Source organism: Mucilaginibacter sp. SG538B (genome assembly GCF_013376065.1).
In the GTDB taxonomy this organism is placed as follows: Bacteria; Bacteroidota; Bacteroidia; order Sphingobacteriales; family Sphingobacteriaceae; genus Mucilaginibacter; species Mucilaginibacter rubeus.
In genome coordinates, this window is sequence record NZ_JABMJI010000003.1 from 634,387 (window position 1) to 865,072 (window position 230,686).

Genomic DNA, 230,686 nt, shown 5'->3' on the forward strand with positions numbered 1-230,686 from the left:
GAGTACAGGTACTCCTTAGAAGCATTTGTTTTTTCCAGGGTTTCTTTCAGAAATGCTTCTTCGCGATAACCCGCTATGGCGGCGGCGAGTGTAGTTGCGCTAATACTCCAGGCCTGGGTAGTATATTTTTCTAATGTTTTGATGGTATCCGGCTGCGATATAATATACCCGAGCCTTAAGCCGGCAAAGCCATAAAGTTTTGAAAAGGTACGTGCAACTATCACATTATTACCCGATTTGACAGAACTTATCATACTTGCAGCTTTCGGATCAGGCAGGTAATCTATATAAGCCTCATCAACAAAAACGGTTGTTTTTTTTGATACCCGCTCGCAAAAGGCCTTTAACTTTTCGGTATCAACCACGGTAGCGGTTGGGTTGTTGGGATTGCATATATAAACCAAACCGGTATTGTCATCAACCTTTGCTTCCATGGCGTCCAGGTCGAGTTTATAATCGACGGTCAGCGGCACTTTTACCCACTTTCCCTCAAGCGCCTGAGCCCTGCCTGGCAGGTCATCATATGAAGGGTCGCCGGTGATTACGCTTTTACCACCTTTAGTAAAATGCATGGCAGCCGCAAGTAAAAGCGGGGTTGAGCCTGCATCCATCAGTATATTATTTGAGTTTACGCCTTCGTACGCAGCAATTTTCCCATAAATCTGGGACAGCTGCATAAAAGGGTACTGATAACTTTTATCAATAGCATCCTGAATGGCTTTTTTAACAGTAGCCGATGGGCCAAACGGATTCTCGTTAGCAAGGAGCCTTGCTTTTAATTCAAAGCCTGCATTGGTAATAGCTTCCTGGTCGGTTAGGCCGCGGGTTAAGGGTTTAAATACACGGGCCGGCATGGCTGCCAGCTTACCAATTGTTCCTGAAAAAAGGGCCAGTCCCCCGGCCATAAATGCACTGGATTTGATCCAGTTTCTGCGGTTAATTGTACTTGACATGGTGGTGGTATTTAATGTTTTTTAACGTCGTTTTATTTTTGAGCCGGGTATTGGGTACGCTGGCCTGTAACCCTTGCATGTACAGCGGCAACCGTGCTCCTGGCCGATTCAAAGGCACCGGCCATCCAGGCATTCAGGTATGTCAAATGCTCACCTGCAAAATATACCTGCTTATCGGGCTTTAACAGTACCGGGTATTGTGTTTTGCGGGTTTCTGTGGTATAAACCGCCCATCCGCCTAAATTATATTTTGTTTTATGCCAGCTTACCGAAAACGAGCTTTCAAACTCCTTGTCATATTGCGGGTGAATCAGCCTGCCTTTTTCCAGCGCGAACTTCTCCCTTTCGGCGTAGCCTAAAGCGCCGATCTTTTGCGCTTTTTCGTTAAAGTTGTAATATCCAATCAAGATACCCTTTTTTCCTAAATAATCATAGGATGGATAAAAAATCTGCGTTAAATCATTGTTAGTGTGCGTTATACCCCCGTATATATGTTCATCCTCCTCCCAAAACCTGCGTTTAAACTGCAGGCCAATCTTCCCGGTTTGGTTATAGCTGATATAATCAATAGCACGGCTAACATCACCGCTGAAATTATTGCTGATATTGCTTAGTACCGGCAGCGGAATAGTGCAAATACACAGGTCGCCGTTTAAGGTATGCTCTCCTGTAGCGTCTTTATAAGTTATCTTAACACCATCAGGTACATTATTAATGGCAGTAACCTCCGCACCCGTTTTTATTGACGGCGCCACTTTCTTTTCCAATGCTTTAGCTATCTGATCCATACCCCCCACGGCCTGAAACATGGTCATCTGCAGTTCGTAGGTATATTCGGCCACATTATAAAAATCGGGATCCATCAAACCGGAATGCAGCAGATCGGCCAATTTATGCGGATCAGCAACTTTACCGGGCTTGTCGCCGGCTCCCGGCGTTTCGGCATAACCCCGGCGTGCCGAAGCTTTGTACAGTTTATCAACATCCAATCCACCTTCGGCTTGCAGGTATTCGATGATCTTTTCGCCGTCCTCTTTGGTAAAGCTGCTATCGAGACTACCGTGGTCAATGCTTTTAGCCAGCATTTCGGTCATGTATCCACGGATATCATTATGCACCTCCCTAACCTTTATCTTTTTGTTGGATAAAGGGCCTTTGCCTTCGGCAAAGTAATAAGCGCCTTCATTTACATTGTTATAAACCTGAATAGGCACCCCCAGCTCTTTACAGTAATGCAGCGTAAGCTCATGGTTGTGTGGTATGCGCGATGGGCCGGCATTGAAATATTGGCCGGCATCAAAACGGGCTGTAGCCGCAGGCTTATCAATTTCGGTATTGGTACTGCCGTTACGAATACTAAAGCAGCGACCGCCGGTGCGTTGCCGCGCCTCCAAAATGGTACATTGATAGCCGAGCTTACCAAGCTCATAGGCACAGGTCATGCCGGCTAACCCGGCCCCTAAAATAATAATGTGTTTGCCTTTGCCGCTGCCCTCAAGATTGAAAGCATGTGCTGGCGATGGTTTCAATAAGCCAAGGGCAAGCATAGCGGGATAAGCACCGCCAGCCAACATGGCACCTTTACTTAAAAAGTCCCTGCGGGTAATAGTTTTCAATAAGCGCGTATTTATGTTTTACAATCAACTCTGGTTTAAATATAGTTTTTTGTTTGCTTTTATGTTAAGCGTAAAACAACTTTTGTTACAGCTTTTATAAAATTAACAACGTTGTTTTGATGACCGGGGAATTTATGTTAAGATATGGTTGATGTTTTTGTCTGAACTCGAATTTTAGTCTGAATCAGAATTTTCAGAATTAATGAATTAACAAAATAACAGGCAAATTCAATAAATTATAACAATTGGTCTAACTCGGGTTCAGACAATTTCAAAGTAACATCCTGCCAATCCATTAATCCTAAAAATCATGGTTCAGATTAAGGGCATTGCCTGCGGCCGGGCTTTCCGCTCATACGCCTGCAGGCCTTACGCTCATTGGCTGGTATCCGCTCCTCTCCCTAACGCATTTGTCTGAATCAGAATTTTCAGAATTATAAAATTTTCAGAATTGGTAATTTTCATGGAAGTAGCATTCAGTTAATTCTTAAATCTGTTAATTCTGATTAAGACAAGATTCTGTAAATTCTAAAATCCTGTTAATTCTGATTCGGACAACCTCCTAATCACTGATCTCCAATCACTAACCTCTCCTCCCAAACGTTAAATTCTGTTAAAAAGTTAAAATAAATTTGCATTACTACGAATAGTTCGTAGATTTACGAAACAATCGTAAAAACAATGGAAAAACTATCGCAACAAGAGGAAGAAGCAATGCAAGCAGTGTGGCAATCGGGCCCGGGATTTATCAAGGATTTTTTAGATCAGCTGGCCGAACCTAAGCCACCCTACACCACCCTTGCCTCAACCATAAAAAACCTGGAACGCAAAGGATTTTTGAAAAGCGAAAAATTAGGCAACTCGTTCCGTTACCTGCCCCTGATACAAGAAGAGGAATATAAAAAGCGCTTTATGAGCGGTTTTGTAAGCGACTATTTTCAAAACTCCTATAAAGACCTGGTGACGTTTTTTGCCAACGAAAAAAAGATCAGCGCTACCGACCTGAAAGAGATCATTAAACTCATTGAAAAACAATAAACCTTACAACCATGCCGGCAACATTTGTTTTTTTACTGAAAGTGAACATAGCCCTGCTATTGTTTTGCGCGGGCTATTACCTGGTGCTAAGGCCCCTTACCTTTTATACACTTAACCGGATCTATTTGCTTGCGGCAATCCTGTTTGCCAGTATTTATCCACAGATCAATTTTTCGGCTTTTGTGCAGCGGCACGAAGAACTGGCCAAACCTATGGAGCAAATAGCCCTTAACTGGCAGTCGCCGGCTCAACTGGTGAACCAGCCGGTTCAAACATTTGATTACTGGTACTGGCTGGGCATTATATTCTGGACAGGCGCAGGATTGTTGTTCATCCGCCTGGCTTTGCAGCTTTTATCACTGTTACGATTGTATAAAAACTCCAAACCTCAATACATAGGCGGCCATTTGGTAAGGGTAATGGATAAAGACGCGGCGCCATTTTCATTTTGGCGAAGCATTTATGTAAACCCCGCCAAACATGAACCCGCCGATCTGAAATCAATCCTGCTGCATGAGCAGGTACACGTAAACCAGTGGCATACTGCCGATATTTTGTTAGCTGAATTGAGCAGTATCTTTTACTGGTTTAACCCGGGCATCTGGCTTATTAAGCGGGCGGTAAGGGAAAACATCGAGTTTATTACTGATCGAAAGATCCTCAAAAACGGTATCGACAGTAAAGCATACCAATACAGTTTGGTTAATGTAAGCTTTAACAACAACCAACCCGGCATTGTAAACCATTTCAATATTTCAACTATAAAAAAACGGATAATCATGATGAACGCGAAAAGATCGTCGAAACTTAACCTCACCCGCTACGCTTTTGTAGTGCCGGCCGTTATGGCCCTGTTGCTGGTATTCAGCATTTCAAAAGCTGACTTTGCCAAACCGGTGAGGATCACCCTTGCCGCCGCGGTACAACCACTGGCCAGGATCATTAACATCAATGCAGACGAAATTCCATCTGCAAAACCGGTAAAAGCAGGTAAACCAATCCACAAAACACCTGCTGCAAAACCAACGGTTACACCCGCGGCCGTGCCTCAACCCTCACTTACACCGTTAATAGCTATCGCGCCAATGGCCGTCAAACCGGATACTAATAAAGAGCTAAAGATATCTTTTGCATTCATTAAAAAAGATTCTTTGGTATTTGTGATAAATGGCGTGGTATCTACCAGTAAAACCCTCGATCCGACAAAAATCGAGAACATGTATATACTTACCGGCGATAACGCCCGGAAGTTTGTAAAAATTGATGATGACAAACCTGTTAAAGTTGCTTACATAATTACTAAAGACGCTCCTAATAAGGACGAGCTCGAAAAAGATGTACCCAACATTACTTTTAAAAAGGTTAACACCAACCTAAGCGGCTATACTGTGCTAAATGACAATGACAATATTAACGTAGTAACTGTTGGTCCGGTTAGTAAAAGTGGTGGTAAAACTTACAGCAATGTAAAAACTTACATTTCAAAAAACACTACCAGCTCATCAAGCGGAACTGGCAGTAGCAGCATAACCATAAACGGCGTAAAAGCTAAACCAACGGCCCTTTCATACAGCATAAAATCCGATGATGACGCGATAGTGGCAAATGGAGGCGATGTGGTTGTTACCGGCTACGGCAAAAAAGCAAACGTTAAGGCGTTAAACGTAAACGGAATGAGCATTATGACTAATGGCGATAAAGACCCATTAATTGTAATAGACGGTAAAACAAGTTCCACAGAAGCCTTTAAAAAACTTAATCCCGACAAAATAGAAAGCATTTCGATATTGAAAGGCGATGACAGTACGAAAAAATACGGCGATAAAGCCAAAGACGGTGTAGTAGTGATTACCACCCGTAAAAAGTAAAGTAATTGGTTGATTAAGTTGGATTAGGTGAGTAGTTTTATTTCGATAAGATAAGATCAGTTAATATTTAATAGAAATAACCACTCTCTTAAGCAACGTTAAACATAATCAACCTTCAACTGGCCTCGGCCAGTTTTTCCGTTTCCAGCAGGTTGAGTAAGGCTTTCTCAGCAATATTAAGTTCGGCGGCTTTTACCTCTTCGCGTTCATCAAGCTGGCTGATATACTTAAAAATGGTGCCTTCTTCATAACTTTTAATAACCGATGGGTGCACGTAGTACTTTTTGCACACAGTACGCGTGTTCCCAAGGTTTATAGCAACTTCATCCAAAACGCTCACAATCTTCTTTTTGCATTCGGTTATACTATTAAACTCCCCGGCTTCTTTAAAGGCGTATAGCGCACTCACACTGCCGGCCCAGGTACGGAAATCCTTGGCTGTAAAATCCTCGCCGGTTATTTCGTGCAGGTAATTATTGATATCGCCTGAACCAACACTGCAACGGGTTCCATCCTCATTATAGTATTGAAAAAGCTCTTTTCCCGGAATATCCCGGCATTGCTTTACTAAACGGGCCAGCTTACGGCTCTGGAGCGATACTTTGTGAAACACCCCTTTTTTACCTTTAAACTCAAATCGTAAATTAGAACCTTCAACCTTTACATGCCTGTTTTGCAAGGTTGTTAAGCCAAATGAACCATATAACTTTTTGTACGACTCATTCCCTACCCTGATACTTGTCAATTCCATTAACCTTACAACCAGCGCCACCACCTTTTCATGATCGAGGGTGCGCCTTGCCAGATCTTTATCTACCTGCTCACGAATTGCCGGTAAGTACGCGGCGAAAGACTGCATGCGATGATATTTGGATTGATTGCGGATCTGGTTCCAATAGGTGTGGTAACGGTATTGTTTGCGCCCAGCGGCATCTGTACCGGTAAATTGCAGGTGACCGTTTTCATAAGGCGAGATCCAAACGTTGGTATAAGCCGGGGGGATCACCAGCTTATTGAACCTTGTTATCAGCTCTTTGTCTTTTACCAGATTACCATCCGCATCATAATAGCTCCAGCCCTTTCCCGATTTTTTGCGGGTATATCCCGGCGATGAGTCAGAAACATAACGCAAGCCAACTGCCCTTGCAGTGATCTTAGGATCGCGGCCAATTTTTTCGAGCTTTTTAAGGAGACGGTTCATGTTGAGATAACATGTCAAGGCAAGATTAAGTTTTAATTAGGGATTTATCTTATGGAGATATTTCTGCAAGCTCAAGCGTGCTAACACCGGCCACAAGCTGAATTATTGCAAATCTTTCGCGTAACCCCAACATCTTATTAAACAACTGACAATCAATAACTTATTTTAATGATTTTCAAATTATGTTAACCCTGTTAACCCCCTCCTGCTGCCTGTGTTATCATGCTATCGCATAATTTGATAAATCCTGTTTCATTGGAAAAGGTAAGCAGCCTGCTGGTGCGGTGATAATACCATAAGTGTTCGGAAGAAATAACAGAGCGTGGGATTGTGCGACTCCCTCCTTTGGGAGGGTGCAGGGAGGGGTTTCATTGACGTACTTATTCGTTTGAAATAGCGGATAAACCCCTCCCTGCCACCGCACATTTCCAACACACCCCTCCCAAGGGGGGAATTTGAAATCTTCCGAACACTCATAGTCATAACACCGACCATGCGCAAAAATTAAAAAGGGATGCCCGGCGGGCATCCCTTTTTAATTCAATAAACTCATGTCATTGCTGTAAGGTACGAAGCGATTGCATGCTGTACATGGCGGCTCTGCTTCCGTGCGATTGCCGCGCTACGCTCGCAATGACGTAGCAAGATTATCTACTTCAACACCGAAACCGCTTTGTTAGCTTCCCCAACGCCCCAAACAGTACCGGGCTTATCGCCCATGGTAATCACCAGTTCACCGCCTTGCATCACATCAGTGTGCTTGATATAAGTTTTGGTGTAATTAGCTCCATTAAGCGTCATGGCCTGGATATACTTATTTTTAGGGCCATTATTTTTAACTACTACATGAAATTTCTTGTTTCCCTGCAATTGCAGTGTAGCCTCGTTAACCACCGGGCTGCCAAATACGTACAGGCCGTTGGCCGGGTTAACCGGATAAAAACCAACAGCCGATAACACGTACCAGGCCGACATTTGCCCTACGTCTTCGTTACCAATAATACCATCCGGTTTATCTGTATAAAAATCGTCAAGGATGAACCTCACTTTTTCGGCTGTCTTCCATGGCTTGCCTGAGTAAGCATAATAGTAGCTCATCGGGTGGCTTGGCTCGTTACCGTGTGCATACTGACCTATCAAACCAGATACATCCGGCGATTTAAATTTACCCATATCGCCCTGTGCAATAAATAATGAATCGAGCTTGGTATTGAATTTATTAACGCCACCCAGCATATCAATCAAACCTTCCACATCCTGCGGAACAAGGAAGGTATATTGCCAGCCGTTACCTTCGGTAAAGTCGCCGGTTTCATGGATAGAAATAAACGGACTATAAGGAATACGCCATGCATCCTGCGACAAACGGCCGCGCATGAAGCCTGCTTTGGCGTCATAGTAGTTTTTGTAATAAGCACCACGTTTGCTGAAGTAAGCATAATCTTCAGTTTTACCCAGCTTTTTTGCTACCTGCGCCAGGCTCCAATCGTCAATGGCATATTCAAGACCCATTGAAACTGATTCCCGGCTGCTATCTGCCGGGATATAGCCATATTTTTTCACATATTTGATACCACGGTCATCGCCCATAGCGGTGGTTTTCATGGCCTCGTAAGCTAAATTGGCATCAAAGCCTTTATAACCTTTTAAGAGAGCATCGGCTACAACAGGTACTGCGCTGTAGCCCACCATACAATTGGTTTCATTAGCCATCAAATGCCAAACCGGCAAACTGCCCTGTTGCTGGTAGATAGCCAGCATAGAGTTGATCATATCATTCACATGCTCCGGGTGGATAATGGTTGACAACGGGTTGTTGGAGCGATACGTATCCCATAATGAAAAGGTGGTTACATTATTGAAACCTTCGTTTTTGTGCACCTTTTTATCGGTTCCCCAGTATTCGCCATTTACATCGTTAAAAATAGACGGCGCTATCATAGTGTGATAAAAAGCTGTATAAAACTTCTTCATCTGAGACAATGAATCAGCTTTGATCACAATTTTCTGGAATTGCTTATTCCAGGCTGCATCGGCATCTGTAATAACTTTATTGAAATCCCAGCCCGGGATCTCCGCCTTAATATTAAGCATGGCATTTTCTGCGCTTACCGGCGAGATTCCCACTTTAGCGTAAACCACTTCACCTTTGGTGGTAGTAAAACTGATTACGCCTTTTACCTTTTCCCCTTTTTGCTCAGTACCTTTAACGTTGGCCGTACTGTCATAAACCGCGAAAGTTTTAATGGGCTTTGAAAACACGGCAGTAAAGTAAATACGCTGATCATCTGCCCAGCCTTTGGAAAAGCGGTAGCCGCAAATGGTATTCTTGTCAACCTGTTTAATATAGGTTTCCATTGGCCTGTCCCAGCCGATGCCTTCCTGCAAATCGATGAGGATGTGCGCATCTTTTGACGCCGGGAAAGTGTACTTATGCATACCAACACGGGTACTGGCAGTAAGCTCAACGCCGATATCATATTTTTTAAGCTTTACTTTATAATATCCGGGTTTTACAACCTCATCCTTGTGACTGAACAACGACACATAACCACTTTTTAAATCTTTGTTACTGCCCTTGTATACGTTGATTGGCCCGGTTGTTGGCATAAAAGAAATATCGCCTAAATCACCTATGCCGGTACCGCTCAGGTGGGTATGCTGGAAGCCGATGATGGTAGAATCAGAAATGTGATAACCGGAGCACCAGTCCCAGCCTTCAGAAATGTTGGTTGGGCCTAACTGCACGGCACCAAAGGGAACGTTTGCGCCCACAAAAACGTGACCGTGGAAACCAGTACCGATGTACGGATCGACATATTGCGTTAAACCGCCTGCTTTTTTCATAGGCTGCGATTGATGCCTTTGTGCCTGGGAGCTTAAATTAATCAGGGCCAGTAAACTGGCCAAAACGAGTTGTTTTTTCATTCTTTACTTAAATGATAGTATTGAGGTTTATATTGCTGCCAATTAAACCCCAATACTTAATAGATTATTAATAAACGCTTAATTCCGCAACAGTGATACCATTGCCTACAATTACATGCGTGGCTTCAAATTTAAAATAACGTGCGCTAACCTCTTGCTTCAATGCAACAGGTTGCTCAATTGGGTTCGATTTGATATTTGAGAATTCGCCTGATGCTACCTTTTCCCAGGTTTTGCCGTCATTGCTGACATAAAACACATAGCTATCAACAACGCCCTCGGCCTGTTTATCCTGCCTTGGCAAATAGCCAAATGCTTTTATCTTTTGTTCTTTACCCAAATCAACGCTGATCTGCTGGGGGAATTGCGCATCTTCTTTTTTCAGAGTGCTGTAAAGACTACCGGTATTTTCATCAAAGGCATTTTCGGCCTTGTTCCATTGGTCATTAGCCGCAGTAGCATCCACTAATTTCCAATCGGTTTTAGCAAAGCCGAATGATGCATAAGCGCTTTCACTTTGTTGATTTTTACCTTCAAAGCTCCGGGCTTTTACTACTCCGCCCTCATTAAGCACAAACGGCTTAGTATAAACCGGAGAGCTCGATGTTGGCTCATGCCCGTCAAGCGTATAGCGTATCGCGCTTACCGGCGCTTCGGTGGTAATACTAATCTCTCCTTTTTTATTGCGTGATACTTTTGGTGCTGTTAAATGCACCGGCTCTTTATATATTCCGAAATCGCTCAAGGCAATAGCCACCGGCGAAGCAGTAACCCTCAGCCGTAATTTACTTGCAGTGATATTTTGCGTTAAACGGATCAGCCTGTTACCTCCAATACTGGTAGCCGAGCCAATCTGCTCCCATTTGCCATTTAAATAAGCATCTACGGCAACGGCTTCAATACGCTGTCCAAGCTTGATATTTTCGCGCAGGCGGATCACATTAAATGTTTTAGGTGAATGCAGATCGATAGTTAATTCAGGAGTAGTCACTTTATCGTCAGTTGCCCAATAGCTGTAACGGTTGTCATCTAACAAAAACTGCGGACCGAATTTGGCTTTGTTGCCACCACGCACATTACTGGCTGTTAGTGTTGCGCCTTTTGCCAGGTTTATCGCGAAGGTTTGTTTAACCAGGTTACCAAACTCGGTTAATGATTTAACATCGATCTCGTTAATAATACCACGCGGATCAGGAGATAAACCCAAATCAAGCGCCGCACCACGGCCTACACTTTTATAATAAAGATCAAGCAAGGTATAAGGCGATTTCACACCTTCATCCTGTGTTTTATGGTAAAACCATCCGGGGCGTAATGAAACATCGCACTCGGCAGGCATCCAGTATTTACCGTTACGGGTGCCTTCGGTGCCTTCGTAATCTTTCACATAACCATTAGCCGGGGTTTTGCCTTCATCAGGAGCATGTGGTGTATAAGTTGCCCAGCAGGTTTCGCCCGCATGACCTTCCTCATTACCTACCCAACGCACATCCGGGCCAACATCGCCAAATAAAACAGCATTCGGTTGTAGTTTGCGGGTTATAGCCCAGGTAGTATCCCAGCCATAATAAGTTGAACGGTCAATTTTTCGCACTTCTCGTTTGCCGCCATAGTAGCCATCGCCACCATTAGCACCGTCATGCCATGAAATAAACAGCGGGCCATAATTGGTATACAATTCCTTCAGTTGTTCACGGTAGATCTTAACATATTCGGCGGTGCCGTAGTTGGGGTTGTTCCTGTCCCATGGCGAGCAGTATACACCCAGTTTCATGCCGAGTTTATCGCAAGCTTCGCGATATTCTTTCAGCATATCGCCCTTGCCATTTTTATATGGGCTTTTGGTGATATTATGCTCCGTAGTTTTAGTTGGCCAAATACAAAAACCATCGTGGTGTTTGGCAACCACAACTACACCCTTAAAACCGCCGGCTTTTGCGGCTGCCACAATCTGCAGTGCACTAAACTGCGATGGGTTAAAAATCTTTGGGTCTTCATCGCCAAAGCCCCACTCCTTGTTGGTATAAGTATCAACGCCGTAATGGATAATGCAATACATCCCGGTTTCCTGCCAGTTAAGCTGCCCTTGTGTAGGCAATACGCCATAAGGTTTAGGAGCAGTTTGGCCGAAACCGTTTAAACCGGCCGTAAGTAATAATAAGGCAATGCCTGTAAACTTCTTCATAATTGGTATCAGATAATTAGTTTTTGAACCATGATGACGGCACATCCTGTGGGGCCGAGCCATTAACACTATATTTCAGCAACAGCTTAAAGCCGCCACCGCCTTCAATAAAATCAAGCTTAAACGGATGCGCACCCATTTTTAGGGCAACCTGTCCGCTGCGTTCCTGCGCCGAGTGATTACCATCGTTATCTACAACGGTTTTATCACCAATGTACAGTACCCCGCCATCATCGCAGGTTAAATAAAAGCTGTAAATACCGTCAGTTGGCACATCTATATAGCCTTTGTAAGTGATTCCAAATGACGGAGCTTTAACCGTCGCAGGTACTTCTATTTTATCAGTACTAAACGTGCTGTCAACCTTTGCATTTTGCATTAACGCAGTCTTTTTAAAGAAAGCCTTATAATAAGTAGCTGTAAGCCCGGGTTTAGGTGGAGCAATTTTTACCGGACCAAGCATTTGCTGTTGTGTGTAGTTCAAATTATAAACATCACCACGTGTCCCGATTGGTGTAAACGCGGCAACCCTTACCAATTCCGACTTTGAAATAGTTAATGGAAATGGCAATACAGGTGATTTAGCATCTGGCAAAGTACCATCGGTAGTATAGCGGATAGTAAGGCTTGGCAATGGAGACGCAATGCTTAGCTTGCCTTCATCGGTGAAAACATACTGGTTAAGCAAATTTGGCAGATCGGGCAAACGATAATTGATCTTCATCGCGTCCATTCTTTTATATTGTTGAGTTAAACGCTGCAGATATGAATCGTATTCACTTTCCTTATGTGTCCACAGCATTTCGGACAATGCGGTTAGTCGCGGCATGTACATATAATCGGCACGTTTTTCTGAAGGAATCATTTCTGACCAGAGATTAGCCTGTGCGCCGATAATTGATTTTGCTTCTTCTGCATTCAGCACTTTTGGTACCGGATTAAAATGATATACTTTACTGACGGAATACTGATCTGGCTGATTGTCGAAATAAAGTGGTTCGCCGGGCGTCATGATCACGGTATTGCCATTCTTCACAGCTTTTACCGGTGCATCAGGTACCCAGGTGCGCCAGTACATAATAATGGCTGTCGGGCTAATGCCACCTTCAATTACCTCGTCCCAACCAATCAACTTGCGACCTTTAGCGTTAAAGAATTTCTCCATGCGGTTAATGAAATAACTATGCAATCCGGCCAGGTCTTTGATACCCTCTTTGGCCATTAAAGCTTTACAGGCATCTGATTTACCCCAGTTGGTACGATCCACCTCGTCACCGCCGATATGGATATATTTTGACGGGAAGATCTGCATGATCTCGCTGAATACATTCTCAGCAAACTCAAAAGTACTTTCGTTACACGGGCAGATAGGTTTGGTGAACAATTCGCCCCATTTATTTTCGCCATCGCAGGTTAAAAACGGATATGAGTTAATGGCAGCCATCATGTGACCCGGCATGTCAATTTCCGGAACGATATCAATATGCCTTGCAGCAGCATAAGCAACAACGCCTTTCATTTCCTCCTGCGTATAAAAACCACCGTACATGGTTTTGCCATTTTTTTGAACGATGTGCTCTTTATCGATCACAAAATCGGGATTGTCCTTAGCCTTTTTCATGCAGGCCGAATCCTGGTTATTGAACGTACGCCATGCGCCAGCTTCGGTAAGCAGCGGGTATTTTTTTATTTCGATACGCCAGCCTTGATCATCCGTTAAATGCAGGTGCAGCTTATTCATTTTGTACAAAGCCATCCGGTCGATAAACTTTTTCAGGTAACTTACCGAGAAGAAGTGCCTCGATACATCCAGATGCATACCACGCCATTCGTAAACAGGTGCATCCTCTATAGCCACAACCGGCAATGACAATTGCCTTTGCACAACACCAGCTTCTATACCAACGGGCAATAACTGACGAATGGTTTCTATCGCATGAAATACGCCGGCCGGATCTTTCGCGCGGATAACCACCTGCTCTTTAGTAACACTCATGCGATAAGCTTCGGGAGTAGTTATGCTTGCATCATAAACAAGATTTATGGCGTGGGCCTTCTTTATCTTGCTCACTTCAACAGGCGTGCCTAAACCTTTGCGCAACAAATCCTTCAAGGCATAAGCTTCGGTATTAAAAGCGCCGGCATTTACAATAGCCGTTTTAGAGGTGATAGTAAATGAGCCCTCTCCCGCAGTTAATTGGGCAGGATAAGGTATCAACGGAAATTTCGACGCCGTTTCCTGGGCATTAACACCACTTGTACAGGCAAGCAATAATGCTGCAGCCGACAAATATTTTGAAATAGTCTTCATTGTCTTCTTTTTGTTATTTGTCGATAGATATAGTACGTTCTGTTATGTTCCAGCCTCCAATAGTTACTGCAAGGTTTTTATCTGCACCTGGATTATGGTCGATAACAACTTTTTTAGTTTGTCCCGGCAATACCGTTACATAATTATCACTGTAAAAGGCCGGGAGGACGCGTTGTTTCGTATCAGCATTAACTAAAGACAGGCGGTTGAAAAATGCAAGCGCGCCATTACCTTCGTTGGTCAGCGTTACCTCAACCTTGCCGTTCTTTAAATATTTAGCTGTTGCACCTAAATTACCTTTAGGCATTTTTTGTAAGCCCGAGAAATCTCCGTTAGCATCAGGTAACCAGTAAATATTCTCGCTAATTACTTCTTTATCTGATTTAAGCAATTGCAGGCAAAGGAAAACACCTTTGTCTTTTGCTTCTTTCTCAATCTCTCTTTTCAGTGATAAATAGCGTTTGGTAGTAGTCGGTGTTACGTCGGCAAAAACCTTTGTTAACACTTTCTCCTTGCCATCCATATCATAGGTTTTGGCTACCAGCAGCATGTTGCTATGCGTTTTAAATGTATTGTTGGCTACCATTACCATACCATCCGTTTGGTTATACATGATGTGTAAAGGCTCGCTGCCGTTATGCAAACCGTAAAGACAACCGTTAGGATCAAGATAATAATCATACATCTGGCCGCGCATGGCTGTCCATGGGTTTTGGGTTTTCCAGATGATGGTGCCGGTATACCAATCCCACATATGAGAGCTGAAGCCCTCCATCAAAGCACGGTATTGATCATAATTTACCAATTGTGCTTTGGTTGCGAAGTCCTCAACATTTTTGGCTTTTCCATACTTATCAATAAAGCCGTCGTAGCCGATATATTTATGATACTCCCAAACCGGGTCTGTTTTAGTTTTGCCGGTAGATGCATCAAACTCGGGCACAACCATATTTTCTGCCGGGATAAAGCGTTTTAATGATTCATAGTCGCTAACGCCAACCGACCCTACTTCCGAATTGAACGGATAAGTTTGGTGATCCCAGAAAGTTGTAAGGCTTTGGATGCCGTAAGGCCCATCGCCGTTGCCGCCCTGTACATTGCGCGACATTTCTTCCGAGTTTGAATATGGGATAAACCAGCGGGTATTATCCAGCTTAGGCATAATGGTATCGCGCAGGGCTGCAAAAATATCTTCGGGCGGAGTGATCTCGTTGCCACCGCACCAGATAGCCAGCGACGGGAAGTTACGTACCAGTTTAACCTGGTCGGCAACTGATTTTAAATATAGGTCATGATCATCAGGATATTTACGCCGGGTCCATTGATCATCAGCCTTCATTGGATCTATCCAGCGACCATTACAATCGCCCGATCCCCACATATCCTGAAAAACCAGCATACCGTATTTATCGCAAGCCTCATAAAACTCCGGGCGTTCAATCAGCGCACCACCCCAAACACGGATCAGGTTCAGGTTCATATCACGGTGAAAACGAACTTCGGCATCATAACGGGCATCGCTGAAACGTAACATCTGATCAGATATGATCCAGTTCCCGCCTTTAATAAACACCTTTTGGCCGTTTATGTTAACCTGGCGGCTTTCGGTTTTATTGTTCCATTCGGTAGTGATCTGGCGTACACCAACTTCAATATTTTTTTGGTCGGATACCTTGCCACCTGCTACAAACTGCAAATTAAGCTTATACAAATTTTGCGGACCGTAGCCATTAGGCCACCAAAGCTTAGGGTTTTTAAGGCTGTAATCCGCCAGTTTAACTTCCTGTTTTGAATTGGCTTTCAGGGTAACCGACTGTGATACCAGCTTGCCATCTAAATTATATTGCAAAGTACCGCTTACTACAGCACCCGTAGCGTTTTCAACCTCTGCCGAAACCTGTATAATAGCAGGTTGCTGCGCACGTTCGGGCTGACGAACGCCCGGAACAAGGGTAACTACATGGGGATCTTTAATAACTACCGCGCCGGTATGCTCAATAGTTACCTTATCCCAAATGCCTGTGTTACGGTCACGAATAGGCTGGATCCAATCCCAGCCTGCGGTATATTGAATACCTACACCACGCGCAATAGTACCGTCACCACCCTGGCCGCCATTGGGGTTACCAACAATATCAGGAGGGTACACCACAACAGCTAAGCGGTTATTACCATTTTTGCTCAGCCATTTGGTAACATTATAGCTTTGGCGTAAAAACATGCCTTTATGCAGTTTGCTATTAAGTTTATGCCCGTTAAGGAAAACATCGCAGCTATAGTTTACCCCACGAAAGTTAAGATAGGTTTGATTGCTTCCGGTTGGCGCGGCCTCTTTAAAATCTTTGGCGAACCAGTAGCTGTAGTAGTCACGACCTACTTTATAGATATCAGGGATCTTTTCATTGTTCATCCCATAAAATGGATCAGGTACCTGTTTATTTGCTACCTGGGTTGTAAGTACCGTTCCCGGCACTACTGCTGGGTTCCATGCAGCCAGATCATAATTGGATTGCGATATGGTAGTGCCGTTATCTTTAACACTATTGATTGAGGTACATTTCCAGCCGCTATTAAGCTCGTAGCTGGTTTGCGCCCCTGCGTTTTGATAAACGCCAGAAGCAAGGACGGATAACACTAATGAAAATTTAAACAATGCAGATCTGCCTGCCGAACGGGTTGTTGTCATTTATTTGGGTTGGATGGATGATCAAAATTAAAAACTGCGAAATCATTTTAGCTGTAAAAACTTGGCTATATAATATGGGATTTTGTCGGTATAATTGTCATTTAGACGAGTATACAAGGCGTATGTGGTAGTAATCAGGAGAAATCTTATACGCCCTGTAAAATTTGCCCGTCGCTTGTACAAGATTTCTCCTCACCTTTTTTAGCCCTACCCTATTCGTCGAAATGACATTGTGGTTATGTGGCTGTTATGAAATATTAATAAACTATTTTAAAACCGGCCGCTTCATTAAGCCCGCTTGTTTGCTGTAATTTTGCAGGGATACTGATATCAATACCATCAGTCACCTGTTTCCATTTAAGGCTTTGAGTGCTTCCAAGCAGGGTAACTTTCTTTACCTTTTTAATGTCTTTTAATTTTATAGATACTGTAGCAGGTAAAACCACCTTTTCCTGATCACTCAAAGCGAAGGCATAAATAGTGTTGCTGTTTTTAGCTTTCGTATAGTATATATTACCTGTTGAATATGGTGCAACCGACTGGCTGGCATAAATACCTTCACCGTTGATTTTCATCCAATTGCTAATACCTTGCAGGCGTTCATAGGCAACCGGATCCCAATCACCATCAGGGCCGGGGCCAATATTCATGAGCAGGTTACCACCGCGCGATACGATCTTCACCAACAACTGAACTATTTGCTGTACCGATTTATAATGATCGCCGGGAACATAGCTCCATGAATTACCCATGGTTATGCAGCTCTCCCAGGGATGATCAAGCGGTACTTCGGGTACTTCCTGTTCGGGAGTAGTGTAGTTTTCATATTTGCCTGCAACGGTACGATCAACCACAATCAAGCCTGGTTGCTTTTGCCTGCCCATAGCGGCTATTCTTGGCATGTCAATATCCTGGTCAAACTTAATTCCTCGCTGCCATTCTATGGTAGTATCAACACTGCTTTTCGGGCGTACCCATCCCCCATCAAGCCATAAAATATCAACCTTGCCATAATCGCTCATGAGCTCACTGATCTGGTTATAGGTAAAATCTTTAAACTTCTGCCAGCGATCAGGGTATTTTTTAGGGTCGTAATTTACATTACGATCTTTTGGCGGGAAGTATGGCCACCAATAATTTTCAGTATGCCAGTCGGGCTTTGAAAAGTAGGCGCCAATCATAAAGTTATCTTTACGGAAAGCGTTGAAGATCTCTTTAGTTACATTGCTTCTGGGATTGGTGGAAAAAGGCGTTTTACTGCTCGTAATTTTATAATCGGTTTCTTTGGTATCAAACATGCAAAAACCATCATGATGCTTGGTCGTGAAGATCACATATTTCATACCGGCATCTTTGGCCGCCTTTACCCATTTTTCGGGATTGAATTTGGTTGGATTAAAAGTTGTTTGGAGATTTTCGTATGCCGCCTTATAACCATTATAGGTAGCGCCGTACGGACCGCGGCGTTGTGTCCAGCCTTCATCCTCGGGGCAAATGCTCCAGCTTTCAACTACCCCCCACTGGCTGTAGGTACCCCAGTGCATAAACAAACCAAACTTAAGATCCTGCCAATTTGCAATTTTTTGCTCAACTGCAGGGTCGCCTGCAGGAATATATTGCTTTGACATATTGTGCTGTTGTCCAAACACTTCAAAGCAGCCGAAAACCAAAAGAAATACTGTAAATAATCGTTTCATCAAGCTATTATTTTATTAATTACTGACAATTTTATATGGTGTATTGCTTACACACTTTTTAAAATTTTTTAAAAAACATTGCAACTTACATCAATTAATTTCATTTTTCGATTTTAATATGTTATTATTGTTACACCATTATTAAGTTTAAATTTAGTTGATTAATTAAAAAATCTTCGGTTTGAGAGACAGAAAAGTTGATACGCTAAAATTATGGAAACTCATTTGCAACAATGATGACGAGAACGCTTTTGAGTTGTTTTTCCATGTCCTTAACAACTCGCTCATTAAATTTTGTGTACTCTACGTACATCAACGGGAGATTGCCGAAGAAATAGTTTCGGACGTGTTTGTAAAATGCTGGCTTAACCGTAAAAACCTTACCGAAATTCAAAACCCTGAAACCTATTTATTTGTAGCGGTAAAAAACCAATCGCTAAACCACATCAAAAAATACTCAACTATTCACGTTGTACAAATTGAAGAAACCAATACGGTAGAATTTGTAAACACCTATAACCCTCAAAAGGAAATTGAAAACAAAGAGCTTATTTTTAGGATGGACCAGGCCATAGCCGGTTTACCCCAACAATGCCGAATTGTTTTCAGACTGATAAAAGAGGATGGTATGAAGTATAAGGAAGTGGCCGAAATTCTTAATATTTCGCCCCGCACGGTACAAACGCAACTTTTCAGAGCGATCAAGAAGCTTAGTGTCGTTTTGACACAATACAATAAACACCACGAAGCTGTGTTAAAACCAATGCAATCAACATTTTAGGGAGCACAATTGTAATTTTCAATTATTTTTTTTAACCTTGTAAGTAATTAACCTAAATAAGTTGTCCTATCATAAATAAGGATGCAATTATACGATGGGCAATGATAAATTTATAGAGTTGGTGGGCAAAAAATTGTCGAATGAAATCAGCTCTGATGAAAATAATGAATTTCAGCGTTGCTTAGCTAATGATGCTTCCCTTCGTGAACAATACGAAGCCCTTTCTGCTTACTGGAAACATAGCGATGCCCAATATGCCGACAATGCCCTCGCCTTTCAAAAAATAAAGTCAAAAATTAAAGCACAGGAAGTTATTGAACCTGCAGCGGCCATTAACCCCGTTAAAAAGGGCACGATGCATTATCTTTGGCGTGCTGCGGCCGCTGTTGTTTTAATAGCAGGTTGCGCGTACCTTTTTTATTCAAAAACAGTTACTTTGGGCCACGGAATTGCAAGCACAACATCCGCCGCCTGGCAAAATAAAAATACGTCTGCCCGCGATAAATCAACCATTGTATTAACCGACGGTACACGTATCACTCTTAATTCGCAAAGTTCGTTAAGATATCCAACAAACTTCACAGGCAAAACCCGCGAAGTTTATTTAAGCGGCGAAGCCTTTTTTGATGTACATAAAGATCATGAACACCCGTTCATTATCCATACCGAAAAAATGAACATTAAGGTGCTGGGTACCGCTTTTAACGTTAAATCATACCCCGATGATCCGTCAAGTGAAACAACCCTGATCAGGGGCGCCATTGAAGTTACCCTTGACGACCGGCCATCGGACAGGATCATTTTAAAACCAAGCGAAAAACTGATTGTTAAAAAGGGCTCGTTTACTACTGTACGTAAAAACCAGGCCAAGCTTTCACCAGCTATCGACAGCAGTGCCGGTACGCAATATGTCTTAACCAGCTTTACCCGCCTTCACCAGGACGACAGTGCCATTTTAGAAACATCCTGGACACAGAATAAACTCATTTTCAGAGACGAAAGCTTTGCCGACCTCGCCATGCGCATGGAACGCTGGTATGGTGTTGAGATCAAATTTAAAAATGATGAAATGAAAAAGTACCGTTTCAGCGGCACTTATGAAAAAGAATCCATTACCCAGGCTCTTGACGCATTACGCATTACCGAAGATTTTCATTACAAAATTAAAAACGCTGCCATTTATATCTACTAACTAATAATTCTACAGTTAGTTATCAGTACATTTGTTCCCATCAGTTGGCTTGGCTGTGCTTTACAATATTCGTAATTGTTACCTACCAATTCGGTCATTTTACACTATTACCTGTGCTAATTATAAAATTTATGTAAATTTAGGCATCCCCAATGGATGTTGGCGACAGGTTTAGGTTATCAGTATAAATGAAAATACGGTTTAGGTTAATATTATTCTTCAATTTACTGGCTATATTAACTGTATATTCACAAACCCGCGTCACTATCAATTTAAAATCGGCCGATTTTAAAAAGGTGATCTCAGCCATCGAACGTCAAAGCATTTATCATTTTGTTTACAGCGAAAGAAAAATCCCCACTTTAAACAAAGTTGACGTAGACGTTGATAATGAAGATGTTAAAAGCATTTTAGATAAAATTTTGGCCAATTCGGGCTTCGCTTATACCGAGCTTGCCAATCACCTAATAGTAATTGCCCCAATTGATGAAATAGTTAATGTAGTTAAGGTAACGGGCATTGTTGTTGATGAAAATGGCGCACCGCTTGCCGGCGCTACAGTTAGGGTAAGAGGGTCAACCATGGGCTCGCTCACTGACGCGAAGGGCGCGTTTTCGCTTGAAGTACCCTCTGGGTCAACGTTGATAGTGAGTTTTGTAGGTTACATTATAAAAGAGGTAAAACTTAATAACGTTGCAACATTAACTATTCCGCTTACAGTAAGTAATGTGCTAAACGAGGTAGTTGTAACGGCGCTTGGCATTAACAAGGAACAAAAAAGGGTGGGTTATTCAGTAACAACTATTAGTGGTGAAGTACTTGATAAAGCCAAGGAATCAAATGTAGCATACTCATTAGAGGGGCGCGTAGCAGGTTTAAGTATCAATGGCATAAACGGCGGACCAGGATCTTCTGCGCGTATTTTACTAAGAGGCGTTACAAGTTTTGGTGCAAGCGCGCCACTCTTTATTATTAATGGTGTGCCCATGGATAATACTCAAAGGGGCTCAGCCAATGAATGGGGCGGGGCCGACTTTGGCGATGGCATCAGCAATATAAATCCCGACGATGTTGAAAATATGACCGTATTAAAAGGCCAGGCGGCATCGGCACTTTATGGAGCACGCGCGGCCAATGGCGTAATTTTAATAACTACCAAAACAGGAAAAAAAAACACTCCATTTGGTGTTGAGTTTAATACCAATTATCAAACTGATAAAGCAATTAATACCTTTGATTATCAAACGCAATACGGCCAGGGTTTGTATGGGATAAGGCCGACTACCGTAACCAATGCAATATCCTCAGGCAACTATGGCTGGGGCGAAAAACTGGACGGTAAACCCACAATTCAATTTGATGGCGAATATTACCCCTACTCGGCTGTAACAGATAATATCAGTAAATTTTACCGTCGGGGTTATACTTTTACCAACACTGCTGCATTTAGCGGCGGTAACGACAATGGTAATTTCCGGTTGTCATTATCAAACCTTAGCAACGGCTCAATAGTACGTAACAGTGATCTCAACCGCAAAACGTTCAACTTATCGGCAAGTCAAAATGTTACCAAAAAACTGAATATTAATGTTGCAGCTAATTTTATCAACGAAACTTCTAATTTAAAACCCAACTTGAGCGATGGGCCTTTTAATGTAAATAACATTCAATATCTGGCAGCCAACGAAGATCAGGCTATCCTTGCGCCTGGTTATGCTTCAGATGGCAGTGAAATAAGATGGAATAGCGACACCTTTACTACAAACCCTTATTTTACCGTTAACCGGTTTATTAATGATGTAAACCGTAACCGATTAATAGCTGCATTATCGGGTAAATACAATTTCAATAATTGGCTGTATGCACAGTTGAGGTTGGGCAACGACATCCTTTACGATAAACGAAAAACGGTTACCCCAACCGGAACCGCTTATTACGCCGGCGGAACGGGGGGACTTGATGAACAGTCAAACACCCAACGATCTGAACTAAACAGTGACCTGTTAATAGGTGCCAAACATGACATCATTCCTAAGGTGTTGAGTTTTGACATATCTGCCGGGACTAACCTACGCAAAAACACATACGAGTACACGAAGCTTTTTGGAGGCCCATTCATTGTACCATATTTTTATAGCTATAATAATTTGAGCATCAAGAGCAGCAACTACAACTATAAAAGTACCGAAACGCATTCGAGCTATTACGCTGTTGATTTTTCATTCAGAGACTATTTAACCATAACTACTACCGGCCGCTACGATGCCTACTCCACGTTGCCGAGCGATAACCGGAGTATCTTTACGCCTTCGGTATCGGCAAGTCTTTTATTTTCCGATCTTGTTCATATTCCCAGCCTTGATTTCGGAAAATTGAGGTTATCGTATGCGCAAACGAGCGGCGAGCCAACTGATGCATATGTAACAACCCAATATTACACAACAAATTATTCGATAAACGGTATTGCCATCGGCAGTTTCAGCGACAGCCTGCCCAATTTATTTCTTAAGCCTTACACGCTTACCGAAATGGAAGCCGGTACCGAGCTTAAATTTCTAAACGGCAGGCTTGGAATTGATGTAGCCTATTTTCACCGTAAAACAAAAAATGAGATCATTAAAGGCGACCTTGATCTGGCAACCGGTTTTGCACGGCGGTTTATTCCTACGGGCTCAACCCAAAACAACGGCATTGAAATTGAGCTAAGCGGCACTCCAGTTAAAACAACAAGTTTTAACTGGTCGCCATCGTTTAATTTTACCTATGTACAAAACAAGATCCTTCAAACAGACGGCACTCCCGAGTCGGCTAACATAAGCTTCGGTACTTACCGCCCGCTAAATGCTGCTACGGCACTGGTTAAAGGCTTGCCAGGGCCCCAGATTATGGCCAACGATTACCTTAGAAATGATAAAGGACAGATCATTTTTGACGGAAATGGTTTACCCATGGCCGGCCCGCGTGTACCTATGGGCAGCGCGGTGCCTAATATATACGGTGGATTAAACAACAATTTTGCATTTGGCAAACTAAGCCTCTCATTTTTGATCGATTACCGTTTTGGTAATAAGATATTATCGGCTACAAATTATAATAGCATTTACAGGGGCTTTAACCAGCTTACCCTTTCAGGCAGGGAAAACGGCGTTATTGGCAATGGCGTAAACAGCAATGGTGAAAAGAACACGATTGCTGTACCTGCCCAAAACTATTACCAGGCGCTAGCCCAAAATGTATCTGCATTAAATGTGCTTGACGGCAGGTTTATTAAATTACGGCAGGTTACTTTTGGCTATACTTTTTCAAAGGGCTTTCTTAATAAAACACCATTTGAAGGCATAACCTTTTCACTGGTAGGCAGAAACTTGTGGACAATTATGAAGCGCTCGGCCAATATCGATCCGGAATCTGGATTTTCGCCGGATATAAAATATGCCGGAATTGAGGGAGCAAGCCTTCCGCCAACCCATACTTACGGAATAAATATTAACTTTAAACTCAAAAAATAAATCATCTAAAAATGGCTTCCACCATAAAACACAAACTCCTATGTTGTTCGGTAATGCTTGCGGCATTACTAAAATTTTCTACCGCAAATGCGCAGGTTCCTTTTTATAAAGATGCCTCGCAATCGATTGATTCACGCGTAAAAGATCTTTTATCGAAATTAACCATCGACGAAAAAATCTCCTTATTAGGTTACCGCAGCCAGGCCGTGCCCCGTTTAGGCATCCCTGCCTATAACTGGTGGAATGAGGCTTTGCATGGCGTAGCCCGCGCCGGAGAAGCAACCATATTTCCGCAGGCTATCGGGATGTCGGCTACATTTAATGAAGATCTGTTGAAACAGGTCTCAACGGCCATATCAACTGAAGCCCGCGCAAAATATAACCTGGCCATTGCACAAGACAGGCACCTGCAATATATGGGACTGACCTTTTGGACGCCCAACATCAATATTTTCCGCGACCCGCGCTGGGGACGTGGCCAGGAAACCTATGGCGAAGACCCTTTTCTGACCGGTCGTATGGGTTCAGCCTTTGTTAAAGGTTTGCAGGGCGATGATCCTAAATACCTGAAAACATCTGCCACGGCCAAACACTTTGCCGTACATAGCGGCCCGGAAGCTACCCGCGATAAATTTGATGCTAAAGTTGATGAGAAAGATCTTCGCGAAACCTACCTGTATGCTTTTCACGAACTGGTTAAAAACCACGTTGAATCGGTAATGAGCGCCTACAACCGCGTTAACGGTGTACCAAACTCTATCAATAAAATGCTGCTTACCGATATATTGCGGAAAGAATGGGGCTTTAACGGGCATGTAGTAACTGATTGTGGTGCCCTGGATGATGTGTACCTTACTCACAAAACACTACCAACTGCGGTTGAAGTAGCCGCTGCCGCGATCAAGGCTGGCGTTGACCTGGATTGCTCGTCCATTTTGCAAAACGATGGTATTAAAGCTATTAAACAAGGCCTGCTTACCGAAAAAGATGTTGACCAGGCCCTGAGCGCTATCTTACGCACCGAATTTAAACTGGGTTTTTATGACGACCCGGCCGCTAATCCTTATCATGGTTACGGCGCCGACAGTGTTCACAATGAACAACATTTGGCTTTGGCCCGTAAAGTGGCCCAGCAAAGCATGGTATTGTTAAAGAATAACAACAATGTTTTGCCATTCAAAAAAAGCAGCTACTCCAGCATTATGGTAGTTGGGCCAAACGCGGCCTCGCTCGATGCCATGATAGCAAATTACCACGGTACCAGCAGCAAAGTGATCAATTTTGTTGAGGGTATTACCGGCGCGGTTGATAAAGCTACCCGCGTTGAATATGACCTTGGATGTGATTATAAAGATACCACTCATTTTGGCGGCACCTGGGCTGCGGGTAATGCTGATGCTACTATTGCTGTCATAGGCCTCTCCCCCGTTTTGGAAGGCGAAGCAGGCGATGCTTTCCTGTCTGAAAGTGGCGGCGATAAAAAAAACCTGAGCCTGCCTGCCAGCGAAATTGCCTTTATGAAAGAACTGCGCAAAAGCGTAAAAAACAAGCCCCTTGTAGCAGTAATAACCGCAGGCAGCGATGTTGACATATCCGCTATTGAGCCTTATACCGATGCCATTATATTTGCCTGGTACCCCGGCGAACAGGGGGGTAATGCATTAGCTGATATTATTTTTGGCGATGTTTCGCCTTCGGGCCACCTGCCGCTTACTTTTTATAAAGACATGAGCAATTTACCCGACTACAGCGATTACAATATGAAAAACCGCACTTACCGTTATTATACCGGTCTGGTGCAATATCCTTTTGGTTTTGGTTTAAGCTATACTTCGTTCAGCTACACCCTGGGCAGTAAATTAAAAACCACCTACAAAAAAGCCGATACCCTTGCAGTAACAGTAAACGTTAAAAACACCGGTAAATTTAATGGCGATGAGGTAGTGCAGGCATATATTAAATATCCTAATATCGACAGGATGCCGGTTAAAGAATTGAAAAGCTTTAAACGCATCAGCCTGGAGCAGGATAAGGAGGGTACCGTTACTTTGAAAATCCCTGTTCAGGATTTACAGAAATGGGACCTTGCCACACACAAATGGAAGCTTTATCCCGGCAGCTACAAATTAGTACTGGGCAGCAACTCGGCCGATGAAAAGCTGGTAGCTGATTTCAAGATAGCTAATTGAAAAAACTCATAAAGACTTAAGAGTGTCATTGCGAGGAACGAAACAATCCCAAGCTATACAGGGCGAACCTGCTTATCGGGGATTGCTTCGTTCCTCGCAATGACGTTTTTTTTATAACTAACTCACAATAAAGCCTTTAAATCCTTCGTAATTCTACTTTTATCTGTAGCGGTCTTAGCCAGTTTCAGGGCAGTTTGCAAATGCGATACTGCCTTTTTACGATCTACCCCTGTATACAAGTAACCAAGCAGCACATGGTACAAATGATTAGTATCCAATTTTAACTTTTCGGCCTCAATAATGGCATTCTCCTTCCCTTTTACCTTTGCCAGGGCATAAGCCCGGTTCAACGCAGCCGCGGGCGAATAAGCAGCGATAAGTAACCTATTGTAGAGCATTAATATATTTTCCCACTTTTCGGTAGTATCAGTTTTAACGGTATGCCAATAAGCTATAGCAGCTTCAATATGATATTTACCGGCGTCGTTTCCTTTTTTTGAGGCAAGGTTTAGGTAGTATCGTCCTTTTACTATCAAATCATCATTCCAAAGCATTCTGTCCTGGTCATCATAGCGGATCATTTCGCCATGTTCATCTACCCGGGCATCAAACCTTGAAGCATGAAAACACATCAATGACAACAAGGCATTCACCTCGGGCAGGTTGGTTTGCTTGTTTTCTATAAGGAGATAGTTAAGCCGCATGGCTTCTAAACACAAATCTTTTCGCAATGTAGTGCTCTGGCAGCTGGAGTAATAGCCCTCATTAAACAGCAGGTATAAAGTTTTCAGTACGATGCCCAGCCGATTAATAATATCAGCCGGTTCAGGGAAAACGATCTTCACTTTTTGTTCCCGAAGCTTTTCCTTAGCCCTGAACAGGCGTTTATTAATGGTTTCTTTATTCGATAAAAAAGCCTCGGCAATTTCATCAATTCCGAAACCGCAAAGGATACGTAATGCAAAGCCAATCTGCGCCTCGGCCGGCAATACCGGGTGACAAATAGCAAACATCATTTGCAGCTGGCTGTCGCTAATATTTTGGTCAGAAAGATCGATCTCTGCCTCGTAATTATCCTCTGCAACAATCCCTTCGGCTATTTTTTGCTTAAACCTGGAGCCACGCCTTACATAATCGGTTGCTTTATTGCGGGCCACGGTATATAACCATGCTTTAGGATTATCCGGCAACCCCTTGATTCCCCATGTTTCGGCAGCAGTGAGGAAAGTATCACTGGCAATATCTTCGGCGGCTTCTATATGTTCAAAGCCGAAATAATGGCATAATACCGCGATTATCTTTTGATACTCGGAGCGGAACAGATGTGGTAGAAGCTGATCTTGCTGCATAAACCAGCAGCCTCCCGTATATGGGAGGCTGCAAATCAATTACACTTCCATTGGGATGATAGGACGAACTTCAACACTGCCCCCTACCGACAGGATCGGGCAGCCCTTTGATAACTCCGTGGCTTCTTCCAGCGATGACGCTTTGATAATACTGTAACCCCCTATGGCTTCCTTAACCTCAACATAAGGGCCGTCTGTTACTACATTGTCAGGTTTTACTACGCTGCCAGCGGTATCCAACCTATTGCCTACAGCAACCAGTTTGTTTTGCGCGGCAATCCCGCCAATCCATTCGCGCCAGTAATTCATCATGGTTTGCATCTGTTCGGGCGACCGCGTTGCTGCAGTGGCTTCTGCGTCTCTTCTGAAGATCAATAAGAACTCGTTCATGTTTTTTGAATTTAATGGTTAAAAACCAAAAGACGATCAGGGTTGGCTGAATTGGACAACCACTCATTTTTTTTTCAAATTAACCAGAAAAAGTTAATCTGCAATGTATAACCTTACATAATACTTATAAATTGAGGTTGATGTGCTTTTGTTATTTCACGTACTTTGATAGTACAACAATACTACCACATTATGAAATACAGAAAATTAGGAAATACCGGAGTTGAACTTTCGGCCATTGGACTGGGATGTATGGGCATGAACCATGCTTACGGCAAGCCGGATGACGATGAATCAATAGCCACCCTTGAAAAATCAATAGAAATAGATATTAACTTTTGGGATACGGCCGATGTTTATGCCAATGGCCGCAATGAAGAATTAGTATCAAAGGTATTGGTACCCAATCGTGATAAGATCTTCATCGCCACCAAATTTGGTTTCAGGGCCGGTGCCGATGGCAAGCTGACTGAATTTGACGGCTCGCCGGCTTATCTTAAAACCGCGGTTGAGCAGAGCTTAAAACGCTTAAAAACGGATGTGATTGACTTGTACTACGCCCACCGGATCGACCCAAATGTGCCTGTTGAGGACATGGTTGGCGCCATGGCCGACCTGGTAAAAGAAGGTAAAGTAAAATACCTGGGGCTGTCTGAAGCTTCGGCAAACTCTGTCCGTCGTGCACACGCGGTGCATCCAATTAGTGCCTTGCAAAGTGAATATTCTTTATTAACGCGCGATGTAGAGGCTGAGGTATTGCCCGTGTGCAAAGAGCTTGGGATTTCATTCGTGCCATTCAGCCCACTGGTACGTGGTTTGGTAACAAACGCGTTGGATGTAACCAAACTGGCTGATAACGATTTCAGGAAAAGCCTGCCCCGTTATCAGGATGCCAACGCCGAAAATAACATGGGGCTGGCTCATGAGTTTGCAAAGCTTGCCACTCAAAAAAATTGCACACCTGCCCAGTTGGCGCTTGCCTGGGTGCTGGCACAAGGCGATAACATTATCCCTATTCCAGGAACAAAGAGGAGAAAATACCTTTTGGACAATGCAGGTTCGGTTGATGTGGAATTAACAGCCAATGATTTACAGGATATTGAAACCGTTTTAGCTAAATACCCGGATACCGGCGACAGGTATAATGAGGCTAATTACAAATTTGTTGATAAGAATTAATTGTAATTTTATTTCACTAAGGCGCTAAGACGCCGGATTCCGTTGCCGTCTTGGCGCCTCTGCGTGAAAAAATATAAACCCTTATGGCATATAACGAACAAATGGCCGATCGTATTCGCGAAGAATTAATGGACCTTCCGATGGTGGAAGAAAAGAAAATGTTCCAGGGAGTTTGTTTTATGGTAGATGATAAGTTATGTGTTTGCGTACGCGACAATAGCATTTTGTGCCGCATTGGCGAACAACAAGCCGCTATTGAACTTGAGAAAGGAAACTGTAACCAAATGGTAAGCGGCGAAAGAGTAATGAAAGGCTATGTTTATGTTGAAGACTTCAACCTGCAAACCAACGACCAGCTGAATTACTGGATTAATTTGTGCCTTGAATTTAATCCGCTGGCAGAAGCATCTAAAAAGAGGAAATCCAAAAAGAAATAACCCTCATTTATTCACCGTTGGTTTATCGACCATAGTAGTCAGTCTGAGTGATTAAATCCGATGGCCTCTGAAGGTGTAATGACAAACTTTGAACTGTCAGTCTAAGCCCATCGAAGACTCGCGCGCAGAGGCCCCGCCCACCATGTTTCGAGAGCCTCAACATGACATCCTTTTTAACTTGTCATGGGCAGGTAGGAAGCAACAACGCTTTCTTTACTTTTAAATAGTCGCTGCAAAACGACAACGTTTTACTTCTTCACCATTTTATAATGTTTGATCCCGGCTTCTTCAAACTCCGGCCCTGATGCTTCAAAACCCAGTTTTTCATAAAAAGGTACCGCGTGGGTTTGCGAATTAAGATAAACATAATCCGCATCGGCTGGCAAATCAGTTAACACCGCTTTCACCAGCTCTCCTCCTATCCCAAATCCTCTGAACGTTTTCAATACGGCAAACCGCTCAAGCTTATAACCATTTTCGGTTTTACGCCAGCGGCAGGCACCGGCCGGTTCTCCATCAACGGTAGCTAAAAAATGATGAGATACATCTTCATGTTCATATTCCAGCTCGGGAGGGCAATTTTGTTCAACTACAAATACTTCCCGCCTTATGGCATGCACGATATCAAGATCAGCTTGCTCCGTTACTTTTTTTACTATGATTTTTGCGGGCATTGATGTAATGCGGTTTTGTTTTGAAATGATTGAGTTTTGTGGTGTGGTTTTCTCTTGCCGCATCAATAGAGTGCGTACAGGTGATATCATCTTCCTCTTCGGCAAGTCCGGCCAGTTCCACATAAAATTTATGCAATTGATCGAGCTCCTTTTCGGTAATATCTTCAATATCAACCATCCGGTTACTTGCCCCCTGGTGCGAGGCAAGCAGCTCATTCAGTTTCAAATGTATAGCCTTCGAATCTTTATTTTGTGATTTCTGGATCAAAAAAACCATCAGAAAAGTAACCACAGTGGTACCGGTATTGATAACCAACTGCCAGGTATCTGAATAATGGAATAATGGTCCGGTTATTCCCCAAACAATGATGATGCCAAAAGCCGTGATAAATGCGCCCGAACTGCCCGTGGCTATAGTGGCCCAATTGGCAAAGCGTTCAAATAAATTCTTTTTCTTTTTATTAATTTCAACCATATAGCAGACTTTATCTTTTTTTAATGGAATCGCCAGCTGCCTGTAAACAACAAAGCGCCTGTACAACAAATGTACAGGCGCTTTGTTAATTTCTGATGAATATTATAATTTGCTGTAAACGTCGATACAGTTAAGGTCTTCAAAGGCAACAGAAAGCCTTTTTACAAAGTTTTCCTCACCTTTGCGTAACCAAACGCGCGGGTCATAATATTTCTTGTTTGGAGAATCCTCACCATCCGGGCTACCGATCTGGCTTTGCAGGTATCCTTCTTTTGATTTATAGTAATCTTTAATGCCTTCCCAGTAAGCCCATTGCATATCGGTATCAATATTCATTTTGATAGCACCATATGAAATAGCTTCGCGGATTTCTTCCTGGCTTGAACCAGAACCACCATGGAATACAAAGTTGATCGGTTTTTCGGCAGTTAAACCAAATTTTTGTTTAACATACTCCTGTGAGTTATGCAGGATAACCGGTTGTAACTTAACATTACCTGGTTTGTACACACCATGAACGTTACCAAAAGCAGCAGCTACAGTAAAACGGGGGCTTACTTTTAAAAGGTGCTCATATGAATAAGAAACCTCTTCTGGCTGGGTATATAAACGAGAGCTGTCAACATCCGAATTGTCAACGCCATCTTCTTCACCGCCGGTTACACCCAACTCAATTTCAAGGGTCATGCCCATTTTAGCCATACGCTCAAGATATTTGGCCGAAATTTCGATATTCTCTTCAATAGGCTCTTCTGAAAGGTCGAGCATGTGCGATGAAAATAGAGGCTTGCCTGTTTCGGCAAAAAATTTCTCGCCATGATCCAGGAGGCCATCAATCCACGGTAACAATTTCTTGGCAGCATGGTCTGTATGCAGGATAACCGCAACGCCGTAATGCTCAGCCAACAGGTGAACATGCTTTGCAGCAGATACACCACCTAAAATACAGGCCTGAAGTTTTGAATTATCCAATGATTTGCCGGCGTAAAACTGTGCACCGCCATTTGACAGCTGAATAATAACCGGAGAGTTAACAGCTTTAGCTGTTTCCATAACTGCATTGATAGTATTAGTACCAATAACGTTTACTGCCGGTAAAGCAAACTGGTGCTTTTTTGCTGCTTCAAATAGTTCCTGCACCTGATCGCCGTGCAGAACACCTCTATAATTTTTTAAATCCATTAGCGTTTATTTGGGGCTCGAAGTTATAAAATTTATTGAATTCGGATAAGCAATCTTAAAAGTATATTAAAACGGTAGTAAAAATAGGGTTAATTTAAAAATATGATATAATTAATTAACAATCCGATCCTTTTATTACAAAAATAGCATCAAATAAGTAATTAAACTTTCAAGCAAACAATTTGCCCCCTATAACTTTTTATATACCGGCACCACATGTTTAATATTTTTTGTTTCTTTGTACCCAATTGAAAGAGTTAGACACAGATATGGCATGGTTTAAACGAGAGTTGAAAGGGATAATTACGACTACTGAGGAAAAGAAGGAAGCCCCCGATGGCATCTGGAATAAATGCCCTAATTGTAAAAAACCTTTACACTATTCTGAGCAGGTAGAAAATCAATATGTGTGCCATTACTGTGGCTTCCACCTGCGCATAGGTTCAAAAGAATATTTTTCGGTCCTATTTGATAATAACGAGTTTACAGAACTTTTTCCTGATCTTACCTCGGGTGATCCGCTTCATTTTGAAGACACCAAAAAATACACTGACCGGCTTAAGGAAACTCAGCACAAAACAGGTTTAAAAGATGCAATAAGGGCAGGCGCCGGTAAAATTGACGGTCAGGACCTGGTTATTGCCTGTATGGACTTTAACTTTATTGGGGGATCAATGGGATCGGTAGTTGGTGAAAAGATAGCCCGCTCTATTGATTACTGTATCCAACATAAAGTCCCGTTCCTGATGATCTCAAAATCAGGTGGTGCGCGCATGATGGAAGCCGCGTTTTCGTTGATGCAGATGGCTAAAACATCAGCCAAACTTGCCTTACTTGCACAGGCAAAAATCCCTTATATCTCATTACTTACCGATCCTACTACAGGCGGTGTAACAGCATCATACGCTATGTTAGGCGATATCAATATTGCCGAACCTGGCGCGCTGATAGGTTTTGCAGGGCCAAGGGTAATTAAAGAAACTATTAAAAAAGATCTACCGAAGGGTTTCCAGACTGCCGAATTTGTGCAGGAACATGGCTTCCTTGATTTCATTGTTGACAGAAGAGAAATGAAAGAAAAATTAGCCTCGTTTATCAAAATGATGGCCGATTAACGATATAAGCAATCTTTATTATATGGTAAGGGATAAGCTTAAATGTTTATCCCTTATTTTTTTGCTATAGCTTTTGGAAAATCGTCATTGCGAGGAGGAACGACGAAGCAATCGCGAACTCTGCAGGGGCACTTACATAGCGTCTGTAAAGTTGGGGATTGCTTCGTATCTTGCAATGACGGGTGAATAAGCCTTACCTCCACGACTTATCTGACCAAAACCCCTCATCCTGCCATTTTGACAATATAATAACAATTGGAACACACATTGATGTTGCATTGGCGACAATCATTAAATCAATCCTATTAAAATATAGTTATGCAAGAAAAAGGCAGCATTTCGATCCACACCGAGAACATTTTCCCGATCATTAAGAAGTTCTTATACTCTGATAATGAGATATTTCTGCGCGAGCTGGTATCAAACGCGGTAGATGCTACCCAAAAAATTAAACGTTTAGCTTCATTAGGCCAGTACACCGGCGAACTTGGCGACCTCCGTGTTGAGGTTGCTTTTGATGCAGACAAAAAGACCATCACCATTAGCGATAATGGTATCGGTATGACCGCCGAAGAGATTAAAAAGTACATCAACCAGATCGCTTTCTCAGGCGCCACCGAATTCATGGAGAAATTCAAGGAAGCAAAAGATGCCAACGAGATCATCGGTCGCTTTGGTTTAGGTTTTTATTCAGCATTCATGGTGGCTGATAAGGTGGAGATCCAAACCTTATCATACCAGGAAGGCGCAGAGCCTGCTTTCTGGGTATGCGACGGTAGCACCGAATTTGAAATTGGCGAAGGTATTTTAGAAGAGCGTGGTACCGAGATCACTTTGTATATCAATGATGAATCGGCCGAGTTTTTAAGCCAGTACAAATTGCAGGAGATCCTGGATAAATATTGCAAATTTTTACCTGTGCCTATTAAATTCGGCACTAAGACCGAATCTGTTGAAGATGGTGTTGACGAAGAAGGTAAACCAAAATATACTTCAGTGGAGGTTGATAATATCATCAACACTACCAACCCTATCTGGACAAAAGCGCCATCTGAATTAAAAGATGAAGATTATCTTGACTTTTACAAACAGCTTTATCCTTTCAGCGAAGATCCATTGTTCTGGATCCACCTGAATGTTGATTATCCTTTCAACTTAACAGGTGTACTATATTTCCCTAAGCTGAAAAATGATTTTGAGTTCCAAAAAAACAAGATCAAATTATTTAGCCGCCAGGTATTTATTACTGATGAAGTAAAAGATATTGTCCCTGAATTTTTAATGCTGTTGCATGGTGTTATCGATTCACCGGATATTCCGCTTAACGTATCACGCAGCTTTTTGCAAGCGGACAGCAATGTTAAAAAGATCAACAGTTATATTACCAAAAAGGTAGCTGATAAATTGTCAGACCTGTTCAAAGCAGACCGTAAAGCTTACGAAGAAAAATGGACCGACATTGGCCTGTTTGTAAAGTATGGTATGGTGAGCGAAGACAAGTTTTATGACAAAGCCAAAGACTTTGTTTTGGTTACCAACACCGAAAAACAAAACTTTACGCTGCCCGAGTATAAAGACAAAGTTGAAGCTAACCAAACAGATAAAGACGGTCAATTGGTTTACATCTACACCAATGACCCTGCGAAACAGGATTCGTTTATCCAGTCTGCCAATAAAAAAGGCTATGATGTATTGGTGATGAACTCTCCTATTGACAATCACTTCATCAGCCAGTTGGAGCAAAAATTAGAGAAAACATCATTAAAACGTGTTGATGCTGATGTTGCTGATAAACTGATTAAAAAGGATGACGCGCTTGAAACGGTACTTACCGAAGAACAAAGCACCCAGGTAAAAAGCATTTTTGATAAAGCCATTAACAGGCCAGCTTACAACGTTCAAATAGAAAGCCTTAACCCAGACGAGTTACCGGTTACCGTAACTATGGACGAGTTTATGCGCCGCATGAAAGATATGGCAGCTATGGGCGGTGGCATGAGTTTTTACGGAAACATGCCTGATAACTACAAAGTAATTGTAAATGGCAACCACAAACTGGTAAGCCGTATTTTGCAGGAAGAAGACGAAACTGTACAGGCACAACTTTCAAAACAAGCTTTTGATTTGGCATTGTTATCACAAGGCTTATTAACCGGTGCCGATTTAACCGAGTTTGTTAAACGCAGTGTTAGCTTGATATAATACATTGCTTTAATAAAGCAGCAAATCCTTTACTTTAAAGGCCATCTGAAAAACAGGTGGCCTTTTACATTGAAAGGATCTCTGCTAAGTTTTCTTTAAGAAGAATAATTTCAAAAGGATCATGTGTTATTTTGCAGATTTGGCCATTACTTTCAATCCCTATAAAATCACCGTCTTCAAGATCTTCTATATGATAAAACACCCGGCCTTTCAGGTTTAGTTTATAAACATTCTCCGGCTTAATCAACTTCAGGTCATCTTTACTTATTATCCTTTTCAGGCTTTCATAATCCTCATTGTCATCCGCATAAAACTCCTTGACATAAGCATCTGTATCAGCACTAATAACATCAATAATCTGTTTTTTTAAACCGTGTATAGAATATCCTGTGATAACTCCGTTATGTACGTATATTACATACATAAATGTTTTACTCCCGCCAATATCCCGCACTTTTATATTGGTAATTTTATAGCCATGCTCGCGCTTGCGTTCAAAAGCACTAATCCCGTCGGCATAAGAAAATGCCACATAATCAGGATAAGAGGCACTATAACCAACAAGAGATGAGGCAAATATATCTGCTTCTATCTGGCGTTTCAGATATTCAAACTCCGTTGGCAGTTTTTCAAGCGTTTTATACATCAGCACCAATTCCCAATCCTGTACAGGGCGCTTTGACTTTTTTCTATTAAATAGTCGAAACATATTTGTCCAATAGTTTTTTAGTGCCTAAATCTACTGAATTACCAGTGGGCTTTTTTGTTTAAAAGATTGCTTAAATTTGAATGTACTTAAACCTAAATAACTCTTTACAGTCTAACCACTTAAACATTTATATCATGAAAATCTTAAACAAAATAGCCCTCTTGGCTGCTTTCATATTTATTGGCGTTAACGTAAGCTTTGCTCAAACCAAGGCTGAAAAAAAGGCAGCCAAACAGGCTGAAATCAAAAAGATGGTAGAGGACCAAAACTTTGTATTTAAGGCAAATTATGCTTTACCGATGCGGGGCGGTACCAGGCCGCTTACCTCTGATTATGACATGACGATAAGCAAAGATACCATTGTATCATTTTTACCTTATTTTGGCCGGGCCTATGTAGCGCCTCCTCCGGGAACAACAGATGGCGGCATCAAAGTTAATACTACAAAATTCACATATTCGTCAGTAAAAAAGGGAAGCGGATGGAATATCACGATCAAACCCAAAGAAAAAAACATAGCCGACTGGCGCGATGTACAAACGTTTAATCTAAGTATTTCGCAGGATGGCTACGGCTCTCTGCAAGTGATCAGCAGCAACCGCGACCCAATATCATTCAATGGTTATGTGGAAGCGAGGAGGAAGTGAGTCTTAAGTACGAAGTTCTAAGTATTAAGTCCGAAATTTGCTATATGGAGCTTTCGGACTTTTCTATTATATCGAGCTTTATAACTTATGACTTCCGACTTAGTACTTAAGACTCTATCAATCCCGCATTATCCTTCAGCTCCACTCCCGACAGTTTCCGTTTAAACGCTTCATTAATTAAATAGAAAATTTTCTTTGCTGCTTTTTTATAGGTTAAACCTTTGGGGCGGATATTAGAAACGCAGTTTCGTGATTCGTCTGTCAAACCGGGTTTGGGATTATAGGTAAGATATGCACCAAGACTATCCGCGGCACTTAGACCAGGGCGTTCACCAATCAAGATCAAAGAAAGTTTAGCCTTCAGGCCATACCCAATATCATCGCCAATAGCCACCCTGCCTTGTTCAACCAGACTTATCGGCGCAAGCTTTAAACCATCGGCAACTAACAAAGGAATTAGCGCATCGAGCAAACCAATTGTATTTTCATTTACCGCTGTTGCAGAGAGACCATCAACTATCATAATGGCCACATCACTTTCAATGCTGTAGCCGTTTAACTCATTCAATGAGGCTTTATTAAGTTTACGCCCAAGATCGGGCCGTTGCAGGTATTGCCGCCGGTCTGTTACCTGGCTATGCAGGTGCAGGATAGGCTGTTCAAAGTGTTTAAGGGAATTAGTTAGTTTGCCTGAATTTAATTCAGAGTATACAGCATCACGTGCATGCGCATGTGCCAGCTTAAAGTCAAGCGACTGTTTTAAGGGGATACTCGTTCCCACCCGGCCAATAGCTATCCGCGCGGAAGTAAATTCCTGCAAAGCTTTTAGTGGCTCAATTTCCTGTGGGATATTTCGTTTCATTTAATGGTTTACTTATGTCCTTGATATAGCGGCAACCTGTCACTCTGCCTTCGCTCGGCTCCAGCTGAATGACCATTATTCATAGGCCTCCGGCCTGTGTGCCATAAGAGCTTACGTCGGCCAGAGGCCGTGAGATAGCTGACACTCGGCTGGAGCCGAGCGACGGCAGAGGATGACACCGTATTTTTTATTTTTCGTCAGTTCAAAAAACCTTTTACCTTTCGCCTTTACCCTTTCGCCTTCAATCAAAAACCTCTCAACAACCCGTGTTCCGTAACAGGCAGCATATAACCTTTATCATCAACAATCCCCTGCTTTATCAACCAACCCTCAAACTCGGGAGCGGGTTTCAACCCCAATACTTTACGCAGGTAAAGAGCATCATGAAACGAAGTTGACTGGTAATTAAGCATAATATCATCCGAGCCCGGAATACCCATCACGAAGTTACAACCCGCTACACCAAGCAACGTAAGCAGGTTATCCATATCGTCCTGATCGGCTTCCGCATGATTGGTATAGCAAACGTCAACACCCATGGGCAGGCCTAAAAGCTTTCCGCAAAAATGATCTTCGAGCGCGGCACGGATGATCTGCTTGCCATCATATAAATATTCGGGGCCAATAAAACCCACTACCGTATTCACCAGCAAAGGATTAAACTTACGGGCGACGGCATAGGCCCTCACCTCGCAGGTTTGCTGATCAACACCGAAATTGGCATTGGCTGATAAGGCGCTACCCTGTCCGGTTTCAAAGTACATTACATTATTACCAACAGTACCCCGCTTTAACGATAGTGTGGCCTGGTAAGCTTCCTCAATCAAGCTTAAATTAACCCCGAAACTGGCGTTGGCCTTCTCTGTACCGGCTATGGATTGAAAACACAGATCTACAGGAGCACCTTCGTTAACCAATTGTAATGTGGTAGTTATGTGGCTTAGCACGCAGGTTTGTGTAGGGATATCGAAACGGTGCCGTAACTCATCCATCAACGTCAATAAACTGCTCACCGCCGCCGGACTGTCAGTCGCCGGGTTAATGCCTATAACAGCATCGCCGCTACCAAATAATAAGCCGTCGATGATGCTGGCCGCTACTCCCCGCGGATCATCAGTTGGGTGATTGGGCTGTAAACGGGTACTGAAATGTCCCTTTAAGCCTATGGTATTACGAAAGCGGGTAACCACCTGGCATTTATTGGCCATAGCAATCAGGTCCTGGTTGCGCATCAGTTTGGATACTGCAGCAACCATTTCGGGTGTCAAGCCGGGAGCTATAGTTGTTAAAATAGCACAGTCGGTTTCGTCACTTAATAACCAATCACGTAATTCGCCAACGGTTAAATGGCCAATGTGACTAAAGGCAGCCTTATCATGATCGTCAATAATCAGGCGGGTAATTTCATCGTCCTCATAAGGGATTACCGCTTCATTTAAAAAGTTTTTAAGCGGCACATCGGCCAGGGTAATTTGTGCAGCCACACGTTCCTCATACCCCACGGCACAAAGCCCGGCCAGTTCATCGCCCGAGCGGTAAGGTGACGCCTTGCCCAGCAATGTTTTCAGGTTGGGAAACTTATAAACCCGGTGATGTATGTTGTGGCGGTACATTTCTTTATATCATTATTTCACTGGTCATTGGGTCATTTTTTTCAATCATTATGTCATTGGTTCATTATTCAAAAAGCGAACAAGCAAATGATTTAATGACTCAATGATTAATGACCTTCTCATCCATTGGTGCGCTCATCAGGTCTTCTGTTAATGCCACTTTATGCTTGCCCATCACTATAAAAATCAGCAATACAATTACTAATCCTCCTGCAAAAATGAGGCTCATATCAGGGTTAAAATATATCGTTGCAAATAAGCATACTACACAAATTACCAAAGCTATTGCCGGGAAAACCGGGAACATTGGAGCCAAAAATGGTCGGCTTAAACGGGGCTCCTTTTTGCGTAGTATAAAAAGGCTTAGCATGCTCATAATATACATAACCACAGCACCAAGCACCGACAGCATGATGATCTGATCCGTCTTAAACTTATAAATGAAGATGGAGCTTACTATACCACTTACAACAAGCGCCCAATGTGGTGTTTTAAATCTGTGATTAATGTCCGACAGCATCCGGGGCAAATAACCGCTGCGTGCCATGGCAAACACCTGCCGCGAAGAGGCGAGAATAATACCATGCAGCGACGCGATCAGTCCAAATAAACCTATACTCGCAAATATTTTGGTTAAACCGTTTCCTTTGCCCAATACTATCCCGATAGCCTCGGGCAAGGGGTAGTCTAAATGGCTTAGTTTGCGCCAGTCGGTAAGCCCGCCGGTTATGACCATTACACCCAGCGCTAACACTACCAGCGTTATAATGGCTGATATATAACCTCGGGGAATATTCCTTTTCGGGTTCTCCACTTCTTCGGCCACCATCGCAACACCTTCAATGGCCAGGTAAAACCAAACTGCAAAAGGCAGGGCTGCAAACACACCAGCCCAGCCAAAGGGCATAGGATTGGTGAGGTAGTTTACCATTTTAAAATGCGGTGAAACAATGCCCAGATAAAGCAGCAGCTCAATTACGGCAAGTATGGTAATGAACACCGAAAACGTCGCCGATTCCTTTACCCCAAGCATATTTAAAAGGATAAAAAGAACATTAAAGCCCATAGCGGCCTCTGCTATTGGGATAGCCGGGTATAAAAAATGCAGGTAGCTTCCTAAAGAAACTGCTACAGCAGGCGTAGCCACCAGGAAATCAACAAGGGTAGCGTAACCGGCAATTAACCCGCCAAACGGTCCCATAGCCCGATACGCATAAGCAAAAGCGCCTCCCGCATGAGGTATGGAGGCGGTGAGTTCGGTATAGCTAAAAATAAATGTAATATACATCAAGGTGATAACCAGGGTGGCTATGAGCAAACCTATAGTGCCGGATACAGCCCATCCCAAATTCCACCCGAAATATTCGCCCGAAATAACCAGACCTACGGCTATGGCCCATAAATGGATAGGTTTCAAAACCCTTTTTAAATGTTCTGTAGATGTTTCTGCCATGCGCCGCCGTTATAAATAATATTTTATCGCCTTAAATTACTCAACAGGCAAGTTAAATCAAAATTACGGTACATTATGGAATTGTTAAGCCATACTTTTCCGAAAAATACAACAAGTTCCGGCGTCTTCTTTTACAAAAAAAGCTCATAAACTAAAATAAGAGGCAAACAACAATCGTTAGCAAACAAAACAGCCGATAAAACTTAATTTATCGGCTGCAATTCTATTATAAAACAATTAATAGTTAACGATTCGGATATCACTCCCCTATTTACACCATCAGCTTATCCTTCAAATATCCCATACTGGCTGTAATACTTGCAAAGGCATCTTTAGGCATATCATGCTCTACAAAAAAGTGTTGCATACCTGCTGATTTAGCCGCTACAAAAATTGGTTTAAAATCAATAGTGCCACCTCCTACAGGTTGTATATTCTGCCTGCCTGCATCCAAATCTTTCACATGCCAAAGCGGGAAACGACCGGGATGTTCCTTAAACATTTCTACCGGATTTTTACCCGCTTTAACAGCCCAGGCCAAATCAAGCTCCATTTTTACATTACCCGCATCTGTTTCGCTTAATAGCATGTCATAAGGCACTTTACCATCAACTGCGTGAAACTCCATATCATGGTTATGATAAGCAAACTGGATCCCCGCTTTTTTCGCGGCCTCTCCTGTTTTGTTTAATACCTCAATAGTCGATTTTATTTCATCAAGCGTAGCCGTAGGCGAATTGGCGCAAACCAGGTATTGAACGCCGCCGTCAGCAACCTCGTCAATCACCTGCTGCATATTATCGCGCAGGTTCAATACAGGAGGCAATACCATCGGCTTACCATCTGCACCTGCAGGCATTTTTGCTCCCGGTGGCAGTTTAAACGGAGCGCCAAGAACATGGTGCGAGGTCCAGCTCATGCCCAGGTTATTCACCATGGCTTTAAATTCTTTAGGCTTCATACCATAATAGCCGCCTTTTTTACTAAAGGCCGATTCCAATTCCTTGTATCCTATAGCTGCAATTTTGCTCAATGTGCCCTTTACATCTTCGTCAATAACGCCGAAAAAAGTAAACAACTGCAGTCCTACAGGATGATGCTCCATGTTACTCAAAAAACTTGCTGCTTTACCCGATAAGGCCATGCCGCCAAGCACCAATGCACCGGTGCCTTTAATAAAATTTCTTCTGCTGTAAATCATGCTTGATAATGGTTAATAATTAACTGGTACAGTAAAGCTAATTAATTAATAATAAGCCAGGAAATTTTATTGTGTCTTTTTTACACAATAATTCATATCAAGCTAAAAGTATCATACTGAAGGTTAATTGACAGATGGAAGTTTTAATATTTATCTGCAGCAGTCCCACCATGGCACAGTGTTGATTTATAGCACCGTGCCAGGTTATTATATACATACACCCTATTCCAGATACAAACAATTGGCAATCAGTCCTGTCCAGCCGGTTTGATGTGCGGCACCTAAACCAAGACCTGTATCGCCATCAAAAAACTCATAAAACAAAATGTGATCTTTAAAATGCGGATCGGTTTGCAGTTTGGGATTTTTACCATACACCGGCCGCTCAGCATTTTCGTTTTTCATAAACAGTTTGGAAACCCGGGCATATAGTTCGTTCGCTACCTCTTTCAGGTTCATAAAATTTCCCGAACCGGTTGGGCATTCTATTTTAAACTCGTCGCCATAAAACATATGGAACCGGTGCAAACTATCAATAATCAGGTAATTGATGGGCATCCAGATAGGGCCGCGCCAGTTGCTGTTACCACCAAATAAACCGCTGTCACTTTCGCCCGGCACATAGGATATGCCAAATTCAACTCCATTTACCGAAACATGGTAAGGGTGTTTAAGGTGATACTTTGAAAGTGACCGGATCCCGTAGTCGCTTAAAAATTCATTTTCATCTAACATGTATTTGAGCAATGACTTCATCCTGTAACCACGCAGCAAACTTATCAGGTGTTTGCCGTTGCTTCCCTTCTCGTTCCAGCGTGAAACCAGCGATGCAAGATCGGGGCGATTTTCGGCAAACCATTTCATGCGGTCTTTAAACACCGGGCTTTCCGTAATATCTTTTTCATCCAATACCTCGGTAGCAAACAGTGGAATCAACCCTACTATACTCCTAACCCGCATTTTAATAGAACCATCATCAGGGAAACGGATCTGATCATAAAAAAAGCCATCGTCATCATCCCAAAGGCCTTCATTGTTTTCGCCCAGGTTTGACATGGCCCCAACAATATAAATGAAATGCTCAAAAAACTTAGAAGCGATATCAGCGTAGGCTTTGTCGGTTTCGGTAAGCTCGGTGGCAATACGAAGCAGGTTAAGCGAATACATGGCCATCCAACTGGTGCCATCGGCCTGTTCCAAATGCTGCCCGGATGGTAAATGCATATTACGGTCAAAAACACCGATGTTATCCATCCCCAGGAAACCACCCTCAAAAATATTATTGCCCGATTGGTCCTTGCGGTTAACCCACCAGGTAAAATTGAGCATCAGTTTGTGAAAAACCCGCTCCAGGAAATAAGTATCCCCTTTTCCATTGTTATTTTCCTTATCGGTTTTATATACGTTCCATACAGCCATGGCATGTACCGGAGGGTTTACATCGCCAAAATCCCATTCATAGGCAGGCAACTGGCCGTTAGGGTGCATATACCAATCGCGGGTAAGCAAAATCAACTGATTTTTGGCAAAGGCCATATCAACGGTTGCCAGCGGCAGGCAGTGAAAAGCAAGGTCCCAGGCGGCAAACCAGGGATATTCCCACTTATCTGGCATTGAAACAATATCGCGGGTATTAAGATGCGTCCACTTACTGTTTCGGGCTTTTTGCCTTTGTGCAGGCGGGCGGGGCATCCCTTTATCACCGCTAAGCCAATGGCGGGTATCTGAATAGTAAAACTGCTTGTTCCATAACATGCCGGCAAAAGCCTGCCGCTGAATAAGGCGGCGATCGGGGTTCATGGTAGCGCCATGAATATCGTTATAAAACTGGTCGGCCTCTGTTTGGCGAACAGCAAAAACCTCGTCAAAATCCTCAAAACTATAATTTGCATCTTCAGACAGTCGCAAGCGTATGGTTACGCTTCGCCTGGCCGGGATATTCAAATCGTAATTTATAGCTGCCTTGGTGCCCATGTTTTTAGGATTTACCGTATCGGCAGCATGAATAATGTAATCGTTTATACCATCCTTATAATACTTTCGGCCATCGTCATAATTATAAAGCCTGCGCGAGTTAGTTTCATTATCACAGAACAGGAGTTGAGCTTGCCCTTCGATGTGCAGCCACGTTTGCCCAAGGTCTTTATGAAAAATGCTGATCACTTTATCCGAAGAAGCACAAAGATCTGGTTTGCGCGAATCATATCCCCAAGCCCAGGTATTGCGGAACCATAAAGTAGGCATTACATTAAGCGGGGCATCCTCTTCACTCCGGTTATGAATAGTTATTTTAATGAGGATATCTTCCTGCGCGCTTTTGGCATATTCGGTAAAAACATCAAAATATTCGTTACGATCAAAGATCCCCGTGTCCATCAGTTCAAATTCCGGATCCTGGCGGCCGCGGCGTTTGTTCTCATCAACCAGCCATTTGTACGGAAACTCGTTTTGCGGATATTTATACAACGTTTTCATGTACGAGTGGGTAGGTGTACTATCCAGATAGTAGTACATCTCTTTCACATCCTCGCCATGATTACCTTCGGGGTTGCTTAAACCAAAATATCGTTCTTTAATTATAGGGTCTTTCTTATTCCACAATGCTATTGCAAAACACAGATATTGCTGCCTATCGCAAATGCCGGCTATACCTTCCTCGCCCCAGCGATAAGCTTTGCTGCGGGCCATATCATGGGTTATGTAGTTCCAGGCATCACCATTTGCACTGTAATCCTCCCTCACGGTACCCCACTGCCTATCACTTACGTAAGGCCCCCACTTTTTCCAACCTGTATCCTTTAACCTTGATTGTTCTGCGTTCATAGTTTAGATGACAATTTACACTATCCCTAATTTAAGGTAAGTGTTTCGCAAAGTAGATTTAATTAAGGAAAGTTACAGATATAAAAGGCAGGTTTTACTGTTTAATGAAGAAATGGAAGGATTTGGGGGTATCTCTTTCGACTAAAACTTATCGACGACTTAACCTTCTGTCTTATAAATCTACCATTCGCCCCAAGAATGAAACATTGTCATCCGGTGCTTATTGGCATCTACCAATACATACCCTTTTGCTATCATAGCCTCTCCCTCAGTTACATAAGTCCAACCAGAATTAAATTCATACAGGGTACAGTAATCGTTAACGCAACCCGAAAAACTTAAATCAGCTTCGGTATTACCACCATAAACTGCTAAATCTGCTTTATCTGGTGTTTTATTGCCTTCGTTTCTGATGGAGATTTTTTTATTTCTAATGGTGTCGATAACCATGGTCTGTAGTAACCTCCAACCGTTGCCTTCTGCAAATCTGATTACATCCTGGCTATTATAATTACGTAACCGATTTTTCCAGGCAATCGTGCGTGTTCCGCCCCATGGTCCCTGATCGCTGGCAGATTTTATGATATGATCGCTGTCAAACCCTTTCCAAAACCCTGCCGGGCTCAATTTATTACAGCTAACCAATATCACAGCAAAAGCCATTATTGAAATCCGCTTCATCGATATCAAAGTAGATTAACATGCTGTACAGCCCACTGCAAACTAAAAACTGCCAACTGATTTACGCCCATGCATTCCTTAAAAACCTGAGCCAGTTGCCGTGCATCATATTTTGAATATCCTCATCAGTATAACCGCGTCTCTTTAACAGATCGGGCACTTTTTGCAGATCGGCAATGGTTTCAAGGTCATAAGGGCATTGCTCACGTCCGAAAGCGCCATCCAAATCAGTACCCATACCTACGTGCAGGGCATTACCGGCAATCTGGCAAATATGATCGATATGATCAACCATAACTTCCATATTACAGTTCATTCCTTTTGGGGTAGATACACCCCTTACCCATCCGGGCACCATCATCCAGGCATCAAGGGCGGCGCCGATCACTGCGCCGCGGTCGATAAGGGCTTTGATCATCTCATCGCTGTACTGGCGGTTATGATTTACCAGTGCCCGGCAATTGTTATGACTTGCCCAAACGTGCCCGTTAAAATGATCAAGTGCTTCCCAAAAACTGTCATCGCAGAGATGGGTAGCATCTAAAATGATATTCAGCCGCTCCATTTCTTTAAGCAACTCATGACCTTTAGGCCCCATATAGCCGGTAGCATCAGTACCCTGAGCATACCTGCCGGGGCCATAATGCGCCGGACCAACAGCCCGCAAGCCATAATTATAAGCCCGTTCCAAATGCTGAACCGTCACTATCGAATCGGCACCTTCCAAACTTAAAATATACCCCACCGGCTTTTTTTCTGCCGGGGTACCATCATTCCAAAGTTCCAGGTGTTTTTCAAGCGACGGCAGATCATTCACCTGCACCATTTCGCCTGCATCTTCCATAGCCCTGTACCAGGCTACTTGTCCCTGGGTTTGTGCCCAGGCCTGCTCGGGCGAATGCCAGCCGGGCAACGGATTATCCGGCGCTACATAACGCCCTATCTGGGTAGCTACTACCAGGCCAATATTCCCTTTACGCAATTCGGGCAAGGTAACAACAGCGTTGGCACGATCTGGCTTATCGGTTAAGCCTTCTTCGCGTTGGTTTACTTCAGCAAGCGGGCGCGTAAGGTCGCGGTTCCACTCCAGGGCGTTCATGCTTAAATCTAAATGGGCATCTATAACAAACATGGTATCAGGGGTATTTAGATGGTAATTTTGCGGTCGCGGGCCTTGTTAAGCCACTCACCGGTAACATTTTCGTTTTCGATAGTATAAACGCGCTCATACAACGCAACCGTAGGGCAAACATGGTGCGGAATGCCGTAAAGCACATCGCCTATTTGATATTGATGATTATCGCCTGCCTCAACCACCAAATGTTCTTCGCTTTGGCTCACCGGGTAAAGCTCCTGCGCATTTAAAAAATAAATACGTTTGCTTAATTCGTTTTCAGCCGATATCGACTTATGCCCCACATCCAGACAAAGCTTTGTTGGGCCGGGCAGGGAAATCACCCGGGTAACAATCAATGCTGCAGGTAAAAAGTCCTGCTCAGGCATTCCCACCTGGTAACCTTTATCCCAGTAAACAAACGTACCCGGGCTGCATTCAACATAATTACGTTTGGCATGGATAGGAAAAGTTGGTGAGCCTCCTGCTACGATAACCGGTTCGGGGTAACCTTTACTTTTTATAGTTTGCTGCAATTTAAGCACAGGATCAAACGCAAAATTACAGCGTTCGGCCCGTTTCTGCAGGTCTACATCATGGATGTGGCCATCATAGGCATGCAAACCCACGGGGTTAATGCCCGGCAGTACGCCGCAGTCCATATAAAGCTGAAGGGCTTCAAAACCAGGCGTTATACCGGTGCGGTTCATGCCTACGTTCAAATCCAGGTATACGTCGATATTGGCATTAAATCTTACCGCTTCGTCAGAAATCTCCTTTGCCGATGTGGAGTTATCAACCAAACACGAAAAACGCGTGTGCGGATAAGCATGGATCAGCCTGATGAAACGGTGCAGTTTAGGCCCCAGGGGTTGGTAAGCCAGCAAAACATCGGGGGCCTTGTTTATGGCCAGCAGTTCGGCCTCAGCAATGGTGGCGCATTTGAACTTACGGATGCCGGCTTCCAGCAGCAAACCAGTAACCTCAGCATTTTTATAGGTTTTAACATGTGGGCGCAAACGGGCAACATCACCGATCATGTCGGTGAGCCTAATAATGTTTGTTTTAACCCTGTCGGGATAAACAACCATTGCCGGGGTATCCAGCTTATCAACATCCTGTATATTATACCAGTTGGGCGTCATGGGTTTAATATTTTTTCATGTAAAGACGCATAATTGCGTCTTCGAACATCCAGAGCCGCCCTTATGGTGCCTCTGCAAGCGGGAGACGCAATTATGCGTCTCTCCAGAATGGAAATTGTAGATTTTATTCTAATTCAAACAGCGCTTCAATTTCAACGGGGATATTATCAGGTAATGAGCCCATACCCACCGCGCTGCGTACGCCTATGCCGTTCTCCTCGCCCCAAATTTTGGCAAAAAGTTCGCTTGCGCCATTTATGATGAATGGGTGCTTTTCAAATTCGGGTGTACAGTTAACCATACCCAGCACTTTTATAACACGTTTAATTTTATTAAAACTGCCGATGTTGGCTTTAATGGTAGCGAGCATAGTTAAACCAACCTGTTGTGCAGCAAGCTTGCCATCTTCCTGGCTTACTGTTTCACCAATGCGGCCAATAATCAGCGAAGCATCATCCTGTACCGGACCATGGCCCGACAGGTATAAATATTTACCATCAACTAAACATGGTTTATAAACGCCAAGCGGCTTTGGTGCAGGCGGCAGATTTAAACCCAGCGCTGCAAAGTTTTCTTCGGGAGTGTTCATGAACGTAAAACTATTGTTTTTAAGTAAAAAAGTATCCATAAAAAATAATTTTACACGAATGCTGTCTGCCGAAGAGAATTTAATTCGGAAAAATTAGTTTTAAATAAAAAAGCCGGGGATCTCACTCCCGGCTTCACCAAATCAACTAAGTAGTATATATAATCTCAAAATTTAAACGACACACCAAAATTGATAGCATAATCGGCAAATGCCGCGTCGCCGATAACGTATTTACCGGTGGCTATCGAGTTTTCTTTATCAGTAACACTTTGTGTGCGGTCGCGTTTCAGGGCGATGGGCACGCTGGCAAAGATATTTACCCTTTTAAATGCATAGCTCAGGGCAGGCTCTGCAGAAATGATATAACCCGGACGGCGGAAAGCATCGCTTTTACCTATCAGGTCATGAACAGGGATCCCTTCAATACGGCCACCTGCAGATATGGTAAACACATGCGCTATGGTATAATTAACACCTAAACGAGCCAGATACTGATCGGGCACACTTGAAATAGCTTCGTTGGCCAGTGATGAGCTCAAAGTTTCACGATAAGTGCGGGTGCCGTTGGTATTGCGCGGATTACTCATATAGTACAAGTTAGTATACCCGCTAAAGCCGCTGCCAAAACCCAGGTAACCGTTTGCTTCGGCAATGATGCCCAGGCCACCATCGCCTAACTGGATGGATTGATCAACAGGGCGCTCGGAAGGGATGACATTGTAAAAATGTGATTTATAATTAAAATCGCCGGTAGGCAACTTGATACCTAAACCAACCTGGATATTTCCCCTGGTTTTACGGCTATCAAACAACCACCTGTTAACAACGATGCGGGCATCGCCAATACCCTGCGAGTATGAATTATGGCGCTCTTTACCGCCGTGCTCATATAATGAAGAGCGGGTATTAACAAGATAAGGTACACCAACAGATACTGACCAATACTGGTTAAAATTACGGGTAAGATTTAGATCAAAAGTATGCTGATGGTTGATCACCTCGTTACCTATCACCAGGCGCTGCTTCTGCTCGTCGCTGCCCTTAAAGTGGCGAAACGATTTAAAATAGCGCCATGAAGCGGTGAGCTCCCAACCTTTGTATGAAGTGTCCTGCGTAGTATGTTCCATGTTACTGAACGGGCCATCTCCTTTAATGGCAACGCAGCCTTGCGCGTGTACACCGGTATAGGTAAGCAGCAGGCACGTCGCCGTGCAAAAAAGAAATTGTAAAGTATATTTCATAATATGTTGTTTAAATGTAATTGCACCTTAAGCAGTGGTTAAATAAAGTCGGGGTCTCAATCCCGACTTTAAAATCAACAAAACCAATTTTCTATTTAATTCTAAAAGTTACCCCCACGTTAATGGCATAATCTGCAAATGCAGCATCACCCTGGGCATAAGTTCCTGTTAAGCGGGTTGTAATTTTATCCGGTACGCTTTGCGTACGGTCGCGTTTTAAGGCTACAGGTACAAAAGCATAAATTGAAAATGATTTAACACGATAGGTAACGCCAGGCTCGGCAGAGATGATATATCCAGGCCTGCGGAAGCCATTACTGCCCCCTACCAGGTCATGCACCGGCAGGCATTCGTAACGTATACCGGCTGAAAAATCAAACTTGCTGACGCCGTAGCTTGCACCGCCGCGGATCATTACCTGGTCGGGCACGCTCATAACATCGCTGCCGTTAGCAACCGCTTTGGCACTTGGTGTACCGCCACGGGCCGATGATACACCATTTTGCTCCCTTGGACTAATCAGGTAGTAAAAGCCGCCATACAGACCAAAGCTGTGTGTAAAATTGTAATAGGTATTGATCTCGGTGGTGATACCGGTTCCGCCGTCACCCAACTGAATGGATTGATCAACCGGTCCAAGCGTTTTGCCATCGTTGGCAGCTGTATGATAAAAATAATCCTGATAGTTGTAGTTTCCGGTTGGCAGTTTTAAACCCAAACCAACCTGGATATTTCCGCGGCGGGCCTTTGCTGGGTTTAGCAACCAGGCGTAAGCGGTTAAACGTACATCGCCCAAACCAAAGGAATGTGTTTCCAAACGCTCCTTACCTCCATGCTCATATAATGATGAGCGGCTGTTATCAACTATAGGTAAATCAACAGCAAACGACCAACGGTTATTAAATATGCGGGTTAAAGTAAGATCCTGTGTATATGAATGATTAATTACATTAGTTCCTTGTTGAATTCGTTGTTTTTGCTCTTTGGTACCAACGAAGTGTTTATATGAGCGAAAGTAACGGTTATTGCTGTTTAACAACCAGCTGTCATTGTTGGAAACACTATCAGGATGTTCATCCATAGTGCATAAGCCGCCTGTGCTCCTGATGGCAACGCAGCCTTGCGCATTTGCCTTTGCAAAAGTTGCAAATATGATGACCGTTGTAACGCCAATAAATTTCAGTACCAGTTTTTTCATAGTATTATTAAAAGTATTTGTGTGCATTTGCAATTGTTTAGTTAATATATTTACAAAGCAGGGCGATTTTTCAACCTGTTCAATAAACTTTTTTATGTTTTGATGATTTAGCTTACTCTTAAATGTGATGTATGTTTAAAAGGCCAGAGAATATAACCAGCCGGTGCTTTTTTAACCGCAAACCATAAGGCCAGCAATACACCGTAGCTGCCGCCGCGTTCTATCCACTCAAACATTTCGTATTTTGGATAAAAGAGCTCGCTGGATATTTTCCATATAATAAAAACGAGGAGTATATTTTTAAAAGGACGAATAAGCACTGTTAACGCAGCCAGCACTTCAAACAAGCCAACAAACTGAGCCGTTTTAGCCGGTTCAGCAAAACCAAGCGTATGGTATTGACTTAATAAACCTTGCTTTTGGATAAGGTTGAGCCAGCCATGGCCTATTAGCAGCAAAAATGCAAATACCCTTAACCAGGTAATAACTTTAGCCAGGGTTTCGGCATTGATACTAACATTATCATCCATATGGGCAAACCATTGTTTTTTACCTAATGGGAACCCTCCCTGTACCAACAGTAAAGCAAACGGTGCACCATAGTTGCCGGCACGTTCAATGAACTCGGCAAAAGGTTCGCCCGACAGTGGGCGCATAGATGCAGTAGCCAGTCCCCAAACCACCAGCCATGCAGCTATGGCACGGGTTGGATAAACCAGCATAGAAATGCCCATTAATATATCCACGGTACCTACATAAGGCATCAGTGTATAGGCCATTTCTTTACCGATACCGAAAACACCAAAGTAGTTACACCAGATTTGTTTGGTAATAATACCAAAGCAACCGTGCCCTATAAAGCACATAACTACAGCCAGGCGAAGCGTGTGATATATTTTCTGATCGTTTGTTAAGCTGCGCATTGTTTATTCGTCCTCAATTCAACATCCTGTTATTTTGCGTCTGCCCTATCAGCCTTCCCTCTGTTAACTGCGTACTGGCCAACTTTATTTCCGGTTACCAAACCAACTTCGCAGTCGCTACGATAATGAATAGCCCCATACAACCTCGACATAGCCGCCGCATGCGCCATATCGGTAAATTTACTCCCCCTATCAGGCAGCAAATAGGTTAGCACAGTAGCAGCCGCACCGCTAAAGTTAGAGTGGCCTGATGTATAAGCCGGGAAGTTTGGCACCCCGGTTAAGGTTTTGATATTTGGATTGGCTTGCGACGGACGCTGGTTAAAGTAAAAATATTTGGTATCCCAGCATACAATAGCAGCATCCATTTCGGCCATGTTTAACAAGGCAAAGTTACGAGCCCAGCGTACTTCGCTGTAATTTTGTTTTACAAATTCATCAGCTGCAATAGCATTCCAGTGACCTGTAGGCGTATAAGTACCGGCACCATCGGCCCAGAAAGCAACCTGCTCTTCATGATCGCGGCTATGGTCTTTACTGAATGACAATACTTCTTCTGTTTCTTTTTTAAATTCGGCCGAATTTGTTGCGTACGGAGCCGGGGGCCTGATTGCAGCTACAGTAGTTGAATCGAACAAGAAAGGCGTAACTTTTGAAAACAACGGCAGCATTGGTGGCCTTTTGGGGGTTTCCAGGCTCACCCAAAATTGCTCGCCTTTTGCAGCGGTGATGGTTTCAAAGTTTTTCCAGATAGCAGGAGAACCGCCGGCCTTGCCTGCACCGTCATTACGGGCGCGGGTAGCAAATATGGCGGCTACCTGCCTGCCTAACGATTCGCCGGCAGCAAATTCGCCACGGGTATTAGCTCCTGATGCCATCCTGTATAATCTTTCTTCATCAACCTTTTGTTGTATATAGGCTACATCCGCAGGGAATAATAATTTCATGATCTCAGATGTCGCACCAGATACTACCGCGTCCTCGCTTGGGTACGAGGGCAGTTCGGATGCCGGGATCAGTGCTTTAACACCCGAGTCATTTTTATATGGTGCTGTACGTTTATAAACGTTTTTGAAATGCCATGCAGCTATCAGCGCATCATATTGTGCAGCACTTACATAAGCGTAGGCACGTGCAGCATAAGGCGGGTTTGAAAACGGAAATTCAGGGTAATTAAAAGGATTGGTAGAACTTGGAGCCGGATAAGTACCATCAGGGTTTTGGTATGGCGGTATATTATGTTTGGCTACCAGTTCGCGCAAAATCTCATTCCATCTTAATACAGAGCCCGCGCTCCAATATTGGATCTTTGACTGCTGATCACTGGTTAGATTTTTCTGTAATCCTTTGATCTCGTTCAGATCGGCTACATAGGCCGGTGATGTAACAGCATCAGGCGCGCCTACGTTCAACACACTAAAATCTTTAACAAGCACGGGGTTCCAGGTATCGGCAGTAAGGTCAAGATTTGAGGGTTTAAGTGCGGGATACAGCGAAGTACGGTCTAAAATATCCTTTCGGCATGAGCTAAAGGTTACCGCCGCCAAAGCTGTGATTGTAAATATATTAAGTATAGTTTTTTTCATTTCATTGATCATTGATTGTCCAACCTGTTATTACTTCTCCTTTTTGGTGCTAAACACATAGTACACACCTGCAAATCCCGACCGGGTTTGGCCTACATTACGTCCGTTTAAAACATAGTTACCGCCTGCAGTAAACTCAAGTCCGCTGATAGACTGGAAACTGTATTTCAATATTAAACCAACAGATGTGCTATTCATGCGGTTACTTGGAAAAGGCATATCGTTTTTACGGATATCAAAGCCGCTTGTGCTTGTAATCTTTGTAAAAGTGGCCTCGGCATTAAATTTGAGGCTGCGGTAGCCGCTGCTAAACATAAAGTTGGTAGCGTTTGGTAACTGCACCTCATTGGTGTAATGCATTTCGGTAGTGTAGTATGAATTTCTATCGATAGTAATATTATCGCGGCGAATGTACTGACCTGAGCCTGCCACAAAGAACCTGCCTGTTTGATAGTTAAGCAACGCACGGAGCGCTACACTTTTACTATGTAAACCTACAGACAGGGGTAAATAATCGGCTTCGTAATTGGCTAAAGGCAAAGAACCTGTAGCTATAGCATGAACGCTAAACAAACCGCGGCCTATCTCCTCTTTTATCGCCATCCATTTAAATGAAACCATAAGGTCCTGAAATGACTTTTCGCCTCTTAAAGTACCGGCCGAAGCCTTAGTAGTTACATAAGGAACCATGAATAGCAGGTTGATCCGGTTTGAAAGACCATAATTACCACCCAGGCTGTAAACATTTGTGCTTACGGTGCCTAAGTTTTGATTATCCCTTTTAAATGTACCTTCCCAGTAATGGTCCCAACTCCCATGGGTATATACTGCGGCAGCACAAAAATAATTTTTAGGGATCATCAACGCATCAGCATCGGTTTGGGCTTTGGCACATTGCGCAACAGCCAATAAAAAAGAAACTACAATACAACATCTGTAAAAATACAGCGACATAAATTTCATTACGTTTAAATAAAGGGTATAAAAAAATGGTAAAACAAAAGCCGGATCAACATTATCAACTGAAATCGCTTAACCACCGATTTGTTGATAATACATCAGCATTAAGAAGCATGATCAAAGCCGTAAACGAAACTGTTGTACTTAAAATAGCAGCACAGTTAATGTGCAGGTTCAAACAACAAAATGATAAAAAAACTTTGTGTCCTTAAGAGCAGGCACAAAAATCAATTTAACTCATAATTTACAGGCAATAATCAGCAGGCAGAGTTTGGCGGCTTGCCGGGTGACTCGATGAAGGGTGAATTTACATGGTAGGCTATAGGGCGTGGTTTTACCTTTAATGTCCTTCCGTAAGATAAGAATTGGTAATGCATAATCTGGAAGCTGTATTCGCCTCCAGCGTTTATCTTTTTTTGCGATGAATCATGCCCCTTTTTACTTAAGGGCACATCGCTTATTTCTTTAGCAATAATGAGGTTTGCATTAACCAAACGGGTTTTAACACTATTGGCTATACAAATAAATGACATGGTATCCTGTGTAACTTTATAACGCAGGTAGTTGTAGTAAACACCTTTTAATTGTAACTGGCCCTGATCGCGCACGTACCCGTTCCAACTGTGGATTTTTGGAAGATGTACAGGAATCTTGATCTCTACAAGTTTGGTAGCGTCAACCTTATTTTCATAGATCTGCTTAACAATTTGCACTTCGGACCGGTGAATAAAATACTCAAATACTAAACTGTATCCGCCCAAATTGAACAGATGTACGTTTAATAAAAGTATCGCTATAAGCTTCTTCACCAAGAGAAATTTTTGTTAGGGTATATAATTGCCAGTAAATATATGTAACAATATTGTTAAAACAAATAAAAAGTAAAATTGTATCAATCACAATTAAACGCCAGCCTAATTAGGATTTTGCCAATCTACATTAGATATATTTGCGGGTATTAACCCGTAAACTATGGATCTGATAACCCAACCCTGGCCCTGGTATGTAGCCGGCCCGCTGATAGGCCTTATTGTACCTGCCCTGCTTATTATCGGAAATAAAACTTTTGGTATCTCATCATCACTGAGACATATCTGCGCGGCATGCATTCCGGCTAATATTTCCTTTTTTAAGTACGATTGGAAAAAGGAAAGCTGGAACCTGTTTTTTGTTGCCGGCATCGTTTTAGGAGGCTTCATATCCGCGGAATTTTTATCAGCCAATCACCCGGTCGATATTAATCCGCAAACCCACGCTGTGTTGCGGCAACAGGGCGTTAAGGATTTTAACGGGTTACTGCCAAAAGATGTTTTTAGCTTCGATCAGCTCCTTACCTTAAGAGGTTTTATTTTTATGGTGATAGGCGGCTTTTTGGTAGGCTTTGGCACCCGGTATGCAGGCGGCTGCACATCAGGCCACGCCATTATGGGCATCTCCAACCTGCAGGGGCCATCCCTTGTGGCAACATGCTGTTTTATGGCAGGCGGCTTTATCATGACCTGGTTTATTTTACCCTACCTATTACATTTATAATATGCGCAATATCAAATACCTATTTGCAGGCCTCCTTTTTGGCATAGTGCTGGTGAAATCAGAAGTGATATCGTGGTTCAGGATCCAGGAAATGTTCAGGCTTCAATCGTTTCATATGTATGGTATCATTGGCAGCGCTATTATTGTAGGGATGATCTCTGTTATGATCATTAAACGCTATAAGATCAAAACCCTTACCGGCGATGCCATCGTTATTCCCGACAAAAAATTTAGCTGGGGCAACGTATATGGCGGGTTGATATTTGGTTTAGGCTGGGCAATTACAGGTGCCTGCCCCGGTCCGTTGTTTGCGCAGATCGGAAGCGGCTTTTTGGTCACTTCGGTTACGCTTTTAAGCGCTATTTTGGGGACATGGGTTTATGGCTTGCTCAGAGAAAAATTACAACATTAAATTAATTTCATGCAAAGGCGCAAAGCAGCAAAGAATTTACAAGCCCTTAATATCACTTCATGAGCCAACAAAAAAAGATCCCGGTTTCAAATATTTTCAGCATCCTCATTATGGCATTGGCGTTGTTGGTAATTTTTAATCCAAATGCAAAAGGCCATCTGATCAGGGGATTGATGTCGCTGGGCTTTTTCCAGCCCGATCCCGGGGGATACGTTAAGCATCCCGAAAATGTTACCAATGTACCGGATATCCAGTTTAAAGATGCAACCGGTAATACCATATCGTTAAGCACCTTAAAATCTAAAGTGGTATTTATAAACTATTGGGCTACCTGGTGCCCTCCCTGCATCGCCGAAATGCCCAAAGTAAATGAACTCTACAAAAAATTCAGGAACGATCCAAAAGTAGCCTTTCTTTTGGTTGATGTAGATAACGACCTGCCCAAAGCCAAAGCTTTTATGCTTAAAAACAACTACGACCTACCTTTATATATACAAATGAGCAATGTACCCGGCACTTTACTGGATGGCACTATCCCTACTACCCTCGTATTTGATAAAGAGGGCATGCTTATTTATAAGCACTCCGGCGCGGCAGATTATAGCAGCGAAGAATTTGAAAAATTTATGAGGAACCTTGATTAGCTTGATTAAAGGATTCCCTGATAATACTTTTCTTAAAGGCTAACCACCGGTTTTATTCAATTATGCTTATAATTCAAGGTAATCCTTTAATCAAGCTAATCATGGTCAATATTTTTTATTGTTCTTTTAACACTTATTCTCATTTTTTTTCTTTTCTTTACTGCACAATTAGTTAAATCCTAAGTTTCAATGAAAAAGAACCCGTTTTTACACCTCGGCGTTATCGCTTTGTCCTTATTGAGCTCGGCATCCTTCGGGCAAACAGGTACACTTAATATCAGTACCGATTCAAAAACAACCATTAGCAAACACATTTATGGTCAATTTGCCGAACACCTTGGCCGTGGTATTTATGGAGGTTTTTGGGTTGATAAAACCCTCCCTGTAAAAAAACAGGACCGCATCAGGCTTGATATTGTTGATGCCCTCAAAAAGATAAAGATCCCTAACCTGCGCTGGCCCGGCGGATGCTTTGCCGACGAGTATCACTGGCGCGATGGTATTGGTCCGGCTACCGCGCGCCCACGCATGGTAAATACTAATTGGGGCGGTGTTACCGAAGATAATAGCTTTGGTACCCATGAGTTTTTGGAACTTTGTGATTTACTGGGTTGTGAACCTTATATTGCCGGTAACGTTGGCAGCGGCACGGTTGACGAAATGTCGAAATGGATAGAATATCTTAACTCAAACAGCAGCAGTACAGTAGTACAGGAACGCAAAAAGAATGGGCATCCAGCTCCTTATAAAGTAACATTTTGGGGCGTAGGTAACGAAAGCTGGGGTTGCGGCGGTAATATGACACCTGAATATTACTCCGACCTTTTTAAACGATATGCTTCATTCGCTAAAGATTACCCCGGCGCTAAATTAAATAAAATAGCCAGTGGACCGAATGCAGATGATTACCGCTGGACGGAGGTTTGCATGAAAAACATCTCGAGCGGTATGATGGCAGGTTTATCGTTGCATTATTATACCATACCAACAGGTAATTGGGGCAAAAAAGGTTCGGCAACTAACTTTGACGAAAAAGAATACTTCAGCACTATGGTAAATTGCCTTAAAATGGAGGAACTGGTTACCAAACATTCGGCCATTATGGATAAATATGACCCGGATAAAAAAGTGGCCCTCGTTGTTGACGAATGGGGCATCTGGACCGATCCGGAACCCGGCAACTGGGGTGTTCTGTATCAACAAAATAGCTTGCGCGATGCTTTAATAGCAGGCACAACGCTTAATATATTCAATAACCATAGCGACCGCGTTAGAATGGCTGCACTTGCACAAGCCATCAACGTACTGCAGGCGTTGATATTAACTGATAAAGAAAAAATGGTGCTTACGCCTACCTATCATGTATTTGATATGTATAAAGTACACCAGGATGCCAAATATCTGCCCATTAAGTTGAGCGTACCTGATTACGAAGTTGACGGCAAAAAAATTGAAGCTGTAAATGCATCTGCTTCGCAGGATGCGGCCGGCAAGGTACACATCTCATTAGTTAACCTTGATCCGCACAATACCATTACTATTACAACCAACCTAAGCGATATAAAATGGCAAACCGTTAGCGGCCAGGTATTAACTTCGGCTAAATTAACAGATATTAATACATTTAAAGATGCCAACAAAATTCACCTTAACGCTTTTACCGGCGCTAAAAAAGATGGTGACAAATTGGTAGTAAATCTGCCTGCAAAATCAATCGTAACGCTCGAATTGAAATAAAATCCTTTCCCCTAAATACAAAAGAGGCTGCATCATATACAAATGATGCGGTCTTTTTTTGCATATAAAGCAATTGAACAAACACGGATAACCAACTTATTAGTTTTAAGCTTTACGTATTCTGCTTTTAACTTTATAATGGCTCACGGTTTTTTCTTAAAGTTTGACGGCAGAGGCTTTTCAGACTAAATGTCAAAACCTTTGAAAGCTTTTGACGCAGCCCATCATGATCATATAATTAAATCAAAAAAAAATCCACCTGCTATTGCTAACAGGTGGATGGGGATATAAATTAAAACAATAAACTCTTAAGCCAAATTGCGCCCGGCATTTACAATACCGTAAACCGTACGGATCACCAGCTTGTTATAAACATCATTAAGCTCAGTATCCTTTTCATAATTGATACATTGCAGGGCGTAGTGCTGAATGATCACCAACGGTAACACTATTTTTTCGCGAATAGCGATAGAACGGCGCTCAACCGGGTATTCTTCCATCAGTACAGTGCTGCCGGTTAGTTCAAGAAGCATTTCGCGGGTAAGAATAAACTCATCGCGAAGCATTTTCCAGAAGGTGCCAAATTTTTCATCCTGTTCCAGGTACGCTGTAACCCTGAAGTCCGACTTCGACATCGACATCATACAGTTATCCAGCATAGTTTTAAAGAAGCCTGAGGTTTGATAAAGCTCTTTAATCTCGTCCCAACCGCCAGTTTCTTTAACCTGTTTAAGTGCTGTACCCACACCATAAAAACCGGGGATACTTTGCTTTAACTGGCTCCATGAAGTTACAAAACTGATAGCCCTAAGGTCTTCCAGTTTCAATTGAGCCCCTGCATTACGTTTAGTTGGGCGGCTGCTGATATTAATCCTCGACAATAATTTCAGCGGACTGAATTTTTCAAGGTATTCAACAAACAGCGGATGTGCGCGCAGATCGATAAACAGCTTGTAGCTCACGTCGGCCATTTGCTGAATGAGTTCCTTGTGACGGCTATCCAGCAGATCGTTACGGTTGGGGTGCAATGCTGAAATAATACCTGCATTGATCAGCTGCTCCATATTAAATTGGGCCGTTTCAACCGAACCATATTGCGAACTAACGGTTTGCCCTTGTATAGTTAACTGGATATGCTCGTTAGCAATCTCTTTACCCATCGATGCATAGAAACGGTGTGTTTTACCACCACCGCGGGCAGGCGGCCCTCCCCTGCCATCAAAAAACGCCAGCTGGATGCCGTATTTGCGGGCCATCGCGGTAAGCTCAACTTTAGCTTTATATATTGACCAGTTAGCCATCAGGTAACCGCCATCTTTAGTACTGTCGGAGAAACCAAGCATGATTGTTTGCTGGCTCCCCCTGTTTTTTAAATGTTCTGCATAAAACGGATGTGTATACAACTGTTCCATGATGCCTGCAGCATGTTCCAGATCGTTCACGGTTTCAAACAGCGGCATAAAATCAATGCTTAAGCTGTCTTTTTTCCACCCGCTCCATAAAAACAGGTTAATCAACTGCAAAATATCCGAAGCGCGCTGACAGTTACTGATAATGAAGCGCTGGCACGCCCTTTCACCATTACCCTGTTGAATTTGCTTAACCAACCTGATGGTATCCAGTGTATCGTGGATCATAGCATCTTTTTCCTCTTTAGGGCAAACAAAATCGGCCTCTTTAAAAGTGATGCTCTTTATCTTATCTTCTTCGCTTAGTTCCGAATAACCTTCCGCTACGCCTGTGTCAATATTTTGGGTTCCATATTCAAACACCTTACGTAAAATACGGCTGTCCTGCCTGATATCAAGTGTTGCAAAATAACATCCAAAAAGGCGTACCTTCTGGATCATATCCTCAACAATATTCACAAACAAACCATCGTGATCCCGAAGGATAACTTCTTTTATAGAAAGCAGCAACTCCAGCAGTTCGCCTTGAAGATCAACCGGGGTTAACTGTTCATTAGCGTTTTTGTAAAACAGCGTTTCCAGTTTAGTCATGGCCCCCTCAACACCGCGGAAAGTAATTCGGCGTTTTAGTACCCTGAAATCGCGGTAGTAACACCTGAACAGGCGCTGCCTTAAAAAGCTGGCAACTTCTTTAGTGGTTTGGGTTGTTACGTTAGGGTTACCATCACGGTCGCCACCCGGCCAAAAACCAAGTTCCAGTATCTGACGGCTTGCGGCGTCGATATCAAACTCCTCTTCCAGTTTTGACTGGATCCCAGATACGGCATGATAAAATATATTTTCCAGGAACCAGGAAAGGCTGATAGCTTCATCAACCGGCGTTGGCGATGTTTTATTAAAGAATGGCGTTTTACCTAATTGCTGCAGCAATACATCAATATTATTGATATCATTGGTTTTTACAGCTTCAATTAAATCTGTCATGATGCCCAGCACCGTACCGGGATAAAACTGCGTAGGGTGAGCGGTAAGCACCAGGCGCAACGAAAAATCTTTTAATTTTTCACTGATATCCTGCCGGCTTTCATCACTGATGGCTGCATGCTGCAACAAGCTTTGCAGGGTACCACTGTCATCAAACTTACCTATTTTATTAAATGAGGAATCTTCAATGGCGTCAAATAAAACCACCTGCCGTTCAATGTACTGAATAAACCTAAACATGCGGTTAATCTGCTCGCGATGATCGATATCCGGTACATACTTTTCAAAAAACGACTCGATAATATCTGTCGGCGAATCATGGGTGATAGCGCCTTTCTCACAATGTGAACTGAAAAACGGTAATAAGATCCCTGTATCCTTTACCTGGTAAAACGGAAGTGTTTGAAACAAACTGTTATATAACTCAAATCGGGTAACAACCTCGTTATTGAAGGCTGCTTCTCTTTGGCTGAGTTTTAACGTTGGCGACATAGTAAAAAATTAAATTGAGGTAAAATTGATTGGTTTAGCTTTTGGCCTTTTCCGGGGGGTGAATTTACTGATCTTTAATTTAATTTCATCAAAAAGTAAATATTTATTAACACAAATCTTCAATTAATGCCATTTTTATCAAAAACAGATACATAAATTAAAATTATGTAAATTTGAAACGTCATTTTAGGCCAATAAATTATATTTAATAAAAACAGGCCGAACAAACAAAATTGCTTATAATAGTTCTGTTATTTACAAAGCTACTGCTACCATGTCTATAAACATCAGGGAGATAAAAAGTTTCTTTTACAGTCAATATTTTTCTGATGGGATCCGCATTTGTATAGGCATTTTATTGCCCTCACTGCTCCTAATGCAGTTTGATAAGTTTGATCTGGGCCTCACACTTTCACTGGGCGCATTGTGTATCTGCGTTATAGATACTCCCGGGCCGGTATCGCACAAGCGTAATGCTATGGCGGCCGGCAACCTATGTTTATTTTTGGTTGCCGCTATTACCGGGTTTGCTCGGCTCAATGTATTTACCCTTGGCTTCGAGATCACCTTCTTCGCTTTTTTGTTTTCCATGTTTACGGTTTATGGCAACAGGGCAGCATCCGTAGGTACTTCATCATTATTGATCATGATCTTTATGATGGATAAGGCATTGACAGCTCCCGAGGTATTGGGTTATAGTGCGACTATCTTAGCAGGCGGTGTTTGGTATATGATCTTCAGTTTGTTGTTTTTCGGTATCCGCCCTTACCGCGCGGCGCAGCAGGCCCTTGGCGAAAATGTGACCGATATAGCACGTTTTTTACGCATCAAAGCCGATTTTTATTTATCGGATACAGATATCGACGAAAACTACCGCAAGCTGGTTTCCAAACAAATTCAGGTGAGCCAGCACCAGGATGCTGTGCGCGAACTGCTTTTTAAAAGCCGCATCATGGCCCGCGAATCAACGGCACCAAGCAGGATCCTGGTACTCACCTTTGTGGACCTTGTTGATATTTACGAACAGATCATGGCCACGCACTATGATTACAACCACATTCGCGAAAAATTTAAAGACACCGGCGTACTAACCGAAATAGCCCGTATTATCCATAATATGGCCGATGAGCTTGACGATATAGCCTATATTATATTATCCAACACACGCCGCCGCCATCTTACCGATTTTACAATTGAGTTGGAGAAGCTAAAAGTAAAGATCGACTCCATCGGAAAAAACAACCAGGAAACCAGCAATCTGGTGCTTAAAAAGGTGCTGGTAAACCTGCGTTCACTTAGCGAGGGGATCAACAATATTTACAAGTACTACAGCTCAAAAGCCGCCGAATCATTAAATGAGCCCAAAGGTGATGTGGAGTATTCGGCTTTTGTTACCCACCAGGATTTTGCACCGCATATTTTTTTCGACAACTTTACGCTGGCATCCGGCGCATTCAAACATGCCCTGCGTGTAGCATTGGTATGTTTGGTAGGCTTTATCACGGCTAAATTGGTTTCATTAGGCCATCACAGCTATTGGGTACTGCTTACCATCATTGTAATATTGAAGCCCGGGTTTAGTCTTTCAAAACAGCGTAACTACCAGCGTTTAATAGGCACCATTGGCGGTGGTGTTATAGGTATAGCCATACTTACCTTCATCCCTAATCTTACTGCGCAGTTTATTTTCCTGGTGATTTTTATGATGGGTGCCTACAGCTTTCAACGCCTTAATTATGTAGTGAGCGTAATTTTCATGACCCCGTATGTGCTTATCCTATTCAAGTTTTTAGGTGTGGGACTGTTAAATGTGGCGCAGGAAAGGATCATCGATACTATTATTGGCTCAACCATTGCCCTGGTAGCCAGCTACCTCATTTTCCCAACCTGGGAGTTTGAACAGATCCAGGAAACCCTTCGCGACGTCATTGTAGCCAACATCAATTACCTGATTACCATTGCCGAAAGCATTTCGGGCAAAATGATCAGCATTACAACTTATAAGCTGGCGCGTAAAGAGGTTTATGTAAAATCGGCCAACCTTTCGGCCGCTTTTGAGCGCATGACATCAGAACCTAAAAGCAAACAGCGCAAAATTAAGGATGTACATAAATTTGTGGTGCTTAACCATATCCTTTCCTCATACATCGCTACCATTGCATCAGCACAAAGCAAAAAGGAAATCCCGGTTGCACACCCTGAAGCCATGAAGCTCATCAAAAAAAGTATAACCGTTTTGAACGATACCGGTCAAAAACTGCATGCTCAAAATATTGAATTTAATATAGGTAAAATCCCCCCTGTTAACCCGGAAGCTCTAAAGCCGGTAGCCCAGGCCGAAGATGCTTTGTTGAAAGAGCAATTGGGCTTTATCAATAAGATCAGCTACGATATTGCAAAGATTACGGATAGTATATTGCTTGAACCATGATTTAGAGGATTTAGGATTGCCCTGACGCCAGGTAATGTAGGGTAAAGACCTATAATCTCCTCTCTATAGTATCAGAATAATCTTCTAATCCTAAAAATCATGGCACAGCAATATGTTTAAACCTTTAAATTAAAATATTTCCAAATACAAAAAATACCGGGTTATGGGGATACGTTCATAATGATTTTTCCCTACTTTAGCCATTGATGATACCTGTTGTTTCAAAATTACCCCAAACCGGAACTACCATATTCACCATTATGTCGGCCCTGGCCAACGAACTGGGTGCAATAAATCTGTCGCAGGGTTTTCCTGATTATGACTGTTCGCCCGACCTGATTGAGCTTGTAAATAAAGCCATGAAAGAAGGGCATAATCAATACGCGCCCATGGCTGGTGTCATGGCTTTAAGAGAGCGTATTGCCGAAAAAACCGAAAAGCTTTACGGCGCGGTTTATAACCCCGAAACAGAGATTACCATCACTGCCGGTGGTACACAGGCCATTTTTACAGCTATAAGTGCTGTAATTCACCCCAACGATGAGGTGATCATATTCGAGCCGGCTTTTGACTGCTATGCCCCTGCCATAAAACTGATGGGCGGCGTTGTAAAATCGCTTGCCCTTGAGCCGCCTAATTACCGCATTGCATGGGACATGGTTAAGCGGCTTATTAACCAAAAAACAAAAATGATCATTCTTAACTCGCCTCATAACCCAACGGCAACCATTTTACATAAGGAAGATATCGATGAGCTGAGTGCGCTGGTGAAAAACCAGGATATCCTGATCCTTAGCGATGAGGTATATGAACACCTGATATATGATGGCGAAACCCACCACAGCATGGCCCGCTACCCTGATCTGCAGCAACGCAGCTTCATCGTAGCATCGTTCGGCAAACCTTTTCATGCTACCGGCTGGAAGGTGGGCTATTGCATGGCTCCTGCCTATTTGATGAACGAGTTCAGGAAAATCCATCAGTTTTTGGTGTTTGCGGTAAACACCCCGATTCAGTATGCCATTGCCGAGCATTTAAAAAATGAAGAAACCTATCTTGGCCTGGCCGAATTTTTCAGGGACAAACGCGACTATTTTAGAAAAGGCCTTGAACAAACCCGTTTTAAGCTTTTGCCGTGTTCAGGATCATATTTTCAGTCAGTGAGTTACCGCGCTATTACCGACGAAAAAGATGCCGACTTTTCTATCCGTGTGGCGAAGGAATTTGGGGTAGCATCAATACCTGTTTCGGCATTTTACAGTAAGGGTATAGATCACCATGTGTTAAGGTTTTGTTTCGCCAAAAGGCAAGAAACTTTAGATAAAGCCGTTGATAGGTTAATTCGAGTTTAATTTTTGGTTAAACGTCCATAGTTTATGGACCATAGCCAAATTATTTAAGTTTGATTTTGGCTCATGGTCGATAGTTCAAGAATCGTAGCCAATTGTATAAGTTTTATCAATATGGATCAACCAATCGTCATTCATTTTTGACATGAACCATGATCCATCAACTATGAACCAAATATTATGGAAAATCTAAAAATTACTGTTTTTCAAGGCTATCTTTTTTGGGAAAATACTGATAAAAATCTTCAGAATATTACGCTCAGGCTATCGGGAGGGATCCGCGAAAAAACAGATCTCATCATACTGCCCGAGATGTTCAGTACGGGTTTTACTATGAACGCTGCTGAATTGGCTGAGCCTATGAATGGCAAAACCATGCAATGGATGGAAAAAACAGCCAAACAATATGATTGTGTGATAACCGGGACTATTATTATTAAAGAAGGTGGCAAGTACTACAACCGGTTAATCTGGATGCGTCCTGACGGCAGTTATGAACATTACGACAAACGCCACCTCTTTGCACTTGGCCAGGAACATAATACCTACACTGCCGGCACCAAAAAGCTTTTCGTTGAACTTAACGGCTGGAAAATTTGCCCGGTGATCTGTTACGACCTTCGTTTCCCGGTGTGGCTGCGTAATATAGAAGCTAATCCTTACGATCTGCTCATTGTGGTTGCTAACTGGCCCGAGCGCCGTGCTGCGCACTGGCGTACACTGATACCTGCCCGTGCGGTTGAAAACCAGTCGTACGTAATAGCGGTTAACCGCGTAGGGCATGATGGTAACGAGGTTTATCACAGCGGCGATTCCACCTGTATCGACCCTAACGGTAAGGTAGTTTACTATAAACGTGATGAAGAAGACCTTTACACTTTCAGTATCATAGGTGATGAGGTTGAAAAAGTGCGCCGCGCACTACCTTTTTTGAAAGATGCGGATAATTTTGAAATAAATATCTGAAAGAACCCTGATTCATAGGATTTGAAGATTTCTTAATTTTGTCTGAACCGGAATTTGAAGAATATATTGAATTGCCAGAATATAGAATTCAATAAATTCTTCAATTCGTTTAATTCGAGTTCAGACAGTTCCCGTTCCTACCATTAGTTTTCTTTCACTTCATACAAAATTCATAACCGTTTCGAATTTTTGTACTGTAGAATTGAAGAAGGAAACATGCGTACTATAAAATCCCTGCTATTTATATCACCGTTATTTTTTAGTTTATTAACACAAAAGGCCGAAGCGCAAACAGATACGTTAAAGATCACTTTCCCTGATGCTGAAAAACAGTTCATTGAAAACAACCTAAGCCTGCTTGCCCAAAAGTATAATGTTGATGCCTCAAAGGCGCTCATTCAACAAGCTAAATTATGGGACAACCCTGTGTTAAGCACCGACCAGAATATCCATGACGGTAGCACCAATAAATTTTTTAACCACTCAAACGGAGGCGGACAAATATTTGTCCAGTTAAACCAAGTGTTTGCCACTGCCGGCAAACGCGGCAAACAGGTAAAAGTAGCCGAAGACGATGCTAAAGTTCAGGAAGCCGCCTTTAATGACTTGATGCGTAACCTGCGTTATAATCTGCAGCTTGATTTTAGCCAGTTGGGCTCCTTGAATGCACAGCAATTAGTTTATCAAAACGAAATTAAATCAGCCACTGAACTGGTTAATGCAATTCAAAAATCATTTGATGTAGGTAATACCTCCATGAAGGACCTCATCCGTCTGAAAGCTCTATTGTTCGGTTTGCAAAATGACATGGTTGAAAATAACCGCCAGATCAATGATCTGCAAACAGAGCTTAAAACATTACTCCAAACCAAGGAAACCACATTTGTTCAGCCTGTCATAAATGATAAGCCGGTTGAAACCGTTGATCTTGATGTGCAATCGCTTATTAGCCAGGCCATGACCAACAGGCCCGACTACCTGTCAAACCAATACCAGTTAAGTTCGGCTACCCATAACCTCGCTTATCAGAAAGCACTTGCGGTGCCTGATGTTACCTTAGGTGTATCCTACGATCAACACAGCAGCTACGCCGCGCACTACTATGGTTTACAAATTGGTTTCCCGATACCGTTGTTTAACCGCAACCAGGGCAATATCAAGTCGGCACAATACAATATCAAAAGCCAGGAGAGCACCCTGAAACAAAATGAATTCCAGCTTAAAAATGATGTAGTTGCTGCTGTTAATCAATATAAGCTAAACGTGCAGTTGTTCTCAACCCAGCAAATCGCCTTTAATGAGCAGTACGATAAACTGTTTGGCGCAATGCTCAAGAGCTTCCAGCAGCGCCAGATAAGCCTTGTGGAGTTTGTAGATTTTTTTGACACCTATAAGGACACCAAATTAAAAATATTGCAACAGCAATTCAACCTGCAAAAAGCAATTGCCGACCTCAATTTTGCCGTTGGCACAACCGTAATAAAATCCTGACTAAACTTTTAAGACTTACTATGATGAAAAGAGAAACGCTGTTTTCCGGCATCTCAGCTTTGCTACTACTTGCCGCTTGCAAAGGCAAGACACCTCCCGCTGTTGAAAACAAACAGGTAACTGTGAGTGATTCGATGGCTAAAATTATCACAATCGATACTGCCAAAATCGCTACCATAAAAAATGAGCTTACACTTTCGGGCGAGGTATCATATGATGACAACACTGTTGTTAAAGTATTCCCTTTTTCAAGCGGGCAGGTGTTAGATGTAAAAGTTTCGCTGGGCGATAAAGTGAGCAAAGGCCAAACCCTCGCCATTGTACGCAGCGCCGATGTTGCAGGTAATTATACCGACCTGAGCTCGTCAAAATCCGACCTTGCTATTTACAAACGCCAGCTTGAACAGGCCGAATACCTCTACAAAAACGGCATCTCAAGCGAGCGCGATTATACCGAGGCTAAAGAAAATTTCAACAAAGCCGAAGCCGCCTACAACAAAGTAAAAGAGCAGATTGCAATCAACGGCGGCGGGAATACCAGCCCCGGCGGTACATTGGTGATCAAAGCGCCTGAAAGTGGTTTCGTGGTCGAAAAAAATATTACGGCAGGCGGCTATATCCGTCCGGATAATAATAACAGCATGTTCACTATATCCAACATGAAAGATGTTTGGATTTGGGCAAACGTGTTTGAATCAGACATTAGCCGTGTTAAAGTTGGTTATACCGCGAAGGTTACCACTATCGCTTATCCGGATAAGGTATTTACCGGCAAGGTTGATGCAGTGAGCTCTGTACTCGATCCGGACAACAAGGTATTGAAAATCAAAATAGTACTACCTAACGATGGCATGCTGCTTAAGCCGGAGATGTTCACCAGTGTGGTAATAGCCAACAGCGAAAAAGCGCAGTCGGTTGCTATACCAGCTAAAGCCGTTGTTTATGACAATAGCAAAAACTTTGTAGTGGTTTATAACAATAAAGACGATTTGAAGGTGCGCCAGGTAGCGGTTATCAAAACCGTTGAAGACACCACCTATATATCATCAGGTTTGCAAGCCGGTGATAAGATCATCTCAAAAAACCAGCTGCTTTTTTATGATGCCATTGCCGGCAACAACTAACAGGTGGATAAACCAAAAATTGCCGGGTTTTAAAACCAGGCATTTACGTTTTTAAAATACAAAGACAACAATGAACAAGTTCATCAAAAATATTATATACTTCTCGCTCAGGCACCGTTACTTTGTGTTTTTTATGACACTGGTATTGGTAGCTTTGGGTGTGTGGAGCTATACCAACACCCCTATCGAGACTTTTCCCGACGTTACCAATACGCAGATCATTATTATAGCCCAATGGCCGGGTCGCAGTGCCGAAGAAATGGAAAAAATGGTTACCATACCAATGGAAACCGTTTTAAACTCGGTGCAAAAAAAGGCTAACCTCCGTACCACATCATCTTTCGGTTTATCATACATCCGTATTATTTTTGATGATGATGTTGATGATGCGTTTGCCCGCCAACAGGTATTAAGCCGCTTGGGCAACGCTGATTTGCCCGATGGTGTTAAACCCGAGGTTGAACCGCCATACGGCCCAACAGGTGAAATTTTCCGCTACACCCTAAAAAGCCACACCAAATCTTTGCATGACCTTACCGCCATACAGGATTGGGTGCTTGACCGCCAGTTTAAATCAATCCCCGGCGTAGCTGACGTGAACAGTTTTGGTGGCGAAGAAAAAACTTATGAAGTGAGTGTAAACCCTTCGCTGTTACAAAAATACGGTCTTACTTCGCTTGATGTTTACACGGCCCTTAATCGCAGTAACATTAACGTAGGTGGTGATATCATCGAAAAAAACGACCAGGCTTATGTAGTGCGTGGTATTGGCTTAATCAATAATATCGAAGAAATTCAGAATATTATTATCAAAAACGTTAATAACGTTCCTATCCTGGCCCGTGATATTGCCGAGATTAAAGAGGGTGGTTTACCGCGTTTAGGCCAGGTGGGCCGGGATAAAAACAACGACGTTATTGAAGGTATTGTGGTAATGCGTAAAGGTGAAAACCCTGCCGAGGTATTAAAGCTCATTAACCAGAAAGTTGTCGACCTCAACAAAAGCGTGTTACCTGCCGATGTAAAGATCTCCACCTTTTATGATCGTACCAACCTGATGGATTTTTGTACCGAAACGGTGATCCATAATTTATGCGAGGGTATTATCCTGGTAACCGTTATCGTATTCCTGTTTATGGCCGATTGGCGCACAACGCTCATTGTTGCTATCATTATACCGCTGGCATTATTGTTTGCTTTCGTCTGTTTACGATTAAAGGGAATGAGCGCCAACCTGCTCTCTATGGGTGCAGTCGATTTTGGTATTATTATAGATGGCGCGGTGGTGATGGTTGAGGGGATCTTCGTGGCGCTTGATCACCGGGCTAAGGAAGTAGGGATGCAAAAATTCAACGGGTTGGCTAAACTTGGCCTATTCAAAAATGTCGGCGCCGAGATGGGTAAAGCGATCTTCTTCTCCAAGCTTATCATCCTTACCTGTTTGGTACCAATTTTCGCTTTCCAAAAGGTTGAAGGTAAAATGTTCTCTCCGCTGGCTTACACTTTGGGTTTTGCTTTGCTTGGCGCGTTGATCTTTACCCTTACCCTGGTACCAGCTTTGTCAAGTATCTTACTTAACAAAAATGTAAGGGAGAAGCATAACCCGGTAGTGATATTCTTTGAAAACGGTATCCGCCGTATGTTCAGCTACACTTACCGTAACCAAAAACTGAGTCTCATTGTAGCAATAGCCTTTATGTCGGTTACCTTCTTTTCGGCTAAATTTTTAGGTTCGGAATTCCTTCCGCAGCTTAACGAGGGCGCCCTGTGGGTAACCGCGCAGCTGCCAATGAGTACCTCGCTGGAAAGTTCGGTTAAGGTAACTGATAAAATGAGGCAGATCCTTTCAACCTTCCCCGAGGTGAAACAAACCCTGTCGCAGGTTGGTCGTACCAACGACGGTACCGACCCGAAAGGTTTCTTTAACGTGCAGATCCAGGTTGACCTTCTGCCTAAAAAGGAATGGAAACGAAGCATCAGCCAGGAAGAGCTGATAGCCGAAATGGACAAGAAATTAAGCCAGTTTCCGGGTATTGTATTCAACTATTCGCAGCCTATTATCGATAACGTAGCTGAGGCTGTTGCCGGTGTACCTGCATCTATGGCGGTAAAAATATTCGGGCCCGATTTCCAGGTGCTTGATCAGAAGGCCGACTCGGTAATGGCCGTGCTCAAGAAGATCCATGGTGTTGAAGACCTTGGTATTTTACGCAACCTTGGTCAGCCGGAGTTTCGTATTGAGCTTGACCAGCGCAAGATGGCGCTTTACGGTGTGTCTACTGCCGATGCCAACTCGGTTATTGAGATGGCGATAGGCGGTAAAGCCGCCTCGCAGCTTTATGAAGGCGAACGTAAATTTGATATCCGGATTCGTTATCAAAAACAATTCAGGGATACTCAAAGCAAAATTGAGAACCTGATGGTACCGACACTTAACGGTTCAAAAATTGCAATCAAAGAGATTTCCAAAATCACCACATTAACCGGCCCTGCATTTATTTACCGCGATAACAACATGCGTTACATCGCTGTGAAATTCTCGGTGCGTGGCCGCGACTTAGGTAGCACTATAGCCGAAGCGCAGGAAAAAGTAGGCGCCGCTGTAAAACTTGACCAGGGATATTCATTTACCTGGAACGGTGAGTTTGAAAACCAGATCAGGGCATCAAATACATTAGCGCACGTAGTGCCTGTATGTTTACTGGTGATATTCCTGATCCTGTTCATCACCTTCGGTAACGCTAAAGATGCAGTGTTGGTTATCCTGAACGTGCCGTTTGCGTTGATAGGCGGTATTTTAGCATTACATATTACTAATACAAACTTTAGTATATCAGCTGGTATTGGTTTCATTGCCTTGTTTGGCGTATGTATTCAGAATGGTGTGATCCTGATCTCAGTGTTTAAGAAAAACATTGAAGAAAAAATGCACCTTGATGAGGCCATTATGCAAGGCGTGATATCACGTGTGCGCCCGGTAGTGATGACCGCGCTGATGGCTGCCATTGGTTTAATGCCAGCGGCTATCTCAACCGGTATTGGTTCGGAAACTCAGAAACCGCTGGCTATAGTAGTTATAGGTGGGCTTGTGACATCTACCATACTAACCTTATTGATATTACCTATTATTTACGCAATCGTGTACCGTTTAATACACCTTCGTGAAAACCGTAAGCTGCTGAAAAAAGTAGGTATGATAAAAGGATAAAACTGAATACTAATTATTTGGAATTAAATCGAATTTCACGAATTAGTTATTCTAAAACAAATAGCGATGTGGATATGCCCGTCGCTATTTGTTTTTAGTGACCATTTTTTATACTAATAATAAAATAGGAAACTTTCCTGTTAGTAAATATTCGTGGTAATTAGTGTAATTTGTGCACACTCAAATCATATAATTGGTTTTAAATAATATGTCATTGATCAAACCTGTATTCCGCTCTGCTTTGCCGGTCGCCCTGTTGCTTGTTCTGCCTTTTTTATCATTGGCACAAAAGAAAAAAGAGAAGGAAAAAGACTACGCCCAACTGGTTGATCCATTTATAGGTACTGGCGGACATGGGCATACTTATCCCGGTGCGGTGAGGCCTTTCGGCATGGTACAGCTTAGTCCGGATACCCGGTTGGAGGGTTGGGATGGCTGTTCCGGTTATCATTATACCGATAGCCTGGTATATGGTTTCTCGCACACGCACCTGAGCGGTACCGGTGTGCCTGATTACTGTGATGTATTGTTTATGCCAACCACCGGCGATCCTAAATTTAAAAACACCGAATACCGCTCGCACTTCAGCAAAAAGAATGAGAGTGCCACACCAGGTTATTATAAAACACTGCTCGATAAATATAATATTGGCGTTGAGCTAACTGCAACTACCCGTGTAGGTATGCATCGCTACACTTACCCTTCAACCGATAAGGCAAATATCATTATCGATTTGCAGCACCGCGATGAGGTTTTGGATTCATGGATAGAAGTGGTAAATGATCATGAATTACGTGGTTTCCGTATGTCGAAATCTTGGGCCGATAAACAGCAGGTATATTTTTACGCTAAGTTTTCAAAGCCTTTTAAAACTTACGGTATTGCTTTAAATAACCAGATACAAAATGGCCAAAGCAAAGCACAGGGCAAGAATGTAAAGCTGTTTTTGCAGTTTGATAATCCCGGCGAAGTGATCAGCAAGGTGGGTATCTCGTCGGTAAGCACCGAAGGTGCTTTAAAAAACCTGGATGCAGAAATACCTGATTTCGACTTTAAAAAAATTCAGAAAGATGCCAAAATAGCCTGGAACCATGAATTGAATAAGATTCAGGTAGAGGGCGGCGCACCGGCCCCGGCAACCCAAACCCAACCCGTAGGCGGAACCAGCCCCTACAGTTATGCTCCTCCTGCTAAAAAAGTAGTGCAGCCAGACTATGCTAAAATCAAACAAACCGTATTTTATACCGCCTTATACCACAGCATGGTTGCTCCCAATATTTACAGTGATGTGGATGGGCAATACCGTGGTATGGATCAACAGGTACATACAGCTCAGGGATTTGATTATTACACCGTGTTTTCCTTATGGGACACCTACCGGGCTGAGAACCCGCTGCTTACGCTGATAGACCGCAAGCGCACGCTCGATTTTATCAAGAGTTTTATGGCGATGTATGATCAGGGCGGCTTATTACCGATATGGCCGCTTGCGAGTACCGAAACTTATTGCATGATCGGCAATCATTCTATCCCGGTTATAGTGGATGCTTACGCGAAGGGCATTCGTGATTTTGATGCCGAGAAAGCTTTCACCGCCATGAAAGCCGCCGTAAACCGTAACCAGTTTGGGCTGGATAATTATCGCCAAAACGGAGCTGTTCAATCAGACGAAGAAGATGCGTCTGTGTCTAAAACATTGGAGTATGCTTATGACGATTGGTGTATAGCCCAAATGGCAAAAATGCTCAATAAAACCGACGATTACACCCAATACATTCAGCGGGCACAATACTGGAAAAACGTCTTCAACAATCAGAATACTTTTATGCAAGCCCGTACCAACGGCGGCTGGCTGGAGCCTTTCGACCCTGCAGAGATCAACGGCAATTATACCGAGGGCAACTCCTGGCAGTATTCGTTCCTGGTACCCCACGATGTAGGAACCCTGATTGATAAAATGGGCGGCAAACAGGCATTTGAAAATAAGCTCAATGAATTGTTTAGCACACAATCAAAACTTAGCGGCAGTGACATTCCCGATGTAAGCGGATTGATAGGCCAATACGCCCATGGCAACGAACCAAGTCATCACATGGCGTACTTATATAATTTTACCGACTCGCCGGATAAAACCCAGTTTTATGTGAGCCGTATTTTGCGGGAAGAATACAGCAACAAACCTGATGGTTTAGCCGGTAATGAGGATTGCGGGCAAATGTCGGCCTGGTATGTGATGAGTTCTTTAGGAATTTACAACATTGCACCCGGTCAGCAGGATTTTCAGATCGGGATCCCGCAGTTTGATAAGGCAGTGATCAATTTGGAGAACGGCAAAAAATTCAGCATTATTAACCCCGGCGCCGGCATTACCCGCAGCAATATCTATCTGCAGGGCATGAACCTTGATAAAAAGGTGTACAGTAAGCTTTTTATCAACTACGATGATATTATCAAAGGCGGGGATTTTGAGGTGTTTACCGGCAGGCTGGCTAATAAGATCTTTACCCAGGATTTGGAAAAACCTGTTTCAAAAATTACGGATAACCTGATTATTTCTAACCCATATATCATTGCACCTGCTAAATCATTCAAACAGCCTTTCAGCCTTGAAATCAAAGATCAGGATGCTGATGCGAAGATCTATTACACGCTCAATGGCTCTGCTCCTACAGCATCGTCAACACCTTATACACAGCCAATTACTATTAGCGATAACATCACGGTAAAAGCTATCGCGATAAAGGAGGGTAAAAGCAGCTTTATTGATGAGGCAAGTTTCATCAAACTCCGCAACGATATTAAGCTAACTATACAGAACAAATACCTGCCAAACTATGCGGCTAAAGGCGATGAATCATTAATTGATGGACAGCACGGCACTACCAACTGGCGTTTAGGCAATTGGCAGGGCTACCAGGGAAAAGATTTTATAGCCATTGTTGATATGAGCGCCGTTAAGCCCATCAAACAAATCAGTATCAGTACCTTGCAGGATAGCCGAGCATGGATTGTGTTCCCTAAATATGTACAGTTCTGGACATCAAATGATGGCAAAACTTACAAACTGGCGACCACCATTAACACCAAAGTTGATATTAAAGATACCAACGTGCAAACGCAGGAATTTACCGCGCCGTTAAACACCAGTGTCCGTTATATTAAACTGATAGCCAAGCAATACGGCCCGCTACCCGACTGGCATGAGAACAAAGGCAATCAATCCTACATTTTTGCCGATGAAATAACAATAGAGTAATGATTTGATGTGCGGATAAATAAAGTCTGCTATGAGATATCATTTAAAAACGAATAAAACTATTTCATTTTTAAACGGTTAGCTTTATACAAAAAACTTTACCACACATGGAAAATTACAAACCTACCTCTGACGACGGTAAGACCGCCGGCATCATCAGTTATTTTACGCTTATCGGATGGCTTATCGCTTATTTTGCATTATACACCAACAATAAAACACCGCTTGCATCCTACCAGATGAGGCAAACCTTATTGTTTCACCTCGTTTCAATTCTTATTTCATGGATTGCAGGTTTTATTATAGGCCTGGCCTTTGTAACATCAGGGATATTTATTGGTGCGTCTATCCTTTGGATTATACGCCTGGGCTTGCTGGTTATTTGGATCATCGGTTTAATTGGCGCAATTAATGGCGAAAGAAAACCGATGCCCCTTATAGGCGAGCCCGCACAAAATATGTTTTCAGGCATTTAAGATTTTCACAGCGCAGTTTAAGACTTACGAAGTTTTGAAAATTTCGTAAGTCTTAATATTTCCGTTATTGCTTTTCTAACAAGTGTTTAGCCTCCTGTAGCTTTTCCATTTCGTCTTTAGGCAAAACAGGGAATTCCAGCTTCAACTTTTTCAAGGTATCTCTGATTATAGTTGATATCGCGATGCGCGTAAACCATTTCTTATCAGCCGGGATAACATACCAGGGGCAATCATCTGTAGCGGTTTCGTTAATGGCTTTTTCATAAGCTTTCATATACTCATCCCAATGCTCCCGTTCCGCAATATCGCTGGCCTGGAACTTCCAATTTTTTTTGGGGTTATCTATTCGCTTTAAAAACCGCTTTTTTTGCTCTTGCTTTGAAACATTAAGGAAAAATTTGATCACAACAGTACCGCTGTTACAGATATGCTTTTCAAAATTGCGGATGCTCTCATACCGTTGTTCCCAAAACTGTTTATCAATATCTTCAACTTGTTTTATGGCCGGGTTATTTTCTTTTAAAACAAGTTCGGGATGGACTTTAACGACAAGTACATTTTCATAGTGCGACCTGTTATGGATACCAATCCGCCCTCTTTCGGGCAGGGCTTTGTAATGCCGCCACAAAAAGTCGTGATCATAGTCTTCTGAACTGGGTTGTTTAAAGCTATAAACCTGGCAGCCCTGCGGGTTTATGCCCGACATAGTGTGCGCTATAGCGCTATCTTTTCCGGCAGCATCCATCGCTTGAAAAATAATAAGCAATGAATAACTGTTTGAGGCATAAAGTTGTGCCTCCAATTTAGAAGTTTCAGCTATCAGTTCATCCAAAACAGACCCGGCATCTTCTTTTTCGTAACCATCGCTAAATGCAGGATCATGATCATTCAGCGAAAATTTGCTATTACTTGGTACTTTAAATTGTTCTGTCAAACTTTTCATATAAATAGATATCCATACAAAGTACAAAAACAACATTAAAGTTTTAGCAACTTAATTTCAAATATACGTTGCAACCTTCAACAGGCGATTTTTTTTATCCAAACAGCTTTTGATTTATTTATTGTGTACTTTGCACAATATAAATATGTATTATGCCAGTGTTAACCTAAAATTTACCTGTCTATTTTACGTTGTTTATATTTGTTAAACTGCACTATGATATAGTGTCATAATTTTACATCTTTACCCAATGTTCAGACGTATACGCAACCGGTTTCTGAGATATTTTGTCATATTCATTTACTTCGTAATTATTTTCTTTTGTTCTATTGAGCTTAATTTCCTTTGGCTTTTCGGATACTCACCTGACATGCAGGATATTAAAAGTCCCGTACTTTCTGTCGGCTCGGAAGTTTACACTGCCGATGGAAAGCTAATAGGCCAATATTATAAAGAAAACCGCTCACCAATTGAATTTAAAGAGATCTCCCCCAACCTCATAAACGCCCTTGTGGCAACTGAAGATGTGCGGTTTTACAGTCATGGCGGAGTAGATTTTTACTCCTTTTTTACCAGTGTGCTCTCAACAGCCAAAGGCGACCGCCGAGGCGGCAGTACCATAACCCAGCAGTTAGCCAAAAACCTTTTTGAAACGCGTAAAAAGAAATCGCAGGGCGTTATTAAGCATATCCCGGTGCTGCGCACTATTGTTTATAAATGCAAGGAATGGCTTACCGCTTTTAAAATTGAGCACGTTTACAGCAAGCAGCAAATATTGACGCTGTACTTCAATACCGTGCCCTTTGGCAACAATTCATACGGTATTAAAACAGCATCGTTAAAATATTTTAATAAGCAGCCCGGCACCTTAAACCCTGCCGAATCAGCCTTACTTATCGGCATGCTGAAAGCCACATCGAGCTACAACCCCATTAAAAATCCGCAGCGCGCTACCGAAAGGCGCAATACTGTATTGGGACAAATGGAAAAATATAAGTTCCTCACTGCCGACCAGTATAAAAGTAACGTCGCATTGCCACTCGGGCTCGACCTGAGTTATGTTGAAGACGACTCCCACGGCGATTCATACCTGCGCCGCGCCGTTGAGAAATGGCTGGATAAATGGTGTAAGGAAAATGATTACAACCTTTATGAAGATGGCCTGAAGATCTATACTACCATCGATTCAAAAATGCAGCAATATGCCGAAGAAGCTGTTACCGAAAAAATGAAGATGCTGCAAAAACGCTTCTATAACCTTTGGGGGAACAAAAATCCGTGGCGCGATTCAAAAGGCGTTGAGATCAAAGATTTCATCCTCAAAAACGAACAAAGGCTCCCTATTTACAAGCTACTTGAAAAAAAATACGGCGGTGATACGATTAAGATCCAGGATTACTTTAAAACGAAAAAACGGATGACCGTGTTTACCTGGCATGGAGAACAGGACACTACTTTTTCTACTATAGATTCTATAAAATATTACGCTAAGATCCTGAACACCGGCATGATGACACTGGAGCCATCAACCGGTAAAATAAAAGTTTGGATTGGTGGTATCGATCATCGTTTCTTTAATTACGATCACGTAAACCAAAGCCGCAGACAGGCAGGCTCCACCTTTAAGCCATTTGCCTATTTAACAGCGCTTGATAATGGCTTTACCCCTTGCGATAAGTTTACCGACAAGCCGGTATCCATCAAGTACAAAGACAATGGCGAGGACAAAGTTTGGGAGCCTAACAATGCCGACTTCCATTTCTCCTATCGTGAAATGTCACTGCGCTGGGCTATGGGTAAATCTGTCAATTCCATTACGGCACAACTAACCGAAAAAGTGGGCTGGGATAAAATTGTGGAATACGCTCACCGCTGCGGCATCGAAAGCCCTTTGAAGTCCGTTCCATCGGTATCATTGGGTTCAAATGATGTTTCTGTTTATGAAATGGTTAGGGCTTATAGCACCTTTCTTAACAAGGGTGAAAAATTGGATCCGTTACTGGTCACTAAAATCACTGATCAGCAAGGCAATGTGATACAGGAGTTTAAGCTTAAAACAGAGAAAGTACTAAGCGAGGAAACTGCCTGGCTGATGCTTTACATGTTCCGCGGGGGGATGGAAGAACCCGGCGGAACCTCACAAGCGCTGTGGGAATACAACGGCCTTTGGAAAAAAGACAACCAGATAGGCGGCAAAACCGGCACATCATCCGATTATGTGGATGGCTGGTATATGGGTATCACCAAAGATCTGGTGACAGGCATTTGGGTTGGTGCTGATGACCGCTCAGTGCACTTTACCACATCCGAAACTGGCGAAGGCTCACATACGGCGTTGCCTATCTTCGGCAGGTTTATGGAAAAAGTATATGCCGATCAGTCGTTAGGTTATACTTACGGCCCATTCCCTAAACCATGGAGCAAGATCACCAAAACTTATAATTGCCCATCGCCGCATATTGAAGAAGATACAACTTCAACTGATAGTTTAAGCAACCCTATTGATACAACGGGCGTAACACCTGTACAGGAAAACAATCCGGAAAACCCGGAAAGCACACCGCCTAATAATCAACGGTAAACGGGTACAGGCGTTTTTTTCCATACTGTGAAGAGAAAATGAATAAGGTTGTTTTTTGGACTAAGAACAACCTTATTTTATTAAATTAGCCATATCTATTTAGTTAAATAATATATGAATAAAGTTTACTCACTTTTCAATAGAGTTAAAAAACACACCATTATATTCATTTGTTTTGTCGGCTCGCTGTTGATAAGCATCAATGCCAGGGCGCAATATTTTGGCCAAAACAAGGTAAGGTACAAAAACCTCAAGTTTAACGTTTATAAAACCCCTCACTTCGAGATTTACTATTACCTAAAAAACGATAGTATGGTAAAACGCTTTGCCCAGGAAAGTGAGCTTTGGTATACCTTGCACCAACAAGTTTTCAGAGATACCTTTAAACACGCCAACCCGATAATCCTATACGCCAACCATCCCGATTTTCAGCAAACAACCGCTATTGATGGTGAAATTAGCGTTGGCACCGGCGGTGTTACCGAAGGCCTTAAAAACCGTGTGGTAATGCCGGTGATGGAGACCAACCAAACCACAAGGCATGTAATAGGCCACGAGCTGGTGCATGCGTTTCAGTATCGCCTGCTGATGGGACATGATTCGTCCGAATATGAAAATATAAATAACATTCCGCTTTGGATGATAGAGGGTATGGCCGAATATCTTTCATTAGGAAAAAAGGATACTTACACAGCCATGTGGATGCGTGATGCTTATCTCAATCATGATATTCCATCTGTTCGTGACCTTACCGAAAGCAGCAAATATTTCCCATATCGTTATGGCGAAGCTTTTTGGTCGTTCATAGGCTCTACTTATGGCGATACCGTTATTGTGCCATTCTTTAAAAACGCAGCCAAATTTGGCATGGAATATGGTATCAGGCGCACTTTTGGTTATGACGACCGTACGCTCTCCCGACTTTGGAAAAACTCTATAGAGGCTACCTATAAACCCTTTTTAAAGGATACCACTCAAACACCTAAAGGCATCAAACTGGTTGACAGTAAAAACGGTGGCGACCTTGTGGTTGCCCCGTCCGTTAGTCCCGATGGTAAATATGTCGCCTTTTTATCAGCCAAAAGTTTATTCAGCATTGATCTTTATTTGGCCGATGCTAAAACAGGGCGCATATTACGAAAACTCACGAGTAAGGTATCCAATACCCATATTGATGAGTTTAACTTCATCGAATCGGCGGGTGCATGGTCGCCGGATGGAACTAAATTTGCATTTAGCGTATTTAGCAAGGGCCGTAACAGGCTCGATGTAGTTGACCTGAAAAGCGGCAATGTAATTGACGATATTTCGATGGAGCAGGTAGGTCAGTTCAGTAACGTTTCATGGTCGCCCAATGGCAAGGATATTGTTTTCCAGGGATTGGTTGAAGGGCAGAGCGATTTGTATTCTTATAACTTCGATACCAAAAAGATTACGCAGCTTACTAACGATAAGTTTTCTGATTACCAACCAAGCTATTCGCCGGATGGTAAAAAGATCATTTTTTCAAGCGATAGGACCACTTATGACCAAAGCCTTGAACAGGACATCCCTTTCAACCTTGCCGAACTTGATCTGGCAACGGGAAAGATAACCGACATAAAAATTTTTAACGGCGCTAACAATCTGAACCCGCAATACTCGGCTGATGGCAAGCAGATCTACTTCCTGTCAAACCGTGATGGCTTCCGTAACCTTTACCGCTATACTATCGCGTCGGGTCAGATAGAACAAATGACAAACCTGTTCACGGGCATCTCTGGCATTACAGAATATTCACCGGCATTAAGTATTTCCAATCACGATGACGTGGTTTACTCTTACTATCGTGCGCAAAAATATTCCATTTATAACGCCAAAGCTTCCGACTTTACTCCTGTTGTTGTGCAGCCGGGTGAAGTTAACTTTGCAGCAGGCACGTTGCCGCCAAACCGTTCTGTGGGCGTCGACCTGATCAACTCTAACCTGAACAACTTTTTGGCCTATCGTAAAATCCCGACTGATTCTGTTAAAGCAATCCCATTCCGTTCAAAATTCAAACTTGATTACCTTGCCGGTAGTGGTATAGGTGTTGGTGTAAGTAACTTCTATGGCACGAGTCTTTCAAGCGGGATCCAGGGTGTATTTAGTGATATTTTAGGCCGCAACCAGATCTTTGCCGCGGCATCGGTAAACGGGCAGATCTATGATTCAGGTGCTGCTGTAACCTACGTAAATCAAACCGGCCGCTGGAACCTTGGTGTGGGCGTTTCCCACATCCCTTACCAGTTCGGCTTCAATACAACCACTTACCCGGTAAGGAATGTGGGCGGTAAAAATCAAACCGTTTATTCTGATAACATTGACATTATCCGCAATTTTGAGGATGCGGGCAGGGTGTTTACCTCATACCCTATTTCCAGGACAACACGCTTTGAAGTGAGCGGAGCAGCCTCACACAACTATTACCGTGTTGACCGTTACAGCGATTATTACCTGCTTGATACCGCTATGGTAAATGGCAAACCCCAGGTAGGTATTGGTAACTACATCACATCCGACAGGAAAAAAATCCCTAACGAAGAAGAGTCTGCAACCCTTAATCAAAACTACGGTTCCACTTATTTCTATAACTTAAAATCATATTCCATTTTAACGCTTTCAACCGCGCTAATTGGTGACAACTCATTTTTTGGCGTTACAGCACCGTTGAATGGTTTCAGGTACAGGCTGGAAGCCGGTTATAATTTTGGCACCTATAAGTTCTTTGCGCCAACAATTGATGTAAGAAAATATGTACGTACAGCACCGGTTACCTTTGCTGCCAGGTTTTTTGCAACCGGTCGTTTTGGCGACGATAAAGGGCTTTATCCATTATTTGTGGGCTATCCTTTTTATATCAGGGGTTACGAAGGCCAAACATTTTATAACAACGGCAAGGCTTCGACTAATGGCTTTACTATCGATCAATTATCAGGCAGTCGTTTAGCTGTGTTTAACTTTGAGGTGCGCTTGCCATTTACCGGTCCCGAAAAATTGGCTGCTATTAAATCCAAATTCCTGTTTACCGATCTTAACTTGTTTTTTGATGCGGGATTGGCCTGGAATGCCGGCGATCATATCTATTTTCAGAAAGATCCTCCGGTGATTGGTCAGCAGGATTTTATAAACTCTGATGGTACTACTACAACACAAAACATTTACGGCCGGGTACCTGCATTGAGTGCAGGTATTTCCCTGCGAATAAACGTTTTTGGTGCCTTTATATTAGAGCCTTACCTGGCTGTTCCATTTAACCGCAGCGATGTTAAAAAACCGTTGTTTGGTTTAGGTTTTACACCAGGTTGGTAATAATAATTATTGCTACGATATAAGAAAAGCGGCTTCCCGGCCGCTTTTTCTATTTTATCTCTGCGTCAATATCAAACTTTGGCAATAAACTGTGGGCCGTGTCCATCCACTTCTTAATTAATGCAACCCGGTCTTTCATAAACTTAGGCCCCCAAAACAAATTCGACCAATCATCAAAGTTTTCATACTGAAAGCCAAAATAAAACACCCAAAATCCAAAACCTAAATATGGTATGGCGGCTATTTCTTCATTTGATAAGGGCCGTACTTTACGGTAACTATTAACAAAAGTCCGGAAAGCATCACGCGCTTCTTGCTCAGTGATCTTTCCGTAGGTAAACTCTAAAAAATAGTGAATAAAAAATGATGTAACATCATAAGCCATCAAACCTTTACCTACGAAATCAAAATCAAAGAAAGTTATGTCACCCGCATCATCGAAATGAAAGTTTTTCGGAAGAAAATCAAAATGGCAATAGCCATAGCTAAAACCTTCATCAAATTGATTATACCTCTCCATTACTTCAGCGGCAGTTTGCTTTAAATAGGCATGGTCATCTTCAAGGCCTGCAAATGCAGGCTCAAGTATTTTAAGTGGATTAACGATAACAGTTTCTATTGAGTACGTATGACGGTGATAGCTAAGTTCAATTGCAGATGTAATATTATGTATCACAGCCATCTCCCTTCCAACGGTTTCAATCTGCCGATCATTCATAGTATAAACAACGTTACCTTGTGCCCATGCAAACAAAACACCATACCGGGTTCCTTCAGCAGCATTGAATACCTGTAACATTTCACCGCTTTTATCAGAGATAGGTCGGGACACTTTTGCACCTCTTTGAAATAGGATAGTTAATAACTCTACCTCGCCTTTGATCTCTTCCAGCTTTCGGTGCGCATCCCTGTAAATTTTAAAAATGTACTTTTCGGCTGCATTTTCTATAATATAAGTGTCGCTCACATTGCGGATCAATAACCGGCACGTTGTATGACTTAAACCATAACTTTCCTGAAGTTTTATATTCAGTGCTTTTGATGATAAGGTTGAGTATTGCGTAGGGAAGATTTCCATAGGTTAACAAAGGTAGCTTATAATCTACAACCCGGCTATCCATTTTAAAACCTATTTATATTTTGTATGTTTAACCTATAACCTACACACTATGAAAAAGTTACTGCTTTTAATATCCATTGTATTTTGCCCGGCATTATTGCTGGCCCAAACCGACAGCAAAAGCAGTAATACAACAACAATGCTTCCTGCCAATGATATTGTAAAAAACATATCTGTAGCGCCCAATACGCATACATTTTATATTTTCATTCAAAAAACAAACCTCGCACTCACTTACACAAGCCGCGGGCCTATCACCGTATTTGTACCGATTGATGGCGGGTTTAGCGACATGCCTACCGGTAAGTTCGACTCCCTTGCCAAACCTGCGCATATTTGGGAACTTACAGATTTAGTAGCTTATCATGCCATTGCAGGACAGCTAAAGGCAAGAGACATTCAGAAAAAGATCAATAAAGGAAAAGGCATAGCCACATTTACCACACTTTCGGGTGGTAAATTATTCGCTAAAATAGATAGCAACAGTAATATTGTTTTGATTGACGGCAATGGCGGTAAAAGTACAATCAGTCAGGTTGATATTAAACAAAACAACGGTATAGTACATCTGGTAAACAAAGTACTGGTACCCAAAAAGAAGCTCATATAAACAGACTGCCAAATGACAATCCTCATACAATAAAATTACGTATTTGAGTTAAAGCTCATAATAGTTTCCGGCAACGAAAAGGAAGCATCTATAACATCAAAACATAATGGGTTATGAAAACACTCATCTTAACAGTGATAGCTTTAAGCATCCTGATAGCATTAGGATGCCAAAATACCAACGGGCAGGGTGCCAAACGTAAACTGAGCAAACCTGCCGATGAATGGAAAAAGACGCTTACATCCAATCAATACCATATTATGGTTGAAAGTGGCACCGAGCCACCCTATCAGAACGAATATTGGAATAACCACGAAAAAGGTGTTTACGTAAGCGCCGCAACCGGCGACACATTATTCACCTCTGATGACAAATATGATAGCGGTACGGGCTGGCCAAGTTTTGTTAAACCTGTCGACCCGAAAAAAGTAGCAATAATTACGGATAACAGCTACGGCATGAGCCGCGACGACGTTATTGAAAAAAGTACAGGCTTACACCTTGGCCACGTATTTGATGACGGGCCTGCCGACCGCGGCGGCAAAAGGTACTGCATGAACTCAAGGGCTTTAAAATTTATTAAAAAGCCATAACCCTGCGGTTCACATTTAAAGACGGGCGTAGCTGCGGCCTTACACGTAAGCCCTGCTCATATTTTAACCCAATGGTCAAATCTATCCAGTCGGCATTAACAGATCTGATCATTTTTTCTTTTTGCGGACGGGTATAAGTGCTCACCACTTTAAAACGTTCCATAGCCTGTTCTTCGGTATTGATCTCCTCAAAGTAAACCAAACGGTTAAGCTGCTGCGCATTGTCGAAAAACAAAGTTGGCATTTCGCTGTAAAACTGGATGGTTTTCATCAGGTCTGAACATAAGCCTACATGCAGATTTTTACGGTTCCTGTCGGTAATGATATAAACAAAACGTTTCATTTTATGATAAAAAATTTGGTGAACAGATAATTATTACTAACTTTATGAGCATAAAATTACTAATAAATTTAGCAAATCCAAATTTTATGTCAATAATTTCACAAAATATTAAGTTTCTCCGCAAAAAGAAGGGTTTAACGCAACAGCAATTTGCGGATGAATTAGGTATAAAACGTTCATTAGTAGGCGCATACGAAGAAGACCGGGCCGATCCCAAATACGACTTACTAAAAACATTAGCAACCTATTTTGATGTTACTATTGATGACTTTATCAACGAAACCATCAACGAAAAATGGCAGCCAAAACCAAAAGGCAACCCCGCCAACCTGCGGATCCTGAGTATTTCTGTTGATAAGGAAGAAAATGAAAATATAGAAATGGTGCCCGTAAAAGCCAGCGCCGGATACCTTAATGGTTATGCCGATCCTGAATACGTGGCACAGCTTCCGAAGTTTTACCTGCCTATGTTTAAACAGGGCACTTACCGCGCTTTTGAGATCAAAGGCGACTCCATGCTCCCACTTGTATCAGGCACTATTATAATAGGTGAATATGTAGAAAACTGGGGCGATGTAAAAAGCGGCGAAACCTATGTGGTAATATCTAAAAATGATGGTGTTGTTTATAAGCGCATTGGCAATAAATTTAAAGAAAATAAAAAATTAAAGCTTATTTCCGATAACCCGGCTTACGAACCTTATGAAATATCAGGCGAAGATGTGCTGGAACTGTGGAAAGCTAAAGGTTATATTTCTACACAATTGCCATCACCTTCACCTGAGCCTACCATGGAAAGTTTAACTGCTATGATGGCGCAGATGCAGCGTTCGATATCCAACTTACAGCAAGGCAACAATTAAGTTACATCGGCTTTTTTAAACTATTACGATATATCTTTATCATACTGATAAAACGTAAATTAAATTAAAAAGCTATGAAAAAATTATTGTTAATGTGCTGCTTCCTTTTAGGAATTTCTGCAGCCAGCTACGCGCAGGGCGGCATGAGAAGAAGCCCCGAAGAAAGAGCAAAAGAATTGCAAACCCAGCTTAAATTAACAGATGATCAAACAACTAAGATCACTGCAATTTACAAAGAGCAGGCAACCAAAATGGACAGCGTACGCACTGCTGCCAACGGCGACAGGGATGCAATGCGCTCGGCAATGCGCCCCATGATGGAAGCAACCAATACCAAGATCAAAGCTATTTTAACAGCAGAGCAGGCTGCTGCTTATGATAAGGCAATGAAGGAAAGAATGGATCGCATGCGCCAGGGCGGCGGCGGCCGGTAAATATTATCAAATAGAAAAAAGCGGCCAATGGTCGCTTTTTTTATTTTTGCACAAAACGAAGCACATTGAATACAGCCGAAGACTTTTTAAAACGCAGATTAGATGAAAGACAACAGGCAGGCACATACCGGCAACTGAAACCCGAAAGCAGCCTGATTGATTTTTGCTCTAATGATTACCTCGGCTTTGCCCGATCGGCAGTTCTGAAACAAAGCATCGCTCGCGAGGTAAACAACCATCCGCTTAGCTTAAATGGAGCCGCCGGTTCAAGGCTGCTATCGGGCAACATACAATATGCCGAAGATCTGGAGGATCAAATAGCTGCTTATCACCAAAGTGAAGCCAGCCTGCTTTTTAATTCGGGTTATGATGCTAACCTGGGTTTGCTTTCGTCCCTGGCCCAGCGCGGTGATACGCTAATTTTGGACGAGCTGGTACATGCCTCGATCATCGACGGCGCAAGGTTAAGCTATGCCAATCGCTATAGTTTCAGGCACAATGACCTGGAAAGTTTAGAAGCTAAATTAAAATTAGCTAAGGGCAATTGCTATGTGGTTATTGAAAGCGTTTACTCCATGGATGGAGATACCCCTCCGGTTTTGGAAATTTTCAACCTTACTGAGAAATATAACGCCGCCCTGATTATTGATGAAGCACATGCTGTAGGTCTCTATTCTAAAGGCTTGGTTTGTGAACTGGGTTTACAACAAAGGATCTTTGCCCGTGTGATTACGTTTGGTAAAGCTTTGGGTAGTCATGGTGCAATAGTACTTGGAAGCAGCAACCTACGGAATTACCTCATCAATTTTTCACGTTCTTTTATTTATACTACTGCTGCATCTTTCCATCAGCTTGCGGCGATCAAAATGGCATATCAGCTATTGGAAAACTCAGACGAGGCCATCATTAACCTAAAAAGGAACATCCGGTTATTTAAAGAGAAAGTAAACACGGGCGAAACCTATACGCTCCTAAACAGCGATAGCTCCATCCAATGTATCGTGCTCAAAAGTAACGAAACAGCCCGGGAAGCAGCCAGGCAGCTGCAAACCAATAATCTTGATGTGAGGCCTATCCTAAGCCCTACGGTTGCACAAGGTACCGAGCGCATCAGGATCTGCCTGCATAGTTTTAATACCGAAAATGAGTTAACTTTGCTTGCTGCAACGCTTAACAAATTTATACTATTACATGCCTGATAAGCAACCGATATTTATTTCCGGTATTGATACCGGCATAGGTAAAACCCTGGTTTCGGCTATTTTAACCGAAAAATTAAACGCAGATTACTGGAAGCCCATACAGTCGGGCGATCTTGATAAAAGCGATACGCTGAAAGTTAAAACTCTTATCTCAAATCCGGTTACCCAATTTTTCCCGGAGGCCTATGCTTTAACTCAGCCATTCTCCCCTCATAAATCTGCTGCCCTTGATAAAGTGACTATCGACCTGGAAAACATCGTTCTGCCTAAAACTGATAACCAGCTAATTATTGAGGGCGCCGGTGGCCTTATGGTACCGTTGAATGATAACTTTCTTATTATCGACCTTATTAAACAGCTTAATGCAAAGGTAATACTGGTAAGTAAACACTATTTAGGCAGTATTAATCATACCCTGCTTTCCTTACATGCGTTAAAAAAATATGGCATCCCTGTTATGGGAGTGATTTTTAACGGTGATAAGGATATCTATTCAAAAAGTTATATTCTTGAATATTCAGAAGCTGCCGATCTCGGACAGATCCCTGAATTTAAAACTATCAACAAAAAAACTGTTAAAGAGGCCGGTAAGTTTATTACCTTGTAATACCGGCAGATTATATAAACCGATGTTTTGCCGGTTTCGTAAACAAATACTATGAAAAACATTACTGTAATTGGCTCCGGCACTATGGGCAACGGCATTGCCCACACCTTCGCGCAATATGGCTTTGAAGTATCATTGGTGGATATCAGCGACGATGCCCTGAGCAAAGCTTTACAAGCCATCAGCAACAATCTCGACAGGCAAGTAAAAAAAGGCACCATCACCGAAGGGGCGAAAACAGAAACGCTGAGCCGTATCCGTGTTTTTACAGATTTGGCCGAAGGCGCTCAAAATGCCGGCCTGGTAATTGAAGCTGCTACCGAAAACCAGGAAATAAAACTAAAACTGTTTAAACAGCTCAGCGAAATTTGCAATGAAAACGTAATACTGGCATCCAACACCTCATCTATTTCTATCACCAGAATTGCTTCGGTAACCAAACATCCGGGCAATGTGATAGGTATGCACTTCATGAACCCGGTGCCGGTAATGAAGCTTGTTGAAGTAATACGGGGGTATGCCACTACTGATGCCGTTACCGAAACCATTATGGAACTTTCGCGCACTTTGGGCAAAGATCCGGTTGAGGTAAATGACTATCCAGGCTTTGTAGCCAACCGCATTTTAATGCCCATGATAAACGAGGCTATTTATACCTTATATGAAGGCGTTGCTGGCGTACAGGAAATTGATATGGTGATGAAACTGGGTATGGCCCACCCGATGGGGCCGCTGCAATTAGCCGATTTCATTGGGCTGGATGTTTGCCTTGCTATTTTGAAGGTATTGCATGATGGCTTCGGAAACCCTAAATATGCCCCATGCCCGCTGCTGGTAAATATGGTTACGGCTGACCACTTAGGAGCCAAGACAGGCAGTGGATTTTATAAATACTCCGCGGGCAGCAAAGATTTGGTTGTGGCCGATAAATTCATAGCCTAAACGCCGTTAAACTTTCGATGTTGGATGTTGTCAAAAGTTATTATACTGAACAACTAAAAACATCTGAAATGAAAACCATTGCTAAATTAGGAATAGTACTCGCCCTAACAGGCTCATTATTTGCATCATGCTCAAGCCAGGCTTACGTAACCGAACGCCCGGTTGAACCGGTGTATGTTCGTCCGGTAGCTCCCTACCCTAATGCTGTTTGGGTACCCGGCGAATGGGTTTGGCGCGGTAACCATTACGTTTACCGCCAGGGCTTTTATGCAAGGCCAAGATATAACCGGGTATATGTTCAGGGACATTGGCAACCAACCAATCGGGGATATGTTTGGGTAAGGGGGTATTGGAGGTAGCCCCCCGGCCCCCTAAAGAGGGAGTTATAAAACAGAAAGCCTTTAGCAATTTTTTCTGCTAAAGGCTTTTCTTTTAACCGTGCTCGTTCCCCTTTCAGGGGGTTAGGGGGCAATTACATCCTCTCAGGCACTTCAATCCCCAAAAGTTTCATCCCTTTGCTGATCACCTTGGCTGATGATGCCGATAAGGCCAAACGGAATTGTTTTGAATCCTCATCTTCAGCCTGTAAGATCGACTTTTCATGATAGAACTTGTTATATGTTTTAGCAAGCTCATATACATAGTTGGCTATTACTGCCGGGCTATAACCGTTTGCAGCTTCTTTAACTGTTTCAGGGTATTTATCAAGTAATACAATTAAATCGCGTTCAACGCCTGCCAGTTCAGTTACAGTCGGTTTAATTCCAACCTGATAATCAGCCCTACTTAATACCGACTTAATCCGGGCGTGGGTATATTGAATAAATGGTCCTGTGTGCCCCTGAAAATCTACCGATTCATTAGGATCAAACAACAAACGTTTTTTAGGATCAACTTTTAACAGAAAGTATTTAAGCGCGCCCATACCAATAGTATGATATAACGCAACTTTATCTTCCTTGCTAAACGCGTCAACCTTGCCCATGGCTTCGGTTTGCTCTTTAGCGGTTGTTTCCATCTCGGCCATCAGGTCATCGGCATCCACTACCGTCCCCTCGCGCGATTTCATTTTACCTGAAGGCAGGTCAACCATACCATATGACAGATGGAACAATCCATCCGCACCCGTTTTACCTAATTTTTGTAAGATCAGGAACAGCACCTTAAAATGATAATCCTGCTCGTTGCCCACCACATAAATGGACTTATCCATATGATAATCGTTGTACTTCAATTGTGCGGTACCCATGTCCTGGGTAATATAAACTGAAGTACCGTCACCACGAAGTACCAACTTTTCGTCAAGCCCCTCTGAGGTAAGGTCTATCCAAACCGAGTTATCCGCTTTTTTAAAGAATACGCCTTTTGTAAGCCCTTCTTCAATAATATCTTTACCTAACAGGTAAGTGTTGGATTCGTAATAGTATTTATCAAAATAAACACCCAGTTGCTTGTAAGTTTCAGCAAAACCGGCGTACACCCAGCCATTCATGGTGCGCCAAAGATTCATTACCTCTTCATCACCGGCTTCCCATTTTTGCAGCATCTGCTGGGTTTCGATCATGATAGGAGTGGCATTTTTGGCTATCTCTTTAATCTTGTCTTCTTCGCCGGCAATTTTATCGTCCAGTTCGCCAATAAGCTTTTGATTTGCTTCGTCGGTTTGAGTAACTTTTTCTTTTACCTTAGCTATGGTAGCTAACGATTCTTCAATCTTTGCTTTTTGGTTTTCTTTAAAGGCCGAAAGATCATGCTTTTCATAAACATCACTCAAAACAGGTTTAAGCTGCTCCCTCAGTTCTTTATCAAATAGCACATAATATTTACCTACCAGGTGATCGCCCTTCATGCCCGAAGATTCAGGCGTTTCGCCATTACCGAATTTTTGCCAGGCCAGCATGGATTTACAGATATGGATCCCGCGGTCGTTAACCAGATTGGTTTTGATCACCTCGTAACCATCAGCAGCCAGTATCTCAGCAACTGAATACCCCAACAGGTTGTTACGGATATGACCAAGGTGCAGCGGTTTGTTGGTATTGGGCGATGAATACTCTACCATTACCTTTTGTCCGTTAGGCTTTGCTACCGCAAAATCATCGGAAGTAATGTTGTTATATAAACGACCGATCCAGTATTCGTCGGTTATAGAAAGATTAAGGAAACCTTTAATCACGTTAAAGGAGGCAACTTCCTTTAATTCGTTTTTAAGGAACTCCCCTATTTCGGCACCGGTTTGTTCCGGGCCTTTGCGCGAAAATTTGGTGAACGGGAAGGTTACTATGGTTACTTGTCCTTCAAACTCCTTACGTGTTTCCTGTATGCTAACGGCAGCCGGTTCAATGTCAGTCTGGTATAATTGTTTAACTGCTTTTACGGCCGCTTCTATGATAAAATCCATTCGGCAAAATTAAATAAAATGGGCAGATTGCGAATACTAAAATGGCGATGTTTACATGTAGATTAGGAGCCACCTACAGAATCAACAGCAATTTATAATGGGCGCTACAAACAGGACACAGCTGTGGAGTACTGAGATTCAAATATTGTTATGAGCCACATGCTTAAAAACATGCCTATAATCATTTCTTACCCGATTATAACAATTAAAAAAAGCCCCGGGTCAACACTACTTTTTAGACATTCATTATAAGAATAATTATTTAATTCAAGAGATAAACAACTTCAAAACCCCGGTCTGATTATTTTGCTCTGCCAATTTCCTGGCTGATATCCCCTGTTTATTCTCTATATTAAAGTCGGCGCCATATTTCAGCAACAACCTGATCTGATCCAGTTTATACTTTCGTTTCACCGCATAAAAAAGTGCAGTATTCCCGTCTTTATCGGTAAAATTTACATCGGCGCCATTGCTTAAAAACCATTCGGCCACTTCAAAGCGTTTCCAGTTGAATGCGGCCATAAACGGGCTGTCATCTCCAGCACCCGGGTCTGTTTGTGCACCATAGCTTTTAAACAGACCGGCGGCTTTCACATCATTATACCAGGTTATGGCATACATGCAATGCTCCGGATTGGCGCCATTAGCCAGCAAATATTCATATAACAGCTTATTTCTTCCCCGGGTATAAGCATACCAAAGCGGGGTGGCCGGAAAAAAGCCGCATTCCTCTTTTATCCGGTGGATTGAATTGATATCCATGCCTTTTGCCAGCAACAGCTTAAGCATGGTCAAACTTTCTTCGGCTTTTGCAGGGCGTTTGGCGATTTCAATGCCACACAGGTAATGAAGTGCGTTTTTACCGCTGTCTTCAGCCCAGGTAAGCCAGCCGTGGTCTTCTTCGATCATCACTTTAACAGCTCCAACGTTAAGTTCTTTTATGTGCTGAATAAATTTGATCATAGCTTTCTCCTTTTATTTATCCAGCAAAGTCAACCAGGTTTTCACAACATTTCGCAAAGCTTCTTCTTTTGCCTTAACTTCTTCCATATTGTGAAAAAAAGCCAACCGGCGGCCGTCGGCATAATCGCCGGAAAGCAAACCGGATGTATCATTGATCTTTGCCCCTGAGGGGAATACCAGTCTGATACAATCTTTTTGGTACACGTTCGAAACGATAATATATCTTTTATACTCTTTAGGATCAAAGGGTTTCATTTCACCGATATATAAAAAGCTCGGTGCATTCCATTTGATATGCTCGCCAATTTCATCGTCAATAGCCAGGATAATTTTTCTCAGCGCTCCTAACACTTCCTTCAATGGGTGATCAAGCTTTTGCATATAACTGTCTACCCCTGCCGAGTCGGCAAGGACAACTGGTTTGGTACTTTTGGCTTTCATGATTAACAGGTAATAAACTGGTTAAGAGGGCCTATCTAAATTTAAAAAAAGAAAACATAATACCAAAGGAACGTTGAATAGTACCATTAAATAACCCTGCATCGTCTTAACTTTGATATATCAAATCAGATTATTACCATCATGGAACAAAAGCTGCCATTACCGCCATTTAACTTTGAAACAGCCACCCAAAAAGTGCAATTAGCCGAAGACGCCTGGAACAGCCAGGACCCGGCAAGGGTTTCTTTAGCTTACACCATTGACACCGAATGGCGCAACCGCTCGGAATTTGTAAACGGGCGCCAACAGGTAGTGGAATTTTTAACCCGCAAATGGGAAAAAGAATTCGATTATAAATTAAAAAAAGAACTGTGGGCCTTTACAGATAACCGTATTGCAGTACGTTTTGAGTACGAATATCATAATGCCGAAGGCCAATGGTTTCGTGCTTATGGCAACGAGAACTGGGAGTTTGACGAAAACGGCTTAATGCAAAAGCGCTATGCCAGCATCAATGATCTGCCCATCAAAGAAGAAGACAGGCGGCTGTAAAAAGAAATAGCCCATTACGAAAGCCGATGACTCTTATAATGGGCTAAACATCAATATTAAATAATTGAGCAAAAAGGTTTAGGGCTTCCTTAAATTCAGTTAATATCGTTTCGAGCTGTAATTTCAATATCCCGACGCCTCTTCGCAGCACTTGAATATTTATTTTATCAGGTGTGTAAATTAAAAGTTGGGTATATTTCTTTCAACAACCCAAATCTCGCTTAACAATTAAGAATTAAAAAGGGTGAAACCACCCTTTTTTGCTTTAAACTGCATGGTAAAATGAAATATAAGTTCATTATTTTTTTTACTTTGGCAATATGATTAACATCAGTTAACATATACACCTAATATTAATGCACACTTCAACATTTACCGGGCCTGTACAAATTGCCATAGTTGATAATCATACCTTATTTAGACAGGGAATGATCAGCTTACTGGGCGATTTTAAAGAGATCAATATCCTTTTTGACGCCGAAAATGGAGAGGATATGATCAGCAAGCTAAAAAAATCCTCCTTACCTGATATTATATTGATGGATATAACCATGCCGGTAATGGATGGTTACGCAGCTACGGCCTGGTTACGTGAAAATCACCCTACAGTAAAAGTGCTGGCGTTAAGCATGTCTGACGAAGATAAACCGATTATAAACATGCTTAAGAACGGGGCTGTTGGCTATATGCTTAAGGAATCGAAGATAAGAGACGTGGTTTATGCGATGCAAACTATCCAAAAGCACGGCTATTATCTAAATGAACTGGTAAGCGGCAAATTGCTTTATACCATGCAAAATAAAAATACACCCGCCGATAAATCCAAAGAGCTTAGCTCCAATGAACTTATATTTCTGAAACTAAGCTGCTCTGAGCTCACCTACAGGCAAATTGCCGACGAAATGAACCTGAGCCCGCATACTATTGATAATTATCGCGAATCGTTATTTCAAAAGTTTGGGCTTAAATCAAGAACGGGCATGGTACTTTTTGCCATCAAAAATCAGATCATAACCGTTTAAAAGATTTTATTAATACAATCCATTTGTTAAAAAATCAGCTTAAGTACAAAAGGGATCACTATTATACCCAAACTTATTAAAACATAATTACGATAGAGCTTACTATCCTTAGCGGGATATAAGTTCATCAACTTATTATAACGATTGTTGTAAAATATAAGCAGGTAATTCAATAGCACAAAGGGGATAAAAAACACAAGTAAACCGGCAATGAAAGCATTTATGGCTTTATCCCGGGTTAGGTCGAGCGTAAAAAGGATAGGAATATCAGTAAAAAAACGAAGGAAAAACAATAATGTTAGCAGGTTAACCCCCTGAATCAAAGATATGGGGATAATTGTAAATGCCTTCCAATACTTGCCATCTTCGCCTTTCTTCGCCCTTTCCTGCGTAATGGCGTCAACCCAGATCTTATAATAAATGCTCAACATTTGTTTCAGATTTAGCATGCAACTATTTTAACTAACCTTAACGCCGCAGATAAGTTTGTTTTACTATTTTATAACTCACAATTGCTATATTCCGTTAGTAATGGCAAATCGTGACGAGATTTCGTCATTTCAAAGTCAAACAGATTACAAATAACTCATTATCAATAATATAACAAAAAGACATAAGTATTGATAAAACCTGTTTATTCTTAAGCAAATCACTTTTCAAAATACTATTAACCTTAAAAATCACTGTTATGCCAAATCATTTATCAACATTAGGAGTTATTCATACAGCCATAAGTCTTGTGGGAGTTGCCATCGGTTTTATTGCATTGTTTCAGGACGGGAAAATCGCCCCTAAAACAAAAAACGGCAGGCTTTACGGTGTTTTTACCGTGCTGGCCTGTTTATCCTCATTTTTGGTTATGAAAACCGGTCACCTGAGCAGTGCCCACAACCTTTCGTTTCTTATTTTAATATTATTGCCTGTTGTTTACTATGCCCCCTCCCTGCGCATTTTTGGCAGCAAGGCCGATTATGTACAAACTATAGGCATGACAGCCACCTTATTTTTCTCATTAGTACCTGCTGTAGTTGAAACGCTCACCAGACTTCCGGTTGAACAACCACTGGCTGAAGGACCTGGCTCTCCTGTAGTAAAAATGGGACTTTTGATCATGCTGGTGTTATTTATTCTGATTATGATATACCAGGCGATTAAACTAAAGGGCCAACGCAAAGGGTTTACTCCAGCTATGTGAATTGATATTTCGCCGGCACTTATGCCGATAATTTAAGCAAGGGGGAATCATGTATTCGTTAGGCTCAACGTGTGGCCGGCGGAATTAATAAAGTATAAACAAAAAAGCACCCCGACCGGGGTGCTTAAAAAACAAAACTAAATCAAATAACTTTATCCTGAAGTACCATCGAAAAAATACTTTTCATAGCAGCCCCGATATTGTCTTTATAGTTTATGGTCAATTTATAATTGTCGACAACAAACGCCGAATTGGTATAAAATTGAGCGTTAGAAGGGTCGGTACTGATAACATTACTACCTTCACTTACGATTTTTTTTTCGATAACAATGTTTAATCCATCTCCTTTAGTATGAAATTTCCCGGTGTACTGAACCGTTGTTGAATTACCATTTTTATAAGTTACATCAGCCAAAATAAAAGTACTATCCGACGAGAATACTAAATAACGCGCTTGTTCCCCCTCTTTAACCGGAATATACCACTGGCCAAAAAGGGATGTATTTTTTTTGACGGGTTGCTGCGCCTTGTCTTTTTTACAGGCGCCAAGAGAAAACAAAACCGATAGCAACAGGCAAACAGTTAAATTCTTAAATATCAATACAGGCTTAATCATAAAGTGAAGGTTTTACCTATCCGTACGATAGAAACTTTTAATTCGCTACACTAATAACAAAAAAAGACCGCTATGAAGAAGCAGTCTTTCGATATAGTAAGTTAACCAGGTTTTAATCAGCTTTGCTAACCCTGCCTGATCCCGCGTAACGGGTTGTACCAATTGTTGCAGTACCCGAATATACAACACTTCCTGAACCAGAAATACGCGCAGAAACTGTTTTACTGGCAATCAAATTAATATTTCCTGAACCTGCAATTGAAGCTTCAACAGTTTCAGTCCTCAACGATTTACCGTTGATCTCTCCCGAACCCGAAATACGGCAGTCGGCCATACCTGTACTGCCATTAACATCAATTGAGCCCGATCCGCTGATTTTCAGGTCCAAAGTACCTGATTTAACGGCAGTTTTAATATTCCCCGAACCGCTTAACGCAATTTTGGCATTTTCGGCGGTCATTGTACCATCAACAGTCGCATTTCCTGAACCGCTGTTAGCAAGGTATCCAAGGCTTTTTGCGGTGATGTAAATGTTGGCGCGTTGCATATTGCGGTGGTTTTTCCAGTGATCTTTAAATTCAACTTTTAATATGCCGTTTTCTACTTCAGTTTTAATATCATCAACTACATTGGCATCAACATCAAGTTTCAGGCTTTCGGTTCCATCAATTTTAATAAATACGTTAAACGGGCCACCACAGGCAATACCGTTATAACCCGATACGTTGCGGGTTACAGTTTGCGCGGAAGCATTAAAGGCTATCGAAACCGTTAGTAACGAAGCCATAAGTGAGAAGATTAGTTTTTTCATGATCGCGTGTTTAAGAATATGACGCTTTTTCAAAAAAAAACGTTGCAATTTTTTTGTTTTTTTTACCTCAACCAACTTCGGCAAAGATTCATTACAACCTGAAGTTAAGCGATATGTAAGGATACCAGCCTTCGCTTGAATGACCGGCCAGCAACTGTAATACTGTTAAACTTGCCGGTGCAAAATACAACCCGCCGCCGGTACCGGTATGCCATTTATCCGAATGCTCATCTTCTATCCAAACACGACCCGTATCATAAAAGCCTACCAAACCCAACTGGCCAGGTAAAATATAACTGGCTATATCAGCAAGTTTAACCCTTGCCTGTAAATTATTGAACACCATATGCTTGCCTGCAAACCGGTTTTGCAGATACCCCAATAGGTTGCCTTGTCCGCCCAAAAACATTGATTGATAAAAGGCCGGCTTTCCAAAACTTACACCGCCACCAACACGATCAGATAATACAATAGCACCGCCAGGGGTTAGTTTTTGATAGAAAGTAAACTCTGGCTTAATCTGTACAAAAGATTTGGAATAACTGTTAAGTCCTTCATAACCTTGTACCGTTACAGTAAAGTAGTATCCTTTAGTAGGCAGGATATTATTATCGCGCTGATTTGTAGCATAATTAACCAACGCACCAAGGTGCGCCTTATCTTTTCCAACTGTTAAACTATCATAAGAGTTGATAAGCGATGTTTGGTTAATGAACCTCCCGGTATTTTGTGAAAGATCAAGATGATAAAACTGAAATGAAGGACCAACACTGATATCACTGTTTTTGCCGGTATGCCAGCGTAAAGCCGGATCAAACTGATAAATATCATACCGTGTACGGTAGTAAGTACGATAACCAGGAAATTTATTTAACGGGCTTTCATTACCCAGGCCAAAAAAGTTCACCGTATTATCAGGCGACTGGATGTTGGCCTGCATAGTAAAATCAGCTTTGCCAACGGCATCTATCCATTCCCCCCGGTATTTGATCCTGAAAGCATCCGTAGCAAACGAATGGGTGATCATTACCTGCTGTAATGTTGAATAAGGCAATTTCCTGAAACCATCATGACCGGTATATTGAAAACCCAGGCCAAGTAAAAAGCCATCATCCTTATTTAATGCTGCAGTGGCGAGCGGCATCCACACATTGTATAAATTGGTGGGTAAAAACTGAGTATTTGAGGTATCATTTGAAAGATGCTTATTTAATTGGCCGACGTTGCCGGTAAAATTGGTGCTATCCCGCCGACCATAAAATTTTATTGTTTGTGCCGACTGCTTAACCTCAACAGTTTTACTACCCACACTATCAATCAATCTTAACTTAATGGGCGAATTGGCATTATTAATAACTATGCGGTCATCTCCGGCAGAAACATACAATCTTATTTCTTTAGTGATTTCGGGTTTGTACACCATATCCATAAACTGATCTTTGGTTTCGCCATCTTTATTCAGTTTATTAATTGTTATACGCATAGCCTTGTCGGGCGCATCGGCAACGGTGATCAGTTCACTTTTATCCGTAGCGCGGATATCCACTATTCTATTAGTAAATTTATAATACTCACTCATTGCTGCCGGTATATTATCCCGGCGTTGTTTTAATATGGCAAGCAACTCTTTATGCCTCAATCTATAGCTTTCTGCAGGCAGGCGTTTTAAACTTTCTTCAAGCACAGCATCAGTTTCGGCTTTAACAAATTCATTGGCAATCTGCATCCATCGTTCGTAGCCTATTTGTGCATCCGGATACTGCTTCATGAACCTTGTTTTAAAAAGAGAATATTTCACATGTGGAATCCCCCCTGTAAAATCTTCAAGTAAGGGATCTATCCATGGCAGAGCTGCAATACTCGGAAACACACCTTGTGTAACGTGAAATACCTGATCACGGTCACGTGGTACAGCAACATAGGTTTTACCTTTACCATTTTTAGTATCAGCCCAGCGCCATTGATCTTCGTGCCTGTCCCAATCACCCATTAAAAGATCAAGCATTCGGGCGCGTAAAAAGCCTTCCCCATCCAACCTGTTATCATAGCTTTTAAGCAGTTGCCCTTCCATTTTAAGGGTATTATCTGATGAACCAACAGGCTCCCTTTCTTCTATCAAACATACGGTACCAACAAATAACTTACTATATTGTCCAAGTGCGGGGTCGTCGGCTACAACACCTATAACCGGGTTGGCGTGCGGTACATGCGCAGCTTCGGCAAGCGGTGGCACAATCAAAGCGGAATATGGGTGCTGGCCGCTAAATTCATCACCAACCCAATCAACAGCAAAGGTACCCTGCAAATTTTCGGGCAAGAGTTTATCCGGTGTTTTTTCAACACTACGCAATACCCACTCGCGGCCGGTTTTATCTTCCAAACGTAACGACTTTGATTCCATACCACCACCTTGTTTAATAGGTGATAGTCCGCCATTTATTTGCGATAGTTTTATAACCGGAAGCTTCACTTTCATAGCCCAGTCCTTACGATAGTTTTCACCGAACAGCCAACGGTGAACCCCGCTTACATCGTCATATGAAGCATGAACACTTACAATGGTGCTGTCCGGAAATTTTTGCCAGGCCGATGGCGCTATGGCCTGCGCGTTTGCATACACCGCCGAACCTGTAAGGAATAAAAAAGTAAGTATCTTTTTTGTCATGAGGTAATGTGTTTAAGATGTAGGGCCTAAAATACTATAAATAAACTGCTTACAAGAGGCATACCAAACACGCAAGCATCTAAAATACAGATACTTAACAAAAATCAGCACAAAAACAAGTGGCGATATATCGTTATTTTAAAAGGCGATTCTGAATAACACAACAATATGGCTGTTATCTTAATAGTCTTTTAAACTCTTACACAGGTATAAAAATAATCAATCTGTAATCATTTTACACATCAGGCATGCGGTTATGTTATTACCGTTCTGATATTGACCGAAAAAGATTTTGAAAGCAAACAGCCTCTAAACACTAAATTTTATTAGTTTTATGATTGTATGACCCGCAACGATAAATCGCCACACATCCTTAACGCAGCATCAAATTTACTGGGCTTGTGCTTTGTGGTACTTACCTCATTGAAATTCCTGAAAATGTCCGACCGGACCTATATTGACGAGACAGTAACCATAGCACTTGTTTTCTTTATGCTAAGCTGTATACTTTCTTTTCTGTCTATCCGGGGAAATATAAAACCCGGTGGACGTTCGGAAGCCGTGGCCGATTACCTTTTCCTGGCTGGGATGATCGTATTATTTGTTACCGCCATCTTAATCATATTTAAGGTAATGGTTTAGCCACGCCTATTATAATAGGCTAAACTTTTATATGATCACCAATTACAAAGTCCTGCAATATTTAATGCACCTAAAAAAGGGCTGAGCCTCTGGCAACGCTTTTATTATTATTACATTCCCATTAAAAAAGCCAGTTAAATTAGGAATTATAATATCTATTTACTGTTTGTAAGAAAAATTTTGCAATAGTGTAAATTGATTGTAACTTGTATTTCAATTAACCTTACTGCATTTTACGTTTTTTAGTTTTATCTCCTGCACTATAACACTCTGTTTAAAGCAATTAACAGAGCGGCGCGTTTGTTAATAAATAATTTACTGAAAATTACGGCTTAACGATTTGATAACTTTGGGTTTTCATTATTTAAAAACTACCCTCCTACATTTATCAAATCATAAGTTTTAGCCGGATATGGCAACTTCTTATTTAAATTCTGAATCAGGAATTTGTAAAGAATTGGCTGTGCGATATTTTGATATTTGATATGACAACTACTCAACCTAACAATATTACTGTGCCATCCGGCCAATTTCTTTTCACGACGGCTAACTACAGAATCTATACAAAATCGGTCTATACCTTAATGCCTTTCACAAACAAAATTCCGGGAATAAAAAGCTAATTGAAATAAAAGGATGAAGAAAATATTATTCATTACCGGTTCAATTAACCAAACCACTCAAATGCACCAGATAGCTAATGAGCTGCCTGAGTTTGACTGCTGGTTTAGCCAGTTGTTTACTGATAATACTACCTTAAATACCATTATTAATAAAACTACCCTGCTTAGCGGCACAGTGCTTTCTACCAAATTCAGGCTTATTTCTGAAGAGTACCTTCAAAAACATGCTTTACAAATTGATTTCAGGGCACAAAAAAACAAATATGACCTTGTTGTATTCTGTACCGATTTGATTGTGCCTCCGCGCATGCGCAACATTAAAACCATTTGGGTGCAGGAGGGTATGATTGATCGTTACACTCCCTGGAGCAGTGTTGTTAAAGCCCTAAAGCTTCCTCCTACACTTTGCGGCAACACCTCGTTAAACGGTTCGTCAAACATATGTGATGTCTATTGTGCCGCATCAGAAGGTTACAAACAGTACTTTACAGGTAAAGGTACCAGCGAACGCAAAATTGTGGTAACAGGCATGCCAAACTATGATAACCTGGTTCAGCACGTTAATAATGATTTTCCGCACCACAACTATGTAATGGTAGCCACTACTGATATGCGCGAAACATTCCGCATTGAAAACAGGATTGCCTTTATTAAAAAAGCGGTAAAAATTGCCAATGGCCGCCCATTGCTCTTTAAGCTTCACCCTAACGAAAATTTTGCCAGGGCCGAAAAAGAAATCTACGCCAATACACCGGCCGGTACATTGGTATACAGTAAAGGCAATACCAACCATATGATAGCTAATTGCTGTGAGCTTATTACACAATACTCAACTGTAGTTTATACAGGTATTGCTTTAGGCAAAAAAGTTCATTCACTTTTTGATGTCGATGAGCTTAAAAGACTTGCACCGATACAAAACGATGGCGTATCAGCAAGAAATATCGCTGCCATTTGCCGCGGTTTTTTAAACCACGATGGCGATAAGAAAAGCTTTGACCCGCACGCGGCTATGGATAAATACCAGGTTAATAAGCCGGAGACGCAATTAACCGAAGAACTAATAGCTAACTGGTAATCATTTACCGTGAAACAGAAAATATTAATTGTAGTACAGGCCCGCATGGCTTCGAGCCGTTTACCGGGTAAGGTAATGCTGCCTATATTGGGGAAAAGCCTGCTGGCAAGGATGATTGAGCGGCTTAAAATGATCAGTCACGAGGCAGAAGTGATCATCGCCACATCCGAAACGCCGGCTGATGATATCATCATCAATGAAGCTATCAACATAGGTATCCCTTATTATCGCGGCAGTCTGAATAACCTGCTCGACAGGCATTACCAGGCAGCGAAATTGCATAATGCAGATGTTGTATTAAAGATCCCCTCTGATTGCCCGCTCATTGATCCGTGTATTGTGGACCATGTATTGGATTACTTTTTTGCCAACCGCAACGACTTTGATTTTGTAAGCAACCTCCACCCGGCAACATATCCCGATGGCAACGATGTGGAGATCATGACCATGGATTGCCTCACCAAAGCTTGGGAACAAGCAAGCCGGGAGCTGGAACTGGAGCATACCACTCCTTATATATGGGAAAATCCTCAATTATTCAGGCTTGGTAACGTAACCTGGCCTGCCGGTTTGGATTATTCCATGTCGCACCGGTTTACGATTGACTATGCAGAAGACTATTATTTCATAGAACGGGTATTCCGCGAATTATATGCAGATAACAATAATTTCTCATGCGATGATATCCTTAACCTGCTAACTCAAAAACCCGGAATCTATAATATCAATGCACAATATGCCGGGGTAAACTGGTACAGGCACCATGTAGATGAGCTAAAAACCATTACATCTGCCCAAACCAAACAGGCACCCTCAAAAAACTTACAGGAATTATAACAAGCGAATGATAACAGTGGAGAACAACAATTACCAGGAATTAACCGGCACCGCACTGAAGGTACGGGAGCACATCATCCGCATGTCTACCGATGGCGGGTGTTTTACAGGTGCATCGCTTTCAGCGGTGGATCTGATCGTTTATTTATACAGTCGCTTTTTGAACATCAATAAGGATAATCTTGATGATCCAAACCGCGATTACCTTTTTCTGTCAAAAGGCCATGATGTGCCTGCCTTGTACGGCACCTTTGCCGAACTGGGTTTATTAGAGAAAGAACGTTTAAAAAACCACCTGCTACTTAATGATCATATTTACTGGCACCCAAACACCAAAATTCCGGGCATTGAGTTTCACTCAGGCTCATTAGGCCATTTGCCTTCGGTAGCAATTGGTGTGGCTATGGACTTGAAGATCAGCGGCAGCACGAACAAAGTGATTTGTATTTTGGGTGATGGCGAATTGAACGAAGGTACTTGCTGGGAAGCTATACTGGTGGCCAATGCTTATAAACTGGATAACCTGCTATTCGTGGTTGACCGCAACCATTTCCAGGCTAATATGCGTACGGAAGACCTGATTCCACTGGAGCCGCTTGCCGACAAATTTGAAGCTTTTGGCGCGGCAGTTAAAAGAATAAACGGGCACAGCTTTGCCGAGCTTGACCAAGCTTTCGGCGCCTTCCCTTTCCAGGCCGGAAAACTGAATGTCATTATTGCCGATACCGTGCGTGGTAAAGGCCTGCCAAGCATACAGGAACGTGCCGACAGGTGGTTCTGCAATTTCAACGCAGACGAAATCCAGCAACTTTTACTGGAGCTGCATGGCGAACATCAAACAACATTAACATCAGAAACTTTAGTGGTGCGATAAGATGAGTTACGAAGAACTTTTAACCCAAACAGCGCTTGCCAACGAGCAGGTGATTGTAATGACTGCCGAGAACCGCGCGCTGGTACGTAACCTGCCCGGTATATTAGGCAAACGTTTTATTGATACCGGTATTACCGAGCAAACCATGATTGGTGCGGCGGCGGGCCTTGCCCTGCGTGGCCGTACCCCGGTAGCACACGCGCTTGCTGCTTTTTTAACCATGCGTGCGTTTGAGTTTGTACGCACCGACGTTGGCATCGCCAATTTGCCGGTTAAGTTGAGCTCATTCATCCCCGGTTTTTTATCAGATGGTAACGGGCCAACCCACCAGGCTGTTGAAGATATCTCGATTATGCGTGGCATCCCTAATGTAACCGTATTTGCCCCGGCTGATGAAGATGACCTGGTAAAAATGCTGCCTCAGATCTGGGAAAGCAAAAGCCCGGCATATACCCGCATTAACACACGCAAAACCACTTACGTACACGAACCTTTTACCCCAGGCAAAGCCGAAGTGATAGCTGAGGGCAGCGATGTAACCATTTTAACCTACGGCTTATTATTTGAGCAGGCGCTCATCGCTGTTGAAATGCTGAAAAGCGAAGGCCTTTCTGTGGGTTTGATCAACATGCGTAGCCTTAAACCTGTTGATGAGCAGGCTATATTGAAAGCATCGGCACAAAGCAAACTGGTGGTTACACTTGAAGATCACTTTTTAACCGGTGGCCTGTACACCATTGTAGCAGAGGTTTTATTAAAACATCGTACCACAGCTAATGTACTACCTATGGCACTGAACGAAAAATGGTTCAGGCCGGCACTGCTTCCATCAGTATTAGAGCACGAAGGATTTACAGGCAAGCAGATTGCCGAAAAAATACTGGGCTACCAAACTACCCACAACCAACCACAAATTTTAACACCTGAATTTTCAGAATAAAAATATTGACCATGGCTAATAAAATAGACCTTAACAACGATTATCCAAACATTACCGAGTCAGATAAATTATACGAACGCGCTTTAAAGGTTCAGAAACCGGTTACCCAAACCCTTGCCAAAGGCCCGGGGCAATTTACCAAAGGCGTAGCGCCAAAATACCTTGTAAAAGGTAAAGGATCGCACGTATGGGACGTTGACGGTAACGAATACATCGATTTAAACTCGGCCATCGGCCCAATCTCTTTGGGTTATGCCTACCCCGCCGTTGATGAAGCTATCCGTCGGCAATTAAATGATGGCATCACCTTTTCACTGATGCATCCTTTAGAGGTTGAGCTTTCGGAACTGGTACAACAAGTTGTGCCTAATGCCGAAGCGGTAAAGATCTCTAAAACAGGAGCTGATGTTTGTTCGGCAGCTATCCGCGTGGCACGTGCATTTACCGGCAGGGATAAAGTATTTTGCTGTGGTTACCATGGCTGGCATGACTGGTATATTGGTATTACCAGCCGTAACTCGGGTGTGCCTGAAGCTATCCAGGATTTAACTTACACTTTTGAATATAATGACATTGAATCAGTAAAAGCGGCTTTGGATGAAACAGTTGCAGCCCTTATACTGGAGCCTTTCATTTTTGAGGCACCGAAACCGGGATATCTGCAGGAGCTTGCAGAAGTTTGCAAAGCTAATGGCACCCTGCTCATTTTTGACGAAATGTGGACAGGCTTCCGTGTAGCAGTTGGTGGCGCGCAGGAGTATTTCAATGTGAAAGCTGATTTGGCTGTGTTTTCAAAAGCATGTGCCAACGGTATGCCAATAGCATTGTTAACAGGCCGTGCCGATGTGATGGAGTTGTTCAACTCTGAAGTATTCAGCTATACAACCTTTGGCGGCGAGGCTTTATCATTAGCGGCTTGCATCGCTACTATCAATGAGCTTCGCGATAAAAAGGTACCACAATACCTTGACGAGCATGGTGCACTTTTAAAAGATGGCTACAACAGCCTTGCCATTGAGTTAGGCGTTGATAAATACACCCGTTGTGTAGGTTTTAACTGCCGCAGCATGGTAACCTTTACTCCTGATGCCGGTAACGGACTGGAAGTGAAAACTTTCATGCAGCAGGAAATGATAAAACGCGGTGTGCTTTGGGCAGGCTTCCATAATATGTGTTACAGCCATAGCACCGAAGATATCGACTACATCCTTGCTGCTTACCGTGATGTATTGCCATTGCTAAAAGCAGCCATCGAAAGCGGTAATATCAAAGATCAACTGAAAGGCGAAGTGTTAGAGGCCGTTTTCCGTAAGGTGAGCAATTACAACATCAAACCTAAAAGTATAGCCTAAGTCATGGATCTGTTTTCATTAAAAGGGAAAACTGCAGTTGTAACGGGTGCTTTAGGGCTCATCGGTCGTAAACATTGCGAAGCCCTTGCAGCAGCAGGTGCAAACGTAATAGTGGCCGATATAAATGCTGAAGCAACCAGGGCATTTGCCGCAGAACTGGGCGATAATCATTTAGGGCTGGGCGTTGACGTAACCAGCAAAGAATCATTAATTGATGCGCTCAATGCAGCACTTGATAAATATGATTCGGTTGATGTGTTGGTAAACAACGCCGCCATTAACGATAAGTTCGAGAACCCGGCCATGGCCAAGGAGTTATCTGCGTTTGAAAACTATCCGTTGGAGGCTTTTCAGCAATCGCTTAATGTAAATGTTACCGGCGTATTCTTATGTTCACAGGTATTTGGTACACACATGGCCTTGCAACGCAGCGGTAGTATCATCAACATAGCATCAACATATGGCATGGTTGGGCCCGATCAAAGCATTTACCGCGATTCGCACGGTCAGCAAACTTTTTACAAGTCGGCAGCCTACCCGGTTACCAAGGGTGCTATTATTAATTTCACCCGCTTTTTGGCCGCCTATTGGGGTCATACGGGTGTGAGGGTAAATACCCTTTCTCCGGGCGGCGTTGAAGCCGGGCAAACCGAAGATTTCATTGGCAACTATTCAGCAAAAACTTTATTAGGGCGCATGGCCCAAGCGTCAGACTATCAGGGCGCGCTTATATTCCTGGCCAGCGAGGCATCGGCTTATATGACCGGCGCTAACCTGGTTGTGGACGGGGGGTGGACAGCTATTTAATTTAAACCAACTATTATGAACGAGATTTTAAAACAAAAAGCGGCCGGCATTAAATTATTGCTTACCGACAACGATGGGGTTTTAACAGATGCCGGAGTATACTACAATCACGACGGCGAGCTTTTAAAAAAATTCAGCATGCGCGATGGTATGGGGGTTGAACGCCTTCGCAAATTTGCTGATGTAAATACTGGTATTATTACCGGCGAAAACTCGCCGTCATTAATTAAAAGAGCAGAAAAATTACACATCACCGAACTGCATTTAGGTACAAAAGATAAAGTAGCTGCTTTTAAAGAAATTTGCGGCCGCTTAGAGCTGCAACCTACCGAAGTTGCTTTTATCGGCGATGATTACAACGACCTGGAAGTGATGAAACTGGCCGGCCTTACCGCGTCTCCTGCCGATGCTTTACCGCACGTTAAAGCACAGGTAGACTTCGTAAGTTCATTAAATGGTGGCGACGGGTGCTTCCGGGAGTTTGCCGAACTGATTATCGAAGCCAAAAACGAAAAATACTTATCGGGTAAAAGAAATGGCACCATCACTTTACAAAACGGCCGGATAATTGGCAAAGGCCAGCCAAGCTATATCATTGCCGAAATTGGCATCAACCACAATGGTTCACTTGATATTTGTAAGAAATTAATTGATGAGGCTGTAGCAGCCAAAGCCGATGCGGTTAAATTTCAAAAACGCACACCTGAAATTTGCGTGCCGCGCGATCAGTGGGAAATTATGCGTGACACCCCATGGGGCCGCATTACCTATATCGACTACAAACGTAAAACCGAATTTGGCATAGCCGAATATGCAACCATCGACCAATATTGCAAAAAAGTAGGTATCGACTGGTTTGTATCTGCCTGGGACTCACCATCTGTCGATTTTATGGAACAGTTTGATACCATCCTATACAAACTGGCGTCGGCGTCATTAACCGACTTTGCCCTGATCCAGCGTATCCTTGAAACCGGCAAACCGTTAATGCTTTCAACCGGTATGTCGACCATGAAAGAGATCGAAACAACTATGGATTATATCAATGCCTTTGATGAAAACTATCCACTGTTTATTGCTCATTCAACTTCGGCTTATCCATGCCCTCCGCATGAGCTTAACCTTAAAATGATCCAGACGCTGGAGAATAAATATCCGGGCATCCCTATCGGCTATTCGGGCCACGAAACAGGTTTGGCAACTACCGTAGGTGCAGTAGCTATGGGCGCAACCTTTGTTGAGCGCCACTTTACGCTCGACCGTGCCATGTGGGGATCTGACCACGCTGCTTCTGTTGAGCCTCAGGGTTTACAACGTTTAGTGCGCGACATCAGGGATGTTGAAACGGCAGCGGGTGACGGTGAAAAACGTGTTTACGAATCAGAACTTGCACCAATGAAACGTTTAAGGGTAAACATCAGCGACGAATATAAAGAGAAACCAAGCGTTAAATTATAATGTCTCCGGAAAAACTAACTACCATAATAACATCCATTATCCTTTTTTGCTGGATAGGGTTCATCATTGCCTGGGAACGGATTTCACCTTACAGAAAAGGCTTGAAATTTTTCAGGGAAGGTTTTTGGATTGATTTAGTGTGGTATACACTGATACAAAGTTATTTTTTAAAAATCCTCATTTTCGATTATATCATTAAGCCTTTAGAGGCGCATTTTGATCTGTCGCATATGCATTTAATAAGTAACTGGCCTGTAGCATTACAAGTTTTGTTTTTCCTGCTTACGCATGACCTTTATATTTATTTGTTTCACCGCTTTCAGCACTCCAATAAATTTTTCTGGCGTATTCATGAGGCGCACCACTCGGGCAAGGAGGTTGACTTTTTAGCCGGTTCGCGTTCGCATATCATGGAGATCATCATTAATCAAACCATTGAGTTTGCACCTATCATTTTGTTAGGTGCCAACCCAATAGTTATACCGATAAAAGCTATGTTAGATGCCATGTTTGGCATGTTTATACACGGCAATATTAAGGTAAACATGGGCAAGCTTAAGTACATCATTAACTCGCCCCAATTGCATTTATGGCACCATGCCAATTACCAGGAAGTTTTTCACGCCAACTTCGCAACGAAGTTTTCATTTTGGGATTACCTTTTCGGTACCGTTTATGACCCGGGCCACACGCCTGGCAACAAGCCCGAAAACTGGGGCCTCTATTATGATTACCCCAAAGATTACTTTTTGCAGCATGCATTCAGCGTAAAACGCTTCGACGAAAAAACGCTGCTCAAATACCGCTGGTTTAACTGGTATTATCACCTGCGGCCACGGTTTATGAATTGGATGAAAACTTTACTTCCTGTTAAAATAAACAATGCACCTAAATTGGAGATTGAGCAGCAACCCGTTACCTTAGTATCCGAACAAGAAAACGTACTACAACAAAACTAAAAACATATTGGCCTGGCTATATATTTTAATCGCAGCCGCATTTGAAGCGGCCTGGACATTCTCGCTAAAATTCATGAAATTCAGCGATTTGAAGGCACTTCGTCTTAATTCTGTTTTAAGCCTGCAACATGGCCTGCCAGTATGGTTACCTTTTGTAGGTTACATTGTTTTCGGCATAGGCAACATCTACTTTTTTTCGCTGGCAATAAAACTGGTGCCAACAGCCGTAGCATATGCTGTATGGACAGCGGTAACCCTCATCCTGATCAAATTAGTAGAGGTTTCGTTTTTAAATCAGCGCCTCTCCTACGTGGAAATATTTTTCATGCTACTGATCATGACAGGTGTTTTAGGTTTGAAATTTTATGGACCGGAAATAAAGTAAGCCTGGCGAGTTATTTACCCAACGCCTCCTTTTTTAGTTTTGCCTTCAAAGTATCAAACCGTACCCAATAAAGGCAACAATCCTTTTCACTGGTGCCTTTGGTATAAATCAGGTATTTACCATCAGGAGTAACATATTCACCCCAGCGGTGGGCATCACCATCATTAATCAGCGGACCAAGGTTTAACGGTGCTGTCCAGCTATGATCGGGCTTACGAAAAGTGATCCCGAGCTCACATTCGTAATCTGGCTTTTCCTTATAGCTGATGATCATGTATGACTCATCGGACGCTACATAGAAATCGCCGTCGAATGCCGGTGTATTGATAACCGGTCCTAAGCTTTTAATAACTGTATCTGTTTTGGAGATGGTAAGCGTGCAGAAATCGTAAGTACTATAGTCCCTTACGTTGCCCTTATCACCGTTACTACCTACATAAAAAGTTCCGCTGTTGGTCGGCATAAAATTGTAAAGGCCATAACCCTTTTTCAGAAATACATATGGATCTGTCCAACCATCTTTGTTGCGATGTGATATCCAAACATATGAATGTTTACCATCGCCTTTGCCTGCAAAGTACATGCTCCTGCCATCAACAGAAAAAGTTGGTGTGCTATAATCATAGTTAAGTACAAAAGGGCCTTGCCATCTGTTATCATCATATTTAAAATAACGGATCTTATTACCTTTTGCATTAAACCAGTGTATGGAATTGCCGTAATAGAACTCCTTGCCATTTGCAGAAAAGGCCGACCGCCCCATGGCTATGCCACTATCGGGCACCAACATGTGTTGCGCAAAAACACGCGGTGTATCGTTAGGGCGCTGCTGTCCAAGATAAGCGTCCTTGCTATTGAAAAAATTGCTTTGAGCGCTTACACAGCTATAAAAGCAGCACAACACAAGCAGGAAAATTAAAATTCTCATGGTAAAATGGTTATGTTTATTTTATTGGATTTACTATCTGCAAAACAAAGTTAGCGGTGGTTAATTACAAACACCGGTTCAAACCCATTCAAGTTTGTTTCAATTAAAATCAAGTTGTTTTGCCCGTACCATATTCCTCCAGATTGCTCTCTTAAATTAGTGTAAATCAAAATAAAAGCACTTATGAAAAAGGCCATTTTATTAATCATCACCGCCGCCCTGCTTGGTACCGGTGCCGTGGTAAAAGCAACCGGCAGTTTAGAAGTACCAGTCGCTGTAAAGCAAAGCCTCGCCAAAAAATATCCAAATGCCACAAAAGTTACCTGGGAAAAAGAAAAAGGAAATTATGAAGCCAATTGGGGAGGCAAATCGGGCGAGGATACTTCGGTAACTTTTACCCCCAAAGGCGAATTTGTAGAAGAGGGGGATGCCATACCGGTTAACCAACTACCTCCTGCTGTTTTTGAATATGTTAAAACTAATTATAAAGGCACAAAAATTAAAGAAGCCGGGCGTGTAACCAATGCGGCGGGCAAAAAGATGTTTGAGGCAGAAATAAAAGGGAAAGATCTGTTATTTGACCAAAAAGGAAAGTTCATTAAAATTGATTGAATATAGCCGTCACAATCCTGTTAATCTTAAAATAATACTATCTTTTGTAACAATTCAAATTTAATTTGTACGTTTAAAACAATTGAAAAGCATATTCCGGGCACACGCCCGAAATATGAATAAAACTGAACACTTTTTGTACCCTTAATCTACCACAATTTGCTATCCTCTTTTGAGATTTATTCCCGAACGTCAAACTCAACAAGACTGCTATTCTCTAATCTTTTAACTCCATTGCTTATCCTTATGTTGTTTCCGTTGTGCAGCACAGCACAACAACCAGACAGCGTTAAAAAACCATCAGCTCAGGTAATAACGAGCATTAAAGGACAAGTGGTAGATGACGCCTCGGGGCAGCCGCTTCCGGGTATTAATGTTAAAGTTGTTGGCGGCAGGTACGGAACCATTGCAGAACCGGACGGGAAATTTGAGTTAAACGCCCCGGGAGCTTTTACGCATGTTACCTTCTCTTATATTGGCTATCAGACCGTTACAAAAGTGATTAAACCTGGACAGGTAAACGTTCTGCACATCAGGTTACATGATAGTCAAACCCAGCTTAAAGAGGTTAAGGTTGTTTCCGGAAAGAAACAACGATACCGTAATAAAGGCAACCCTGCGGTTGAGCTTATCCAGCAGGTGATCGACCATAAAAAGCAAAACCGCATGGAAAGCGCCGATTACCTGCAATATGACCAATATGAGCGCATCAATCTGTCATTTATCGACGTTCCTTCTAAACTGATGAACAGCCGTTATTTTAAGATGTACCAGTTTATGCTTGATACTGTAAAAGATAACGGGCAAACCCAGGTGTTGCTTCCCGCGTATCTTAGCGAAAAGCAATATCAAAATTACTATCGCAAAGATCCGGCTAAATCCATCAGTGTGCTCAAAGCGCAAAAGGAAGCCAACATCCTTAAATTTATTGATACGGCAGGCCTTGATGTTTATATGAACCGCCTTTACGGTAATGTAATCGATATTTATGATAACAATGTTTTTATCATCACCAACCAGTTTCTGAGCCCCATTGCCGATCACTCTCCTAATTATTACAAATTTTTTATTACCGATACCATACAAACTGCTAAGGAAAAACTGATTGAATTAAGCTTTACACCACGTACCAAAGGCGACTTGCTTTTTGAAGGTAAGCTGCTTGTAAGTATGACAGGCAATTATGCTGTACGGGGCTGTGAGCTTAATGTAAACAAGCAGATCAACATTAACTTCATGCGAACGCTCAAGATCACGCTTGATTTTGAGCAAAACCCTAACGGCCGGTATTTTTTAAGCAAAAGCGATGTTAAAGCCGATTTCGGCATTTTAAAAAACAAAGGCCTTGGGTTAATGGGCGAACGAACGGTAATTTTCTCTAACTATATAGCAGACAAACCGCTTCCCGCCGCATTTTATGAGGGCAAAGAATTGCAGATAGCTCCCGATGCAGACAAGCCCGACACCTCATACTGGGCTCGTAACCGGCCGGATACACTAACCGATCATCAGTCGAAGATGTACCCGCGCATCTCCCGGTTAGAAAAAATGCCGCAATTTAAACGGGCAACCTGGTTTGCAGCTACGTTTACCGGAGGTTATGCCAAGGCGGGCCCGGTGCTGATAGGCCCCATTGGCACATTTTATTCCCGGGACAGCCAGGAAGGCTCCCGCTTTCAGATTGGCGGACGTACCACCACCGATTTAAGCAAATCAATTTATTTTGAAGGATTTGGCGCCTATGGTACTCGCGATAAGGCTTATAAATACAATATCGCAACTTTTTACTCATTCAATAAAACACCTTTTTACCGCTACCCTAATGACTACCTTAAGGCAAGCTATTTAAATGATATTAATGTACCGGGGAGGGACCTTTCTACTATCAATCAGCAAGCCGCGCTTGCATCGTTTTCAACAGGAAAAACAATATACTGGCTTTATAGTAAGATTGCCAAAATTGAATATGTAAAGGACTTTGAAAACCATTTTTCGTTCGATCTCGCGTTTAGAAACTGGAACCAGCGCCCCGCCGCGGCATTAGTGTTTCAATATAATGACGATGCCAACACTATGGTTCATGACATTACTACCAGCGAGTTGAACCTCGCTTTCAGGTATGCACCGCATGAGCAAATTTTACAGGGAACGGTATACCGCCGCACCATCTACAGCAAATACCCGATCATAAATTTGCAGATCAATCATGGCTTTAAAGGCCTGTTCAATGGTGAATATGATTTCACCAGTGTTAAAGCAAGCATTTTCAAACGGTTTTACCTGTCTCAGCTTGGTTATACTGATATTACTGTACTTGGAAATTATTTAGTGGGTAAAGTGCCATTTCCACTCCTCAATCTGGCCCCGGCTAACCAGTCACTCGCCTATGATGAGGATGCCTATAACCAGCAAACCTACCTTGAGTTTGTAAGCGATCATTATGCGGGTATTAACTTAACCCATAGCTTCAGCGGCTTTTTGCTGAATAAATTCCCATTGATAAAACACCTGAAATGGAGGGAATTTCTATCAGCCAAAATACTATTCGGCGGCTTGCGTAACGAAAATAATCCACTTTATTCACCTAACTTGTTCCGGTTCCCGGTAGGTGGTAACGGGGCAAATGGCACTTATGCTTTAGGCACTAAACCTTATATAGAAGCCGGAGTAGGTATAGGTAATATCTTTAAGTTTTTGCGGATAGACGGGATCAAAAGGTTTAATTACCTTGACCATCCGGGGGCTGCGGAATATGGCGTTAAATTTAGTTTCGCCCCGGATTTTTAAGCAATTTGGCATTACAGGTAATCATAGCCATTGACTAAAGTCAACGGCTATGAAACTTTCATTTTCAAACAACTTAAAAATTACAATCTTTTCCTGGATCGATATTTTCCTTATCGCGGGTAAGAACAGCTTCGCCGTTTTCAAAGGAGACAACCCAAATGCTATCGTAATCATCATCCGGCCATTTCAGGTTATCCTGTTTTATGCCTAAGGAACGTACTATTGGTGCAATGCCGCTATGCTCCCATACCACTAATATTACACCGGTACGGCTTTTTAAATCGGCAGCCAAACCTAAAGAATCCTTCTCGGTACGTGAGCTGTTTACCGTTAAATTGTATTTGGCAGCAAGCGGCACAATGGTCTGAAACATTCTCGAGTGTTTGGTAGCCTCTCCCAGCCCCAGGCCGGGCACAAATATTTTGTCAGGCACTCCAAATCTGGCGGTTAGTATAGCCGGTAACTTTAACGATCTGTTTATTCCCTGGCAATTCAGATTATCGCCCTTCAATGGCTTTTCGGCATGACGGATAAAGGCAATCTTTAAATCAGTTGATTGCGCCTTAACTGATAGTATAGCTAACAGGGATATGATAAATAAAAACAGGATACGAATGATCTTTTTCATTTTTGTAATTGAGTCTTTAAAAGGACGAGGCTGTATCATTAGTCGAATTGACTACCTTGGAGTTATGTTACCTGTGAATTGAAATTCAGCCGATAATATTTATACAAAACGGGGTTAACATGTTTTTTGAAGAAAAAACTATCAACTAACTGATTATTAGACACATAATTAAATATTTATACAAAAAAAAGGGGGTTAACACTTTTTTGGATAAAAACAAATTCAATTAACTGATTATCAGCTATATAATTAAATGTCAACCCTGAATTGTGTTAACCCTGTCACCTCCCCTTTTATTAGTAACTTCAACCCGGAATTATATATCGCTTAAGCATCTGAATAAGTCAAAAAATGAGGCCGATCATGATATATGATACAGCCTCATCCTTATATAAATAGTTAATAATTTAATGCTGATTTCCTGAGCCATTTAACTGGTATGCACCAAGATCGGCACCAGGTAATGTTGCGTCAGATAAGCCATAAACCTTATCAAGCGGTACCGTAATTAACGGTTTAATGGTAGTGTTACCCTTACCGATAAGCGGCGAGCCGGCCAGCAAACGAAAGTTAAAGTTACCTATGGCGTTATATTGGTACAACGGATGACCTACAGTTGGCAGCGGAAAGTTCAGGAACATCGGGTTATTTTTTTGTACAACATCGTTGCCATCATAAATAGAACCTAAAGTATAATTTGAAGGCAGGTATTTTGCCGATGTTGTGACTGATGGGATATCCGTGCTTTGCGGCTGCGTGATGTAGCCTGTTGGGTAAAACTGGTTGGCTACGCTTAATGAATCGGCCCATTGATAGTTATTACCGTACGAAAGGTGGGCAACATCGGCAACCGGGCTGCCAACTACGCGATAACCGACCTTGCAATTAATTGCCACATTATTGTAATACATACCCGCTGCACCTTCTTCAAAATTGATACAACCACCGCGACCGCTTTGCACCTGGCGGTAGCCACCACTAACAAATGTATTGTTATACATTACAATATTGGTTTGCGGTGCACCCGTAGCCTGACCTTTGTTTGAAGCCTTTTGGCCATTGGTGGCGGTACCGATAAACATATTGTAGGCCATTGTACCAACAGTACCACCTTTGGCATTTAAACAGTCACCGCCGCTGACACCATTTTTTTCAAAAGTATTTCTGAAGATAGCTATTTTACCTGCTGAGATCCTAATAGGGTCATCCACCCCACCGTATAACCAGGAATCTTCCATTATGAAGCTGCCTTTATAGTTGGCAAATAAGATACTGTATTGGTTGCCTGTACCCGAACCGGCAATAGTTGATGTTGCTTTTCCCTCGGTTAAGCCGGCATACTCCACATGTGTCCATCTTAGCACTAATAAATTACAAGTTGGTCCGCCAATAATGCCTTTCCATTTACCAGCGTATGCAGGATCGGCAGCTGCTGTAAGGCCACCGGGAGCATCGTTTTTTACAATACCAGGGACGGTGATCCAGTTTGGCTGATTTTTTGACCCGTTACTCACCAGGGTACCAAGCGCTATAAGGCTGCTCCCGGCCCCCATGTTTAATCTTACACCAGGCTGCAATAATAAAGTATCAGTTGGGTTGATCACCAAATCACAACCGTCTTCAACGGTGTATGTTTTGCCGGTAAGCATGGTACCTTTTACCGGGATTACTGTTGAACCGCTTGAGCTGCACGAAAGCGGAGCTTTATCACTTACCGGGTTTGCAGCCGGTGGTGTATAGCTGTAAATGTCCATGTGCTCACCTTTCCATTTCTGACAACCGGAAAACGCGGCTGCCATCAGGATACAAATAACTGGGATTATATATTTTTTCATCGTTGTTTTTATTATAATTTATACCTGAAACCACCAAGGAATAGTGTTTTGTAATAGTCGCTTTGTACAAGCGTTTGACCTGCAATGTCCTGTTTGCCTAAAAACTCCTGCTGCTTTGCATCAAGACTACCATGCGGGTATTTCAAATAGATTTTGCTGGCCGCGTTGGTGATATTATTAACCTTGCCATAGAAAGAAAATCTTTTGGCTATAGTTTTTTCGAAAGAAAAATCTAACTGGTTGTAGGCATGCTGGTAAAAATCGAGGTTATAATATGGTGATACCTGCGCCAAACGCTCGCCGGTGTAAACAAAAGCCAGTTGCATATCCAAACCTAACTTCGCGCTTTTGTACAATACAGATGCGTTACCCACATGGTCTGCCTGACCTTGCAGCGGACGCGTTTGATTCACATTGGTTTGCTGTAAACCCAATGTTGGGTCATTTGAGTAAAGCAATTTGTTGGTGGTTATCCTTGAGTGGGTATAAGTATAGTTGATTGAAAAGCCTATCACACCAAAGAATTTAGTAGCCAAAGCTTCAAAACCACAGTTGGTAGCATTACCAGGGTCATTTTGAGGTTTAATAACCTGATCGCTCGGACCGCCATTGCGCACAACAAAGTACTCAATTGGATTATAGATTTTTTTGTAGAAAGAACCTAACAATAACTGATCGGCACCGCCAGGGAAAAACTCATAACGTACGTCGTAATTATCGGCAGTGATATGCTTTAAATATGGGTTACCTACCTGGTCATAATATTCACCGGTAACTTTATATGGCACCTGCTCACCAAAGCCCGGACGGCTTATTGCCGCAAAGTATGAAGCAAGGATATTTTGATTATCTGTTAACTGGTATTTTAAGTGGATGCTTGGTAATACATCGGTGTATTTAATGTTACCGCTTCTTTGTGTAACCGTTTCGGGCGATTGGGTGTTGTAGGTCAAATCGGTATTTTCGATTCGCACGCCGCCTAATATCTGCAGTTTCGGGAACAGATCAAACTTAATCTGTAAATATTCGGCATTATCATTTTCCCTTACGTGGTAGTTGTTTTGCAGATCGGGGTTATTGGCACCGATACCATCAGCAGCCGAATTGAATGCAAAAGGGATAGCGTCGAAATTATTATTGAACAAGGTTGATTTACCACCGGTTAATGAATAAGTGATATAATCAGCATCCCTCACTTTATGGCGATATAAACCACCTGCAGAAAACTCAACATCTTTACCGGCAATTTTAGGGGTATAGATCAGATTAGCGTATCCCGAAATGTCTTTATCGCGGTTATTTTCCCAATGATGGTCTAACTGGGTATTGTTGTCAACCTCGGCAGTGACGGCTCCCGAGTTATTGAGGGTTTTATTGGCATCATAAAAAAACTCGGTTCTATCCGGCTGGTGCCTCGTAGCTTCAGAATATACCCCATCCCAGTTTAAGCGCCACTCGTTACCAAGCCAGTGATCACCATGCAAGGTTGAGTTATAGATATTTTGCTTGGTTAGCATACTCCTGTTTGAGATGGTGATCTGCTTGCTTAAGCCAGTTGAGTTTAAGCCCAAACCAAGGGTATCAGAAGTAAAACGCGATTCAAATTCGCTTTGATGAATGTATAGGTTGTATAACGAGATCTTGTTTTTGTCGTTAATCGCGTAATCTATTTTGTTGTGGATACCTACGCGTTCTGTTTGGGTTGAATAAGTACGGTCATAAGCATCAGAAAACTGCGGCGAGTTTGGTAGTGGGATAGCTGAAGGCTGCGCATTTGGCGTAAGCTGCTTTGAGTTAGAGCCACGGTATATGTTCTGATAACTTGCAGATACAATAACGCCTAATTTTTTATTCAAAAACCTATCACCAATAGTGAGGCCGGCGGTTGAGCTAAAAGGAGTTGAAATATTTTTATCGCTTGTAAGCGCCTTATTGCTAAAATCGGCATAGGTAGCGGCATAGCTGTTACCATTGATTGCTGCCGGAGATTTGCTGTTAGGAGATGCGCTGAAACCAACAAATGGCCTGCTTGACGAAAACAGGGTAGAAAAGCCACCTGATACGTTAGCGCTGAAAGTAAACTGGCTTGGAGCACTTTTCATCACCAGGTTCATCACGCCGCCAATGGCATCGCCTTCCATACTTGGGGTAAGCGCTTTGATCACTTCAAGCCTTTCCAGCATTTCTGAAGGGAATATATCCATAGGCACAAACCGGTATTGAGCATCCGGGCTTGGTATTTTAATACCGTTTACCAATGTTGAGTTGTAACGCTGGTCCATACCCCTAATGATAGCGTAACGACCTTCGCCACTTGCCGAACGCTGAATGGTTACACCGCTAACACGCTGTAAAGCGTTAGCCACAGTAACGTCGGGCAATAACTTTATTGCATTTGCCGAAAGTACGTTGATAACCATCGGTGCATTTTTTTCAATGCTACGCACAGCGCCATCAGATTCTTTATTTGTCTGGGCTTTAACCTGTATTTCTGTCATCTGCATATCGGCGTCCTGCAAGGCCACGTTTACCGTAATGACTTCATTGACCGATGTAATATTGCCCTCCCTAACTTTAGAAGGGCCGTAACCAACATAATTTACCTGTATTTTGTATGGCCCATTCTTTAAATTTTTAAAGCTATAAGCGCCATTAAGGTTAACCGCAACAAATTTGCTAACCCCATCCTGGGTTAAGTGAACTGTTGCTCCGGTAAGGGGTTCGCCGGTTTTAGTATCGGTTACCTTTCCCCTTATGGTTTGGGCATTAGCCGAAACGGAAAATAGCAGGCATATTGAAAATAAAAACAATAGCCTGTTAAGAAAGTAGGTGTATTTCATGAACAACGGGTTTAATTTTCCGCAAAGAAACCCGCTGAAAACTGGAGAAAAATTGAATAAAAGAGCCTAAAACTATTAGATAACCCAAACTTAATAAATGCTTAACATAAAAGGCTGAATTGCATTAATTACCTCCAAATTAAGATGGCAGCTTCTATAACAAGGCTGTCCTTTCAGCTTATTCGGCTTTTATTTTAGGTAGGATCAACTCATAACCTGTTGATGCTACTATCCTCGAAAACAAGGTAGCTGATTATCCCCGATTAACACGATAGCTTAAAAATACACCATGCGAGGCTATGCTAACAGACTGTTTATCAATTAAAAATAACATTTCCATAAAATTGGTTAACCAAGCAAAAACGCAAACGTTTGCGTAAATAATTAACAGCATTGTGGGTGCAATATGTAAATACCATGTTATAATTGGTAATCGGTAAGTATTCTGTTAACCAATTTCTTTTAAGCTACCGGGTTAAACACATTAAACATCGAAAAATATGACGGCATTTAAAACTCTTGGACAATTTATTATTGAGCGGCAAAAAGATTTTCCTTATGCCAAAGGCGAGCTTTCTCGGCTACTTCGTGATATTGGGATCGCCGCCAAAATTGTAAACAGGGAAATTAATAAAGCCGGCCTGGTAGATATTTTAGGTGATGCCGGCTCCTCCAATATTCAGGGAGAGTCACAAAAAAAGCTGGACATTTATGCCAATGAGCAGTTTATAGCAGCATTAAGAAGCGGCGGGGAATGCTGTATAGTTGTTTCGGAAGAAAATGATGAATACCTGGTTATAGATTCGGATATTTCAAAAGAAGCAAACTACGTTGTTGCACTTGATCCTTTAGACGGATCATCCAACATAGATGTTAATGTAGGTGTAGGCACCATATTTTCTATTTACAGACGAAAATCAGACACAGGGAAACATTCCACAAACGAAGATGTATTACAGCTTGGTACCGAGCAGGTGGCTGCAGGATATGTCATTTATGGATCTTCAACGATGCTTGTATATACTACAGGCAAGGGTGTTAATGGCTTTACCCTTGATCCTTCAATCGGTGAGTTTTGCCTTTCGCACCCTAACATGACTGTTCCGGCAGCAGGAACAATTTACTCAATAAACGAAGGCAATTACATTCATTTTCCGGATGGGGTAAAAAAATATATTAAATATTGCCAGGTAGAAGATCCGGATACCAACCGACCATATACTTCCAGGTACACAGGATCGATGGTTGCGGATATACACCGGACCTTAATAAAAGGCGGAATTTTTATTTATCCCCCTACTACAGGCGCAAAAAAGGGAAAACTGCGGCTGATTTACGAGTGTAACCCTATGGCTTATATTATTGAGCAAGCCGGCGGCAAAGCATCAGACGGATACAAAAGAATTATGGAAATTGAAGTAAAGGAACTACACCAGCGATCCTCCATATTTATTGGCTCAATGGATATGGTACTCAAAGCCGAAGAATTTATGTCATCATTTTCTCCAAAATTATTTGTGAAATCGTTTGAAGGAGAAGTTAAAATTCAATAAGAATATTGAAAAGCGCGATAGTGACCACGTTAAGCGCCAACTTTTTGTAAAGCTGCTTTCACAATTTAATGCTTTAATTGCAAGTTAAAAATACTGGGCAAAACTTGGTTTTAAAGTGACATAAGACAATAATCGACGAAAATTGTTTTTTCTTCTGAACTAAAATTGTCATCCAAATGTCATGAAGTGTAAAATACTTCACAACTATACGTGTCACAAATACACATAACTTTACACGTCTAAACAGCAGAATCAGCATTTTTGAACTATTTAAGCTTTTAGTCTATATCTTTAGGAAAAAATCAACGGTAATTTTTAATATAAGACCACGTTTCGAGGGCTTAATTAAAAATTATAACATGCAAAAAACAAAATCTTTAAAAAAAATGACTTTTGGCAGTTTGGCACTGAGCGCAATTATCCTCATCGGAAGTTGCTCCAAAAATGCAGACCAACCAGTAACCGTTCCAATTAATGATTTAAACGCCAGCAAAAGCCTGGCAACAACAGCCCCCACCGTCTACACGATGGCCACATCTTCAATCCGGTTAGATGAAGGTTACGCTTACAAATTCAGCCCCGTTCAGGTAAGCGGCGATTCAAACACGCAGCCAACAGCGTCAACACTCCAACTTTATGAAAATGGTGTTGCGTTAGGTCCGGCTCATTCTGTTCACAGTGACATCAGAAACCTTGGTAAAGGGCGTTACAGTCACTGGGATACCGGATTGTATTTCTCAACTTCCGACAATAGCAGCCCTCTGACAAACGGAAGAAAGTACACTTACACCCTTACCGGTACAACAACTACTACCACCACAACCGCTCCGGCTACAAGTACTTCAACAACAACCGCATCGGGCTCCGTTTTGAGTACAGTATTAACCGGTTACGCTGCTGTTAACGGTACAACAACCGGTGGTAAAGGCGGTACCACGGTAACTGTAAACACATTAGCCGCGTTCAAATCTGCGGTGGCAGGCAATTCGCCCAAGATTGTGTATGTTTCCGGAACAATTAGCGGATCAGGCGTAACTCCTGTGTATGTTGGTTCAAATACCACCATCATCGGTAAAACCGGCGCCGTTTTATCAAGCCTTAACCTTTACCTGTTCACTGTAAGCAACATCATTATCCAAAACGTTACGTTTAGAAACTACGTAACCGAATGCGGTGTTTACGTTAAATTCCAGTCGAACCACGTTTGGATTGACCATTGCGATTTTGCAACAGACCGCAGCCATGGCTGGGATTACTGGGGTAAAGACATCGGTGTTGCCGAAGGCTCTGACTACGTAACCATTTCATGGAACAAATTCCATGACACCTACCTGTCATTGCTTATTGGCTCGGTAACAAGCGATGCTGTTACAGCCAACACCGGCAAACTACACGTTACATTGCACCACAATTACTGGTACAATGTGTCTGAAAGGGAGCCAACTTTGGTATTCGGTACTATCCACATGTACAATAACTACCACTTAAACAACGATGGTTATTCCATCGGTGCAAGATACGGTGGTACAGTAAGGACAGATAATGAATATTTCTCAGGCTGCAGGAAGCCACTTACTACTAACTTAGATGGCGACCCTGTAGGTTACTTCAGCGGTATATCAACCAACATTTATTCTAATTGCGGTGCTAACGACATCACCTCATCTTTATCAAGTTGGGTGCCGTCATATGCTTACAGCACGTTGCTTGATGCTGCTGCAAACGTTCCGGCAGTGGTAACAGCAGGTGCCGGCGTTAAAACAGTTAATTAATTAAATTATTCATCCCCATGCTAAGTGAAAGGCCGCTTTATGAATTATCATAAAAGCGGCCTTTCACTTTTTATTGATCCCAGCTCCGATACAATAATCAATTTTCACGCAGGGGCTCCTGGTTTTTACTGAAGTATTGAACGTTAGCCGCAGGGCTTAATCTTTTTTTCATAAAAGCCACAATGGTATCGGTATACAGGTCGGCTCCTCTGCCGTTTAAATGCGCCCTGTCCGAATAGTATTCCGGGTTTTTAAAATATACATCGTTGGTAAAATCGTGAAAAACAACCTTGTTACTGTTACAAGTACTTTTCAATTTTAAATAGGAATTCTGTTGGGTATCATCGTTATACCTTGGCGATACAAAAACAAACAATTGAATTTTTTGCCGCTTACATTCATTTATAAACAAATCCAGCGCATTTACATTATCGGCCGATATGCTGTCTGAATATGGCTTAAGCGATGTATGGGTTGAAACCCGGCTGACGTCCATTTTATTATCTAAAGGATTAAAGCCCATGACAGTGTTTCCTGATGATAAAAAGTAATGCTGAAATATAGAAACCACCTGGCCATTGTAGCGGTATGTTTGAAGATGGCTTTTTATTAGCTCCAGCCGGTCTTTCTTTTCAATCATATTGCCGATAACATCCGATTGTTTTAAATAAGGCAGTAAAATGGAAAGCCTGTTCTTTTCATCTTCCTTTTCACTTAACACATCGCTCGTTACATCTAATACAACAACCTTAGGAACGTGGTGCTGTAATGCCAGTTCAAAAATTGCTGTACTATATAAAAGCCCTTCGCCATCCCGGCCGCCATTAAAACAACTTAGGTGTAAACCATCCTTTATAATCGATGAGTTATAATGATGAGAAGCTCTTGAGCTTCCCAAAACCAATACGTCTTCATTTAAATTATACACAACGTGATTAGCAACGGCGTATTCGCCGGAAACCTGGTGTGTAAAAAAATAATAAAGGAACATACCGGCTGCCTGATCAACAGCCACAAAAGCCACAATCATCAATAACAACCTGATAAAAAATTTATTGCTGTTTTCTTTCAACTGCTTCATAATCTAAAACTGAAAGTAAATGAATTGTCCGCCGTCAAAAACGCCAAACAACAGGATTATAAAAACCAACCCTAAATAGGAAGCCATGCGGATCCCCCAATTTTCATTGTGAAGAAACCGTAATGAATGATGGCCGTATTCCTGCTTTATTTCGTAAAAAAACAAGGCGGCTATAGCCATCAAGTCATACAGAAAATAAGAAGGTTCGCCTATGAAAAAGCCGGGTTTATAAATAAAAACACCTTTTAACAAACCCCAGGCCTGCTCTAATGATACAGCCCTGAAAAAGATCCAGCTTATAGTGACCAGGAATATTGTAAAAGATATATTTAAGAAATTGGCAAATACTCCACTGCCTAACCCTAATTTACTTGCTGTTGCCGTCCTCCACTTCTGCGTTGCCATTCCGCAAATGAGGTAAAACCCGTGTAAAGCGCCCCAAACAATAAATGTCCAATTAGCGCCATGCCACAAACCGCTGATCATAAACACTGCAAATAAATTTAAATACAACCGGCCTTTGCTAACCCGGTTGCCTCCTAAGGGTATATACACATAATCTTTAAACCACGTAGAAAGTGAGATATGCCACCTGCTCCAAAACTCGCTTATGCTTTTTGCAAAATAAGGCCGTTTAAAATTTTCCATCAGCTTAAAGCCTATCACCCTGGCACTGCCTATCGCAATATCCGAGTAGCCCGAAAAGTCGCAATAAATCTGGACTGCAAAAAACAATGAAGCAAGCACAATTGTGGCCGAGCCGTGTTCAGGATAATTGTTAAAAACAGTTTTTACATATATAGATAACCTATCGGCAACAACCACCTTTTTAAAAAAACCGATCAGCATTCGTTTTAACCCTTCAGAAACATCCAGGGCATTAAAATGATGTTCGGTTTTAAATTGCGGTAACAGATTTTGAGGACGTTCAATAGGGCCGGCAACTAATTGCGGATAAAACATCACGTATAAAGCATAAATACCGAAATGCCGTTCGGCCTTTTGATGGCCCCGGTAAACTTCAATAGTATAGCTCATGGCCTGAAAAGTGTGAAATGACAACCCTATCGGAAGCAGGATCTGTAAAAACGGAATCGGGTTAGTGTACCCCATCCAGTATAGCAATCCCGATAAATTGGCATTAAAAAAATTAAAATACTTAAATACAGCCAGTACGCCAATATTTGCCGTAAGGCTTAATATTAACAAAAGCTTCTTCTTCTTAGGGTCACTAACTTTTTCCAGGTAAATGCCCGCGGTATAGTCGATAATTATTGTAAAAAACAGGATGAGGATATAAATAGCTTTAAAGAACATATAAAAATAGCAGCTTGCTATAAGCAGCAGCAGCCACCTAAATTTATGAGGCACCAGAAAATATAAAGCCGTTACCACAGGAAAAAACAGCAGAAAAGTAAATGAGTTGAATATCATCGCCAGGTTCTTTTTGGTTAATTAAACCTAACTGAAAATAAAATGATATAAAATAGGAGCACTGCGATCGTAAATCATTCTGTAAAATCACGCAACAAACTTCACAGCCAAAATCTGATCAGCACATTGCAAGTTCAGGAATACATGCACTGTAACCCCAAAGTGAATTGATTCTCCAACCATTTGATAAAAAATCTTTAACCGGCTTATCATATAACACAACAACTAAAATGTAAAGCGATTTATATCCTTTTACAGTTTAAACGTGTAAAATGGCGTCAGATTTACAATTTACGGGCAATTGAACTTAGCTCATACTTTATTGATAGTCAATTAAATAATTTTACTCACCAAGTAACAAATAAACTTAATTTATCATTTAAAGACCTAAAACTATGTGCGGAATTGTTGGTTACATCGGATCAAGAGATGCGTGGCCCGTTGTGTTGAACGGCCTCAAACGATTAGAATATCGTGGTTATGATAGCGCCGGTATTGCTATCATAAATAATGTAGGCTTCAATGTGTATAAAAAAACCGGAAAAGTGGCGTGTCTTGAGGCTCACACAGCAGATAAAGACAAAAGCGGGCATGTTGCAATAGGACATACCCGGTGGGCCACACATGGCGCCCCATCTGATGCAAATTCGCATCCGCATAGCTCAAACGATAACCGCCTGCACATTATCCATAACGGGATCATCGAAAATTACCTGATCCTTAAAGAAGAACTACTTGCCCGTGGGCATACCTTTAAAAGTGAAACAGATACAGAAATCCTGATCCACTTAATTGAGGAAATTCAAAATATCGAACAAACTGATTTACTGGAAGCTGTCCGATTGGCTTTAAATACAGTGATAGGTGCTTACGCTATAGTTATCCTGGACCGGGAAAACCCCGATCAGCTGATTGCCGCCCGAAAAGGCAGTCCATTGGTTATTGGTGTTGGCCATGGCGAGTATTTTATTGCATCAGACGCCACTCCTATTATCGAGTACACCAAAAACGTAGTGTATTTAAAAGATAACGAAATAGTACAGGTTAAACCCAGTGGGCTTTTAATAAAGAAGCTTGACAATGTTGTTCAAACCCCATTGATCCAGGAGTTAGAATTAAAACTTGAATCGTTAGAAAAAGGCGGCTTTGAGCACTTTATGATGAAGGAAATCTTTGAGCAGCCGCGTTCTATAAGGGATTGCATGCGTGGTCGCATCTTTCCGCTTGAAGGCAAGGTTGAGTTAGGTGGCATTAAACAATATACCGATAAGCTTAAAAATGCCGAGCGGATAATTATTATTGCCTGCGGCACCTCATGGCATGCCGGCTTAACAGGCGAATATCTTATTGAAGAATACGGACGCATTAAGGTAGAAGTTGAATATGCTTCCGAATTCAGGTATCGTAACCCAATAATTACTGATAAAGATATCGTAATGGCGGTATCCCAATCGGGAGAAACTGCCGATACATTAGCCGCCATTGAAATAGCTAAAGAACGGGGTGCAACTATCCTGGGGATCTGCAATGTTGTTGGCGCTTCAATTCCGCGCGTAACTGATGCAGGGGTTTACACCCATGCCGGCCCGGAAATAGGCGTTGCCTCGACAAAAGCCTTTACAGCGCAGGTTACTGTTTTAACTTTAATTGCTTTATATATTGCGCAGCACAAAGGTACTTTAACACCAGGCAGGCTCACCAATTTATTAACGGAGCTTGATACCATACCCGATAAAATACAAACGCTGCTGCAGGATAATGAATTGATTGAAGACATTGCCTGCAAAATAAAGAATGCCCCTAACTGCCTGTTCTTAGGGCGTGGTTTCGGTTTCCCGGTTGCTTTGGAAGGGGCTTTAAAACTGAAGGAGATCTCCTATATCCATGCCGAAGGTTATCCCGCCGCCGAAATGAAGCACGGGCCAATTGCGTTAATTGACGAGCAGATGCCGGTGATCTTCATCGCCACAAAAAACTCATCGTATGAAAAAGTGATCAGCAATATACAGGAGGTTAAAGCCCGGAAAGGAATAGTAATAGCTATTGTTACCCGTGGTGATGTTAAAGTGAAAAACATGGCCGATTACTGCATTGAAATACCCGATGCCGACGAAGCCTTTTTACCACTGCTGGCCACTATCCCGCTACAACTTCTCTCCTATCATATAGCCGTAAAACGGGGCTGTAATGTTGATCAGCCCCGTAATCTGGCTAAATCGGTTACAGTAGAATAATTTGGAATAATTAACCAACAAACTCCATAAAAAAAGCAGGCTCAGGCCTGCTTTTTTTATGTGCTGTTATTTCTGGGTGTAACCACTATTATATGAACGTGTAGCCCCAAATTCCCAACTCAGACACTTTTTTCTCATCCCTTTACACATGCCTGCATTACTGCTTTACATGTTCTGTAAAGACTAAGATACAGGTTTACAAAAAAACGGCAATCGACTAAAACCGTATACTATCGATGCCCAAATAGATAAATTTGACTAACCAAATAAACCAGTTCAAAATAGTTCCCTAAACTCTCTTAAACTATTGATGATGAAAAAAATTAATATATACTGTTTCATTACAACATTGCTATTGATAACCGGATGTGCCGGAAGTCGGGATCTTGTTTACTTCAGCAACATGGCAAATACAGGTGCAGCAAATAACAATACAAGCGGAACAGTAGTCATTCATCAGAAAGACATTTTAAATGTAACTGTTACCAGCTTAAATCCCGAATCGAATATGTTGTTCAACGGTAACAAAAATGTAGGCTTAAACAATCAATCAACCCGCGGCGGATATAAAGTAAACGAAAATGGATTTGTGAATTTACCGCTTATAGGTGACTATAAAATTGAAGGGCAAACCATTGAGGAAGCACAGACTGAAATAGCTAAAAAGCTATCGGCTTTTGTTAAAAGCCCGGTAGTTGACATCCAACTCCTAAATTTTAAAATAAGCGTGATAGGCGAGGTTAACAAACCATCAACATTTATAATAACTGATGAAAATGTAAACTTACTTGAAGCATTAGGTATGGCAGGGGATATGACAGTTTATGGACGCAGGGAAAATGTATTGGTGATCCGCACAGAAAACGGACGCAGAACAATGAACCGCCTTAACCTTAATAAAGTTGAATCAATGGATTCGCCTTACTTCAACCTTAAACAAAATGATATTGTTTATGTGGAGCCCGACAAATCAAAGGCGGTTGAGTATAGCCAAAGCACACGCTTAGCACCAATAGTAGTAGCCTCAATTTCGGCATTGGCCGTATTGGCGGCAGTACTGTTAAGAAGATAAAATACAGTTTTAAAGATACCTAAGAATAGCTGACATGGATAATAATTTTATTTTAAAAGAACCTTTGCCGGGCAATAAGTTCAGGAACAACATTAAGCCTTATTTAAATGGCTGGTATTTATTCCTGATAAGCATGGTTATCTGTTTTGGCGCAGCCTGGACATACCTTAACTATGTTACCCCGCTGTATAAAATAACAAGTACACTGCAAATCCCTGACGATAAAAAAGGCGATGGTATTTTAAAAGCTACTGCTTTCAGTGACCTGAACATGTTTCAGGAAACTAAAACCGTGGATAATGAAATGGAGGTATTACGATCAAAAGATTTGATTTATAGCGTATTCAAAAAACTTAACCTGGAAACTTCCTATTTTGATGAAAGCGGCTTTAAAGTAAAAGAACTGTATGGTAATGAGCGGCCTTTCACCGTTACTGTAAAGAGAATAGGGAAAACCGGCTATTTGAAAAAACTATATATCCAGCCATATTCACAAAGTAAGTTTTTGTTAAAAGAGGAAACCAAAACATGGATTTACAGCTATAACCAACTGATTAATCATAAGGATTATTCCTTTAAAGTAGAAAAAGGGCCGGCCCTTGCAGATAATGACACGCCGATACTGATCCAGTTTAAAAACCTTACCGGGCTGGCAGCAGCTTACAGCGCCGGATCATTACAGGTTAACCCTGTAGTTAAAGAATCAAACACCTTAACCTTAAGCCTGGTTGATGCTGTGCCCGAAAGAGGGATTGATATTTTGAACAACATCATATCTACCTATAACGCCGAAAACGTTGTTAAGAAAAACGTTACAGCCGTAAACACCATATTATTCATTGATAAACGATTACATGATTTAGAACGGGACCTGTCATACACCGAAGGTGACATTGAAACTTTCAAGCAAAGGAATGGAGCTGCAGAGATCAATGCAAGCACACAGGTAAATCTGACAAAATCTGCAGAATATAATCAACTGCTTGAAGAATCAAATACTCAGTTGGGTATTGTGAATTCCATTGAAGCATATTTAAAAAACTCGGCTAACCAATACGATGCTGTACCCAGTACCATGGGATTGAAGGATCCGGCGTTAAATACACTGGTTAGCCGTTTCAACGACCTGCAGTTGGAAAGGAACCGCATGCTGGGCAGCGCAAACCCTGCCAACCCTCTTATTGAAAACCTGAGCAACCAGATAGCCAGCCTTCGTGTAAATATCATGGAAAACCTCAGTAATATTAAAAAAGGCTTCTCAATCAGCCACAAATTGCTCAGCCAAAATTCTGCCCAGTATGACTCCCGCATCCGCTCGGTTCCGTCGCTTGAACGGGGGCTTTTACAGCGGAGCCGTGAACAGGGGGTAAAAACTAATTTATACCAATACTTGTTGCAAAAAAGAGAAGAAACGGCGTTGTCGTTATCAGCTACAATTCCTTCATCGCAATTGATTGATAAACCTGCCGCTAATCCGATAGCTGAATTTCCTAAGCAACAGCTCACCTATTTATTCGCTATTATAGCCGGGTTATTTATGCCGGGAATTTACATCTTCCTGAAAGATAAATTTAGCCTGAAAATCAGGAATCAATCAAGCCTGCTGAATATAAAAGGCGTAAAGATCCTGGGCGAATTATGCCATAATAATGAAGGTCAGAGCCCTGTAGTTATATCTAACGGCAGTAATACCAACATTTCAGAACTGTTCAGGTATATCAGGAGCAATATTGGCTTCCTGAACCAGGGAACACAGCACAAAACCATGCTTGTTACATCGTCTATGAAAGGTGAAGGCAAAACCTTTTTTAGCATCAACCTGGGCTTAACGCTTGCCATGCTCAATAAACGGGTATTAATTATGGAATTTGACCTGCGCAAGCCCGATTTGCTTAAAAACATCAACATGGAGCAAACCAAGGGCATTACAGATTTTTTAATGGGTGATACCAATTCACCGGCCGAATGCATCCAGGCTTATAATGAATCAGACAACCTTTTTGTAATGGGGAGCGGCAGTAAAGCAATTAACCCTGCCGAGCTATTGTCAGATAAACGGCTTGACCTGCTTTTTAACTGGTGCAAAACAGAGTTTGACTATATCGTGCTTGACACATCGCCTGTTGGTGCCGTTGCCGATGCTTTTAGCCTGGCTAAATACGCCGAGTTGAGTATTTATATTGTACGGTATAATTATACCAATACCGAGCAATTAAGTATCCTCAGAGATATTTATGATAATGATAAATTAAATAACCTTATGGTAGTGTTTAACGATGCGAAAAAAGAAAACCGGGAGGCGTACGCCTACGGTGGCTATGGATACGCATCGGCATATGGCAGTTGATAGCTATCATTTTTACAATGGCATAAGGTTAATGCTAATACGTGTTATAAACTTTTAGTTAGACTGTTTTACTGCTGTTCCATGTGACTGGATTGGCGGAGTCTTAAGCAACGTAAGTTGCAGTTGTTATGAACCAATAACCGGGTAACCGGAGAACGATATAAGCCGTTAGCTTGCTTTTTTACGGTCTGGCCAGTGTGACTGGATTGGCGAAGCCGCAGAGAGACTAAGACACCTGTTATATTTTATAGTAAACGGGAAAAACCGGCGAATATTATAAACCATTAGTTCGATTATTTTTTATTAACCGCCTAACCATGTGACTGGATTGGCGGAGCCACAGCCAGCACAGGCTGCGTCCGTAATAAATCAGATAACCAGGTTAGTAATTTTCAATTACTATTTTTTAAAACCATCATCACTTGCGCCATGTGAGTGAGTTGGCGAAGCTATAATAAGCCCTTATTAATTCCCCGATCCAACTTTATTCATTTTATGGAAACCCAATTAAGAACACCGCAATTTCGCATGACAAATTATCATGAAAAAAAATGGCTTGTTATTTACACCAAGCCCCGATGGGAAAAAAAGGTGGACAAGCTTTTAAAGCAAAATGGCATTGAATGCTATTGCCCGGTCAGAGATGTAGTAAGCCAATGGTCTGACAGGAAAAAGGAGATCAGTGTTCCTCTGTTTAGCTCCTACGTATTTGTTCATGTCGATGCTTATGAGCAGTCAAGGGCGCTTTACGTAATGGGGGCGTTAGGCTTTGTTTACTATATGGGTAAACCTGCTGTAGTGAGGGACAACGTAATAGACGAGATCAGGACAAATCTTGTACGCTACAAAGACATGGAAATTGTGAGCCTTAACAACCTCAGTGTTGGTGATACAGTTAAAATAAAAGATGGCGCTCTTGTAAATCAAATGGGTAAGGTGTTGCAGATACAGGGTAAAAATGTATTAATGATTTTTGAAACCATCAATTGCGCTTTGGTAACACGTGTTTCAATCCAAAACTTATCAGTTCATAACATCAGCAGAAATCATGAAAATTGAGAATTACCAACCTAAATTAGGCATTATCGGTCTTGGTTATGTAGGCTTGCCCCTGGCCGTTGAATTTGCAAAAAAATACAAAGTTATTGGCTATGACATTAATGTAGATCGCATTAATGAGCTCAAATCGGGCATTGATCACACCTTAGAGATCGACCCCGATCAATTAAATGCTGTAATTACCCCTGTTTGTACAACCGCAACCGGTTTATACGTTACTGATGAAATTGAAAAACTACAGCAATGTTCCATATTCATTGTAACTGTGCCAACCCCTGTTGATAAAAATAACCGGCCTGATCTCTCACCGTTAATAAACGCCAGCAGGGTTGTAGGCAAAGTGTTAAAAAAGAATGATATCGTGGTTTACGAATCAACCGTATATCCTGGGGTAACAGAAGATGAATGTATGCCTATTTTAGAAAAAGTATCGGGGCTTACCTATAATGTTGATTTTTTTGCGGGCTACTCGCCTGAAAGGATCAATCCCGGAGATAAATTACATACCGTTTCAAAAATCCGCAAAATTACATCAGGCTCTACTCCGGAAACAGCCGAAACTGTAGATAAGCTTTACCAATCAATTATTACAGCCGGCACATTTAAAGCGCATTCGATAAAAGTAGCTGAGGCTGCTAAGGTAATTGAAAATGCGCAACGCGATATAAATATTGCATTTGTGAACGAGCTGGCCATGATCTTTAATAAACTGGGTATCGATACCCATAAAGTATTGGAGGCAGCGGGCACTAAATGGAACTTTCTGAATTTCCGCCCGGGCCTTGTTGGCGGCCATTGTATTGGGGTCGACCCATATTACCTTGCACAAAAGGCCCAGGAAGCAGGTTATCATCCTGAAATTATTTTGGCCGGCCGGCGTATAAACGACTCTATGGGTGCATATGTTGCTGATCAGTTTATTAAACAAATGATTTGCCGTGGTACATCAATAACCGATAGTGAGGTGTTGATACTTGGTTTCACATTTAAAGAAAACTGCCCCGATGTAAGGAATACCCGGGTGATAGACATTGTAAAGCGACTGAAAGAGTATAAGGTCAAAGTGCATATTCACGATCCGTGGGCCAATGCAGAACATGCACACAAAGAATACGGCATCATCTGCGAAAACGGCGAATCAAAAACCCGTACCTATGATGGGGTTTTACTTGCTGTTGCCCACGAAGAGTTTAAAGAAATGAATGTAAAAGCGCTTTGCAAACCCAATGCAGTATTGTATGATTTGAAGGCATTTTTACCAGAAAACGTTGTTAACGCCCGGCTTTAAAAATTTATGACCTACAAACAAAGAGCCGTGTCCGGCATAGTATGGGCGCTGTGGCAGCAATTAAGTTCAAAGGTGGTGAGCTTTGGCATATCCATTTTTCTGGCACGGATCCTGGAGCCGTCACAATTTGGTTTGATAGCTATGCTGTATCTTTTTATATCGGTAGGCAATAGCCTTTTGGACGGCGGCCTTACAGCCTCGCTGATCCGAACCACCAATGCAGATCAGCGCGATTATTCAACCGTTTTCTATTTTAATATCATTGGCAGCAGCATTCTTTACCTGATACTTTTTATAACTGCGCCGCTCATCGCCGCTTTTTATCACCAGCCACTGTTAACCTCTGTTGTGCGCGTTTACACCTTAATTTTAATTATAAACGCGTTTTTTGGGGTACAAAGCACCTTACTGGTCAAGGATCTGAAGTTTAAAAAACAAACCAACATTCAAGTCCCGTCGGCCATTGGCGGCGGAATACTGGGTATCATACTTGCAAAATTAGGATACGGAGTTTGGAGCCTGGTTTGGATGGGCTTATGCACATCTTTTTTATCAACGGCCATACATTGGATCACTTCAAGCTGGCGACCGGCACTGATATTTGATAAGGCTTGTTTTAAAAAGCATATCCACTTCGGCTACAAAATGACATTATCAGGTTTAATTGATACCGTTTATCAAAACATTTACCTGATAATCATAGGTAAGTTCTTTTCGGCAACCCAGCTTGGCTACTACAGCCGGGCCGATTCGATAAGCCAATTACCTATAAGTAATATTTCAGCAGCTATAAATAAAGTTACCTACCCAATGTTCGCAGAGATCTCAAACGACCCGGTACAACTAAAAAATGTATATAAACGGCTTATGCAGCAGGTAGTATTCTGGAACGCACCGGCACTTATATTGCTCAGCGTTATTGCCAGGCCTTTGTTTCACATTTTGTTGACCGACAAATGGCTGCCAGCCGTTCCGTTTTTCCAGTTGCTATGCATAGGTGGCATCATGTACCCGCTTCATTCATACAACTTAAATGTTTTGAAAGTAATGGGGCAAAGCGCATTATTTTTAAAGTTAGAGGTTATTAAAAAGGTTTTAAGTGTAGTCGGCATCCTGCTCTTTATTCCCTTCGGGATTTATGGGTTATTATACTTTCAGTTACTTTTTAACATAATAGCCTACTACATCAATTCCATTTACAGCGGGCGCTTAATTGACTACCCGGTTACCGAACAGGTGAAAGATATTTTGCCAACAGTAACGTTGGCCGGAAGTATCGGCCTCTGCTGTTATTTTCTTGACAAGTTGCTGATCAATGATTTTTTCATCCCGACTATGCAAATTGGCATATTACTCATAGTATTCATTGCGGTTTATTATGGTGCCAGTTTATTAATTAAGCTCTCCGCTATTAAAGATTTTAACCAATTAATCCTAAAAAGATGATTCCAGTAACCAAACCATTTCTCCCTGCCGAAAAGGAGTTCAGAGCCTATGTTAAAAGTATCTGGGAAAGGCAATGGCTCACCAACAACGGGCCCCTTGTGAACACGCTCGAATTAAAGTTAAAACAATACCTGGGCGTTAGTCATATGCTGTTTGTTACAAACGGTACAATAGCTTTGCAACTGGCCATCAAAGCCCTTAACTTAAGCGGAGAAATTATCACAACGCCATTTTCATTTGTTGCTACTACAAGCACTATTGTATGGCAGGGTTGCGAACCTGTATTTGTGGATATCGACCCTGAGACGCTGAATATTGATCCGGCTAAAATAGAAGCAGCCATCACACCCAACACATCGGCTATACTGGCAACACACGTATTTGGTAACCCATGCGATATAACAGCCATACAGGCTATTGCTGATAAACATAACCTTAAGGTGATCTATGATGCCGCGCATTGCTTCGGTACTTTTTATAAAAACCGCTCCGTATTTGAATATGGCGACATCAGTGTAACCAGCTTTCACTCAACCAAATTATATCACACTATCGAAGGCGGCGCTGTATTTACCCAGGATCCGGAGTTATTAAAAACCATGGCACTGATGCGCAACTTCGGATATTCAGGTGTTGATACTTTCTCGGAGGAAGGCATCAACGCCAAAAACAGCGAGTTTCATGCAGCAATGGGTTTATGCAACCTGCGCCATGTTGACGAAATACTTAAAAAAAGAAAGTATTTGTATGAGCAATATCTGCAGCGCCTGGAAAACCTGGATGTTCAGTTTCAAAAACTTGAAAACGAACAGGATTACAATTATGCATATTTCCCCGTTGTTTTTCAAACAGAGGCCCTCATGCATCAAAGTAAAGCAAAATTAGAGTTGGCACAGATTTATTGCAGGAGGTATTTTTACCCCTCACTGTCATCATTGCCATACGTAAAAAGCCAACCAATGCCTGTTTGCGATTCCATAGCGTCACGGGTGGTTTGTCTTCCTTTATATCATACGCTGTCGCTGTCAGATCTCGACCTTATTTGCAGGTTGTTGCTCCGCGCACAAAACTTCGACAACAACTTTAAACCGAAACATTTTGGCACACTGGTGACAGATAAAATTGAATCTGAAATAAATGTAAGGGCAGCGAATGTAAATGGAACGGTATGAATGATGAAGAAATAATGGTAAGTGTTCTTTGTATTACTTACAACCATGAAAAATTCATTTCCGAGGCTATCCGAAGCTTCTTGATGCAGAAAACCAACTTTAAGTTTGAGATCATTATTGGCGACGATTGCTCGACAGATAAAACCCAGTCAATAATTAAATTTTACTCAGAAACCTATCCCGGCAGGATCAAGCTTATAGCCTCCCCTACCAACTTAGGCACGCATAAAAATTTAATTAATTGTGTTACACAGTGCAGGGGCAGGTACATAGCTCTTTGCGAGGGCGACGACTACTGGATAAATGAATATAAACTGCAAAAGCAGGTTGATTTTTTAGAAAACAATGCCGACTTCGTTATTTGCTGCCATTACCACAAAGTGATAAACGTTAATAACAAAACACTTTACGTACATCCTAACCCCACACCGCTAATACATACATATGCCGATTTGCTGGCGGGGAAACAGGAAGAAACAAAAACGGCAACAGTTGTTTATCGCAATATTCCCGAAACTCATCAGTTGTTCGCTGCCCCCTGGTTTTTTGAATGTTTTGCCGGCGATAAAATGTTTAAGCTATGGGCCACCCAGCATACCGGCGGTAAAATTTATGTAATACCCGAGGTAATGAGCTGTTACCGCAATCATGAAGGAGGTGTGTGGAGCATGATCAACGCCAAAGCACGCATGGAAATGGTTATAAGTGATTTCAATTTAATCATCAAGAACTTCACATACTCCGCGATCGCTAAAAAAAGACTTTTGCTGCTTTACATAAAACGCTATCTGCTTTTTGAATTACAAAACAAGCGGTTTCGTAAAGCTTACGATACGGTAAAATACCTGCTATAACTGCCCAGCGCATTTAACATTAACATGAACATACAAGCCGCCCCTTTTTCAAAACCCGTTCTGTTTTTCATTATTCCGTCGCTTAGAGGCGGAGGAGCAGAAAGAGTTATCATTTCGCTTGCTAATTATTTTAATAAAAACAACTTCCAGTCGGTACTTATTTCTTTAAACAATGATGTTCCAGCATATGAAATTGATAATGATGTTAAGGTATTTTACCTTGCTGACCGTCAAAAAAATTTGTTTGTTTACAGGTTGTATCATATTGCCGAAACTTTTTTTAAACTTATCAAGTTATTGCGGGCTCAAAAACCGGTGTGCGCTTTATCATTTATCACATCCGCCAATGTTTGGACTGGCATTACCTGTTGGTTTACCCGGGTGCCTTACATTGTTTCAGAGCGCACTTCGCCCGATAGAAGCGTTATCAGGTTTAACTATTTGCGTAAACAACTGGCTTTAAACTTATATAAAAGAGCCGAAGCGGTTGTAGTAAGTGCTAAAGGAGTTGAGGACTGCCTGCTTAAGGACAAAGACTTTAAAGTGCTAACAAACATCGAGCGCATAACAAATGCTGTTACTATTTTCCCATTACCGTCAGAGGAGAAGGTTCACCATCGGAGGTTTATTTTGGGAGTTGGCCGTTTGGCCTATGTAAAAGGCTTTGATATCCTTATTGAGGCCTATGCAAAATCAAGCCTTACCGACGTCGATCTGATAATCGTTGGCGATGGCGAAGAACGTGCTAACCTCGTTTGCCAGATCTTTAATCTGGGGTTAAGAGAACGGGTATTGCTACCTGGAAGCAAAAACAACCTTCAGGATTATTACAACCAGGCCGAAATGTTTGTCTTACCATCGCGCAACGAGGGATACCCTAATGCTTTAGTTGAGGCTATGAGCTTTGGATGCCCTTCCATAGCAGTTGATTGCAATTTTGGACCTTCGGAGATCATCAACAACGGCCAAAATGGGATATTGGTAAAAAGAGGATCAATAAGTGATTTAGCCGATGCAATGCACCGTTTGGCCAACAATGAGGTTGTAAAAACAACTCTTGGAAATCAGGCCCGCGTCATATCTAAAACCAACCATCCTGATAAGATACTGGGAGAATGGGAAACGTTAATCAAAAAGCACGTCGCTGCAATTGCAACAGCGGCACAACTAACAAACAGCCAACCAGCTTTATAAAACTATCAAACTGTTAATATGCTACAGTACTTAATTCGTTTGGATGATTTATGCCCGACAAATAACCTCCAAAAATGGCAACGTTTCTTCACCCTGTTTGACAAGTATGGCATAAAACCCATAATTGCTGTTATACCGGCAAATAAAGACCCAAAGTTAAAAGCCTGCGGTAATTTCAATCCTTACTACTGGCAGTTGGTGCGCGAACTTCAAAATCAAAATTATGTGATAGGCATGCACGGTTTTGATCATTATTACATAAATCACAACTCCGGCTTGCTGAAGATGAATAACCGGTCGGAATTTGCAGGCTTACCATTGCAAACACAAAAAGAAAAAATAAGAAAAGCAGCCCAAATTTTCAAACGTGAAAATATCAACCCCACTGTTTTTATTGCTCCTGCACATACTTTTGACCGTAATACATTGCTTGCTTTACACGAATACACCAACATTAAAATAATAAGTGACGGCCTGCTTAAGTCACCTTATGTAAGATTTGGCTTTAATTGGGTACCTGTTCAACTATCAGAAGTTGAACAAAAAACAAAATACACCTGGACATTCAATTATCATCCCGAAACCTGTTCTGACAAAACGTTTGCTGAGCTTGAAATTTTCATAGAAAAAAACCATCACCTTTTTGTTTCATTGGATGACCTCGATTTTTCAAATTATACCTGGGCAGATGCCCTTGCCGAAAAATATTGCATTTATAAACGATTAGCCCGTGATTATGCTCAAAAAGCAATCGCTTTTTTGGAACGGGTCCCTGCCGGAAACTAACTCTATTAAACCTGATATGAAAATTTCTTTTGCGCCACCTTACATTGACCAGGCTGTTATAAACGAGGTTATGGACACGCTTAATTCTGGCTGGATAACCACCGGGCCCAAAGTAGCCGCACTTGAACAGCAAATGAAGCAGCTTACAGCTTCGGATGCAGCTGTTTGCGTAAACTCCTGGACATCAGGAGCTATCCTGATGCTGAAATGGTTCGGCATAAAGGAAGGCGACGAGGTTATCATACCAGCATACACCTATTGTGCTACCGCCTTAAGTGTAATGCATTGCGGGGCTACGCCGGTGATAGTTGATGTTGATGACGACTGCTGCATCTCCACAGAAGCTGTGATTAAAGCAATAACTCCAAAAACAAAAGCAATTATTGCTGTTGACATAGCCGGCTGGCCATGCAACTACGAAGAATTAAAGGCGATTATCAATAAACCGGAAATTAAAAAATTATTCGTTGCTGAAAGCCCTAAGCAAAAGATTTTAGGCAGGATCCTCTTAATTGCCGATGCAGCGCACTCAATCGGTGCAACCATAAATGAATTGCCGGCAGCAAAGTATAGTGACGTATCGATATTTTCTTTTCACGCGGTAAAAAACATCACTACAGCCGAAGGAGGTTGTATCTGCATCAATTTACCTGCCCGCTTTAATTCGGCTGAAGAATACCGGTATTTAAAACTATATACTCTTAACGGCCAAACCAAAGATGCCTTCACCAAAAGTAATGGCGGCGGCTGGAAATACGATATTCTGTTTATGGGCCTCAAAATCAATATGCCCGACATTTGTGCCGCGATAGGCCTCGGCCAGCTCAGAAATTATGAGGCCAGCTTGCTCCCTATGCGCAAGCATGTTGCATCCGTATATTGTGACAGGTTCAAATCAATGGACTGGTTTGTTGAACCGCCACTAAAAAACGAGCAAAGGGAATCATCCTACCACTTGTTTGCCCTGCGGGTCAAAGGCATATCAGAGACACAGCGTGACCAGATAATTGAAAGTATTATGGCTGAAGGGATCATGGCCAATGTACATTTTACCCCGCTGCCAATGCTTACTCTTTTTAAAGATCTGGATTATAAGATCGCTCAGTATCCATCAGCTTATGCTCTTTACGCAAATGAAATCTCGCTGCCCATTTATCCTCAACTTACCGGCGAGCAGATTGATTTCATAATTACAACCGTCATAAACTCGGTTAACACTGTGCTGGATGAGTGTAAAGAACTTGCAAAAGTGGAATTATAAAATAGAGTTATGATTAAACGGCTTTTTGATATTGTCATATCACTTATAGCACTGATAATGTTGCTCCCATTGTTTATTTTAATTGCCATAGCTATTAAAATAAATTCGAGGGGAAGCGCATTTTATAAACAAACAAGGGTTGGGAAAGATGGAAATGAGTTTGAACTGTTCAAATTCCGGACCATGTACATAAACTCGGACAGGGCCGGATTATTAACCATAGGCAGTAAAGATTACCGGATCACCAGTGTTGGTTACTGGCTCAGGAAATATAAACTTGATGAACTGCCGCAATTACTAAACGTGTTAAAAGGTGACATGAGCTTTGTTGGCCCGCGCCCCGAAGTACGGAAATATGTAAACCTGTATACACCTGCTCAACTAAGGGTATTGAGTGTTAAACCGGGAGTAACAGACTGGGCATCTATCAAATATTTTGATGAAAATGATATCCTGGCCGGCAGCGATGATCCTGAAGATATGTATATCAAGGTAATAGTTCCATCAAAGATCAGCAAGAATCTCGAATACATCGACAATCAGGATCTTTTCATGGATCTGAAGATAATACTATCTACAATAAAACGAATTTTTCAATAGTTCCACTTTATTATGCTGCTTAAAAAGTGCCTCTTTTATGGTTTAATGCTCTTCTATCTGTACACACTTGCTTTTAACATTTTCATGACAGATACTTTGAGGATTCCTGCACCTGTAATTTTTTGCATGCTGCTATTCTTTGTGCAAAAACCTTTGCTGGATTTCGGCTATACCAAGGAGTTAATAATTTTTTTAATCGGCGTTTTTTTATATCAGGTAGTAGGGATGAACAATTATATTACCTTTTTTGCCATTCTCCTTACTATAATACCATGTTCGTTATACTTCAACTATTTTGTTGGTGCAAATAAATCGCGCTATTACGCTTCAATATTAATGTTTTTCTTTCTGCTCATGTGCTCTATGATCATTATGGTACTTGATCACAGCATGGCACGCACCATTGATCCGATCAGGAGCATGCTATTGGGCGAGCCGGTTAAACAAAGTCCAGCCGGCCTGGCAGTAACGCAATTCAACTTCGGGTACCAGGTTGTAGCCATTACCACGTTTGCCTTTATTGCATCATGCACTACCGGGCAATATCTTATAGTAAGAGCATTGGTTTTAGCGGCCTGCATTGTTTGCATTTACCTTGGCATGAACAGGTCGGCATTTATAAGCTTTGGAGCCGGTGTAACGCTCTTCCTGTTTATTTACTATCGCTATAGAGCCGTTTTCCTGGTTGCAGCTACAGTGATCATATGTTTTGGGTTGTACACTTATGTATTAAAAGATAACACTGATGACAAAAACAACATCCTGTCAAAAAATCAGGCTAAAGAGGCAAATGATTTTAACAGGGCCGACATGGCTGCCGAAAACCTTAAAATATTTGCTGACTATCCTTTCGGACTTATATTTTATGGTAAAACCTGGAACGACGTAACTTACCGGAACCCCTTGTTCACTTTCGGATTATCATCGCACAATGCCTACCTGATGTTTATTACCCTGCTTGGCCCGTTTTTGGGCCTGGGGTTGCTATGGGCCATATATTACAAAACTGTCCGACTGTTTTGGCAAACTATAAAAAACGTAAAGCATAAAGGGAGTGCAATTTATGTAGCTATATTTTTCACTTTTATAGCAATTTCATTAAACGCGCTGTCACATAACGGGTGGCTGATGAGCGTGGACGGCCCTACTATATTTATTTATTTCGCCGTATTACACTACAACAGGTTAAAAGACCCTGTAAAACAAACCGAACCAGTGCAGGAAGAATTAGCTGTCGCTTAAAACTTGATCCAGATTTTTATTTATAATGAGAAAAAAGATTTTCCTTGTTCTTGGCTCGCTTGGCACAGGTGGTTCTGAGCGTGTTTACTGGCTGTTATCGCAATATTTCAACAAACCCGATTATGAGGTAGTTGTAGTATTGCTTAATGGAGACGAGTGCAGTTTCTCAACAGAAATAGCAGGTATCAGATTTTTAAACCTGAAAACAATAAAGGCTTCACGCTCATTTTTTAAACTTCGCAAACTGCTGAAAGATGAAAAACCATACGCTGTTTTTTCAACTACCGATCATATTAATATCCTGGTAGCCTTTGTTTCAATGTTTGTTAAAGTGCCTAATTTAATAGCCAGGGCATCTAACAATCCGCAGCAAATGGCACAGTTTTATGGGTTTAAATCCCGTTTTTACAATTACTTTTCCAGGTTTTTGTTTGTACGCTTTAACTCAATAGTTTGCCAGTCGGAAGAAATGAAGCAATCCATTGCCCGGTTTTATAACATCAACCTAAACAAGCTTATTGTTATTCATAACCCGGTTATTATAACGAATGCAATAAAACCTCAAAACCAAATTTCGGGACTAAAGAGGCTTATTGCAGTTAACCGGCTCATCAAAGAGAAAGGATTATTTCGCTTGCTTGAGGTTATGAAAGCACTGCCTCAAAACTATGTTCTAACTATAGCCGGCAAGGGCCCGCTGATGGATACCTTAAAAGCAGAGGTACAAAATATCGGCCTCAACGAACGCGTGAAGTTCATCGGTGAAATTAAAAATGTTGCCGATGTTATTTCTAAGCATGACTTACTGGTTTTAAGCTCATTTACCGAAGGCTTCCCTAATGTAGTGCTCGAAGCACTGTCGGTAGGCGTTCCGGTAGTTACATTCAGAGTTGGCGGTGTTAACGAACTGATAAGGGAAGGCTTTAACGGTTTTATAGCCGAACAAAATGATCTTTGCACACTACGCCATCAAATTATCAGGGCATGCAATCAAACCTGGCAGCATCCTAATATCAAAGCCGATATCGTTGATCGCTTTAGTCTCGAGAAAATAGGCATGGAATATGAAATCCTGCTTGCTAATTAAACAAAACTATTAACCCCTTAGCGTTTTTTTATGTGCGGCATTTACGGATCAACAGTGAGATATGACGATAACATCATATTTCAAAAACTGGCAAGGGCCGATTTCAGGGGGCCCGATTATTCTGGCTTTGAACACAATGGTCCGGTTACCTTAGGCCATAACCGGTTGGCTATTGTTGATCTGGATCACCGGTCAGATCAGCCCTTAACTTACAATCACCTTAAAGTTGTATTTAATGGCGAAATCTACAATTATAAAACCTTAAAGGTAAAGCTCACAGCCCTGGGTTACAGATTCCTGACCGATTCCGATACAGAAGTTATTACAGCCGCCTATCTTGAATACGGCGAAAACTGTGTCAACCATTTCAACGGGATGTTTGCCTTTGTAATTTTTGACACCCGTACGCTCCAGCTTTTTGGCGCCCGCGACAGGCTTGGCAAAAAGCCGTTTTATTATACCCAAAATGGTTTAGATTTTGAATTTGCCAGCCAGCCATCGCAAATATGTATAGGCCGGAATGTAACTATCAATGAACAGGCTATTAACGAATATTTTGTATGGGGATACGTTCCCGAACCCAAATCGGCCTGGAACGAAATCCAAAAGCTTGAGGCCGGGCATTCATTTTGTTTTGATTGCAACACCGGCAGTTTCAGAAAAAGAAAATACTGGGAACTGGACTTAAACCATGCCGAACGCTATGACGGAGCATATCAGCAAGCACAGGCCGATTTAACCCGGCTGATTACCAACGCTGTTGATATACGCATGCATGCCGATGTGCCCCTTGGAGTATACCTTTCAGGCGGTATCGACTCATCACTTGTTGCGGCTATAGCTTCAAAAAACTATGATAATGTAAAAACCTTTTGCATAAAATTCAGAGAAAAAGGTTTTGATGAAAGCGTTTTTGCACAAAAAATTGCCGATCATTTAAAAACAGATCATCATACAATTGAATGTAATAAAGAAGAAGGCCTTGAACTAATTGAGAGTTTCGGCCGCTATTATGATGAGCCTTTTGCCGATTCAAGCGCCATCCCATCCCTGCTGTTAAGTAAACACACCAAAAAACACGTTACCGTGGTTTTAAGCGGTGATGGCGGCGACGAAAGCTTTTTAGGATATAGCCGTTACAAATGGTTTAATATGGTTAACCAGCTGTTTAAATGCCCGCTGGCGCTGCGTAAAAAAATAGCCGACATAATTAGCATCTCCCCTAACTATCGTCATAAGCTAATTGCAATGGGGATCTGCAATCCGGAGGTCAAATCACTTTACGGGCTTATGCTGGGCGGCCTGGAATACTCCTGGCTCGAAAATCCTAACATTGGCCTGCAGGTTCCCTTCATGGACATCTGGTCGTCAAAATCAACAAGCATGCTTCAAAAGCTGTCGGCATTTGATACCAAGACCTATTTAAACGGTGATATAAATACTAAGGTTGACAGGGGCACAATGGCCTTTTCGTTAGAAGCAAGGGCGCCGCTTATGGATTACCGGGTAATTGCATTTGCGCAAACCCTGCCCGACAGCTATAAATTTAAATACGGTATTCAAAAGAGGATTTTGAAAGATATACTATACCAATATGCGCCGGCGCAACTGTTTGACAGGCCAAAATCCGGCTTTACAATGCCGCTAAGCCATTGGTTTAAAAACGAACTGAGAGATCACGTAATGGATCATCTTTCAATCAGCGAGTTAAAGAACATCCCCGGTATTAACGTACAAAAATCATTTGCTATGATAAACGACCACATGAGCGGCAAATGGAACAGGGCAACCCAGATCTGGAAACTGCTTGTGTATACACAATGGCTTAAAGATCAGCGTTCAAAAGCAATTTCAAAATACCAGGTAGCTTAAAACATTCTAACCTTATGATCCAGATTAACAACAGGGCTATGCGTATAGTACCATACACAGTTGTGTGGTTTGCCGCTAAGCCCAATTTATGGGGTTGCCTGTTAAAATACTATAAACAAAGTAAAAGCAGCGAAACTGTTCCGGGATATCGTAAAGAGGATTTTTTTACAAAAATAATTGATATAACCGTACCTGTACCTGCTATTGAAGCCAATTTTGACAAAAACACAACATACGAAATACGCAGGGCCCTTAAAGATGGCGTATCAACCGTGATGGGTACCGACATTAAACCCTTTATTGACTTTTACAATGCATTTGCAGTTACCAAGGGCCTAAAAAAAATCAATAAAGAATTTTATAAATACAAACCGCACCTGTTTATCTCCAAAGCGGTTTACCAGGACCAGGATATTGTTATGCACGCTTACATCCGCGATCATTCATCGCAAAGAGTAAGATTATTGCATTCGGCTTCCCTGTTCAGAAATGAAAATGACAGCCAGTTAAGAGCTGTCACAGGCCGGGCAAACCGCTTGCTGCATTTTGAAGATATCCGCTTTTTTAAACAGCTTGGGTTTAAAATATATGATTTGGGCGGCTATGCTTACAATACATCGGATGCCGAACTTTTAAAGATCAACAAATTCAAAGATAGTTTTGGTGGAAGCCTGCTGCAGGAAACCGATTATCTGCCTATATCACTAACGCTCCTGTCATTTTTAAAAAAAACATTTCGATTATGAAAGACCTTATCTCCTCATTCATTTCATTTATTCACAGAGTGTTTAGTTATGACAAATGGAATATAGGTTATATATCACAATCTCCAGAAAACCTTATCCACACTCAGCAGCTAAACGGAAAAATCAATTGGTTATCAGAAGATAAGGCGGATTATACGGCCGATCCTTTTACTGCAAATATCAACGGCCGTTTACATCTCTATTATGAAGAGCTTAATTTTTGGAAGGGAAAAGGCGAAATCATGATGACGGATAACATGCATTTCAAAAATAAGAAAAAAGTAAATGGCATCATGGAAGACGAAATACACCTCTCTTATCCTCACATGTTCACTGATAGTAACCGGCTATACTGTATTCCGGAAACAGGCAGAGCTAAACAGGTGGCTCTTTATCAAATTGATATGAACAGCCCTTATAAGTTTGAAAAGATCAGGGTATTGCTGGAAGGCCAGGCATTTGTTGACAGTTCTATTATCCATTATAACAACAAATATTGGCTCTTTACAAGTGTTTCGGGTGAACAGGGTGTACTGTACTTATTTTATGCCGACACACTCGACGCTCCATTTAAGGCACATAAACAAAACCCGATAAATGTGGCGTCAAACGTGAGCCGGTCGGCAGGGAGGCTATTTGTAGTTGGGCAAAAACTTTATATGCCCAGCCAAAACCCTAAAAGGTGTTATGGAGGCTCGGTAATGATCAATGAAATAACCACTATAACCGAAACAGATTTTCAATACCATACTGCTTTTGAACTACTTCCCCAGGCACCTTATGACGAAGGGTTGCATACTATAAATTTTGAAGATGGATTGTTGATTGTTGACGGAAAACGCAAAGTATTGAGTGCAATGGGCCCCTTTAAAAAAGTGATCAGGAAACTGAAGAGCCTTAATAACGCTAACTAATGCCCAAGATGAAGCCTAAATTACTTTTTGTTTCAATTACCAACAAGGCAAACGGCGCCGAGAACATACTGCTACAAGCCGCCCGTGCGAGTAACGCTTCTCTGCTATTTTTAAAGAAAGTTGAAAGCGGCGGGTTAAATATTCCCATCGATCAACAAGTGGAATATGTGAGCAACGGAAGCATATTAAGTGGCTTTTCAAGGTTAATAAAAAGCTTAAGCCCTTACCGCACAGATCATATTATTTTTAGTACACATCCTTACTTAAATGCTTTCCTGGGTTTTTTAAAGCGCATTGGATATTTAAAATCAAAACTCATAGTAAGGGAATGCTCTTCTGTTTTAACCCGGTACAGCGGTTTAAAAAAATTGAGTTACCAGATAGCATATTGGCTTGGCTACCCCGGGGTAAATTTGGTTGTATGCCAAACCAACAGCATGCGGGATAGCTTTGTACAGCATCTCCCATACATCGACAAGCGAAGGGTTATCATTCAGAAAAACCCGATCGATATTGAACAAAACCTGATAAAGGCCGAAGAAGCACTGCCCGCTGCCGATGCCACTGCTGAATTTATTTGCGCAGCCGGGCGGCTGATTCCTGAAAAGGGTTTTGATATACTAATTATGGCTTTTGATGAAATTAAAGCTTCCCAGCCCCATTTGCAGCTCCTGATATTTGGCGAAGGCCCGGAGCAAGCTTCGCTTCAGAAACTGATCAGTGAATTAAAATTGGAAGGCCGGGTAGTATTAAAAGGGTGGATCGCAAATCCAATGCCTTATTTTAAGCATGCAAAAGCCTGCGTTATATCATCAATAAAAGAGGGCTTTCCGAACGTATTGTTGCAAATGATGATCCTGAACCCTGTTGTAATCAGCACCAATTGCGCGGGAGGTATCGATGAGATCCCGGGCATTTACCTGGCTGAAGCCGATAATGTAAACTCGTTAACAACAACGGTAAACACCGCCCTCAGCACTAATAGCAATCATAAAGACCTTATAATGCAATACGTAGAAGACCGCACCCCCGAAATATTCATCAAGTCGATACTGAATGCACTGGTATAAACAGCCCCTGACTTATACATAGTAGCGCAACAACTTTAACTAACTAAAATAAAATTTTTATGAAAACAATTATTAAATCCACCCGAAATGTTGTGTTGCCTATAATAACAATTGTAGCCATGCTATCTGCTATTAACGGCTGTAAAAAAGCCGACCAGCCAACACCAACTCCAACACCGCCTACAACTACTCCTCCGGTTACAACACCACAGGACGAATCTATCAAATCGATAAGCTTGATAGGGTTGAGAGTAGATAGCGGCTTTTGTTACAAAATTGGCTATGATTTACCTGAAATTGGGGATTCAAACACCTCTCCAACTGTTTCAAAGCTCAGGCTGTTTGAAAATGGCGTTGAACTGGGGCCGGCCCACTCTACCCACCATGATATCCGCAGTTTTGGACTGGGACAATTTAGCCATTGGGGCAACACATTGTATTTCTCAACGTCGGACAATAGTAATCCACTTACAAACGGGAGAAAATACACTTATACCATGAAGTAAGATTTATCAAATCACACTCAAACGCGCGCAATTTGATAAACTCCTTACTCAAAAGTATTCTGCAACAAGTACATCTACCTCCTTTTTCGTTACCATTCCTGATTCTTTTTCATACAGGCATTTACAATTAGTTAAGCGTTCGCGCTTATAATCAACCAATAATCAACGCCTTTCTCTAAGGCTTTCATTTAAACCTAATTTCACTTATTTATGAAAATTTTAATTACCGGCACTGCGGGATTTATCGGCTATCATTTAACCCAAAAATTACTTAAACGCGGTGACACCGTTGTAGGCATTGATAATATTAACGATTACTACGATGTAAAGCTAAAGCACGCCCGATTGCTGGATGCCGGCATAAAAGTATCAGGAATGGTTTATAACAAACCTGTTTGCAGCACAAAACATCCAAACTATACGTTTATAAAACTGGATATAACGGATAAAGAAAATCTGCAGCAGCAATTCCAAAACTATCAGTTTGATGCCGTTTGTAACTTGGCCGCACAGGCCGGTGTACGCTACAGTCTTACTAATCCTGATGTTTATATTGACACAAACGTAAAAGGATTTTTAAACATCCTGGAATGCTGCAGGCATTTCAAGATTAATCACCTTGTTTACGCCAGTTCATCAAGCGTTTACGGTTTAAACAAAAAAATGCCCTTCAGCGAGCATAATATTGCCGACCATCCGGTTTCATTATACGCAGCATCAAAAAAAGCCAATGAAATGATGGCCCATACCTACAGCCATTTATTTAATCTGCGAACTACGGGGTTACGTTTTTTTACAGTTTACGGGCCGTGGGGCCGGCCGGACATGGCTTTATTTATTTTTACCAAAGCAATTCTGGAGGGGAGGCCTATTGAAGTTTTTAACAACGGCAATATGCTCCGCGATTTTACTTACGTAGATGACATTGTTGAAGGCATTACACATGTTATTGATCAACCGGCAGAGACCAATTTTCTGTGGGATGCCAAAGATCCCGATCCGGCTACATCATCTGCACCTTTCAGGGTGTTTAACATTGGCAGAGGAGCACCGGTTAACCTGCTTGATTTTGTAAGCGAAATTGAGGCACAGGTGAACAAAAAAGCAATCAAAACACTAATGCCGATGCAGGATGGCGACGTTGCCGAAACCTGTGCTGATGTTTCAAATTTAGATGAAATGCTGAACTACAAGCCCCAGGTTTCTGTCCATACAGGGGTTGAGCGATTTATTGCATGGTATAAAAAATATTACCATATTAAAAGCACCAGCCCTGAGCCGGTCCTTGTTCACTAAAATACATCCCCGATAACAGTGCATTGTCTTTGACCAGCATTACATCCCCAATTAAATCCTCGCTCATAACCTATTGCTTATTATACCATCATGGCAAGCAAAAAAGTGCTGATCGCCTGCGATTCGGCCAAATCGTTGATTGATTTTAGAGGTAAATTAGTTGAGCTGATGCGGAGAGAACATACTGTTTATGCTTTTATCCCTGCGATACCGCCCGAGCAACGCGCAAAACTGGCTTTGTTAAACATCGTTTTATTTGAAAACAATCTAAACGGAAGTAATGTATCGATCTTATCTGATCTGAAATATGCGTTGAAACTTTACCGGCTCATCAAACAGCTAAAGCCGGATGTTTTTTTTCCATACACCCTTAAACCGGTTATATATGGAACACTTGCAGCCAAACTGGGCGGCGTGCGAAAAATAACCCCAATGCTTTCGGGCCTTGGTTATAACTTTGTTAGCGGTAACACATCTTTAACAAGCAAAATTACCCGCTTCCTGCTTAGGTTCAGCCTTAAAAACAGGCAGGGGTTGTCTGTCATATTTCAAAATAAAGATGATGTACAAACTCTGCTTGATTCTAAAATAATATCAGCAAAACATCAAACCGCAGTAGTTAACGGATCGGGAGTAGACTTGAGCTACTATACCCCTACCCGGCCGGACATTAATAACATAAGCTTTATCATGGTATCCAGGCTAATCAATGCCAAAGGGATCCGCGAATATTTTGAAGCAGCGCAAATTGTATTCCTAAAGCATCCGCAGGTAACGTTCAAGCTAATCGGATCCTATGATGATAATGTTGACGCCATTCACCCCGACTTATTTTCGGAGATAAAGCACCGGAGTGTAATTAACTACCTGGGTGCCGTTGATGATGTAAGACCATATATAAGCAGTTCGTCTGTTGTGGTACTGCCTTCATACTATCGGGAGGGAATTCCACGGTGTTTACTTGAAGCCATGGCTATGGCGCGTGCCATTATAACCTGCGATTCTGTTGGTTGCAGGGAAACTGTTGATGCGTCACCCAACAGCAATGGATTTTTAATACCCGTAAAAAACACAGCCGAACTTGTGCACAAGATGGAGTATTTCATAACCAACAAGGAAGCTATCAGCAGTTTCGGGCTTAACGGACTGGCCTTGGCAAAGGAAAAATTTGATGTGCATAAAGTAAATGCTATGATGATGCAGATTATGGACCTGAATTAATTAGCCGAAAATCAACAATACAAATTCATGAGAAATAGACTTAACTACGGAGACAGGCATTTTGAAGATTTCCGCGTTGCGATGCGTGATTACGGATGGGTTATTTTTGAGAATGCATTAGACAGCGATTTTGTTGCAGTTATTAATGAGGATTTAAAGGAAGCGTACGTAAAACGACGAGCCATTCAGGAAAAAAATGGGATAAGCTCTAACATGGCCGGCACACTTCATCACCTTGTTGAAAAGGACAATTTCAGCTTGCCGTTTATTGAAAAAATGTATTGTGCCGATGAAATAGCTTATTTTTTGAGTGGTAATTATATACTGAATGGTTTTAATGCTGTAATACACACCCAGCAGCAACATCCTTATGTAAGTAACATGCACCGTGATGTGCGCACATTTTTAGGCGATACGAAATTATTAGTGCAAATGATAGTTACCCTTGATGATTTTACCGCAGAAAACGGTGCTACCTATTTTCTGTCGGGCTCACATAAAACAGATATCAAACCTAACGAAAATTATTTCTACGAAACCGCCGAAAGGGCTGTAACACCAAAAGGAAGCATCATCCTTTTCGACTCCAACATATGGCATGCTGCCGGAGAAAACAAAACAATTAAGCAACGCCGGGCATTAACACTGGGATTCACCCGCCCTTTTATTAAACCACAAATGGACTACCCAAGGGTATTAGGTTACGACTTTATTGATAAGCTTAGCTCTGATCAGCGGCAGGTATTGGGTTACAATTCACGTATCCCGGAAAGCCTGGAAGAATATTATCAACCCATTCATTTAAGAATGTATAAAAGCGACCAGGGATAACAACTTTATTTTTCACACTCAATTTACAGTCATGCAAAAAAATAAAGCCGCGTTAAAACCGATAGGCGGGTATTTGGAGCTGGAACTGCCCAAAGGGAATGAATACTATCCCGATTTGGTTAGGTTAAACACAGGACGTAATGCGTTAGAATACATATTGATACAAAAAAAATATCATAAAATTTATATTCCTTATTTCACCTGCGATGTACTGCTTGAACCAATTGCACGAACAGGTATTCAATACCAGTTTTATCATGTTGACCGGCAGTTAGATCCCATCATCGATTTTGAGATTGAGCCTGACGCCTGTTTTTTATATACCAATTACTTTGGCATAAAACAAACAAAAGCATTAGAGCTTAGCGGCAAAATCAAAAATCTTATAATTGATAATTCGCAAGCCTTTTTTTCAGAGCCCCTTGCCGGCATTGATACATTTTACTCGTGCCGTAAGTTTTTTGGCGTTCCAGACGGCGCATACTTAAGCATTAAAAGAAAACTTACTAAAAAGTTGCCCATAGATAGCTCAGTAAACCGGTTTTCGCACCTTATAAAAAGTATAGACGCAGGTATAGAAGCCGGGTATTCTGACTATATAAACAACAGCAAGGACCTGGAAAACAACGAGATAAGGTCCATGTCGTTATTGACCCGAAAGATACTTACAAGCATCAATTACAACGAATGTGTATTTGCAAGGCAACGAAACTTTAATTTTTTGCATAAGCACCTTGCTGAATTTAACCTGCTCAAGTTTGATGCCGCTGATGAGCACACAGTACCGTTGGTATACCCTTTTTTAACTAATGACCGGCACTTAAAAGTACATCTGATCCAGAAAAAAATATATGTTGCTACCTACTGGCCTAATGTATTTAAGTGGACTAAGAAAAACACCAACGAAAATTACCTGGCCCGGTGCTTAGTGCCATTACCAATTGATCAACGGTATGACCTTCAGGATATGTTTTATATGTTAAATACGCTAAGACTTTTTTTATGACCATTTCAGTTTACATACGCCCCCTTGTAATAGAAGATGCGTCCGTATCTTACGCATGGCGTAACGACCCATTGATATGGGTATATACAGGCTACAAACCCACTCATTATATTAGTTCGGAAATAGAAACAGCCTGGTTACGTGAAAAGCTGGCCAAGCCCGATCAGCTTAGATTTGCAATTTGTGTTAAAGAACTTAATACATATATAGGGAATATACAACTGCTCGATATTACTGATCATGACGCAGAACTACACCTGTTTATTGGTAACAAACTTTACTGGGGTAAAGGAATTGGTTACCAGGCAACAGTGCAGATGATACGATATGGCTTTTTAATAAAGGAACTGGATGAGATTTATTTAAAGGTACACCCTGCAAATATCGCGGCAATCACTGTTTATGAAAAGGCCGGATTTGAAATTACAGGTAAGGTAAATGATTTGATTACAATGAGTATTACCAAAAGTAAATTTGTTTGCCTTCAAAATCAACAATCATAATTTACTATCTCCTAAACTTTAATTCAATGATTAAGATCTTTACCCTGCTCAATAAAGAGGAATGGATTTCTTACGTCGGTAATTCGGCCGAATATGATTTTTATCATACATGGCATTATCACTCCCTTGAAACAGCGGGAGATCCTGTTCTATTTATTTATGAGGAGTCAGATACCTATATCGGCTTCCCCCTGCTGCAGCGAAAAATTCCGGGTTCTGATTATAGCGACCTAACCTGCGTATATGGTTTTTCGGGCCCGTTTTCAAACAAAAGAATTGATGAGATAGATGAGGAGCTGATGGAAAATTTTAAAAGCGCTTTCAACAATTTCCTTATAAAGGAAAAATACGTATCTGTTTTTGTAAGACTTCATCCTTTTTATAAGCAGCAAAAATTACTGGATAAATTTGGAGGTGTTCACGAAAACGGAAAAACGGTAGTATTTGACCTTTCAGTGCCTATTGATGAACAGCGCAAAAAATACAGGCAATCAACCATGGATGCTATTAAGCACGCATGGAAAAGAGGGTTTAAAGTAAAGGACGAAACAAATGCTGACGGCATAAACACCTTTGTCGAAATTTATACCGAAAACATGAAACGCGTTGGCGCCAGCAGCTACTACCTGTTTAATGAAAAATACTTTTCAGAAATATTAAACACATCTGAATATGAAGCCCGTTTGCTAACTGTTTACTACAACGACATTGCAATTGCAAGCACTATAATAACCTTTACAAATGGCATTATTCAAGCCCATTTAGTAGGTGCCCGCGCAGAATATTTACATCATAGTCCAACCAAATTTCTGGCCGATTGCATAACGCAGATAGGCAGAGAAAAAGGAATGAAATATTACAACCTGGGTGGTGGCCTTGGATTTAAAAACGACAAGCTCTTTGACTGGAAATGTGCCTTCTCCGACCTCCATCTTGACTTTAAAACATGGAGATATATTGCCAATCCCGAAATATACCAAAAGCTTTTGCAGGATAAGGGCATTGAAGAAAATGCCGAAGTAGACTTTTTTCCACTATACAGATACGCTTAAGATAATACCTAAATAAACCAGTTATGATATACCTCAAAAATTTGTTGTTCCAGGATAAGTTCCATTCAAGATGGCTAATCCTGGTAATTGACCTGATGGTAGTTTTGTTATCATTATGGACATCACTATATTTTAAAAACCGGCTTCAGTTTGATCCCATCAGTCTTTATTATATGCTCTTTTATTGCAGCAATGCGGTGTTGGTTTTTATGATAATGAAAATACATACCTGTATTATCAGGTATTCCAACACACGCGATATGATGCGGATTTTAATAACCGTACTGGCAAGTAACGTTACTTTTCTGCTGTTTTATCATTTGTTCTTCGCTTTCTATCTTAAAATAGATGTCAGCGGATTGATGGACGTGCTGCTGATCAATTTCTTTATCACTTCGTCTATGCTTATGTGTATGCGTATTATTATCAAGGATGTTTTTAAATACATTGAGGCAACAAGCTATAAAGTTGAAAAAGAAAATGTACTGATCTACGGCTCCAACGAACCTTCCATACTAATTAAAAATGCCCTTGAAGCGCAAAAAGGATTTATACTCAATGTTCAGGGCTTTATCGACACCGGGGTTGACAGAATATCAAAATGCATTGAGCAAAAGCAAGTTTATCCTATCAAATCAATTGATATGCTAAAAAAACGCTACGATATAAAGTCAATGCTGATAACATCCGAGGATATAAAAATCGATGGAAAACGAAAAGCGGTTGAAAAATGCATTGAACTTGGCATAAAAGTAATTATTGTGCCGTCATCAGACCAGTGGATCAACGGCAAGCCAAACCTAAATCAGTTTAAAGACTTAAAAATAGAAGACCTGTTGGAGCGAAAACCCATAAAAATCTGCAATGAACATATTTTAGATGACATTAAAGGTAAAAGGATTTTGATCACGGGTGCTGCCGGTTCAATAGGTTCTGAGCTGGTAAGGCAAGTGTTAATGTATAGTCCCGAATTTGTTGTATTATGTGACAGGGCCGAAACCCCGCTGCATGATATTCAAATGGAAATTGAAGATGGTTTGTACGGTAACCGCACCAGGATCTTTATTGCTGATATTCAAAATGCCGGTCGTATAAAAACACTATTTAATTTATACAGGCCTCAAATAGTATTTCATGCGGCAGCTTACAAGCATGTACCGATGATGGAAAATAATCCAACCGAAGCTATTTTAACCAACGTATGGGGCACAAAAATCCTGGCAGATATTTCAATAGAATTTAATGTCGAAAAATTTGTAATGATCTCAACAGATAAAGCGGTGCGTCCAACAAACATCATGGGGGCCTCAAAACGGATAGCCGAAATGTATATTCAATCGTTAAATAACCTGTTGTTTGAAGAGCATTTTTTTAACTCCGATCCGTCAAAAGGCAACCAAACCAGGTTTATAACAACCCGCTTTGGCAATGTCCTTGGGTCAAACGGCTCCGTGATCCCTCGCTTTAAAGCACAAATTGAAAAAGGCGGGCCCGTCACTGTTACCCATCCGGATATCACAAGATACTTTATGACTATACCCGAAGCTGTACAACTGGTACTTGAGGCAGCCGTAATGGGCAAAGGAGGTGAAATATTTTTATTTGACATGGGCGAGCCGGTAAAAATCGCCGATCTGGCGGCGAATATGATAAAAATGGCTGGTCTTGTTCCGGGAAAAGATATCCAGATTGTTTATACCGGATTGCGGCCTGGCGAAAAACTATATGAAGAGTTGTTAAACGCGGAAGAAGAGGTAATACCTACTTATAACAAAGACATCAAAATCTCCAAAAATATCCCGGTTAGTTACGCTAAGATCAATAATTTAATAAAGGACCTTTTGGAACTTAACCTGCATAATGAAGTTGATTTGATGGTATCGAAAATGAAAACCATATTGCCTGATTACATCAGCAACAACTCCCAATATGAAAAGCTCGACATAAAATTGATTGATAAACAAATGGTAAATTGAGCTTTTTTTTAATTTATATGATTTATCTTATAGGTTATCAATAATAATTTGCAGATTTAAGCAAATTAAAACCTAAGATCCCATTTACATCACGATGGGTAAAGCTGATGATTGTTATTTTTAAAGAGGAAATCTAATGTCCTTTGATCCGAATTCTGATTTTTTTGAGATAGCGTTCAACGTGACGGAGCATACAGAGGCTATGCTGGCTTATTGGGATAAAAACCTGATTTGCCGCTATGCCAATAAAGCTACCGCCGATTGGTTTGGGATAACCCCGGAGCATATGATCAATAAATCACATCTTTCGGAAATTTTAGGAACATTATTTGAAGTGCAGCTTCCTTATATTAATGGTGTGTTAGGCGGTAAAATACAGGTTTTTGACCAGGTAATTCATTTGTATTCGGGCAGAGCAAAAAATGTGCGGGTAACTTATCATCCCAACTATGTTGAAGGTGAAATAAAGGGATTTTATGCACATATGGCAGACATTAGCCCGCTAAATAATAAATCCCACGATAATAATAAAACAGGAGTAGAAAAACTACCGGAGTTTGTAACTCAAAACGACCAGCTCCTTGAAAATGTTGCAAAAACACTAAATGAGAATGTGTTTATCGGATTTCCGAGTATCTCTGCACTTTCAAAAAAACATTTTGTATCCGAGTCAAAATTAAAAAGGGATTTTAAGCAAAGTTTCGGCAGAACTATTTTTTCCTATTACCGGTATCTGCAAATGGAAATTGCAGACAGGTATATCAGGGAAAAGCGCTGCAATAAAAACCAAATGGCAGTAATGCTTAATTTTTCCAATCCGTCGAATTTTTCGGCATGTTATCATAGATATTTAGAAGAAAAATCATCCGATAGTGAGCTCATCGAAACACAAAAAGAAGATAATACGCATAATAAAATGCTTATAGAACAGGCCCCTATTGCTATTGCCATGTTCGATAACCAGATGCAATTTATTGCTGCTTCAAAAAGATGGATTGCCGAATATAAACTTGAAAGCACAGGTTTTATTGGAAAAAGTATTTATGAAGTTTTACCGGCTACAAAAAAGAAATGCGAAAAGCTCCACAATCATTGCTTAAAAGGTAATATATATCAATGTGATGGCCTGCTCTTAAAAAAGAATGATGGTACCCGCGTTTGGTTAAAGTGGAATATTCACCCCTGGTTTACAACTTCGGGAGAAACAGGCGGACTATTTATCCATACCGAAGATATCTCCAAAATTAAAGCCATAGAGAAAGAAAACAAACAGGCCGAAAAGCTTTTAAAAAGAGCTGCAACCTTGTCAAAAATAGGTACCTGGACTCGGGATCTGCTTACCCATACTATGCAGTGGGATAACGTTATAAAAAGCATCCTTGAAGTACCTGAGTACTTTGTACCTGATATAAAAACGATATGGAAGCTTTTTAAACAAGGTAAAAGCGAGCGGCTTAGTAAAAAAGCTTTAAAAGACGCATTAAAATACGGAAGCTCTTTTGATATTGAAGTTGATATGATAACCGCCAAAGGTAATTCAAGAAAAATAAGAATTATTGGTTATCCTGAATTTCAAAATAATAAGTGTAAAAAGCTATCTGGAATATTACTGGATATCACTCCTCTTTCACCTTTTAAAACGGCCAACTTTTTGACGGATTGATCTGTTTAGAAAAATACTTTATCGTGATGATCTCCAACCGGAAGACAAAAAAAATGATAATTCGCCATTATTTTATGAATTTATGCGTTTGCATTAGCTCCATGCGCTAAATTTATCTTATTTTGAAATAAATTACACCATTAGTAAAATTAACTAAAATAACACTTCATTGGATGGATAACAGTTTAATAACTTAACTACCACTCACAAAACCTGGCAAATATTGGCCCCAAAAACGTGCAGAGCCATTTTTACCCTTCCCAATTAGTGTGTATTAACGCCTTCTACAGGTATAATTTGGCCTTTTATAGGTTGAATTAACAACGGAAGTATACATAAATTTAATTCACAAACGATGATACGAATTATCAAATAATGCCATCGTTTGTTTATTGATAAACAAATGTGAAGCACTCAATACTAAACAAATGAATAACCTAAACTCAAATCATGATTCAGAAAAAGCCGAGAACCGATATTTACGATCATAAGTATCTATAAATAACTTGCAGTTTATTATAACCTAAATTTAATTATGCTAACCAACTAAAATTGACACCTAATCGAATCTAATCTTATGCACAGCAAAGTTTATTACCCTGTTAGCTCATATATCAATAATGATCAAAGATCTATTGGTATTAATGACACTCAAGATTTACATTTTGGCAAAATTGTAGAGCGAATTGTTAGACGTGACCATATGGGGATAAGTGAAATCGCCCGGAAACTCAACGTAAGCCGCAGAACCTTATACAATTGGTTCAACACCAAAAGGCTTAGCTTTGATATAATTTGTCAGATCGGAATTGTTATCGAACATGATTTTTCAAAGGAATTTCCCAACGAATTTGCCTTGAGATTTAACTCGCCGAATGCCGAAAAGGATATCGAAACCCATGAGGCAAAAGACGCTCCGCTTGATGCCATATATTATTGGATGGACAAGTATATTAAATTGCTTGAAAAATTCAATGAAGCCTTGCGTAACGAGAACACATTAAAACCAGATTGACAGGTCCATCGGTATTACAAAATTATTATATTGACAAAAGACCTTTACTTTTTTATATTGTTATAAGTTGGTTGTTGTAAACAGCAATCAATTTTTTGTTGCTTTTTTATACATCTACCTCCACCTATTTTCCAGCCTCTGTACTTACTAAATATTCCTAAGTCAGCCACTTTGGCTATTTTTTAAAATTCACCATCATGCTTTTTAATTCCTTTGGGTTCGGAATATTTCTGATTGTGGTTTTTGTGCTTTATTGGTTTGTACTTAACCGAAAACTGCAACAGCAAAATTTGTTACTGCTCGCTGCAAGTTATTTTTTTTACGCATGCTGGGACTGGCGGTTTCTTTTGTTGTTAATTTTTTCTACCCTTTTAGATTATTTTACCGGGCTAAAAATGTACCATGCAAAAACACATGGCCTAAAAACCTTTTGGCTTTGGTTAAGCATATCTGTAAACCTGGGTTTTTTGGGTGTTTTTAAATACTACAACTTCTTTGCAGCATCGCTTGCCGGCCTATGCGCCAGTATAGGGATTCATTTAAGCCCGTTTACTCTAAATGTAATCCTGCCTGTCGGTATCTCTTTTTATACATTTCATGGTTTATCATATGTAATTGATGTTTATAAAAACCGTATTAAAGCCGAACGGAACTTCATTGACTATTCATTGTTCGTAAGTTTTTTTCCGCTTTTGGTGGCCGGCCCTATCGAGCGGGCAACACACCTTTTGCCCCAGGTAAAAACCAAGAGAGAGTTTAACTACCAGGAGGCAATTAATGGGCTGCGGCAAATTCTATGGGGCCTGTTTAAAAAAGCTGTAATTGCCGATCAATGTGCCGACTATGCCAACATGATATTTGCAAATAGTTCGCATTATCCAGGCAGTACCCTGGTTTTAGGCGCTATATTTTTTGCATTCCAAATCTATTGCGATTTCTCGGGGTATTCTGATATGGCATTAGGCATAGCAAAACTTTTTGGATTTGAACTGCTGAGAAATTTTGCATTCCCGTACTTTTCAAGAGATATGGCCGAGTTTTGGCGCAGATGGCATATCTCACTATCGTCATGGTTTAGAGATTACTTATACATACCTCTTGGGGGCAGCAAAACAGGCACCTGGCTCAAAGTAAGAAACACATTAATCATTTTCTTGGTTAGCGGTTTTTGGCACGGCGCCAACTGGACCTTCATCATCTGGGGCCTTCTAAATGCTTTATTCATTCTCCCTTCTATCCTTTTAAAAACAAACAGAAACCACCTCGAAATTGCAGCCAAAGGCAAAGCTATGCCAACGTTCACCGAATTCATGCAAATGGTGGCCACATTTCTGCAGGTAATTTTTGCTTGGATCTTTTTTAGGGCTGATAGTGTTACACAAGCCTTTAAATATATCGGCCGGATTTTTTCACGATCTCTTTTTTCCGTACCTCAATTAGATGTTAACAAGGTACAATTGCTTGAAGTGATCATTCTTATCCTATGTTTTATAATAGTTGAGTGGCAGGGACGGGAAAACCAATATGCCATTGAGAAGTTAAGCTGGTTAAGAAAAAGAGGGTACAGATTGACCTTTTATTATACATTGGTTGTGGTGATTTTTTTATTTACAGGAAAAGAGCAGCAGTTTATTTACTTTCAATTTTAAGCAATGCACCGCTTTTTAATTAAAACCATATCATTTGTTTTAATGAGCTGCCTGCTCATATTGGCTATTGCCCTGATTCCGGGTTATATGGTAAATAAATTTTCGAAGTTTAGTGTAAAGAAAAACAATCCTATTGCACTTTTTGGTCATTCGCATTCAGAATGTGCCTACAATGATACCCTGATACCCAAACTAACCAATCTGTCGCACTCAGCCGAATCTTATTTTTACACCTTTCAGAAGGTTAAAAAATATCTATCGCAAAACCCTCAAATAACCACTGTACTTATAGAATTCTCAAACAACCAGATTGACACAAAAATGGATGACTGGACATGGGGATATACCTACATGTCAAACATGTTTCCGCAATACGCCTCTTTTATGAGCCTGGCCGATTTTGAATTGCTGGCTAAGCATAATTCAAAATATTTTATGAATTGTGTAGGCATAGCTGCGCGTACCAATTTTATTAAAGCACTTTCATTCAATTATGATTACACAGGAAAAACAGGAGGATATTTCAAAATAGAAGGTTCCAGGCCTTTACCTTCAAATAATCCGGCGGGTAAAAATATTCAAGCAGCATCAAATAAAAGTGCAATCTCAACAACCAATATTCAATATCTAAGGAAAATAATAGATTATTGCAACGGCATGCATAAAAGTGTCTTCCTGATCAGGAGCCCGCAACATCCTTTGTATGAGTACAGAAATAATGAGGCAGAGTTTTCGCGGATCCGTGAGCGTTACTTTAGCGATATAAAATTCCTGGACTTCAATAACTTTCCGCTAAAAAATGATGACTTTGCCGATTTTGGGCATTTGAATTTCAAAGGAGCTTTAAAGTTTTCAGCATACATCAATCAGCGCATTATGAACGGGATGCTTAATACCGTTAATACCGCATCCCTAAGTCAGCTTGATAATAAAACGGTCAGCGGCAATTAATAATAACATATCAAACAACTAACTAACAGCGCCTGGTACAAATGTATCGGGCTTTTTTTGTCTTATAAGCTATCCGACGAACTATTACAGGAGGTTGCCGGCAATTTTAATAGCAGGTTAATAATAAAACGCCGATCAGGGACGGAGCTTTATTATTAACTAAACTGCATTTAAATAAGCAACATTATAAATCAACAACGTAGATAGCCAGGATATTAAAAACCCCGCTTCCTCCATCCTTAGTAATCCCGGCTTTGCCGCACTTTATTTAGCCGGGGCATACGCGCCGGTTTTTAACCAGGTAAGCCAGGCTTTCTTAAATGCTGCATGGCTCATTGGTGGAAGTTTACGGCCCTCCCCCGGTTTCCAGGCCCAAAGCACCAGTCCATCATCTGCATGTGCAATGAGCTTCTGCATGTCCTTATGCCCGTTTTGCTTCGGATCTATGATTTGTTTTGCCAATTGGCGGGGTGTCCTCCCCTGGAAAACCATTTTCATATCGGCCGGTGGGAGATGCCAATTGGGATTGCCCGGGGGCGTATGCAAGCCCGGAGTATTTGTTGGCTGATGGCAATTGGCGCATTTCATGGCATAAACACCCTTACCGTCCACCCCTCGTTTGGGCAACATGGCGTGCAAGTGATTATCTTCACCCTGCAGCGGTATATCACCTGAAGGATGACAATTCATACAGCGGGCACTCATCAATACAGTGTAAACCTGTTTAAAAGCTGCAACAGAAGCCACACTATCTTTAGGTAGTGCCGCATAATTAAATGTTGATTTTTCCTCTTTGAACGATAATATGACCGCGCTTGACATAAACAAAACGATCATGGTGATTATTAGTTTTTTCATGCCTGTTTTTCGAGTCGGTTGTTAACGATAGGTAAATTGTAAATCCGTTTTCCGGTTGCTGCAAAAATTGCATTAGCTACAGCCGGTGCTGTTGGCGGAACTGCACATTCTCCGGCACCTCCCATTTTTTCCTTGCTATCCACAATGTAAACATTGATCCGGGGTGCCTCGTGCATCCGGGTGATCCGGTAATCATAAAAATTATTTTGTTGCAATTCTCCATTAACGAACGTTAGCTCACCGTACATTGCCATCGAGATACTGAAAATTATCCCGCTTTCCATTTGGGCTTTTACACCGTCGGGGTTCACGGCAAGGCCACACTCAATTGCACAGTCTACCTGATGTACCTTCGTAACTCCTTTATCAACGCTTACTTCGGCTATAATAGCTACGACGCTGCCAAAAGCCTCATGTACCGCCATGCCTTTAAACCGCCCTGGTAACAGCGTTCGGTTCCAATTGCCTTTTTCGGCCACAAGGTTAAGTGCAGCCAGGTGCCTCGAATGATTTTTAAATAACCCGCGGCGGTACTCCACAGGGTCGATACTTACATTGTGGGCAAGCTGGTCTATAAGCGTTTCCATTACAAATGCAGTGTGCGTACCACCTACAGACCGGTACCACAAAACAGGCACTACTTCTTTGGTGGTGTGAAGGCCGACAAAATGATTTGGTATTTCGTCCAGGTATGGTGATCCTTTTACGCCTTCCACCGTTGTATCATCTATTGCCGGAGGCGGACCGAAAAGCACTGCCGCATCCGCCATAATTGACTGACCAGCAATATTATGGTTCCAGGCAATGGGAAGACCGTCCTTATCAACACCAATCTTTACATTATGGACATAAAAAGGCCGGTAAAAGCCGCTCTTCATATCATCTTCCCGTGTCCATACCATTTTTATCGGCCTACCACTTGCTTTCGCAATATGAACCGCCTCCGAAACAAAATCGCAGGCAGGTGTAGCACGCCTGCCAAAGCCTCCGCCAAGGAATGGTATATTTACTTTTACCTGCTCCGGCTTAAATCCAAGAATTTTTGCTGCGGCAGCCTGTTCTCCGCCTGGCAACTGTGTACCTGTCCATATCTCGCAGCTGTTATTTTCAATCTTCACGGTGCAATTCAGCGGTTCCATAGGAGCATGGGCCAGATAAGGAAAAACATATTCTGCCGAAATGGTATTTACCGCTTTTGGAAACGCTGCTTTAACATCGCCTTTTTCCTGAACCAGGAGGCCATCCGAGGCAGCCAGTTTTCGGTAAGCCGCAGTTTGCGCACCGGTGTTTAACTGCACGCCGGCACCATGGTCCCAGGTTATTTGTAAGGCCTTCCGTCCCTGTTGTGCCGCCCAGAAGTGGTCGGCAATAACAGCCACACCCGTCGGAATTTGTACAACCTCCCTTACGCCGGGAATTGTTTTCGCCTTACCGGCATCAAACGATTTAACTTTACCACCAAAAACAGGTGCATGTGCAACAACAGCGGTAAGTAACCCGGGAAACTGGATATCCATGCCAAATTTTGCGCTACCATCAGTCTTTACTCGCGCATCCATCCTTTTGCTTCCTTTGCCTATATACCTCCAGTCGGTAGATGAACGCAGCGGAACCTTTGCTGGTACAGGTAACTTTGCGGCATCGTTAGCTAACTCTCCATAAGTGTATCTTTTGCTCCCGGCAATAACAAACCCATCTTCCGTTTTGCAGCTTTCAACAGCAGTCCCCGAACGGGTAGCGGCTGTTTGAAGCAAGAGCGTCCGCGCGGTTGCGCCGGCATTACGATACCTGTCAAACTCAGACCAGGTGGTACTTGACCCGCCGGTAATTTGGGCACCGTAAATAACATGGTTAAACGCCTTATCGGCACCGCCATGTTTAATATTGATTTTTTTCAGATCCACATCAAGCTCATCCGCGATAAGCATGGGCAGTGTAGTCCAGACCCCCTGCCCCATTTCCACGTGGCTCAGATATACCGAAATGCTATTGTCTGTACCTATATTTAAAAATGCATTCGGGGCAAACACATTTAAATCAGCCGTATCTGCAAGGGCAGCAAGCTTATTGGCCTTTGGAATAGTAAATGAGATGAGCAAGCCACCGCTCAATAATGCACCTGATTGTATAAAGTTACGCCTGTTCATGATTTTGCTCCTTCCCGCTGCAGTTCTGCCGCTTTGTGTATAGCCAACCGGATGCGGGGATAAGTACCGCAACGGCAAATATTACCTGACATCGCATCATCAATATCCTGATCTGTTGGGTTGGGATTTTCCCGCAGCAAAACAGCTGCAGACATGAGTTGCCCCGACTGGCAATAACCACATTGCGGAACATCGAGTTCGGCCCAGGCAATTTGCAAAGCGTGGTCATTTAATTTAGACAGTCCTTCAATTGTAGTAACCTGCTGCCCTGCCGCACGGCTCACTTTTGTTACGCATGACCGTACAGCTTCGCCGTTCAGGTGTACAGTACATGCTCCGCACTGCGCCACGCCACAACCGAATTTGGTGCCGGTAAGGCCTAAAAGGTCACGAATAACCCACAATAAAGGCATGTCCGGGTCAGCGGCAACCTCCCGCTGTTTCCCATTGATTGTTATCGCTATCATATTGAAGAGTTTAAGTTAGGCTTGAGATCGGGAACTAATAATTAAATTTAAGTATTTCTACGAGGAATACCAGTGTAAATCAAATAGTTATTTTTCTTTAGATCTATTGCAGGTTAAATCTGGTGCCAGGATGAACCGATTTGGCCATTTCTCAATTCAATGTTCTATATTCCTGGCGTGTTTGGCCAGTTACTTTTTTAAATACCCGTGTAAAATGCTGCGGATACTTAAATCCCAAGCTGCAGGCGCTAACCAGCTAACTCATCCCGGTCACGGAACATGTCTCAAAAATCCACAACGCTATTTATATGCATTGATAATTAATCACCGTTATTAACCTGTGTTACAACCTGATGGCCGATTAATATTATCGAAGCAGGCAGATTTATTTGTTCAACTCATTTTAACATTTGCTGGCATATTATTTATCTTCACAACAAATACATATTACCCATGTCAAAAACAATCAAACCCTTGTTAGTTACCTGTGCAATTGCTTCATTTTGCTCTTTTTTTGATATTACGCAGGCTGTTGCCCAGTCACTGCCGCCCGTTGAAACGCAATCGCCAACGGCCGACTACAAGCCCGCTTTTCCGGGTCAGACAAGGGCCCCTGGTGCACAAACTAAAACCAAACTCAGTGTAAACGTGATCAATCATGAGCTGAAGCAGCCATTTGCTTTACGCTGCCTGCCCGACGGGCGCTTTTTAATTACAGAAAAAGGCGGCACCATGCGGATATTAAAGGCTGATGGAGGTTTAGACAAGAATATTCAAGGTTTACCGACAGTAGCGGTGGGTGGCCAGGGAGGCTTGTTAGATGTTAATTTTGATGCTTCTTTTGTAAAAGACCGGACTTTATTTTGGTCATACTCCGAAAAAGTTCCGGAGGGATTCCAGTTGGCTGTCGCCACTGGTGTACTTTCGTCAGATTACAGCAGGCTCGAAAACGTAAAGGTGATCTATCATGCTAAACCCGCCTATAACGGTCACCTGCAATTCGGCTCACGAATCGTTTTCGATAAACAGGGTAACCTGTTTGTAAGCACAGGCGAACATGGGGATGATGAAATGCGTGTCAAGGCCCAGGACCTGAATACCGCAATCGGAAAAGTATTGCATATAACCCGTGACGGGAAACCGGTGCCTGGCGGACCATTTTCGCAAAAAGCCGGCGCTTTGCCCGAAATTTATGCTTATGGCTTAAGAAACCCCGAAGGTATGACGATGAATCCAAATACCGGCGAATTATGGGAATCAGAATTCGGTCCGCGCGGAGGTGATGAAATTAACATTATCCGGCCGGGAAAGAACTATGGCTGGCCGGTTATTACTTACGGCATCGAATACCGGGGTGTAAAAGTTGGCGATGGAATACAGCAAAAAGAAGGCATGGCCCAACCCATTTATTACTGGAACCCAAGCATTTCACCGTGCGGCATAACCTTTTATACGGGCAACCTGATTCCCGAATGGAAAGGAAATCTATTTGTAGGCGCCTTAAGTGGATCACATATCATCAGGCTTATTATTAAAGACAATAAGATTGTAGCGGAAGAACGCCTGCTGAAAGACAAGGGCGAACGCTGGCGTTCTCTTGTTACCGGCAAGGACGGCGCATTATACGGTGTTACGGACAATGGCAATCTTTACAAAATAAGTAAGCTTTAATGTGAAAAGTTTATGGGAGAGTAATTTTGCTTAAATCGATCAGCGCTGCTTAATATAGCGGAACCGCCTGTTTACAATTCGGGAACGGGATATACAATTACATCAAAGGTTAGCGCTTGTCTTTTTAATTGGAAATTGAAAGTTTGAGTTTCATAACTTTAAGTCATGGACAATAAAATAGCGAGATCGGTTTCTCTCTTTAACAATGACCTCAGGTTAAAAGGCTTCAATGTTTTCCAGATAAAAGAAGACGATCAGGCTGTTCGGTTTTACAGTAGAAAAGACTTTTACAAAATTTGTTTAACTACAGGCAAAAGCAAGATTCACTATGCCGACCGCAGCTTTGAAGTGGAGGGCACTGTTTTGTTTTTTGGCAATCCGCATATTCCATATTCCTGGGAAACTATCTCAACCACTTATGTGGGTTATACCTGTCTCTTTTCCGAAGAATTTCTGTGCGTTTCAGAACGTACCGATATGCTGCAGCAATCACCCTTTTTCAAGATCGGCGGCACACCGGTACTAAAGATCACTGAACAGCAAAGAGCGTCTCTGAACATCCTCTTTCAGAAGATGATAGATGAGCAAAACAGTAGTTACGTATATAAAGACGACCTGATACGCAGTTACATCAACCTGATCATGCATGAAGCGATGAAAATGCAGCCCTCTGAAAATTTTGATCAGCATAAAAACGCTGCCTACCGGGTCGCTGCTGTATTTATGGAATTGCTTGAAAGACAATTTCCTGTAGAAAGCCCAAATAAGCCGTTGCAGTTGAAGACGGCCCAGGACTACGCCCAAAACCTCGCCCTTCACGTAAATTACCTCAACCGTATGGTAAAGGAAGTTACCGGCAGGCCAACATCTGCGCACATTGCAGAGCGGATTATCAGCGAAGCAAAAGCACTGTTACAACATACTGACTGGAACATAGCCGACATTGCTTATGCACTTGGCTTTGAATATCCCAGCTACTTCAACAACTATTTTAAACGCATGACTGGCACCAATCCAAGTTCGCTTCGCACCATGGAAGTTTGATTTTCATAAGCATTGGTTTGATTTTCTTAAACAGCAAAGTTGGCAACAGCACTAACTTTGCAAAATGAAAAACATCGGCAGATACAAAACTTCCATCATACTGCAGCTGATGATTTTAGCTGCAGGTAGTCTGTTTTCACTAAGTGCCACGGCGCAAAAATTTCTACATAAAGGTGATGTGGTCACCATTTCGCCGGGCATCTTACACTGGCATGGTACTACGTTCCAAAACAGCTTTACGCAAATAGCACTGAATTTCAATATAGAAAAAGGCATTGCGACATGGCTACATATTTCTGATAATGAATACAATATCGTTAAATAACCACATTATTATAAAAGATATTTTCGAACGGTTGAAAGCAGGGGAATTTGTTCCGCTTACTGACCTGGAATTTTACAAGGTAAATGCTGTGGTGGCCCGCACTCTGGCGTTGTCGCCTGCACTCAATGCAGCAACCACCGTTGAGCAGATCCGCCAGCAACTTAGCAACATTATTGGCGCAACAATAGACAAAAGCACCACTTTGTTCGCACCCTTCCATACCAACTTTGGCCGTTTCATTAGTATTGGCAAGCATGTGTTTATTAATCATGCCTGCTCGTTTCTTGACATGGGCGGTATTACGCTGGAAGATCATGTACTCCTCGGCCCTAAGGTAAACCTGATCACTGAAAATCATCCACTCGACCCGGTTAACCGGCGGGGTATGATTTGCAAACCTATCGTTATCAAGCGCAACGCATGGATTGGTGCTGGCGCTACTATATTGCCGGGTGTAACCGTTGGAGAGAATGCCGTTGTTGCCGCGGGTGCGGTTGTTAGCAAAGATGTGCCGGCAAACACTGTTGTCGGGGGTATTCCGGCAAAAATTTTAAAAACTATTGAACAATGAAGAACAATGGCGCATTAGCATATCGGAAACTTAAAAAGTTAATTACTATACAGATAATAACATTTACCCACAAATACAGGTTATTAAAGCACGACAAGTTAACGAAGCCAGGAAAATATAATGGCTGAAAAATACACTACATTATGTCATTGATGTCAAAACCATATAAACTCTCTCAATCTATTTATTATGGAAATAATTAAAAACGGTGCGCAAGCATCAGTAAAAGGTCCGGAAGCTTGGTTTACCGGCGCCGTGCGTATAGATCCCCTGTTTGCAAAAAAAGAAGCTACCAAAGGCGCGGGTGCGTTGGTCACCTTTGAGCCTGCCGCCAGAACAGCCTGGCACACTCACCCGGCAGGTCAAACACTTATTGTTATTTCCGGTCTTGGCCGGGTACAACGCGAAGGTGGGCCGATCGAAGATATAGGGCCGGGTGATGTAGTTTGGTTTGAACCAAACGAGAAACACTGGCATGGTGCATCGCCGGGTAAAGCTATGAGTCATATAGCCATTCAGGAAGGCGTTAACGGCGAGGTGGTTACCTGGCTGGAGAAAGTAAGTGATGATCAATATTCAAAATAAACGATTATGAAAACAACAACAGTAAAAGCATACGGTACTGAAGCTGCAGATGCGTCGATTCATGATTCCAATCTCAAATCGGCCGGCATCCTGCCGACCGATTCAGTAGAGAAAGCCAGTTACGGCAACTTTGTACATCTGATGGACCCCGAGGGCAACAAAATTGAACTATGGGAACCTAATGATGTGGAATATGCCAAATTGGGTAAATTAACAACTAAATAGTGGTATCACGCCAACATGGGTCAACGGCTATCAGAGGCCTGCTGTAGGGCTGCGACGTCAACTTTCTTCATCGTCATAAAAGCCTGCGTAACGCGTGCAATTTGTTCGGGGCTGCCGTTTTTCAGTGTTTTTAACATAACTGTTGATGCAACCTGCCAGGACACGCCATATTTGTCCTTCAGCCAACCGCATTGGCCGGGTTTGCCATCAGCTGAAAGCGCTGACCAATAATAATCGATCTCTTCCTGTGTTTCACAAGGGATCAATAGCGACACCGCGTCGTTAAAACTAAAACCGTGTGGATGCGCGCTGTCCATCGCTGCCAGCCAGGTTTGGTCGATATGAAAATCGGCAAACATAAGCGTGCCGGCTTTATCAGGCCCTATATCCTCGGGGCGCGGGGCAGTAATGCCTCGTTTACCATCTTTAAACACAGAACAATAAAAGTCGATGGCTTCATTAGCTTTACCGGCCACCAAGTCCGTATACATCAGCGACGGAACGATCACTGGTCTTTCCTCACCTGCCGGATTGGTCAGTATCAGTTGCCATGACACACCATATTTATCGCTTACCCAACCGTAACGCTCGCTGAAAGGATAGCGGTCGAGCGGCATCATTATCTTTCCGCTTTCTGATAGTTTGCTCCAAACTTCGTCAATACGCCCTGCGGCATCTGGATCACGCGACGGATCAAAATTGATCATAAAAGAAATAGAGGGACTGATCTTTAATCCATCCCCGGCGCTGATGCCCAGGAATGGCTGGCCGGCAAAGGTAAATTCAACTATTTCGCACTCCCCGCCGGGCATTGGGAAATGATTAACATAGTTTAAAGCCGAATCAGGCATTAAAGTTGCATAGAACTCGGCAGCTTCCCGGGCTTTATCCTGGTCGAACCAGATGTGTGGTTTGATGGGTAACATGGGTAAATGATTTTAGTGGTGATATATAATAAAAAATTGTAAGCGTTAATTGTTTTTACAGGCAGCACCGCCGGTTAAGGCTTCACCTTGCAGCCTTTATCGGGAATAAGAACTCAAGATCCTAATCTGTTCTGATTTTTCTTATTCAATACCTCAAAACTAATTGGTTTTTCATGGACAGACAAGGTGCATTAGTGACATTTAAGCGGCATATTATGACATGAGTTCGTTCACCGTCGGTCTGTAAAACCAAATGAAAAGCCCTCTATTTTCATCAGGGTATATTATATTGCACATTCATTGAAAAACCATGAAAAAACCCGTGCCATTTGACTTCCTGCTCGATTACCTACCGACAGGTATAATCATCAAGCCGGCGGTAGGCATGTTCTATATCTATTTCGATAAAAAGATTGTGCTGATCTTCCGAAAGGTTAGTAAAAATCCGCAGCATAACGGTATTTGGATCTCTACCAGGCGGGAAAATCATGCCAGCCTCAAAGGGGAAATACCGGCCATCACTGATTTTGTATTAGACGAGGGCTTTGATACGGCCTGGCTCCTGCTTAGTGACAGCCACGATGATTTTGAGAGTTCGGCAATACAGCTGTGCGAACTTGTTTTGCGCAGGAATAAAAGGATCGGGAAAGTAACGTCTAAAAGCACAGCGATGTTTTAATAGCCTCCTTAACAATTTAATCGTTGTCAGCATCAGCTTCTTCGGGATGATCTTTAAAATATTCCCGTGCCTTTTTTAAACCTGTGGCTATGGCAATGCCTTCATCGCCGCTTTCCTTCAAAATTTCATTGGCAATTTCTACCGCCTTTTCCCGCAATTTGGGAGGTTGATTTTTGTAAGATGGCGGGTAGTCTCCGTTATACCAGGGCATGCTTCCTCCTTTTTAGGTAACAACAATTACGATGAAGATTTGATTGCAAAAAGTGTTGATTGAGCGGCAAGAAGTTCAAAGCATTTCTTCAAAAGATCATTCGAACTACTCTTTCAAATACTTGCGAATAATATTCTTACGAGAGAAGCGGCCTGATTAAAAGTTAAATTCTGATAACGCTTTTCTGTTAGCATGCATTTGCATCAGCTTACTTTAAAAAATTGTTCAAGTAGGTCAACACCGTTGTTGTCTGCATCATCAGGCTTACATGTCCTTGCGAAGGGACAATGGCCAATTGCGATTTTGGCATTGGTGCTAAATCAGCAGAAACGCCGCCGCCTAATAATCTATATGTTTTTGCCAATTCAATTTTGTCCAGCCCATCGTTATCACCGGCTATGATCAATACCGGAGCAGAAATTTTCGAAATATTGTCATCACCGAAGTCGAACGGCTCCTGCGCGAAAGCGATCATCTGCCCTATAAACTTTGTCCATTTTGTTTTATCTGGTGCTATTGCATCGTATGCGGTTTTCATAGGAGTATTCATAAAAAGCCCGGGCTTCCAGGATTTGAAAACATTGGTTATTTCAGGCAGCCATCCGCTACTTTTATAAGTAGAAGAAATGATCACTAATTTTTTTAACCGTTTAGGGCTTTGTAAAGCAAACTTGTAAGCCACAGAGCCACCCATACTATACCCTGCTACGTCGGCACTGTCAATTTTCAGGTAGTCCATAACTCCTTCCACATCATTAGCTAAGGTAGCATATGATAACTTTCTATCCGAAAACGGTGTATGCCCGTGTCCCTGTAATTCAATGGCAATTACTTTCCTGTTTTTTGATAGTTCAGGGATCAATTCGGCCCAGTTTCCTTCAATTGTCATAAAAGCACCATGTAGTAAAATGAGCGGTTTACCCTCGCCATATACCTCATAATAAACTTTGATACCGTTCACAGGCGCGTAGCCACCGTTGGAAGGCTTGATTTGTTGTCCATTTGATCGTGATGTTGCAAACATAATTACAATTAACAGTATTGATTTAAGAGGGTTAAGTGCTTGGAGTAAATTTTTCATGGCGGTTAAGTTTGATTTTATTAACAATACAAAGATGGAACTCATTTCAGGGTTTGATAGCGTACAAAAACGACTACTTAGGGGACAATTGCGACAAAATATGCTTGTAAGCGAGGAAATGATTCTGCCTGCTCCCCGTTAAAGAAGATCAAGCATGGAAGCAAGTAAACATGAATCTGTAAAAAGAAAACCCTCTAAAATTGTAATTTAGAGGGTTTGATACTTGATATCGCTTTCTGTCGGGATGGCAGGATTCGAACCTGCGGCCTCCACATCCCAAATGTGGCGCGATACCGGGCTACGCTACATCCCGTTTTTTTATTCAGCCTGCGCTGGCATACTATTTCGCCAATCAGAAAAGAAAACCCTCTAAAATTCAATTTAGAGGGTTTTGATACTTGGTATCGCTTTAGTCGGGATGGCAGGATTCGAACCTGCGGCCTCCACATCCCAAATGTGGCGCGATACCGGGCTACGCTACATCCCGTCTCCCTGATTGGGTGTGCAAAAGTATGATTTTAAATTAAGTTGCAAAATTTTTTTTGAAAGATTTTGCAAGCCTGCCTATAATCTGCTCATTAACAAAATATTGCCTTAAATTAAATTCTTTATGGTTTCTCAAAATACTGAATAACCCTGTTATTACACTTGATTTCCCTCCAAAAAACTTAAAAAAGGATTGCATGTTGTTATGCTATAGCTGTTCAAATCCATGAATTTATATGAACAACAGCCTTACTGGCTAATAAAAAATGGCATAATTGCCTCCTACCCTTCTCTTCAAAAAGATTTGAAGCTGGATGTGGCCATTATTGGGGCCGGCATCAGCGCCGCTTTAACAGCCTGGCAGCTCCGCAACTCGGGTTTAAGTATAGCTGTTTTTGATAAGCGCCACGTTGGTATGGGCAGTACCGCGGCCAGCACTGCGTTCCTGCAATATGAAATTGATACGCCCCTTACATCTTTAAAACACCTGGTTGGCGAAGCAAATGCCGTAACAAGCTATCAACTTTGCCGCAAAGCTATTTATGACATTGCTGATTTATGTAAATCGCTTAAACCCGCCTTTGATTTTAGCTTGAGGCCAAGTTTGCAGTATGCCAGCTTCAAAACACATACAAATTCACTAAATCAGGAATATAACTTCCGTAAAAAGCATGGCTTTGAGGTACAATGGCTCGAAGCTGATGAAATTGAACAGAAATTCGGGTTTAAGGCTTCCGGGGCTATTTTCTCTGCAGATGGCGGGGAGGTTGATGCATATCTGCTTACCCATGCTTTACTTGCAAATTTTGCCAAAGCCGGTCATAAAGTATACAGCAATACCGATATTAAAGCCATTGAGCATCATAAACAAGGCATAACGCTGCAAACCGGCAACGGCTCAGTTATCAAAGCTAAAAAGTTGATTATTGCATGTGGTTACGAAAGTTTAAAATATGTCCCTAAAAAAATAGCCGAAATTAACTCAACTTACGCACTGGTTTCGGAGCCTTTGCCCGATGTACGTTTTTGGTATAAGAACAGTTTGATTTGGGAAACTGCTGTACCCTACATGTACTTTAGGGCTGTAAGTGAAAACCGCATCCTGGTTGGGGGCCGCGATGACCCTTTTCATCATCCGCATATACAGCCTTCTGTTATTAAACGAAAGACGGACATGTTACAGCAGGCTTTTCTCAAAAAAATGCCGCACATCCCGTTAAAAGCTGATTTTAGGTGGGCTGGTGCTTTTGCCAACACGAAAGATGGCTTGCCTTATATTGGCTGTATCCCCGAAAGACCAGACACTTATTTTGCGCTTGGCTTTGGAGGTAATGGTATCACTTTTAGCGTAATAGCTGCCGAAATTCTCCATGATCTTATCATGGAGAGAAAGAACGAACATGTTCAATTGTTCGGTTTTAACAGGTAGCGCGTTTTCAAATAATAAAAAGCCGATATTTATACCTGAAATGACCAATCAATTACCCAAAATATACCTCTACCGCAGGCTTGTACAGGCTAAGTTGTTCATTGATAAAAACTATCATGAACCGATCGACCTGAACGATATTGCCGACGAGGCCTATTTTTCCAAATATCATTTCATCAGGTTGTTTAAAAACATCTATGGTAAAACACCACACCAATACCTCATCCAGGTGCGGGTTGAAAACGCCCGGCTGCAATTAAAAAAAGGCCTTCCCATTGCTAATGTTTGTTATGCTGTAGGTTTTGACAGTGTTACTTCATTTTCTGCTTTATTTAAAAAGATCACCTCCCGTTCTCCTGCAAACTACCAGCAAACAGAACTTAAACGGCAGGCGGAGATGCAGCAATCGCCCCTCAAATTTATACCCGGTTGCTTTGCCCGGGAAAAAGAATGGCTGCGAAATCGCAATTTTCAATAAGCCCGGTTCTTTTTTGATAACGACTTTTGGTTTATCAAACAACATTAACATGATAACCAAATTAAACCATGTAAGCGTATTTGTACTTGACCAGAACAGCGCTTATGATTTTTATGTAAACAAATTAGGCTTTACCGTAAATACAGATGCTGCCATGGGGCCGGGAATGCGCTGGCTTACTGTATGTCCTCCCGGGCAGCCCGAATTGGAAATATCACTCATGGCTGTAACGGAGGGAATGATGTTCGACGCACAGTCGGCACATCAAATGCGCGAATTGGTACAGCGCGGCACCTTTGGGTTCGGGGTTTTTGAATGCAACGACCTTATAGCTACTTACGAAGAGTTAAAAGCGAAAGGCGTTGAGTTTACTAAAGCCCCCACTAAAGAGTTTTACGGCTTTGAAGCCTTATTCAAAGACGACTCGGGTAATTGGTTTTCATTGGGTGAAAAGAAAAGATAAACGCCTGCACATACGATGGCGCAAAACCACCCCAATTATGGCACAAACGACAAGGTGTAAATTTTGATTTTGCATGGAGATTTGTATTAATCAATCTTCAAAACATCATGGAAAATCAAATAACCACCACCCTCCAAACCGATGCACGTATTAACTTACTGGCAGTATTTGAGGATACTGCCAGCAACCTTTTATCAACCATTGCTTTATTCAATGAGCAACAAATTAATATTATACCACCCCACGGCGGATGGACAGCCGGACAGATAGCGGAACATGTTTTTAAATCGGCTTTACAACTTGTTCCGGTACTTACCGGCTCCGACAAACCAGCAGAAAGAGATCCGGCCGAAAAAGTCAAAATGATAAAAGACCTGTTTCTTGATTTTGAGGCTAAATTCAAATCAGCACCAAACATATTGCCATCAGACGGGCCTCACAATAAATCTGAGCTTATCGAATTATTACAAACAGTTATCATCCAGGTTAGAGAAATAATTAACTCCAAAGATCTTTATGCCATTAGTACTGATCTGGTAGTTCCTTTTTTTGGTGAGCTTACCCGGTTAGAATGGCTCTATCTTATTTGCTATCATACTCAAAAGCACATTCACCAGTTAAAAAACGTCGGGCAGTCTTTATGATTCATTTAATGATACCTGCATGTTCCTGGCTACCGAATTTACAACGTAAATAATGAGCCATAGCAAACCGATTAAAGCATACATACTAAGTATAACAAGCGATAAAGTGCTCACGGAAGCGCCTTCATCGCTTGTTTGCATAAAAAGTGTGAGTATAGACAAACCTACTCCGGCACCTAAAAAGTAAGCGGTAGTACCCAGGCTTGATGCCAACCCGTAGTGTTGTTTGGGGATGTTTTTTACAGCAAGTACCGACAAGCTTGTAAAACAGATGGTCATACCTAAACCGGATATAAAAGCAGCGGATAACAGCAGTAAAGCGAGAGAGTAACCTGTAAATACCGCGCAAATTAAAACCAGTCCCCCGGTTAACATACAACTCATACCCAACAATCCTGTTTGTTCGGTTGTTAACCGTTTCATGATGCCGGGTAGCATAAACTTAGCCACAATAGCTGATAAAAAACTAAAAGGTACCAGTAACAAGCCTGACCGTGCTGCGGTGTAATGCATATCTTTTTGCAATAATTGAGATATAATGAAAAGGTAACCGGTAAAAAATGCGCCTAATAAAATGAATACGCCATTTGCGGTAATAACTGATGACGCTTTAAAAACCGAAAGATCGATCAGCGGATTTGCACTCCGGGTTAAACGGACATATAAGAGCCTCATGCAAATAACCACGCCTATAGCACAAAGCATAATAAAAGTATATTGTTGTTTGATATCTGCAAGCTGGTGCACACCATAACTAAGCATCAGCAAACCTATCACCAATAAAATACCCGAAAACAAATCGGGGGATGGCTGCTTTTGTTCAGGAGCGTCATTAGCCAGGGACAGCCAGCCTATAACAATAATAAAAACCAGTATTGGCACGTTGATCAAAAACACCCAATGCCAGCCTAAGTAAGTGCTGATGATTCCGCCAATGGAAAGACCGCTTCCTGAACCAACCGCCGCGAATGAGCTAAAGATCCCGATAGCCTTGCTCCGCTCCAGTTCTTCGGTAAAAGTATGCGTTACTATGGAAAGTGCTGATGGCATGATCAACGCTGCTGCCAAGCCTTGTACAGCCCTCGATAAACTAAGAAACACAAAAGTACCTGATAAGCCGGCACCTAATGAAGTTACCAGGAATAATACCGCACCGGTAATAAAGACCTTCTTTGGTCCGGCAACATCAGACAGCTTCCCTCCTATAATCAGGAAACCACCGTACAATAGCACATAGAGCGTTTGAAGCCATTGAACTTGGTCGTTAGTGACCACAAACTGCTTTTGTATTGCCGGAATGGTGAGGTTAATGATGGCGATGTCAAGCGCTTCGACAAATATGGCCATAGAGGCTATGATCAGGACTTTGTTCTTTTTTTGTGCCATAATTTTGATTTTTGTCCTTTCAAAACTATGTTAATAGAAATTAACAATATTATTTATTATAATTTTGGAACATAATTAAAAATTAAAGCGCTTTAAAAGAACAAACGCCCAATTAACACACCGTTATGGCCCCACAAACAGAACAAGAAAAAGCCGGCATCCAGCTTGATGAAAAAGATTACGAAATATTACGGCTGGTTGAACGGAATGCCAAGCTTACTGTGCGGGAAATTGCCGTTAAGATCAACCTAAGCCCTACGCCCGCGCATGAACGCATTAAACGACTCGAAAAAGCGGGGGTTATTAAAAGCTATACCGCCATTTTAGATAAGCGGATGCTGAACAAACGCATCATGGTTATTTGCATGGTAACCCTACGCGAACATAGCCGCAAAGCAGGTGCTGATTTTATTAATGCTGTACTTGAATTTAATGAAGTGATAGAATGCTATAACATATCGGGCGATTTTGATTTTATGCTCAAAATTGTTTCTGAAAGTATGGATAGTTACCATTCGTTTTTTGTAAATAAACTAAGCGAAGTAAAGGGTATTGGCCACTCAAAAAGCACTTTTGTAATGGATATTATCAAAGAAACCAATCATTTGCTTTAACTTACACAATAGCAGCGTTCTCCGTCCGTTTATATGTCCGGATAATTAATCGGTTCAACACCCAGTTTTATCGATTCATTAACCCGGTATATCAAATTGTTATCTTAATTTTAAGGTCAACTAAAACGGCACTTTTATCGTAATTATTACCAACCGGGTTTATATACAGACATATATGACTGCAAAACATTTACTTTTCACTTCCAAAATTATTGGTTGTTTATTAATAACGGTTGCCTTTTTTTCCTGTAAAAAAGATAAAACCGCAGCGCCTCAAACACAAGTTAGTCCTGTTACTCTTGGTTTATATGAATACGCCAGCGGGGTAAACAAACGGATCTTTTTACCCATTACGCTGGTAGGCACAAAAGCAGTGACTTATTATACCGTGTTTGATACGGGTTCATCGGGCATGACGCTTGATGCCGCAGGTATCCTGCCTGCATCAATGATCACATCTTCAGGTATCCAGTTTACCGGGGATTCGGTGGTTGTGAACGGTATTACGGTTACTAATACCAAGGGCACAATAAGCTTTGGCGACCAGTTAAGCTCCACAAAAGAATACGGCAATTTAGCTTACGCCAATATCACCATCGGCGACGCACAGGGCAACCTTACATTAAAAAGGGTGCCATTTTTTTTATACTACAAAATAGTTGATGAAACCGGTGCGCAATTATCAGCCCATGCCAGCGATGTTTTTGGTGTTGGCCCCGGCACAAGCTATGTAACCAACCTGATTCAAAGCCCGTTAAGATCCTTTAGCACCGGCACCGGCCTTACAAGCGGGTTTAAGCTGGCCACGTTAAACAAAAGCTTATTTTCTACCAGTGGAACTTATGTAAGCAATCTGTTAACTATCGGCTTAAGCAACAGCGATCTTTCATCATCTGGATTCATCATGCACCCGCTTTCCTATTCAAACAGCGGAGGATACTCACCTAATATCCCTGCAACTATTACTTACAATGGCAAGACCATCTCCGGACAGATTTTGTTTGATACCGGAACTCCATCAACTACTGTAATTGAAGACAGGCTGGCAACCAATTCAGTAGGCAGCCTCCCTGCAAATTCGACCGTAACTATAACTACCAACAAGGGCTTTGTTTATACTTATACAACATCAAGCACCGGAAACCTAACAGAAGTGCAAAATCCCAATAATACAGGTGATTACCGTACCATTTTCAGTCTCGATTTTTTCATCAGTAATGAATACCTAACCGATTATGGCAACCACCAGATCGGGTTAAAAAACAACTAAACATTAATGCTTAAGGTCGATACCATTATCTTCAAAAACCCTACCCTCATAATTTCAACTCCTTTTTTTATCCCCTGTCACGAGATGACTTTTTCAATGTGCTACAAATTTACACCGGTGCTTTTTAAATAAATCAAAGGGAGATAAAAGTCTATTTTTTATTACAGATCTCAGTAACAGCAGTACGGCGGGTGGCAGTGTAAACTATTCCATTTACCATTTCATAGCCGGTAGAAACGCTTTGCGAATAGCGTTTTAAAATAACCCCGGTGTTGTTATCTATGAGTATTGATCCGTTTATCCGGCTATTTAAGCTACCGCCTAAAACCGAAGTTTTATAGGTAACAACAGTAGTTGTGCTGCTTATAGCATAAACTGTATAGTTGGTTTCGGCCGATGAACTAGTAACCTTCCATGAATAGCCCTTTTTTAGTGTGATGTTAACAGGAAAATCAACCATTAACTGTAGTGTGGTCCCTGGCGACAGCCGTTCGGGCTGGATACCGGCAAAGGATAAAAGTGTATCATTGGCAACAACCGGCCGTTTTAAATTCAGGACCTCGCCTTTGTTGTTTACTGAAACTATCGATTGATTATTGAACATCTTTTGCAAACCAACCTGGATAACAGAATTTGGGTCGGCAGGTTTACCTGAGTTATATACCAGGTTTTGGTTCATTGCATTTATGGTATCGATAAGCTTATCAGTAGTAATAGTAAAAGAGGCCCCCTTTTCAGAAGCATCGGTTACCTTGTAGGTTTTAACAACTATTGAAACCGAACCAACACGTAAAGTTTGGCTGCCGCGCTGTAAAACACAATTTGACTTTGTATTTACCTGCCTTTGAAACTCATCTCCCTGTTTAAATCTGCCCTGGGCATAGGTAACACCGCTCGCAAAAGCTAATATTATAACAAATATATGTTTTAACTCAATTGGAGTACTTTTCATTTTGGTATTCTTGTTATAATGCCTTTAATAATTTGACATTATGTCACAGTTAGTGTTTTTTCCTGCTTGATTGGGGTTTGCCTTTTAACTTATCATCCTTCGTTCCCGCGGGCGATATCATTTTAAAGCTCTCGCTTTCGGGAATTTCCGGGATAGACCAGGGTGTAAGATTTTCGGAAGGCTGTAAAAGCGGTACCGAACTTGTTATATCGGGCATTATCGGAATGGGGCCTTTTATAATATTTACCTGGCCTGATACGGTTGGCTCAACAGGCGCTGGCGGCAATTCCGGCGATTCTGGCAAAGGGAGGTCCATAACAGCTGAAAACTGAAGGTCCTGCATTGTTTGCTTTGGCAAATGCGGAGCCTCGGGCGCTTCAGGCGATGGAATTTCAGGTAACCCCGCAGTTGAACCATTAACATCGGGTTGGTCGGGTGCATCAACCACAGGCGGTGTTGAGCCAACTGCAGCCAGCACAGGCATTTGAGTTGCTGAAACAAAGGGCTGAGCAACTACCGGGATATCCGTAAGCGTAAGTACAATCGGCTTACCCGCTGAACCATTGCCTTGAGTGTTTCCTTTGGTAATTGTACCAGGCGTTAATGGCGGCGGCACGTTCCAGTCCGACTGATTATTGCGGCTCTGGGCCATAGTATTACTTAAGCCCCCCCAGGCAACTAATAACCAACAAATAAAGCATGGCATTAAGCTGTTGAGTCGCCGGTTTCTCTTCTTTTTTTGGACGATGTATGACATTTCCATTTAATTATCTTTATGCAGAAAGCGATTGCTTTCAATACAGTCAGTCAGTTTTATTTGGTGAATAATAGCTTATTAATTTAATTTTTATTGATTGTTAATGAGCAATAATGATTTTAGGTATAGGTTAGAATTATATTGCAAAATCATTATTAAAGTTAATCCTTTTTATCGATTACGGCACACGGCTTTCCAATATATGCTATCTGTATAATACTAAATAGTGTTTCTACATGATATACTTACCTCCAATATTTCATCTGTAAAAATAAGCTTTATGGTGTTACTCCAAAATACCAACTGCTTTGTATTGTGTGAATTTCGGCCTCTCCATAAAATTGTACTGTCAAGCACGATGGTGAAATAATATAAAACAAAGCCATAATGGTTTTGACCAAATTAATTCATCGCGTTTCATCTAAATTAAAAAAACCATGGAAAGTACTTTAAATTACCTCGCGGGCTTTGTTTCCCTAACTTTTATGGGATTATCGGCTATGTATAAATTTAAGCTCGACAAATTGCAGGGAACAGGCAAAATACCCAACATTATCAGTGCCAGGCAACGGCAAATTATGTTTTTCGTGTTAGCCGTATTATCTGCTTTAATAATATTCATCTCCAGATTTTAAAAACACATTAACCGGTAACAACCCCAAGCCCAACGGCTTTTGCTGATAAATATCAAATTGCTATCTTTAACCGGGACCAAAAACCCGGACATGAAATACCCTTTGTTTTTTCTGCTTATTTTGGCGGTAATTCCGTGTTGCGGTCAAAATATTGACAGTTTAGAAAAGGTTGTTTTCAGCAAATCACCCATACAAAAACGCTTAACCGCCGCTACTCAGATTGCCAACTATCCGGCTGAAAAAAATCCGACTAAAATCATTATAGTTGCAAAAGAAGGATTGAACCTTGCACATAAGCTAAACAATAAAAAAGCAATTACTTTACTATCGCAAACTTTAGGAGAAGCTTATTTCCAAACTAACCAATATGATTCCGCATCATATTATTACAACCTTGCCGCGGTTGCACTCAACAAAATAAATCAACAGTACATTTTAACCGATGGTTACTACAGGTTAGCGAAAGCGTATGTAAAATTAAAAAATCATAAAAAAGCGCTTGAATTTTGCATGCTGGCAATTTCGTATGCCCCAAAAACCGGCGACCGTACAGAATTGATAGAAGCTTTAAACCTGGCCGCAACGTTATATGAGGCAAAAAACAATTACCGGGAGGCCTTAAATTACTCCAGGCAGGCTTTCGACATAAACGACTCTTTAAACCTTGCCCGGCAAACAAATGAAAACACCTCTGAAGCCTACAGCCATAAATTTATGGGGGATGTTATGGGAAGTATTAAACCAAACGATTCAGAGCAGGAAATTTTAAAAATCATCGATGTCAAAAAATCATTAAATGATACCCTTGCGCTTTCAATTAACTATTTTAACCTTGGCGTATTGTATAAAAACAAACGGTTATATCTACAATCTCTCGATGCATTAAAAAACAGCCTTCAGTTTGCCACACAAATAAATTATGCAGATATGCAAAGAAGCGCCACAAATGAAATAGCTGATTTGTATGAGCAATTGGGCGACTATAAGCAATCGCTGATTTACTTAAAAAGGCATGCAGCAATTAAAACCTCAGGCAACAGCACCATTGATGAACTACAGGCAAAATACGAAATAAAACAACGTGAAGATCAGGTACTGCAACAACAATTTGAAATAACAAAGCGTAATTACTGGATGGCGGGTATCTGTGTTTTTATACTTTTAATGTTCTTTACAGGCTTTTTTTACTATAAACAAAACAAGCTAAAACAGCGCAATATGGCTATGCAGGCTATAATTGCAGCTGAAGAAAGTGAAAGGCAAAGAATTGCCAGGGATTTACATGATAGTGTGAGCCAAATAATATCGGCGGCAAAAATAAACCTGTCAGTTATAGGCAGTGAATTAGCTTTCATAAATGAAGAGCAAAGAACCCGTTTTGAAAAAGCAATTAACCTTGTTGATTATGGATTTAAAGAGGTAAGAACGATATCACACAATATGATGCCCTGGACACTTCATAAAACAGGGTTAGCACAAGTAATTAAACAATTTATTGAGAATATCAAGAACAATAATATTGCAATAAACTTTTTTTGCCAGGGATTTGATTCGCCGTTTGACGATACCATCGAGATCATTTTATACCGGGTATTACAGGAAAGTGTAAACAATGTAATGAAGCACGCTCATGCCGACAGGGTTGACATTTCACTTATAAGAAGTGATGAAAACATCAGCCTCACTATTGAAGATAATGGCATAGGTTTTGACGCAACCAATCCTGATATTTTTAAAGGCATGGGCTTAAACAATCTAATGTCGCGGATAAATTTTTTAAAAGGCATGGTTGAATTTGATTCGCATCCTAACAGGGGCACACTTGTTTCTATTTATATCCCACTCACCAATAAACCTTTATAAGTTATATTGCATGATAAACCGGTTAAGCTCAACCGGATTTTTCAGATTAAGCTTTTGCATAATATTTTTACGGTGTGTTTCAACAGTATAAATACTTAAGTGAAGATGATCGGCCATTTGCTGGTTGGTAAAATTCTGTTTTATAAATTGTAAAAGTTCAGTTTCCCGCTTAGTAAGCTGGAACTGCTTTAAAAAAGGATCTGGTTCATTAGGCATGGAATTAACAACCGGCTGCTTGCAGGGAAAACACAGTTGCCCTTGCGCTACGGAGCGCATTACCTGTAATAGTTCCGCCTTTTCGGCATTTTTGAACAAGTAGCCGTTAGCTCCTTCAGCTTTTGCTTTTTCAATCAGGTGCTCCTCATTGTATGTAGAAAGCATGATTACCTTAATTTTAGGATAGTAGTCCTTTATGCGCTTAAGTACGTCAAACCCGTTCATACCCGGCATATTGATATCAAGCAATACCAGATTGGGCGTTTTGGTGTGTAACAAATGCAATAACTCCTTACCGTTTGCTGCAATACTTATTACCTCTATATCCGGCTCTCCCTGCAACAACATGTGTAAACCGTTTATAAATAAAGTATGGTCATCTGCTATTATTACTGATAATTTTTCCACGGTGCTTTCCATATAATAAATTCACTGTAAATCTATATTTTATCTTTATTTCATAAAATACCAACTGATTTGTATTGTGCATCCCAGCCTCTGTTCATAAAATTGTTCTACCGAAACAAACTTAAATAAATGAAAAGCCATCGCACATCTTATTTATATGAATTACGCTTACCCGGTTACTGTATCCAATATATACCGAAATCTATTAACAGAAAAAGTGATGGAATACTTTATTAGCACATTTATAATAATGCTGATTTGTATAATCGCATTATTGCAGGATAAATCTTATGACAACGGGATAGTTTTACCAAGGCCTCAGAGCAAACTTCCAGACCGAAGAGAGTACCGGCTACTTAAATATAACAAAGCCCCTCACTTTGTTTCGGGGATATCCCCTCAATTACCTGTTAGTGAATATGAACCTCAAACAGATGCATTAGCGACATCATCAACAGCCAGGCTCGTCTATCCTTCAAATTTTAACGGGACAACAGTATTACAACCAAAGCCTAACCCAACTATGCAATCAAATACTGAAAAAGATACAAATGTCGCAGACGCTTTTTGCTCACAATGCAATTTAAGCTTCTTTGCTCCTGCCTGCAACTATTACAAACAATCCTTTAAGGTTGCATAACCGGCAGATGACAACTTCATGGCAACGGATATTTGCTACCTGACAATTAATGAAGTAATTAAGCTGCATTGAAGTGCTAAGTGCCGCCCCCATTTTTAGTAAACCACAAAAATTCGATTAATTGGGGTACAATCAAAATACCTTGCTATCACAGTTTGACAATTAAATTCCTTTTAAAACATTTTATTTAAAAACAGAATCCGACAAAAAATAATAATATATACAGAATACAAAATCACTAAAAACCTAACAGTCAATTAATTAAATATCCACAAAGGCAATTCGGGTATTACAAGCAAAAGCTTTCACCAATTATTTTTTTAATATTCAGCCATTTGTCACTTTCTTTTTACAAAAAATATTATTATTTTTAAAAAGTAAACTAAAACGTTTTTCTCAAATGTATATTTAGTTTTTAAATTAAAAAAAAGAACACGCTTTTTCAATTATTACTTACATATCTCATTAATATTGACTTTATAAAGTAATATTTCACGTCATTTTCCATAAACATCGTGGCAGCCGCCTCAAAAATTAAAATTCATATAGATTTTATATGAATTTCATATGAAGAATTCAAAAAAAACCACATTTCACTTATTTTGCATTAACGTTTTATCAATTTTTTTATAAATATTTTAATATATGCAAAAAACTTTAAAATTTTTTTAACTTTTTTTTCATTTTATTACAAAAATTGTAGTTTTGGATATTAACTAAAACTGATTTTTTAACAATGAAAAAACTCCTACTCGCAAGCTGGTGTTTGTTCATGCTATTTATTAGTGTGGTACATGCACAAAACAAAACGGTTACCGGCCGGGTAACTTCAAAAGACGATGGACTACCGCTGCCAGGCGTGTCCGTAAGAGTTGTAGGTACCACGCTCGGTACACAAACAAATGCAGATGGTAAATTTTCTTTATCTGTTCCTGCCTCTGCAAAATCTTTAGGCTTTAGCTTTATTGGTTTTACATCTCAAACTGTTGAAATAGGTTCGGCTCCCTTAGATGTAAAATTATCAAGCAGCGCTAACAAATTATCAGAGGTTGTTATCTCTGGTGCTTACGGAACAAAGCAATCATCACGTTCTGCATCATATGCGGCGCAAGTTGTAAAGTCCGAAGAATTGAACACTATTAGGCAGCCCAACATTAACAATGCCTTAGCTGGTAAAGTAGCCGGTATACAAGTTCGCAGTCAATCAGCTGCCGCCCTGGGCCGTAGTACCAATATTAGACTACGCGGTGCTGTTGGTTTTGGGAGCGGTAACAATCCGCTTTATGTAGTTGACGGCACTATTTTACCTAACTCAGATGATCTTAACCCTGATGATATGGAATCGGTGAGCGTACTGGAAGGTCCTGCCGCTTCAGCACAATTTGGTTCACAGGGAGCATTTGGCGCTATCGTTATGACCACCAAGAAAGGAAAAAAAGGTCGTGGCATTGGACTGGAAGTTAACATAGGAGCCAACTTTGACAAGGCTTACATCATGCCTAACTACCAAAACACTTATGGAGGTGGTGCATCTGCCGATTTTATCCAGTATCACTGGAAAGATGGCGATCCGGAGGGCTGGAAAGCGTTAGATGGTAAATACTATCCGGACTATACAGATGATAGCAGTTGGGGCCCCAAAATGGTTGGTCAGGAATATATTCCATGGTATGCATGGGCAGCCGGCACCAAATACTCGTTCAAAACCGCGAAATGGCTACCACAACCAGATAATGCGAAAGACTTCTTTCAAACCGGTGTAAGCTTGAACAATAGTATTGCATTTAGCAAAGCTGGGGATGACTACAACATCAGGATGTCATACAATAACCAAAATGTACGCGGTATAGTGCCTGAGACCAAGCTAACTAAAAACATATTTAACTTAAATGTTAACTATGACCTTAACAAACATTTTAGTGTAGGCGCAAATATTAATTTTGTAGGCACACAGCTAAATGGCCAGATCAGTGACGCTTATGCAAGCGCGACCAGCGGATCATTTAACTCCTGGTTCCACCGTGATTTGGATATGGGCATCATGAAAGAATTACAGGACCTGAAATCACCTGATGGAACCTATGTAAGCTGGAATCACCAAAACCCTAATTCTTACGATGCTTCAAACCCATCGCAGTTTTATGCCGGCAACTATTGGTATAACCCATATTTATGGCAAAAACAATGGCAAAACCTCAATCAGCGTGACCGTTTCTACGGACTTATCTATTTCCAGTATAACATCATAAAAGACCTGAGTTTTAAAGTTACCTACCGCCGTAACCAAACCAATACCTGGAACGAAGGAAGGATCTCTTCAGAAATTCAGGCCAGTGGTACCCAAACCGGTCAAAAAGCCGCTTATGGCACTTCCAACACATATTCAAACCGCGAAAACTACGAAACCTTACTAAGCTATAATAAGCAGATAAAAGATTTTCACATTAACGCAAATGCAGGTTCAGATATCTATAATTGGAGTTATAAAGATGTTTCGGGCAGTACCCAAAATGGGCTAAGTGTGCCGGATCTTTATACTTTATCAAACTCGGTAGATCCTATCGCATACGGTAACGGCCGTACGCAGGAACAATACCGCGCTTTATTTGGCAAAGTTTCGCTGGGTTACAAAGCAATAGTATATGTTGACGGAACATTACGTAACGACTGGTATTCTACCTTATCTTCAGCCAACGGCGCCAACTCTGTATTATCAAAATCATTCGGTAGTTCATTTGTGTTCAGCGAATTGCTTCCCGAATTTAAAGACTGGTTAAGCTTTGGTAAGGTAAGGGCATCATGGGGCCAGATCCCGCGTGCCTTAAGTAATGGTACTGAAACATTTGGCGCTTACGTAAATAACACTGTTTATAACGTAGCAGGCAGTAAATTCAATGGCTACCTTTTAGAAGCCGGGCCAAATAACTTTGTTGATCCAAACTTACATGGAAGCACAACAGAAACAACTGAAGTTGGCTTTAACCTTGGCTTTTTTAACGACAGGCTGAACTTAGGGGCTACCTATTATGCGGCAAAAGACAAGGATTTTCCTACTTCTCTAAGTGTAAATGCTGCCAGCGGCGTATCATTCATTCAAACCAACGTAGGTTCGATCAAGAGAAAAGGCCTTGAATTAATGGCAGGCGGTACCCCTATAAAACTACCAAATTTCAGTTGGACTATTAATGCAAATTTCGCTCAGCTGATAGATAATACGGTAGTAGAGATCAGTGATAAATATGGCGTTAACCGGGTAAATGTTGCAGGTGTTTGGGGTTCAGACATGCCTTTGCTCATCAATCAAAAGGGTAAATGGTGGGGACAAATCTATGGTAACGGTATCAAACGTAATTCTAAGGGAGTTCCAATCCTTACTTCGTCAGGCATGTATATAAACGATCCTAACGTGTATTTCGGAAGCGCGCTACCAAAATATACAGGCGGTTTGCAAAACTCATTTAGCCTATTTAAAGATTTTGTCCTTAATGTTAATATCGACTATCAGTTTGGCGGTAAATTCGTGTCCCTTTCAAACAGGTGGGGCCAGTACAGCGGTTTAACTGCCAATACCGCAGCGCTTAATGATAAGGGCTTATCGGTACGTGACCCTGTTGCTGACGGTGGCGGTGTTAAAGTTAGCGGTGTTGATGCTAACAACAATCCGGTTACATACTATGTTGACGCGAAAGCATATTACCAGGGCTTAACCAACAACAAAACTTACGACCCGTATATCTATGACCTTACTTTTATTAAACTTCGTGAGATAGCGTTTGGTTACAACCTTCCTATCAAAAAATGGGGTTTAGGTAAAGCGTTGCAGTCTGCAAGATTTGAACTAACCGGCCGCAACTTATGGCTGATGTACGCAAAATCTAAAGATTTCGATCCTTCAGAGATTACCGCAACAGAAGGTGAAACAGCGCAATACCCCGGCACGAGGGGCATTGGTTTTAACCTGAGAGTAACATTCTAAGATTAACGGATATCAGAGAGAAAAAAAATGAAAAAGATATATTTATATACCATATCAAGCGCGCTTATTTTCTTAGGTGCCGGCTGTAATAAAATTAAAGACTTCGGTGATGTTAATAACAACCCCGGAGCAACAGTAACACCAATTCCATCGGCTCTATTATCGGCTGTGGAAGCAGGACTTGGGGGGTACGCCTCCACCGGAACAGAAGCCATCAGCGGCGGTCAATATGCACAGTATTTTACCGAAACGCAATATTCTGGTACCTCTCTTTATAATTTACCACAAAACTCATTTACCGGCAACTATGGAGGTAACTTAAATAACCTGCAGATCATTGTTAGGTTAAACCCTAATAAAAACATGGTAAACGTAGCTAAGATCCTTCAGCAATACATCTTTTGGGTTGTTACTGATTCATGGGGAGATGTACCTTACAGTGAAGCATTACAGGGTTCAGCGAACATATTGCCCAAATATGATACCCAAGAGGATATTTACAAAGGCATGCTCACCACTTTAACAACTGCTATAAACTCGTTTGATTCATCACCTATATCAGGCGACTTGATCTATGGTGGCGATGTAGCCTCATGGAAAAGAATGGCAAATTCACTCAAATTACTCATTGCCGTTCAGATGTCGAAAGTTTCAAGTGTAGCAAGTTTAGCTTCAGCGGCCGCGAAAGAGGCCGTTGCATCGGGAGTTATAATCGGTAAAGATCAAAACTTCGTAATTAAATATCCGGGAAGTTCATACAAAAGTCCTTGGTGGAACCTGTATAACGGCAGAAAAGATTTTGCTGAATCAAAAACACTAACTGATTACACAGCAAGTACAAACGATGCCCGTCAGGCGGCGTTTGGAGGCGAAAGCGAACAACCAGGTAATCTTAATACATCAAGTGTTGGAGTACCTTATGGTTTAGCACGCTTAGCGGTAACCGCATTTACCGATGCTAACCCAAAATGGGCGCGTGTATTGCGTGGTGACTTCAGGCTTGAAACCGGAACCGTTGTATTGATCAGCGCAGCTGAAACGTGGTTAGCAAGAGCTGAAGCAGCTAATTTAGGCTGGGTCAGTGAAAGCGTTAGCGACGATTTCCACAAGGGTTTAACCGAATCGTTTGCGCAGTGGGGCGTTGGTAGTGTTCCTGAATCTTTCGAAAGTCAGTTTAAGATAACAGCTGGTCCGAGCATCGACAATATCAAAAACCTGTCAATTCAACGTTGGGTGGCAAGTTATCCTGATGGCCATATGGCTTGGAATATATGGCGAAAATCAGACTATCCGAAACTTACTCCTGCCCCTGATGCAACAAACGCTTCCAAGCAAATTGTTCGCCGATTCGTGTATTCTACAACTGAATACAGTACAAACAGTGCAAGTGTAAACGCCGCGGTAGCAAGATTATCAGGAGGTGACACTCAGGATTCACGTGTTTGGTGGGACGTTAAATAATTAATTAAAATTAACACACAAGATGAAAAAGAACATTTCAAAATATTTACTTCTTGCCTGTATCGCATCTGCAATCGCTTTTTCAGGCTGCCGGAAAGAAACTGTTGCCGACAAGGTTACAGGGCAGGCTATGGACAATGGCAAGTCGTTCATCGGATTCCCTGACGGACTTGAACAATCCCACTTCTTTGATCCGTTTACCAACATTAAGACCGTTGATGTATTTTCGATCAAACGCGATGCAAAAAGCACGGCGGATTTGCAAAAAGATCAAACTGTGGTTTTGAAATCAATCCCCGATGCAATCACTAAATACAACGATGATAATGGCACCGAGTATGAGTTACTGCCAACAAGTCTGTATACAATAAGCAGCACCAAAGTTACTGCCGGAACTTCAGGAAACCTTAATGCTAAATTTGCTCCCGGGGATTTCCAGAACTATTTCACTATCAAATTGGATGGAAGTAAGTTTGATCTGACCAAAAAATATGCGCTTGCTTATATAATCAGTGACGCTGCCGGTTTAACCGTACATGCTGAAAGCAAAGACACTTTATATGCTTTCTTTGCTATTAAGAACAAGTATGACGGGGAATATCACTCAACCGGAATCTTCCACCATCCTGTAAACGGCGACCGCGCAATAGACAGGGATAAAACCCTTACTACAGCTGGTGCTACAGCCGTAAGCACAGAAATTGGTGATATCGGCGGATCAATGACCCTGACCGTAAATGAAGCTACAAATGAGGTAACTGTTTCTGGTAATGTTAGTGCAACCCAACCGTTATTACCTGTTGCCGGAAAGAAAAGTACTTACGACCCTGCCACTAAAAGCTTTATATTGAATTACAGATATCCAGCCGGTACGGGCGACCGTGTTGTTGAAGAAACTATCAAACACAAATAATAAAAAATCAAAAAAGAGCCGTTTTGCATTGCATAATGCGGCTCTTTTTATATCCTGTTACATCACATAATTGATGACATACTGACCTTATTAAACTAAACAAATCCGTATTGAATTGGGGTTTTAATAATTATTATAAAACACCAACACTTTTAACTGCAGCTTCGTTCTTTTAGTTAATAGTTACAACAAGAAACCGTACACAGTAAGCTCGTGTACGGTTTTCCCTATTATATTCGGTTGTCAGAAATTCGGATCAAAATTAAAACAGATCGGGTTTGACAATCCTACCATATTACCGCTCAGTGCTGCTGATTGCGGCACCTGAGGGTAAGGCGTAGACGGCCCTTCAACCGTAACCCGGTAATAAGTACGGCCGGCTATTGCCGGTGTATCGGTAAATTCAATCATGGGCATTTTTCCTTCCATTTTAAAAGCACCAAACGGGTTGCCGTTTTTTACCACATTGATAGTGTAGGTAGTATCCTTTATACTGTTCCCGGTTAACTGAACTTTAAATTTAACCGGCTTACCTGTTGCCTTCACGTTATCGCCCATCATCATATCCATCTTATCATCACCATTTAAATCAGCATAAAACTCAACACGGGGAGCATATGGGTTTGAACTTATGGATACCCGTCCGTTGGTTAAGGCGTCAATAACAGCTTGCTTAGTACGTGCAGTTGCAAATACCCAGGTAGTAGGCGTTCCTGCATAATTGGCTTTAGCCTGGTAAGTATTAGGGCCTGGTTTTTCGTCCCCTACAGGCACGCCGTGATGTGCATCGCTCCCTCCCCTGCCGGTTAGCTTTCGGCCCGATGACAGCATATCATCCCAGATCATGATCGCATTGGCATTTTTTGACCATATGGCCGAATTCCATACTTCGATAGAATTAACCATATCATACGAATACCCAAAATGATCTTTACCGCTGGGATGGTTTGCCGACAGGTGAATACCAAGTTTATTTTTTATGCGCCCCACCACAGTATCGCGCTGATCGCGCACGTCAAATAACTGTTGATGATCATAAGGCCTGGCCGAAAAGGCGTTGCCATGGCCTCGGGTAGTTGTCCATTCGGCAGCGTAAAGCAGCAATACCGAATCTGATTTAAACTCCGGATCAGCCCAGGTATTGTGGGCTATGTCGCCTTCTACATGATTATCGTGATCGGTAATAGCCAGGAAATCGATCCCTGCCAACTTGCAAAAAGTAATGATCTTGCTGATTGAATTATTTGACGACTCCTTGCTATGCCTGGAGTGCATATGCAGCTCGCCTTTAAGCCAGACACCCTGACTGAGACTGGCCGGCGGCGGCAGTGTGCCCAGCGGTTTGGGAGCCCAGGGGTTTACATGGGCCGATTGCCCCAATGCCGAACCGCTGATGCAGCCCGCAACCATAATTATTAAACCGGTTTTAATTAACAGTCCAATGTTCCTGTTAGTGCTTAGTACCATAAGTAATTTTGTCGATCTTTTATTTTGTAATACTTTCGGCAGCCAACTTAGCCCACTCATGTTAGCTCACCGTTAACAACTGCAAATGATATAAAAATGTGACAGTGGAGCAAAAATTGAGATATCCGCTTTAATTTTTATTTGACTGAAAATTAAAGCTAACATCCCGCAAAACATTTGTAATTTAGGATTACGCGATTTAACTCAACAAATTATACCTATGAGCAACCCGACAACAACACGCTGGCCCAGGCTTGATTACCATGATCTTAAAGATACCCTTGCAAGTGTTCATATGTGGACTCAAATCATTGGTAAGGTAAGATTAAAACAAATGCCCTGGATCAATCATTCATGGCAGGTAACCCTTTATGTAAGTTCAACCGGTCTAACTACCGGAAGTATGCCATTTGAGGGCGGCGTTTTCCAGATAGATCTTGATTTTATCAGTCATACCCTGAATATATCCACCAGTACCGGAGAAAAACGATCGTTTGAGCTCGGTACCGGAAGTGTGTCCGCCTTTTACAGTTCCCTGATGGACAGCATTGCTTCAGTTAATGCAAGTGTAGAAATATATGCGGTGCCGAATGAAGTGGAACCGGCTATTCCTTTTGCCGAAAATCATACGCCATGTAACTATAACGCTTCCATTATGCATGATTACTGGCAGGCACTGGTAAGGATCCATAATGTTTTCACAGAGTTCAGGGCCGGGTTTCAAGGGAAAAATAGTCCGGTACATTTCTTTTGGGGAGGATTTGACCTGGCGGTCACCCGCTTTTCGGGCAGGCCCGCACCAAAACATCAGGGCAGCGTTCCCAATATGCCCGCGATAGTAATGCAGGAAGCCTATTCGCAGGAGGTGAGCTCATGCGGCTTTTGGCCGGGTTCGGATGCTTTCCCTCATCCCGTTTTTTACGCATATTGCTACCCGACTCCGGAAGATTTTGCCACACAGCAGGTATCGCCTCCCGAAGCATTTTACAGCGGGGAAATGGGTGAGTTTTTATTGACCTACGAAGTTGTTTCCCGATCGGCCGACCCGGAAAGGACTTTGCTTCAATTTTTACAATCCACCTATGACGCCGCGGCTAAAACGGGAAATTGGGATAAAGATCTGCAATGCGATTTGTCAGCGTTAAAGAACGCGTGAGGTAAATATTGGAGGGACTCTTTCGACAGGCCCTGAGGAAACTGTTTTAAGCATCTGGGAATACATTTCAATTTGCTATTATGCAAATTATAATTTAACTTTATTTAGCAATAATTATTTGATTATGAGCCAATTTACAGATCCTGACGAAACCCCAAGCCCTGAAGAAGATAGTGGGAATATCCCTGATATATGGGATATCAAAACATCAGGCAAGGGCCGTGTAGGCAGGTCAGATATTAACCTGGATGAGGCCATGCCTTGTGCCGAAGACAGCGAGCCTTATTTGGAAGGGGATATAGGTACACCTGGTTTATGGGATGATAACGACCTGTCATCGTCTGATCAGGCGGATTATCTGGGGTCGGAATAGTCAGGAAGCTATAGTTGCAATGGCAAAAGCTATCCCCATAACTATGGGCGAAAAAAATATTGCCCGTAAACAAAGTACATAAATATTCCATCTGTAATCGTTTTTCTTCGTGTTTTGCTCAATCCGTTCCTGGTAATTGATGATCTCAACTTTGTAAAACCTCAGGATCCTTTCATCATCAGCAATATCCTTATGGAAAAATGCCTTATCAAAGTATATTTTGGGGCTTGTACCTGGCAAAAGATATTCGCTTGGGGTTAAACCTTGCAGTACAAACATTAAACCTACTATCAAAAAATAAAAGATCCCTACAATTGCTGTAAATAACAAACTATCCAAGTGAGGTGTATCCTTCCATTTTCCGATAGCATAAGCCACAAGACCAATTAAAACACCTGAAACCAGGGTTAATAATCCGTTTGATCGTTCATAAATACCCTTTGCCGTTTCTATGGTGTAGTTATATGATTTTTCGGCCTGTTCAAATATGAACTTTGCATCTTCCAGGGTCAATTTATTGAGCCATTCCTTTTTTTCCTGCCAGAAGTTTTCCATATGGATACTTTTAACCTAATTTAAACTAAATCTGGCGTAATTCATACAAAATCAAGCAAATAGATATTAAAACATCCACTTAAAGCTTATTAAGTACCGGCAGAGTAATGATCAAGCTACGAGATTAATTAAGCAGGTTTAAGAAGCAAAGGATATTTTTATCCTTTGCAAAAGGTGTACAGATACTGAGCGGACTTTCATTGATGTTTAAGCGTTACGCGCCGTTTTCGGCCTTGATATTATGCTCGATCAGTCGGAAATTCACCATGAAATCGGTTGGGAAATAAAAAGGCATTAATGCCTGCAATGGAGCTATAAGAACTAAAGTTTATTAAAAAATTCACCAAAATGCCAGAGGATTCCGGAAGGGTCATGTAAAAAACATTCCCTACCCCATTGCTCTACACGGATTGGGGTTAATCTTACTCCGGCATATTTTGCAGGCAGATCAAGAGCCAGCAACTCGTTCCAGTAGCGGGCAACATCATCAACTTCCAGAAACAACATGGTGTTATCTATCCAATCTTTAACATATGCGTTTTGAAGATAAAATGCCAGCTGACCTGTCTTGAACACCGACATATTAGGATCCAACACAACCTCCTCAAAACCCAGTTCACGATAAAAACTGCGAGAGGTTTCAAAATCTTTTGCACCGATGAACGGCCTGAGCGATATAGCTTTGTGTTGCATATTTGTGGCTTTAGATTTCGACCTGCAATCTACGTAAACATAACGCAGATTGCAGGTTAATTAGATACCAAGATACTTCATGGCCGTTGATTTTCAAATAACTAATTAATTCGCTTTTAATGTCAATTTTTTTGCTGAGATAGAAAAGTAACCAGTGAGGCAAATTCATCATATGATAATGCATTGGCAAGCCCTACAGGCATCATAGATGTTTTCAGTTCCTTCCTGGTAATCACATCGCTGGATTTAATGGTAAATACATCTCCGGTAATGTTTCTCATCACTATTTTTTGGGCAGACTCATCTGTAATAAATCCCATATAATTTTTATTTCCTTTAGCTGTGATCATCACCGTGGCAAATCCCTGCGAAATAGAAGCGCTGGGTTTTAGGATGGATTCGGCAATTTGCTGGCGGTTCATGATAGATCCTATCTGTCCCATAAACGGCCCTTTTAATTTTTCGCCACGGGTAAGGCTATGGCAGGCTACACAACCTTGCTGCGTAAAGAGTGCCCTTCCTTTCTTTGGATCTCCTTTAACTTTGGCTAACATCAACATCACATCTTCAATAGATGAATTACCGATCTGCCCTTTTTTGTTCAGGATCTTTGACAAATCTACTTTAACCTCTTTTGTTGGAACACTTTTTTCTTCACCGCCAAAAGCTGTAATTCCCATTTGGTGGCGCTCATTCAGGTCGGCATAAAATTGTTTGCCCGCAGCGCCTGCTTTGCTTCGTTCAAGCGTCAGGAACTTCTCGATACGAGCCGAGCCTTCCCAGGTTATACCTTTGTAAATTGGGCCATGTGAATCGGGCCGGGTTCCCCACCACCAGGATGCATCATAAGGAGCTTCCTGCTTATAAAGGCGTGCCAGGGTTACCAATATTTGTTTCTTTATTTTTACATCTTTGATTTTAGGGTAAGCAGCAATCAAACCATTTACCGCTTTAGTATCGTACATATACCGCAATGCCCATAATGCTAATGTTGAATTGGTAGTTCCAATTGCACCAACGCATGCATCAACCGCATTCATGCTTACAAGTGCCCTCACAGCCAGGTGGGGCAGTATTATGGCCGAATTGGGTGTGGCGTGCGGCCCTTCGGTATTTTTAGCGGGCGCTGCAAAACTTGCAGGAACTTGTGTTTTAAGTAATTCAGAAGCTGCGTCTAAACGGCCAAGACGACCCAAACCTATAATTGCCGCAGCCTTCACGCGCGGAGACGGATCTTTCAGCCCGTTCAAAAAGGGAGCTATTGGCACTTGTGCTATTCCTTCTTTCCTGTCTGTTAAGGCTCGTAATGCAAATTCCCTCAAAGCATTATCCTCCGTAAGTTGTACAAGGTTAGCTATTCCGCTCTCCCGGGCAATTTGTCCGTAAGTAAAAAGAGCAGCCACCCGTGCATATAAAGCAACACTTGCATCTGATGCTACGGCAAAAGCTGCCTTGCTGCTTTCGTCAGCCGGTCTTGTAATAAGTTCCTGTGAAGCATTTAATCTCGCCACTGCGCTTTCTGATTTTAACATATTGGCCAAATCAGCTACGGCCAGCGCTTTAACATCAGGAAATGCTTTATAGTTCCATCCATTAGGTATAGCCCTGATAACATAGCCCTTTGATGCACTACCCGAATATCCCGCGCCATCCCAGGCCGAAAGATAAAGCCGCCCCGAACCATCAACATCCAGATCAGTGATCTGAGGTAGTTCAATAAACGGTTCCTCAGTTTGTTTAAAACTGGCACCATCTGGTTTTACCCTATTTATATAAAGTTCGCTCCGTCCCCAGTCTGCCGTCATAGGTACATGGTTATATTTTTCGGGCCAGGTAGGTTCATCCATAAATAGCGAACCTGTGCCTGAACCGCCGCCCAAATCAACCAGGGCGGGCAGAATCTCATCTGTAAAATGCTGAAATAATAAGGGGTAACCATATTCGCCCGATTGAATATGATGCGAAAAACGGATGTTCCATCCGCCGCCATCATTGGTATTGTCTCGGGTAAATACATTCATGTACGGATCTATGGCAACATCATAAATATTGCGGGTACCATGAGTATAAACCTCCATTTCTTTGCCATTAGGCCTTACCCTTATAATGCCGCCGCCAAGCATGGTCAGTTTTTTACCATCGCGGTCGGTAGCATCATGAAAGCCGAAATCGCCAACAGCTATGTAGATCCATCCATCAATCCCCATACGGATGCCATTAGTAGCATGGTCTGTTCCGCGTTCAACCAGCATGTGAGCATTACTCAGGTGCTCGACGAGTGGTTTTGGCGGCCCGTCGGCTATGCCATCATGATCTTTATCTTCAAAAACTTCAAGGATCATACCGGTCGCCTTAAGAGTTTCTTTTGAAAAAACTGTATGGAGCACAAAAACCTGGTCGCCCATGATGAGTATACCGCGCGGGTCATCAACATCAGCAAAATCTGTATGCTTATCTAATTTACCATCATTATCGCTATCGATAAGTTTAATTATCCGCCCTTTCCCGGGATCTTTACCCAGCGAACCAATCATATCAACGCCAACAAACACCTCGCCTGTGGCAGCCACAGCTAAACAAGCCGGACTTGGTGTAAGCTCAGGTCCGGCAAACCTGGTGATTGTAAAGCCGGCTGGCCAATGGAGCGAATCGCTCTTAGAATGACTTTGTCCTCGTATTGAAGCCAAAGTATTTGATTTAGTGGGTCCCGCTTCGTTACTGTGGATATTTGCAAAATATTTGAACGTCAAAATGAAAGAGAAACAGAGGAATAGGGTTAAGGAAAACTTTAACATTGTTATTTTTTAATTATACAGGTAAAAGGCAGTCAAATTAGTCTTTTTATTTTATTTATTGTTTAGGAATCCGTTTCTCAGCGGTCAACTGCTTAATTACGTCGGCTAATTTCTGAGGATCATGCGCGTATTTTTCAAGATTAACAATTTCAACTTTCCTAAACTCAACTGGATGGCTTTCGCTTTGCAGGGAAATTGTACCGCTTTTTAACAACGCACCTTCCTCTGCGCTGCCAACGGGATCTAATTGCGGACGCTGATAACTTAACACTTCTTCTCCGTTTACATAATGTACCACCAGCGAATCGCCTAAAACAAGGGCCTCCACCCTAACCCACTGATCGCCATGAAAGGTTTCGGATTTTGAATCCAGACAATGACTTTTAACAACCGAGTTATTTAAAACGTACTGTGTACCGGGGGTGCACACGTTGGCGGTCGGCCGTTTATCTTTACCGTTGCCGCCCAATAACTGAACCTCAATGGATATTGGAAAATCCTGGTCTACCTTCATAGTTTTAGGATCTTGCCCGTGTATCATAATTCCGCTGTTGCGGAACGCCCATGCTGGGCCACCTTTTACCTGGTTACCTGTGAAACGATACTCCACACCTATAAGATAATAAGAAAAAGGCTTTTTGTAAAACAAATGCCCAAACTGGTCATCAAATTTTTCATATTGATCATAATTTACCTGGATCTTATGATCAACAACCCTGAAGGTGTTACCAAAATTTTCATTTAATTGATGTTTCCTGATTTTAACAGTCCAATCCGTTAAATCCTTTCCGTTAAAAAGCTGTTCCCACTTAACTTTCAACTTTGGGTCTGGGCTTTTCAACGCCAGCAATATGGGCAGGCTTATTAAAAATAAAACATTCAATATTGAAAAAGTGAGTCCACGCTTTATCATGACATATTTTTTTATTATCTAACTATTAGTTTATTGCCCGAAAAATAAAAAAGCAGATTGCTATATAGGTTTAACCGGCTGCTGATCAAAAATGCAATAATAGAATTAGAAAAAAAGGGGGTAAAGCCCTAAATTTAAGGGGGTAAAATAAATTGCATGTAAAAATCAAGATACAGAAACCTATCTGGTAGTATAGAAGCAATTAGCTTATAGACATATACTCAAAACAGCACCCTGAACACTACCCCTGCCCTTGCTTTGTAACATTATCACTTGGATTAAAAAACAAGACACTTTTGTAAATCATTTTGATATTTTTACTTACCAATTATTAACTAATAATTTATAATGCATAGTAGGATAAATAACGTCTTAAATCCGAAAATATACTTTAGTTTCCTGTTCCTTTTCGTTTACCTAAATGTTTTTGGTTTCACAGCCGGGCAGCCCGTGCGGTATCTTGGTATCGAAAACGGACTATCTAATAATGCGGTTACATCTCTCTACCAGGATCAATATGGTTTTATGTGGATGGGTACTTATGATGGCTTAAACCGGTATGACAGTGATGAATTTAAAGTCTACAGAAACGAGTGGAACAACAACAAATCCCTCCCATACAATCATATAAGTGCCTTAAATGGTGTTGGTAACAAAATATTGATAGGCACACAACGCGGGCTTGTTTTTTATAATTACCCCAACTCTTATTTCTATCCGGAATATTTCCGGGAGCACAACAGCGGGCACCGGTTAAAAATAGCTTCAAATATCAATGTTATTGTAACCGGTAAGGACAGTAGCATATATATAGGATCCGATGAGCTGGGATTATTGAGATATGATAAAACCAGGAAACTTTACCTGCAAACGGGCCTTACCAACCAATATAATTATAGTGTAAAAGCATTATGCCTCACCCGGGCAGGAGTTTGGGTATTTGTAAAAAACCGCGGACTGGGTTTATACGATCCAAAATCTGATCGTATAAATATCATCAATACTCAACTTTACAGTGCCAGTTGCCTGCTTTCAGATAAAGCGGGTAACCTTTGGATAGGCACCGAAAACGGCTTGTTTATATTTAACAGTAAAACACTAGCTATCAAGAGGTTTCACCAGGCTATTGATAAACTTACAAGCGATAACATATCCAATTTAACTCTCGACGAAAAAGGTAATATCTGGATAGCTACCGACGGTGGCGGCATCAATATTTTAAATACAGATAGTGGCAAACTCACTTTTATTACCAATGGTAACAAAGCAGGTTCATTGCGCAGCGGGGCTGTTACCGCGGTTTATCATGACATGGAATCAAGAAAATGGATAGCAACCCTGCGCGGCGGGGTTAGTGTCGTAGACAACTTTAAAAAGCCGTTCGCACTTTTTAACAATGATCCCTTCAATAAAAACAGCGTGATCAACAATTTTATCCTTTCATTTTGTGAAGATGAAAAGCATAACCTATGGATAGGCACAGATGGCGGCGGGCTTTCTTACTGGGACATAAAAAATAATTTATACACCGGTTATACTCATGCATCAACCGGTGGGGGCCTGAGTACCGATTTTATCGTGAGCATACTTAAAACCTTCGATAATAAAATATGGGTGGCTTCTTTCAACGGTGGTATTGACCAGTTTAGCAAAGCTACCGGCAAATTCAAGCATTACAACTGCTATAATACATTAACTCAAACAACCGATAGAAACCTATGGAAACTTTTTGAAGATTCCAGGCACCATTTATGGGCAGGTACTACCAGGGGCGGCCCATTGTATCTTTATAACCGAAAAAATGACCGCTTTGAACTATTTGATGAAAACCTCGTTAACATACATGCTATATTTGAAGACAGTAATGGAAACTTGTGGGCAGGCAATTACACCCGGCTCATTAAAATAGATACCGTTAAGAAGGCTCATCATTTTTTTAATGTGGGTTATGGCATCAGAACCATAGCGGCTGATAATTCAAATCATTTATGGGTTGGAACTGAGGGTGGTGGATTGCTAAAATTCAACCTTCCTGATATGGTCCGTGTGAGGTATACCAAGGCCAATGGTTTGCCGGGTAATTCCATCCTTAATATCCTTATCGACAATAAAGAAAACCTATGGTGCAGTACTTACAATGGTTTAAGCAGGTTTTCCCCGGCAAAAAATAAGTTTACAAATTATATTGTTTCTGACGGTTTGCAAAGCCTCCAATTTAATTACAACGCGGCTATCCGGCTTCAATCGGGCAATATGGCCTTTGGAGGGATTAATGGATTTAACATTTTTAATCCCGACAGCATACAGGTAGCAGACCATAGGCCCGATCTTCGCATTACCGGCTTGAAAATTGACAATTCAGAAACCGATGGCTCCAGCGAATTGCTCAAAAATCAATCTGTAGCGGATCTTAAAACAATCCGGCTTAATTATGAACAGGCTGCGCTTACCGTTCATTACACGGCGCTCGAATATTCGTTTCCGGATAAAATTGAATACGCTTATTATCTTGAGGGATGGGACCATGGGTGGAACTATGTGGGCAAGACCAAATCTGCATATTACACTCATTTAAATGAAGGCAATTACAGACTAAGGATCAAAGCTACAGACACCCGGGGAAATTGGATGCCGAAACAGATCAGTGTTAAAGTTATTGTGTTTCCGCCATGGTACAGAACGTTGTGGGCCTACGGGGTATACCTGGTTATTATCTTTGGGATAATATACCTTTATTTCTTATATCGGGTAAAGCAGGCAAAGCTTAAATTTGAAATTAACCTGGCTAACTTAAAGGTTGAAAAGGAAAAAGAACTGAATGAAAAGAAGCTCGCTTTTTTTACCAATGTTTCGCACGAGTTCAGAACGCCGCTTACGCTGATCATTAATCCTATCAAAGATCTGCTGGACAAAAATAAAAGCCATTCGGACGAGCTAAATACGGTATATAGGAATGCCCGGCGCTTATTAGGATTGGTAGATCACCTCCTGTTGTTCCGCAAAACTGAAAGCGAAAACGCGCAGTTAAATATAAGTGAGATAAATTTTGTACGGGTATGCGAAGAGGTATTTTCGTGCTTTGCACATCAGGCTAAAATCAAAAACCTCAATTTTACCATTGAAACAACCAGCAGAAATATTACGGTATTTGCCGATGTCGAAAAAATAGAGATCTCATTGTTTAACCTTATTTCGAACGCAGTTAAGTTCACACCTGATCATGGCACCATCAAGATTTTTGTAGATGAAGATGACACACATGTTTACTTTAAAATAACAGATAATGGCATTGGTATCAATACCGACACCGGCGATAAACTGTTTGATAAATTCTACCAGGTAAAGGATAATAATTACTTTAAAAAGGGTTTCGGTATCGGTTTGTACCTGGTTAAAGTATTTATTGATTACCATAAGGGCACAATAAATTATTTAAATAATAAAAATGGCGGAACAACCTTTACCTTAAAGCTATCAAAAGGAATAAAACACTTCTCGGCAGAAGAGATAAATATTGTGACAACTCCCGACTATAATTTTGTAAATGACCTTATAGATCATGACAGCAAAGATTTGGTTGAAGAAAATAATGAATTGCAGAAGCTTGAACTGTTTAGCCAGGAAAAGCATACCCTCGTTGTTATTGACGATAATGAACAGATCAGGACATATATCAAAAAAATATTTTTTGCCGACTATTTAGTTCTTGAAGCAAAAGATGGAGCAACCGGTCTTGAACTGATTAAAAAATACATACCAGATCTGATCATCAGCGATATTGTAATGGACGGAATAAACGGGTTGGATTTATGTAAAATGATTATGGAAGATGCGGCGATAAAGCATATCCCGGTTATTTTGCTCACCGGCGATACCACACCCGATATTATGGTTAAAAGCCTTGAACAAGGCGCAATAGACTTTTTGCGAAAACCATTTGATAAAGAATTGCTCACAGCAAGGGTTAAAAGTGTATTGAGGAATAAAACCAAACTTCAGCAATATTTTTATAAGGAGGTTACGAAGGAAAACATAGCCATTAATATTTCGCGGGAAAATAAAGACCTGCTCAACAACTGTATTGCTGTTATTGAGCAAAATTTCAACAGCGACAATTTTGATGTTTATGCCCTGGCCGATGCAGTCGGCATTAGCTACCCAACATTATTTAAAAGGATCAAAAGCACTACCGGCCAGTCTATCAACAACTTTATCAGGTTTGTTCGCCTGCGTAAAGCCGCCGAACTTCTGATCCAAACCAATTGTAATATCAATGAGGCGGCAATACAGGTAGGCATCAGCGATATCAAATATTTCAGGGAGCAATTTCACAAACAATTCGGCGTCAATCCATCAGAGTTTATCAGAAAACACCGGGCAAATTTCCAGGTCTCCTATCGCTTAAACGAGTTTGAAAAACCTCAGGTAAATTAAGAGTAAAAGAAACATCAGGCTGTCTTAAAAACAACAAAACAGCCTTGAACACAATTTTATCCCCCCTTTAATTTATAGTTTTGTCCCTCCTTTATACTTTAAACTATGCCTTACTTTGTTTCTGACGGAATCAATAAGATCATTTAAGATTTATAATTATTTCATTATCATGATTACTAAAATAATTACTGCCACACTGCTTATAGCTCTTCCCGTTGTCGGTAAATGTCAGCAGGATACGGTGGGCGGCTATAAATTGGTTTGGGCAGATGAGTTTGACGAGTACGGCTCTCCTAATCCGGATAATTGGGCATTTGAATCCGGTTTTGTACGGAATAATGAAGATCAATGGTATCAGGAGCAAAATGCATTTTGCCGCCACGGCAAATTGATAATCGAAGCACAGAGGGTACACCTGACAAATCCTGGGTACGTACCTAACAGTACCAACTGGAAACAGAAAAGACAATTTATAAATTATACATCGTCAAGCATCAATACAAGGGGCAAACACAGCTTCCAATACGGCCGCTTTATTATGCGCGGCCGTATAAGTACCGATGCCGGCCTATGGCCCGCTTTTTGGACCTTAGGTATAGAAAAGCCCTGGCCGTCTAACGGAGAAATTGATATTATGGAATATTACCAGAATAAGCTTTTGGCTAATATTGCCTGCGGTACGGCTTTGCCCTATAAAGCCAAATGGTATAGTAACACCAAGACCCTCAATACTTTCAAAGCCAACTGGAGTAAGAAATTTCATACCTGGCGCATGGATTGGGATGCCACAGCTATAAGTTTATATGTAGATGATAGCCTGCTCAATCATGTCGAGCTAAAAGATCTTATTAATCAGGACGGCACTCAATTTAACCCTTTTATGCAGCCTCATTATATATTGCTGAACCTTGCAATAGGGGGCGACAATGGTGGCGATCCATCTGCCACAAAATTCCCTATACGGTTTGAAGTTGATTACGTTCGGGTGTATCAAAAAAATTAAAGCGCCGGATCAATACATTTTGTTTGCTGCCTTTTAAAATTGTCATATATACATTATTCCTCACCAAAAACAGGGACATAAGACCGTTTTATTTTAAAAACGTTGCATATAATGGATTTTATCCCCTTTTTTTTACAGCTTTACCCCCTTTTTTTCCAAAAAAATAGCGCTTAATTGTTGCTACCAATTAACATAGACTGTTTGTTATACCCTGCAAAAAAATTATATGGCCTTTTCGTACAGATTTTTTATTTGTTAAAAATTGCCTGCTGATGTTGTTCAATAATATAGCTTCTTAAGTTTTAAGAAACACCAGGCTATAATTATTAATGCAGGCTTAAAACGGGAAGCTACCATTGTTCTTTGAGATTACTGCCTGAATTTCGACCTGAATTTAAACTGTTGTTTTAACAATTATTCTATTAACTCATTTCATAACCTAACAAAAAATTATGGCAAGACAGAAAAACTAAAAAGGAAAACGGACCACGATCCAGACGCATTAACTAATGCCAAGTTTTAAATTCTAATCACTCCCAATTATGCAATATTTTTTACCTGATAAAATATCTTTGAGAAGAAAATCCGGGTCAGTAGTTTTATCACTGATCCTGCTGATAGCTATGCAAACAAGCAGCTATGCAGCTATTGCCTTTAATTCTTTCAGCGGAATAAAACTTAACCGATATACCGCCGCTGTACCTATTAAAGGTAAAGTAATTGACAAAACCACCGGCGAAACCATCATCGGCGCATCTGTAAAAATCAAAGGAACCAGCACAGGTGCCGTTACAGACGTAAATGGTAGCTTCACGCTTAATGCCGACCCTAACGCAGTTCTGGTGATTTCCTACATCGGTTATGAACAGGCTGAGTTCCCGTTGAACGGACAAACCTCGGTAACCATCAGGTTACAGGTAAATGCCAAAAACCTGAATGAGGTAATCGTGGTAGGTTACGGTACCCAAAAGAAAACATCTTCAACTGCAGCCGTATCAACCATTCAAACTACCGAAATTGCGAAAAAACCGGTAGTTAACTTAACCAACAGCCTTGTTGGCCGTGCCTCTGGCTTAATCATAACCCAGGGTAGCGGCGAACCAGGTTATGACGGTTCAAACATATTGATCAGGGGCATCGGATCAACCGGCGGCAGTTCTCCCCTGCTTATTGTTGATGGTGTGCCACGCGATTTCAGCCGTCTTGATCCAAACACTATCGAAAACGTATCGGTATTAAAAGATGCTGCTGCTGTTGCTCCATATGGTGTGGCGGGCGCAAATGGCGTAATACTGGTTACTACCAAAAAAGGTAAATCGGGCAAACCTACTTTAACTTATAACGGTTATTATGGCCTCCAGAACCCCACCAAAGTACCAACCTTTGTGGGTTCGTATGAGTATGCATTGCTGCGTAATGAGGCCAATGCCAATGATGCAAAAGATCAAGGTGTTCCTTATGTTCCGTTTGCAACAGATGACGATCTTCAAAAATTCAAAGACCATTCAGATCCTGATGGTCACGCTGATGGTCACCCTTTACAGCAAATTATCCAAAAAAACCGCCCCATAACCTATCATAACGTAACACTATCTGGCGGTACAGAAGATATTAAATATTTTGCTGCTTTAGGTTATACGCACCAGGATGGTATGTGGAGCACAACTTATCTTAACAAGTACAATGGCTCGTTAAACCTAACGGCAAACGCTACTAAAACCACTACAGTATCATTGTCTGTGAACAGCTATGTAGAGGATCAGCATTTCCCATCCCAGAGTGCTGCAACGATTATAGGTCAGGCACAACGCCAGGCACCAACCACACCTATTTACTACAGTAATGGCTTGTGGTCTGGCTATATCGGTCAATCATTAATAGGCGAAATTTATCATAGCGGTTATCAATTTAATGAAAATACGGCCGTATTGTCGCAGTTTACTATTGACCAAAAGCTTCCGATCAAAGGTTTAAGCCTGAAGGGCGTAATTAGTTATGATAATGGGCCTGATCCGTTGTTCACAGGAAATCAAACATCTTTCCAGCGTATTTACGCCACACCGATACCTTTTTACAACGTTGACACAAGCCATATTCCTTACACTTACAATGCAGGTATACAAGGCAATGATAAAGCTACATTTACCGAAAACTACAGCCAAAATCACACATTAACTATACAGGGCTTGTTATCGTATTCAGGTTCATTTGGTAAAAGCGATATCACGGCTTTAGGCGTATTTGAAAGCCGCCGCGTAAAATATCAAATTTTTGGTGCCACTAAATACAATTATAACCTTAATATTGACGAACTGGATTTTGGTGGCCCGGCCGCCGCAGATGCAACTAACTTCGGTCATTCCGAAGGCCAAAAACAAATTGGTTATGTTTATAGGGTGGGATATTCCTATGACAAAAAATACCTGCTTGAAGCGTCAGGAAGATATGACGGAAGCTATTTATTTGCACCCGGCCACAGATATGGCTTTTTCCCTGCTTTTTCTGCCGGTTGGCGCTTGTCTGAAGAAAAATTTATAAAAGACAATATTCTCTGGCTTGACAATTTAAAAATCCGGGCATCTTGGGGAAAATCAGGTGCATATCCAAGGCTCGGTGGCACAATCCAAACATATCAGTATCAAAGCCCCTACACACCTTACGCAAACTCCGCTGTTATCAATGGCAGCGCTACCCAAGGTATCTACGAAACAAGGCAGGGCAATCCTAATATTACCTGGGAAAAAGCAACGAAAACCGACATCGGGTTTGAAGCTACATTATGGAAAGGCCTTTTAAATATTGAGGCAGATTACTTTTATGAAAAAAGGGGCAACATGCTTGTGAGTATCGCAAACACGCTACCTGGAGAATATGGATTAGGCGTGGGCCTTGTAAATGGAGGCATCATGAGCAATCATGGTATCGATCTGACATTGCAAAGTTCCCATAGCTTCTCAAAAGACCTGCGTTTAGATGTTACGGGTACTTTTACATTTGCAAGGAACAAGCTATTACAAACTTTCGAAAACAGCGCAACGGCAAATAATCCTAACAGAAGACAGACGGACAGGCCTTTAAACACGATATTCGGCTACCAGGCATTAGGTTATTTTAAAACAACAGATTTTAACCCAGATGGATCATTGAAAGCTGGTATACCAGTTCCTTCTTTCGGGACGGTTAGAGCAGGTGATATCCAATATGCTGATTTAAGTGGGCCCGATGGAAAACCAGACGGCAAGATAGATGCTAACGATCAAACGGTAATCGGTCATCCAAATACCCCGGAGATCATCTATGGTCTGGAACCGAGGTTAACGTTTAAAAACTTTGATCTTGATGTTTTATTCCAAGGTTCGGGTAATAGTAATATTGTTATCAGCAACTATTTCGCCTTCCCATTCAACGCGTCTGGTTCGGCGTCACAGTTGGTGTATGACAACCATTGGACACCTTCTACCCCAAATGCCTTATATCCGAGGGTTACCGGTACACCGACCTCAAATAATACACAAACCTCGTCCTGGTTTGTCAGGAATGACTCCTACATCAGATTAAAAAGCTTTGAACTCGGTTACACTTTGTCAAACAGGCTACTGAAAAACAAGATTCAATCAATTAGGATCTATCTTGCAGGTCAAAACGTTATTAACTACTTACCGCACGTAAAGGAGATCATTGATCCTGAAAACAGCGGTAGCAATACCAACTACTACCAACAGCGTGTATTTTCATTAGGTTTAAATGTCACCTTTTAACTAAAAATAAGAAAAGCGATGAAACAGAATTTTATAAAATACAGAGAGCTTTTTTTACTTGCTTTGCTTATTATAAGTATCAGTGGTTGTAAAAAGGACAGCTCTTTAGATGTTACGAATAAAGCATCACTATCAGACCAAGCGACATTCAATTCGCAAGGTAACGCAGACCTTTTTGTGAACGATATATACAATCAAATTCCCGATGTCAATAACGACTATCAGCTTACCGAGCAATATGCTGATAATAGTTTTTGCGGAGCGGCCTGGGAAAACGGGCAAGCTACAGTAAGGGTTGGTTCAATTGGACCAAGCAACGTACCTACCGGCCCCGGCAGTATGTGGTCATGGGAAGGGAACTATACCAAAATACGAAAATGCAATGTATTTCTGCAGCAGGCTGCATTAAATAAAGCAAAGTATACCGACGACTGGTATAAGCAACGCGTTGCGGAGGTTACATTTCTAAGAGCTTACTTCTACTCACTGTTGTTCACAGCTTATGGCGGGGTTCCTATTATTACTGTCCCACTTGACAACCGGAATGGAAGCGACATTTTTACCGCCCGTGGCACTATTGATGAGACTGTTGCTTTTATTGAGGCTGATTGCGATGCCGCAGCCGCTGTTTTACCCACAAAAGCAGCACAAACCGGGAGAGCTACCAAAGGCGCCGCATTAACACTTAAGGGCTGGGTAGAGCTTTTTGCAGCCAGTCCGCTGGTAAACACGGCCAATGACGCGGGAAAATGGAGTAAAGCAGCAGCTACCAACAAATCAGTGATGGATATGGGTACTTATAGCCTGTTCAACACTTCGGCTACTTCTTATGCCGATCAGTTTCTATCGGCAAATAACTGGAATGTTGAAACAATATTTGCCCGTGGCTATGCAACAGGTCCCGCCAAAGGCAGCCACCGGGAAGGTTACCTGGGCCCGGTTTATGTAAACGGTGTTCAGCAGTCATGGGGAAACCTTGCTCCAACACAAGGCCTGATTGATGATTACTCGATGGATAATGGCTTGCCTATTACAGATGCGGCTTCAGGATATAACCCTCAAGCTCCTTACACCCATCGTGAGCAACGTTTTTATCAATCTATATTATACGATGGTGCAGCCTGGCAGGGAGATATCATAAAAACGCGGATAGGCGGCAGTAACCAGATAGATCTTGCTTCTGCAAGCGATATCACCAATACCGGTTATTACGCCCGTAAAACGCTTGATGAAAGCATCACCGGGCAAACCAGTATCAACCTGGCGCCAAGCTTTGCCAATTACATTATTTTCCGTTACGCGGAAGTGTTGTTAAGCTATGCCGAAGCGCAAAATGAAGCGGTTGGACCGGATGCGTCGGTTTATGACGCGGTTAATAAGGTGAGGGCGAGATCTGCCTTGCCTGCTGTAAAAGCCGGCTTAACCAAGGATCAAATGCGTGTATATATTCGTCGCGAACGGCGTATTGAGCTCGCATTTGAGGATAAGCGATGGTTTGACATCCGCAGATGGCTGATAACTACCGGCACAAACGGTGTGCTTACCACGCCGGAATATGGCATGAAGATCGAAGCCGGTGGGTCAGGGCTAACGTATACCCCGGTTAAGATATTTACCAATACCTTCTTCGAGCGGCAAAACTGGATGCCAATTCCGCAAGCGGAAATTGACAAGAATAAAAAACTGGTACAAAACCCAGGATACTAAAGATTAATACTTTGATTTTACATAACCCCGGGGCAAATGTCCAGGGGTTATGTATTTAAAAACTACTCTCACCGATTAATATTTTTTAGCTTTAAGCTTTGTGCATTCTGTTTTTAGCTTTTGTATATTAAACGCCTTCTAAAATATTCATGAATAATAAACCTGATAGTCACCGTCCTGCAAAAAATCGCAAAGTTGTAATTGTTGGTTCGATTGTTTTGGTCATAACCGTTTTGGTAGTTTATTCAATATGGCATTTCTCTGAAAACAAACAGGATAATGCCGGTACAGATCTACGTACCGATTACCCCCTGGCAACCCTTCAAAGCATTTCCAGGGGTAAGATATTATCACAACAATACTGCCGCTCGTGCCATATTCTGCCCGAACCAGCCTTGCTTAACAGGTTTAAATGGAAAAATGTATTTCCGCAAATGGGTTTACGTATGGGCATTAAAGCCCACAGAGGTGAATCATATGTAGGGACAATTAAGGGCGACGATTTGATTGTGCCCGACAAGCCCGCATTAAACGAGGAACAATGGCAGGATATTATCGATTATTATATGAACACCGCCCCTATCGTCTTACCTGCACAAAACAGGCCTATGGCTATTAAACGGGAACTCCCCTTTTTTAACATCCAAAAACCACAGCAATCGTTTGACGGCAAACAGGTGCTGGGCTGCTATGTAAAAATTGACAATAGCGTTAAGCCCGCCCGTGTTTTTATTGCCAACGGGCAAACAAAAAAGCTTTATCTTTTATCAGGTCAATTAAATATCATCGATTCGGTATCAACAACCGGCCCTGTGGTTGATATGCTTTTCGACCATGGCAATACCATGGTCTGCACCATAGGCAATGAATTAGGTGCCAACAGTGATAAACTGGGGACTATAACCCCATTAACCATTTCCGCCGAAGGCAAAATGCAATTAGCATCTCAGCCTGTATTCAATAAGCTTGGTCGCCCGGTTCAAATACTGGCGGCCGATTTGAATAACGACAACAAAACCGACTATGTTATTTGTGAATTTGGGAGTATAACGGGCGGGCTTTGCTGGATGGAAAATTTGGGTACCGGCACTTTTACCAAGCATGTAATAAGTAATTTACCCGGAGCCATAAAAGCATATATTGATTATAAGGATAAAAAATTACCCGGCCTGTACGTGCTTTTTGCACAGGGCGAAGAAGGGATTTTCCATTTCGAAAACAAAGGGAGCGGCAAATTTGATTCAAAGGAAATTTTAAGGTTCCCGCCGATCTATGGGTCATCCTACTTTGAAATGGTTGACATGAACCATGACGGGTATAAAGACATAGTTTACACCTGCGGCGATAACGGGAATGCAACGCTGGTATTAAAACCATACCATGGTGTCTACATTTTTTTAAACGATGGAAAAGACGATTACAAACAGCGATATTTTTACCCTATAAACGGCTGCTATAAAGCTATCGCTAAAGATTTTGATGGTGACGGGAATATTGATCTTGCAACGATCAGTCTTTTTACCGATGCAAAGCAGCCTGAAGAAGGCTTTGTATATCTAAAAAACACCGGCAACTTAAACTTTGTCCCATATGCTTTCCCTGCCGATACAAAGTTTGAACGTGCGGTAACTCTTGATGCCGGTGATATAAACGGTGATGGAAAACCCGACCTCCTTATCGGAAATGCTTTTTTTGATTTTGGCCCCTTCAGCTATAATATCAAAGAGCCGCTTTTCTACATTTTGAAAAACGCTTCGAAGTGAAAGCAACAACTAATTTTCAATGCAAATGATCAGGATTATTTGAGGAAACTATAGCTGTTTTTCAAACACCATATATACATCGTTATTACCCACATATATAAAGCCTAACCTTTTACAAATATTTACTGCTTTGATGTTGTCAGCATTCACCTCGGTGCGGCATTTTTCAAATCCCTTCATTGTTAAATCTTTTAATGCAAATTCAACAAGCCTTCGGCCATAACCCATCCGTTTTGTAGAAGGATCAATGATCAGCATGGAGATAAACCCAACTTTATTCTCATAATCATTGGCATAATAAGCCAAAAAACCCTGTAAAGCATCCTGTGCCATAATAGTTATGATACATGCTTTTTCAATTAACTTATCAATATAACCATCCAAATCGCCTACTTCAAACAACCCGCTTTCATCGTTGATCATCAGGTTCATTAAATCATAAATTTTCGACTTTAGGTAAGTTCCCTGTTCAATCATGATTGGTATAAAATTTATTTTACTTAATTAAAATCGGTTATATCAGCCAGGTTGGCGACAAGTAACAGAGCAGATTAATACATATTAACCCTTTATCGAAAATCAAATAATGCCGATATAAAAGTGACTGATATTTAGATTACAGAACCAATTTATAGGTATGTTTTTAAAGAAACAACAAGAGTAAAATAATGGTATTAAATTGTATATGACTGCACATAAGGTTTACACCATTTGTAAACCGTTTTTTTAGAGTTTCCATCGATAGTGGATAAGCCACAACATATTGCCCCTTGTTAGCCAATTTGGTTTTGACTGCCTTAGTTATCAGGATCAAATAGTTAAGAATGTAAATGAAATTGGTGAAAAGGGGCAATCAAAATGGTATTTCAATAGCTTCCATTTGTGCAAATGTAAGCGTTTAATGGATGTAAGTAAACAGTATCGGCTTTTATGACGGGACCTGTAGAAACAAAAAAAGGACCGCAACTTGCGATCCTCTTGCGAAGCGGAGAGAGAGGGATTCGAACCCTCGGTACCGTTTCCAGTACGACAGTTTAGCAAACTGTTCCTTTCGGCCTCTCAGGCATCTCTCCGTTTTGTTTTTTAAACTATATCCCTTTTTTCAGGGACTGCAAATATAGTAATTCAAGTATCCCCGCAAAAAAAAATTACATTTTTTAATAATCTATTCTAACATGATAAATACTCATCAGCATGCGCTTAAAAATAGCCTTGATTGTTTCTATGTCTTTCAAAGTTATATTACTGTCTTTCAACTGGTTTTGATCAAGCTTGTATTTTACAATACGGTCTACCAGTACACTAATGGATTCTTCATCGGGCTCTTTTAATGAGCGCGATGCGGCCTCAACTGAGTCGGCAAGCATTAAAACGGCACCTTCTTTGGTAAAAGGAATGGGGCCGGGATAGCGAAAAATGTTCTCGTTAATGAATTTTTCCGGAAAATTTTTCAATGACGACTGGTAAAAATAATCCACGCGGGTATTACCATGATGGGTACGGATAAAATCAATCACCACCTCGGGCAGGTTGGCCTTGCGTGCCATTTCAATCCCCCTGCTCACGTGACGGATAATGATTTGGGCACTTTCTTCATAAGGCAGCTTATCATGCGGATTAAAGCCCGAGCTTTGGTTCTCGATAAAGAACAAAGGGTTCTCCATTTTTCCTATATCATGATAAAGCGCCCCCGCCCTAACCAGCAGGGCATTGCCGCCAACTGCATAAATAGCATTTTCGGCCAGGTTAGCTACCTGCAGCGAATGCTGAAAGGTGCCCGGAGCGTTAAAAGCCAGTTCGCGCAGCAATGGCGCATTGGTATTGGTTAATTCGATGAGCGTAATTTCGGAAGTGATGGCAAAAACCTTCTCGAACAAATAAATAAGCGGGTAAGCCAGCAGGGTAAGCAGTACGCTAACTACAAAAGGCAAAAAGTCCATCCAGTCGATGTTCAGGAAATCACCCTCACGAATAAAGGTAATCCCCAAAAATGCCACGAAGTAGGTAAAAATGATGATCACTGCCGAGATCAGAAACTGTTCGCGGCGTACCAGGTTTTTAATACTGTAGATGGATACCATACCCGCCGTAATTTCATAATAAGCAAACTCAAAGCTGTTAGGCACAAAAAAACCGGCTATGAGCACCACCAGCAAATGGATATTAAGCGCCAAACGGGTATCAAACAATATCCGGATAATAATAGGTACTATACAATAAGGGATATAGTACAAATTAGTCGGGAACTGGAGTTTTATAGCCAGCGATAAAGTGGCCAGCATGGTAGTAATTACCAGTAATATCAAACTTACCAACCTGTTATCGGCGTAAATATCCTTACGAAAAAGATACAGGAAAATCATGAGCAGCGAGATAGCTATAGCCACCAGGAAAAATTGCCCCAAGAGTACTAAGTTCCTGTCACCGTTAACACGGGCGTTATCCTCAAACGCTTTTTTAAATGATTCCAGTTTTTGATAAACATCATCATTAACTACCGAGCCTTTGTAAACTATCACCTCTCCTTTTTGCACCATTCCGCGTGTTACCGAAAGACCATCTACAACTTCCTTCTCCAGTCTTGAAGTAAGGTTATTATCATAGGCAAGGTTATTTTGGAGGCGGTTGCTGATCAGATCGAGCAGGAAGGCTTTATCTAAATCAGTATGCCTGCTCAATACCTTATCACAATAAGCCTGCGCTTTTTCTTTGGTAAACAGTTCGCTGGTGTTTTTATCAGTGGCCACATTCCTGTCCAGGATCCGTATGGGATAATTTTCGGAGCTTTGCTGATATTTGGCATTGGGTTTAAAAACCCCTGTCTGGTAAATTTCGGTCAATAAATTGGTACCGACAGCAATGTACTTTGGCTTAAGTTTATCATTGATACCGGCATTGTGCCATTTAATTTCCAGGTCGGCTTTAAAACCTTCAATCTGCTGGTTTTGCATTCCTGCGTCCAGCTGGTAAATTGGCGTTATGCTTTCCAGCGCCGATTTTTGATCGGCCATGATTTCCTGCGGTGTTTTTAGTATTGCGAAATTATAGGGCGATACCAGGTCTTTCTGGTTCCAGATCCTCCCCTTTTCGTGCTCGTAGCTAAATTTTGCCTGCTTCGGTAAAAAGTAAACAATAAGTACGATACTAATCAGCATCATCAAAAACTTAACATTACGGGCGTATTTGCGCAGTAAAGCCTTTTGGCGCGAAGTGGATAGTTTTGCCATTTAAATGATTAACCTGCCAAAAATAATATAAGTTTCTGTTATATGCAGTTTTTCTTGCTTTTGTAAAAATAAATTTGATATCTTTATGATATCATTTTAAAATCAAACTAAATCATGAATCCTGAAAAAACCATCAACCCGCCATCCGGCTTTGCTGTGCTTATTGTATTCCTTGCATTACTGGTAATAGCTGCCCTTTGCTTTTGGGCGGGTGAAGAACCTATTGGCGCTATGTTAGCTATCATCGGCTTCGTTTTTCTGCTCCCGGGACTTGTTGTCGTTAATCCTAACGAATCAAAAGTGCTTACCCTTTTCGGCAAGTACCTGGGTACTGTAAAAAAAGATGGCTTTTTTTGGGTGAACCCTTTCACCGTAAAAAGAAAAGTATCATTAAGAGCCTTTAACCTTAACGGCCAGCAACTGAAAGTAAACGATAGCATTGGCAACCCTATTGAAATCGCAGCGGTTATAGTATGGCAGATAAAAGATACCGCCGCTGCCGTATTTGCGGTTGAAAATTACATTCAATATGTAAATATCCAGAGCGAAGCTGCAGTAAGGCACCTGGCCAACTCTTTCCCTTATGATAACCTGGAGGATGAAACTGCAGCCATTACTCTACGCGGTGGCGCCGAACAGGTAAGCTCAATGTTGGAGAAGGAGTTGAACGAAAGGCTTGACCGCGCCGGCATTGAAGTATTAGAAGCCCGCATCTCTCATTTGGCCTACGCTCCTGAAATTGCCCATTCCATGCTGCAGGTACAGCAGGCATCGGCCATAATAGCTGCCCGTAAGCTGATAGTTGAAGGTGCCGTTGGCATGGTTGAAATGGCACTGAACAAGCTATCCGAAAAAAACATAGTTGAACTTGACGAGGAACGCAAGGCGGCCATGGTAAGCAATCTGCTGGTTGTACTTTGCGGTGATAAAGCAGTTAACCCTGTTGTTAATACAGGTACTTTATACCACTAGTACCATGGACCAATTCAGAAGCTTTGACGAACTCCGCGTGTCGGAATTACCAGTACTGAGGCATGGTTTTTGGCGGCCATGGTATGAACTTACCGACGGGCAGTTTAGCTATGGTAAGCTCACCTATACAGGAGCTTTAAAACGCGCTTGCTTACTGGAAACAGCGAATGGAAACTGGATAGTAAAACGCAAGAACTGGTTAGGCCGAAAACTTGTTATTGAGCAGTCCGATGGCATGGAAACAGGTTTGGTGACACCAGACATCTGGAACCGTAAGATAACGCTCAATTTAAACAATGGGCTCATGGCTACTTTTTATAATAAAAAGATCCTTTCACGCAGCTGCACCTGGGTAAACGAGCAATTGGGCGATATCCTGAATGTAGAAACCAAAATGTGGAGCCGGAAAAAGCCATTTATTGTAAAAATGAACCTCGATATGATCAAAAAAGTACCAGAACTACCGCTATTGGCGTTACTGGGCATAAATTTAGTTTTGTTAAAACAGGCCCAGGCAGCGGCCGCAAGTTGATATGGCCGAAAAAAAAGCATTTGTATTACGCATTAACCCCGACATGCTGAAGGAGATTGAGAGCTGGGCTGCCGAAGAATTCAGGAGCACCAACGGCCAGATCGAATACCTCATGCAACAAGCCCTGCATGCGAGGAAAAAAGGAGTTAAAAAGAAAAAGGAAGATAGTGATTAGTGGCAGTAGCAGTTTATAGTAGCAGTAGGTAGCAACTGTTTGCCGTTTATGGTTTGCACCTAGTATAAATTAATGTCCCGCTACAGAAGCCTTAATTTTACGTAATCAAAAAATGCCAACTGCAAACTAAAAACTGTCAACTGATTTAAAACCTGCTACCGCCACTAAAAAACTGCCAACTAATTTTATTATGCATGCATAGTATTTTCTTTCATCCAAATCACTAAATTTGCCCACCAATTTTAATGAGGGACACATGAAAGAAGTTGTAATAGTAGCGGCTACACGCACACCTATAGGTAGTTTTGGAGGCAGCCTGGCTGCTATCGGCGCCACACAGTTAGGCGCGGCAGTCATCAAATCGGCAGTTGAAAAAGCGGGCTTACGGCCCGATCAGGTTCAGGAAATTTATATGGGCAACGTAATGTCGGCCAATGTTGGGCAGGCGCCGGCAACACAGGCAGCTATTTTTGCCGGGCTCCCCTATTTGCCCGCAACTACCGTTAATAAAGTTTGTGCATCGGGTATGAAAGCTATTATGTTAGCCGCCCAAAGCATAGCCATAGGGCAAAACGATATTGTTGTTGCCGGCGGCATGGAAAGCATGAGCAACGTACCCTATTACCTGGATAAGGCCCGCAACGGTTACCGTTTAGGTAACGGGCAAATCATTGACGGTTTGGTAAAAGACGGTCTTTGGGATGTTTACAACGACTATCATATGGGCTCAGCAGCCGAACTTTGCGCTACCGACTGCAACATCAGTCGGGAGGAACAGGATGCATATGCCATCCTATCATACCAGCGTGCCCAAAAAGCACAGGCAGACGGAAAATTTAAAGATGAAATAACTCCTGTTGGCCTTAAAGACAAAAAAGGCGATATCACGATGTTCGCCGAAGATGAGGAACCCAAAACAGTTAAGTTTGACAAGATCCCCTCATTAAAACCCGTATTTAAAAAAGATGGTACGGTTACGGCCGCCAACGCCTCGACCCTTAATGACGGTGCCGCAGCTGTAGTGCTTATGAGCCGCGAAAAAGCGGATGAACTCGGTATAACCCCATTGGCTAAGGTGGTTTCCTACGCCGATGCACAGCAGGCACCCGAATGGTTTACTACCGCACCGTCAAAAGCCATTCCGCTGGCACTGCACAGGGCAGGCCTGCAAAACTCCGATATCGACTTCTTTGAGATCAATGAAGCCTTCTCTGTAGTATCAATAGCCAACAACCAGCTTTTGAACCTCGACCCGGAAAAAGTAAACGTTAACGGCGGTGCTGTTTCATTAGGCCACCCGCTCGGCGCTTCGGGTGCACGAATCATTGTTACCCTTTTACACGTATTAAAGCAAAACAACGGCAAATACGGCGCTGCCGGTATCTGTAACGGTGGTGGCGGTGCCAGCGCAATGGTTATCGAAAATTCACGTTAGTATTTTATAAATAACGTCATTATAAGCAAAATATATTTTAGTGATGTTGCGCGTGGGGCGCGTTAGGGATTGCAGTGAAAAGCCCACAGCGCAGGTTGGGTCGCGGGCATGCAAAGCGAGGACTTGTAACGGAAAGCCCGGGCCTCAGGCAACGCCCATATTTATAAAATAGATTATAAATACAATACTAACCAACAGCTTACTATTACGTCATTATAAGAAACGAAACAATCTCATTCTATATAAAGAAACTTGCAAAGCCATCTCGCAAAGACATAAAAAATAAGCTCAACTAATTAAATTAAAATAGTGACAAAAAAAACCCTTCTTACTATCTTCTCCATACTGCTTTGCATGCAAACTTTTGCGCAATACCATGACGAAGGTACAAGGCTCAAAAAACTTAACGAATACCAGGATAGTCTCACTCGCCTTGGCAAAAAAATTGTAAATGATGAGAACGACATGGAGCGTAAAAATGCCAATTATCAGTTCATTAAAACACTGGTACAAGCGCTGAAGGTCAATAACTCATTCCTGTTCCCTTTTGATTCGGTTAAAAGCATCAGCATTGTAAACTCACCCGATAACCGTTTTCGCATCCTGAGCTGGCATGTTACAAACCTCGATGGCAGTTATCGCTTTTATGGAACTGTTCAAATAAATACCGGCGGCCCGCTCAAAATGTACCCGCTCGAAGATTATTCGCCTTTATTGAAGAACCCAGAGGATTCGGTAACCGATAGCCATAAATGGTATGGTGCCCAATACTATAAGATAATGTCGGTGTACGGCCCCAAACCATATTATGTATTATTAGGGTGGAAAGGTAATACCGTTAAATCCACAAAAAAAGTGATCGATGCAATTTCATTTAACAATGGTGTGCCGCAGTTTGGCATGCCCGTGTTTAACGGCAATGGCAAAACCCGCAGCCGTGTTATATTTGAGTACGCCCGGCAGGTATCGATGCTATTGAGATTTGTGCCAGAGAAAAATATTATTGTTTTTGACCATCTTTCGGCGCCAGATGGCCGGAGTAAAGACAAACCTGAAACCTTTGGCCCCGATTTGAGTTACGATGGCTACCAATTAAAAGATGGCCGTTGGACTTATATAGAAAACCTTGACATGCGCAACATTGCCGACGGCAATTCGGCCACCGATAACGAATATATTGATCCCAAAAAGCAAGCCGCAAAAGACCGCGCCCTTTTACCGGTAAAACATTAAGAAATTAAACAACAGCAATAGCCCCAAAATCAACACTTTTATTGTTTAAATTGTAACACTTTCGGTATTAAATTTCGGATTGGAAGATTTATATTACCTTTAGCAAATTTTAAGTTAACTGATGCAAGAAAAAACTGCTCCACTAAAATCAAAATTCCCCAAGAGCGTCCCTTACATTATTGGCAATGAAGCCGCTGAACGTTTTAGCTTTTATGGCATGCGTTCCATACTTACCCTTTTTTTGGTAAAACAATTCTTTAACCCTGCAGGTAATCCCGCGTTAGCCCAACAGGCTGATGCCCATGCCAATAAGCTGAACCATTTATTTGTTATGGTGGCTTACGCTTTACCATTTGTAGGCGGCATGGTGGCCGACTGGTTTACCGGCAAATACAAGCTCATCCTTTATATTTCTGTAGTATATTGCTTTGGACACCTGTTGCTGGCGATGTTTGATACAAGCCTTAGTGGCTTTGAGATAGGTATGCTTGTTGTCGCCATCGGTGCGGGTGGTATCAAATCGTGCGTTTCGGCCAACGTAGGCGACCAGTTTGATGCCAGCAACCAGGATTTGCTCTCAAAAGTTTACGGTTGGTTTTACTTTAGCATCAATGCAGGCTCTATGTTATCAACGATTGCTATCCCTACCATTTACAAATATTACGGCCCTAAATGGGCTTTTGGTGTTCCCGGCATATTAATGGGTTTGGCAACTGTGATATTTTTTATGGGCCGCAAAAAATATGTAAAAGTGCCTCCGCAGGGCGTAAACCGAAATAACCTGGTGTTTATTACCTGGTATGCACTTACCCATTTAAGTAAAAAGAAACCAGGGCAATCATTACTTGATATTGCCAAAGAAAGTTATGACCCGGAACGCGTTGAAGGAGTTAAAGCGGTATACCGCGTAATTTCTGTATTCTTTTTTGCGCTGGCGTTTTGGGCTGTTTGGGACCAATGCCTTTCAGAATGGACGCTGTATGCTGCAAAAATGGATCGAAACATCAATCTTGGTTTTACCTCATTCCAGATAGAACCGGGTTCAATGTCTACATTTAATACCATTTTCCTCCTGTTATTCATCCCGCTTTTTAACTATGTGATTTATCCAAATTTAGATAAGATCGGGTTGAAAACAACACCTTTGCGCAGGCTCGGAGCGGGCTTGATTTTGACGGCGTTATCGTTTGTAGTTATCGGTTTTACACATGTAAGTATTGATCATGGTGGCTCTCCGTCAATGTGGTGGCAAGTGCTGGCCTTTTTAATATTATCAGCTGCGGAAGTATTGGTGTCAATTACCGGTTTGGAATATGCTTATACCCATTCTCCAAAATCAATGAAAAGTACTATGTCAGGAATTTGGTTCCTGGTTGTTTCGTTTGGAAACCTGATCACCGCCCTTGTAAATGGTCTTATTGAAGACGGGGGCTGGTGGGCTGAAAATCTTAAGGGTGCCAATTACGAATGGTTTTTTGTGGCTTTCATCAGTGTATTCATCATCATATACCTGATCGTTTCTCCACGCCTTAAAGAAAGAAATTACATTACCGACCCTTACGTGGAAAACCAGGTTATTGCCGACACTCATAACCTGTAAAATATTACCCAAAATTGCAGGATTGCGCAAGCTTTCCTGTTTTTTTGTTTTGATGCTCTGTAAATTGATTATTTTCGCACCTTAAACGTTTACATCATTTTTCAAAATACGATTCAGTGCCCGATAGCATAGTAATTATACCCACGTATAACGAGAAGGAAAATATCGAGCGGATGATCCGCAAGGTATTTTCCTTGCCTCATGATTTTCATATCCTGATCATTGACGACGGATCACCCGACGGTACGCCGCAGATAGTAAAAAGTTTGCAAGCTGAATATGACGGTCGGCTTTTTATGGAAGAACGAGCCGGTAAACAGGGATTGGGCACTGCCTATATACATGGTTTTAAATGGTGTATAGCCCGCCATTACGACTATATTTTTGAGATGGATGCCGACTTTTCGCACAATCCGGATGACCTGTTGAAACTAAGGCAAGCCTGTATTGATGGTGCCGACGCGGCAATAGGCTCCCGTTATGTAACTGGCGTAAACGTGGTAAACTGGCCCATGAGCCGGGTGTTGATGAGCTATTTTGCATCAGTATATGTACGTTTTATAACCGGCATGAAAGTGCAAGACGCCACCGCGGGTTTTATGTGCTACAAACGCAGGGTGCTTGAAACCGTTAAGCTGGATAAAATCAAGTTTGTTGGTTACGCTTTCCAGATCGAGATGAAATATACTACCATTAAACATGGCTTTAAGCTGGTAGAAGTCCCGATTATATTTACCGACCGCACTGCCGGTACCTCCAAAATGTCGACGCGTATTTTCCGGGAAGCATTTTTAGGCGTGATCCAGATGAAGATCAACAGCATTTTCAGGAAGTACCCGGAGGGGTGATTTTTTAAAGGTGAAAGGATAAAGGCGAAAGGTTAAAGGTTACATTACAAAACTTTAACTTTTTGTCTTTAAAGCAAATTAATCTATCCACTGAAAGAAAAAACCTTTTGCCTTTTAGCTTTAACCTTTCGCCCCCTCAAAAGAAACAAACCTTTTACCTTTAACCTTTCACCTTTGGCCTAAAAAATTACTAATTTCGTTGGCAATGAATGAGCATCTTGACCCTGAACGCGAACGTCTCAGTCCGGCCGAACGTGATATTGAAAAAGTATTGCGCCCGCAGCAATTTGAAGACTTTACCGGTCAGCATAAAATATTAGCTAATTTAAAGATCTTTGTACAGGCGGCCCGCCAGCGCGGAGAGGCGCTTGATCATGTATTGCTGCATGGCCCTCCGGGTTTAGGCAAAACCACCCTTTCACACATTATCGCCAATGAAATGGGTGTAGGCATTAAGATCACCTCAGGCCCTGTTTTAGATAAACCCGGGGATTTGGCGGGTTTGCTTACCAATCTTGAAACCGGGGATATTCTTTTTATTGATGAAATTCACCGCTTAAGTCCGCTGGTTGAAGAATACCTTTACTCGGCCATGGAGGATTTTAAGATAGATATTATGCTGGAGAGCGGCCCCAATGCCCGTTCGGTACAAATTTCGCTTAATCCGTTCACCCTGGTAGGCGCAACTACCCGTTCCGGCTTGCTTACTGCGCCTCTAAGGGCCAGGTTTGGTATCAACTCGCGCCTGGAATATTATGATGCCAAACTGCTTACCACCATTGTACTACGTTCGGCATCGATACTAAAAACACCTATTACTGATGAAGGTGCTTATGAAATCGCCCGCCGCAGCCGTGGTACCCCCCGTATTGCCAATGCATTACTTCGCCGCACACGTGATTTCGCCCAAATCAAAGGAAATGGCAAGATTGATACGGAGATTGCCCAGTATGCATTGAACGCTTTAAATGTAGATAGTCACGGACTGGACGAAATGGACAACAAGATCCTGCTTACCATTATTGATAAGTTTAAAGGCGGTCCTGTAGGTTTAAAAACCGTTGCAACAGCAGTTGGTGAAGACGAGGGCACAATTGAAGAAGTTTACGAACCGTTTTTAATACAGGAAGGCTTTTTAATGCGTACAGCCCGCGGCCGTGAAGCTACTGAAGCTGCCTACAAACATTTAGGAAAGATAAAGCTGGGAGGAAATCCATCCTTATTTTGAGATAAACGTATACATCGCCACCAATCATGAAAACCAAATTAAAACTACTGCTCACTACAACTACGCTCTTTTTAAGCTGCATAACTATCGCATCGGCACAAACAACACCACCGCCGCCGGGTACAGCACCAGCCCCTTCGGTTACGGCACCTACCGATTCAGTTAACAAGGCAAAAAAAGACACCATACCGGTGATACACAAGCCCGTACCGACGCTAAAAGTAGGTATTATGGGCTTAAACCATGACCATATCCACCTCATATTAAGTGAGTACCGAAAAGGAAACGTAAATATTGTAGGCATTGCCGAACCTGATAAAAAGCTTTGGGAAAAATTTGGCAAAGCATATAACCTGCCCGATTCCCTGTTTTTTGATGACCTAAGGAAAATGTGCACCTCCCGTAAGCCTGCTATTGTGTTGGGTTACAACGCTGTTGGCAAACATGTGGATATTGTGGAGACCTGCGCACCCTTAGGTATTTCTGTAATGGTTGAAAAACCGTTGGCCGCCACCCTTGAGCAAGCTAAACGTATGGAGTTTCTGGCCCTTAAATACTACGTCAAAGTATTAACAAATTATGAAACTACCTGGTACCCATCCTTTCAGGATGTTTATAATACCGTTAAGCAGGACAGCATAGGTTTGATCCGTAAAATGGTGGTGCATGACGGGCACCAGGGGCCACGCGAAATTGGCTGCAGCGAAGACTTTTTGAGCTGGTTAACAGATCCCGTATTAAATGGTGCAGGCGCCCTGAATGATTTTGGCTGCTATGGCGCTGATTTGATGACCTGGCTAATGAAGGGCCAGCGCCCGATAGCAGTAACCGCTATCGCAAGGCATTATAAACCAACCGTATATCCGAAGGTTGAGGATGATGCCACCATATTGGTTGAATACGCCAATGCCACCGGGCAGATTGAAGCCTCCTGGAACTGGCCTTTCAGTATCAAGGATATGGAGATTTTCGGTGCTAAGGGTTATATCCATGCCTTCGATAAGGATAGTGTTGAAATAAAAGTTAATAACCGTGTAAGAGGTTATAAAGCTGCCCCACTGGTAGCACCAGCTGATGCGCCGGTAGCCTATTTTACTTCGGCCCTCGCAAATCCGCTCAGGCACCCGGATGACCGTTCATCATTAAAATACAATATGATTGTTATGCAAATCCTGGATGCCGCCAAGCGGTCAATAAAAGAAGGAAAGCGTATAGTTTTATAACAAACACAACAGGGCCGATGAAATACATAACTTTATTACTGTTATTTTCCTCGGCCTTGTTAAGCTGCAGAACCAAAAAAGACAAAGCACCCGCTGAGGTTTACCCAACGGTTAGTTACTTAAAGATCAAACTTGATGCTGCCGGGCACCTGCCTGCCAATCCCTACATCTTAAGGTTTAAAAACGACAAAAAGGAGATTGTTTTTTGTGGCGTTAACCATTTGCCGGATAACAACGACACCGAAAACCCGATGTTTAAGGGGATCGAAAAAGCATTTTTTGAATTCAGACCTGATGTATGTGTTAACGAAGGAGGAGATGTTTCAAAAAAGGTTTTCGCCTCAAAAAAAGAAGCCATTCAAAAAGATGGTGAAATAGGGCTTACCAAAACCCTTGCAGATAGCCTTAAAATTATAACCGTTAACGGCGACATGACCGATAGCCTTGAATTTAAAGAGCTATTGAAGAGATACACTACCAGCGAATTTTTAGCTTATATAGTTACCGAACGTTTTATGTGGGGCCAACGGCTTCCTGTTACCGATAGCGCGGCATTTAAAGCAAATTATGCTAAATTTATACAAGGCTATATCATGAAAACAGGTGGAGTAAAGCTTTCACCGGCTGAGCAAACCCTGGATTATTTTGAAGCCGCCTATCAAAAACTGCTTAACCGCCCTTTTAAGCTCGAGGAGCTGGAACCTACCAATCCGTTTGACCCCAAAGGAAAATTTCAGGAAATTGGCAGAGCCTCCAAAGAGATCAGGGATCAAAGCCTGCTTCGCACCATTGACAATCTGCTTAAAACCCATAACAAAGTGTTTGTAGTTTTTGGCGGATGGCACCTGCTTACATGCGAGCCGGGCCTGAAGCAGATCATCAATAAAAGCGAATAATTATCCGGTTATCATACTTAAAGTCTTAATTAATTTTGTTTACATCGCAAGGCTTGCGTGTTATATAATTATTATTTTAGCTGCCGTTAATTAAGGAATAAAACCAACCTATAATATGATAAAACAAACGTTAGCCATGCTGGCCCTTTGTGCTTTCGGCGCTGTTTCATGCCAGTCGAAGCCATCAGATAAATCAACTACTGCTGCCCCTGTTGCCGAAGTTCCGGCTGCCAATGCAACATCACAGGGTGATGCGGCCGCTATTTTAGCCCGCAAACAGGTACCTATCCTCTGCTACCACCAAATCCGCGACTGGAAGCCTACCGATTCAAAAAACGCTAAAGATTATATAGTTCAGGTTGCTGCTTTTAAAGAGCACATCAAAATGCTGGCCGACAGCGGTTACCATACCATACTGCCCGATCAGCTTTATGCATACCTTACCAAGGGCGCGCCGCTGCCTAAAAAGCCTATCATGCTTACGTTTGATGATACTGACCTTGATCAGTTCACCATTGCCAATCCTGCCCTTAAAAAGTATGGTTTTAAGGCAGTTTATTTTGTGATGACCGTATCGTTAGGCCGTCCGCATTACATGACCAAAGAGCAGGTAAAACAACTATCTGACGAAGGTAACGTTATTGCCAGCCACACCTGGGACCACCACCGTGTTGACCGTTATTCACATACATCAACCCTTAAGATCATCGGCAAAAATGGTAAAATAACCAATCGCCCGGTGGACGACTGGGTTACCCAAATCGAAAAACCAACTAAAACATTGGAAGAAATCACCGGCAAAAAAATGGACTACTTTGCTTATCCGTTTGGTATCTGGAACAAAGCCGCTTTACCTGAACTTAGGAAACGTGGTTTTAAAATGGCTTTCCAATTAGCTGATAAACGTGATCAAGCCGATCCATTAATGACTGTGCGCCGGATTTTGGATAGCGGGTACTGGAGCACTAAAACGTTAAGCAACAGTATCAGGAACAGCTTTTAGCCCCCGCCCCCTTAAAGGGGAGATACGGAGGATATTTAAATAAGAAATGCCGGCTCAAAGAGTTGGCATTTCTTGTTTTCTGCCATCTATTTAGGCATAGCCATCAATTTAAGGACTAAAAAGCTGGGAACTTGCGATTCCCCTTTTGGGGGCGGACGCCTCACAAATCCTCACCCGCCGGGCCTTGCCCTTTGTTTGACGACGGCATTTTGCTAATATCCTTTTCGTCGGGTTTTAAATGAACTATCTCGGCTATTATGGTATCATCACCGGTATTTTCACCTAACTCATCATTGTGCAGATCTGAATCATCATTATTCATAGCTGCTCTTTCATCTATAGTTTCCATAATGATATTTATTTATTTCCTGTTATCCATTTTACGGCTTCGTCTAATTCTTCCAGCCTATAGCCTGCAAACTTGCCCGGTAAAATATATTTAAACAAATGACTGAACTCCCGAACACCGTCCTGATCGGTTACAACAGCAACTTTGTTCCATCGGGTAAAATATTTAAGGCCCAGCCTGATATTACCGCACCAGGCACCTGCTGTAAAATTTTTAATATTAGTTTCCAGCACCAGTAAAAAGTTTATCCGCCCGGTTTGTTTTACCTGTTGCTCAAGCAATGGTCGTAAAGCCCTTTCATAATCGCCAATAGTAACGTGGCCTGCTGCATGCATCCCTAACACATGCGCAGGCAAATATTTAATATGCTCAAGCATGCTATAAATTCTTATTTTTTAATCAGATACAAAAACTGAACCAATAGTAAACTTATAGCAAAACGGAGTAAAGTATAATAACGAATAATGTGCTTATGCAAGTATACAAACCTGATTGGGGGGGCGTCTCTGTACACTCACCAATTTCAATTTATAGTATCTTTGCACAAATGCAGCAAAACAAATCAACATACAGTCAACTCATTAAAAACGAGGCGCAAAAACTTGGCTTTCTGTTTTGCGGCATCGCCAGGGCTGATTTTTTGGAAGACGAAGCTCCACGCCTTGAAGCCTGGCTTAATAAAAACATGCATGGCGAAATGGCGTACATGGAGAACCATTTTGATAAGCGCCTTGACCCTCGTTTGTTGGTTGATGGGGCAAAATCTGTCATCTCGCTTGGTATAAATTACTATACCGATCAGCAACAGGATGATCCGTTATCGCCCAAAATCTCTAAATACGCTTATGGAATTGACTACCACACGGTGATTAAAGATAAGCTGAGGCTATTACTGCAAATCATTAATGATAAAATTGGTGAAGTAGGCGGCCGTGCGTTTGTTGATTCGGCTCCAGTACTTGATAAGGCATGGGCACGTAAAGCAGGAATGGGCTGGATTGGCAAAAACAGCAACCTGCTCAACAAAAAAGCCGGCTCGTTCTTTTTCCTGGCCGAACTGATCATTGACCTTGAACTGGAATACGATATAGCCCCCACAGCCGATCATTGCGGCACCTGCACCAATTGTATCGACGCCTGCCCTACCGATGCTATAGTTGGCCCATATGTGGTTGATGGCAGCCGCTGCATCTCCTATTTAACCATTGAACTTAAAAACGAAATTCCGCAGGAGTTTAAGGGCAAAATGGATAACTGGATGTTTGGCTGTGACGTTTGCCAGGATGTTTGCCCTTGGAACCGTTTCTCGGTGCTTAATACCGAGCCGGCCTTTACTCCGCATCCCGATTTGCTACACTTGAAAACCACCGACTGGCAGGACATTACCCAGGATATTTTTCAAAAAGTATTCAAAAACTCGGCTGTTAAACGCACGAAATTTAGCGGGCTAAAAAGGAATATTGATTTTTTAAAGGCTAAAGGCTAAAGGCTAAAGGCTAAAGGCTAAAGGCTAAAGGCTAAAGTTGAACGAATCCATGAAGCTTAGGTTTCAGAATATTATCAACAAAAAGCCCTTGCACAAATACCTGCAAGGGCTTCATAAAAAATCCTGAAAATCCTTTAATCCTAAAAATCAGGGTTCAGACAAATTTACCCCTTTTTAAACTTCAAAGCTAACTGAGCCAGCATATCATCGTTAACCGGCTGGGCAGGCTCATCCTTCTTTTTGAAAGGTTTGTTTTGATAATGTTGATTTTTAGTATGATCGGGCTTTGTGTATTCTTTTTTCTGATACTCAGGTTTGGGGGCAGCAGGTTGTTGATCGGCCGGTTTTGGCTGGGCTGCTTTGTTTGCCTGACGCTCGGCAACTTTTTTGGCGTTCCAGCGGGTATAAATTTCTTCGAGCTTGCGCTTGGTATAAAGCGGAAAATCACCCTGCATCATCCACGAATAATAACTTGGCTCGGCGTTTAATACGTCTTCAACACGTTTGCCTTTATGTTTGCCAAAGTTTATCAACTCCTCGCCCTGTTCATTATAAACCATACGACCGGCAAAATCAACCGGTTTGCTCAGGTTAGTAAATGCGTGCAGCGCTTCAACATCGCCCACAACAGGGATTATTTTATTGCCTTTTTTATCTTCCCACTCTACATTTTCATAACGCTCAATCTGCGCCAGCAAAACCTCCATGGTAGCGCGGGTATCTGCTTCGGCCGAATGGGCGTTTTCAATTACTTTATTGCAATAAAACTGGTAGGCCGCCTTTAACGTGCGTTGCTCCATTTGATGAAATATGTTCTGTACATCAACAAAATGGCGGGCATCCAGGTTGAAATCCACTCCGGAACGTAAAAATTCCTCCATAATCATGGGGATATCAAACTTATTTGAATTGTATCCGGCCAAATCACTATCACCAATAAAATCGGCTATTTCCTGTCCAAGTTCTTTAAATTGCTTTTCGTTTTGTATATGCTCATCATAAATGCCGTGCACCAGCGACGACTCGAGTGGGATAGGAATGCCCGGGTGAACACGCCACGTTTTCACTTCTTCGCTGCCATCAGGGTTAAGCTTGATAACAGATATTTCAACTATACGGTCGGCACCGATATTGGTACCTGTTGTTTCAAGATCAAAGAAAGCCAGGGGCCGTTTTAAATTTAATTTCATTTGTAAGTGTTCAGAGATGCAAAGGTCGCAAATGTCCTAAAATTAATCAGCAGAATAAATTTTTTAATTTATTTAATATACCAATTTATTATTTAATTTGATTATCCCTAATTATCACAATTTGCATGAACAGATTTCTTCTTATTCTTTTGATTTTCACTACCTTATCACACCTCGCGTCGGGCCAGGACTTTGAAACCGGTATAGAAGGACCGGAAATTGATATGGTTAAATATGATAAAGATCCGCAGGCCAACGCCGTTTTTTTAAACGAGTTTGGCAGTGTTCGTATAGATGAATACATGGACCATATCAGGCTCATTCACACCTATCATGCCAAAATTAAAATTTTCACCAAGGAAGGATTAACTCACGGTACTATAGCTATACCTATCCACAATGGCGATAACTCCGCAGAAGAAGTTAACAATGTTAGCGGGTTTACTTATTATAAAGATGATAACGGTATTATTCAAAAGGCCGAACTTGATTCCAAAAAGGTATTTACATCTAAAGATTATAAATATGGCAGCACTGTAAAGTTTGCGTTGCCGGCATTACGGCCCGGCTGCGTTATTGAATTTAAATACGAACTTATCTCACCATATTGGGACAATTTCCGGGAATGGGCATTTCAGGACGATATCCCCAAAATAAATTCGCAGTATGAAGTACACATCCCGGGCTTTTGGACATTCAACGCTTCGTTACGCGGGGCGCTGAAATTAACCAAAAGTAGTTCGGAAGTTGAGCGTGAATGCTTTTCATCGGGAGGTGCAAAAGCCGATTGCTCACATATTACTTACAACATGAAGGACATTCCTGCATTTGTTGATGAAGATTATATGACCGCCCGTAAAAACTTTTTATCAGCTATATTTTTTGAGCTTGTTGAATACACCAACCCTTATAACAACGTCAAAACCGTTATGACAAAAGAATGGGGCGACGTTGACCATCAATTAAAGATATCCGATGAATTTGGCGTTCAAATGAAAAGGACCAGCTTACTTAAAGAACGCATTGGGCCGGTAATTGCAGGTAAGGCAAATGACCTTGACAAGGCAAAAGCTATTTATGCATGGATCAAAAGCCAAATAAAGTGGAATGATTATATAGGTATCTACAGCACCGATGGCGTAAAAAAATCATTGGATACACATGCCGGCAGTATCGCCGATATTAATCTGACACTTATTACCGCGCTAAGCGCCGCTGGCCTTAACGCCGATGCCGTATTGCTTTCAACCCGCGACCATGGAATGGTGAATAACCTTTACCCGGTACTTAGCGACTTTAACTACGTTATAGCCAGGTTAACTATTGGCGATCAAACCTACCTGCTCGATGCTACCGATCCGTTATTGTCCTTCGGTTTACTCCCTCTTAAATGTATAAACGATAAGGGAAGAGTGATTAGCCTTAATAAACCATCATACTGGATAGAGTTAAGCACTCAGCAAAAAGCGGCCACCACACGGATGTTCGATCTTACACTGCTTGATAATGGAAAGCTAAAAGGAACTATAACCAATTACTACAAAGGTTATGATGCCTATGAAAAACGCAAAGCCATTAAAAAGTTTAATACAGTTGATGAATACGTTGAAGATTTTGATGAGAAACAACCTAAATTAAAAGTATTTAAATCAGATATAGCAAATCTCGACAGCCTTGACAACCCGCTACGTGAAACCTTTGAAGTGGAGATAGATGCTTTTGATAATACCAATCATGATAAGCTTGCATTTAACCCTTATTTTTGGGAAAAACGTACTACCAATCCCTTCAAACTTGCCGAACGTGATTATCCGGTAGACTGGGCCTTTGCCTCAGACAAGAGGCTGGTTTTGGTAATGCACCTGCCTGCACAATATATCATTGAAACCCCGCCCCAGATAGTGGCGTTTTCATTACCAAACAAAGGCGGCATGTTTGCTACCACGTTTGAGAGCCAGGACAATAACAGTTTTACCTTTTCAAACATTACCCAGTTTAACAAGTCGGTTTATGATTCGGCCGAATACCCTTATCTTAAGGAGCTGTTTAATAAGATCATTCTAACGGAGAAAGGGGATATGATCTTCAGGAAAAAATAATGAAAGCATTTTTAACTACCCTTTTTATCTTTTTGGCGGTAACCTGTGTAAAAGCACAGGAAAACTACGACGTATCGCTCATTTCAAAAGACCTTTTGCCTTATGCCAGTTCAATAGTGCGTAATGAGGAAGTTACTGTTGAGGTTAAAGACTTAGATAACACACTTTGTCACGTAAAACAAGTAATAACTGTACTCAATAAAAAT

At 41.7% G+C, this 230,686-nt stretch carries 186 protein-coding genes and 3 tRNA genes (2 of these 189 running past the window's edge); 120 read left to right on the top strand and 69 right to left on the bottom strand.

The window, feature by feature from the left end:
* Together FHW88_RS18670 and FHW88_RS18675 are read right to left on the bottom strand one after the other, a co-directional pair.
* Positions 1 to 953: the 5' portion of a pyridoxal phosphate-dependent aminotransferase gene (locus tag FHW88_RS18670; protein ID WP_176627478.1), read on the bottom strand. 217 nt of this gene lie to the left of the window's left edge; 953 of the gene's 1,170 nt are visible here — the first part of the coding sequence; it begins with the start codon at positions 951 to 953; its stop codon lies off the left edge, out of view.
* Between the two features lie 32 nt (positions 954 to 985).
* Positions 986 to 2,569: a flavin monoamine oxidase family protein gene (locus tag FHW88_RS18675; RefSeq protein ID WP_218117235.1), complete on the bottom strand. Its 1,584-nt coding sequence runs from the start codon at positions 2,567 to 2,569 to the stop codon at positions 986 to 988.
* A 681-nt stretch (positions 2,570 to 3,250) separates the two neighbouring features.
* Between FHW88_RS18675 and FHW88_RS18680 the strand changes: the two genes are divergently transcribed.
* Together FHW88_RS18680 and FHW88_RS18685 are read left to right on the top strand one after the other, a co-directional pair.
* Positions 3,251 to 3,607 (top strand): BlaI/MecI/CopY family transcriptional regulator, encoded by a 357-nt coding sequence (locus FHW88_RS18680; protein ID WP_090526995.1) that lies wholly within the window; start codon positions 3,251 to 3,253, stop codon positions 3,605 to 3,607.
* A gap of 11 nt (positions 3,608 to 3,618) precedes the next feature.
* Complete coding sequence (locus FHW88_RS18685; RefSeq protein ID WP_176627479.1) at positions 3,619 to 5,475, top strand: M56 family metallopeptidase; 1,857 nt, start codon at positions 3,619 to 3,621, stop codon at positions 5,473 to 5,475.
* A gap of 115 nt (positions 5,476 to 5,590) precedes the next feature.
* Here the strand turns inward: FHW88_RS18685 and FHW88_RS18690 are convergent, their stop codons facing one another.
* The 6 genes from FHW88_RS18690 to FHW88_RS18715 form a co-directional block, all read right to left on the bottom strand.
* Positions 5,591 to 6,676: a DNA topoisomerase IB gene (locus FHW88_RS18690; protein WP_176627480.1), complete on the bottom strand. Its 1,086-nt coding sequence runs from the start codon at positions 6,674 to 6,676 to the stop codon at positions 5,591 to 5,593.
* 651 nt (positions 6,677 to 7,327) lie between these two features.
* The gene (locus FHW88_RS18695) at positions 7,328 to 9,604 is read right to left on the bottom strand and encodes a GH92 family glycosyl hydrolase (protein WP_176627481.1); all 2,277 of its coding nucleotides are present in this window, start codon (positions 9,602 to 9,604) and stop codon (positions 7,328 to 7,330) included.
* Positions 9,605 to 9,671: 67 nt separating this feature from the next.
* Positions 9,672 to 11,789 carry an alpha-L-fucosidase gene (locus tag FHW88_RS18700; RefSeq protein WP_176627482.1) on the bottom strand — a complete coding sequence of 706 codons (2,118 nt, stop codon included), beginning with the start codon at positions 11,787 to 11,789 and terminating at the stop codon, positions 9,672 to 9,674.
* Positions 11,790 to 11,805: 16 nt separating this feature from the next.
* Positions 11,806 to 14,100, bottom strand: coding sequence for a family 20 glycosylhydrolase (locus FHW88_RS18705; RefSeq protein ID WP_176627483.1), 2,295 nt, complete (start codon positions 14,098 to 14,100; stop codon positions 11,806 to 11,808).
* A gap of 13 nt (positions 14,101 to 14,113) precedes the next feature.
* On the bottom strand, positions 14,114 to 16,786 hold the full coding sequence (locus tag FHW88_RS18710) for a glycoside hydrolase family 2 protein (protein WP_176627484.1): 2,673 nt from the start codon (positions 16,784 to 16,786) through the stop codon (positions 14,114 to 14,116).
* Between the two features lie 257 nt (positions 16,787 to 17,043).
* On the bottom strand, positions 17,044 to 18,483 hold the full coding sequence (locus tag FHW88_RS18715; RefSeq protein WP_176627485.1) for an alpha-L-fucosidase: 1,440 nt from the start codon (positions 18,481 to 18,483) through the stop codon (positions 17,044 to 17,046).
* 181 nt (positions 18,484 to 18,664) lie between these two features.
* Between FHW88_RS18715 and FHW88_RS18720 the strand changes: the two genes are divergently transcribed.
* From FHW88_RS18720 to FHW88_RS18735, 4 genes are all read left to right on the top strand, one after another.
* Positions 18,665 to 19,264 carry an RNA polymerase sigma-70 factor gene (locus FHW88_RS18720; protein ID WP_176627486.1) on the top strand — a complete coding sequence of 200 codons (600 nt, stop codon included), beginning with the start codon at positions 18,665 to 18,667 and terminating at the stop codon, positions 19,262 to 19,264.
* A gap of 94 nt (positions 19,265 to 19,358) precedes the next feature.
* The gene (locus FHW88_RS18725) at positions 19,359 to 20,456 is read left to right on the top strand and encodes a FecR family protein (RefSeq protein WP_176627487.1); all 1,098 of its coding nucleotides are present in this window, start codon (positions 19,359 to 19,361) and stop codon (positions 20,454 to 20,456) included.
* Positions 20,457 to 20,644: 188 nt separating this feature from the next.
* On the top strand, positions 20,645 to 23,965 hold the full coding sequence (locus FHW88_RS18730; RefSeq protein ID WP_176627488.1) for a SusC/RagA family TonB-linked outer membrane protein: 3,321 nt from the start codon (positions 20,645 to 20,647) through the stop codon (positions 23,963 to 23,965).
* An 11-nt stretch (positions 23,966 to 23,976) separates the two neighbouring features.
* The gene (locus FHW88_RS18735) at positions 23,977 to 26,154 is read left to right on the top strand and encodes a glycoside hydrolase family 3 protein (protein WP_255485371.1); all 2,178 of its coding nucleotides are present in this window, start codon (positions 23,977 to 23,979) and stop codon (positions 26,152 to 26,154) included.
* Between the two features lie 122 nt (positions 26,155 to 26,276).
* Here the strand turns inward: FHW88_RS18735 and FHW88_RS18740 are convergent, their stop codons facing one another.
* Together FHW88_RS18740 and FHW88_RS18745 are read right to left on the bottom strand one after the other, a co-directional pair.
* Positions 26,277 to 27,503, bottom strand: a complete 1,227-nt coding sequence (locus FHW88_RS18740; protein WP_176627489.1) for an RNA polymerase sigma factor — start codon at positions 27,501 to 27,503, stop codon at positions 26,277 to 26,279.
* A 39-nt stretch (positions 27,504 to 27,542) separates the two neighbouring features.
* Positions 27,543 to 27,893 (bottom strand): YciI family protein, encoded by a 351-nt coding sequence (locus tag FHW88_RS18745; RefSeq protein ID WP_176627490.1) that lies wholly within the window; start codon positions 27,891 to 27,893, stop codon positions 27,543 to 27,545.
* Positions 27,894 to 28,085: 192 nt separating this feature from the next.
* Between FHW88_RS18745 and FHW88_RS18750 the strand changes: the two genes are divergently transcribed.
* Positions 28,086 to 29,072 carry an aldo/keto reductase gene (locus FHW88_RS18750; RefSeq protein ID WP_176627491.1) on the top strand — a complete coding sequence of 329 codons (987 nt, stop codon included), beginning with the start codon at positions 28,086 to 28,088 and terminating at the stop codon, positions 29,070 to 29,072.
* 83 nt (positions 29,073 to 29,155) lie between these two features.
* Complete coding sequence (locus FHW88_RS18755; RefSeq protein WP_176627492.1) at positions 29,156 to 29,509, top strand: TfoX/Sxy family protein; 354 nt, start codon at positions 29,156 to 29,158, stop codon at positions 29,507 to 29,509.
* A 248-nt stretch (positions 29,510 to 29,757) separates the two neighbouring features.
* Here FHW88_RS18755 and FHW88_RS18760 read toward each other — a convergent pair whose 3' ends face one another.
* The 3 genes from FHW88_RS18760 to fbaA all read right to left on the bottom strand — a co-directional run bounded on the left by FHW88_RS18760 (position 29,758) and on the right by fbaA (position 31,840).
* Entirely contained in the window at positions 29,758 to 30,183 is a 426-nt protein-coding gene (locus FHW88_RS18760; protein ID WP_090526965.1) for a GNAT family N-acetyltransferase, read from the bottom strand.
* Positions 30,140 to 30,658, bottom strand: a complete 519-nt coding sequence (locus FHW88_RS18765; protein ID WP_090527640.1) for a low affinity iron permease family protein — start codon at positions 30,656 to 30,658, stop codon at positions 30,140 to 30,142. The genes FHW88_RS18760 and FHW88_RS18765 overlap by 44 nt, the downstream gene beginning before the upstream one ends.
* Before the next feature lie 102 nt (positions 30,659 to 30,760).
* The gene (fbaA, locus tag FHW88_RS18770; RefSeq protein WP_090526963.1) at positions 30,761 to 31,840 is read right to left on the bottom strand and encodes a class II fructose-bisphosphate aldolase; all 1,080 of its coding nucleotides are present in this window, start codon (positions 31,838 to 31,840) and stop codon (positions 30,761 to 30,763) included.
* Positions 31,841 to 32,109: 269 nt separating this feature from the next.
* On the opposite strand from fbaA, the gene accD reads away from it, so the two are divergent.
* Entirely contained in the window at positions 32,110 to 32,955 is an 846-nt protein-coding gene (gene accD, locus FHW88_RS18775; RefSeq protein ID WP_176627784.1) for an acetyl-CoA carboxylase, carboxyltransferase subunit beta, read from the top strand.
* 318 nt (positions 32,956 to 33,273) lie between these two features.
* Entirely contained in the window at positions 33,274 to 35,157 is a 1,884-nt protein-coding gene (gene htpG / locus FHW88_RS18780; protein ID WP_176627493.1) for a molecular chaperone HtpG, read from the top strand.
* A gap of 64 nt (positions 35,158 to 35,221) precedes the next feature.
* On the opposite strand, the gene FHW88_RS18785 is transcribed toward htpG, so the two are convergent.
* A complete protein-coding gene (locus tag FHW88_RS18785) occupies positions 35,222 to 35,866 on the bottom strand; it encodes a hypothetical protein (RefSeq protein ID WP_090526957.1) in 645 nt (214 codons plus the stop codon).
* Positions 35,867 to 36,000: 134 nt separating this feature from the next.
* On the opposite strand from FHW88_RS18785, the gene FHW88_RS18790 reads away from it, so the two are divergent.
* A complete protein-coding gene (locus tag FHW88_RS18790) occupies positions 36,001 to 36,513 on the top strand; it encodes a DUF4251 domain-containing protein (protein ID WP_176627494.1) in 513 nt (170 codons plus the stop codon).
* 106 nt (positions 36,514 to 36,619) lie between these two features.
* Here FHW88_RS18790 and eutC read toward each other — a convergent pair whose 3' ends face one another.
* From eutC to FHW88_RS18865, 15 genes are all read right to left on the bottom strand, one after another.
* Positions 36,620 to 37,375 (bottom strand): ethanolamine ammonia-lyase subunit EutC, encoded by a 756-nt coding sequence (gene eutC, locus FHW88_RS18795; RefSeq protein WP_176627495.1) that lies wholly within the window; start codon positions 37,373 to 37,375, stop codon positions 36,620 to 36,622.
* Positions 37,376 to 37,620: 245 nt separating this feature from the next.
* Positions 37,621 to 38,988: an ethanolamine ammonia-lyase subunit EutB gene (locus FHW88_RS18800; RefSeq protein WP_176627496.1), complete on the bottom strand. Its 1,368-nt coding sequence runs from the start codon at positions 38,986 to 38,988 to the stop codon at positions 37,621 to 37,623.
* A gap of 100 nt (positions 38,989 to 39,088) precedes the next feature.
* Positions 39,089 to 40,441, bottom strand: a complete 1,353-nt coding sequence (gene eat, locus FHW88_RS18805) for an ethanolamine permease (RefSeq protein ID WP_176627497.1) — start codon at positions 40,439 to 40,441, stop codon at positions 39,089 to 39,091.
* Positions 40,442 to 40,712: 271 nt separating this feature from the next.
* Positions 40,713 to 41,642 (bottom strand): sugar phosphate isomerase/epimerase family protein, encoded by a 930-nt coding sequence (locus FHW88_RS18810; protein ID WP_176627498.1) that lies wholly within the window; start codon positions 41,640 to 41,642, stop codon positions 40,713 to 40,715.
* Between the two features lie 222 nt (positions 41,643 to 41,864).
* A complete protein-coding gene (locus FHW88_RS18815) occupies positions 41,865 to 44,465 on the bottom strand; it encodes an MGH1-like glycoside hydrolase domain-containing protein (protein WP_176627499.1) in 2,601 nt (866 codons plus the stop codon).
* Between the two features lie 180 nt (positions 44,466 to 44,645).
* A complete protein-coding gene (locus FHW88_RS18820) occupies positions 44,646 to 45,146 on the bottom strand; it encodes a hypothetical protein (protein ID WP_139159966.1) in 501 nt (166 codons plus the stop codon).
* A gap of 61 nt (positions 45,147 to 45,207) precedes the next feature.
* Positions 45,208 to 46,278, bottom strand: coding sequence for a dipeptidase (locus FHW88_RS18825; protein ID WP_176627500.1), 1,071 nt, complete (start codon positions 46,276 to 46,278; stop codon positions 45,208 to 45,210).
* Positions 46,279 to 46,292: 14 nt separating this feature from the next.
* Complete coding sequence (locus FHW88_RS18830; protein WP_176627501.1) at positions 46,293 to 47,405, bottom strand: D-TA family PLP-dependent enzyme; 1,113 nt, start codon at positions 47,403 to 47,405, stop codon at positions 46,293 to 46,295.
* Positions 47,406 to 47,529: 124 nt separating this feature from the next.
* Complete coding sequence (locus tag FHW88_RS18835; RefSeq protein WP_223266270.1) at positions 47,530 to 48,033, bottom strand: RidA family protein; 504 nt, start codon at positions 48,031 to 48,033, stop codon at positions 47,530 to 47,532.
* 125 nt (positions 48,034 to 48,158) lie between these two features.
* Complete coding sequence (locus FHW88_RS18840) at positions 48,159 to 49,235, bottom strand: hypothetical protein (RefSeq protein ID WP_176627502.1); 1,077 nt, start codon at positions 49,233 to 49,235, stop codon at positions 48,159 to 48,161.
* Positions 49,236 to 49,326: 91 nt separating this feature from the next.
* Positions 49,327 to 50,433, bottom strand: a complete 1,107-nt coding sequence (locus FHW88_RS18845) for a hypothetical protein (protein WP_176627503.1) — start codon at positions 50,431 to 50,433, stop codon at positions 49,327 to 49,329.
* Between the two features lie 107 nt (positions 50,434 to 50,540).
* The gene (locus tag FHW88_RS18850) at positions 50,541 to 51,356 is read right to left on the bottom strand and encodes a hypothetical protein (protein WP_090526936.1); all 816 of its coding nucleotides are present in this window, start codon (positions 51,354 to 51,356) and stop codon (positions 50,541 to 50,543) included.
* 29 nt (positions 51,357 to 51,385) lie between these two features.
* On the bottom strand, positions 51,386 to 52,942 hold the full coding sequence (locus tag FHW88_RS18855) for a phosphatase PAP2 family protein (protein WP_176627504.1): 1,557 nt from the start codon (positions 52,940 to 52,942) through the stop codon (positions 51,386 to 51,388).
* Between the two features lie 30 nt (positions 52,943 to 52,972).
* Entirely contained in the window at positions 52,973 to 53,905 is a 933-nt protein-coding gene (locus FHW88_RS18860; RefSeq protein ID WP_218117236.1) for a transporter, read from the bottom strand.
* Positions 53,906 to 54,159: 254 nt separating this feature from the next.
* Positions 54,160 to 54,711, bottom strand: a complete 552-nt coding sequence (locus FHW88_RS18865; RefSeq protein WP_139159965.1) for a hypothetical protein — start codon at positions 54,709 to 54,711, stop codon at positions 54,160 to 54,162.
* A gap of 163 nt (positions 54,712 to 54,874) precedes the next feature.
* Between FHW88_RS18865 and FHW88_RS18870 the strand changes: the two genes are divergently transcribed.
* The 4 genes from FHW88_RS18870 to FHW88_RS18885 all read left to right on the top strand — a co-directional run bounded on the left by FHW88_RS18870 (position 54,875) and on the right by FHW88_RS18885 (position 58,228).
* Entirely contained in the window at positions 54,875 to 55,435 is a 561-nt protein-coding gene (locus tag FHW88_RS18870) for a YeeE/YedE family protein (RefSeq protein WP_090526930.1), read from the top strand.
* Between the two features lies 1 nt (position 55,436).
* Positions 55,437 to 55,847 (top strand): DUF6691 family protein, encoded by a 411-nt coding sequence (locus tag FHW88_RS18875; RefSeq protein ID WP_090526928.1) that lies wholly within the window; start codon positions 55,437 to 55,439, stop codon positions 55,845 to 55,847.
* A gap of 59 nt (positions 55,848 to 55,906) precedes the next feature.
* Positions 55,907 to 56,491: a TlpA family protein disulfide reductase gene (locus FHW88_RS18880; protein ID WP_176627505.1), complete on the top strand. Its 585-nt coding sequence runs from the start codon at positions 55,907 to 55,909 to the stop codon at positions 56,489 to 56,491.
* A gap of 189 nt (positions 56,492 to 56,680) precedes the next feature.
* Positions 56,681 to 58,228 carry an alpha-N-arabinofuranosidase gene (locus tag FHW88_RS18885; protein WP_090526922.1) on the top strand — a complete coding sequence of 516 codons (1,548 nt, stop codon included), beginning with the start codon at positions 56,681 to 56,683 and terminating at the stop codon, positions 58,226 to 58,228.
* A gap of 308 nt (positions 58,229 to 58,536) precedes the next feature.
* Here FHW88_RS18885 and FHW88_RS18890 read toward each other — a convergent pair whose 3' ends face one another.
* Positions 58,537 to 61,113: a phosphoenolpyruvate carboxylase gene (locus tag FHW88_RS18890; protein ID WP_090526919.1), complete on the bottom strand. Its 2,577-nt coding sequence runs from the start codon at positions 61,111 to 61,113 to the stop codon at positions 58,537 to 58,539.
* Between the two features lie 274 nt (positions 61,114 to 61,387).
* Here FHW88_RS18890 and FHW88_RS18895 point away from each other — a divergent pair, with 274 nt between their 5' ends.
* From FHW88_RS18895 to FHW88_RS18930, 8 genes are all read left to right on the top strand, one after another.
* Entirely contained in the window at positions 61,388 to 63,544 is a 2,157-nt protein-coding gene (locus FHW88_RS18895; RefSeq protein WP_176627506.1) for an FUSC family membrane protein, read from the top strand.
* A gap of 206 nt (positions 63,545 to 63,750) precedes the next feature.
* Positions 63,751 to 64,896: a methionine aminotransferase gene (locus FHW88_RS18900; protein ID WP_176627507.1), complete on the top strand. Its 1,146-nt coding sequence runs from the start codon at positions 63,751 to 63,753 to the stop codon at positions 64,894 to 64,896.
* A gap of 177 nt (positions 64,897 to 65,073) precedes the next feature.
* Entirely contained in the window at positions 65,074 to 65,859 is a 786-nt protein-coding gene (locus FHW88_RS18905) for an amidohydrolase (protein WP_176627508.1), read from the top strand.
* A 216-nt stretch (positions 65,860 to 66,075) separates the two neighbouring features.
* Positions 66,076 to 67,350, top strand: a complete 1,275-nt coding sequence (locus FHW88_RS18910) for a TolC family protein (protein WP_176627509.1) — start codon at positions 66,076 to 66,078, stop codon at positions 67,348 to 67,350.
* Positions 67,351 to 67,370: 20 nt separating this feature from the next.
* Positions 67,371 to 68,474, top strand: a complete 1,104-nt coding sequence (locus FHW88_RS18915; protein ID WP_229701564.1) for an efflux RND transporter periplasmic adaptor subunit — start codon at positions 67,371 to 67,373, stop codon at positions 68,472 to 68,474.
* Positions 68,475 to 68,544: 70 nt separating this feature from the next.
* Positions 68,545 to 71,682: an efflux RND transporter permease subunit gene (locus FHW88_RS18920; protein ID WP_176627510.1), complete on the top strand. Its 3,138-nt coding sequence runs from the start codon at positions 68,545 to 68,547 to the stop codon at positions 71,680 to 71,682.
* 208 nt (positions 71,683 to 71,890) lie between these two features.
* Entirely contained in the window at positions 71,891 to 74,938 is a 3,048-nt protein-coding gene (locus FHW88_RS18925; protein WP_176627511.1) for a GH92 family glycosyl hydrolase, read from the top strand.
* A 107-nt stretch (positions 74,939 to 75,045) separates the two neighbouring features.
* A complete protein-coding gene (locus FHW88_RS18930) occupies positions 75,046 to 75,414 on the top strand; it encodes a DUF4870 domain-containing protein (protein WP_176627512.1) in 369 nt (122 codons plus the stop codon).
* 64 nt (positions 75,415 to 75,478) lie between these two features.
* Here the strand turns inward: FHW88_RS18930 and FHW88_RS18935 are convergent, their stop codons facing one another.
* The gene (locus tag FHW88_RS18935; RefSeq protein ID WP_176627513.1) at positions 75,479 to 76,357 is read right to left on the bottom strand and encodes a polyphosphate kinase 2 family protein; all 879 of its coding nucleotides are present in this window, start codon (positions 76,355 to 76,357) and stop codon (positions 75,479 to 75,481) included.
* Between the two features lie 250 nt (positions 76,358 to 76,607).
* Here FHW88_RS18935 and FHW88_RS18940 point away from each other — a divergent pair, with 250 nt between their 5' ends.
* Together FHW88_RS18940 and FHW88_RS18945 are read left to right on the top strand one after the other, a co-directional pair.
* The gene (locus FHW88_RS18940) at positions 76,608 to 78,938 is read left to right on the top strand and encodes a penicillin-binding protein 1A (RefSeq protein ID WP_176627514.1); all 2,331 of its coding nucleotides are present in this window, start codon (positions 76,608 to 76,610) and stop codon (positions 78,936 to 78,938) included.
* A 114-nt stretch (positions 78,939 to 79,052) separates the two neighbouring features.
* Positions 79,053 to 82,268, top strand: coding sequence for a DPP IV N-terminal domain-containing protein (locus tag FHW88_RS18945; RefSeq protein WP_176627515.1), 3,216 nt, complete (start codon positions 79,053 to 79,055; stop codon positions 82,266 to 82,268).
* Between the two features lie 49 nt (positions 82,269 to 82,317).
* On the opposite strand, the gene FHW88_RS18950 is transcribed toward FHW88_RS18945, so the two are convergent.
* Positions 82,318 to 83,346, bottom strand: a complete 1,029-nt coding sequence (locus FHW88_RS18950) for a phosphotransferase enzyme family protein (RefSeq protein WP_090526896.1) — start codon at positions 83,344 to 83,346, stop codon at positions 82,318 to 82,320.
* A 91-nt stretch (positions 83,347 to 83,437) separates the two neighbouring features.
* Between FHW88_RS18950 and FHW88_RS18955 the strand changes: the two genes are divergently transcribed.
* Positions 83,438 to 83,998, top strand: a complete 561-nt coding sequence (locus tag FHW88_RS18955; protein WP_090526894.1) for a fasciclin domain-containing protein — start codon at positions 83,438 to 83,440, stop codon at positions 83,996 to 83,998.
* Between the two features lie 113 nt (positions 83,999 to 84,111).
* The gene (msrB, locus tag FHW88_RS18960; RefSeq protein ID WP_176627516.1) at positions 84,112 to 84,591 is read left to right on the top strand and encodes a peptide-methionine (R)-S-oxide reductase MsrB; all 480 of its coding nucleotides are present in this window, start codon (positions 84,112 to 84,114) and stop codon (positions 84,589 to 84,591) included.
* Here msrB and FHW88_RS18965 read toward each other — a convergent pair.
* Complete coding sequence (locus FHW88_RS18965; RefSeq protein ID WP_176627517.1) at positions 84,578 to 84,934, bottom strand: GIY-YIG nuclease family protein; 357 nt, start codon at positions 84,932 to 84,934, stop codon at positions 84,578 to 84,580. The two genes, msrB and FHW88_RS18965, sit on opposite strands and share 14 nt — an antisense overlap.
* 86 nt (positions 84,935 to 85,020) lie before the next feature.
* On the opposite strand from FHW88_RS18965, the gene FHW88_RS18970 reads away from it, so the two are divergent.
* From FHW88_RS18970 to FHW88_RS18995, 6 genes are all read left to right on the top strand, one after another.
* Complete coding sequence (locus FHW88_RS18970; RefSeq protein ID WP_176627518.1) at positions 85,021 to 85,797, top strand: XRE family transcriptional regulator; 777 nt, start codon at positions 85,021 to 85,023, stop codon at positions 85,795 to 85,797.
* A gap of 74 nt (positions 85,798 to 85,871) precedes the next feature.
* Positions 85,872 to 86,231 (top strand): hypothetical protein, encoded by a 360-nt coding sequence (locus tag FHW88_RS18975; protein WP_090526887.1) that lies wholly within the window; start codon positions 85,872 to 85,874, stop codon positions 86,229 to 86,231.
* A 65-nt stretch (positions 86,232 to 86,296) separates the two neighbouring features.
* A complete protein-coding gene (locus FHW88_RS18980) occupies positions 86,297 to 87,430 on the top strand; it encodes an aminotransferase class I/II-fold pyridoxal phosphate-dependent enzyme (RefSeq protein WP_176627519.1) in 1,134 nt (377 codons plus the stop codon).
* The gene (gene bioD / locus FHW88_RS18985; protein ID WP_176627520.1) at positions 87,423 to 88,040 is read left to right on the top strand and encodes a dethiobiotin synthase; all 618 of its coding nucleotides are present in this window, start codon (positions 87,423 to 87,425) and stop codon (positions 88,038 to 88,040) included. Before FHW88_RS18980 ends, bioD begins: the two co-directional genes overlap by 8 nt.
* Positions 88,041 to 88,091: 51 nt before the next feature.
* Positions 88,092 to 88,982, top strand: a complete 891-nt coding sequence (locus FHW88_RS18990) for a 3-hydroxyacyl-CoA dehydrogenase family protein (protein WP_176627521.1) — start codon at positions 88,092 to 88,094, stop codon at positions 88,980 to 88,982.
* A 68-nt stretch (positions 88,983 to 89,050) separates the two neighbouring features.
* Positions 89,051 to 89,341: a YXWGXW repeat-containing protein gene (locus FHW88_RS18995; RefSeq protein ID WP_175489978.1), complete on the top strand. Its 291-nt coding sequence runs from the start codon at positions 89,051 to 89,053 to the stop codon at positions 89,339 to 89,341.
* A 113-nt stretch (positions 89,342 to 89,454) separates the two neighbouring features.
* Here the strand turns inward: FHW88_RS18995 and argS are convergent, their stop codons facing one another.
* The 3 genes from argS to FHW88_RS19010 form a co-directional block, all read right to left on the bottom strand.
* On the bottom strand, positions 89,455 to 91,383 hold the full coding sequence (gene argS / locus FHW88_RS19000) for an arginine--tRNA ligase (protein ID WP_176627522.1): 1,929 nt from the start codon (positions 91,381 to 91,383) through the stop codon (positions 89,455 to 89,457).
* A 267-nt stretch (positions 91,384 to 91,650) separates the two neighbouring features.
* Positions 91,651 to 92,346, bottom strand: a complete 696-nt coding sequence (locus FHW88_RS19005; RefSeq protein ID WP_176627523.1) for an ankyrin repeat domain-containing protein — start codon at positions 92,344 to 92,346, stop codon at positions 91,651 to 91,653.
* A gap of 12 nt (positions 92,347 to 92,358) precedes the next feature.
* Positions 92,359 to 92,787, bottom strand: a complete 429-nt coding sequence (locus FHW88_RS19010) for a DUF1801 domain-containing protein (RefSeq protein WP_091162577.1) — start codon at positions 92,785 to 92,787, stop codon at positions 92,359 to 92,361.
* Positions 92,788 to 92,928: 141 nt separating this feature from the next.
* Here FHW88_RS19010 and FHW88_RS19015 point away from each other — a divergent pair, with 141 nt between their 5' ends.
* On the top strand, positions 92,929 to 93,339 hold the full coding sequence (locus FHW88_RS19015; RefSeq protein WP_090526872.1) for a DUF1348 family protein: 411 nt from the start codon (positions 92,929 to 92,931) through the stop codon (positions 93,337 to 93,339).
* A 356-nt stretch (positions 93,340 to 93,695) separates the two neighbouring features.
* A complete protein-coding gene (locus tag FHW88_RS19020) occupies positions 93,696 to 94,361 on the top strand; it encodes a response regulator transcription factor (RefSeq protein ID WP_090526870.1) in 666 nt (221 codons plus the stop codon).
* A 26-nt stretch (positions 94,362 to 94,387) separates the two neighbouring features.
* Here the strand turns inward: FHW88_RS19020 and FHW88_RS19025 are convergent, their stop codons facing one another.
* A complete protein-coding gene (locus FHW88_RS19025; protein WP_176627524.1) occupies positions 94,388 to 94,810 on the bottom strand; it encodes a hypothetical protein in 423 nt (140 codons plus the stop codon).
* Positions 94,811 to 95,049: 239 nt separating this feature from the next.
* On the opposite strand from FHW88_RS19025, the gene FHW88_RS19030 reads away from it, so the two are divergent.
* Entirely contained in the window at positions 95,050 to 95,556 is a 507-nt protein-coding gene (locus FHW88_RS19030; RefSeq protein ID WP_176627525.1) for a hypothetical protein, read from the top strand.
* 142 nt (positions 95,557 to 95,698) lie between these two features.
* Here FHW88_RS19030 and FHW88_RS19035 read toward each other — a convergent pair whose 3' ends face one another.
* The 3 genes from FHW88_RS19035 to FHW88_RS19045 form a co-directional block, all read right to left on the bottom strand.
* A complete protein-coding gene (locus FHW88_RS19035; protein WP_176627526.1) occupies positions 95,699 to 96,172 on the bottom strand; it encodes a hypothetical protein in 474 nt (157 codons plus the stop codon).
* A gap of 112 nt (positions 96,173 to 96,284) precedes the next feature.
* The gene (locus tag FHW88_RS19040; protein ID WP_090526860.1) at positions 96,285 to 96,983 is read right to left on the bottom strand and encodes a head GIN domain-containing protein; all 699 of its coding nucleotides are present in this window, start codon (positions 96,981 to 96,983) and stop codon (positions 96,285 to 96,287) included.
* A gap of 91 nt (positions 96,984 to 97,074) precedes the next feature.
* Entirely contained in the window at positions 97,075 to 99,648 is a 2,574-nt protein-coding gene (locus tag FHW88_RS19045; protein ID WP_176627527.1) for a BamA/TamA family outer membrane protein, read from the bottom strand.
* A gap of 342 nt (positions 99,649 to 99,990) precedes the next feature.
* Here FHW88_RS19045 and FHW88_RS19050 point away from each other — a divergent pair, with 342 nt between their 5' ends.
* The 10 genes from FHW88_RS19050 to FHW88_RS19100 all read left to right on the top strand — a co-directional run bounded on the left by FHW88_RS19050 (position 99,991) and on the right by FHW88_RS19100 (position 109,603).
* Positions 99,991 to 100,290 (top strand): hypothetical protein, encoded by a 300-nt coding sequence (locus FHW88_RS19050; RefSeq protein ID WP_176627528.1) that lies wholly within the window; start codon positions 99,991 to 99,993, stop codon positions 100,288 to 100,290.
* Between the two features lie 636 nt (positions 100,291 to 100,926).
* Positions 100,927 to 101,991: a hypothetical protein gene (locus FHW88_RS19055; RefSeq protein ID WP_090526855.1), complete on the top strand. Its 1,065-nt coding sequence runs from the start codon at positions 100,927 to 100,929 to the stop codon at positions 101,989 to 101,991.
* A gap of 9 nt (positions 101,992 to 102,000) precedes the next feature.
* Positions 102,001 to 102,828 (top strand): glycosyltransferase family protein, encoded by an 828-nt coding sequence (locus tag FHW88_RS19060; protein ID WP_317171372.1) that lies wholly within the window; start codon positions 102,001 to 102,003, stop codon positions 102,826 to 102,828.
* A 7-nt stretch (positions 102,829 to 102,835) separates the two neighbouring features.
* Positions 102,836 to 103,702 (top strand): transketolase, encoded by an 867-nt coding sequence (locus FHW88_RS19065; protein ID WP_176627529.1) that lies wholly within the window; start codon positions 102,836 to 102,838, stop codon positions 103,700 to 103,702.
* A gap of 1 nt (position 103,703) precedes the next feature.
* Positions 103,704 to 104,642 carry a transketolase family protein gene (locus FHW88_RS19070; protein WP_176627530.1) on the top strand — a complete coding sequence of 313 codons (939 nt, stop codon included), beginning with the start codon at positions 103,704 to 103,706 and terminating at the stop codon, positions 104,640 to 104,642.
* An 11-nt stretch (positions 104,643 to 104,653) separates the two neighbouring features.
* A complete protein-coding gene (locus FHW88_RS19075; RefSeq protein ID WP_176627531.1) occupies positions 104,654 to 105,994 on the top strand; it encodes an aminotransferase class III-fold pyridoxal phosphate-dependent enzyme in 1,341 nt (446 codons plus the stop codon).
* Between the two features lie 3 nt (positions 105,995 to 105,997).
* Positions 105,998 to 106,801: an SDR family oxidoreductase gene (locus FHW88_RS19080; protein ID WP_176627532.1), complete on the top strand. Its 804-nt coding sequence runs from the start codon at positions 105,998 to 106,000 to the stop codon at positions 106,799 to 106,801.
* 15 nt (positions 106,802 to 106,816) lie between these two features.
* Entirely contained in the window at positions 106,817 to 108,259 is a 1,443-nt protein-coding gene (locus FHW88_RS19090) for an N-acetylneuraminate synthase family protein (RefSeq protein WP_255485372.1), read from the top strand.
* Positions 108,259 to 109,218 carry a sterol desaturase family protein gene (locus FHW88_RS19095; protein WP_176627533.1) on the top strand — a complete coding sequence of 320 codons (960 nt, stop codon included), beginning with the start codon at positions 108,259 to 108,261 and terminating at the stop codon, positions 109,216 to 109,218. The genes FHW88_RS19090 and FHW88_RS19095 overlap by 1 nt, the downstream gene beginning before the upstream one ends.
* A gap of 7 nt (positions 109,219 to 109,225) precedes the next feature.
* Complete coding sequence (locus FHW88_RS19100; protein ID WP_208102497.1) at positions 109,226 to 109,603, top strand: DMT family transporter; 378 nt, start codon at positions 109,226 to 109,228, stop codon at positions 109,601 to 109,603.
* Between the two features lie 10 nt (positions 109,604 to 109,613).
* Here the strand turns inward: FHW88_RS19100 and FHW88_RS19105 are convergent, their stop codons facing one another.
* Entirely contained in the window at positions 109,614 to 110,531 is a 918-nt protein-coding gene (locus FHW88_RS19105; protein ID WP_090526841.1) for a PD40 domain-containing protein, read from the bottom strand.
* 183 nt (positions 110,532 to 110,714) lie between these two features.
* Between FHW88_RS19105 and FHW88_RS19110 the strand changes: the two genes are divergently transcribed.
* Positions 110,715 to 111,143: a PepSY-like domain-containing protein gene (locus tag FHW88_RS19110; RefSeq protein ID WP_176627534.1), complete on the top strand. Its 429-nt coding sequence runs from the start codon at positions 110,715 to 110,717 to the stop codon at positions 111,141 to 111,143.
* Between the two features lie 246 nt (positions 111,144 to 111,389).
* A complete protein-coding gene (locus tag FHW88_RS19115; RefSeq protein WP_176627535.1) occupies positions 111,390 to 113,930 on the top strand; it encodes a DUF5686 and carboxypeptidase-like regulatory domain-containing protein in 2,541 nt (846 codons plus the stop codon).
* 73 nt (positions 113,931 to 114,003) lie between these two features.
* On the opposite strand, the gene FHW88_RS19120 is transcribed toward FHW88_RS19115, so the two are convergent.
* The 3 genes from FHW88_RS19120 to FHW88_RS19130 all read right to left on the bottom strand — a co-directional run bounded on the left by FHW88_RS19120 (position 114,004) and on the right by FHW88_RS19130 (position 119,233).
* Positions 114,004 to 114,558 (bottom strand): histidine phosphatase family protein, encoded by a 555-nt coding sequence (locus tag FHW88_RS19120; RefSeq protein ID WP_090526834.1) that lies wholly within the window; start codon positions 114,556 to 114,558, stop codon positions 114,004 to 114,006.
* A 407-nt stretch (positions 114,559 to 114,965) separates the two neighbouring features.
* Positions 114,966 to 116,393 (bottom strand): hypothetical protein, encoded by a 1,428-nt coding sequence (locus tag FHW88_RS19125; RefSeq protein WP_176627536.1) that lies wholly within the window; start codon positions 116,391 to 116,393, stop codon positions 114,966 to 114,968.
* Between the two features lie 11 nt (positions 116,394 to 116,404).
* Complete coding sequence (locus FHW88_RS19130) at positions 116,405 to 119,233, bottom strand: TonB-dependent receptor (protein ID WP_176627537.1); 2,829 nt, start codon at positions 119,231 to 119,233, stop codon at positions 116,405 to 116,407.
* A gap of 500 nt (positions 119,234 to 119,733) precedes the next feature.
* Between FHW88_RS19130 and fbp the strand changes: the two genes are divergently transcribed.
* A complete protein-coding gene (fbp, locus tag FHW88_RS19135; protein ID WP_090526829.1) occupies positions 119,734 to 120,786 on the top strand; it encodes a class 1 fructose-bisphosphatase in 1,053 nt (350 codons plus the stop codon).
* Positions 120,787 to 121,145: 359 nt separating this feature from the next.
* The gene (locus tag FHW88_RS19140) at positions 121,146 to 122,558 is read left to right on the top strand and encodes a polysaccharide lyase family 1 protein (protein ID WP_176627538.1); all 1,413 of its coding nucleotides are present in this window, start codon (positions 121,146 to 121,148) and stop codon (positions 122,556 to 122,558) included.
* 97 nt (positions 122,559 to 122,655) lie between these two features.
* Here the strand turns inward: FHW88_RS19140 and FHW88_RS19145 are convergent, their stop codons facing one another.
* Together FHW88_RS19145 and FHW88_RS19150 are read right to left on the bottom strand one after the other, a co-directional pair.
* Positions 122,656 to 123,639 (bottom strand): hypothetical protein, encoded by a 984-nt coding sequence (locus tag FHW88_RS19145; RefSeq protein ID WP_176627539.1) that lies wholly within the window; start codon positions 123,637 to 123,639, stop codon positions 122,656 to 122,658.
* A gap of 3 nt (positions 123,640 to 123,642) precedes the next feature.
* Positions 123,643 to 125,073 (bottom strand): MBOAT family O-acyltransferase, encoded by a 1,431-nt coding sequence (locus FHW88_RS19150; RefSeq protein ID WP_176627540.1) that lies wholly within the window; start codon positions 125,071 to 125,073, stop codon positions 123,643 to 123,645.
* A 395-nt stretch (positions 125,074 to 125,468) separates the two neighbouring features.
* Between FHW88_RS19150 and glmS the strand changes: the two genes are divergently transcribed.
* The 30 genes from glmS to FHW88_RS19300 all read left to right on the top strand — a co-directional run bounded on the left by glmS (position 125,469) and on the right by FHW88_RS19300 (position 160,986).
* Positions 125,469 to 127,307: a glutamine--fructose-6-phosphate transaminase (isomerizing) gene (glmS, locus tag FHW88_RS19155; RefSeq protein WP_090526820.1), complete on the top strand. Its 1,839-nt coding sequence runs from the start codon at positions 125,469 to 125,471 to the stop codon at positions 127,305 to 127,307.
* 403 nt (positions 127,308 to 127,710) lie between these two features.
* A complete protein-coding gene (locus tag FHW88_RS19160; protein ID WP_229701566.1) occupies positions 127,711 to 128,379 on the top strand; it encodes a polysaccharide biosynthesis/export family protein in 669 nt (222 codons plus the stop codon).
* Positions 128,380 to 128,413: 34 nt separating this feature from the next.
* Positions 128,414 to 130,726, top strand: a complete 2,313-nt coding sequence (locus FHW88_RS19165) for a GumC family protein (RefSeq protein WP_090526817.1) — start codon at positions 128,414 to 128,416, stop codon at positions 130,724 to 130,726.
* 495 nt (positions 130,727 to 131,221) lie between these two features.
* Positions 131,222 to 131,785 carry a UpxY family transcription antiterminator gene (locus FHW88_RS19170; RefSeq protein WP_243770798.1) on the top strand — a complete coding sequence of 188 codons (564 nt, stop codon included), beginning with the start codon at positions 131,222 to 131,224 and terminating at the stop codon, positions 131,783 to 131,785.
* Positions 131,775 to 133,073: a nucleotide sugar dehydrogenase gene (locus FHW88_RS19175; protein WP_218117237.1), complete on the top strand. Its 1,299-nt coding sequence runs from the start codon at positions 131,775 to 131,777 to the stop codon at positions 133,071 to 133,073. Before FHW88_RS19170 ends, FHW88_RS19175 begins: the two co-directional genes overlap by 11 nt.
* A gap of 6 nt (positions 133,074 to 133,079) precedes the next feature.
* Positions 133,080 to 134,519, top strand: a complete 1,440-nt coding sequence (locus tag FHW88_RS19180; RefSeq protein ID WP_176627541.1) for a lipopolysaccharide biosynthesis protein — start codon at positions 133,080 to 133,082, stop codon at positions 134,517 to 134,519.
* Positions 134,516 to 135,691 (top strand): DegT/DnrJ/EryC1/StrS family aminotransferase, encoded by a 1,176-nt coding sequence (locus tag FHW88_RS19185; RefSeq protein WP_090526811.1) that lies wholly within the window; start codon positions 134,516 to 134,518, stop codon positions 135,689 to 135,691. Before FHW88_RS19180 ends, FHW88_RS19185 begins: the two co-directional genes overlap by 4 nt.
* Positions 135,688 to 136,545: a glycosyltransferase family 2 protein gene (locus tag FHW88_RS19190; RefSeq protein ID WP_090526810.1), complete on the top strand. Its 858-nt coding sequence runs from the start codon at positions 135,688 to 135,690 to the stop codon at positions 136,543 to 136,545. The genes FHW88_RS19185 and FHW88_RS19190 overlap by 4 nt, the downstream gene beginning before the upstream one ends.
* A 24-nt stretch (positions 136,546 to 136,569) precedes the next feature.
* Positions 136,570 to 137,739, top strand: coding sequence for a glycosyltransferase family 4 protein (locus FHW88_RS19195; protein WP_176627542.1), 1,170 nt, complete (start codon positions 136,570 to 136,572; stop codon positions 137,737 to 137,739).
* An 18-nt stretch (positions 137,740 to 137,757) separates the two neighbouring features.
* The gene (locus FHW88_RS19200; RefSeq protein ID WP_176627543.1) at positions 137,758 to 138,525 is read left to right on the top strand and encodes a DUF2334 domain-containing protein; all 768 of its coding nucleotides are present in this window, start codon (positions 137,758 to 137,760) and stop codon (positions 138,523 to 138,525) included.
* A 16-nt stretch (positions 138,526 to 138,541) separates the two neighbouring features.
* Positions 138,542 to 139,786 carry a DegT/DnrJ/EryC1/StrS family aminotransferase gene (locus tag FHW88_RS19205; RefSeq protein ID WP_176627544.1) on the top strand — a complete coding sequence of 415 codons (1,245 nt, stop codon included), beginning with the start codon at positions 138,542 to 138,544 and terminating at the stop codon, positions 139,784 to 139,786.
* A gap of 9 nt (positions 139,787 to 139,795) precedes the next feature.
* Positions 139,796 to 140,386 (top strand): sugar transferase, encoded by a 591-nt coding sequence (locus FHW88_RS19210; protein ID WP_090526802.1) that lies wholly within the window; start codon positions 139,796 to 139,798, stop codon positions 140,384 to 140,386.
* A gap of 84 nt (positions 140,387 to 140,470) precedes the next feature.
* The gene (locus FHW88_RS19215) at positions 140,471 to 141,628 is read left to right on the top strand and encodes an O-antigen ligase family protein (protein WP_176627545.1); all 1,158 of its coding nucleotides are present in this window, start codon (positions 140,471 to 140,473) and stop codon (positions 141,626 to 141,628) included.
* Positions 141,629 to 141,653: 25 nt separating this feature from the next.
* Positions 141,654 to 142,715, top strand: a complete 1,062-nt coding sequence (locus tag FHW88_RS19220; protein ID WP_176627546.1) for a glycosyltransferase — start codon at positions 141,654 to 141,656, stop codon at positions 142,713 to 142,715.
* A gap of 30 nt (positions 142,716 to 142,745) precedes the next feature.
* Complete coding sequence (gene asnB, locus FHW88_RS19225; RefSeq protein ID WP_176627547.1) at positions 142,746 to 144,587, top strand: asparagine synthase (glutamine-hydrolyzing); 1,842 nt, start codon at positions 142,746 to 142,748, stop codon at positions 144,585 to 144,587.
* 14 nt (positions 144,588 to 144,601) lie between these two features.
* Positions 144,602 to 145,333: a hypothetical protein gene (locus FHW88_RS19230; RefSeq protein WP_176627548.1), complete on the top strand. Its 732-nt coding sequence runs from the start codon at positions 144,602 to 144,604 to the stop codon at positions 145,331 to 145,333.
* Positions 145,330 to 146,247 (top strand): hypothetical protein, encoded by a 918-nt coding sequence (locus tag FHW88_RS19235; RefSeq protein ID WP_176627549.1) that lies wholly within the window; start codon positions 145,330 to 145,332, stop codon positions 146,245 to 146,247. The genes FHW88_RS19230 and FHW88_RS19235 overlap by 4 nt, the downstream gene beginning before the upstream one ends.
* An 8-nt stretch (positions 146,248 to 146,255) precedes the next feature.
* Positions 146,256 to 147,317, top strand: a complete 1,062-nt coding sequence (locus tag FHW88_RS19240) for a glycosyltransferase (protein ID WP_176627550.1) — start codon at positions 146,256 to 146,258, stop codon at positions 147,315 to 147,317.
* A 59-nt stretch (positions 147,318 to 147,376) separates the two neighbouring features.
* Positions 147,377 to 147,823, top strand: a complete 447-nt coding sequence (locus FHW88_RS19245; protein ID WP_090526788.1) for a hypothetical protein — start codon at positions 147,377 to 147,379, stop codon at positions 147,821 to 147,823.
* A 210-nt stretch (positions 147,824 to 148,033) separates the two neighbouring features.
* Positions 148,034 to 149,119: an NAD-dependent epimerase gene (locus tag FHW88_RS19250; protein ID WP_176627551.1), complete on the top strand. Its 1,086-nt coding sequence runs from the start codon at positions 148,034 to 148,036 to the stop codon at positions 149,117 to 149,119.
* A gap of 90 nt (positions 149,120 to 149,209) precedes the next feature.
* Positions 149,210 to 150,340 (top strand): glycosyltransferase family 4 protein, encoded by a 1,131-nt coding sequence (locus FHW88_RS19255; RefSeq protein ID WP_176627552.1) that lies wholly within the window; start codon positions 149,210 to 149,212, stop codon positions 150,338 to 150,340.
* 27 nt (positions 150,341 to 150,367) lie between these two features.
* Positions 150,368 to 151,171: a phytanoyl-CoA dioxygenase family protein gene (locus FHW88_RS19260; protein WP_090526781.1), complete on the top strand. Its 804-nt coding sequence runs from the start codon at positions 150,368 to 150,370 to the stop codon at positions 151,169 to 151,171.
* Positions 151,172 to 151,202: 31 nt separating this feature from the next.
* On the top strand, positions 151,203 to 152,177 hold the full coding sequence (locus tag FHW88_RS19265) for a hypothetical protein (protein ID WP_090526777.1): 975 nt from the start codon (positions 151,203 to 151,205) through the stop codon (positions 152,175 to 152,177).
* Positions 152,174 to 152,680 (top strand): GNAT family N-acetyltransferase, encoded by a 507-nt coding sequence (locus FHW88_RS19270; protein WP_090526775.1) that lies wholly within the window; start codon positions 152,174 to 152,176, stop codon positions 152,678 to 152,680. The genes FHW88_RS19265 and FHW88_RS19270 overlap by 4 nt, the downstream gene beginning before the upstream one ends.
* A 26-nt stretch (positions 152,681 to 152,706) precedes the next feature.
* Positions 152,707 to 153,732 (top strand): GNAT family N-acetyltransferase, encoded by a 1,026-nt coding sequence (locus FHW88_RS19275; RefSeq protein WP_090526772.1) that lies wholly within the window; start codon positions 152,707 to 152,709, stop codon positions 153,730 to 153,732.
* A gap of 23 nt (positions 153,733 to 153,755) precedes the next feature.
* Entirely contained in the window at positions 153,756 to 155,708 is a 1,953-nt protein-coding gene (locus FHW88_RS19280) for a polysaccharide biosynthesis protein (protein WP_176627553.1), read from the top strand.
* Between the two features lie 136 nt (positions 155,709 to 155,844).
* On the top strand, positions 155,845 to 157,371 hold the full coding sequence (locus FHW88_RS19285) for a PAS domain-containing protein (protein WP_176627554.1): 1,527 nt from the start codon (positions 155,845 to 155,847) through the stop codon (positions 157,369 to 157,371).
* 577 nt (positions 157,372 to 157,948) lie between these two features.
* Entirely contained in the window at positions 157,949 to 158,386 is a 438-nt protein-coding gene (locus FHW88_RS19290; protein ID WP_090526765.1) for a helix-turn-helix domain-containing protein, read from the top strand.
* A 395-nt stretch (positions 158,387 to 158,781) separates the two neighbouring features.
* On the top strand, positions 158,782 to 160,035 hold the full coding sequence (locus FHW88_RS19295) for an MBOAT family O-acyltransferase (protein ID WP_255485374.1): 1,254 nt from the start codon (positions 158,782 to 158,784) through the stop codon (positions 160,033 to 160,035).
* A 3-nt stretch (positions 160,036 to 160,038) separates the two neighbouring features.
* Complete coding sequence (locus tag FHW88_RS19300) at positions 160,039 to 160,986, top strand: hypothetical protein (RefSeq protein ID WP_176627556.1); 948 nt, start codon at positions 160,039 to 160,041, stop codon at positions 160,984 to 160,986.
* Positions 160,987 to 161,250: 264 nt separating this feature from the next.
* On the opposite strand, the gene FHW88_RS19305 is transcribed toward FHW88_RS19300, so the two are convergent.
* Genes FHW88_RS19305 through FHW88_RS19315 form a run of 3 tightly spaced genes read right to left on the bottom strand, consistent with a single transcriptional unit; the run spans position 161,251 to position 164,458 of the window.
* Entirely contained in the window at positions 161,251 to 161,844 is a 594-nt protein-coding gene (locus FHW88_RS19305) for a hypothetical protein (protein ID WP_090526760.1), read from the bottom strand.
* The gene (locus FHW88_RS19310) at positions 161,841 to 163,991 is read right to left on the bottom strand and encodes a xanthine dehydrogenase family protein molybdopterin-binding subunit (RefSeq protein WP_176627557.1); all 2,151 of its coding nucleotides are present in this window, start codon (positions 163,989 to 163,991) and stop codon (positions 161,841 to 161,843) included. The genes FHW88_RS19305 and FHW88_RS19310 overlap by 4 nt, the downstream gene beginning before the upstream one ends.
* Entirely contained in the window at positions 163,988 to 164,458 is a 471-nt protein-coding gene (locus tag FHW88_RS19315) for a (2Fe-2S)-binding protein (protein WP_112659114.1), read from the bottom strand. The genes FHW88_RS19310 and FHW88_RS19315 overlap by 4 nt, the downstream gene beginning before the upstream one ends.
* A gap of 453 nt (positions 164,459 to 164,911) precedes the next feature.
* Here FHW88_RS19315 and FHW88_RS19320 point away from each other — a divergent pair, with 453 nt between their 5' ends.
* The 6 genes from FHW88_RS19320 to FHW88_RS19345 all read left to right on the top strand — a co-directional run bounded on the left by FHW88_RS19320 (position 164,912) and on the right by FHW88_RS19345 (position 168,879).
* Complete coding sequence (locus FHW88_RS19320; RefSeq protein ID WP_176627558.1) at positions 164,912 to 166,129, top strand: PQQ-dependent sugar dehydrogenase; 1,218 nt, start codon at positions 164,912 to 164,914, stop codon at positions 166,127 to 166,129.
* A 165-nt stretch (positions 166,130 to 166,294) separates the two neighbouring features.
* On the top strand, positions 166,295 to 167,173 hold the full coding sequence (locus FHW88_RS19325; protein WP_090526753.1) for a helix-turn-helix domain-containing protein: 879 nt from the start codon (positions 166,295 to 166,297) through the stop codon (positions 167,171 to 167,173).
* A 64-nt stretch (positions 167,174 to 167,237) separates the two neighbouring features.
* A complete protein-coding gene (locus FHW88_RS19330; RefSeq protein WP_090526751.1) occupies positions 167,238 to 167,498 on the top strand; it encodes a hypothetical protein in 261 nt (86 codons plus the stop codon).
* Positions 167,476 to 168,069 carry a DapH/DapD/GlmU-related protein gene (locus FHW88_RS19335; RefSeq protein ID WP_176627559.1) on the top strand — a complete coding sequence of 198 codons (594 nt, stop codon included), beginning with the start codon at positions 167,476 to 167,478 and terminating at the stop codon, positions 168,067 to 168,069. Before FHW88_RS19330 ends, FHW88_RS19335 begins: the two co-directional genes overlap by 23 nt.
* Before the next feature lie 189 nt (positions 168,070 to 168,258).
* Positions 168,259 to 168,654, top strand: a complete 396-nt coding sequence (locus FHW88_RS19340) for a cupin domain-containing protein (RefSeq protein ID WP_176627560.1) — start codon at positions 168,259 to 168,261, stop codon at positions 168,652 to 168,654.
* 6 nt (positions 168,655 to 168,660) lie between these two features.
* Positions 168,661 to 168,879, top strand: a complete 219-nt coding sequence (locus FHW88_RS19345; RefSeq protein WP_176627561.1) for a VOC family protein — start codon at positions 168,661 to 168,663, stop codon at positions 168,877 to 168,879.
* Between the two features lie 20 nt (positions 168,880 to 168,899).
* On the opposite strand, the gene FHW88_RS19350 is transcribed toward FHW88_RS19345, so the two are convergent.
* Entirely contained in the window at positions 168,900 to 169,805 is a 906-nt protein-coding gene (locus FHW88_RS19350; RefSeq protein ID WP_176627562.1) for a VOC family protein, read from the bottom strand.
* Positions 169,806 to 170,115: 310 nt separating this feature from the next.
* Here FHW88_RS19350 and FHW88_RS19355 point away from each other — a divergent pair, with 310 nt between their 5' ends.
* A complete protein-coding gene (locus FHW88_RS19355; RefSeq protein WP_176627563.1) occupies positions 170,116 to 170,484 on the top strand; it encodes a hypothetical protein in 369 nt (122 codons plus the stop codon).
* Positions 170,485 to 170,500: 16 nt separating this feature from the next.
* Here FHW88_RS19355 and FHW88_RS19360 read toward each other — a convergent pair whose 3' ends face one another.
* From FHW88_RS19360 to FHW88_RS19375, 4 genes are all read right to left on the bottom strand, one after another.
* Complete coding sequence (locus FHW88_RS19360; protein WP_090526743.1) at positions 170,501 to 170,695, bottom strand: hypothetical protein; 195 nt, start codon at positions 170,693 to 170,695, stop codon at positions 170,501 to 170,503.
* A gap of 208 nt (positions 170,696 to 170,903) precedes the next feature.
* Positions 170,904 to 171,776, bottom strand: coding sequence for an alpha/beta fold hydrolase (locus tag FHW88_RS19365; protein WP_176627564.1), 873 nt, complete (start codon positions 171,774 to 171,776; stop codon positions 170,904 to 170,906).
* A 239-nt stretch (positions 171,777 to 172,015) separates the two neighbouring features.
* Positions 172,016 to 172,089: transfer RNA gene (locus tag FHW88_RS19370), tRNA-Pro, on the bottom strand.
* Between the two features lie 100 nt (positions 172,090 to 172,189).
* Positions 172,190 to 172,263: transfer RNA gene (locus FHW88_RS19375), tRNA-Pro, on the bottom strand.
* Positions 172,264 to 172,488: 225 nt separating this feature from the next.
* On the opposite strand from FHW88_RS19375, the gene FHW88_RS19380 reads away from it, so the two are divergent.
* The 4 genes from FHW88_RS19380 to FHW88_RS19395 all read left to right on the top strand — a co-directional run bounded on the left by FHW88_RS19380 (position 172,489) and on the right by FHW88_RS19395 (position 175,276).
* Positions 172,489 to 173,691 (top strand): NAD(P)/FAD-dependent oxidoreductase, encoded by a 1,203-nt coding sequence (locus FHW88_RS19380; RefSeq protein WP_176627565.1) that lies wholly within the window; start codon positions 172,489 to 172,491, stop codon positions 173,689 to 173,691.
* Positions 173,692 to 173,731: 40 nt separating this feature from the next.
* On the top strand, positions 173,732 to 174,169 hold the full coding sequence (locus FHW88_RS19385; protein WP_176627566.1) for a helix-turn-helix domain-containing protein: 438 nt from the start codon (positions 173,732 to 173,734) through the stop codon (positions 174,167 to 174,169).
* 49 nt (positions 174,170 to 174,218) lie between these two features.
* Positions 174,219 to 174,632, top strand: coding sequence for a VOC family protein (locus FHW88_RS19390; protein WP_090526737.1), 414 nt, complete (start codon positions 174,219 to 174,221; stop codon positions 174,630 to 174,632).
* Positions 174,633 to 174,739: 107 nt separating this feature from the next.
* Positions 174,740 to 175,276 carry a DinB family protein gene (locus FHW88_RS19395; RefSeq protein ID WP_090526735.1) on the top strand — a complete coding sequence of 179 codons (537 nt, stop codon included), beginning with the start codon at positions 174,740 to 174,742 and terminating at the stop codon, positions 175,274 to 175,276.
* Here FHW88_RS19395 and FHW88_RS19400 read toward each other — a convergent pair.
* A complete protein-coding gene (locus tag FHW88_RS19400; protein WP_090526733.1) occupies positions 175,271 to 176,662 on the bottom strand; it encodes an MFS transporter in 1,392 nt (463 codons plus the stop codon). The two genes, FHW88_RS19395 and FHW88_RS19400, sit on opposite strands and share 6 nt — an antisense overlap.
* 125 nt (positions 176,663 to 176,787) lie before the next feature.
* Between FHW88_RS19400 and FHW88_RS19405 the strand changes: the two genes are divergently transcribed.
* Both FHW88_RS19405 and FHW88_RS19410 read left to right on the top strand, forming a co-directional pair.
* Positions 176,788 to 177,276, top strand: a complete 489-nt coding sequence (locus tag FHW88_RS19405; protein WP_176627567.1) for an Lrp/AsnC family transcriptional regulator — start codon at positions 176,788 to 176,790, stop codon at positions 177,274 to 177,276.
* A 175-nt stretch (positions 177,277 to 177,451) separates the two neighbouring features.
* The gene (locus tag FHW88_RS19410; RefSeq protein WP_176627568.1) at positions 177,452 to 178,546 is read left to right on the top strand and encodes a hypothetical protein; all 1,095 of its coding nucleotides are present in this window, start codon (positions 177,452 to 177,454) and stop codon (positions 178,544 to 178,546) included.
* Between the two features lie 151 nt (positions 178,547 to 178,697).
* On the opposite strand, the gene FHW88_RS19415 is transcribed toward FHW88_RS19410, so the two are convergent.
* Positions 178,698 to 179,498 (bottom strand): hypothetical protein, encoded by an 801-nt coding sequence (locus tag FHW88_RS19415; RefSeq protein WP_176627569.1) that lies wholly within the window; start codon positions 179,496 to 179,498, stop codon positions 178,698 to 178,700.
* Positions 179,499 to 179,547: 49 nt separating this feature from the next.
* Positions 179,548 to 180,150 (bottom strand): hypothetical protein, encoded by a 603-nt coding sequence (locus FHW88_RS19420; protein ID WP_176627570.1) that lies wholly within the window; start codon positions 180,148 to 180,150, stop codon positions 179,548 to 179,550.
* A gap of 542 nt (positions 180,151 to 180,692) precedes the next feature.
* On the opposite strand from FHW88_RS19420, the gene FHW88_RS19425 reads away from it, so the two are divergent.
* Together FHW88_RS19425 and FHW88_RS19430 are read left to right on the top strand one after the other, a co-directional pair.
* Positions 180,693 to 180,890 (top strand): hypothetical protein, encoded by a 198-nt coding sequence (locus FHW88_RS19425; RefSeq protein WP_090526723.1) that lies wholly within the window; start codon positions 180,693 to 180,695, stop codon positions 180,888 to 180,890.
* A 90-nt stretch (positions 180,891 to 180,980) separates the two neighbouring features.
* Entirely contained in the window at positions 180,981 to 182,753 is a 1,773-nt protein-coding gene (locus FHW88_RS19430) for a sensor histidine kinase (RefSeq protein ID WP_139159964.1), read from the top strand.
* On the opposite strand, the gene FHW88_RS19435 is transcribed toward FHW88_RS19430, so the two are convergent.
* Entirely contained in the window at positions 182,748 to 183,389 is a 642-nt protein-coding gene (locus tag FHW88_RS19435) for a response regulator transcription factor (RefSeq protein ID WP_176627571.1), read from the bottom strand. The genes FHW88_RS19430 and FHW88_RS19435 overlap by 6 nt on opposite strands.
* A 208-nt stretch (positions 183,390 to 183,597) precedes the next feature.
* Between FHW88_RS19435 and FHW88_RS19440 the strand changes: the two genes are divergently transcribed.
* From FHW88_RS19440 to FHW88_RS19455, 4 genes are all read left to right on the top strand, one after another.
* Positions 183,598 to 184,017, top strand: coding sequence for a hypothetical protein (locus FHW88_RS19440; protein WP_176627572.1), 420 nt, complete (start codon positions 183,598 to 183,600; stop codon positions 184,015 to 184,017).
* Between the two features lie 736 nt (positions 184,018 to 184,753).
* The gene (locus FHW88_RS19445) at positions 184,754 to 187,993 is read left to right on the top strand and encodes a SusC/RagA family TonB-linked outer membrane protein (RefSeq protein WP_176627573.1); all 3,240 of its coding nucleotides are present in this window, start codon (positions 184,754 to 184,756) and stop codon (positions 187,991 to 187,993) included.
* 27 nt (positions 187,994 to 188,020) lie between these two features.
* Complete coding sequence (locus FHW88_RS19450) at positions 188,021 to 189,454, top strand: SusD/RagB family nutrient-binding outer membrane lipoprotein (protein WP_176627574.1); 1,434 nt, start codon at positions 188,021 to 188,023, stop codon at positions 189,452 to 189,454.
* 22 nt (positions 189,455 to 189,476) lie between these two features.
* Positions 189,477 to 190,367, top strand: a complete 891-nt coding sequence (locus FHW88_RS19455) for a BT_3987 domain-containing protein (RefSeq protein WP_176627575.1) — start codon at positions 189,477 to 189,479, stop codon at positions 190,365 to 190,367.
* A 243-nt stretch (positions 190,368 to 190,610) separates the two neighbouring features.
* Here FHW88_RS19455 and FHW88_RS19460 read toward each other — a convergent pair whose 3' ends face one another.
* Positions 190,611 to 191,834 carry a CehA/McbA family metallohydrolase gene (locus tag FHW88_RS19460; RefSeq protein ID WP_176627576.1) on the bottom strand — a complete coding sequence of 408 codons (1,224 nt, stop codon included), beginning with the start codon at positions 191,832 to 191,834 and terminating at the stop codon, positions 190,611 to 190,613.
* 220 nt (positions 191,835 to 192,054) lie between these two features.
* Between FHW88_RS19460 and FHW88_RS19465 the strand changes: the two genes are divergently transcribed.
* Both FHW88_RS19465 and FHW88_RS19470 read left to right on the top strand, forming a co-directional pair.
* A complete protein-coding gene (locus FHW88_RS19465) occupies positions 192,055 to 192,990 on the top strand; it encodes a DUF5996 family protein (RefSeq protein WP_176627577.1) in 936 nt (311 codons plus the stop codon).
* 124 nt (positions 192,991 to 193,114) lie between these two features.
* The gene (locus FHW88_RS19470) at positions 193,115 to 193,363 is read left to right on the top strand and encodes a hypothetical protein (RefSeq protein ID WP_176627578.1); all 249 of its coding nucleotides are present in this window, start codon (positions 193,115 to 193,117) and stop codon (positions 193,361 to 193,363) included.
* Here the strand turns inward: FHW88_RS19470 and FHW88_RS19475 are convergent, their stop codons facing one another.
* From FHW88_RS19475 to FHW88_RS19490, 4 genes are all read right to left on the bottom strand, one after another.
* Complete coding sequence (locus tag FHW88_RS19475) at positions 193,364 to 193,918, bottom strand: hypothetical protein (RefSeq protein ID WP_176627579.1); 555 nt, start codon at positions 193,916 to 193,918, stop codon at positions 193,364 to 193,366. It abuts the gene before it with no gap.
* A 321-nt stretch (positions 193,919 to 194,239) separates the two neighbouring features.
* Entirely contained in the window at positions 194,240 to 194,611 is a 372-nt protein-coding gene (locus FHW88_RS19480; RefSeq protein WP_176627580.1) for a VOC family protein, read from the bottom strand.
* Between the two features lie 122 nt (positions 194,612 to 194,733).
* On the bottom strand, positions 194,734 to 197,298 hold the full coding sequence (locus FHW88_RS19485; protein WP_218117238.1) for a c-type cytochrome: 2,565 nt from the start codon (positions 197,296 to 197,298) through the stop codon (positions 194,734 to 194,736).
* 163 nt (positions 197,299 to 197,461) lie between these two features.
* Positions 197,462 to 198,319, bottom strand: coding sequence for a DUF1080 domain-containing protein (locus tag FHW88_RS19490; protein WP_090526700.1), 858 nt, complete (start codon positions 198,317 to 198,319; stop codon positions 197,462 to 197,464).
* A gap of 348 nt (positions 198,320 to 198,667) precedes the next feature.
* Here FHW88_RS19490 and FHW88_RS19495 point away from each other — a divergent pair, with 348 nt between their 5' ends.
* From FHW88_RS19495 to FHW88_RS19515, 5 genes are all read left to right on the top strand, one after another.
* Positions 198,668 to 202,753, top strand: a complete 4,086-nt coding sequence (locus tag FHW88_RS19495; protein ID WP_176627582.1) for a hybrid sensor histidine kinase/response regulator transcription factor — start codon at positions 198,668 to 198,670, stop codon at positions 202,751 to 202,753.
* Between the two features lie 169 nt (positions 202,754 to 202,922).
* Positions 202,923 to 203,756 (top strand): family 16 glycosylhydrolase, encoded by an 834-nt coding sequence (locus FHW88_RS19500; protein WP_176627583.1) that lies wholly within the window; start codon positions 202,923 to 202,925, stop codon positions 203,754 to 203,756.
* Positions 203,757 to 204,328: 572 nt separating this feature from the next.
* A complete protein-coding gene (locus FHW88_RS19505; RefSeq protein ID WP_218117239.1) occupies positions 204,329 to 207,514 on the top strand; it encodes a SusC/RagA family TonB-linked outer membrane protein in 3,186 nt (1,061 codons plus the stop codon).
* Between the two features lie 18 nt (positions 207,515 to 207,532).
* On the top strand, positions 207,533 to 209,221 hold the full coding sequence (locus tag FHW88_RS19510) for a RagB/SusD family nutrient uptake outer membrane protein (RefSeq protein ID WP_176627584.1): 1,689 nt from the start codon (positions 207,533 to 207,535) through the stop codon (positions 209,219 to 209,221).
* A 149-nt stretch (positions 209,222 to 209,370) separates the two neighbouring features.
* A complete protein-coding gene (locus FHW88_RS19515; protein WP_176627585.1) occupies positions 209,371 to 210,984 on the top strand; it encodes an FG-GAP repeat domain-containing protein in 1,614 nt (537 codons plus the stop codon).
* 48 nt (positions 210,985 to 211,032) lie between these two features.
* Here FHW88_RS19515 and FHW88_RS19520 read toward each other — a convergent pair whose 3' ends face one another.
* The 3 genes from FHW88_RS19520 to FHW88_RS19530 form a co-directional block, all read right to left on the bottom strand.
* A complete protein-coding gene (locus FHW88_RS19520) occupies positions 211,033 to 211,461 on the bottom strand; it encodes a GNAT family N-acetyltransferase (protein ID WP_176627586.1) in 429 nt (142 codons plus the stop codon).
* A gap of 509 nt (positions 211,462 to 211,970) precedes the next feature.
* Positions 211,971 to 212,057, bottom strand: a tRNA-Ser gene (locus tag FHW88_RS19525).
* An 84-nt stretch (positions 212,058 to 212,141) separates the two neighbouring features.
* Complete coding sequence (locus tag FHW88_RS19530) at positions 212,142 to 214,211, bottom strand: HD family phosphohydrolase (protein ID WP_176627587.1); 2,070 nt, start codon at positions 214,209 to 214,211, stop codon at positions 212,142 to 212,144.
* 114 nt (positions 214,212 to 214,325) lie between these two features.
* Here FHW88_RS19530 and FHW88_RS19535 point away from each other — a divergent pair, with 114 nt between their 5' ends.
* The 11 genes from FHW88_RS19535 to FHW88_RS19585 all read left to right on the top strand — a co-directional run bounded on the left by FHW88_RS19535 (position 214,326) and on the right by FHW88_RS19585 (position 225,356).
* A complete protein-coding gene (locus FHW88_RS19535; protein WP_090526686.1) occupies positions 214,326 to 215,183 on the top strand; it encodes an SPFH domain-containing protein in 858 nt (285 codons plus the stop codon).
* Between the two features lie 4 nt (positions 215,184 to 215,187).
* Positions 215,188 to 215,715, top strand: coding sequence for a hypothetical protein (locus FHW88_RS19540; protein ID WP_176627588.1), 528 nt, complete (start codon positions 215,188 to 215,190; stop codon positions 215,713 to 215,715).
* Position 215,716: 1 nt separating this feature from the next.
* The gene (locus FHW88_RS19545) at positions 215,717 to 215,890 is read left to right on the top strand and encodes a ribbon-helix-helix domain-containing protein (RefSeq protein WP_176627589.1); all 174 of its coding nucleotides are present in this window, start codon (positions 215,717 to 215,719) and stop codon (positions 215,888 to 215,890) included.
* Between the two features lie 256 nt (positions 215,891 to 216,146).
* Positions 216,147 to 217,325 (top strand): acetyl-CoA C-acyltransferase, encoded by a 1,179-nt coding sequence (locus FHW88_RS19550; protein WP_176627590.1) that lies wholly within the window; start codon positions 216,147 to 216,149, stop codon positions 217,323 to 217,325.
* A 309-nt stretch (positions 217,326 to 217,634) separates the two neighbouring features.
* The gene (locus tag FHW88_RS19555) at positions 217,635 to 218,558 is read left to right on the top strand and encodes a hypothetical protein (RefSeq protein ID WP_139159962.1); all 924 of its coding nucleotides are present in this window, start codon (positions 217,635 to 217,637) and stop codon (positions 218,556 to 218,558) included.
* A gap of 121 nt (positions 218,559 to 218,679) precedes the next feature.
* Positions 218,680 to 220,158: an MFS transporter gene (locus tag FHW88_RS19560; RefSeq protein ID WP_176627591.1), complete on the top strand. Its 1,479-nt coding sequence runs from the start codon at positions 218,680 to 218,682 to the stop codon at positions 220,156 to 220,158.
* Between the two features lie 116 nt (positions 220,159 to 220,274).
* Positions 220,275 to 221,006 carry a polyprenol monophosphomannose synthase gene (locus FHW88_RS19565; protein ID WP_090526674.1) on the top strand — a complete coding sequence of 244 codons (732 nt, stop codon included), beginning with the start codon at positions 220,275 to 220,277 and terminating at the stop codon, positions 221,004 to 221,006.
* A gap of 205 nt (positions 221,007 to 221,211) precedes the next feature.
* Positions 221,212 to 222,234, top strand: a complete 1,023-nt coding sequence (gene ruvB / locus FHW88_RS19570; RefSeq protein ID WP_090526672.1) for a Holliday junction branch migration DNA helicase RuvB — start codon at positions 221,212 to 221,214, stop codon at positions 222,232 to 222,234.
* 26 nt (positions 222,235 to 222,260) lie between these two features.
* Complete coding sequence (locus FHW88_RS19575; protein WP_176627592.1) at positions 222,261 to 223,457, top strand: Gfo/Idh/MocA family protein; 1,197 nt, start codon at positions 222,261 to 222,263, stop codon at positions 223,455 to 223,457.
* A gap of 17 nt (positions 223,458 to 223,474) precedes the next feature.
* On the top strand, positions 223,475 to 224,353 hold the full coding sequence (locus tag FHW88_RS19580; RefSeq protein WP_176627593.1) for a hypothetical protein: 879 nt from the start codon (positions 223,475 to 223,477) through the stop codon (positions 224,351 to 224,353).
* A 115-nt stretch (positions 224,354 to 224,468) separates the two neighbouring features.
* Positions 224,469 to 225,356, top strand: a complete 888-nt coding sequence (locus tag FHW88_RS19585) for a polysaccharide deacetylase family protein (protein ID WP_176627594.1) — start codon at positions 224,469 to 224,471, stop codon at positions 225,354 to 225,356.
* A gap of 160 nt (positions 225,357 to 225,516) precedes the next feature.
* Here FHW88_RS19585 and FHW88_RS19590 read toward each other — a convergent pair whose 3' ends face one another.
* Together FHW88_RS19590 and FHW88_RS19595 are read right to left on the bottom strand one after the other, a co-directional pair.
* Entirely contained in the window at positions 225,517 to 225,705 is a 189-nt protein-coding gene (locus tag FHW88_RS19590; RefSeq protein ID WP_090526666.1) for a hypothetical protein, read from the bottom strand.
* 8 nt (positions 225,706 to 225,713) lie between these two features.
* Positions 225,714 to 226,082, bottom strand: coding sequence for an STAS/SEC14 domain-containing protein (locus tag FHW88_RS19595; RefSeq protein WP_090526664.1), 369 nt, complete (start codon positions 226,080 to 226,082; stop codon positions 225,714 to 225,716).
* Between the two features lie 170 nt (positions 226,083 to 226,252).
* On the opposite strand from FHW88_RS19595, the gene queG reads away from it, so the two are divergent.
* Entirely contained in the window at positions 226,253 to 227,191 is a 939-nt protein-coding gene (gene queG / locus FHW88_RS19600; RefSeq protein ID WP_090526662.1) for a tRNA epoxyqueuosine(34) reductase QueG, read from the top strand.
* 164 nt (positions 227,192 to 227,355) lie between these two features.
* Here the strand turns inward: queG and FHW88_RS19605 are convergent, their stop codons facing one another.
* Positions 227,356 to 228,381 carry a 3'-5' exonuclease gene (locus FHW88_RS19605; RefSeq protein ID WP_176627595.1) on the bottom strand — a complete coding sequence of 342 codons (1,026 nt, stop codon included), beginning with the start codon at positions 228,379 to 228,381 and terminating at the stop codon, positions 227,356 to 227,358.
* Positions 228,382 to 228,506: 125 nt separating this feature from the next.
* Here FHW88_RS19605 and FHW88_RS19610 point away from each other — a divergent pair, with 125 nt between their 5' ends.
* Together FHW88_RS19610 and FHW88_RS19615 are read left to right on the top strand one after the other, a co-directional pair.
* Complete coding sequence (locus tag FHW88_RS19610; RefSeq protein ID WP_176627596.1) at positions 228,507 to 230,480, top strand: DUF3857 domain-containing protein; 1,974 nt, start codon at positions 228,507 to 228,509, stop codon at positions 230,478 to 230,480.
* Positions 230,480 to 230,686: the start of a DUF3857 domain-containing protein gene (locus tag FHW88_RS19615; RefSeq protein WP_176627597.1), read on the top strand. The gene runs 1,704 nt beyond the window's last position; only the first 207 of its 1,911 coding nucleotides appear in the window; it begins with the start codon at positions 230,480 to 230,482; its stop codon lies beyond the right edge, outside the window. Before FHW88_RS19610 ends, FHW88_RS19615 begins: the two co-directional genes overlap by 1 nt.

Coding starts and splice junctions, on each gene's coding strand:
- FHW88_RS18680 (WP_090526995.1), top strand. CDS start 3,251: ATGGAAAAACTATCGCAACAAGAGGAAGAAGCAATGCAAGCAGTGTGG.
- FHW88_RS18685 (WP_176627479.1), top strand. CDS start 3,619: ATGCCGGCAACATTTGTTTTTTTACTGAAAGTGAACATAGCCCTGCTA.
- FHW88_RS18690 (WP_176627480.1), bottom strand. CDS start 6,676: ATGAACCGTCTCCTTAAAAAGCTCGAAAAAATTGGCCGCGATCCTAAG.
- FHW88_RS18695 (WP_176627481.1), bottom strand. CDS start 9,604: ATGAAAAAACAACTCGTTTTGGCCAGTTTACTGGCCCTGATTAATTTA.
- FHW88_RS18700 (WP_176627482.1), bottom strand. CDS start 11,789: ATGAAGAAGTTTACAGGCATTGCCTTATTATTACTTACGGCCGGTTTA.
- FHW88_RS18705 (WP_176627483.1), bottom strand. CDS start 14,100: ATGAAGACTATTTCAAAATATTTGTCGGCTGCAGCATTATTGCTTGCC.
- FHW88_RS18710 (WP_176627484.1), bottom strand. CDS start 16,786: ATGACAACAACCCGTTCGGCAGGCAGATCTGCATTGTTTAAATTTTCA.
- FHW88_RS18715 (WP_176627485.1), bottom strand. CDS start 18,483: ATGAAACGATTATTTACAGTATTTCTTTTGGTTTTCGGCTGCTTTGAA.
- FHW88_RS18725 (WP_176627487.1), top strand. CDS start 19,359: ATGGGCAATGATAAATTTATAGAGTTGGTGGGCAAAAAATTGTCGAAT.
- FHW88_RS18730 (WP_176627488.1), top strand. CDS start 20,645: ATGAAAATACGGTTTAGGTTAATATTATTCTTCAATTTACTGGCTATA.
- FHW88_RS18735 (WP_255485371.1), top strand. CDS start 23,977: ATGGCTTCCACCATAAAACACAAACTCCTATGTTGTTCGGTAATGCTT.
- FHW88_RS18740 (WP_176627489.1), bottom strand. CDS start 27,503: ATGCAGCAAGATCAGCTTCTACCACATCTGTTCCGCTCCGAGTATCAA.
- FHW88_RS18745 (WP_176627490.1), bottom strand. CDS start 27,893: ATGAACGAGTTCTTATTGATCTTCAGAAGAGACGCAGAAGCCACTGCA.
- FHW88_RS18750 (WP_176627491.1), top strand. CDS start 28,086: ATGAAATACAGAAAATTAGGAAATACCGGAGTTGAACTTTCGGCCATT.
- FHW88_RS18755 (WP_176627492.1), top strand. CDS start 29,156: ATGGCATATAACGAACAAATGGCCGATCGTATTCGCGAAGAATTAATG.
- FHW88_RS18760 (WP_090526965.1), bottom strand. CDS start 30,183: ATGCCCGCAAAAATCATAGTAAAAAAAGTAACGGAGCAAGCTGATCTT.
- FHW88_RS18765 (WP_090527640.1), bottom strand. CDS start 30,658: ATGGTTGAAATTAATAAAAAGAAAAAGAATTTATTTGAACGCTTTGCC.
- fbaA (WP_090526963.1), bottom strand. CDS start 31,840: ATGGATTTAAAAAATTATAGAGGTGTTCTGCACGGCGATCAGGTGCAG.
- accD (WP_176627784.1), top strand. CDS start 32,110: ATGGCATGGTTTAAACGAGAGTTGAAAGGGATAATTACGACTACTGAG.
- htpG (WP_176627493.1), top strand. CDS start 33,274: ATGCAAGAAAAAGGCAGCATTTCGATCCACACCGAGAACATTTTCCCG.
- FHW88_RS18785 (WP_090526957.1), bottom strand. CDS start 35,866: ATGTTTCGACTATTTAATAGAAAAAAGTCAAAGCGCCCTGTACAGGAT.
- FHW88_RS18790 (WP_176627494.1), top strand. CDS start 36,001: ATGAAAATCTTAAACAAAATAGCCCTCTTGGCTGCTTTCATATTTATT.
- eutC (WP_176627495.1), bottom strand. CDS start 37,375: ATGAAACGAAATATCCCACAGGAAATTGAGCCACTAAAAGCTTTGCAG.
- FHW88_RS18800 (WP_176627496.1), bottom strand. CDS start 38,988: ATGTACCGCCACAACATACATCACCGGGTTTATAAGTTTCCCAACCTG.
- eat (WP_176627497.1), bottom strand. CDS start 40,441: ATGGCAGAAACATCTACAGAACATTTAAAAAGGGTTTTGAAACCTATC.
- FHW88_RS18810 (WP_176627498.1), bottom strand. CDS start 41,642: ATGATTTACAGCAGAAGAAATTTTATTAAAGGCACCGGTGCATTGGTG.
- FHW88_RS18815 (WP_176627499.1), bottom strand. CDS start 44,465: ATGAACGCAGAACAATCAAGGTTAAAGGATACAGGTTGGAAAAAGTGG.
- FHW88_RS18820 (WP_139159966.1), bottom strand. CDS start 45,146: ATGAAGCGGATTTCAATAATGGCTTTTGCTGTGATATTGGTTAGCTGT.
- FHW88_RS18825 (WP_176627500.1), bottom strand. CDS start 46,278: ATGTTTGTTATAGATGCCCATTTAGATTTAAGCATGAACGCCCTGGAG.
- FHW88_RS18830 (WP_176627501.1), bottom strand. CDS start 47,405: ATGACGCCCAACTGGTATAATATACAGGATGTTGATAAGCTGGATACC.
- FHW88_RS18835 (WP_223266270.1), bottom strand. CDS start 48,033: ATGGATACTTTTTTACTTAAAAACAATAGTTTTACGTTCATGAACACT.
- FHW88_RS18840 (WP_176627502.1), bottom strand. CDS start 49,235: ATGAAATATACTTTACAATTTCTTTTTTGCACGGCGACGTGCCTGCTG.
- FHW88_RS18845 (WP_176627503.1), bottom strand. CDS start 50,433: ATGAAAAAACTGGTACTGAAATTTATTGGCGTTACAACGGTCATCATA.
- FHW88_RS18850 (WP_090526936.1), bottom strand. CDS start 51,356: ATGCGCAGCTTAACAAACGATCAGAAAATATATCACACGCTTCGCCTG.
- FHW88_RS18855 (WP_176627504.1), bottom strand. CDS start 52,942: ATGAAAAAAACTATACTTAATATATTTACAATCACAGCTTTGGCGGCG.
- FHW88_RS18860 (WP_218117236.1), bottom strand. CDS start 53,905: ATGAAATTTATGTCGCTGTATTTTTACAGATGTTGTATTGTAGTTTCT.
- FHW88_RS18870 (WP_090526930.1), top strand. CDS start 54,875: ATGGATCTGATAACCCAACCCTGGCCCTGGTATGTAGCCGGCCCGCTG.
- FHW88_RS18875 (WP_090526928.1), top strand. CDS start 55,437: ATGCGCAATATCAAATACCTATTTGCAGGCCTCCTTTTTGGCATAGTG.
- FHW88_RS18880 (WP_176627505.1), top strand. CDS start 55,907: ATGAGCCAACAAAAAAAGATCCCGGTTTCAAATATTTTCAGCATCCTC.
- FHW88_RS18885 (WP_090526922.1), top strand. CDS start 56,681: ATGAAAAAGAACCCGTTTTTACACCTCGGCGTTATCGCTTTGTCCTTA.
- FHW88_RS18890 (WP_090526919.1), bottom strand. CDS start 61,113: ATGTCGCCAACGTTAAAACTCAGCCAAAGAGAAGCAGCCTTCAATAAC.
- FHW88_RS18895 (WP_176627506.1), top strand. CDS start 61,388: ATGTCTATAAACATCAGGGAGATAAAAAGTTTCTTTTACAGTCAATAT.
- FHW88_RS18900 (WP_176627507.1), top strand. CDS start 63,751: ATGATACCTGTTGTTTCAAAATTACCCCAAACCGGAACTACCATATTC.
- FHW88_RS18905 (WP_176627508.1), top strand. CDS start 65,074: ATGGAAAATCTAAAAATTACTGTTTTTCAAGGCTATCTTTTTTGGGAA.
- FHW88_RS18910 (WP_176627509.1), top strand. CDS start 66,076: ATGCGTACTATAAAATCCCTGCTATTTATATCACCGTTATTTTTTAGT.
- FHW88_RS18915 (WP_229701564.1), top strand. CDS start 67,371: ATGATGAAAAGAGAAACGCTGTTTTCCGGCATCTCAGCTTTGCTACTA.
- FHW88_RS18920 (WP_176627510.1), top strand. CDS start 68,545: ATGAACAAGTTCATCAAAAATATTATATACTTCTCGCTCAGGCACCGT.
- FHW88_RS18925 (WP_176627511.1), top strand. CDS start 71,891: ATGTCATTGATCAAACCTGTATTCCGCTCTGCTTTGCCGGTCGCCCTG.
- FHW88_RS18930 (WP_176627512.1), top strand. CDS start 75,046: ATGGAAAATTACAAACCTACCTCTGACGACGGTAAGACCGCCGGCATC.
- FHW88_RS18935 (WP_176627513.1), bottom strand. CDS start 76,357: ATGAAAAGTTTGACAGAACAATTTAAAGTACCAAGTAATAGCAAATTT.
- FHW88_RS18940 (WP_176627514.1), top strand. CDS start 76,608: ATGTTCAGACGTATACGCAACCGGTTTCTGAGATATTTTGTCATATTC.
- FHW88_RS18945 (WP_176627515.1), top strand. CDS start 79,053: ATGAATAAAGTTTACTCACTTTTCAATAGAGTTAAAAAACACACCATT.
- FHW88_RS18950 (WP_090526896.1), bottom strand. CDS start 83,346: ATGGAAATCTTCCCTACGCAATACTCAACCTTATCATCAAAAGCACTG.
- FHW88_RS18955 (WP_090526894.1), top strand. CDS start 83,438: ATGAAAAAGTTACTGCTTTTAATATCCATTGTATTTTGCCCGGCATTA.
- msrB (WP_176627516.1), top strand. CDS start 84,112: ATGAAAACACTCATCTTAACAGTGATAGCTTTAAGCATCCTGATAGCA.
- FHW88_RS18965 (WP_176627517.1), bottom strand. CDS start 84,934: ATGAAACGTTTTGTTTATATCATTACCGACAGGAACCGTAAAAATCTG.
- FHW88_RS18970 (WP_176627518.1), top strand. CDS start 85,021: ATGTCAATAATTTCACAAAATATTAAGTTTCTCCGCAAAAAGAAGGGT.
- FHW88_RS18975 (WP_090526887.1), top strand. CDS start 85,872: ATGAAAAAATTATTGTTAATGTGCTGCTTCCTTTTAGGAATTTCTGCA.
- bioD (WP_176627520.1), top strand. CDS start 87,423: ATGCCTGATAAGCAACCGATATTTATTTCCGGTATTGATACCGGCATA.
- FHW88_RS18990 (WP_176627521.1), top strand. CDS start 88,092: ATGAAAAACATTACTGTAATTGGCTCCGGCACTATGGGCAACGGCATT.
- FHW88_RS18995 (WP_175489978.1), top strand. CDS start 89,051: ATGAAAACCATTGCTAAATTAGGAATAGTACTCGCCCTAACAGGCTCA.
- argS (WP_176627522.1), bottom strand. CDS start 91,383: ATGGATTTTATCATAGAAGCGGCCGTAAAAGCAGTTAAACAATTATAC.
- FHW88_RS19005 (WP_176627523.1), bottom strand. CDS start 92,346: ATGATCAAATTTATTCAGCACATAAAAGAACTTAACGTTGGAGCTGTT.
- FHW88_RS19010 (WP_091162577.1), bottom strand. CDS start 92,787: ATGAAAGCCAAAAGTACCAAACCAGTTGTCCTTGCCGACTCGGCAGGG.
- FHW88_RS19015 (WP_090526872.1), top strand. CDS start 92,929: ATGGAACAAAAGCTGCCATTACCGCCATTTAACTTTGAAACAGCCACC.
- FHW88_RS19020 (WP_090526870.1), top strand. CDS start 93,696: ATGCACACTTCAACATTTACCGGGCCTGTACAAATTGCCATAGTTGAT.
- FHW88_RS19025 (WP_176627524.1), bottom strand. CDS start 94,810: ATGCTAAATCTGAAACAAATGTTGAGCATTTATTATAAGATCTGGGTT.
- FHW88_RS19030 (WP_176627525.1), top strand. CDS start 95,050: ATGCCAAATCATTTATCAACATTAGGAGTTATTCATACAGCCATAAGT.
- FHW88_RS19035 (WP_176627526.1), bottom strand. CDS start 96,172: ATGATTAAGCCTGTATTGATATTTAAGAATTTAACTGTTTGCCTGTTG.
- FHW88_RS19040 (WP_090526860.1), bottom strand. CDS start 96,983: ATGAAAAAACTAATCTTCTCACTTATGGCTTCGTTACTAACGGTTTCG.
- FHW88_RS19045 (WP_176627527.1), bottom strand. CDS start 99,648: ATGACAAAAAAGATACTTACTTTTTTATTCCTTACAGGTTCGGCGGTG.
- FHW88_RS19050 (WP_176627528.1), top strand. CDS start 99,991: ATGACCCGCAACGATAAATCGCCACACATCCTTAACGCAGCATCAAAT.
- FHW88_RS19055 (WP_090526855.1), top strand. CDS start 100,927: ATGAAGAAAATATTATTCATTACCGGTTCAATTAACCAAACCACTCAA.
- FHW88_RS19065 (WP_176627529.1), top strand. CDS start 102,836: ATGATAACAGTGGAGAACAACAATTACCAGGAATTAACCGGCACCGCA.
- FHW88_RS19070 (WP_176627530.1), top strand. CDS start 103,704: ATGAGTTACGAAGAACTTTTAACCCAAACAGCGCTTGCCAACGAGCAG.
- FHW88_RS19075 (WP_176627531.1), top strand. CDS start 104,654: ATGGCTAATAAAATAGACCTTAACAACGATTATCCAAACATTACCGAG.
- FHW88_RS19080 (WP_176627532.1), top strand. CDS start 105,998: ATGGATCTGTTTTCATTAAAAGGGAAAACTGCAGTTGTAACGGGTGCT.
- FHW88_RS19090 (WP_255485372.1), top strand. CDS start 106,817: ATGAACGAGATTTTAAAACAAAAAGCGGCCGGCATTAAATTATTGCTT.
- FHW88_RS19095 (WP_176627533.1), top strand. CDS start 108,259: ATGTCTCCGGAAAAACTAACTACCATAATAACATCCATTATCCTTTTT.
- FHW88_RS19105 (WP_090526841.1), bottom strand. CDS start 110,531: ATGAGAATTTTAATTTTCCTGCTTGTGTTGTGCTGCTTTTATAGCTGT.
- FHW88_RS19110 (WP_176627534.1), top strand. CDS start 110,715: ATGAAAAAGGCCATTTTATTAATCATCACCGCCGCCCTGCTTGGTACC.
- FHW88_RS19115 (WP_176627535.1), top strand. CDS start 111,390: ATGTTGTTTCCGTTGTGCAGCACAGCACAACAACCAGACAGCGTTAAA.
- FHW88_RS19120 (WP_090526834.1), bottom strand. CDS start 114,558: ATGAAAAAGATCATTCGTATCCTGTTTTTATTTATCATATCCCTGTTA.
- FHW88_RS19125 (WP_176627536.1), bottom strand. CDS start 116,393: ATGAAAAAATATATAATCCCAGTTATTTGTATCCTGATGGCAGCCGCG.
- FHW88_RS19130 (WP_176627537.1), bottom strand. CDS start 119,233: ATGAAATACACCTACTTTCTTAACAGGCTATTGTTTTTATTTTCAATA.
- fbp (WP_090526829.1), top strand. CDS start 119,734: ATGACGGCATTTAAAACTCTTGGACAATTTATTATTGAGCGGCAAAAA.
- FHW88_RS19140 (WP_176627538.1), top strand. CDS start 121,146: ATGCAAAAAACAAAATCTTTAAAAAAAATGACTTTTGGCAGTTTGGCA.
- FHW88_RS19145 (WP_176627539.1), bottom strand. CDS start 123,639: ATGAAGCAGTTGAAAGAAAACAGCAATAAATTTTTTATCAGGTTGTTA.
- FHW88_RS19150 (WP_176627540.1), bottom strand. CDS start 125,073: ATGATATTCAACTCATTTACTTTTCTGCTGTTTTTTCCTGTGGTAACG.
- glmS (WP_090526820.1), top strand. CDS start 125,469: ATGTGCGGAATTGTTGGTTACATCGGATCAAGAGATGCGTGGCCCGTT.
- FHW88_RS19160 (WP_229701566.1), top strand. CDS start 127,711: ATGGCAAATACAGGTGCAGCAAATAACAATACAAGCGGAACAGTAGTC.
- FHW88_RS19165 (WP_090526817.1), top strand. CDS start 128,414: ATGGATAATAATTTTATTTTAAAAGAACCTTTGCCGGGCAATAAGTTC.
- FHW88_RS19170 (WP_243770798.1), top strand. CDS start 131,222: ATGGAAACCCAATTAAGAACACCGCAATTTCGCATGACAAATTATCAT.
- FHW88_RS19175 (WP_218117237.1), top strand. CDS start 131,775: ATGAAAATTGAGAATTACCAACCTAAATTAGGCATTATCGGTCTTGGT.
- FHW88_RS19180 (WP_176627541.1), top strand. CDS start 133,080: ATGACCTACAAACAAAGAGCCGTGTCCGGCATAGTATGGGCGCTGTGG.
- FHW88_RS19185 (WP_090526811.1), top strand. CDS start 134,516: ATGATTCCAGTAACCAAACCATTTCTCCCTGCCGAAAAGGAGTTCAGA.
- FHW88_RS19190 (WP_090526810.1), top strand. CDS start 135,688: ATGAATGATGAAGAAATAATGGTAAGTGTTCTTTGTATTACTTACAAC.
- FHW88_RS19195 (WP_176627542.1), top strand. CDS start 136,570: ATGAACATACAAGCCGCCCCTTTTTCAAAACCCGTTCTGTTTTTCATT.
- FHW88_RS19200 (WP_176627543.1), top strand. CDS start 137,758: ATGCTACAGTACTTAATTCGTTTGGATGATTTATGCCCGACAAATAAC.
- FHW88_RS19205 (WP_176627544.1), top strand. CDS start 138,542: ATGAAAATTTCTTTTGCGCCACCTTACATTGACCAGGCTGTTATAAAC.
- FHW88_RS19210 (WP_090526802.1), top strand. CDS start 139,796: ATGATTAAACGGCTTTTTGATATTGTCATATCACTTATAGCACTGATA.
- FHW88_RS19215 (WP_176627545.1), top strand. CDS start 140,471: ATGACAGATACTTTGAGGATTCCTGCACCTGTAATTTTTTGCATGCTG.
- FHW88_RS19220 (WP_176627546.1), top strand. CDS start 141,654: ATGAGAAAAAAGATTTTCCTTGTTCTTGGCTCGCTTGGCACAGGTGGT.
- asnB (WP_176627547.1), top strand. CDS start 142,746: ATGTGCGGCATTTACGGATCAACAGTGAGATATGACGATAACATCATA.
- FHW88_RS19230 (WP_176627548.1), top strand. CDS start 144,602: ATGATCCAGATTAACAACAGGGCTATGCGTATAGTACCATACACAGTT.
- FHW88_RS19235 (WP_176627549.1), top strand. CDS start 145,330: ATGAAAGACCTTATCTCCTCATTCATTTCATTTATTCACAGAGTGTTT.
- FHW88_RS19240 (WP_176627550.1), top strand. CDS start 146,256: ATGAAGCCTAAATTACTTTTTGTTTCAATTACCAACAAGGCAAACGGC.
- FHW88_RS19245 (WP_090526788.1), top strand. CDS start 147,377: ATGAAAACAATTATTAAATCCACCCGAAATGTTGTGTTGCCTATAATA.
- FHW88_RS19250 (WP_176627551.1), top strand. CDS start 148,034: ATGAAAATTTTAATTACCGGCACTGCGGGATTTATCGGCTATCATTTA.
- FHW88_RS19255 (WP_176627552.1), top strand. CDS start 149,210: ATGGCAAGCAAAAAAGTGCTGATCGCCTGCGATTCGGCCAAATCGTTG.
- FHW88_RS19260 (WP_090526781.1), top strand. CDS start 150,368: ATGAGAAATAGACTTAACTACGGAGACAGGCATTTTGAAGATTTCCGC.
- FHW88_RS19265 (WP_090526777.1), top strand. CDS start 151,203: ATGCAAAAAAATAAAGCCGCGTTAAAACCGATAGGCGGGTATTTGGAG.
- FHW88_RS19270 (WP_090526775.1), top strand. CDS start 152,174: ATGACCATTTCAGTTTACATACGCCCCCTTGTAATAGAAGATGCGTCC.
- FHW88_RS19275 (WP_090526772.1), top strand. CDS start 152,707: ATGATTAAGATCTTTACCCTGCTCAATAAAGAGGAATGGATTTCTTAC.
- FHW88_RS19280 (WP_176627553.1), top strand. CDS start 153,756: ATGATATACCTCAAAAATTTGTTGTTCCAGGATAAGTTCCATTCAAGA.
- FHW88_RS19285 (WP_176627554.1), top strand. CDS start 155,845: ATGTCCTTTGATCCGAATTCTGATTTTTTTGAGATAGCGTTCAACGTG.
- FHW88_RS19290 (WP_090526765.1), top strand. CDS start 157,949: ATGCACAGCAAAGTTTATTACCCTGTTAGCTCATATATCAATAATGAT.
- FHW88_RS19295 (WP_255485374.1), top strand. CDS start 158,782: ATGTACCATGCAAAAACACATGGCCTAAAAACCTTTTGGCTTTGGTTA.
- FHW88_RS19300 (WP_176627556.1), top strand. CDS start 160,039: ATGCACCGCTTTTTAATTAAAACCATATCATTTGTTTTAATGAGCTGC.
- FHW88_RS19305 (WP_090526760.1), bottom strand. CDS start 161,844: ATGAAAAAACTAATAATCACCATGATCGTTTTGTTTATGTCAAGCGCG.
- FHW88_RS19310 (WP_176627557.1), bottom strand. CDS start 163,991: ATGAACAGGCGTAACTTTATACAATCAGGTGCATTATTGAGCGGTGGC.
- FHW88_RS19315 (WP_112659114.1), bottom strand. CDS start 164,458: ATGATAGCGATAACAATCAATGGGAAACAGCGGGAGGTTGCCGCTGAC.
- FHW88_RS19320 (WP_176627558.1), top strand. CDS start 164,912: ATGTCAAAAACAATCAAACCCTTGTTAGTTACCTGTGCAATTGCTTCA.
- FHW88_RS19325 (WP_090526753.1), top strand. CDS start 166,295: ATGGACAATAAAATAGCGAGATCGGTTTCTCTCTTTAACAATGACCTC.
- FHW88_RS19330 (WP_090526751.1), top strand. CDS start 167,238: ATGAAAAACATCGGCAGATACAAAACTTCCATCATACTGCAGCTGATG.
- FHW88_RS19335 (WP_176627559.1), top strand. CDS start 167,476: ATGAATACAATATCGTTAAATAACCACATTATTATAAAAGATATTTTC.
- FHW88_RS19340 (WP_176627560.1), top strand. CDS start 168,259: ATGGAAATAATTAAAAACGGTGCGCAAGCATCAGTAAAAGGTCCGGAA.
- FHW88_RS19345 (WP_176627561.1), top strand. CDS start 168,661: ATGAAAACAACAACAGTAAAAGCATACGGTACTGAAGCTGCAGATGCG.
- FHW88_RS19350 (WP_176627562.1), bottom strand. CDS start 169,805: ATGTTACCCATCAAACCACACATCTGGTTCGACCAGGATAAAGCCCGG.
- FHW88_RS19355 (WP_176627563.1), top strand. CDS start 170,116: ATGAAAAAACCCGTGCCATTTGACTTCCTGCTCGATTACCTACCGACA.
- FHW88_RS19360 (WP_090526743.1), bottom strand. CDS start 170,695: ATGCCCTGGTATAACGGAGACTACCCGCCATCTTACAAAAATCAACCT.
- FHW88_RS19365 (WP_176627564.1), bottom strand. CDS start 171,776: ATGAAAAATTTACTCCAAGCACTTAACCCTCTTAAATCAATACTGTTA.
- FHW88_RS19380 (WP_176627565.1), top strand. CDS start 172,489: ATGAATTTATATGAACAACAGCCTTACTGGCTAATAAAAAATGGCATA.
- FHW88_RS19385 (WP_176627566.1), top strand. CDS start 173,732: ATGACCAATCAATTACCCAAAATATACCTCTACCGCAGGCTTGTACAG.
- FHW88_RS19390 (WP_090526737.1), top strand. CDS start 174,219: ATGATAACCAAATTAAACCATGTAAGCGTATTTGTACTTGACCAGAAC.
- FHW88_RS19395 (WP_090526735.1), top strand. CDS start 174,740: ATGGAAAATCAAATAACCACCACCCTCCAAACCGATGCACGTATTAAC.
- FHW88_RS19400 (WP_090526733.1), bottom strand. CDS start 176,662: ATGGCACAAAAAAAGAACAAAGTCCTGATCATAGCCTCTATGGCCATA.
- FHW88_RS19405 (WP_176627567.1), top strand. CDS start 176,788: ATGGCCCCACAAACAGAACAAGAAAAAGCCGGCATCCAGCTTGATGAA.
- FHW88_RS19410 (WP_176627568.1), top strand. CDS start 177,452: ATGACTGCAAAACATTTACTTTTCACTTCCAAAATTATTGGTTGTTTA.
- FHW88_RS19415 (WP_176627569.1), bottom strand. CDS start 179,498: ATGAAAAGTACTCCAATTGAGTTAAAACATATATTTGTTATAATATTA.
- FHW88_RS19420 (WP_176627570.1), bottom strand. CDS start 180,150: ATGGCCCAGAGCCGCAATAATCAGTCGGACTGGAACGTGCCGCCGCCA.
- FHW88_RS19425 (WP_090526723.1), top strand. CDS start 180,693: ATGGAAAGTACTTTAAATTACCTCGCGGGCTTTGTTTCCCTAACTTTT.
- FHW88_RS19430 (WP_139159964.1), top strand. CDS start 180,981: ATGAAATACCCTTTGTTTTTTCTGCTTATTTTGGCGGTAATTCCGTGT.
- FHW88_RS19435 (WP_176627571.1), bottom strand. CDS start 183,389: ATGGAAAGCACCGTGGAAAAATTATCAGTAATAATAGCAGATGACCAT.
- FHW88_RS19440 (WP_176627572.1), top strand. CDS start 183,598: ATGGAATACTTTATTAGCACATTTATAATAATGCTGATTTGTATAATC.
- FHW88_RS19445 (WP_176627573.1), top strand. CDS start 184,754: ATGAAAAAACTCCTACTCGCAAGCTGGTGTTTGTTCATGCTATTTATT.
- FHW88_RS19450 (WP_176627574.1), top strand. CDS start 188,021: ATGAAAAAGATATATTTATATACCATATCAAGCGCGCTTATTTTCTTA.
- FHW88_RS19455 (WP_176627575.1), top strand. CDS start 189,477: ATGAAAAAGAACATTTCAAAATATTTACTTCTTGCCTGTATCGCATCT.
- FHW88_RS19460 (WP_176627576.1), bottom strand. CDS start 191,834: ATGGTACTAAGCACTAACAGGAACATTGGACTGTTAATTAAAACCGGT.
- FHW88_RS19465 (WP_176627577.1), top strand. CDS start 192,055: ATGAGCAACCCGACAACAACACGCTGGCCCAGGCTTGATTACCATGAT.
- FHW88_RS19470 (WP_176627578.1), top strand. CDS start 193,115: ATGAGCCAATTTACAGATCCTGACGAAACCCCAAGCCCTGAAGAAGAT.
- FHW88_RS19475 (WP_176627579.1), bottom strand. CDS start 193,918: ATGGAAAACTTCTGGCAGGAAAAAAAGGAATGGCTCAATAAATTGACC.
- FHW88_RS19480 (WP_176627580.1), bottom strand. CDS start 194,611: ATGCAACACAAAGCTATATCGCTCAGGCCGTTCATCGGTGCAAAAGAT.
- FHW88_RS19490 (WP_090526700.1), bottom strand. CDS start 198,319: ATGATAAAGCGTGGACTCACTTTTTCAATATTGAATGTTTTATTTTTA.
- FHW88_RS19495 (WP_176627582.1), top strand. CDS start 198,668: ATGCATAGTAGGATAAATAACGTCTTAAATCCGAAAATATACTTTAGT.
- FHW88_RS19500 (WP_176627583.1), top strand. CDS start 202,923: ATGATTACTAAAATAATTACTGCCACACTGCTTATAGCTCTTCCCGTT.
- FHW88_RS19510 (WP_176627584.1), top strand. CDS start 207,533: ATGAAACAGAATTTTATAAAATACAGAGAGCTTTTTTTACTTGCTTTG.
- FHW88_RS19515 (WP_176627585.1), top strand. CDS start 209,371: ATGAATAATAAACCTGATAGTCACCGTCCTGCAAAAAATCGCAAAGTT.
- FHW88_RS19520 (WP_176627586.1), bottom strand. CDS start 211,461: ATGATTGAACAGGGAACTTACCTAAAGTCGAAAATTTATGATTTAATG.
- FHW88_RS19530 (WP_176627587.1), bottom strand. CDS start 214,211: ATGGCAAAACTATCCACTTCGCGCCAAAAGGCTTTACTGCGCAAATAC.
- FHW88_RS19535 (WP_090526686.1), top strand. CDS start 214,326: ATGAATCCTGAAAAAACCATCAACCCGCCATCCGGCTTTGCTGTGCTT.
- FHW88_RS19540 (WP_176627588.1), top strand. CDS start 215,188: ATGGACCAATTCAGAAGCTTTGACGAACTCCGCGTGTCGGAATTACCA.
- FHW88_RS19545 (WP_176627589.1), top strand. CDS start 215,717: ATGGCCGAAAAAAAAGCATTTGTATTACGCATTAACCCCGACATGCTG.
- FHW88_RS19550 (WP_176627590.1), top strand. CDS start 216,147: ATGAAAGAAGTTGTAATAGTAGCGGCTACACGCACACCTATAGGTAGT.
- FHW88_RS19560 (WP_176627591.1), top strand. CDS start 218,680: ATGCAAGAAAAAACTGCTCCACTAAAATCAAAATTCCCCAAGAGCGTC.
- ruvB (WP_090526672.1), top strand. CDS start 221,212: ATGAATGAGCATCTTGACCCTGAACGCGAACGTCTCAGTCCGGCCGAA.
- FHW88_RS19575 (WP_176627592.1), top strand. CDS start 222,261: ATGAAAACCAAATTAAAACTACTGCTCACTACAACTACGCTCTTTTTA.
- FHW88_RS19580 (WP_176627593.1), top strand. CDS start 223,475: ATGAAATACATAACTTTATTACTGTTATTTTCCTCGGCCTTGTTAAGC.
- FHW88_RS19585 (WP_176627594.1), top strand. CDS start 224,469: ATGATAAAACAAACGTTAGCCATGCTGGCCCTTTGTGCTTTCGGCGCT.
- FHW88_RS19590 (WP_090526666.1), bottom strand. CDS start 225,705: ATGGAAACTATAGATGAAAGAGCAGCTATGAATAATGATGATTCAGAT.
- FHW88_RS19595 (WP_090526664.1), bottom strand. CDS start 226,082: ATGCTTGAGCATATTAAATATTTGCCTGCGCATGTGTTAGGGATGCAT.
- queG (WP_090526662.1), top strand. CDS start 226,253: ATGCAGCAAAACAAATCAACATACAGTCAACTCATTAAAAACGAGGCG.
- FHW88_RS19605 (WP_176627595.1), bottom strand. CDS start 228,381: ATGAAATTAAATTTAAAACGGCCCCTGGCTTTCTTTGATCTTGAAACA.
- FHW88_RS19610 (WP_176627596.1), top strand. CDS start 228,507: ATGAACAGATTTCTTCTTATTCTTTTGATTTTCACTACCTTATCACAC.